Source organism: Streptomyces sp. NPDC007189 (assembly GCF_040703635.1).
Classification (GTDB): Bacteria; Actinomycetota; Actinomycetes; order Streptomycetales; family Streptomycetaceae; genus Streptomyces.
On sequence record NZ_JBEYEY010000001.1, the window covers coordinates 169,725 to 396,961 of the forward strand.

Here is a 227,237-nt window from a genome sequence, read left to right on the forward strand (position 1 = left end):
GGTGATCGGCCACGGCGGCGGTGATCGGCGGTGCCGGTCCCTGCGCGGCCCCCGCGTGAGTGGACCCGCCTGAAGGACTAGGACGCCGGGAGCTGCCGGCCGTAGTCCACGGTCTGGCCCTTCGCCGGCTCGGTCACGGCGAAGTCCTTGCCCCAGTCGGTGAAGCTCAGGGTGCCCGCGCCGCCCGCGCGGACCAGGCGGAGCGGATAGGGGGTGCCCTCCAGGGAGACGTCGAGGCTGCCGCCGGAGCCCTTGTCGCCGGTGATGCGGATGGTGCGGGTACCCGCGTCGTCGTGGTGCCCGTCCGTCGCCAGCGAACCGTGCAGTGTGAGCAGTCCGTCGAGGAGGACGTCCTTGTCCGTGAAGCCGCTGAACTTCTTGTACGCGGGGTCGCCCTGCGGCACCTTGACGTACTTGCCGTCCAGCTTGCCCGCCGCGTCGTCGCCGCCGTCCTTGCCGTCGGCCTCCTTCCAGAAGTCCGCGTCGGCCTTCAGATACAGCTGCCTGCCCACCCGCAGCAGCTTGAAGGTCGCCCCCTTCGACGTCACCGACCCGGTGCCGCCGTCGTCCTTGAGCCGCATGTCCAGCGTGTACGTACGGCCGCTGGTGACGACCGTGCCGGACAGCCGTACCGCCGATGCCGCCGACGCCGCGGCCCGCGTCTTCGCCTGGATCCTGTCGGGGGGCAGCTTGCCCACGCCGTTCGTCCCCGCGTCCGGATCCTCGCCGCCGCACCCGGTGAGCACCGACGCGCCCGCGACGGCGCCGGCGCAGATCGCGGCCACCAGCGCGGCCCGGCGGGTACGGCCCTGGGGAGTCGCAGTCACAGGTGGGGTCGCCTTTCTGACGGTTCCTGAGCGGTGGACCGCAGCGTACCGGTGCCTCGGCCGCCCGGCGGAGCGAGTCCGTCCGGACCCGCCACCAGGGCGTATCCGACCGGTACGGGCTAGCCTGAAGCGCACCCGAGCGGGCAAATCCGAGCAATTCACTGATCAATTCACAAAGAGAGCGGAACACCCGAACACTGGGCGATTCGCAGGCCACATCAGCAGAGGAAGCAGAGCCATGGCAGCCGGCGCCCCCCGGATCTTCGTCTCGCACCTCGCCGGGGTCCCCGTCTTCGACCCGAGCGGCGACCAGGTGGGCCGTGTGCGCGACCTGGTCGTGATGCTGCGCGTGGGCCGCAGGCCCCCACGGCTGCTCGGCCTGGTCGTCGAACTGGCCACCCGGCGCCGCATCTTCCTGCCCATGACCCGGGTCACCGGCATCGAGTCCGGACAGGTCATCACCACCGGCGTGATGAACGTCCGGCGCTTCGAGCAGCGGCCCACCGAGCGGCTGGTCTTCGGCGAGCTGCTGGACCGGCGGGTGACGCTGGTGGAGACCGGCGAGGAAGTGACCGTCCTCGACGTGTCCGTGCAGCAGCTGCCCGCCCGCCGCGACTGGGAGGTCGACCGCGTCTTCGTCCGCAAGGGACGCAAGGGCGGGGCCTTCCGGCGCGCCAAGGGCGAGACGCTGACCGCGGAGTGGTCGGCCGTCACCGGCTTCTCCCTGGAGGAGCACGGCCAGGGCGCCGAGAGCCTGCTCGCCACGTTCGAGCAGCTGCGCCCCGCCGACCTCGCCAACGTGCTGCACCACCTCTCCCCCAAGCGGCGCGCCGAGGTGGCCGCCGCGCTGGACGACGACCGCCTGGCCGACGTGCTCGAGGAGCTGCCGGAGGACGACCAGATCGAGATCCTCGGCAAGCTGAAGGAGGAGCGCGCGGCGGACGTCCTGGAGGCCATGGACCCCGACGACGCGGCCGACCTGCTCGGCGAGCTGCCCGAGGAGGACAAGGAGCGGCTGCTGAGCCTGATGCAGCCGTCCGACGCGGCCGACATGCGCCGTCTGATGTCGTACGAGGAGCACACGGCCGGCGGTCTGATGACCACCGAGCCGATCGTGCTGCGCCCGGACGCCACCGTCGCCGACGCCCTCGCCCGGGTCCGCAACCCCGACCTGTCCCCGGCGCTCGCCGCCCAGGTCTACGTCTGCCGGCCGCCGGACGAGACGCCGACCGGCAAGTACCTGGGCACGGTCCACTTCCAGCGGCTGCTGCGCGAGCCGCCGTACAACCTGGTCAGCTCCATCGTCGACACCGACCTGCAGCCGCTGGCGCCGGGCGCGGCGCTGCGCCTGATCGCCGGGTTCTTCGCCACGTACGACATGGTCGCCGCGCCCGTGGTGGACGAGTCCGGGGCGCTGCTCGGCGCGGTCACCGTGGACGACGTGCTGGACCACATGCTCCCCGAGGACTGGCGGGAGACGGAGTTCCACCTGGACGACGAGAACAACGAGGGGGTGGGCAGCCATGGCTCCCGAGCGTGACACCGCGACCCGTGAACGCCACCCCGTGGGGGCCACGGCCGCCACCCGGCCCCGCGCCCGGCTGGACCAGCCGCGCCCGCCGCGCCGCCGGGTGCTGCCCGAGTGGGACCCGGAGGCCTTCGGCCGGCTGTCGGAGCGCATCGCCCGCTTCCTGGGCACGGGGCGCTTCATCGTCTGGATGACGGTCGTCATCTTCGTGTGGCTGACGTGGAACATCACCGTGCCCAGCCATCTGCGGTTCGACCCGTACCCGTTCATCTTCCTGACGCTGGTGCTGTCCCTGCAGGCCTCCTACGCCGCGCCGCTGATCCTGCTCGCGCAGAACCGGCAGGACGACCGCGACCGGGTCAACCTGGAGCAGGACCGCAAGCAGAACGAGCGGTCCATCGCCGACACCGAGTACCTGACCCGGGAGATCGCCTCGCTGCGGCTGGGCCTCGGCGAGGTCGCGACCCGCGACTGGATCCGCTCCGAGCTGCAGGACCTGGTCAAGGAGCTGGACGAGCGGCGACGGCACGACGGGCATCCCGGCCATGTCGTATTCCCGGCAGAACGGTCGGAACGTTCTCCGGGACGTGACACAGACGACCGCTGAGGGGCATCCCGGACGCCCCTCGGCGCGCCGTACCATCGTTCTCATGGCTACGGAAGACGCGGTGCGCAAGGCACTGGCGACGGTGAACGACCCCGAGATCAACCGCCCCATCACCGAACTGGGGATGGTCAAATCGGTGGAGATCGGGCAGGACGGCGCGGTCGCGGTCACCGTGTACCTGACGGTCTCCGGCTGCCCCATGCGCGAGACCATCACCCAGCGCGTCACCGAGGCGGTCTCCCGGGTCGAGGGCGTCACCCGCGTCGACGTCACCCTCGACGTGATGAGCGACGAGCAGCGCAGGGAGCTGGCTTCGGCGCTGCGCGGCGGCCAGGCCGAGCGCGAGGTCCCCTTCGCCAAGCCCGGCAACCTCACCCGCGTCTACGCGGTCGCCTCCGGCAAGGGCGGCGTCGGCAAGTCCTCGGTGACGGTCAACCTGGCGGCGGCGATGGCCGCCGACGGCCTGAAGGTCGGTGTCGTGGACGCCGACATCTACGGCCACTCGGTGCCGCGCATGCTGGGCGCCGACGGCCGTCCCACGCAGGTCGAGAACATGATCATGCCGCCGTCCGCGAACGGCGTGAAGGTCATCTCCATCGGCATGTTCACCCCGGGCAACGCCCCGGTCGTCTGGCGCGGCCCGATGCTGCACCGGGCCCTGCAGCAGTTCCTCGCGGACGTGTACTGGGGCGACCTGGACGTCCTCCTGCTGGACCTGCCGCCCGGCACCGGCGACATCGCGATCTCCGTCGCCCAGCTGGTCCCGAACGCCGAGATCCTGGTCGTGACGACCCCGCAGCAGGCGGCGGCCGAGGTGGCCGAGCGCGCGGGCTCCATCGCCGTGCAGACCCACCAGAAGATCGTCGGCGTGGTCGAGAACATGTCCGGCCTGCCCTGCCCGCACTGCGGCGAGATGGTCGACGTCTTCGGCACGGGCGGCGGCCAGCTGGTCGCCGACGGCCTGACCCGTACGACCGGTACGACGGTCCCCGTCCTCGGCAACATCCCGATCGACGTCCGCCTCCGCGAGGGCGGCGACGAGGGCAAGCCGGTCGTCCTCACCGACCCGGACTCCCCGGCGGGCAGCGCCCTGAAGGCGATCGCCGGGAAGCTGGGCGGCCGGCAGCGGGGCCTGTCGGGGCTGTCGCTGGGCATCACGCCGAAGAACAAGTTCTGAGGACTCCTCGAAGACCCCGACGACGAAGGGGCGCCGATACGGATCGGTGCCCCTTCGTTCCTGCGTGAGCGGACGTCACGCGTACGCGGCGACGTCCTTCACCACCGCGAACCCCAGGCCGTACGCGCTCATCCCCCGCCCGTACGCCCCCAGGTGCACGCCCGCCCCGGTGGAACCGGCCAGCACCCAGCCGAACTCGGACTCCCGGTAGTAGAAGGAGGACGCCACCCCGTCCACCGGCAGGGAGAGCCGGCTCCACTCCGGCCCCTCCAGATCGTCGGCCAGAGCCCACGCCGTCTCCGTCTGCTGCTCCAGCCAGTCGTCCCGCAGGCTGTGGTCCATCTGCCCCGGCCAGGTGAACGACAGCAGCCCCACCCCGGCCAGCCACGCCGCCGAGGACACCGACGTGGCCTCCAGCAGTCCCGTGCCGTCGGCGCTCCTGCGGGACGGCTGCGCGGCGACGGTGACGACCACCGCGAACTTCTCCCGCGGCTCACCGGCGGAAACGGCCTCGCCCCGGACGGAGGGCTCGTCGCCGTGCCCGATCGAACCGTGCTCGACGGCGCCGTCGGCCGTCGTACCGACCTGCATCAGCCAGCGCGGTCCGGTGAACGCCTCGTCGAGGCCGTACCACGGGAAGGGAGCCTGCAGATAACCGTCGACCGTGCGCCGGGCGGAGGGGAACTGCTGCGCACCCTCCGCGACCGGCGCCTGTGCGCCCACCCGACTCGTCGTCTCCATCTGCCCGGACGCCTCCTCGCTCTCGTCGGACCAGCGGTGGCCCGCCCCCCTTCGGGCGTACTCGTCCGGTCCGCACAACAACTCGGCAGCATATCCACACCGGTGAGAGGCGCAGGGCAGGCGCTGGATGCGTGGGTCGCGCGAACGGCCTGTTCAGGCCGTGTGCGACGGGTGCCTGTTATGAAACGCGTCACGTGCGCGCGTGCGCCCGCGCGCGCGTGTCGGCAACCGGCGCGCGGGAGCGGCTAGGTGGCGTCCGCGTCGAACGGCGGGCGGTCGTCCTGCACCGGCTCCTCGGGCTTCTTCGTCATGTCGACGCGCGGTGCCGGCGCGACGGGCGAGGAGGGTGACGAGGAGGACGCGGGCGACGCCGGGACATCGGTGTCGTAGCTCTTCACCGCGTCCGTGACCTCGGCCATCTCCTTCTTCAGGTCGAAGCCGTTGCGGATCTCCTTCAGCCCCAGCTCGTCGCTGTCCAGATGCTTGCGGATGAACGTCTTGGGGTTGAGGTCCTCGAACTCGAAGTCCTTGAACTCCGGGCCCAGTTCGCTGCGGATGTCCTGCTTGGCGCTCTCCGAGAACTCACGGATCTTCCGGATCGTGCGCATCACGTCCTGGATGACCTTCGGGAGCTTGTCCGGACCGAACACGAGCACAGCGATGACGATGATCGTCAGCAGCTCCATTGGCCCTATGTCATTGAACACCTGACGCTCCTTGCGATGTCCTCGGTCGCTCAACGGTACCCGGCGTTCCTGTCCGACCGGTACCGTCCCGCAATGAGACGTGCGTCAGTTCTGCTCCGCCGCGCCCAGTCGGAGCCGGATCTCCCGGTCCGTGCCGTCGCGCCGGACCGTCAGCCGTAGCCGGTCGCCGGGCCGGTGGGCGCGGATCTTCACGATCAGCTCCTCGGCCGTGTGCACGCGCTGTCCGTCGACCTCGGTGATGACGTCGCCCGCCGCGAGCCCGGCCCGGTCGCCGGGGCCGCCCGTGCGTACGGCGGGGCCGCCGCCCGCGCTCCGGCTGTCGATACGGGCGCCGTCGCCGGTGTACGCCATGTCGAGCGTGACGCCGATCACGGGGTGGGTGGCACGGCCGTCGTCGATCAGCTCCTCGGCGACGCGCCTGGCCTGGTTGACGGGGATGGCGAAGCCGAGCCCGATGGAGCCGGCCTGGCCGCTCTGCGGGTCGGTGCCGCCGTCGGCGGAACGGATGGCCGAGTTGATGCCGATCACCCGGGCCCGGGAGTCGAGGAGCGGGCCGCCGGAGTTGCCCGGGTTGATGGGGGCGTCGGTCTGCAGCGCGTCGACGTACGACACGTCGCTGCCGTCGCCCTTCTCCCCACCGGCCGTGATGGGCCGTTCCTTGGCGCTGATGATGCCGGAGGTGACGGTGTTGGCGAGATCGTAGGGGGAGCCGATGGCGACGACGGGGTCGCCGACCCGGACGTCGTCGGAGTTGCCGAGGGGCAGCGGGGTGAGCCCGCGCACGCCGTGCACCTGGACGACGGCGAGGTCGTAACCGCTGTCGCGTCCGACGATCTTCGCCTTGACGGTGTCCCCGCTGCTGAACGTCACCGAGACGGCGCCGCTCCTCGCTCCGGCGGGCGCGACGACGTGGTTGTTGGTGAGGATGTGGCCCTGGGTGTCGAGCACGAAGCCGGTGCCGGTGTCCGCCTGGTCGGTGCCGCTGACGTGCAGGGTGACGACGCTGGGCAGCGCACGCGCCGCTATCCCGGCCACGCTGTCCGGCGCCCGCCCCGCGGGCACGCGCCCCGGCTGCGGCAGCCGCACCTCGCCTTCCGACCGCGCCCGCTCGACCCAGGCCCCGGCGACCCCGCCGATGCCTCCGGACACCACGGCGATCACCAGACTCCACCCGACAAGCAACCGCCTCCCCCGCCGACTCCGCTGCTCCTCCGTCAGCACCCGGACTCCGGTCTGCTGGAGGGGCCCCGGCGTCAGCACCTGCTCTTCGGCCGCCGCGGCGACCCAGGGGTCGTAACGCCGTTCCGGGGCCGCTGGGGGGTGGGGGGAGGGCTGGGGGTTGAGGGGGGTGGGGGTGGCGGGGGCGCCGGCGGTGGGGGTGGGGGTGGGGGTGGGAGCGCCGGGGGCTGAGGTGGCGGGGGCCGGGGCGCCAGGGGCCGGGGCGCCGGGGGCTGTGGTGACTGGGGCGGGAGTGCCGTGAGCCGGGGCGCCAGGGGCCGGGGCGCCGGGGGCTGCGCTGCCGGGGGCCGGGGCGCCGGGGGCTGCGCTGCCGGGGGCCGGGGCCGGGGCGCCAGGGGCGGGAGTGCCGTGAGCCGGGACGCCGGGGGCTGCCGTGCCGAGGGCCGGGACGTCGGCGGCTGAGGTGCCGGGGGCCGGGGCGCCAGGGGCGGGAGTGCCGGGAGCCGGGGCGCCGGGGGCTGAGGTGCCGGGGGCCGGGGCGCCAGGGCCCGGAACGCCGGGGGCCGGAACGTGGAGGGTGGGAGCGCTCGATGCCGGGGCAGTAGCCGCCGGCGCGGTGCCCCAGGGGGCCGTGGGGGCGGGGATGGGCGTGGTCTGGGCCGCCGGGTGCTGGACGGGCGGTGCGGGCGCCCAGGGGCCCGGCTCGCCGTACGGAGGGGTGCTGTAGGGGTCGGGGTCGTGCAACGGCTTCGGGCACCCTGCGGGAGCTTGATCCGCCGCTCCCGTGCCACCCGTCCGCCCGTCCCCGTCTGCGGGCTTCACGGGGTCCGTCGAGGCCGGCGACGGCGGGGTGTTCGGAGCGTGGCCCGTAGGGGCGTGGTTGGCCTCGGTCATGGTCTCCCCACGGCTGGACGCGGCCTCCGCCGGAGCGGCGCGCGCGGAACGGCGACTGCGTTCCCGGGGGCGCCGCGGGAACGCACAGGATTCAACCAGGTTCGCGGGCCGTGGCGTAGTGGCCGGTCAGGGGGTGTGACCCGGCGTGGAGGGGGACGGTGTGGGCAGCGCGGGGGCGGTGGTGTCGGGAGCGGAGACGGGCGGCAGGCCGGAGCCGGTCGCGCCGGGGACCGTGGACCAGGCGGTGAGCGGGTAGACCACGGCGTTGTCGAGCGGGCGTATCAGCGGGGAGACGGCGGCCGCACCGGCCATCATCGGCGCGTTCAGGCCGCGCAGGCCGTCGGTCTCGGCCCGGCCGCCGTCGGGGGTCGGCAGGCCGGGGACCAGCGGCGCGGACATCGAGGTGGGGGCGGAAGCCGATGAACCGCGCTGGGCGCCGCCCTGGGCGAGCAGCGGTCCCAGCGCCCGGCGGCGCTGCTGGGTTTCGGGCGCGGACGTGCCCGAGCCCGCGCCGGTGCCCGCCGAGCGCGCCGGGACCACATTGCTGCCGGTGCCCGAGCCGCCGCGGGCGTCCACGCCGGTGTCGCCGGGGATGGCCGTGGTCACGCCGCCGAGGGCCACCGCGGCCAGCGACACCGCGCCGGCGGCGGCGACCGCGAACCGCAGACCGCGCGAGGCGGAGCGGCCGTCGTCCGGGCGGCCGACGGGGTGGATGCGGAAGCCGCGCTCCTCGGCGGCGGGCAGCGCGGGGAGTCGGCCGGCGCCGTGCGGGCGCGCGGGGACGTAGCCGAACGCGAAGCGCTCGCCGCGCCTCACTCCGAAGACCCCGAGGGCGCCGGAGGCTCCCCCGGCGCTCTCGCCGTCACCGGAGCCGCCGAAGGGTCCCCCCGGCGGCGACATGCCGTCGCCGTCCGGGTCACCTCCTTCGGGCAGGCCCTGCAGGCGGGCCAGCAGGCTCGCCGAGGGGGGCGGCGGGGCCGCCTCCGCGAACACGTTCTTCAGCCGGCGCTGGGCGTCCGCCTCCGCCTTGCACCGGGCGCAGGTGGCCAGGTGCGCGAGGACGCGCTCACGCGTCTCATGACCGAGCTCTCCGTCCACCAGGGCGGAGAGCCGGTCTCCCAGGTGCTGCTCTGCGAGGTGCGCCTCCGCAGGTTTGGGCCGGGAACCACTCACGCCGTCGCGCCCCCTCCCCCCAGAGCGGGGACACGGGCCAGGAAGGAGCGCCGCTCGGCCGCGCGGGCCTCCGGGGAACGGTGCGCGAGGGCCTTGCGGAGCTGGGAACGGCCACGGTGGATACGGGAGCGGACGGTGCCGAGCTTGACGCCGAGGGTCGCGGCGATCTCCTCGTACGACAGTCCCTCGATGTCGCACAGCACGACCGCGGCGCGGAACTCGGGGGCCAGGGTGTCCAGGGCCTGCTGGACGTCGGCGTCGAAGTGGGCGTCGCTGAAGACCTGGTGCGGGGTGGGCTCGCGGCTGGCCAGGCGCTCGGCCGCGTCCTCGCCGAGGGCGTCGAAGCGGATGCGCTGCTTGCGCCGGACCATGTCCAGGAAGAGGTTGGTGGTGATGCGGTGCAGCCAGCCCTCGAAGGTGCCCGGCGAGTACGTCGACAGGGAGCGGAAGACGCGGACGAAGACCTCCTGGGTGAGGTCCTCGGCGTCGTGCTGGTTGCCCGTCAGGCGGTAGGCCAGTCGGTACACCCGGCCGCTGTGCGTGCTGACGATCTCCTCCCACGTGGGCGGAGTCCACGCCTGCCCGTCCGCGTCGGTGGAGAAGGTCGCGGTCTGGGCCTCGCCTGCGGCGAAACCGGCGTGGTGGTCGGCAGCGGTGTCGGTCACGGATTTCGGCCTGCCCGCCGATCCGAGGAAGCGCCGCAGCACTCCACCCCGGTCCCCGGGCGCAGCCGCACCTCCCCTGTCGGCTCTGGTGGTGTCCAGTGGAGCCCCTACCATAGCCACCTCGCCCGTTAGCTCCGGATAAGCGGTTTTACGAGAATTTGATACGCGCTGATGCGGCTGCGTCAACAGTTGCTCGGTGTCCTGGTCCGCCTCGTGCACCCCGACTTACCCCCCTCGCGTCCCGGGCCGCCCTCACACCCCTCTAAACGCCCGGTCCCATCTGCGGGTTCCCGACGCCAACGGATACAGTCACGCCCAGGCAACCACGGGACAGGAGAGGGTCATTACCGGCAACCGGCAGACGAGCTGGGCGTTCGCCGACGCCTTTGTCGCCGAGGACGACGCGCTGCGGTGGGCCCGCGACCGGGCCCGCGAGGCCGGGCTGCGCTCGGTGTCGCCCGGCACGGGCGCCGCGCTGCGACTGCTCGCCGCCTCCGTGGACGCGAAGGCGGTCGCGGAGATCGGCACGGGCTGCGGGGTGTCCGGGATCCATCTGCTGCACGGCATGCGCCCGGACGGCGTGCTCACCACGGTCGACACGGAGCCCGACCACCAGCAGTTCGCCCGGCAGGCCTTCCGCGCCTGCGGTTTCGCCAGCAACCGGGCCCGCTTCATCCCGGGCCGCGCCCTGGACGTGCTGCCCCGGCTCGCGGACGCCGGCTACGACCTCGTCTTCTGCGACGGCGACCGGCTGGAGTACCTGGACTACCTAGCTGAATCGTTGCGCCTGCTCCGGCCGGGCGGCCTCGTCGTCTTCGAGGGGGTCTTCGCGGGCGGCCGTACGGTGGACTCGGGACCGCAGCCGACGGAGGTGCTGCGGCTGCGGGAGCTGCTGCGCGCGGTGCGCGAGAGCCAGGAGCTGGTGCCGTCGCTGCTGCCGGTGGGCGACGGGCTGCTGTGCGCCGTCAAGCGGTGAGCGGACGGGCGCCAAGGAGCGGAAGCACGACTGCCCCGGCACCGCTGACGATGCCGGGGCAGCCGGAAGGACAGGATCGCTGGGACGTCAGACGACGACCTTCTTGAGGGCGTCGCCGAGCGCCTCGGCCTCGTCAGGGGTCAGCTCGACGACGAGTCGACCGCCGCCTTCGAGCGGAACGCGCATGACGATGCCCCGCCCCTCCTTGGTCACCTCGAGCGGGCCATCGCCCGTCCGCGGCTTCATGGCCGCCATGCTCGTTCCCCTTCCTGAAACCAGCTCATCGTCTGCCGGGAGCCCTCCGAGGGCACCCGCGGTTCCGAGACGGACACGCGACACCGGCATCGAACACATTGCTTCCCAGCCATTATCCCGCATCGCAGGACCCGATGACCAACATCAGTCGGCATCGCTTGGGCAACGCGCGCGAGCAAAACCACCCAATTCGGCGATGTGGCTGCGATACTGCGCCCCCGCACCGGAAATCCGCCCGCCGGCTCCGCTCCGGTTTTCTTTGACGCAGGTCACACGCCGGGTCCGGCGCACGGGCGGCGATCTCCGCCATGCTGTCCTTCGTACACGGACGTACCGCGCGGTACGTCACCGGCGAACCGGAGGGGATGTCCCATGGCCGACACCGTGCGCTACGAGGTGAGCGACGGGCTCGCGACGATCACGCTGAACCGCCCCGAGGCGATGAACGCGCTGAACATCCAGGCCAAGGTCGCCCTCCGGGAGGCGGCGGAATCCGCGGCTACGGACACGGCCGTACGGGCGATCCTGCTGACCGCGGCCGGGGACCGGGCGTTCTGCGTGGGCCAGGACCTCAAGGAGCACATCGGGCTGCTCGCGGCGGACCGGGAGACCGGGTCCGGGCAGACGATGAGCACCGTCAAGGAGCACTACAACCCGATCGTCCGCGCCCTCACCGGAGCGCCCAAGCCGGTGGTCGCCGCGGTGAACGGGGTGGCGGCCGGGGCCGGTTTCGGCTTCGCGCTCGCCGCGGACTACCGGGTGGTCGCCGACACGGCCGCCTTCAACACCTCCTTCGCCGGCGTCGCCCTGACCGCCGACTCCGGGATCTCCTGGACGCTGCCCCGGGTGATCGGCCCGAGCCGCGCCGCCGACCTGCTGCTCTTCCCGCGCAGCATCAGCGCCCAGGATGCGCTGGAGCTGGGCATCGCCAACCGGGTGGTGCCCGCCGCCGAGGTGCGCGCCGAGGCCGAGAAGACGGCGCGGGCGCTGGCCGAGGGCCCGACGGTGGCGTACGCGGCGATCAAGGAGGCGGTGGCCTACGGCCTCACGCACTCCCTCGCCGAGACCCTGGAGAAGGAGGACGAGCTGCAGGCCCGGGCCGGACGGTCCGAGGACCACGCGATCGCGGTGCAGGCCTTCGTGAACAAGGAGAAGCCGAAATACCTCGGCCGGTGACACGCAGGCTCTAGGGCGCGGTGAGCAGGGCCTCCGCGCCCACCGGGCGGTAGCCGGCCGCCTGGAAGGCGCGCACGCTGCGGGCGTTGCCGGCGGCCTGCTGCGACCACAGCCACTCCCCCGGCGGGACCAGGTGCCGGGCGGCCATGGCCAGGGCCCGGCCCAGCCCCCGGTGCCGTACGTCCTCGTCGACCTCGACCGCCGTCTCCCAGCGCCCGGCGACGCCCCGGCCGAGGACGACCACTCCCCCGTCGGCCGCCCAGACGCGGACGTCGTCCCGGTGCTCGCGGGCCCTGCGCACGCGCGGATGGTCCGGGTCGGACAGCTCGCGCAGCTCCAGCGGGGGTTCGCCGGGCAGGGAGCCGGCCACGGTGAGCAGGTCGACGCAGTCCATCGTGCGGCCCGTGCGGGCCAGGAACGCGGACAGGAAGCGGGGGTTCATCGCCGCCGCCAGCTCGTCGCAGTCGAGGGACGCGAGCGTGCCGCGCACCCACTTCGGGTCCTCGTCGGTGAACACCACGGAGTGCGCGGTGAACGCGATCACTCCGGCGTCGCGCCCGCTCGGCTGCGGCACGACGGTGACACCGCCGTCCGGCGCCGGGAAGCTGCCGCGGGCCGCCGCGTCCAGGATGCCGGCCAGGGTCCGGGGCCCGGACATGGACGCGGTCCTGGGGTCAGGCACCGGCGCCTCTGGCCACGCAGGCCTCCAGGTGGTCGTCGACCAGGCCGCACGCCTGCATGAGGGCGTACGCGGTGGTCGGGCCGACGAATCTGAGGCCCCGTTTCTTCAGCGTCTTGGACAGGGCGGTGGACTCCGGGGTGACGGCCGGGACGTCGGCGAGGGTCTTCGGCGCCGGGCGGCCGGCCGGGTCCGGGGCGTGGGACCAGATCAGCTCGTCCAGCTCGCCCTCGGCCCAGTCGGCGAGCACGCGCGCGTTGGCGAGCGTGGCGTCGATCTTGGCGCGGTTGCGGATGATGCCCGGGTCGGCGAGGAGCCGCTCCCGGTCCTCGTCGGTGAAGGCGGCGACCTTCTCGATACGGAAGCCGGCGAACGCGGCGCGGAAGCCCTCGCGGCGGCGCAGGATCGTGATCCAGGACAGGCCCGACTGGAAGGCCTCCAGGCTGATCCGCTCGAAGAGGGCGTCGTCGCCGTGGACCGGGCGGCCCCACTCCTCGTCGTGGTACGACACATAGTCCTCGGTGGACAGGGCCCACGGGCAGCGCAGGGCGCCGTCGGGTCCGGCGAGGGCGGCGCCGGCGCTCATCGCTGGTCCTCCGGGTGGTCGTGCTGGTCCGGGCGGGCGTGGGCCGCCGCGGCTCTGGCGCCGGCCAGCGCCGACTCCAGGTCGGCGATGCGGGCGTCCCGCTCGGAGAGTTCGGCGGCAAGCCGGCCGAGGGCGTCGTCGACGTCCGCCATGCGGTAGCCGCGCGGGGCGACCGGGAAGCGCAGGCTCTCCACGTCCGCGCGGTCCACCGGGCGGTCCGGAGGCAGCGGGTCCCACAGCCGCTCCGGCGCCGCCTCGGGCAGCGGGCCGCTCCCGCCGCCGCCCACCACGGCGAGGGTCACCGCGGCGACCACGACGGCCAGTGCGACGACCAGGAACAAGAACATCACCATCGCCAGGGTCCCCACGGTCCGTGCCGGTCGTTGTTCCGGACGCTGAATGTGTCAGGGTCCGATCGTGCCATGCGAGTCTGACAGTTAGGGTCACAGGCGGCCGTACAGCGGGACGTACTAGGAGAGGTCACAGCGGATGCTCAGGCTGGGCAGGCGGGAATTCGGGCCCCACGAGCCGGTGATCATGGCGATCGTGAACCGGACTCCGGACTCCTTCTACGACCAGGGGGCCACGTTCCGCGACGAGCCGGCCCTCGCGCGCGTGGAGCAGGCCGTGGCCGAGGGCGCCGCGATCGTCGACATCGGCGGGGTGAAGGCCGGGCCCGGCGAGGAGGTCACCGCCGAGGAGGAGGCGCGGCGCACGGTCGGCTTCGTGGCGGAGGTACGGCGCCGCTTCCCGGACGTGATCATCAGCGTGGACACCTGGCGGGCCGAGGTCGGCGAGGCGGTGTGCGAGGCGGGCGCCGACCTGCTGAACGACGCGTGGGGCGGCGTCGACCCCGGGCTCGCGGAGGTCGCCGCGCGGTACCGGGTCGGGCTGGTGTGCACGCACGCGGGGGGCGTGCAGCCGCGTACGCGCCCGCACCGGGTGACGTACGACGACGTGATGGCCGACATCCTCGACGTCACCCTGGGTCTGGCCGAGCGGGCGGTGGCGCTCGGGGTGCCGCGGGAGTCGGTGCTGATCGATCCCGGGCACGACTTCGGGAAGAACACCCGGCACAGTCTGGAGGCGACGCGCCGGCTGGACGAGATGGTCGCCACGGGGTGGCCGGTGCTGGTGTCCCTGTCCAACAAGGACTTCGTCGGCGAGACGCTGGACCGGCCGGTGAAGGAACGGCTGATCGGCACGCTGGCGACGACGGCGGTGTCGGCGTGGCTGGGGGCGCAGGTGTACCGGGTGCACGAGGTGGCCGAGACCCGGCAGGTGCTGGACATGGTGGCGTCCATCGCCGGCCACCGGGTCCCCGCGGTCGCCCGGCGGGGTCTGGCCTAGGCGCCAGGGGGCTCCCGCCCCCTGGTGCCCCGTGCCCCGCGCTAGCGGCCCGCCTCCTTCGACACCAGGGCCACCGCTTCCTCCACGTCGTCCGTCAGGTGGAAGAGCAGCAGGTCCTTCTCCGTGGCCTTGCCCTGGGCCACCAGGGTGCTCCTCAGCCAGTCCACCAGGCCGCCCCAGTACTCGCTGCCGAAGAGGACGATCGGGAAGCGGGTGACCTTCTGGGTCTGGACCAGGGTCAGGGCCTCGAAGAGCTCGTCGAGGGTGCCGAGGCCGCCGGGCAGGACCACGAAGCCCTGCGCGTACTTCACGAACATCATCTTGCGGACGAAGAAGTACCGGAAGTTCAGGCCGATGTCGACGTACGGGTTCAGGCCCTGCTCGAAGGGCAGCTCGATGCCCAGGCCCACCGAGACGCCGCCCGCCTCGCACGCGCCCTTGTTGGCCGCCTCCATGGCCCCGGGGCCGCCGCCGGTGATCACCGCCCAGCCCGCCTCCACCAGGCCCCGGCCGAGCCGCACCCCCGCGTCGTACTCCGCCGAGTCCACCGGTGTACGCGCCGAGCCGAACACGCTGATGGCGGGCGGGAGTTCGGCCAGGGTGCCGAAGCCCTCGATGAACTCCGACTGGATGCGCAGCACGCGCCAGGGGTCGGTGTGGACCCAGTCCGTGGGGGCGCGCTCGTCCAGCAGCCGCTGGTCGGTCGTGCTGGGTGTCACCTGTCCGCGCCGTCGGAGGACCGGTCCGAGCCGCTGCTCGTCCGGCGGCACCTTCTTCCCCTCGGGGTTGCCGGTAGGCATATGCGCTCCCTCCGTTGCGGGTGGTTCCACCTCAGCGTAGATCCACGCCGGTTACGGAGGGGGGACCTGCGCATGTCCGGCACAGGATGCGCCGTGCGGGCGCCTTACGCGGTGAGCCAGTTCCGCAGGCGCTCCTCGCCCGCGAGGATCTTCGCCGTCTCCACCCGCTCGTCCCGCTTGTGGGCCAAATGGGGGTTGCCGGGGCCGTAGTTGACCGCGGGGACGCCGAGCGCGGAGAAGCGGGAGACGTCCGTCCAGCCGTACTTGGGCCGCGGGGTGCCGCCCACCGCCTCGATGAAGGCCGCGGCGGCCGGGTGGGACAGGCCGGGCAGCGCGCCGCCGCTGTGGTCGTCGACCACGAACTCCTCCACCCCGCAGTCCGCGAACACCTCGCGCACGTGCGCGACGGCCTCCTCCTCGGTGCGGTCGGGGGCGTAGCGGAAGTTGACGGTCACCACGCACTCGTCGGGGATGACGTTGCCCGCCACGCCGCCGGAGATGCCGACCGCGTTCAGGCCCTCGCGGTACTCCAGGCCGTCGATCACCGGGTAGCGCGGCTCGTACGCGGCCAGGCGGGCCAGGATGGGAGCGGCGGCGTGGATGGCGTTCGAGCCCATCCAGCCGCGCGCGGAGTGGGCCCGCTCGCCCTTCGTCTTCAGCAGCACCCGCAGCGTGCCCTGGCAGCCGCCCTCCACCTCGCCGTCGGAGGGCTCCAGCAGGACCGCGAAGTCGCCCTGGAGCCACTCGGGGTGGGCCATGGCCACGTGCCTGAGGCCGTTCAGGTCGGCGGCGACCTCTTCGTTGTCGTAGAAGATGAAGGTGATGTCCCGGTTGGGCGCGGGGACCGTGGCCGCGATGCGCAGCTGCACCGCGACGCCCGACTTCATGTCGCAGGTGCCGCAGCCCCACAGCACGCCGTCGTCGTCCAGGCGCGAGGGCACGTTGTCCGCGATCGGGACGGTGTCGATGTGGCCGGCCAGGATCACCCGCTCGGCGCGGCCCAGGTCCGTACGGGCGACCACGTTGTTGCCGTAGCGGTCGACCGTCAGGTGCGGCAGGGCGCGCAGCGCGGCCTCGATCGCGTCCGCGAGCGGCTTCTCGGTGCCGCTCTCGGAGGGGAAGTCCACCAGTTGGGCGGTGAGCGCGGCGGCGTCGAGCGTGAGGTCAAGGGAGGTGTCGGCCATGGCCCCGACCCTAGCGCGCCGGTCGCGGGGGCCGACGGCAAGCGCTGTCCGGCAACCCGCGGTGAGGGTCCGTCGGGGCTCCAGTACCTTGTACGCGTGTCAGAGCCGTCCCCCACCCGTCCCAAACGCCGCGGCCGCCTCCTGCGTTACGCCGCGGCCCTGTTGGTCCTGTGCGGAGTCGCCGCGTACCTCGTGGTGCAGTACGTCACCGGAGGCGGCGGAGCGCGCGGCTGCAAGGTGGTCTCGGCCGACGGTGACGGAACGTCGTACGCGTTCACGCCGGAGCAGGCGGAGAACGCGGCGACCATCGCGGCCGTCGGCACCGGGCGCAACATGCCCGAGCGGGCCGTGACGATCGCGCTGGCCACCGCGCTGCAGGAGTCGGGGCTGCGCAACATAGCGCACGGCGACCGGGACTCGCTCGGCCTGTTCCAGCAGCGGCCCTCGCAGGGCTGGGGCACCGAGCGGCAGATCATGGACCCGACGTACGCGGCGGGCATCTTCTACGCGCACCTGGCCAAGGTGCCCCACTACAGCGGCCTGCCGCTGACCGAGGCCGCCCAGGAGGTGCAGCGCAGCGGCTATCCGGAGGCGTACGCCAAGCACGAGCCGGACGCCACGCTGCTCGCGGCGGCGCTGACCGGGCGTGCGGCGGCCACGCTGACCTGCGACGGACGCCCGGCCGCCACGGCCTCGGCGACCGGCCCGGACGCGGTACGGGCCGCGCTGGTACGGGACTTCGGGCGGGACGCGCTGCAGGAGACCGGGGCGCAGGTGGGCGGCACGCCGGTGCCGTCGCCGTCTCCGGCGCCGAGCGTGACCGCGACGGCGCAGGGCCGGACCGTGACCGTGCCGGTGCCGCAGGGCGCCAAGGTGGACGCGACCGGGCGCGGCCGGCGGCAGCGGGGCTGGCAGCTGGCGCAGTGGGCGGTGGCCAACTCCTCGGCGCTGCACATCCAGCGGGTGTCGTACGCGGGCCGGGAGTGGACCGCGCAGAGCGGCGGGGGTTCGTGGAAGCCGGTGGCCGCCGACGGGGCCGGCGGTGCGGCGCAGTCCGCGGACGTCGTCCGGATCGTGACCGGACAGTAGTGCGGGCGCTCACCCCTGAGGGTTCTGCGTAGCCGCTGTCGACCGCCGAACGAGTGGCATGCCGGGCGGCTCCAGGAACCCCTTGAAATCAAGGGCCGTAAGGATTCTGCGGAATTCCCCTCGGGCGTTCTTTGCCCGCTTTTATCCACACCTGATAATGCGATGCGTTATCCATTCTTTACCCGGGGCGTCCGCAACCTTCCCGGGCTTCGAGCGGTAGTCACGGCGTCCGAGCCCGGTCCCGGGTCCGGACACTGACACCGTTCACTCCCGTCGAATGGAGCATCATGTCCCTCCCTCTGACCCGCCGGATCGCCCGTGCCGCGCTGCTCGTCGCAGCGGGAGCGGCAGCCGGGGTCGGTGCGGCCGGCTCCGCCGGTGCGGCCACGAACCTGCCGGCGGCGGTCCCGAACCTCGGTGGCCTGAGCGCCCTGGACACCGCGCACGCGGGCAGCACCGTCGACGGTGCCGCGCAGAACGTCACCTCTCTCGCGGGCCACACGGGCGGCAAGGCGGTCGAGCAGACGGTGCCGGCCGCGGGCAAGAGCGCCGGCGGCGCCGTGAAGAAGACGACGCCGGTGGCGCAGAAGGCCGCGGGCGACACCGCCGGAGCGGCGGGGAACGTCGTCGGGGGCGCCACGGGCAACGTGACCAAGGGCGGGCTGCCGAAGCTGCCGGTGCAGGGGTTGCCGCTGGGAGGCTGAGCGCCGCGTTGGCCGGTGACGGGGTCCAGGGTGTTTCCCTGGGCCCCGTTGCCTGTGTGCAGGGCTTGGCCCACGGCGGGTCAGAGGCGGCTGACTGCCGCCTGGATGCGTTCGTCCGTGGCTGTCAGGGCCACTCGTACGAAGTTTTCGCCCGCCTGGCCGTAGAAGTCGCCCGGGGCCACGAGGATGCCGAGGTCGGCCAGGTGGGCGACCGTGTGCCAGCAGGACTCGTCGCGGGTGGCCCACAGGTAGAGGCTGGCCTCGCTGTGCTCGATGCGGAAGCCGTGGCGGAGCAGGGCCGCGCGGAGGGCCTCGCGGCGGGCGGCGTAGCGCTCGCGCTGCTCGTGGACGTGGGCGTCGTCGCCGAGGGCCGCCACCACGGCCGCCTGCGTCGGTGCGCTGGTCATCATGCCGCCGTGCTTGCGGATCTCCAGCAGCGGGCCCAGCACGGACGGGTCGCCGGCGATGAAGGCGGCGCGGTAGCCGGCCAGGTTGGAGCGCTTGGACAGGGAGTGGACGGCGACGATGCCGTCGTAGGAGCCGCCGTTGACGTCCGGGTGCAGGACGGAGACCGGGTCGGCCTCCCAGCCCAGCTCCAGGTAGCACTCGTCGGAGACCAGCAGGACGCCGTGGGCGCGGGCCCAGGCGACGATGTCCGTCAGCTCCTGCTGGGGGATGACCTTGCCCGTGGGGTTGGACGGGGAGTTCAGCCACAGCAGCTTCAGGCCCGCGGGGTCGAGGTCGCGCGGGTCGTCGTACGCCTCGTAGCCGGCGCGGGCGAGGCGGGCGCCGACCTCGTAGGTGGGGTAGGCGAGGCGCGGGTAGGCCACCTTGTCGCCGGGGCCGAGGCCCAGCTGGGTGGGCAGCCAGGCGACCAGCTCCTTGGAGCCGACGACCGGAAGGACGTGACGGTGGGTGACCCCGCGGGCGCCCAGGCGGCGCTCCAGCCAGCCGGTGATCGCGTCGCGCAGTGCGGGGGTGCCCCAGACGGTCGGGTAGCCCGGGGAGTCGGCCGCGGCGATCAGGGCCTTCTGGATCAGTTCGGGCACCGGGTCGACCGGGGTGCCCACGGAGAGGTCGACGATCCCGTCGGGGTGCGCGGCGGCCGTCTTCTTGTACGGCTCCAGCTTGTCCCAGGGGAAGGCGGGGAGCCGGTCGGAGACTGCGGACACGGGAATCAGGCTCACTTTCGTACGGTGCGGCAAACGCCTCGGTCCCGTGCGGCGCTGATCGACGTGATCGGGCCGTACGGGACCGAGGCGGCGCGGCGCTGCGTGGCGGGCGGCCGCTTGGCGCTCAGACGGTCACTCGCCCTGCGGCGGGAGCGCGGCGACGAAGGGGTGGTCGCGCTCGATCAGCCCCAGCTTGCTGGCGCCGCCGGGAGAGCCGAGCTCGTCGAAGAACTCGACGTTCGCCTTGTAGTAGTCCTTCCACTCCTCCGGGACGTCGTCCTCGTAGAAGATCGCCTCGACCGGGCAGACCGGCTCACAGGCACCACAGTCGACGCATTCGTCCGGGTGGATGTACAAGGACCGCTGGCCCTCGTAGATGCAGTCGACCGGGCACTCCTCGATGCACGCCTTGTCCTTGACGTCGACACAAGGCTGCGCGATGACGTAGGTCACGCTGTCGTTCCTCCTCGATAGGGCGCTGGCGGGCCTCCTCAGGCTCCGCCGCCTGGCGCGCGGGAGCGCGGCGTCGTCGATGCCCGCCCCTAGTATCTCCGTTCCGGAGCATGATCCGAACAGGAGGGGTGAACTGACCGGTGGAAATCTCGGCGACAGGACGCCTTGAAGTCCGAATCACCCCTGCTGACGTGGGGAAACGTGTCTCAGTACGGCGCTTGAGCGAACCTGGTGCGGCGCAAGAGAAGTTCACCGACACGGTGGGTGTTCTCACATCATGGGATGAGGGCGTGCTCATGATCACACGGCGGGATGGACGGAGTGTCCGGATCGCCGAGTCTGCCCTGGTCGCGGGCAAGGTGGTGCCGGCCGCTCCGGCGCGCCGCCGGGGGCCCGCCGCGTCGTACGAGGAACTCGCCGGGGTCGCCTCGCGCGGCTGGCAGCCGCTGGAGACGGAACGGCTCGGCGAGTGGGTCCTGCGTGCGGCCGGCGGGTTCACGCGGCGCGCCAACAGCGTGCTGCCGCTGGGCGATCCCGGCCTCCCCCTCGACGCGGCCCTGGCGGCCGTACGACGCTGGTACGGCGAGCGCGGCCTGCCCGCCTACCTGCAGACGGCCACCGGCGCCGAGGGCACGCAGGAACTGCTGTGCGCGGAGCTGGAACGGCGCGGCTGGGTGCGGGAGGTGACCGCCGAGCTGTGGACCGGCGCGCTCGCGCCGGTCGCGGACCGGGCCGAGGGCGCCGGCGTGGTGCTGTCCCGGGAGGCGGACGAGGCGTGGCTCGCCCGGTACCGGCGCAAGGGGGTGAGCGAGGTGGCCCTGCGGGTGCTCGGCGCGGGTCCGTCGGTGTGGTTCGCGACGGTGCCGGGCGCCGAGGGCGAGCCCCCGGCGGCGATCGGGCGGTGTGTCGTGGACGGACGCTGGGCCGGTTTCGCGGCGGTCGAGGTGGACCCCGGCCGGCGCCGCGAAGGCCTCGCCACGGAGGTCATGGCCGCGCTGGCCCGCCGGGCCCTGGACGAGGGCGCCTCGGCGGCCTGGCTCCAGGTGGAGACGGACAACGAGGCCGCCCGCGCCCTGTACGCCGCACTGGGCTTCACCCCGCACCACGCCTACCACCACTACCGGGCCCCTACCGACCCGGCCCAGCCGGACGCGGCGGACTCCGAAGCCTCCGGCAGGGAAACCCCCGAGCCTGACCAGCCGGCCTCGACGGACTCCGAGGCCTCCGGCCGAGAAACCGCCGACCCGGACCGGCCGGCCTCGGCGGACTCCGAAGCCTCCGGCCGAAATACGTACGAGCCCTCGGTCGGGAGCCGGGGCACGGCGATCACCGGCCCGGAAGGCCGACGCGCAACACCGGCCACAACAGGAGACCGGGGTACGGCGACCACGGGCCCCGACGGCCGACGCCAAACGCCGGCCAGCGCCACAGACCCGGGCACGACCACCACCGGACCCGAAGGCCGACGCGAAACACCGGCCAGCGCCGCACACCAAGCCAGAGCCACCACCGGACCCGAAGGCCAACGCCAAACACCCGCCACGCCCGAAGACCGCGCCACGGCCGCCTCCGGCCCAGAAACCCGACGCCAGGCACCGGCCACGGCCGCCCCCGTCGTCCCGCTCCACGCCACCCAGCCGCCCGGCCGCCAGCATCCGGCAGTCGACGCGGCCCGCCACCGGAACACCGGCCCTGCCGCCCCTGCCGCCCCTGCCGCACCGGCCGTCCCACCCCACGCCCTCGGCCACCCGCGTCCGTCCCTCCGACCCGGTGGGCCGAAGCGGTCGTAGAAACCGTTGTGAAAGGGCATGAGCCTGGCATGCGTTCCCCGTATCTGCCGCCGCCGTATCCGCCTCCGCCGGAGCGGGCGGCCGAGTTGTGCCGGAGGTTCGCGGAGGAGGCCCGGGCCGAGCGGCCGGATCTGGCGGCGCTGTGCCTGCTGATCGGTGCCGGGGCGGACCGCTCGCTGGACGAGGCCGGGATCGACGCCGCGCAGCTGGAGCTGGACCGGCTCGCGGGCGAGCTGCCGTACCGGCCGGGCGGGCCGGGCGACTGGGCGGAGGCCGTACGGCGGCTGCTCGGCGTGCGCCACGACTTCCACGGCACGCCCGGCGACTACCAGCGCCTGGAGTCCTCCCTGCTGCACGAGGTGCTGCGCCGGCGGCGCGGGCTGCCGATCCTGCTGTCGGTGGTGTGGCTGGAGGTCGCGCGGCGGGCGGGCGCCCCGGTGTACGGGGTCGCGCTGCCGGGGCACTTCGTGGTGGGTTTCGGGCCGCCCGAGGAGCAGGTGCTGGCCGATCCGTTCGACGGGGGACGGGTGCTGGCCGGGAGCGACGCGGAGCTGCTGGTGGTGGGGTCCACGGGAGCGCCGCTGGACGCCTCGATGCTGCGGCCCGCGGCGCCGCTGGAGATCGTCCAGCGGATCCTGAACAACATCCGGGCGTGGGCCGCCGCCCGCCCCGAGCGCTCGGACGTGGCCCTGTGGGCCGTGGAACTGGCGCTGCTGGTGCCCGCCCACCCGGCCCGGCTCCGCTACGAGCGGGGGCAGCTCCTGGTGCAGCGCGGCGAGTTCACCTCGGGCGCCGAAGAGCTGGAGTACTACGCCGACCTGATCGAGGTGGTGGACGAGTCGTCCGCGCAGAAGGTACGGCAGCAGGCGCACACCGCGCGGGCGATGCTCAACTGAGCCGTCACAGCCAGCCCTTCTCCCGCGCCGTCCGCACCGCCTCCGCCCGGTTGCGCACCGCCAGCTTCTGGATGGCCGTGGACAGGTAGTTGCGGACCGTGCCCTGCGACAGATGCAGGGTCTTGGCCAGCTCGGCGTTGGTGGATCCGTCGGCGGCCGCGCGCAGCACCTCGCGTTCGCGTTCGGTGAGCGGATTGGCGCCCTCGGCGAGCGCGGCGGCGGCGAGCGTGGGGTCGATGACCCGCTCGCCGGCCAGCACCTTGCGGATCGCCTCGGCGAGCTGCGCGGCCGGGGCGTCCTTGACGAGGAAGGCGTCGGCGCCCGCCTCCATGGCGCTGCGCAGATAGCCGGGGCGGCCGAAGGTGGTGAGGACGACCAGCTTGACCCGCGGGAACTCCCGGTGGACCCGGGCGGCCGCCTCGATGCCGGTGCAGCCGGGCATCTCGATGTCGAGCAGCGCCACGTCCACGCCGTGCGCGCCGACGGCGGCGAGCACCTGGTCGCCGCGCGCGACCTGGGCGACGACCTCGATGTCGTCCTCCAGCCCGAGCAGCGCGGCCAGGGCCTCGCGGACCATCGACTGGTCCTCGGCCAGCAGGACCTTGATCGTGCTCGTCATGCCCCGGATCCTACGTCCCCGCAGGGGCCGCCGGGACGCGGGCGACGAGCCGGAAACCGCGCTTGATCCGGGCCGCCTCCAGGGTGCCGCCGGCCTTCTCGAGCCGCTCCATCAGCCCGGTCAGACCGTTGCCCGGAATGCCGCCGGCGCCGCCGGATCCGTCGTCCTCGACGGAGAGCTCGAGGATCGCACCGTCGAGGGTCTGCCGCCGGGCGAGCTGGACGAGGCACTTCTCGGCGCCGCTGTGCCGGACCACGTTGGTGACCGCCTCGCGCAGCGCCCAGGCGAGCGCCGACTCGGACTGTTCGGGGACTCCGGTGAGGTCGGGCTCGGCGGGGACCTCGGCGGCGACGCCGGCGGCGGTCAGGGCGACCTGGGCGCCGGCGAGTTCGGCGGCGAGCCGGGGCCGCCGGTAGCCGGTGACGGCCTCCCGCACGTCGACCAGCGCCTGCCGGCTGACCTGCTCGATGTCGGCGACCTGCCGGGCCGCCTTGTCGGGATGGTCGGGCAGCATCCGGCCGGCCAGCTCGCTCTTCAGCGTGATCAGGGACAGGGAGTGGCCGAGCAGGTCGTGCAGGTCCCGGGCGAGCCGCAGCCGTTCCTCGTTCGCGGCGAGGTGGGCGACGGTGGCCCGCGCCTTCTGCAGCTCGACGGTCGTACGGATGAGCTGGCCGACCCCGACCATCGCGAACCCGATCAGCGGGACGAGGAGCAGGCTCTCGTCCGGTTTCACGTCCCAGCGCAGTCCGACCAGGTACATGGTCACGGTCGCCGCCGGGATCGCCCAGAACGCGGCCCGGACCGGCAGGGTCGCCCCGCAGGCGACCGACAGGTAGATGAACAGGCCGAGCCACGCGTCGCCGAGGCCGTACGTCAGCAGGGGGGCGAGGACGGCGAGGACCGCGAGCAGGGAGAGAACGACACGGGGGGTGAAGCGCCGGCCGATGTTCCGGAAGACCAGCGTGAGGTAGGCGGTGACGAAGGCGGCTAGGCCGAGCGCGCCGGCGACCGTGGCGACCGTGGTGTGCCGGCCGGAGGCCAGGTCCTTGACCGGGGAGCTGAGGAAGACCAGCCAGATCCCGATCCACAGTGTCTTGACCACCAGCTCGCGCCGGTTGCGCGGCCCCTGGCCGATGCGCACCTGGTGCTCCGGCCGCCGCTCGGGGGCCTGCTGGTCTTCCGTCATCGTGCTCACGCCTTCAGCGTGTCCTTCCGGTACAGCCAGGCCGCACCGCCCGCGAAGAGGACGAAGTAGACGGCGAGGACGGCGATGTCCGTGGCGTGCGGGGCCTGGCTCTGCTCGATCGACCGCCCCAGTGCAGCGTACGCGTGCGTGGGCAGCCATTTCGCGATGTCCTGCAGCGCCCTGGGAAAGGTGGTGGAGGGCATCCACAGGCCGCCGAGGATCGACAGACCGAAGTAGACGATCATGGTGATCGGGCGGACCGCGTCGCCGGAGGCGAGGTAGCCGATGGCGACGCCGAGCGCGGCGAAGACGAGGCTGCCGGCCCAGATGACCCCGGTGAGGGCGGCCCACTGCCAGGCGTCCAGGTGGACGCTCTTGATCACGGCGGCGGCCAGGAACACCACGACGATCGACGGCAGACTCACCACCGCGGCGCTGGCGGTCTTGGCGAGGACATAGCCGCGCCCCGGCAGCGAGGTCAGCCGCAGCTGCCGTACCCAGCCGCTCTCGCGCTCCTTGGCGATGCGCTCGCTGTTGCCCATCAGGACGGCGGTCAGCGCGCCGAAGGAGGCCATGGAGACCATCAGGTAGGTGGCGACGGTCAGGCCGGTGTCGTCGACCCTGGAGGTGGAGCCGGAGCTGCTGGAGAAGATCAGGAAGAGGATCGAGGGGTAGAGCACCGAGAAGAACAGGAATTTCTTGTTCCGGAAGGCGCGGGCCAGTTCCAGCTTGATCAGGGCGTTCATGACTGCTTGGCCTCCTCGGCCTCCGTGATGGCGACGAAGGCCTGCTCCAGACCGAGCCCGGCGACTTCGAGGTTGCGGGGGTAGACACCGAGGCCGTACAGGGCGTGCACGGTGGCGTCGGCGTCGGACGACTGGATGCGGACGGTCTGGCCCGACACGTCGATCGACGTCAGGAACGGCAGGGCGCGCAGCGCGGCCTCGTCGATCCCGCCCTCCAGGTCGAAGGAGACCCGCCGGGCGCCCGCCTTGGCCTTGATCTCGGCGGCGGTGCCGTCGGCGAGGAGCCGCCCGCGGTGCAGCACCAGGACGCGGTCCGCGATCGCGTCGGCCTCTTCGAGGTAGTGCGTGGCGAACAGGACGGTACGGCCCTGGTCGGCCTGCTCGCGCATGGTGGCCCAGAAGGCCTGGCGGGCGGAGACGTCCATGCCGGTGGTCGGCTCGTCCAGGATGATCAGGTCGCTGTCGCCGGCGGTGGCGAGCGCGAACCGGACGCGCTGGGACTGGCCGCCGGAGAGCTTGTCGACCTTGCGGTCGGCGATCTGCGCGATGCCCGCGCGGGCCATCACGTCGGCCGCCTTGTACGGCCTCGGGTGCAGCGCGCAGGACAGCTTCACCAGCTCCTCGACGGTGACCTCGTCCATCAGCCCGCCGCTCTGCAGCATGGCGCCGACCCGCCCGGCGACGATCGCGTCACGGGGGGCGCCGCCGAACAGGCTCACCGTGCCGCTGTCGGGGTGCTTCAGACCGAGGAGCAGGTCGAGGGTGGTGGACTTGCCGGCCCCGTTCGGGCCGAGGAGGGCGACGGTCTCGCCCGGGTACAGCCGGAGCGAGAGCCCGTCGACGGCCCGGACGCTCCCGTACGTCTTGGTCACCTGGTCGAAGCCGACCACCGGGGTGGTGGTGGCCGGTGCCGCAGTTGTCGTCATGGCGTCCATGCTCGCGGCGGCGGCCGGGTGCGGGGCAGTGTCGGGGGTCCTCAGTGCCGGATGACAGATGTCATACGGGCCGGGTGACGGTACGGCGAAGGGGCGCCCGGTGTCGCTGGGCGCCCCCTTCTTCCGCCTGTGTCCCCGTCAGCTCGGGTTGGTCTGGATGACCGCGACCCGGTTGGTCTTGCTGATCAGGGCCTGGCGCAGGGCGACGTAGACGTCCTGCGGGGTGACCGCCGTCTTCTTGCCGTTGCCGCGGGTGATGAGCACGCCGTCGAAGGCCCCGCCGTAGAGCTGCTTCAGGGCGTTGAGGTCGGGCTTGTCGGTCAGCTTGCCGTCCGCGGTGGGCACCACCTTGAGGAACTTCCAGAGGGATTTCTCCGGGCTCATCAGCACCACGTGCCCCGCGCCCGCCGACACGGTGACCTTGGCCGACATCGCCGGCTCCGCGAACTCCTTCATCTCGCGGTCGACCTCGGCGTTCGACACCATCGGCTGCCTGGTGGTCGTCGGGACGGTGACCGGGGTCGCGGTGTCCGTCTCCACCAGGGTGCGGTAGGCCTGCTCGACCGCCTGGGCCGACCGGCCCGCGTCGACGGCCTTGCCCGCCTTGCCGTAGACGGCGACCGCTCGGCCGGGCTTGAAGTCGATGCCGCCCTCGACGACCGAGCCGGAGCCGCCGCCGGCCTGCTGCAGCGCGGCCTGGAGCTTCTCCTCGTCCACCGGCATCGACGGCTCGATCACCCGCTTCTGCCCGAAGAGCGAGCCGATGACGTGCACCGGGTTGTAGTCGCTGGTCGCGGCCTTGCTCACGGTGTCCTGGAAGTCGAACTGGAGCCCGGCGTTCTCGGGGGTGATGCTGACCGTCCTGCCGCCGACGTCGAGCTTCAGCGGCTTGTTGACCCGGCCGCCGAAGGCGTCGTCGAGCTTCTTGACGGCGTCGTCACGGGTGCCGCCGCCGATGTCCAGGCCGAGGACCGTGGTGCCCTTGGGCACGTCGGTGCGGTTCATCAGCAGTCCGGCGCAGTAGGCGCCGCCCGCGACGACGACCACGCCGACGCCCAGCAGCACCAGCTTGCTGCGGCCCTTCTTCTTCGGCTTGGCCTGCGCCTTGGGGGCGCCGGCCGGCGGCGACGCGGGGGGCGTGGCCGGGCCGGCGGACGAGGGGCCGCCGTACGGGGCGGCGCCGGGGACGACCGGGATGCCGCTGGTGACGGTGTGCCCGGAGACGTGGTCGGCCGGGCGGTAGCCGGGCGTGCCCGGTTCGGGGGCCGGCTTCTGCGGGGTGAGGATCGCGGTGTCGTCGCTGAGCCCGCCGCCCGGGCCGAGTCCGCCGGGGCCGGCGCTGTGCGCTCCGGGGCCGCCGGGACGTGCCGGGCCTTCCAGGTCGGCGATGTCGGCGAGGGCGCTGCGGGGCGGCTTGGGGCCCTGGCCGCCGGGCGCGTAGCCGCCGCCGAGCGGGCCGCCGTCGAACGCTTCGCCGCCCGAGGGGGCGAGGGGGCCGTCGCCCGTGACCGGGCCGCTGGTGGGGCCGGCCGGGCCCTGCGGGCCGCCGGGGCCGCCGTGGCCGTGCGGGCCGTTGAAGCCGCTGGGACCGCCGGGTCCGCCCAGGCCGCCGGCTCCGCCGGCCGGGCCGCTGCCCGCCGCGGCGCCGAGGCCGTCGTGGTCGTTCGAGCCGGTGTCCGGGAAACCGTTCCGGCTCGCGCCGGGGGCGCCGCCGTAGCCGTCGGAGCCGCTCGCGCCGGAGCCGCCGAAGCCGTCCTGGTCGGCGTTCTCCGCGAAGTACGGGAGGTCGTCGCGGCGCGGCTCGCCGCCGGGGCCGCCGGAGCGGGAGCCGTTGCCGAGCGGGCCCGCGTTCAGGGCCTCGGTCACGTCGAAGGAGCCGGTGCCGCCGCCGTGTCCGGGGGCGACGGGGCCGCCGGTGGCGCCGGGCAGACCCTTGCCGTTCGTGGCGCCGGGGCGGGCGCCCGGCACGCTCATGGAGCCCACCACACCGCCGGGGCGGCCGCCACCGGGCCGGCTGCCACCGGAGCGTGCGCCGGTGGTACCGGCCGTACCCGGTGCTTCCGGTCCACCCGGACGGGCGCCCGACGCACTCGTGGCCGAACCGGAACCACCGGACATTCCGGCACCGTTCGTGCCACCGCCGCCCGGTCCGCCCTTGGCGGCGGACGACTTGCGGGGCGCGAACCAGTCGCTGGTCTTCTCCTCCGCCTGGGCCCCGGATCCGGCCGGGGCCTCGGCGGCGGGGGCCGCCGTGCGGTCGGCCGCCGGCCGGGGGTCGGCGGCGGGCGCCTCGTCCCCGGCGGCGCCGCTCTCCGCGACGGGCTTGCGCACCACGACCGGCGGAATGGGCCGGGACCCGGGGATGTTGATCCTGATCCGGGTCGTCAGCGTGGTCTCGGTCTTCTTCTCCTCCGGCCGCGTGCCCGAACGGCCCGCGTCCGTACCGTCGCCGGAAGCCATGGGGGTCCCGTACGGCGGCGTGCCGGACGGGTACGCGGCTCCGCCGCGCCCGTCGGGCCCGGTGGACGGAGTGTCAGTTTCACGACTCAAGGCAGGTTCTCCCAGTTGGCTTCGCCGCCCGTTCGACCTCAACTAGCTCGGGCGGCTCGGCGGCGCGCACCACCATACTGGCCACTTCTGCCGCTTATCCCATGACCGCCGAGGAAACCCACACGGGACTCGCACGCGCGTCCCGCGGCGAAGTGGTACGTCACTTGCCAAGTCGGGCGGGACCGCTCCGGGGTTGCCGCCCGGCGCCGACGGTGGCGCAGATCACAGCGAGCGCCATGCCGCCGAGCAGGAAGAGATAGGAGCCGAGTCCCGCCCCGAACAGGAAGTCACCTTCCGGGCGCGCGGTGGTGAGCAGGATGACGGTGACGATCCAGCCCACCACCGGTGCGACGGCCCCGCCCCGGCCGCCGGTGGCGTGCGCGCCGCCGAGGAACAGCCCGGCCGCGCCCGCGAGGGCGAGCAGCAGCCCGCCGGGGAACCAGGCGGCCTGCACGAGGGCGCCGGCGAGGCCCACGACGGCGCCGAGCACGACCAGGCCCAGGTAGGCGGCGATCCGTCCGGCCGAGGGCCGGCCGAGCGGCTGGGCGAGCAGCGAGCCGGGTCCGTCGGCGCTCACGCCGCCTCCTCGACGCCGGCGAACAGGTCGGTCTCGCCGGGCTCGGCCGTGCCGCGCACCAGCTCGTAGTACTCGGTGGTGAACAGCGGCTGGGCCAACTCGTTGGAGAGCGCGAAGTACGGCTCGGCCACCTCGATCTGGGTGGCGTGGGCGCGCATCGCGGCGGCCTTCGCCGCGGCGAAGGCGGCGCCGTCGACGGCGGTGGTGACCCGCGCGTCGTCGACCACGCCGGGCACGTCGGCGACGCTGCCGCCCTTGTCGAACGGCAGGGCGGGCAGCTCGTCCTGGAGGCGGGCGAAGGCGGCGTCGGCGACGGAGCGCGGGACGCGGTTCCAGTACACCTTGGCGATGCGGTGGCCGCGCTCGGCCGCGAGGTCGACGGCGCGCATGGCGACGCGGTGGGCCTGGATGTGGTCCGGGTGGCCGTAGCCGCCGTTGTCGTCGTACGTCACCAGGACCTGGGGCCGCACCTCGAGGATCACCTCCACCAGATGCCCGGCGGCCTCGTCGACGTCGGCCTGCCAGAAGCATCCGGGGTCGTCGTTGTCCGCGATGCCCATCATCGCGGAGTCGCCGTACCGCCCCGCCCCGCCGAGCAGCCGGGCGTCGGCCACGCCGAGCGCGCGTACGGCGGCGGCCAGCTCTCCCCGCCGGTGCGCGCCCAGCGCCGGGCCGGCCAGATGCCGCAGCTCCGGCGGGATGACCTCGCCCCGCTCCCCGAGGGTGCAGGTGACCAGCGTCACATGGGCGCCCTCGGCCGCGTACCGGGCCATGGTCGCGCCGTTGTTGATCGACTCGTCGTCCGGGTGCGCGTGCACGAGCAGCAGCCGCCGGGCAGGCAGTTCCGTCATGGGGCCACCCTACGATCCCGGCGGCCGACGTGCCGGGAGCCGTCCGGCGCCGGGCGGGGCCGCGCCCCCGGACAGGCGGATGTCAGAACTTGATGCTGCTGATCATGCTGGCGACGTTCGTGGTCAGTTGGCTGATCGTGGGGGCGACGGTCGAGGAGGCGAGGTAGAAGCCGAGCAGGATGCAGACGACGGCGTGACCGCCCTTCAGTCCGGACTTCTTGATGAGCAGGAAGACGATGATCGCCAGCAGCACCACCGCCGAAATCGAGAGTGCCACGGCGGCTCACCTCCAAAGATCGCCAGATCCAGATCAGTTGAGCAAATCCATGCAGACGCCAGCAGGTTGATACCCACACAGCGGTAGTGATCATAACTATCCGTACTCGCGCATCGCGCGGCGCACGGCCGCACAAGGGGGCGCATGGCCAATATGGTCGGGGTATGACGACCGAGTCCGACTCCTTCCCCCGTCGATACGCCCGGACCCAGCGGTTCACCCTCGGCGCGCCGCGCGCGTTCGCGGTGGCACCCGACGGCGCGCGTGTCGCGTTCCTGCGTTCCGGCTCCGGCACCGACCGGGCCAACTCCCTGTGGGTCATGGATCTTCCGGGCGGCGAAGAGCGCCTCGCGGCGGATCCCGGCGCCCTCCTCGGCGGCGCCGGCGAAGAGCTCTCCCCCGAGGAACGGGCGCGCCGGGAGCGCAGCCGGGAGGGGGGCGCCGGCATCGTCGGATACGCCACCGACACGGCCGTGGAGCTGGCGTCTTTCGCCTTGTCAGGGCGGCTGTTCACGGCCGAGTTGCGGGCCGGCACGACGCGCGAACTCCGGGTGCCGGGACCGGTGATCGACCCGCGCCCCTCCCCCGACGGCCGGCACATCGCGTACGTCGCGCAGGGCGCGCTGCGGGTGGTGGGGGCCGAGGGCGACGGCGACCGGGCGCTCGCCGAGCCGGAGCCCACGAACGGTCCGGGCCGGGTGACTTACGGGCTCGCGGAGTTCATCGCGGCCGAGGAGATGGGGCGTACACGGGGCTTCTGGTGGGCGCCGGACGGGCAACGGCTGCTCGTGGCGCGGGTGGACGACACGCCGGTGCCGCGGTGGTGGATCGCCGACCCGGCCCACCCGGAGCGTGAGCCACGCGACATCGCCTACCCGGCGGCGGGCACCGCGAACGCGGACGTACGGCTGTTCGTGCTCGGCCTCGACGGGGAGCGCACGGAGGTGGCGTGGGACCGCTCGCGCTATCCGTATCTGGCGCGAGTGCACTGGTCAGCGGCGGGTGCGCCGCTGCTGCTGGTGCAGGCGCGGGACCAGCGCAGCCAGCTGTTCCTGGCGGTGGACCCGGAGACCGGGGCGACGCGCATGGTGCACGCGGACGAAGATCCAACTTGGCTTGAACTGTTCGCCGGAGTGCCCTGCTGGAGCCCCGACGGGCAGCTCGTCCGGATCGCGGACGAGGGCGGCGCACGGGTGCTGGCGGTCGGTGAACGGCCCCTGACCAGGGGTCAGTTGCACATCCGGGCGGTGCTGGACGTGGGCGCCGACGACGTGCTGGTTTCCGCCTCGGCGGGCGAGGAGGCGCAGGTCCCCGAGGTCGGCGAGATCCACGTGTACCGCGTGAACGAACTCGGCGTGGAGCGCGTGTCGCAGGAGCCCGGTGTGCACACGGCCGTGCGCGCCGGGAACGTGACCGTCCTGGTGTCCGCGGCGCTGGACACTCCGGGCTCCCGTGTCCAGGTGCTGCGTGACGGAAAACCGGCGGCGACTGTCCGGTCGTACGCCGAAGATCCTGGTTTGTCCCCCCGCGTGACGCTGACCCTGGGGGGCGCACGCCGAATCCCGTGCGCCGTGCTTATGCCACGGGACTACCACGGTGACACTCCCCTGCCCGTCCTCATGGACCCCTACGGCGGCCCGCACGGCCAGCGGGTGGTCGCCGCGCACAACCCCCACCTGACCTCCCAGTGGTTCGCCGACCAGGGTTTCGCCGTGGTCGTGGCCGACGGCCGGGGCACTCCGGGGCGCTCGCCGGCCTGGGAGAAGTCGATCCGGGACGAGGTGGCGGCCACCGTGGTGGAGGACCAGGTCGACGCGCTGCACGCGCTCGCCGACCGGTTCCCGCTGGACCTGGGACGGGTGGCCGTCCGCGGCTGGTCCTTCGGCGGCTACCTGGCGGCGCTGGCGGTGCTGCGCCGCCCCGACGTCTTCCACGCGGCGGTCGTCGGCGCCCCGGTCACCGACCTGCGCCTGTACGACACCCACTACCAGGAGCGCTACCTCGGCCACCCGGGCGAGCAGCCCGAGGTCTACCGCCGCAACTCGGTGATCGACGACGCGGGCCTGGTCGACCCGGCCGAGCCGCACCGCCCGATGATGATCATCCACGGGCTGGCGGACGACAACGTGGTCGTCGCCCACTCCCTGCGGCTGTCCTCCGCCCTGCTCGCCGCGGGCCGTCCACACGAGGTGCTGCCGCTGTCCGGGGTGACGCACATGACCCCGCAGGAGACCGTCGCGGAGAACCTGCTGCGGCTGCAGCTGGACTTCCTCCGGCGCTCGCTGCCGCAACCGGGCAATTGACCGTGAACCGCGTTAACGCGCAGGCAACTTCACGGAAGCGGTACCGATATACGGACGCGTCAGGCTGATCAGCGTACGGCCGTGCGGGTGCCGTGAACGGGCCGGGGTGCACCATGTCACCCCGGCCCGTTGCCGTGGGTGCCCTCCGCCGGCACCACCTGCCTCTCCTCCGCGAAGTGACAGGCCGAGTCGTGGGCCGCCGGGCCGGACGTGCCGTGGAACGCGGCCGGGACCGCGAGCGCCGGCACCTCCCGGGCGCAGCGCTCCTGCGCCTTCCAGCAGCGGGTGCGGAAGCGGCAGCCGGAGGGGATGTTCGTCGGGGACGGCACGTCTCCGCTGAGGATGATCCGCTCGCGGCGCTCCCGCGCCTCGGGGTCCGGGACCGGCACCGCCGAGAGCAGCGCCTGCGTATAGGGGTGCGTGGGGTGGTCGTAGATCTCGGCGTCCCGGCCGATCTCCACGATCCGGCCCAGGTACATGACGCCGACCCGGTCGGAGATGTGCCGGACGATGGACAGGTCGTGCGCGATGAAGACGTAGGAGAGGTCGAACTCCGACTGCAGCCGCGCCAGCAGATTGATCACCTGGGCCTGCACCGACACGTCCAGCGCCGACACCGGCTCGTCGGCGACGATCACCTCCGGGCGCAGCGCCAGCCCGCGCGCGATGCCGATGCGCTGGCGCTGGCCGCCGGAGAACTGGTGCGGGTAGCGGTTGACGTACTCCGGGTTGAGGCCGACCACGTCCAGCAGCTCCTGGACCCGGCGGCGGCGGTCGCCCTTGGGCGCGACCTCGGGGTGGATGTCGTACGGCTCCCCGATGATGTCGCCGACCGTCATCCGGGGGTTGAGGGACGTGTACGGGTCCTGGAAGACCATCTGGATGTTCCGGCGGACGGCTTTCAGCGCGCGGCCGGACAGGCGGGTGATGTCCTCCCCCTTGAACCGGATGGTGCCGGCCGTCGGCCGCTCCAGGTTGCAGAGCATCCTGGCGACCGTCGACTTGCCGCAGCCCGACTCGCCGACGATGCCGAGGGTTTCGCCCTTGCCGAGGGCGAAGTCGACGCCGTCGACGGCCTTCACCGCGCCGACCTGCTTCCTGAACAGCACGCCGCGGGTCAACGGGTAGTGCTTGACGAGCCCGGACACTTCGAGGATCGGGTCAGTCACCGAGGTCGTCGCGGCCATCGAGGCACTCCCTCCAGAAGTGGCAGGCGCTGCCGCGGGTGCCGGAGACCTGGTACAGCGGGGGTTCGTCGCTGCGGCAGACGTCCCTCGCCAGCGGGCAGCGCGGGTGGAAGGAACAGCCCGGCGGGATGTCCATCAGGTTCGGTGGCAGGCCCTGGATGGCGTACAGCTGGCGGCCCTTCTGGTCCAGGCGCGGGATGGAGTCCAGCAGACCGCGGGTGTAGGGGTGGGCCGGCGCCTTGTAGATGTCGCGGACGGGGGCGGACTCCACGATCTTCCCGGCGTACATCACCGCGATCCGGTCGGCGACGTCCGCCACGACGCCCAGATCGTGGGTGATGAGGATGAGCCCCATGCGGTACTCGCGCTGCAACTCCGCCAGCAGGTCCATGACCTGGGCCTGCACGGTGACGTCCAGGGCCGTCGTCGGCTCGTCGGCGATGATCAGCGCCGGTTCCAGGGCCAGCGCCATGGCGATCATGATGCGCTGGCGCATGCCGCCGGAGAACTGGTGGGGGTAGTCCCGCACCCGCTGGGCGGCGGCCGGGATGCGCACCCGCTCCATCAGCTCCACGGCCCTGGCCCGCGCGTCCTTCCTGGACATGCCCCGGTGTACGACGAACATCTCGCCCAGCTGGTCGCCCACGGTCAGGACGGGGTTGAGGGCCGACAGGGCGTCCTGGAAGATCATCGCCATCCCGGCGCCCCGGATCCTGCGCCGCTCCTCCTCCTTCATCCGCAGCAGATCCCGCCCCTGGAAGAGGATGCGCCCGCCGGCGATCCGCCCCGGCGGCATGTCGAGGATCCCCATCACGGCCTGCGCGGTGACGGACTTCCCCGACCCCGACTCCCCGAGCACGGCCAGGGTCTCCCCCGCGTCGACCTCGTAACTCACCCCGTTGACGGCCCGCGCGACCCCGTCCCGGGTCCGGAACTCCACCCGCAGATCCCGCACTTCGAGCAGCACGCCACCCTCACCTCAACTTCGGATCCAGGGCGTCGCGGACCGCGTCGCCGAGCATGACGAAGGACTGCGTCCCACACGCCGACACTCCCGAGCGCCACAGCAGGGCACACCCCGACCCTCCCCGCCCCTCACGCACTTCGCACGGCACATCCCTCACCTCAACTTCGGATCCAGGGCGTCGCGGACCGCGTCGCCGAGCATGATGAAGGCCAGGACCGTGACGGCCAGGGCGCCGGAGGGCCACAGGAGGGCGTGGGGGGCGTTGCGGATGTAGGGGGAGGCGGCGGAGATGTCGATGCCCCACGAGACGCTCGGCGGTTTGAGGCCGACACCGAGGTACGACAGCGTGGCCTCCAGTGCGATGTACGTGCCCAGCGCGATGGTCGCCACCACGATCACCGGCGCCACGGCGTTCGGCGCGATGTGGCGCAGCAGGATGCGGGAGTCGGACGCGCCGAGGGCGCGGGCGGCCTGGACGTAGTCGTTCTGCTTGGCGGTGATGACCGCGCCGCGCGCGATACGGCCGATCTGCGGCCAGCCCAGCAGCACCATGAACCCGATGACCGGCCAGACCGTGTTGCTGGTGACCACCGAGAGCAGGACCAGGCCGCCGAGGACGACCGGGATGGCGAAGAAGATGTCGGTGATCCGGGACAGGACCGAGTCCCAGACGCCGCCGAAGTAGCCGGCCAGCGCGCCCAGCACCGAGCCGAGGACGGCCACCCCGAGCGTCGCCAGCACGCCCACGGTGACGGACGTACGGGCGCCATACACCGTGCGCGTGTAGACGTTGCAGCCCTGCCCGTCGTACCCGAAGGGCGCGCCCGGCCCCGCGCCGTCCTGGGCCCGGGCGAGGTCGCACTTCAGGGGGCTGCCGGAGGCGATCGCCGACGGCCACAGGGAGATGAGGACGAGGAAGAGGATCACCACGGCGGAGACGAGGAAGACCGGGTTGCGGCGCAGGTCACGCCAGGCGTCGGACCACAGGGACCGGGGTTTGCCCGCGGGGCCGGCGCCCTTTGGGCCTCCCGGCGCCCGCTCCAGCGTGGTGGCCTCGCTCGCGCCGAGGTCCATCGCGCCCCCCATGCCGGTCCCGGCGATCGCGCCCTCGGGCTCGTACGGCTGCTCAGGCATAGCGGATCCTCGGGTCGAGTACGGCGTACAGGAGGTCGACGAGGAGGTTGGCGACGAGGAAGACCAGCACGAGGACGGTCACGAACCCGACGACCGTCTGCGTGTTCTGGCGCAGGATGCCCTGGTAGAGCTGGAAGCCGACGCCGTGGATGTTGAAGATCCGCTCGGTGACGATCGCGCCGCCCATCAGCGCGCCGACGTCCGCGCCGATGAAGGTGACCACGGGGATCAGCGAGTTGCGCAGCAGGTGCCGGACGACGACCCGGCGCCGCGGCAGGCCCTTGGCGATGGCGGTGCGGACGTAGTCGGCCCGCTTGTTCTCGGCGATGGAGGTGCGGGTCAGCCGGGTGACGTAGGCGAGGGAGACGGAGGCGAGGACCAGGCCGGGCACGATCAGCTCGTCGTAGCTTCCGTAGCGGACGGACGGGCTGATCCACTGCCACTTGATGCCGAGCAGCAGCTGGAGCAGCAGGCCGGCGACGAAGGTGGGCACGGAGATCACCACCAGGGTGGCCAGCAGCACCCCGGTGTCGACGGGCCGGCCGCGCCGCATGCCGGTCAGCACGCCGAGCGACACGCCGATGAGGATCTCGAAGAGGATGGCGACGATCGTCAGCCGGATGGTGACGGGGAACGCCGTGCCCATCAGCTCGGTGACCTTCTGGCCGTTGAAGGCGGTGCCGAAGTCGCCGGTGAACAGGTTGCCCATGTAGGTCGCGTACTGCTGCCACAGCGGCTTGTCCAAGCCGAACTCCCGCTTGAGCTGGGCGGCGGTCGCCGGGTCGCAGGCCCGCTCGCCGCACAGGCCGGCGACGGGGTCGCCCATCACGTTGACCATGAGGAAGATCAGCAGGGTGGACCCGATGAACACCGGGACCATCTGCAGCAGCCGCCGCGCGACGTAGCGTCCCATGGCCGCTCAGCCGACCCTGATCTCGTTGTAGACCGGCACGCTGAACGGGTTGAGGGCGACGTGGGAGAGCCGGGAGGTGTAGCCGGCGCTGCCGTTCTGGTACCAGAGCGGGATGGCCGCCATGTTGTCGCGGACGACCTCCTCGGCCTGCTGGAAGAGACGGACGGCGGCGGCCTGGCCGGTCTCGGCGTTGGCCCGGTCGACGAGCCGGTCGAACTGCTTGTCCGACCACTTTCCGTCGTTGGAGGAGGCGCCCGTGTAGTACAGCGGCTGCAGGAAGTTCTGGATCAACGGGTAGTCCATCTGCCAGCCGGCCCGGAAGGGACCGGTCATCTTGTGCTGCCCGATCTGGTTGCGGAAGTCGGCGAAGGTGCCGACCGGGTTGCCGACGCAGGCCTTGTCGTCGCCGAGGGCGTTGTTGATGGAGTTGCACACGGCGTCCACCCACTGCTTGTGCGAGCCGGTGTCCGCGTTGTAGGTGATCCTCAGCCGGCCGCCGGGGATCCCGCCGCCCTCCTGGACGAGCTTCTTGGCCCGCACGGGGTCGTAGTCGCAGGCGTGGCCGCACAGTCCGGGCTTGTAGCCGCCGGCCGTGCCGAGGACCGGGGAGGTCCAGTCGGTGGCCGGGGTGCGGGTGCCCCGGAAGATGGTCTCGGTGATCTGCCTGCGGTTGATCGCCATGGACAGGCCGGTGCGGACCTTGCGCGCCCCGCTGGTGTTCCACCTGGGGTCGTAGTACGGGAAGGCCAGGGTCTGCAGGATGCCGGCCGGGGTGTTGATGTAGCGGCCGTTCAGATCGGTCCGGACGTTCTTGAGCTGGGTGGAGGGCACGTCGTCGACCAGGTCGAGGTTGCCGGCCAGGACGTCGGTGTAGGCGGTGTTGCTGTCGGTGTAGACCAGCAGGGTCACGCCGGTGTTCCGCGCCTTGTCGGGGCCGGGGTAGCCGTCCCATCTCCTGAGGGTCATCGCCGAGCCCCTGGCGTAGGACTCGATCCGGTACGGCCCGTTGCCGACCGGCTTCCTCAGCCAGGCGGCGTGGTCGGTGAAGAAGGCGCGGGGCAGCGGGGCGAAGGCGGCGTAGCCGAGGGTGTCGGGGAAGCCGGAGAACTTCTGGTTGAGCCGCACGGTGAAGGTCAGCGGGCCGGTGACCTTCAACCCGGACAGGGTGCCGGCTCTCTGGGCGCCGGTGTCGGGGTGGACCTTGTCGTAGCCGTCGATGTACGCGAAGAAATAGGCGTCCTTCTGGTTGTTCCTCAGGCTCGCCCCGTAGTTCCAGGCGTCCACGAAGGAGCGGGCGGTCACCTTCTCACCGTTGGAGAAGGTCCAGCCGTCCTTCACCCGGATCGTGAAGTTCCGCGAGTCCGTGGTGTCGATGGACTGCGCGAGCCAGTTCTGGGCCTTGCCGGTCCTCGGGTCGTACTTCTTCAGGCCCCGGAAGATCATGTCGAGGACCTTGCCGCCCTGCACCTCGTTGGTGTTCGCGGGCTCCAGCGGGTTCTGCGGGTCGCCCCAGGAGGAGGTCAGCACCCCGGCGCCGCCGAAGCCCGCACTGTCCCCGCATCCGGTGGCCAGCAGCCCGGCGGCGAGGGCGCAGACGGCCCAGCGAGCGCAGGTGACTCCACCCATGGCTGCCTCCTCCGCGATCACTGACCCGATACCGGTCAATATCTGCCCATACGTCACATACCGCATGCGCACTGGCGAGGTGAGGGGCCGTTGGAGGGATGCGTTCGCCCGGGCACGGACGGTCACGGGGGACACGCACAGACGATCTTGACCAAGCGTGCAATAGATCTTCGGACAACGATGCCGAAACGTTGGATTCAGACGGGGTGATGTACGCATTTCGACACCTCGGCGTCCGCATAACGAACCTGTTGACCGATTGGTCCGAACAGTCCGATGTGAAGCACGAACAGATCACGGCACGCTACCCGCGTAGCTACGGAATGATCAAGCGAGAGTAAAGAAAGCAAAGACGCAACCAAGGCGGACCAGAATTTATTGACCCTGCATGAATTGCGTTGAAAAAGTCCGGCGTAGCCCGTAGGGGAGCGCCCTGCGGAGCCTTGACCCACAAGGCACGGAGCATCATGACCACCCCCGCATCCCCTTCCCCGGCCGCCCCACTCGAGGTGACCAAAGAAGACAGCGCCCCATCGGCCACGCCCGGCACCCCGAAGGGCACCGAGAGCCGCTCTCCGGGTCGGCTGGCCTGGACCCGCTTCAAGCGGGACCGGACGGGCGTCATATCCGCCTTCGTGGTGATCTTCTTCTTCGTCATCGGCATCGCCGCGCCGCTGATCGCCAAGGTGTACGGGAAGGATCCGTACACGACGTACGGCATGAACATCCCGGGCCTGTTCAACGAGTTCAACTACCCGGTCAAGCCCAACGGCGGCATCAGCTCCGACTTCTGGTTCGGCATCGAGCCGCAGCTCGGACGGGACGTCTTCACGTTCCTGCTCTACGGCATCCGCAACTCGCTGCTGATCGCGACCGCCGCCGCGCTGCTGACGACCCTGCTGGGTGTCGTCATCGGCGTCACCGCCGGCTACCTCGGCGGCAAGACCGACTACCTCGTCGGCCGCGTCATCGACATCCTGCTGGCGTTCCCGCAGACGCTGTTCTTCATCGCCTTCTGGCCCGTTGTCCTGGCGATCTTCGTCGAGCCGACCGACAACACTCCGGTCTGGCTGACCGTCACCAGCCTCATCCTGGTGATGACGGCCTTCGGCTGGGCCTCCATCGCGCGTCTGCTGCGCGGTGAGGTACTCGCCCTGCGCGAGCGCGAGTTCGTAGAGGCCGCCAAGGTCACCGGCGCGTCCCCCGCCCGGATCATCTTCAAGGAACTGCTGCCCAACCTGTGGACTCCGATCCTCATCCAGGCAACGCTCCTCCTCCCGACCTATGTCACCGCTGAAGCGGGTCTCGCGTTCCTCGGCGTCGGTCTCCAGGACCCGACCCCCGACTGGGGCGTAATGATCCAGAACGGCGCCAAGGTCTACCAGAACGACATCACCTTCATGCTCTTCCCGGGCCTGTCGATGGTGATCTTCGTCGTCGCCTTCAATCTGCTCGGCGACTCGGTCCGCGACGCCCTGGACCCGAAGACCAAGCGCTGAGTTCCACTCCGGCCCGGCGACGGGGCCCGGCCGGGGTCAAGCACCACTTGTCATCCCTAACGAACGGGTCAGCCATGTCTCTCTCCCGCAGAAACTTCGTCATCGCCACCACTGTCGCGGCCGCAGGCTCGACGCTGCTGTCCGCATGCAGCAGCGGCGACGCGGGCGGCAGCGGCTCCCCGAGCGCCGGCGCCACCTCCTACACGGGCGCCAAGGTCACCATCGGCACCAAGGCCGACTCCACCGGCCCCGCCCCCGAGATCCCCGGCGCGAAGAAGGGCGGCACGATCTACGGCCTGTCCCCGGACGACTTCTCGCACCTGGACCCGCAGCGCATCTACTACGCGTACAACTCCACGGTCGCGCTGCTCCTGCACCGCTGCCTGACCGGTTACAAGATCGACTCCTCCGGTCATCAGAAGCTCGTCGGCGACCTCGCCACCGACACCGGCACCCCCTCCAAGGACAACAAGACCTGGACCTTCACGCTGAAGGAGGGTCTGAAGTGGGAGGACGGCAGCGAGCTGACCGTCGAGGACGTCCGCCACGGCATCGAGCGCCTGTGGGCCCCGTTCATCACCGAGAGCGGCACCTACGTTCAGATGGCCCTGACCGGCAAGGGCGCCAAGTGGCGTGACGCCTACGAGGGCCCGTACAAGGGCAAGCACCTCGACTCGATCGTCACCGACAAGGCCAAGCGGACCATCACCTTCCACCTGGCCGAGCCGAAGCCGGACTTCAACTTCACACTGGCGATGCACTCGTACGCCGCCACGTCGCCGAAGCTCGACACCAAGGAGAAGTACGACAAGAACCCGGCGGCCTGCGGTCCGTACAAGATCAAGGCGCACACCACCGACAAGTCGATGGTGCTGACCCGCAACAAGTACTGGGACCCGGCCACGGACTCGATCCGCAACGCCTACCCGGACGGCTTCGAGTTCATCTTCGGCGTCGAGACCCTGGACAGCACCGACCGACTGATCGCCAACCAGGGCAACGACCAGTACGCGGTGTCGATCTACAAGGGCGTCCCGGCCGAGCGCATCCAGAAGGTCCTCACCGACCCGGAGCTGAAGAAGCGCACCTTCAACGGCCTGTTGACGGGCACCTACTACTACCCGATCAACACCAAGCGTGTCACCGACCTGAAGGTCCGCCAGGCCCTCATCCACGCCTGGCCGCTGCAGCAGATCCGGCAGATCTACGGCGGCCCGTCCGCTGGTGACATCGCCACCTCGATCCTCAGCCCCGACATCATCGGCTACGAGAAGTACGACCTCTACGGCAAGCTGAAGAAGCCGCAGGGCGACCCGGCCAAGGCCAAGGCGCTGCTGAAGGAGGCCGGCAAGCTGGGCATGAAGATCGTCTACGCCTTCCCGCAGGACCCGACCTACCTCAAGACCAAGGTCGTCATCGAGAACGCGCTGAAGGCGGCCGGCTTCAACCCGGTCATGAAGCCGATCGACTCCACGTCGTACTACGACCAGATCCAGCAGATCGACAACAGCTACGACGTGATGTGGTTCGGCTGGTCCCCGGACTGGCCCACCGCTTACACGATGATCGAGCCGCTGTTCGACGGTGCCGCCATCGGCAACGGCCAGAACAACGTGTCGCAGACGAACATCGGCTGGATCAACGACGCGATCAAGAAGAACGCGGTGATCCCGAACCAGGCCGAGGCCGGCAAGGCATGGGCCGCCCTGGACAAGAAGATCATGCAGGAGGTTGCGCCGATCATCCCCGAGACGTTCACCCGCCGCTTCTACGTGTACGGCTCGAAGGTGGGCGGTGCCCAGTTCGACCCGAACTTCTCCGCGACCCTGCTGTACAAGACCTTCGTGAAGGCCTGACGTACGGCCCCCTGGCGGGGCGGCCACGGTGCCGCCCCGCCGTCTCACCCCCTACGGCATCCGTCAGGAAAACCCAACTGCCATGCTCCGCTTCCTCATCCGCCGGACCCTCGGCGCCGCTGTGATCCTACTGATCATCAGCGCCCTGGTGTTCGTCCTGTTCTACGCCGCTCCGCGCGACCCCGCCCGCATCGCGTGCGGCAAGGTCTGCACCCCCGAGACCCTGGCCCTGGTGAAGAAGAACCTCGGGATCGACCACTCGCTCCCGGTGCAGTACTGGGACTGGCTCAAGGGCCTGTTCGTGGGGCGTGACTACACCTCCTTCGGGCACTGCGACGCGCCGTGCCTCGGCTACTCGTTCCAGAACCGCGAGCCGGTCCTGGGCACCATCGAGGACCGCTTCCCGACCACGATCTCCCTGGCCCTGGGCAGCGCCGTCGTCTTCCTGCTCTTCGGCGTCGGCACCGGCATGCTGGCCGCGGTGAAGCAGGGCAAGGCCCTGGACAAGATCGCCAGTTCCGCCTCGCTGATCGCGTCCTCGATGCAGATCTACGTCGTCGGCGTCTTCGCCACGTATCTCTTCGTGGACCAGCTGCACCTGCTGGACCGGGCCAACTACACGCCGTTCACCGACAACCCGGGCAAGTGGTTCACGGGTCTGCTGGTGCCGTGGCTGGTGCTGTCACTGATCTTCACCGCCAACTACACGCGTATGACGCGCTCGCAGATGGTCGAGTCGCTCAGCGAGGACTACGTCCGCACGGCCCGCGCCAAGGGCTTGTCCCGCAAGACGGTGTTCTTCCGCTTCGCCTGGCGCGGCGCGATGGGCCCGATCATCACCATCTTCGGCCTCGACCTCGGCACGCTGCTCGGCGGCGCCATCATCACCGAGTCGACCTTCAGCCTGCAGGGCATCGGCATGCTCTCGGTGAAGGCGGTCAGCACCAACGACCTGCCGATGCTGCTCGGAGTCGTCCTGGTCGCCGCGGCCGCCATCGTCGTCTTCAACATCATCGTCGACGCCGTGTACGCCCTCATCGACCCGCGCGTCCGCCTCGCTTAAGGAGAGACCATGAGCACCCCCTTCCTCTCCCTGCGAGACCTGCGCGTCCACTTCTCCACCGAGGACGGCGTCGTCAAGGCCGTCGACGGGCTGTCCTTCGACCTGGAGCGGGGCAAGACCCTCGGCATCGTCGGTGAGTCCGGTTCCGGCAAGTCCGTCACCAACATGGCGATCCTCGGCCTGCACGACCCGCGCAACACCACGATGGACGGCGAGATCCTGCTCGACGGCAAGGAGCTGATCAGCGCCACCGAGGCGGAGCTGGAAAAGCTGCGCGGCAACAAGATGTCCATGATCTTCCAGGACGCGCTCGCCTCGCTCTCGCCGTACCACACCATCGGCGTCCAGATCGCCGAGACGTACCGCAAGCACACCGGCTGCTCCAAGAAGGACGCCCGGGCCCGTGCCATCGAGATGCTGCGCCGGGTCGGCATCCCCCAGCCCGAGACCCGCGTGGACGACTACCCGCACCAGTTCTCCGGCGGCATGCGCCAGCGCGCGATGATCGCCATGGCGCTGGTGTGCGACCCCGAGCTGCTGATCGCCGACGAGCCGACCACGGCCCTCGACGTGACGGTCCAGGCCCAGATCATGGACCTGCTCAAGGACCTCCAGCAGGAGTTCGGCACGGCGATCATCTTCATCACGCACGACCTCGGCGTCATCGCGGACATCGCGGACGACGTGCTGGTGATGTACGGCGGCCGGTGCGTGGAGCGCGGCACCAAGGAGGAGGTGCTCCGCACCCCGGACCACCCCTACAGCGTGGGCCTGCTCAACTCGATGCCCAGCCTGGAGGGTCCGGTGGACGTGCCGCTGACGCCGATCCCCGGTTCCCCGCCCTCGCTGCTCAACCCGCCCTCCGGCTGCCGCTTCCACCCGCGCTGCGCGTTCGCCGAGAAGGTCGCCGGCGGTCTGTGCTCGACCGAGCGCCCGCTGCTCGAGGTGCTCGACGGCCGGGGCTCCGCCTGCCACCTGACGGCGGAGCAGAAGCGGGAACTCTTCGCCGACTTCGCCGCAACCCGGCACAACTGACGGACGGGACTTCACGATCATGAGCAACACGAACCCCCTCCTGGACGTCTCCGGGCTCACCAAGCACTTCCCGATCAAGGGCGGCTTCCCGGTCCGCCGTACGGTCGGCGCGGTGCAGGCCGTCGACGGGCTGGACTTCCAGGTGTCCGAGGGCGAGAGCCTGGGCCTGGTCGGCGAGTCCGGCTGCGGCAAGTCGACCACCGGCCGGCTGATCACCCGCCTGCTGGAGCCGACCGGCGGCAAGATCACCTACCGCGGGCAGGACATCACGCACGCGGGCCGCAAGGACCTGGCGCCGATCCGCTCCGAGATCCAGATGATCTTCCAGGACCCCTACGCCTCGCTGAACCCGCGGCAGACGGTCGGCAAGATCATCGCGGGCCCGATGGAGATCAACGGCGTCAACCCGCCCGGCGGCCGCGAGAACCGCGTCCGCGAGCTGCTGGAGATCGTCGGCCTCAACCCCGAGCACTACAACCGCTTCCCGCACGAGTTCTCCGGCGGCCAGCGCCAGCGCATCGGTGTCGCCCGCGCCCTTGCCCTGGAGCCGAAGCTGATCGTCGCGGACGAGCCGGTCTCCGCGCTCGACGTCTCGATCCAGGCGCAGGTGGTGAACCTGCTGCAGAAGGTGCAGCGGGAACTGGGCATCGCGTTCGTCTTCATCGCCCACGACCTCGCGATCGTCCGGCACTTCTCGCAGCGCGTGGCGGTCATGTACCTCGGCAAGATCGTGGAGATCGCCGACCGCGACGACCTGTACGGCAACCCGCGCCACCCGTACACCCGGGCCCTGCTGTCCGCCGTACCGGAGGCGACGGTGGACGCCGAGCCGCGCGAGCGCATCCGCCTCGTCGGCGACGTGCCGTCCCCGATCAACCCGCCCTCCGGCTGCCGCTTCCGCACCCGTTGCTGGAAGGCGACGGAGAAGTGCGCGTCTCAGGCGCCGCCGCTGGTGCAGGTGGAGGGCAACAAGCCCGGCCACCTGACGGCGTGCCACTATCCTGAGACGCAGGAGACGATCCCGGCTCCCCGCCTCTCCGAGGAGAACCTCCCCAAGGACCCCGAGGCAGCGGCCTGACACACCCCTTTTCCGTCAGCCGCCCCTCGCGGAACGGACTTTCACCGGCCCATTGACCCGAGCCCTGAACGTCCGCTTCCAGGGAACGAAGGCCCACGCCTCCCCAAGGCGTGGGCCTTCGGCGTCCCGTCGCCGCCCGAGACATGTCCACGTGGGCACGGGAGTTGAGAGTCCCTCAAGAACTGGGCCGGAAACTGACGCGTCGTTCAACAGTCTGTGTCAGACTGCCGCGGTGGTAGATCACGTGTTCACCGATCTGACGCTTGCCGCGCTCTACGACCGCCTCAATCCCTGGGGGCCAGGTGACGACTTCTACCTCGGTCTGGTGCGCGAGGCCCGCTCGGTGCTGGACATCGGCTGCGGCACCGGGCGGTTGCTGCGGCGGGCGCGGGCCGAGGGGCACCGCGGCCGGCTGATGGGGCTCGATCCGGCGCCCGCCATGCTCGTACAGGCCCGCCGTGCCGAGCCGGACGTCGAGTGGGTGCTCGGGGACATGCGGACCCGGCTCTGGAACGGGGAGTTCGACCTGGTCGTCATGACCGGGCACGCCTTCCAGGAGCTGGTCGGCGACGAGGAGATCCGCAGCTGTCTGCGCGGGGTGCGAGCCGCCCTCGAGGACGGCGGGCGGTTCGTGTTCGAGACCCGGAACCCGGACGCCCGGGCCTGGGAGCGGTGGGTGCCGGAGCGGGTGTACGAGGTCACCGCCGAGGACGGGTCGCCGGTGCGGGTGTGGCACGAGGTCCAGGACGGCGGCCTCGGCGGGGACCGCGTGCGGTTCACGGAGACCTACGACTGCGACGGCTGGGCGGCGCCGCGGGTGTGCCACAGCGTCCTGCGGTTCCTGGACCGGGAGTCCCTGGCGAGCCGCCTGACCGACGCCGGGCTGACGGTCGTCGAGCAGTACGGCGACTGGGGGCGGGGGCCGGTCACCCCCGCCGGCCCCGAGATCATCACCGTGGCCCGGCCCGCCTAGGCCCTGTCGTCAGACTCCCTCCCCCAGCCTTCGGCCAGGGGGGACCCCAGCCCCGCGACGCCCTGCACGCTCCCCCACTGCCTCAAGGGCGTGGGAGGTGCCCCCACTCGCCGCACCGGGCTCGGGCCCGAGTACATCCAGTACGAGGGCCAGGACCCGGCACTCCCCCAGAGCACGCACCTGACGCCGCGAGGGCCGCTCTCCGGGCGGACGGCGGGAGTTTGACGACAGGGCCTGGCTCCACGTCCCCGCCCGGCGCCCTCGCCTACTCCGCGTCCTCCTCCAGCGCCGCCAGCGCCGGGTCGAGGATGATGTCCTCCTCCCGGGCCTCGGTCGTCGGCTCCTCCGGGAAGTGACAGGCCGTCAGGTGGCCCTCGTGGTTGCCGGAGATCCGGATCAGCGGCGGTTCCTCCGTGGCGCACTTGTCCTGCGCCTTCCAGCAGCGGGTGCGGAAGCGGCAGCCGGACGGCGGGGAGATGGGGGACGGGACGTCGCCGGCCAGACGGATCCGCTCACGGCCGCCCGTGTCCTCCTCCGACAGGTTCACCTCGGGGACCGCGGACAGCAGGGCGTGGGTGTAGGGATGGCGCGGCCGGGTGTAGATGGAGTCGCGGTCGCCCACCTCGATGATCTTGCCGAGGTACATCACCGCCACGCGCTGCGAGAAGTGCCGTACGACGGCCAGGTCGTGGGCGATGAAGACGAACGCGATGCCCAGTTCCCGCTGCACCTTCTGCAGCAGGTTCACCACCTGCGCCTGGATCGAGACGTCGAGCGCGGAGACCGGCTCGTCCGCGACGATCAGCTTCGGTTCCAGCGCCAACGCCCGTGCCACGCCGATGCGCTGGCGCTGGCCGCCGGAGAACTCGTGCGGGAAGCGGTTGTAGTGCTCGGGGTTGAGGCCGACGGTCTCCAGCAGCTCGCGGACGCGGTTCTCGCGGCCGCCGGGCGGGTTGACGCCGTTGATCTCCATCGGGCCCGAGATGATCTTGCCGACCGTCTGCCGCGGGTTCAGCGACGAGTACGGGTCCTGGAAGATCATCTGGATCTCGGAGCGGATCGGGGCGAGTTCCTTGCGCGTGGCGTGGCTGATGTCCTGCCCGCGGTAGGTGACGCTGCCGCTCGTCGGCTCCAGCAGGCGCGTGATCAGCCGGCCGGTGGTCGACTTGCCGCAGCCGGACTCGCCGACCAGGCCGAAGCTCTCCCCGGCGTGCACGGTGATGTCGACGCCGTCCACCGCCTGCACCGCGCCGATCGTCCGCCGGATCGGGAAGCCGCCCTTGACCGGGAAGTGCTTCTGCAGCCCCGAGACCCGCAACAGCGGCTCGGCGTCCGTGCCCCCGCTCTGCTCGCGCGGGGCCGTGAGGACGTTCTCCTCTGCCATGACCATGTCCTCCTAGCCCAGCCGGGGCTTGATCTCTTCGATGAAGATGGTCCGTTTCTGCTCCTCCGTGAGATGACACGCGGAGGCCCGGTCCGGCGCCAGCAGCGGACGCTCGCGCACACAGCGGCCCTGGCCCTCGACCCGCTCGGGATAGGTGCAGCGGGGGTGGAAGCGGCAGCCGGAGGGCGGGGTCAGCAGCGACGGCGGGGTGCCGGGGATCGGGGAGAGCGGGGCGCCGAGGTCGGAGTCCAGGCGCGGCATCGAGTGCAGCAGGCCCCAGGTGTAGGGGTGGCGCGGCGATCTGAGCACCTCGTCGACCGTGCCGCGCTCCACCGCGCCGCCCGCGTACATCACCATGATGTCGTCGGCCATGTCGGCGATCACCCCCAGGTCGTGGGTGATGAAGACGATGCCGGACCCGAACTCCTGCTGCAGGTCCTTGAGCAGGTCGAGGATCTGCGCCTGGACCGTCACGTCGAGGGCGGTGGTGGGCTCGTCGGCGATCAGGAGGTCGGGGTCGCAGACCAGCGCCATGGCGATCATGGCGCGCTGGCGCATGCCGCCGGAGAACTGGTGCGGGTAGTCCTTCGCCCGCTCCTTCGGGTTGGGGATGCCGACCTTGCCGAGCATCTCCACCGCCCGGTCCCAGGCCGCCTTCTTCGAGGCGCCGGTGTGCTTCATGTACGGCTCGGCGATCTGCCGGCCCACCGTGTAGTACGGGGAGAGCGCGGTGAGCGGGTCCTGGAAGATCATGGCGACCTTGTTGCCGCGCAGCTTCTCCATGTCCGACTCGCGCGCGGTGGTCAGCTCCTGGCCGTCCAGGAGGATCTCCCCCTCGACCGTGGTGAACATGGGGTTGTGCAGGCCGAGGATGGTCAGGTTGGTCACCGACTTGCCCGAGCCGGACTCCCCCACGATGCCGAGCGTCCTGCCGCGCTCCAGGTCGAAGGAGAGCCCGTCCACGGCCCGTACGACGCCGTCCTCGGTCTTGAAGCTGACGTGCAGGTCCCGCACCGAGAGAAGGGGAGCTGTGCCGGCCGGGTTCGGGGCGCCGGCCTCCTTGGTCAGAGTGGTCACGACAGTGCTCCTAGGACAGCCGCACGCGCGGGTCGATGAAGGCGTACGCGGCGTCGACGATGATGTTGAACAGCAGGATCATGCTGGCGGAGAAGAGCATCACACCGAGCAGCAGCGGCAGGTCGCTGAAGAAGACGGACTGGACGGCGAGGTTGCCGAGGCCGGGCAGGGAGAAGGTGTACTCGGTGATGATGGCGCCGCCGAACAGCGAGCCGAGGTCGATGCCGAAGATGGTGACGATCGGGATCAGCGAACCGCGCCAGGCGTAGCGGAAGAAGACGTAGGCGCGGGACATGCCCTTGGCGCGGGCGGTCCGGACGTGTTCCTCCTGGAGCTGTTCGATCATCGAGGACCGCGCCATACGGGTGTACTGCGCGGCGAAGATGGTGGAGAGGACCACCCAGGGGATGATCAGGCCGGCGAACCAGGAGAGGGGATCGTGGGTGAACTCGTTGTAGGCGGGCTTGTCGAACCAGTGGGTCTGGTAGACGAGGATCGCCAGGGCCAGCGGGCCGAGGAAGTAGATCTGCAGTGAGCTGACCACCATGGCGCCCGCGGTGGCCGTCTTGTCGATCAGCGTGCCGCGCCGCCACGCGGCGAGCAGCCCGGTGCCGAGCCCGACGAGCAGGAAGCACACGCTCGCGCCCAGGGTGAGCGAGACGGTGGTGGGCAGCCGGTCCATCAGGGTGCTCCAGACCGCCTCGTTGGTGTGGTACGAGTACCCGAAGCAGGGGGCGGGGCAGGGGCCCTGGGCGAACTGGCTGCTGCCCATGACGAGGTTGTGCAGGAAGATCCAATACTGCTCGGTGATGGGCTTGTCCAGGCCGAGTACGTGGTGGATGTTCGCGATGGCGTCCGGGTTGCAGGTCTTGCCGCACATCATCAGCGCGGGATCCCGGGGCACCCCGAAGAACAGCACGAACGTGACGATGCTCAGCAGGAACAGGATGACGATGGCACCGATGATCCGGCGGACGAGGAAGCGCAGCATGTCGGGGCAGCTCTCAGACGTCGGCGGCCTGGGCGGTACCCGGCGCGCCCGTGCGGTGGAGGCGCGCCGGGTACCGGCGGGGGACGGTTACTTGATGAAGAGGCGACGCGGGTCGACGCCGCCGATCACGTCGTCGTAGACGAGGCCGCCGACCTTGGAGCCGGCGATCTGGACCTGCTTGTAGTACGCGGTGGGGACGACGTTGACGCTGTCCTTGACGATGTACTCGTCCAGCTTCTCCCACGCGGCCGCGGCCTTGACCGGGTCGGTGATCGTGTTGATCCGGTCGATCTCGCTGTTGATCTTCGGGTCGTTGACCTGCGAGTAGTTCTGCGCGCCGTCGGCGATCACGCGGCCGTCGTACAGCGGCGGGATCACGGTCGAGGCGGACGGCCAGTCGGCGCCCCACGCGGTGTGGAAGATGTCGTAGTTGTTGTTCAGCTTGGAGACCTGGTCGTAGTAGGTCTCGGCCGGGATCTCCTGGCGCTGGACGTTGAAGCCGGCCTTCTTCAGGCCCGCCGCCATGGCCGTGGAGTACTGCTGGCCCTCGGGGGTGTTGATGTAACCGAAGGTCAGCTTCATGTTGAGCTTGCCGGCCTTCTTCAGCAGCGCCTTGGCCTTGGCCGCGTCACCGCCGGGGTTCTTCTTCTTGCCCCACGGGTCGAAGGAGGGGTTGTAGCCGGAGACGGTCGGGGAGATCAGGCCGCCCGCGACCTCCATGGCGTCGGTGCCGCCGTAGGCGCGCACGAACGGGGTGACCGGCAGCGCGTAGGCGATGGCCTCGCGGACCGTCTTGTCCTTCATGGCCGGGTGGCTCATGTTGATGTTCATCTGGCCGACGTACGGCTGGTAGCCGGAGACCGTGCGCGCCTTCATCTTCGGGTCGCGCAGCACCTGGGAGAGGTTGCCCGCGTCGACCTGGTTGTTGAAGCTGACGCCGGTCTGGTCGGCCCCGCTGTCGGCGAGCAGGGACTTGGTGGAGGTCTCGAACTGCTGGTTGAACGTGATGTTGAACCGGTCCACGTACTGGTGCCGGATCGGGTCCGTCTTCGGGTCCCAGTTCGGGTTCTTGACCAGCACCATCGACTTGCCGGACTTGAACGACTGGACCTTGTACGGCCCGGTCACCACCGGGTTCTTGTCGTACCGCTCCTTGGTGTCGCCCTTCTGGGAGACGACCGCGTAGCCGGCCATCGCCAGCGCGTAGGGCAGGTCGGGGTGCGACTTCTTGAAGTGGAAGACGATGGTCTTGTCGTCCGGGGTCGACAGGACGGAGTCGGGCAGGTGCTTGCCCTTGTACGGGCCGCCCGGCAGCAGTTTGCGGTAGGTGGCGCCGGGGGTGTCGGCGAGCCACTGCTGCACGTAGGTGGGGCCCTGGTTGATGAACGGCGCGAAGAGCCGCTCGATGCTCCAGCGGATGTCCTTGGACGTGATCGGGCTGCCGTCCTGGAACTTGATGCCGTCCTTCAGCGTGTACTTCCAGGTCTTGCCGCCGTCGGTGGTGGTGCCGGAGTCGGTGGCGAGGTCGCCGACCACCTCGTGCTGGTGGCCGTCGTCGCTGGTGGTCTTGTAGCCGGTCAGGCCTCTGTGGAGCAGCGTCGCGACGGAGCCCTCGTCGGAGACGTAGATCTGGGCCGGGTCGAGGTGTGCGTACGAGTCACGCTGCAGCACCTCCATGGTGCCGCCGGGCTTGGCGCCGGGCACGGGGGCCGCGGGGCCGGTGGAGTCCGCGGCGCCGCCGAACTTGATCGACGACTGCTGCCGCTTGGCGTCCTGCTGGTCCTTCTTGTCGTTGGTGCCGCTGTCGCTGCCGCCCTTGCTGCAACCGGTGAGCACGAGGGCTCCGGCGGCGAGCACGGAGAGCGCGCTGTAGACGTGGCGTCCGCCCCTACTCATCACGAAATTTCCCACCCATCCTTGAAACTGACGTTCCGTGCGGTTGACGTACTGCGGTCAGCGCGCGGTCTTGGGATCGAAGGCGTCCCTGACCGAGTCCCCGAGCAGGTTGAACGCGACGACGAAGATGATCATCGATACGCCGGGGAAGAACATGTAGGTGATGTCGTTCTGCATCACCAGTTCGGTGGACGCCTTGGAGAACATCTGCCCCCAGTCGGGCGTCGGTTCGACGATGCCGACACCCAGGTAGGACAGACCGGCCTCGGCCGTCACGAAGTTGGGCAGCATGTACGTCGCCTGCACCAGCAGCGGGGTGACGATGTTCGGCAGGATCTCCTTGCGGATGATCCGCCACGGCGAGGCTCCGCTGACCTTGGCCGCCTCGATGAACTCCCGCTCCCGCAGGGCGAGTGCGGTGCCGCGCAGGATACGGGCGAGGCCCATCCAGCCCAGCACCCACTGGACGAGGATCAGGGCCACCACGCGGACGTAGGTGGGTGTCTCGTCGCGGGGACTGACGAACAGCGACACCACGACCGGCATGCTCGCGATGAAGAACAGCTGCGCCGGGAAGGCGAGCAGGAAGTCGATGACGCGGCCGATGAAGTAGTCGGTCTTGCCGCCGATATAGCCGGCGGCGACACCGAGCAGGATGCCGGTCACCACGACCGCGAGCGTGACGGCGACCGAGATCATCAGCGAGGTGCGGATGCCGTAGATCAGTTTGGTGAAGACGTCGTAGCCGTTGCCGGGTTCGAGGCCGAACCAGAACTCGCTGCTGATGCCGCCGTTGGGATGGACCGGAACACCGGCGCTGTCGAAGAGTTCCGGGCGTTCGTCCGCGTACACCGTGTAGGGGTTCTTCCCGTACAGCTTGGCGATCAGCGGGGCGAGCAGTGCGATCAGGAAGAAGAAGCCCACGACGTAGGCCGAGATCACGCCCGTGCGGTCGCGTTTGAAGCGCAGCCACATCAGCTGGCCGGGAGACCGGCCCTCGAGCTTGACGGCTTCGTCCTTCGCCTCCGGCCCTGGTGCGCCGTCGACGACGACCGAAGTCCCGCCACCCTCAATGTCGATAGGACTTGTCACGGTTCGTCCGTTTCACAGGTATGAGTGTGAGTGGTGCCCGGGTATGCCGAGTACGCGCGAAACCGCAGTGGGACGCGCGTAGTTCTACAGCCGGGTCACACCGCTGGAATTGACGAACCGACCCACTTGGTGTGTGTGACGCCGCGCATGGGGGTTCCTCCTCATGACTTCACGTGTTCACCGAACGGAGAGGGTTTCCGTCTTCCCTCCGACACCCCTGACGGAGGGTCAGACACCCCCTGGTGCTCGTGAGTCGGGCGCTGTCCCCACAGCGCGAGACCCATTGACCCGAGCGCTACGCGGCTAACTATCTGCCATGGGTCCACCACCGACCACTGCCCGTAGATCTCAATTCAGTCACAGCTCACTGCTAGACCTTCCAAAATCTGGACAAACTGTTCGACCGAAGAAGGCGCGAAACGGACTTGTTACATGGCTATCGGTCAGGGATCTCCGCATGTCGGACATACGCACCGAGAAAACCGGTTGCAAAAAGCCCGGGCGCCCCCATCCTGGGGACACCCGGGCTCGGTTGCCGACTGATCAGCCGTGCTTGGCGCGGCTCGCAGCGCGGGCCCGCTCGCGGGCGTCCAGGTTCACCTTGCGGATGCGAACGGCCTCCGGGGTCACCTCGACGCACTCGTCGTCACGGCAGAACTCCAGCGACTGCTCCAGCGAGAGCTTGCGCGGCGGCACGATCGACTCGGTCACATCGGCCGTCGAGGACCGCATGTTGGTGAGCTTCTTCTCCTTGGTGATGTTGACGTCCATGTCGTCGGAGCGGGAGTTCTCCCCGACGATCATGCCCTCGTACACCTCGGTGCCCGGCTCCACGAAGAGCACGCCGCGCTCCTGAAGGTTCGTCATCGCGAACGCCGTGACGGCGCCGGAGCGGTCGGCGACCAGCGAGCCGTTGTTACGGGTCTGCAGCGGACCGAACCAGGGCTCGTGGCCCTCGTGGATGGAGTGCGCGATGCCGGTGCCGCGGGTCTGCGTCAGGAACTCGGTGCGGAAGCCGATCAGACCGCGCGAGGGCACCACGAACTCCATGCGCACCCAGCCGGAGCCGTGGTTGGACATGTTGTCCATGCGGCCCTTGCGGACGCCCATGAGCTGCGTGACCGCGCCCATGTGCTCCTCGGGCACGTCGATCGTCATGCGCTCGACCGGCTCGTAGACCTTGCCGTCGACCTCCTTGGTGACGACCTGCGGCTTGCCGACCGTCAGTTCGTAGCCCTCCCGGCGCATGGTCTCGACCAGGATGGCGAGCGCCAGCTCACCGCGGCCCTGCACCTCCCAGGCGTCCGGGCGCTCGGTGTCCAGGACGCGGAGCGAGACGTTGCCGACCAGCTCGCGGTCCAGGCGGTCCTTGACCTGGCGGGCGGTGACCTTGCGGTCCTTGACGGCCGCCTTGTTGTCGGCGCCCTTGCCGGTGGCGCCCCGACCGACCAGCGGCGAGGTGTTCGTGCCGATCACCATGGAGATCGCCGGCTCGTCCACCGTGATCAGCGGCAGCGGGACCGGGTTCTCCGGGTCGGCCAGGGTCTCGCCGATCATGATGTCCGGGATGCCGGCGACCGCGCAGATGTCACCGGGGCCGGCCTTCTCCGCCGGCTTGCGGGTGAGCGCCTCGGTCATCATCAGCTCGGAGATGCGGACGTTGCCGACCGAGCCGTCGCGCTTGATCCAGGCCACGGTCTGGCCCTTGCGCAGCTCGCCCTGCTCGACGCGGAGCAGCGCGATACGGCCGAGGAAGTTGTCGGCGTCGAGGTTGGTGACGTGGGCCTGGAGCGGCGCGTCCTCCTCGTACGTCGGCGCGGGGATGTGCTCCAGGATCGTGGAGAAGAACGGCTCCAGGCTGTCGGAGTCGGCCGGGACCGTGCCGTTGTCCGGCTTGGTCAGCGAGGCGACGCCGTCGCGGCCGCAGGCGTAGACGATCGGGAACTCGATCTGGTCCTCGTCCGCGTCCAGGTCGAGGAAGAGGTCGTAGGTCTCGTTGACGACCTCGTCGATCCGGGCGTCCGGGCGGTCCGTCTTGTTGATGCACAGGATGACGGGCAGCCGGGCCTGCAGCGCCTTGCGCAGCACGAACCGGGTCTGCGGCAGCGGGCCCTCGGAGGCGTCCACCAGCAGCACGACGCCGTCGACCATCGACAGACCGCGCTCGACCTCGCCGCCGAAGTCGGCGTGGCCGGGGGTGTCGATGATGTTGATGGTGATCGGGTCCCCGCCGTCCTTCGGGTGGTACTTGACCGCCGTGTTCTTGGCGAGGATCGTGATGCCCTTCTCACGCTCCAGGTCGTTCGAGTCCATGACCCGGTCGTCGACCTGCTCGAGCTGGTGGGCGGCGAAGGCGCCGGCCTGCTTCAGCATGCCGTCGACGATGGTGGTCTTGCCGTGGTCGACGTGAGCGACGATGGCGACGTTACGGATGTCGTGGCGCGTGGCCATAGTGCGGCGAACTCCCGGGGTGTGAGGAAAGCCTGCGCGTACGAGTGCGTTACGCGGGCCCTGCCGGGCTGGACACGCCACGGCCTCACCCCATGGTACGTGGCCGCGGGACGGTCGGCTCCGCCGGGCCGTGTGACCATGGCCCGGCGAAGGTCATCCCACCGGGCTGGCCGTGGCCTTCGCGCTCTTCTTGGCGCCCTTCTTCAGATAGCCCATGTCCTCGTAGACCGGCGTCTGGAATCCGAAGGCCCCGGCGTTGACCAGGTCCTTCCGCACCGCCACCAGCTGCGGCCGCTGGTAGAGCGGGATGGAGGCGGCCGCCGCCCAGATCCGGGAGTCCGCCTTGCGGATCAGCGACACCTCCTCGCCCTCGTCCAGCGTCGTCGCGGCCTCGTCGAAGAGCTGGTCGACCTGGTCGGTGCCGACCCGGGTGTAGTTCTGCTCGACGTTCACCGAGCCGTCGGCCGCCGGCGCCGGCTTGGCGTACACCGGCCGGTCGTCCGTCGCGGGGAACGCCGAGGACGGCCAGGAGTACAGGGCGAGGTCGTAGTCGCCGGAGGCGACGTGGTCCTTGAAGAAGCTCGCGTCCGGCACCTTGGTGATCGTCGTGCGGATGCCGATCCGCTCCAGCATGGCGGAGACCCGCGACGCGACCGCGTTCAGCGTCTCGGAGCCGGGGCCGGTGGGGAGCACGAAGCGCAGCAGCAGCGGCTTGCCGTCCTTGGCGAGCGGCTGGGTGACGGCGGCGGGCGCGGCGGTGCCCTGCGGGGCGTACGCCCCCTGCGCGCCGCCGTGCCGGCCCTCCTGCGCCAGATGCCGGTCGCCCTCGTCCCCGCGCCCGCGGTTCTTGTCGTCGCCCTCGTTCGTGTCGCCGCCGTTCTTGTCGCGCTCGGGACCGGCGGCGTTCTGGCCCTTCTTCTTCTGCTGCTCCTGTGCCGTGTTCGGCTGCTTGACGGGGCCGCCCGGCACCCAGCCGGCGTCGGTGAGCAGCGCCTGCGCCTCCTTGGTGTCCTGGCCGCCGAGCGCGCCGCTGTTGTCGGCGTAGGCCGGCTGCCCGGACAGGGCGAGGTGGCTGCCGACCGGGACGGCGGGCAGCCCGAGCGGGGTGAGCACCAGCCTGGCCAGCTGCTTGCGGTCCAGGGCGCGGGCGACGGCCCTGCGGACGCGTTCGTCGGCGAGGGGCCCCTGGGAGCCGTTGAGGGCGAGCTGGGTGTAGGCGGGTTCCAGCGACTTGCGGACCTCGACGTCGTGCAGCGCCTGCTGCTCGTCCAGGTACCGGGCGATGTCCTTGCGCAGCTTCTTACGGCCGGCCTCGGCCTCCTCGGCGCCGAGGCCGTGCGCCAGCGCCCAGGAGCGCAGCTTCTTCACGGAGGTCTTGCCGGAGCCCTGCACCGGGTTCGGGGCGCCGTGGGCGGCGAGGCCGATCCGCCGGGCGTCGCCGGGTTCGACGTCGGCGATGTCGACGCTGCCGTCGGCGAGCGCGGTGGCCCGCTGGTCACGGGGTACGGCGTGCAGCACGATGTGGGCCAGCTTGGCGCGCTTGCCCCACCAGCGCGGGTTGCGGGTGAGGACGACGTCCTTCTTGGCGGTGTCGACGTTCTCCACCGTGAAGGGCCCGGCGGTGATCTGCAGCTTGCGGCGGGCGCCGTCGTTGAAGGCGCTGGGGCTGCCCATGACCTGTTTGGGGTACAGCGGGGAGAACAGCGACTTCCAGTCGGCGTAGGGGCGGGAGAAGGTGACCCGGACCTGGAGGTCGTTGGCGCCGCGCTCGATCTTCTCGATGCGGTCGTAGCCGGCGTTGCGGGCCGTCCAGAACGCGCTGTTCTTCCCGGACAGGGCGCGCCACTGGGCGACGAAGTCGGCGGCGCCGATCTCCCGGCCGTCGCTCCAGACGGCCTGCTGGTTCAGCTTGTACAGCACGACCTGGCGCGGCTCGGTCTCGATGACCTTGGCCGACTCCAGGTAGGCGGGGTTGGGCACCGGCCGGCCACCGGCGTCCAGCCGGAACATCGACGGCAGGACGGCCTGGGCGACACGGGTGGTGCCGGCGTCCGCGTCCGCCTGGAAGGTGTTCAGGGTCGCGGGAACGGCGTCGACGGCCCACTTCAGAGTGCCGCCGTCGGCGACCAGGTCGCGGGCGACCGGAGCGATGTCCTGCCCGGCCAGGGGCTTGCTGACCTTTTCGTCGGAGCCGCACCCGGCGAGGAACGGCACCGCGAGCGCGCCCGCGGTCAGGAAGGCGACCGATCGCCTGACGGCGCGCGGTCCGACTCCGTCGTGGGACATCTCTGCTACCTCCGGGAAGCCGCGGGCTTTATGCTCACATTTGTCGGAATATGGAGCTGATCACCTTTGGCGGTATATGGAGCTGATCAGATCTATGCGGCCCACTGAAGAGGAAAGGATCCGGCCGGCGCGGGAGACACGGCGACGACGGGCGGGAGCCTCACCCGTGTGGCGTAACGCCACCGGTGATGCATCCGTACGCCTCCGCCAATCGCTGCACACGCCTTCACATCGGCGGGTGTGACGCGCAACACTCCAAGGCGCATGAACGTCGCCGCTCAGGGCCCGCCGGACCCGCGGAAGTGAGGGCAAGCCCATGTCCGTGCACGACGACATCACCTCGGTCCAGCGCTCTCTCGACGACCTGTACCGGTCGCTGGGACGTCTGGAGCACCAGCTCGGCAGCGACGGCCTGGACATGCGCCGGGTCCGGCTGGACGCCGACCATCTGCGGGAGAGCGTGGCACTGCTGCGCGAGGCGGCCGCCGCGCCGGACGCGCCCCGCCGCCCCGACCTCGTCACCATCTCCGACACGCCCTACGACCTGAGCCTGTGGACGGACACGGACGACGAGGGTCTGGGCGCCCGCGACCGCCACGCCCCCTGATCCCGAAGACCGGAGCCTGCCTTGGCCACTGGTACGGAACCCCAACAGAACAGCGGCGGCGTACGGACCAGTGCGCGCGCCGCGATCACCGCCCCGCATCTGCGGACCGACCGCTGGTGGCTGGCGCCCGCCGTCACCGCGGCCGGTCTGCTGGCCTTCGTCGTCTACTCGACGTGGCGGGCCTTCGCGAACGCGCACTACTACTCGGCGCCGTACGTCTCGCCGTTCTACTCGCCCTGTCTGGCGCAGAACTGCAAGAGCATGCCCGCGGGCCCGAACGCCGATCTCCTCGGCCCCTGGTGGGGGATCTCCCCGGCGATCATCATCCTGATCTTCCCGCTGGGCTTCCGCCTCACCTGCTACTACTACCGCAAGGCGTACTACCGCAGCTTCTGGGCGTCCCCGCCGGCCTGCGCGGTGGCCGAGCCGCACCGCAGGTACACCGGCGAGACCCGCTTCCCGCTGATCCTGCAGAACGTCCACCGGTACTTCTTCTACGCGGCGATCCTGGTCGCGGGCGTGCTGACGTACGACACGGTGCTGTCCTTCCGCGACCGGCACGAGCACTGGGGCCACATGGGCCTCGGCACCCTCGTCTTCCTGGTCAACATCGCGTTGATCTGGGCCTACACCATCTCCTGCCACTCGTGCCGGCACATCGTCGGCGGCAAGCTCAAGCACTTCTCGAAACACCCCGTGCGCTACAAGGCGTGGCAGTACGTCGGCCGGCTCAACGCCCGCCACATGCAGCTGGCCTGGGCGTCGCTGCTGAGCGTGGCGCTCGCCGACTTCTACGTCTTTCTCGTCGCGTCCGGGGTCTTCGCCGACCCGCGCTTCTTCTAGGAACAGGTGAGCCGTCTGATGTCCGTGGTGGACCGGCAGGAGTGGGACGTCGTCGTGGTCGGTGCCGGCGGCGCCGGGCTGCGGGCCGCGATCGAGGCGCGCGAGCGGGGCGCCCGTACGGCGGTGATCTGCAAGTCCCTGTTCGGCAAGGCGCACACCGTGATGGCCGAGGGCGGCATCGCCGCGGCCATGGCCAACGCCAACGAGCACGACAACTGGCAGGTGCACTTCCGCGACACCATGCGCGGCGGCAAGTTCCTCAACCAGTGGCGGATGGCCGAGCTGCACGCCAAGGAGGCCCCGGACCGGGTGTGGGAGCTGGAGACCTGGGGCGCGCTGTTCGACCGCACGAAGGACGGCCGTATCTCGCAGCGCAACTTCGGCGGCCACGAGTACCCGCGCCTCGCCCACGTCGGCGACCGCACAGGCCTTGAGCTGATCCGCACCCTCCAGCAGAAGATCGTCGCCCTGCAGCAGGAGGACTTCAAGGAGACCGGCGACTACGAGTCCCGGCTGAAGGTCTTCCAGGAGTGCACGGTCACCCGGATCCTCAAGACTGTGTCCGACAGCGGCTCCGCCGCGGGGGAACGCGTCTCGGGTGTCTTCGCCTACGAGCGCGAGAGCGGCCGTTTCTTCGTCCTGGAGGCCCCGGCGGTGGTCGTCGCCACCGGCGGCATCGGCAAGTCCTTCAAGGTGACGTCGAACTCCTGGGAGTACACGGGAGACGGGCACGCGCTCGCCCTGCTCGCGGGCGCGCCGCTGCTGAACATGGAGTTCGTGCAGTTCCATCCGACCGGCATGGTCTGGCCGCCGTCGGTGAAGGGCATCCTCGTCACCGAGTCGGTGCGCGGCGACGGCGGCGTCCTCAGGAACTCCGAGGGCAAGCGGTTCATGTTCGACTACATCCCCGACGTGTTCAAGGAGAAGTACGCCGAGTCGGAGGAGGAGGCCGACCGGTGGTACGACGACCCGGACAACAACCGGCGCCCGCCGGAGCTGCTCCCCCGCGACGAGGTGGCCCGCGCCATCAACTCCGAGGTGAAGGCGGGCCGGGGCTCGCCGCACGGCGGGGTGTTCCTGGACGTGTCCACCCGGATGCCGGCCGAGGTGATCCGGCGCCGGCTGCCGTCGATGTACCACCAGTTCAAGGAGCTGGCGGACGTCGACATCACCGCGGAGGCGATGGAGGTCGGGCCGACCTGTCACTACGTGATGGGCGGCATCGCGGTCGAGTCCGACACGGCGGCGGCACGCGGGGTGCCGGGGCTGTTCGCGGCCGGTGAGGTGGCCGGCGGGATGCACGGCTCCAACCGGCTCGGCGGCAACTCGCTCTCCGACCTGCTGGTCTTCGGGCGCCGGGCGGGCTGGCACGCGGCCGAGTACGCGCAGGGGCTGGCGTACCAGCGCCCGCCCGTGGACGAGGCCCAGGTGAACACGGCGGCGGCGGAGGCCCTGCGCCCCTTCTCCGCCGAGACCGAGGGCGAGGCGGGCCCGCCCGAGAACCCGTACACCCTGCACCAGGAACTCCAGCAGACCATGAACGACCTGGTCGGCATCATCCGCCGCGAGGGCGAGATGGAGCAGGCCCTGCACAAGCTCGCCGAGCTGCGGGCGCGGGCCCGCCGGGCCGGGGTGGAGGGCCACCGCCAGTTCAACCCCGGCTGGCACCTGGCCCTGGACCTCAGGAACATGCTGCTGGTCAGCGAGTGCGTGGCCCGCGCCGCCCTGGAACGCACCGAGTCCCGCGGCGGCCACACCCGGGAGGACCACCCGGGCATGGACCGTGCCTGGCGCAACGCGAACCTGCTGTGCACCCTCGCCGACCCGACCGGCGGACTCGCGGCGACCGATCCCGCGCGCGGCCAGATCCGCCTCACCCGTGAGACCACCGACCCCATCCGCCCGGACCTGCTCGCCCTCTTCGAGAAGGAGGAGCTGGTCAAGTACCTCGCCGAAGAGGAGCTGTACGAGTGACCAGCTACGAGGCCCGCTTCAAGGTGTGGCGGGGCGACGCCGAGGGCGGCGGCCTTCAGGACTTCACCGTCGAGGTCAACGACGGCGAGGTGGTCCTGGACATCATCCACCGCCTCCAGGCCACCCAGGCGCCGGACCTGGCCGTGCGCTGGAACTGCAAGGCCGGCAAGTGCGGTTCCTGCTCGGCGGAGATCAACGGCCGGCCCCGGCTGATGTGCATGACGCGCATGTCGGTCTTCGACCGGGCCGAGACGATCACGGTCACCCCGCTGCGCGCCTTCCCGGTGGTGCGCGACCTGGTGACCGACGTCGGTTTCAACTACGAGAAGGCCAGGGAGGTCCCGGCGTTCGTGCCGCCGCCCGGGCTCGGTCCCGGCGAGTACCGGATGATGCAGGAGGACGTGGACCGCTCGCAGGAGTTCCGCAAGTGCATCGAGTGCTACCTGTGCCAGGACACCTGCCATGTCGTCCGCGACCACGAGGAGAACAAGACGGCGTTCGCGGGCCCGCGTTACCTGATGCGCATCGCCGAGCTCGACATGCACCCGCTGGACGCGGCCGCCGAGACCGGCCTGGACCGCAAGCGCACCGCGCAGGACGACCACGGCCTCGGCTACTGCAACATCACCAAGTGCTGCACCGAGGTCTGCCCCGAGGGCATCAAGATCACCGACAACGCCCTGATCCCGCTGAAGGAGCGCGCGGCCGACCGCAAGTACGACCCGCTGGTGTGGCTGGGCTCGAAGATCAGGAGGCGGTCTTCGTAGGAGCGGGGCGGCCGGGGCGCTGGGCGAGGAGCTGGGCCGCCATTCCCCCCATCCACAGGCACCAGCCGAGGCCCGGAAGGAACTCGAGCCCCGCGTCGGCGAGGGGTCCGAGGAACATGAACAGGCCCAGCCCGACCGCGTTCACCAGCGCCCCGTACCCCCACAGCCGTCGCCGCAGCACCCGGCGACGGGCCACCGGGGGCACCCACACCCCGGCGACGGCCAGGACGCCGAGCACCGCCATGAACGTCACCGCGAGCACGGCCGCCACCACGAAGAACATGTGCATGCCGAGCATGCTACGGCGGTCTCAGCGGACCCAGGCTTCCTCGTACGCCCGCCAGTCCGCCTCCGTGGCGGCGAAGTCGACGTAGAGGGCGACGCCGAACCGGGCCCGGCCGGCGTCGGTGCGGGACAGGCCGAGCCTCACGCCGCGTACGGCGGCCGGGACGGTCTCGGCACCGGCCCGGTGACCGAAGCGGTTCTCGTGGTAGAAGGGCAGGCCCATGAGGAGGTCGGTGGACTCGGGGGTGACCTCCAGGGCCAGCGAGGTCTGCTGGGCGACATAGCCGCCGTACAGGCTCTGCAGCGGCTGCATGGTGTCGTACGACATCACCGCGATCTGGTCGACCCGGCGCGCGACCTGCCCGAAGTACGCCTGCGACCACCACTTGGGGTGTCCGGTGACGGTGCCCCAGAAGGAGTGGAACGCCGGGAGCGGATCGATCTGGTGGGCGGCGACGGAGAGCACGGCGTGGCGGGCGCGGGTGACGCGGCGCAGGGCGTCCAGGAGGGCGAGGTAGTTGCGGTCGCCGGAGTGCAGGGGCTCCAGGTCGAAGTGGGCGCCCTGGAAGCCGGCGGCGAGGATCTGCCGGGCGGACTCGACGACGGCGGCGCGGGTCGCCTGGCGCTCCAGGTGCATGGCGTACGGCTTCTCGGGGGCCACCTCGTCGCCGAGCCAGGCCTGGACGCGGATGCTCGGCGCCTGGCGGTGCACAGCCCCGATGAGCCAACGCGCCCTTGGGTAGGCCGACTCGGGAAGGGTGCCGTCGTGTTCGAGGGGGCCCGCGTGGACGTACAGGTCGCGGATGCCGGTGTGCCGCAGACGGCGGACGAGGGCGGTGACGTCGGCGTCGGTCTTGCGGCCGTCGGTCCAGGCGTGACCGAGCCAGAGGGCATCGCGGTCGCGGGTGTGTGTGCCGCCTGAGGGGGTGCCGCTGTAGTTGACGCGGAGGGCGGTCTCCGCGGCGAGGGCGGGGAGGAGCAGGACGACGAGGGCGGCGAGGGCAGAGCGCAGGACACGTCGACGGACTGTCGTCGGCCATGTTCTGCCCCCTCTTCCCTTGTCCCCCGCCCGTATCCGTCCCGCTCGCGGAGCCGCCTGCCTGCCCATACGCTCCGAAATGTGACGTCCTCCCTGATCCGGGGCCGGCCCCGGCGCGCCAAGGCGCACATACGGGTGCGGGTGGCGCACGCCGTGCTGGGGGTCATGGCCGGGGTCGGGTGGCTGGTGCTGCCGGTGATGACGGCCGGTGCGCGAGATCCGGTTCCCGCGGCGCCCGCCGAGTCCGTCGCCGGCGCCGCCGCGCAGCGGGGCGGCGGAACGTCGACCGCCGACTACGCGCTGCCCCTGATCGCGGCGGTCGCCGCCGTGTCCCTGGCCGGATACGGCTATCTGCGCCGCACCCGCCGTGCCCGCACCCGTACGACTCCCGGCACCGTCTCCCTCGCCCCGCCCGCGCCCTCCCCCGCCGACTCCGAGCGGCAGGCCCGCGCCGCGCTGGTCCTGGCCGACGACTGCGTCCGCACCAGCCGGGAGGAACTCTCCTTCGCCGACGTGCTGTTCGCGGAGCCGGACACCGAGCCCTTCGTGCACGCCCTGCGGGGCGCCGAGACCGAGCTCGCGGCGGCGTGCGCGATCTGGCGGCGCTACGAGCAGGGGATGCCCAAGGACGCCGTGGCCCGGCGGCAGGCGCTGGTCGGCGTGGTCGGCCGGTGCGCGGAGGCGGGACGCCTGCTGGACGCGGCGGTCCCCGCGCTGGACGGGCTGCGGGAGCTTCGGGGGCTGGGGCTGGCCCGGGCGCTGGAGACGGCCGAGGGACGGTTCCGGGAGCTGGCCGGGCGGACGGTGACCGCCGGGGACGCCCTCAGCGCCCTGCGCGAGCGCTGCACGCCCGCAGCCGCCGAGCCCGTCACCGGGTACCTGGAACAGGCCAAGGACCGGCTGGTGTTCGCCACCACGCGGCTCAACGAGGCCCGCCAGGCGGCCGACACGGGCGACGGCCGGCGGGCCGCCGGGCAGCTGCGCGCCGCCGAGGGCGCGGTGGCGCAGGCCGACGTGCTGGTGACCGGGGTGGAACGGCTCGCGGCACGGCTGCGGGAGGCGGCGGCGCTGGTGCCGGCCGCGCTGACCGGTGCCGAGGCGGAGATCGCGGTGGCCCGCAAAGGGGCCGTGCAGGGGCCCCTGACCAGCGGTGAGCTGCACGCCCGGGTGGCCCACGCGGACGCCGTGCTGGCGTCCGTGCGCCGGGAGCTGACGGCGGGCCCGTACGACCCGCTGGACGCCCTGCGCCGTATCGCGCGGGCGGTGGAACGGCTGGACACCGGTCACACCGGCGCCCCGGCCGCCGCCGCGCTCCTGGTGGCGCGCGGCTGCGTCGCCGGTGCGGAGGACTTCGTCACGGTGCACCGGGGCGTGGTCGGCCCGGAAGCCCGGGTCCGCCTGGCGGAGGCGGCACGGGAACTCGGCGCGGGCCGCGCCGACCGGGCGGACTCGCTGGCCCGCGAGGCCCGCGACCTGGCCGAGCGCGACGTACGGGCGCACGGCAATCCCCGCACGAGCGCCGACGGCGACTCCCCCGGCGTAGCCGCCGCGATCGTGGGCGGCATTCTGCTGGCGGAGGACCCGGACGGCGGACCGCCGGCGAGCTTCGGCGGACCGGAGACGAGGGGCCGCCACAGCCTCTCGGCATCCGCCTAGCCGGGGAGGACCGCCGGTCAGAACAGGCTCAGCAGGGCCTCCGCCGGGTCGGTGAGGCCGGCCTCCGCGCCGGGCAGCGGCAGCTCGAACCACACCGTCTTGCCGCGCGGGGTCCGCCGTGAGCCCCAGGCCGCGCTGAGCAGCCCCACCAGCTGCAGCCCCCGGCCGCCTTCGTCGGTGTCCCGGGCACGCCGCCGGCGAGGCTGCACCAGCCCGCTGTCCCACACCTCGCACACCAGCGTCCGGTCCAGCAGCAGCCGGAGCCGTATCTCCCCCTCGCCGTACCGCAGCGCGTTGGTGACCAGCTCGCTGACCAGCAGCTCCGTGGTGTCGACCAGCGGCTCCAGATCCCAGCTGAGCAGCTGACCCCGGGCGTACTCGCGCGCCCGGCCCACGCTGCGCGGCTCTCGCGGAAGCGTCCAGTCCCCCACGGACTCGGCGGGCAGCCCCTGCACCCGGGCCATGAGCAGCGCGATGTCGTCCTCGCCGTGGTGGGTGTCGAGGGTGTTGAGGACGTGGTCGCAGACGTCCTCCAGCGGGCGGGACGGGTCGGTGAGCGCGCCGACGAACGCCTGCAGCCCCTCGTCCAGCGGATGGTCGCGGGACTCGACCAGGCCGTCGGTGTAGAGGGCCAGCAGCGCTCCCTCCGGCAGCTCGACCTCGACCTCCTCGAAGGGCTCGCCGCCCACCCCGAGCGGCATGCCGGGCGGCACGTCCAGCATCAGCGCCGCTTCGCCGGGCTCGACCAGCACCGGCGGCAGATGGCCGGCGTTGGCGAACGTACAGCGTCTGGTCACGGAGTCGTAGACCGCGTACACGCAGGTCGCGAGGTAGACCTCGGAGAGGTCGGCGTCCCTGGGCTGCCGGGCCGTACGCGTCGCCTGCTGCACACCGCCCGGTGTGCCCAGCCCCCGCGCGATCTCGTCCAGCGCGGAGAGCACCTCGGCCGGTTCGAGGTCCAGCAGGGCCAGCGTCCGTACGGCGGTGCGCAGTTCGCCCATGGCGACGGCGGCGCGCAGGCCGCGCCCCATCACATCGCCCACGACCAACGCGGTGCGGTGGCCCGGCAGTTCGATGACGTCGAACCAGTCGCCGCCCACCTCCGTGGCCGCGTTGCCCGGCAGATAGCGGCAGGCGATGTCCAGTCCGGAGGCCTCGGGGTCGCCCGGCGGCAGCAGTGAGCGCTGCAGGATCAGCGCCCGTTCGTGCTCCCGGCGGTACAGGCGCGCGTTGTCGATGCAGACCGCGGCGCGCGCGGCCAGTTCCACGGCCAGGTCCCGGTCCCGGTCGCCGAAGGGCTCGCTGCCCTTGGTGCGGGCGAACTGGGCGAGCCCGACGACGGTGTCGTGGGCGACCATCGGCACGGCCAGCGTGGACTGCACCAGCCCGCCCTCCTCGGGCGGCACGGCCTGCGGCCGGGCGGTGCGCAGGGCGTCCGCGCAGGGCGAGTTGAAGGGGAAGTGGTGGACCGCGCCGACCGCGACGGGTTCCCCGGAGCCGCTGAACGGCGCGTCCGAGACGGCGCTGGCGAAGGCGACGCGGCGCAGTTCGGCGCTGCCGTCGACGAGGCCGGGCGGGGTCTCGTCGCCGGTGAGCAGGCCCTGGTAGAGGTCGACGGTGGCGAGGTCGCAGAAGCCGGGGACGACGACGTCGAGGAGTTCCCGGGCCGTGGTCTCCAGGTCGAGGGAGTTCCCTATGCGGGCGCCGGCCTCGTTGAGCAGGGCGAGGTTGCGGCGGGCGTTGGCGGCCTCGCGGGCGGCGGCGCGGCGGGAGGTGACGTCGGTGCCGAGCCAGGCGATGCCGATGGGCCGGCCGCTGCCGCTGTGCACGCGGTAGAGGTTGACGGACCAGTGCCGGCGTTCCTCGGAGCCGGGGACGTATCCCGTGACATGCATGTCGGTGATGGACTGGCCGGTCTCCAGCACCCGGCGCAGGGTGGCGGCGACCCGCTCGGCCTCGCCGCGCGGCAGATAGTCGTGAACTCCCTTGCCCCGGTGGTCGTCCGGGGTTCCGCCGAAGATGGAGGCGAACCGCTCGTTGGCCCGGCGGACCCTCAGGTCGGCGTCGATCAGCAGGAATCCGAACGGCGACTGGCCGAAAATGGCCTGCGAGGCGGCGAGATCCGTCTCGATGCGGCGCAGGGTGCGGACGTCCACGACGATGCACACGGCGGCCTTCTCGCCCTCGGCGGTCCGGGTGGGCATGACGTAGACCTCGGCCAGGCCCTCCTCGCCGCGCGTGCCGTCCGCCTTGTCCGGCATCCGGAAGGGCACGACCCCGGTCCACTCCCGCCCGTCGAGGATTTCGGCCATCTTGCGCTGGCCGCGCTCGCGCAGGTCGGGGTCGATGAAGGCCTCTATCGGATCCATGCCGACGGCGCGTGCGGCCGGGATGCCGAAGAGCTGCTCGGCGCGCAGGCTCCACTGGTCGACGAGCCCGCCGGGGCCGATGGAGAAGGACGCGACCCGGATGTAGTCGTACATCGAACCGGGCGGACTGCTCTGCCACATGGCGTCGCCGGGTACGGCCGCCTCGGCGGCCAGGTGCGTCGCGCCGTCCGACGGGTCCTCGGACTCCGTGGCCTTCGCTGGTATCTCGCTCACGCGAACCGTCCCCTCCAGCTCACCGCGCCCGGCACCGGACACCGAAAGGCGGCTGCCCGCAGTATCCAGCACTACGGCGCCGCACGACACGGTGTTCACGATCACAGCTCGGTCCAGATGCTTTTCGGACCGCTCCGTGACAACACTTCCACTCTTCTAACCAAGGAAGAGGCCGTCGAATCACGCACCCCGGACCCGGCCGCGCGCGCGGAGCGCACGCCGGTCCGCCCGCCGCCGGCCGTACACCCCCGTGCTCCCCGGGTGCTTCCGGCTCACCCCGGCACCGCCAGTTCGAACCAGACGGTCTTTCCGCCCGCGCCGGGCCGGGTGCCCCAGCGGAGCGAGGATCCGGCGACCAGTTGCAGACCGCGCCCGCTCTCGTCCCCGTCGCGGGCGACCCGCTCGCGCGGCGGATCGGGCAGCGGGTCGGAGACCTCCACCAGCAGCGCGTCGCCGGTCTGCACGGGCCGTACCAGGCGGACGCCGATGGGACCGGTGGCGTGCCGCAGCGAGTTGGTGACCAGCTCACTGACCAGCAACGCGGCGAGGTCGGCGAGGCAGTCGAGGCCCCAGCCGTGCAACTGGCCGCGGACCGCGGCCCGGGCGGTGCGCACGGCGCCCGGTTCCGCGGGAAACGTCCACTCGGCGCAGTCGCCATCGGTGTCGATCACGCCGATCACTTCCCAGCCAGCGAGCCCCCACCCATGTCCGGTTTCGTGGGGTTAATGGGCACATACCCGATATCCCGGGAGCAGTACCGTACGGGCGGGCGCACAGTGGCACGAACGGCGTAGGGAGCGCTCCGAGGGAGCATCAGGCGCTCAAGGGCTCGACGGGGTGTCGGGATTCACCCGGCGTCCCATCGCCCGGCCACCGCCTCGACCGCCGGGACGTCCTGGTCGAGCCAGTCGACCTCCCAGAGCCGGTCCGGGGTCAGCCAGCGCAGTTCGTCATGATCCTCGAGGGGCTTCGGCGCGGGTGAGCCGGGGCGCAGGCGGGCGGTCCACACCCGCAGGACGTACGGCGCGCGCAGCGGCCACTCGCCGGGCACGCGCTCGACCGGTTCGGCGTCGACGCCGAGTTCCTCGCGCAGTTCGCGCACGAGGGCGTCCTCGGGGCGCTCGCCCGGTTCGACCTTGCCGCCGGGCAGTTCCCAGCGTCCGGCCAGATCGGCGGGGGCGCTGCGGCGCGCGGCGAGCAGCCGGCCGCCGTCGAGCAGGGCGGCTCCCACCACCACGATCCGGTCCGTCGTCGGTGTGCCGGGTGTCTCGGAGGTCATGGGGCGGAGCCTACGGGAGGGCACGCGGGGTCAGTTGCGGGTGCCGTCGCCGTTCTGGCCGATGCGCTCGACCCAGTAGGTCTGCTTGTGCCCCCGGTCGTCGAGACTGTCGGCGATCTTCTGGGCCTCGGCGCGCGTCGCGTACCGCCCGACGCGGTAGCGATTGCCGTTGTCGTCCTGCCGTATCACGATCCAAGGCAGGGAGACCGTCCCCTCACCCATGGTCCCCACCACCCGAGTCGCTCCCTCTCGCACCGCCCCACCCGCTTCCTCGAGCCTCGCCTAAGGAAACCGCAATACGCATATGCCCGAGCGTACGCCCAACCTTTACGCAGCGAACACGCCTTTTCACAAAGAGGTATGCAACCAGCCAGAACGCAGGGGGCGCACTGAAGTGAACGCGCCGTCGTGAGCGCTGCGGCCGCGATGCGCGGGCGCATCCGTGTGACCCCTGGTCACCTGGGAAAACGTCCGAATCACAGCGGCCGTTCCCGCCCGGCCGGGGGGCTCCGGAAGCGGTCCGCTCACCCTTGAGGCGTACGAGGGTGTGCGCTACCTCACTCAGGGGGCGCGCACGGGACGGGCCGGGCGGGGTCGGCGCTCACTTGACCGGCAGGTGATAGGCCACCCGGTACCGGTCCGCCGGGATCACCACATCCGCCGTCTCCACCGGGCGGCCCGAGGCGTAGTACGTGCGGTGGACGACCAGGACCACATGCCCGGGGACGCCGCCGAGGAGGTGCAGTTCCTCGGCGAGGCCGGGGCGGGCGCCGACCTCCTCGGTGACGTTGTCCACGATGACGTCGATGGCGCGCATGCGCTCGACCACGCCCATGCCGCCGAGCGGCCCCTCCTCGGGGAGCATCACCGGGGTGCGGCCGGTGACGGCGAGCGGCTCCCAGGAGGTGGAGAGCATCATCGGCTCCCCGGCCTCCCGGAACAGGTACTTGGTGCGCATGACCCGTTCGCCCGCCTTGATGCCGAGCCGCTCGGCGATGACGGCGCCGGCCTCGGTCTGCTCGCTGCTGGACTCCCAGGTGCCGCGCACGGAGGCGTCGGCCTGCTCCTGCCGGAAGGGGGTGGCGCCCCCGGACGGGCGGTATCCGGAGCGGGAGACCCGGCGGGGCACCGGCCGCTCGCGGACGTACGTCCCGGAGCCGGAGCGGCCCTCGACCAGGCCCTCGGCCATCAGCACCTTGCGGGCCTCCAACGCGACCGTGTCCGAGACGCCGTACTCCTCGCGGATGCGGGCCTGTGAGGGCAGGCGGGTGTGGGGCGGCAGCAAACCGTCGACGATCTTCTTGCGGAGATCACCCGCGACACGCAGGTACGCCGGCTGCTCACCGAAAGTCACTGGCCGCTCCCATCAGGTTGTACAGACAGCAACAGACTGGCAACCGTGGGTTGTGCCATGCAAGCAAAGGCCAGAGAATCACTCGATGTGATGACATGGGGCCGCAGGCCTGCTCGCGCAATCTGTAGACCCGCCCCCGCAGATCTATCGATGCGCTCGGGCGGGTGCGCTCACACCTGGACGCTCGTGTCGGCGCCGTCGTCGCCCTGGGGCGGGACCGTGGCCAGGCCCAGGGCCTTGCGCACGGTGACCCCGCGGCCCGGCTCGATCAGGCCGAGGGCGGTGTCGTAGTGGTCGTAGAAGGCGTCCGCGTCCTTGGCCCGCGCCGCCTTCGCCCACTGAGCCCGCGCCGTGTCGAGATCGGCGGCCAGGTCGGCGACCTGCCGCCGGGCGCGGGCCGGCCAGTCGTGCGCCCGCAGCATCCGGGCCTGTTCGCCGAGGGCCGCCGAGACCCGGCCCGCCCACTGCTTGTGGCCGGGCAGGTCGTCGGCCGCGTCCTCGCTGCCGGGGGCGGTTTCCAGCGCGGCGTTGAGGACGTGCGCCGCCTTCAGGTAGGCCACCTGGTCGGCGTCCAGGACCGTCTCGTCGTTGCGCAGCGAGCCGGTCAGCCGGCCGCCCTCCTGGGTGCTGCCGAACGCGCAGGTGACCTCGCGGTCCCCGGAGGCCCAGCTGTCCTCGGTCGGGGTCAGGTAGTACACGTCGACGTCGCCGGGCACCGCCCAGCTGTCCATGGCGTAGCCGTCCCGCAGGCTCCAGCAGCGGTCGTCGGCCAGGCCGGCGACCGTCTCCTCGCCGGGGTAACCGCGGCCGGTGAGCCGGAAGGACGCGAACACCTCGCCGTCGTGCGCGCGGGCGCAGGGCACCTCGTCGACGCCGTCGGTCTCGCCGCTGAGCGCACCTCCGGGCGCGTTGAAGCACTCGCCCTTGACCAGCGAGATGCTCGCGCGGTCGCGTGCGCCCTCCTTGAACCCCTGCCAGAAGTCCGACGCGCCGCCGCTGACGAAGAACAGCGCCCACAGCAGCAGTCCGATGCCGGACAGCACCGCGCCGCCGACGGCCAGCCCGGTGCCGCGCTCGCCGCGCCGGCGGATCTGCCGCAGCGCGACCAGCCCGAGCACCAGCCCCACCCCCGGCAGGCAGCACAGGACGCCCAGCACCAGGGAGGCGATCGCGAGCCCGTTGACGGGAGCCGGCCGGTTGACGGGGGTGTAGCCCTGCGCCCACGGCTGGTACGGCGGCACCCCCCACGGCCCGCCCGGCTGCCCGCCGTACGACGGCCCGCCCTGTCCTTCGCCGTACGGCGGCGCGAACGGCCCCTGCGGGTACGACTGAGGTGGCTGATACGGCCCTTGTGGCTGGTGGGGGCCGGAAGGCGGGGGTATGGACACCGGTAGCGTGCTCCTGGAGAGGGCGGCGGCAGCACGGACCGGTGAACGGCCGGTGGCCGGGCTGTCGTACGACTGGGCGCATGGTAAGCGGGGCACGAACGGGGGCGGAATGAGGGTGGGCACCCTGACCGGGGGCCGGGTGGGCGACACGGTCGTCCGGGCGGTGAACGGGCTCACGGAGCGATGGGCGACGGCCGCGCCGGGCGGCACCGTCTTCTCGGCGGCCGGAGTCTGGCCCCTGCTGGCCTTCCTGGCCGACGGCGCGGCGGGCCCGGCGCGGGCGGAACTGGCCGAGGCCGTGGGGGTGCCCGCCGGTCAGGCGGCCGGTACCGCACGGGAGTTGCTGGCGGCGCTCGCCTCGGTGCCCGGTCTGGACGCGGCGCTCGGACTGTGGACGCATCGGGGGCTCGCCCTGCGCGAGGAGTGGCGGGCCGGGCTGCCGGCCGGGACGTACGGCGTGTTCGGGGACGACCTCGTCACCGCGCAGGAGCGGCTGGACGCCTGGGCTGCCGAGCGGACCGGCGGGCTGGTCGAGCGCATGCCGGTGGCGCTGACCCGGGACACGCGGATGGTGCTGGCCGGCGCCCTCGCGCTGCGCACGAGCTGGCGGCAGCCGTTCGCCGAGCTGCCGCTCAGGCCGGACAGCGGCCCCTGGCAGGGCCGTGCGCTGCGCGGGCTGCACCGGCGCGGCCCGCGCCCCGACCGGGTGGGCGTGGCGGGGACACCGGACGGTTTCGTGACGGCCCTGACGGTGCCCGGCGACAACGGCGTCGACGTCCATCTCGTGCTCGGCGAGGAGCGCATGACGCCCGGTCAGGTGCTCGCGGCCGGGGTGCGGATCGTGGAGCGGGCGCTGCCGGTCACCGGGGGCGGCTCGCTGCCGTACGGGCACGTGGGCCCGGGCCTGCACGTCGAGCGGGAACCGGCGGTCGCGCCGCAGCCGCTGACGCTGGACGTGCGGACGGTGGCGTACGAGGTGCGCGCCGACCACGATCTGCTGGCCCTGGCAGGGCTGTTCGGCCTGTCGGCGGCCATGGACGCCGGCCACGGTCACTTCCCCGGCATCGGCGACCAGCCGCTCGCCGTGGGCCAGGCCCGCCAGTCGGCGGTGGCGCAGTTCGGCGCGCTCGGCTTCCGGGCGGCGGCGGTGACGGCGGTGGCGGAGACGTACGGCAGTGCCCCGCCGCAGTACCGCTACGAGACCACGGTCGTGCGCGCCGTCTTCGACCGCCCCTTCGGCTTCCTCGCCGTCGACCGCGAGTCGCGGCTGGTGCTGGTGGCGGGCTGGGTGACGGATCCGGCGCCGGAGCCCGTCACGCGCTTCCCGGGCGCTGTTCCTCCAGGACTCTGACGCACCGGGCCAGCAGCCCGGTCAGGGCGTCGCGCTCGGCGTCGGTGAACTCCGCGGCGAGGGCCCGTTCGACCCGTACGGCGGCCGTGTCGGCCTCGGTCAGGACGGCGCGGCCCTCGTCCGTGAGCCGCGTCTCCAGCACGTTCCTGTGCCACTCGTGCGGGCTGCGGGTGATCAGACCGCGGTCCTGGAGGTTCTTCAGGACCGTGTTCATGGTGGGCGGGGTGACTCCGCACAGCCGGGCCAGGGCGGCCGCGGAGATGCCCGGGTTGTCGGAGAGGTGAAGCAGCGCGGCGTACTGCGCGACGGTCAGGCCCGCGGGCTTGAGGACCGCTGTCTTGGTGGCGTTGAGGGCCTGCTCGGCCCGCTTGAGGTGGGAGCCGAGGCGCTCGGACGCGGGCATGGAGGTCACCGGGCCAGGTTAATGCCTTGGCGAACACAGACAGTGATGAGACCCCTGCCGATGATTAATCTGCTAGCGATGATTAGTGCTCTAATATAACTTGGTGCTCATCCTTGAGTGAGCAGCCGAATCGAGAGGCACCCGTCGTGTCCCGTTCGATCCACCGCCGTACCTTCCTGACCGGCGCCGCGGTCACCGCCGTGGCCCTCGCCGCACCCGCGGCGGCCGCGGCCACCGCCCGGCCCCGCATCTCGACCGCCTTCACCCTCCCCGACGACCGGGCCTATCCCGAGGGCATCGCCCTCGACCCGCGCACGGGCGACGCGTACGTCGGCTCCTTCACGACCGGCGCGATCTACCGGGCCGCCGCCGGCCGCCGCGCCGCCGAGGTCTTCCTGCCCGCCGGCGCGGACGGCCGTACGACGGCCAACGGGCTGAAGGCCGACCGGGCGGGCCGCCTGTGGGTCATCGACCACACCACCGGAATCGACGTCTACGACCTGCGCGACCGCTCCCTGCTGGCCCGCTTCGAGGCGCCGACAAGCGATCAGTCCTTCCTCAACGACCTCGTGGTCACCGCGGACGGCACGGCGTACGCCACCGACAGCGTGCGGCCGGTGATCTACCGGATCACCCCGGCCGAGGTGGCCCGCGGCGGCCGCGCGCCGTTGGCCCCCCACTTCGACCTGAGCGGGGCGGTACCGCCGCACGCGCCGACCGCCTACACCCTCAACGGGATCGTCGCCGACCCGACCGGACGCCTGCTGTTCGCCGTCGACATGACCGGCGGGGGCCTGTACCGGGTCGACGCGACCGACGGATCGGTACGTCAAGTCACCCTGCACGGCGGTGACTTGGTGAACGGCGACGGCCTGGAGCTGGCGCACCGCACCTTGTGGGCCGCCCACAACAGGAGCAACACCCTGACCCGCTGGCGCCTCTTCCCCGACGGCACCGAGGCCCGCCTGACCCGCACCCTGACCGACCCCGCCCTCCAGATCCCCACCACCCTGGCCCACACCCCCCACGGCCTCCTCGTCGTCCGCTCCCAGTTCGACAAGGGCGGCCCGATGGGACCGGGGACCCCGACGCCACCGTTCACGGTGGCACGGGTTACGGGGATGTGAGGGGGGTGGGGTGCGGGTCAGCTGGGGCGGGGGCGGGTCAGCCGGGCTGGGGTGCCGTCGGCCGGGCTGCGGCGCCGGTCAGCGGGCTGCGGGGCCGGTCAGCGGGCTGCGGGGCCGGTCAGCCGGGTTGCGGGGCTGTCGGCCGGGCTCCGGTGACGGTCAGGCCGCGGGTCGCGGTGCCGGTCAGCGCGGCTGTGGTGCCGTCAGCCACGCTGCGGGGCCGTCCGGCCGGGCTGCGGGGCCGTCGGCCCGGCTGCGGTGCCGTCACCGCCGTCGGCCGGGCTCCCGTGCCGGTCAGGCCGCGGGTCGCGGTGCGGGGCAGCCGGGTTGCGAGGCCCGTCAGCCACGCTGCGGGGCCCTCAGCCACGCTGCGAGGCCCGTCGGCCCGGCTGTGGTGCCGGTCAGCCGGGTTGCGGGGCCGTCGGCCGAGCTGCGGTGCCGGTCAGCCGGGTCGCGGTGCCGGTCAGCCGGGCTGCGGGTCCGCCGACCGGGCAGCGGTGCCGTCGGCCCCGGCTGTGGGGCCGTCAGCCGGGCCAGGTGCCGGTCAGGCCGCGGGTCGCGGTGGCGCCGGCGCGGTCGACGGCGGCCTTGACCCCGGCGAAGATCGCGCCCTGCAGGGTGGCGGCGAGCAGCACCTCGCGCCAGGTGCGGTCCTCGTCGGTGGCGTCAGGGGCGTCCTCGTCGTGACCGAGCGCCTTCCACGCCTGCTTGAACACCGCACCGGCGAGCATGCCGCTGACGGCTCCGAGGGCGAGACCGACCGGCTTGTAGGCGATTTTCGAAGCCTTCACCGGCCTCACCCCTTCCGGCGGCGGCACGCCAGCCAGACGACCGCGGCCACGGCGAGCGCCGCCGGCAACCAGGCGCGGTTGTCCCGTGCCGTGCGCGCTGCCCCGGCGGCCTTGCGCCGCACCGGTTCCGGCGCCTTCTCCTCCCACACCTGCCCGGCCCGGGCAGCCGTGGCCCGTGCCTGCCCGGCGGCCTCGGCCGCCTTGTCCTTGACCGGGTCGGGCACCTTGTCCTGCACCTTGTCCTGCACCTGGTGCGCGACGTCGGCGGCCTTGGCCCTGAGTTCACCGGCCTTGACGGCGGCCTGCTGTTTGACCTCGGCGGCCTTCTCCTGGGCGCGGGCCTTGACGTCGGTCTTGGCGGTCAGCGCGTGGACCGTCCGCCCGAGTTCCTCGCGGGTCTGCTCGACCTGCTCGCGCAGTTCCTCGGGGCTGGCAGCGGTCCGCTCGTCGTGCGGCGGCTGGGTCATCGGTGCGCACTCTCCTTGATCTCGGCCAGGTCGGACTTCACGTTCTCGATCGTCTTCTCGGGCGTCGGCGGGGCCGCCTGGCTCACCTGCTTCTTCCCCGACAGGGCCATCACCGCGGCGATCACGCCCAGCACCGCGGTCACGATCAGCGCGGCGGCCCACACGGGCAGCGGCACCGCGAGCGCCGCGATCGCGGTGGCCACCAGGGCCTGCAAGGTCAGGAAGCCGACGACTCCGGCGCCTCCGAAGAGGCCGCCGCCCTTGCCGTACCGCTTGCCCTTCTCCTTCATCTCCGCCTGTGCCAGCCTCAGCTCGCCGCGCACCAGCTCCGTCAGCTGCTGCGACGCCCGCTGCACCAGCTCGCTCACCGGCTCCGTCTCGGCGCGGTCTGCGTCCCGGCCGGTTCCGGCAGGGGGCGGCTGCACTCGCGACACGACGATCACCTCCCGTCTTCCCGATTGCTCCCGGCCGGGCGGTGTCGGGCCGCTCCGGCCGCCTGCGTGGACGCGAGTACCCCGAACGGGCCGGTCCAGGGCAGCCGCTTCACCGGGCCTGCCGATGCCCGGCGCTCTTTCGCGGACCGGTCAGCCGTCCCCCAGCCGTCGCCGGTCCCGCTCGTCCCACTTCCGGGTGTCACGGGGCTGGGTGTACGGCTCCTCGTACGGCGACAGTCCCCCGGCGATCGCCCGCTGCCGCACGGTCTCCGCGTCGAACTCCAGCCCCAGCAGGATCGCCAGGTTGGTGATCCACAGCCACACGAGGAAGACGATGACGCCGGCCATGGTGCCGTAGGTCTTGTTGTACGAGCCGAAGTTGGCGACGTAGAACGCGAAGGCGCCGGAGGCGATCATCCAGATCACCAGGGCCAGGAAACTGCCCGGCGTGATCCACCGGAAGCCCTTGACCTTGGCGTTCGGACTCGCCCAGTACAGCAGCGCGATCATGAGGACGACCAGGGCCACCAGCACCGGCCACTTGGCGATCGACCACACCGTCAGCGCGGTGCTCCCGATGCCGAGGGCGGAGCCCGCCTGGCGGGCCAGGCCACCGCTGAACACCACGATCAGCGCGCTGATCACCGCGAGGACCAGCAGTACGACGGTCAGCCCGACCCGTACCGGAAGGATCTTCCACACCGGCCGGCCCTCGGGGATGTCGTAGACGGCGTTCGCGGCGCGGATGAACGCCGCGACATAGCCGGACGCCGACCACACCGCCACCACCAGGCCGACGATCGCCAGCACCGAACCGATGCCCGCGCTGCCCTGGACCTGCTTCACGGCCCCGGTGATGACGTCCCGGGCCGATCCCGGCGCGAGCTTCTGGAGATTGCTGAGCACCTTGTCCGTGGTCGACCTGCCGGTGAGACCCAGGATCGACACGAGGACCAGCAGCGCCGGGAAGAGCGCCAGAATCCCGTAGTACGTCAGCGCCGCCGCACGGTCCGTCAGCTCGTCGTCCTTGAACTCCCGCAGACTTCCCCGGAGCACTGCGCCCCACGACCGCATCGGCAACTCCGTCGGCGCATCCGGCGCCGCCCCCTCCACCTCGGGCCCCGGCCCCACTTCTTCCGGCCCCGGCGCCTCATCGCTACGACGGTGATCTTTACGCCCTGGAAGATGCAACCTCGACATGCCCCGCCGAGTACCCACAGCACCCCCACAACAACGGCCCGCATCGCCCCTGCAGGGGCTGGGTCAGGCCTGGCGGCTCGCTGTCACCACTGACTGTCGGGCACTGTGCGGCGCCGCGGGAGGGCTCGTACCTGCTGCGCTCGCCTGCGGACGCACGGCGACTGCGGCACGGGGCAGCGGCAGGGCCCGGCTCCGAGGAGCCGGGCCCGTCCCGCTGGAGCGACCTGGTGGAACCACGCCTACACGTTGAACCGGAACTCCACCACGTCCCCGTCCTGCATCACATAGTCCTTGCCCTCCATGCGGGCCTTGCCCTTGGCGCGGGCCTCGGCGACCGAGCCGGCGGCGACCAGGTCGTCGAAGGAGATGACCTCCGCCTTGATGAAGCCCTTCTGGAAGTCGGTGTGGATGACGCCGGCCGCCTCGGGGGCCGTGGCGCCCTTCTTGATCGTCCAGGCGCGGGACTCCTTGGGGCCGGCCGTGAGGTAGGTCTGCAGGCCGAGGGTGTTGAAGCCGACGCGGGCAAGGGTGGCGAGGCCGGGCTCGTCCTGGCCGACGGACTGGAGGAGTTCCAGGGCCTCCTCCTCGTCCAGCTCGGCGAGGTCCGCCTCCAGCTTGGCGTTGAGGAAGATCGCCTCGGCGGGGGCGACCAGGGCGCGCTGCTCGTTCTTGAAGTCCTCGTCGACCAGTTCGTCCTCGTCGACGTTGAAGACGTACAGGAAGGGCTTGGTGGTCAGCAGGTGCAGGTCGTGGAGGAGCTCGGCGCGCTCGCTGCCCTGGACGATGCCGTGGGCGAAGAGCGTGTCGCCCTTCTCCAGGATCTCCTTGGCCTCCTCCACCGCCTTGACCTTCGGGGCCACGTCCTTCTTGATGCGCGACTCCTTCTGGAGGCGCGGCAGGACCTTCTCGATGGTCTGCAGGTCCGCCAGGATCAGCTCGGTGTTGATCGTCTCGATGTCGTCCTTCGGCGAGACCTTGCCGTCGACGTGCACGACGTTCTCGTCCTTGAAGGCGCGGATCACCTGGCAGATCGCGTCGGACTCACGGATGTTCGCGAGGAACTTGTTGCCCAGGCCCTCGCCCTCGGAGGCGCCGCGCACGATGCCGGCGATGTCGACGAAGTCGACCGTGGCGGGGAGGATACGTTCGGAGGAGAAGATCGACGCCAGCTTGGCCAGGCGGGCGTCGGGGACGCCGACCACGCCGACGTTCGGCTCGATCGTGGCGAACGGGTAGTTGGCCGCGAGCACGTCGTTCTTGGTCAGGGCGTTGAACAGGGTCGACTTGCCGACATTGGGCAGGCCGACGATTCCGATCGTGAGCGACACGTTGCGACTTCCCGTAGATGAGTGGGCCAGGGGTGCCAGGGGGCCAGAGTCCGACACTGGCCGATCCACCAGTTTACGGCGTCCGCGCCGGGCGGCTCACGGGAGCTTCGAACGCCTGGCCAACCTCTGCCCCCTCGGCGTGTCTAATGGCCTATTCGGCACATAAACAGACCTAAGTTGGTCGAGTGGAGCAACACAGAACGCGACCCCCGAACGACGGACCGCGACGCGGAACGCCGCAGCAGCGCGCCCCGCTGCCGCCGCAGGCCCGGCGCGGGCCGGGCGGCGAGGGCGGGACGGCGGGACAGGGGCGGCAGCCGCGGGCCCCGGGGCCCGTGCCGCCCGGGCCGCGGCTGCCGAACCCCCGGCTCACCGGCCTCGGCAGCGGACTGTTCTGCATCCTCGGGATGCTCCTGCTCGGCTTTCTGGACGCGCTGCTGTTCCACGGGGCCCTGACCGTGTACGGCGTGCTGTTCGTGCCGGTGAGCGTGCTGACCGCGCTGTGGGTGCGGGACGCGGAGGTGCTGACCGCGCCGGTGGTCCTGCCCATCGCGTTCGCCGTGGGGCTGGTCCCCGTGTCCGCGGGCGGCGAGGGGCTGCTCGGCCGGCTGATGGGACTGTTCACCGGGCTCGCCACGCAGGCCGGCTGGCTGTACGGCGGGACGCTGGCCGCCGGCGTGATCGTGCTCGTCCGGCGGGTGCGGTGGGTACGGCGCCGGCGCGGTACCTGAACCGGCGGTACCGGGACAAGCGCCCCCCTACGCCTGCTGGGCCGCTCTCATCGCCGCGCCCACGATTCCCGCGTTGTTCTGCAGCTGAGCGGGGACGATCTCGGCTCTGACGCCGTCGATGAGGTGCAGGAACTTGTCGGACTTGCGGCTGACCCCGCCGCCGATGATGAACAGCTCCGGCGAGAACAGCATCTCCACATGCGCCAGGTACTTCTGGACGCGGTGGGACCACTGCTCCCAGGTCAGACCCTGGTCGTCCTTGGCCTTGCTGGAGGCCTTCTTCTCCGCCTCGTGGCCCTTCAGCTCCAGGTGGCCCAGCTCCGTGTTCGGGACGAGGACGCCGTCCACGAAGACGGCGCTGCCGATGCCGGTACCGAAGGTGAGCAGGACGACCGTGCCCTTGCGGTCCCGGCCGGCGCCGAACTGCATCTCGGCGACGCCGGCCGCGTCCGCGTCGTTGACGACCGTCACCGGCAGCCCGCCCAGCCTGGCGCTGAACAGGGCGCGCGCGTCCGTGTCGATCCAGCTCTTGTCGACGTTCGCGGCCGTACGGACCGTGGCGCCGCCGGTGACCACTCCGGGGAAGGTCAGGCCGACCGGGCCGGTCCAGCCGAAGTTGTCGACGACCTGCTTGACCCCGTCGGCCACGCCGTCGGGCGTCGCCGGGTGCGGGGTGAGCACCTTGAAGCGCTCCTGGGCCAGGTCGCCCTTCTCCAGGTCCACAGGAGCGCCCTTGATGCCGGACCCGCCGATGTCCACGCCGAAGATCTGCATGGCACCACGTTACGACGGACCACTGACGGTCACGCCCCGGTCGCACCGCTTCCGCCGCGCTCGGCGACCAGGGCGGCGGCCTCCTCGCGCAGGTCCCGGCGGAGCTCCTTGGGCAGGGAGAAGGTGATGGACTCCTCGGCGGCCTTGACGATCTCCACGTCGCCGTAGCCGCGCTCGGCGAGCCACTGGAGCACCTGCTCGACCAGGACCTCGGGAACGGAGGCGCCGGAGGTGACGCCGACCGTGTCCACGCCCTCCAGCCAGGCCTCGTCGATCTCGTCGGCGAAGTCCACCAGGTACGCCTCGCGGGCGCCGGCCAGCTTGGCGACCTCGACCAGGCGCTTGGAGTTGGAGGAGTTGCGCGAGCCGACGACGATGACCAGGTCGGCCTCGGCGCCCATCTGCTTCACGGCGAGCTGGCGGTTCTGGGTGGCGTAGCAGATGTCGTCGCTGGGCGGGGAGACCAGGCCCGGGAACTTGGTCTTCAGGGCGTCGACGGTCTCCATGGTCTCGTCCACGGACAGGGTGGTCTGGGACAGCCAGACGACCTTCGACGGGTCGCGGACCTCGACCTTGTCGACGTCCCCGGGGCCGTCGACGAGCTGGATGTGGTCGGGGGCCTCGCCGGAGGTGCCGATGACCTCCTCGTGGCCCTCGTGCCCGATCAGGAGGATGTCGTAGTCCTCCTTGGCGTAGCGGACGGCTTCCTTGTGGACCTTGGTGACCAGCGGGCAGGTGGCGTCGATGGTGGCGAGCCGGCCCTGCTCGGCCTCCTCGTGCACGACCGGGGCGACGCCGTGTGCCGAGAACATGACGATGTTGCCGGGCGGCACCTCCTCCGTCCGCTCGACGAAGACGGCGCCCTTCTTCTCCAGGGTCTGCACGACGTACTTGTTGTGGACGATCTCGTGCCGGACGTAGATCGGGGCCCCGTACTGTTCGAGGGCCTTCTCGACGGCGATCACGGCGCGGTCCACACCGGCGCAGTAGCCACGGGGGGCGGCGAGCAGGACACGGCGGCCAGGCGAAGCGGTCATGCGTCCCATCGTAAGGGTGCGTTCGGTGGCGCCGGGCGACCCGGGCACGCGCGTGCCCGGCGGCGCACCCCTTGTCAGTACGCCCCGTTACTCTCGAGCCCATGGCTGCAAAGACCACCCCCGAAGCCCCGCTCCCCGTCGGTGAGGTCTCCCGGCTGATCGGGGGGTGGATCGACCGGCTCGGGGCGGTGTGGGTCGAGGGGCAGATCACGCAGTTGTCGCGGCGGCCCGGCGCCGGGGTGGTGTTCCTGACGCTGCGGGACCCGTCGTACGACATCTCCGTGAGCGTGACCTGCTACCGGCAGGTGTTCGACGCGGTCGCCGATGTGGTGGGGGAGGGCGCCCGTGTCGTCGTCCTGGCGAAGCCGGAGTGGTATGCCCCCAGGGGCCAGCTCTCCCTGCGCGCCGCCGAGATCAGGCCGGTCGGCGTCGGTGAGCTGCTGGCCCGGCTGGAGCAGCTGAAGAAGGCGCTCGCGGCCGAGGGGCTGTTCGCGCCGGAGCGGAAGAAGCCGCTGCCGTTCCTGCCGCAGCTGATCGGGCTGGTCTGCGGTCGCGCCTCCGCCGCGGAGCGGGACGTGCTGGAGAACGCCCGGCACCGCTGGCCCGCCGTCCGCTTCGAGGTGCGCAACGTCCCGGTGCAGGGGGTGCACGCCGTGCCGCAGGTCGTGCAGGCGGTGAAGGAGCTGGACGAGATCGAGGACGTCGACGTGATCATCGTCGCCCGGGGCGGCGGCAGCGTGGAGGACCTGCTGCCGTTCTCCGACGAGCAGCTCGTGCGGGCGGTGGCCGCGTGCCGTACGCCCGTGGTCTCGGCCATCGGGCACGAGCCGGACAACCCGCTGCTGGACCATGTGGCCGACCTGCGCGCCTCCACCCCCACGGACGCGGCCAAGAAGGTCGTGCCGGACGTGGGTGAGGAGTTCGAGCGGGTGCGGATGCTGCGGGACCGGGCCCGGCGCTGCATGAACGCGTTCGTCGAGCGGGAGGAGCGGGGGCTGGCGCACGCGCTGGCCCGCCCGTCGATAGAGGATCCGCACCGGATGATCGACGAGCGCGCCGACCAGGTGGCGTCCCTGGTGGAGCGGAGCAGGCGGACTCTCGGCCATCTTCTGGACCGCGCGGACTCGGAGTTGACGCACACGCACGCGCGCGTGGTGGCGCTCTCCCCCGCCGCGACGCTCCAGCGGGGCTACGCGGTGCTGCAGAGGACGGACGGGCACGTGGTGCGCGGCCCGGACGAGGTGACGGACGGCGAGGCCCTGCGGGCGCGGGTCGCCGAGGGTGAATTCACGGTGAAGGTGGGCGAATGACGAGCAAGGTGGACGAGTCTCTCTCGTACGAGCAGGCACGGGACGAGCTGATCGAGGTCGTACGGCGCCTGGAGGCGGGCGGTACGACGCTGGAGGAGTCCCTGGCCCTGTGGGAGCGCGGCGAGGAGCTGGCCAAGGTGTGCCGGCGCTGGCTGGAGGGGGCACGGGCACGGCTGGACGCGGCGCTGGCCGAGGAGGAGGGCGACGGGGAGCAGGACGCGGAGTAAAGGTCGGCCGGCTGTGAAGCGAGCCACTGTCGGCCATGCTTTGTTGAAGGTTGAACTTAACTGTCGTAGTGTCGACCCGTCAGCCGATCCGGACCGCGGTCCGGTACGCCGGACCACGACGCCACCTAGGAAGTTCACGCATGTCTCTCGTTCTTGACCCCGCCGCCCAGGACCTGCTGTTCCGTGAGGCCCGCACCGCGAACACCTTCACCGACGAGCCGGTGCCCGACGAGCAGGTGCAGGCGATCTACGACCTGGTCAAGTACGGCCCCACCGCCTTCAACCAGAGCCCGCTGCGCATCACCCTGGTCCGCTCCCCCGAGGCCCGCGAGCGCCTGGTGAAGCTCATGGCCGAGGGCAACCAGCCGAAGACGGCCACCGCCCCGCTGGTCGCGATCCTCTCCGCGGACAACGAGTTCCACGAGGAGCTGCCGGCCCTCTTCCCGCACTTCCCGCAGGCCAAGGACGTCTTCTTCAGCGAGCGTCCGGCCCGTGAGGGCGCCGCCGCGCTGAACGCCTCCCTGCAGGCCGCCTACTTCATCGTCGGCGTCCGCGCCGCGGGCCTCGCCGCCGGCCCGATGACCGGCTTCGACTACGAGGGCGTCCGCAAGGAGTTCCTGGACGACGACCACACCCCGCTGATGGTGGTCAACATCGGCAAGCCGGGCCCGGACGCCTGGTTCCCGCGCTCGCCGCGCCTGGCGTACGACGACGTCGTCACGACCGTCTGAGCGGATCCGCGACGCGAAGAGGCCCCCGGCACCGCCGGGGGCCTCTCGCGCGAGTCCCGCGTGGCTCACCGCAGCTTCAGCGCCGCCGCCATCTTCGTCAGCTCCGTGAAGGACGCCGTGCCGGCCACCACCGTGGTGGAGCCGGGCGTGCCGTTCAGGACCAGGGCGTCGTAGCGGCCGCCGGTGTAGCGGGTCCAGGTACGGCCGCCGATCGTCTCGGCCTGCTTCGTGGCCGACCCGCCCTGGCTGGCGTCGTCGATGAAGGCGGCCCGCTTCTGCGTGGACTGCTCGATCTGCACGTACTGGCTGTCCGGGGTCTGGAAGCCGAGGTGCCAGCGGTCGCCGCTCTCGCCCTGGAAGCGTACGGAGGTCGCTTTCCAGGTACTCGGCAGGCCCTCGGGCGCCGCCACGGGGTAGCTCGCCGTACGGCGGGCCGTGAGCAGCTCGACCCGGTAGTCGACCCGCTTGAGGTCGGGAGCGTGATCGTCGTGCGGGATGGTGAGGAAGTAGACGACCGCCGCCGCGATGCCGATCAGGGCCAGGGAGAGGATCATGTCCCGGGCCGTCTTCTGCTTGCCGTTCGAACCTGCCACGCCCTCTATGGTCGCAGGTGCCCCAAGCGCTCATCCGTGGGGTCCCCTGCTCATTTTGTCTGCCTAACGATAGAGTCAGGGACCAACACCCTCATCCGGCCGTCGTCGTATCAGAAAGGTGCGCTCCGATGACCGAAAATCATCACTTGCCGTCCGAGCTGGACGTTCCCTCCGAGGCTCCCGACCGCAACCTCGCCCTCGAGCTCGTCCGGGTGACCGAAGCCGCCGCCATGGCCGCCGGCCGCTGGGTGGGGCGCGGCGACAAGAACGGCGCCGACGGCGCCGCGGTGCGCGCCATGCGGACCCTCGTCTCCACCGTGTCGATGAACGGCGTCGTCGTCATCGGCGAGGGTGAGAAGGACGAGGCTCCGATGCTCTTCAACGGGGAGCACGTGGGCGACGGCACCGGTCCCGAGGTCGACATCGCGGTCGACCCGATCGACGGCACCACCCTGACGGCCAAGGGCATGCCGAACGCGATCGCCGTGCTCGCCGCGGCCGAGCGGGGCGCCATGTTCGACCCGTCCGCGGTGTTCTACATGGACAAGCTGGTCACCGGCCCCGAGGCCGCCGACTTCGTCGACATCGACGCGCCCGTGGCCGTCAACATCAAGCGGATCGCCAAGGCGAAGAAGGCCACGCCGGAGGACGTCACCGTCGTCATCCTCGACCGGCCGCGGCACGAGAAGCTGATCCGGGAGGTCCGGGAGGCCGGCGCGCGCATCAAGCTGATCTCCGACGGCGACGTGGCGGGCTCGGTCTACGCGCTGCGCGAGGGCACCGGCGTCGACCTGCTGCTCGGCATCGGCGGTACGCCCGAGGGCATCATCTCGGCCTGCGCGGTGAAGTGCCTGGGCGGGACGATCCAGGGCAAGCTGTGGCCCAAGGACGACGAGGAGCGGCAGCGGGCGATCGACGCCGGGCACGATCTCGATCGGGTGCTCACCACGGACGACCTGGTCGCGGGTGAGAACGTGTTCTTCGTCGCCACCGGGATCACCGACGGCGAGCTGCTGCGGGGCGTGCAGTACCGGTCGGAGACCGCGCTGACCGAGTCGATCGTGATGCGCTCGAAGTCGGGGACGGTGCGCAGGATCTACTCCGAGCACCGGCTGAGCAAGCTGCGGGCCTACAGCGCGATCGACTTCGACCGCGCCAAGTAGCGCCCGGCGCTCAGCAGTTCAGAGGCGATGGGGCGCCCCCTGTGCGGAGGGGGCGCCCCATCGTCCGCTTCCTAACCCGCTATGCGGTCGGCCGGGGTCGTCCTGGCCACCTTCTTCAGCTCCATCTCCCGGCGGCGGCGCCGGGCCAGCACCACGCGGCGCTCCGCCGCGGTGAGGCCGCCCCAGACGCCGTACGGCTCGGGCTGGAGGAGGGCGTGCTCGCGGCACTCGACCATCACCGGGCAGCGGGCGCAGACACGCTTGGCCGCCTCCTCGCGCGAGAGCCGGGCGGCGGTCGGCTCCTTGGACGGGGCGAAGAACAGGCCCGCCTCGTCGCGCCGGCACACGGCCTCGGTGTGCCAGGGAGCGTCTTGGTCCCTGTCTCGCGCTGGCACCCGCTGGGCCGGAACGGCAGCTACCTGCAGGGACGAATGCGGCGGTTGCAGCACGGTCTACTCCTGACGACGGCTTCGCGAGCGAGAGACGATGCAGCAAGCCCTACCCGCTGTGCGCGCGCCTATGCACAGCGTTGGCAGTCGGGGGCGCGCGGCGGCTCGTTCACGCCCCACCGGGGCGGCGCCCCAGGAGCGGAGCCTTCCGTTCACCTGTGGATTCGCGGGCGTCAATGCCCCAGGTGTTTGCGCAGCTTCCTGTCGACCTTGTCCTGGACCCGCTCCAGCTTCCGCTCGACCTTGCCCTGGACCCGGTCCAGGATGTCCGCCACGCGCTTGCCGCGCCGAGGGCGCGCCTCGACGTTGCCGAGCACGGCCCAGCCGTCGACGTAGACCACCGGGGCCTGGGAGTCGACCGAGTCCAGGGTGTCCACCTCGAAGTTGCCGAGGACGCCGCCTCCGGTGCCGCGCAGCGACACGTTCTCCGGGACGCGGATCTGGACGTCGCCGAAGACCGAGACGGCCTTGATCACGACCTGCTGGTACTCGAAGATCGCCTCGCTGAGGTCGATCTCGACGCTGCCGAAGACCGAGTACGCGTGGATCCGGCGGCCGGCGCGCCAGCGGCCCCGGCGCACGGCGCTGCTGAAGACGGCGACCACGTTGGCGTCCGCCTCCTGCGGTATGGCGCCCGGGGTGGGGCGGGGCGGCACGGGCGTGTAGGCGGGCGCCGGGTGCTGGTGGGCGGCGGGCAGGTCCCGGATGAAGACGTCCAGCTCGCCCACCGTCTTGGCGGCAAGGACGCCCTCGACGCGCTCGGCATGCTCGTCGGCCGTCAGCCGCCCCTCGGCCAGGGCCTCGCGGAGGATCCCGGCGATGCGGTCACGGTCGGCGTCCGAGGCACGCAGCTCGGAGACAGGTGCTTCGGTCTGCTTCTGAAGGTCCACGCCCGACAGAGTACCGAAACGCGATAGATCGCGACTAGGGGTGTGGACAACCGACTGAGCCTTACCTCACAGTTCCGTGTCGGTGGCAGGTTCTAGGCTGGTGACGCCCGCCAGCGTCGGCGGGCGGCCGTCCGTCAGAGTGAGGAATGGGCTGAGATGCCTGAGTTCGCGTACACCGATCTGCTCCCCCAGGGAGAGGACACCACCCCGTACCGGCTGGTGACGTCCGAGGGCGTCTCCACCGTCGAGGGCCCGGACGGGCGGACGTTCCTCAAGGTGGAGCCGGAGGCGCTGCGCAAGCTGGCCGAGGAGGCCATCCACGACATCCAGCACTACCTGCGCCCGGCCCACCTCGCCCAGCTGCGCCGCATCATCGACGACCCCGAGGCCAGCGCCAACGACAAGTTCGTCGCCCTGGACCTGCTGAAGAACGCGAACATCGCGGCGGCCGGCGTGCTGCCCATGTGCCAGGACACCGGCACGGCGATCGTCATGGGCAAGCGCGGGCAGCACGTCCTCACCGAAGGCGAGGACGACAAGCACCTCTCCCACGGCATCTACGACGCCTACACCAGGCTGAACCTGCGCTATTCGCAGATGGCTCCGCTCACCATGTGGGAGGAGAAGAACACCGGCTCCAACCTCCCGGCCCAGATCGAGCTGTACGCCACCGACGGCGGCGCCTACAAGTTCCTGTTCATGGCCAAGGGCGGCGGCAGCGCCAACAAGAGCTTCCTGTACCAGGAGACCAAGGCGGTCCTGAACGAAGCCTCCATGATGAAGTTCCTGGAGGAGAAGATCCGCTCGCTCGGTACGGCCGCCTGCCCGCCGTACCACCTGGCGATCGTCGTCGGCGGCACGAGTGCCGAGTACGCCCTGAAGACCGCCAAGTACGCCTCCGCGCACTACCTGGACAACATGCCGACCGAGGGCTCGCCGCTCGGCCACGGCTTCCGGGACAAGGAGCTGGAGGAGAAGGTCTTCGAGCTGACCCAGAAGATCGGCATCGGCGCGCAGTTCGGCGGCAAGTACTTCTGCCACGACGTGCGCGTGGTCCGCCTGCCCCGGCACGGCGCGTCCTGCCCGGTCGCCATCGCCGTCTCCTGCTCGGCCGACCGCCAGGCGCTGGCGAAGATCACCCCCGAGGGCGTCTTCCTGGAGCAGCTGGAGACCGACCCGGCGCGCTTCCTGCCGGAGACGACCGACGAGCACCTGGACGAGTCCGGCGACGTCGTCAAGATCGACCTCAACCAGCCGATGGACACGATCCTCGCCGAGCTGACCAAGTACCCGGTGAAGACCCGCCTGTCCCTGACCGGCCCGCTGGTCGTGGCCCGCGACATCGCGCACGCGAAGATCAAGGAGCGGCTGGACGCGGGCGAGGAGATGCCGCAGTACCTGAAGGACCACCCGGTGTACTACGCCGGCCCGGCCAAGACCCCCGAGGGCTACGCCTCCGGCTCCTTCGGTCCCACGACGGCCGGCCGCATGGACTCCTACGTGGAGCAGTTCCAGGCGGCGGGCGGCTCCAAGGTGATGCTGGCGAAGGGCAACCGCAGCAAGCAGGTCACCGACGCGTGCGCCCAGCACGGCGGCTTCTACCTCGGCTCCATCGGCGGCCCCGCCGCGCGTCTCGCCCAGGACTGCATCAAGAAGGTCGAGGTCCTGGAGTACGAGGAGCTGGGCATGGAGGCCGTCTGGAAGATCGAGGTCGAGGACTTCCCGGCGTTCATCGTCGTGGACGACAAGGGCAACGACTTCTTCCAGGACCCCGCCGCTCAGCCGACGTTCACGTCGATTCCGGTGCGGGGGCCGGGGCTGGCGTAACGACCCAGGTCACGAACCACGACCAGGCCGACCGGCCGAAGACGACGGCCGGACCGTGCGGGGCCTTGGAGTCCCGCACGGGGAGGCCGTGGGGGTGGTGGTCCACTATTTCGAGGCAGTCGCCTTCATTGCCGCCGCTGTAGGACGACTTGCGCCAGCCCTTCAGCACAGAGGCATCGGATATGGCGTGCTGCTCAGTCATGGTGACCGTATTCCTTAGCAGTCGACCGCATCAGAGCCAGTGACTCCTTCTGCGACAGGGCGTCTCCCAGCACGAGATGGTAGGCGGCCTGGATGCGCTCGACGACAGCCGGTTCGTCGTGGACCGTGCCGGTGAGGAACGCTTCGACGTAGACAGCCGGGGGCTGGTCCTCGAACCACATCAACTTGGCCTGGCTGACGAGGAGTGGATGGCAGCCGACGCCGAACGGCACCACATGCAGCCGGATCCGCTCGGCCTCCACCAGTTGCACAAGGTGGTCGATCTGGTGCGCCATCACCTGTGAGTCACCGATCGGCCGCCGCAGTACCGCCTCGTCCAACAGCACCCACACCACCGGAGTGCTGGGGTCTTCCAGAATCCGGGCGCGATCGAGTCGCGTGGCAACGGCCTCGGCACGCACGTCCTTGCAAAGCGGCGGATACGAACCATCCCGGAGCACAGCGTCGGCGTACGCCTCGGTCTGCAGAAATCCAGGCACGAACGACAACGCGAACTCTCGGATGACCGAGGCCTGTTGCTCCAGCTCCAAGGCGGCCCCGAAGTGCGCCGCCACCGGCCTCCGCTCCTCCCCCGGCCGGAAACTGGTCAACGCGCCCCCGGTGTTCAGGACCTGGTCCAGCCTCCGCGCGTCCTCCCTGGACGGCACCCTCCTCCCCGCCTCGATGTGCGCGATGTGCGTCCGCGACATGATCGCCGCGTCCGCCAGCTGCTGCTGCGTCAGCCCCGACACCTCCCGCTGCTGCCGGAGCCAGTCGCCGTACGCCGTCCCCACAGACACCCCCTTGCAACCGGTCACTCACTCAGCGTAACGAGCGGGAACAACGCGGGGTGCTCGATCGCTGTAATTGATATGAGCGACTACCGCATCGAGCACGACTCCATGGGCGAAGTCCGCGTCCCCGCCACCGCCAAGTGGCGTGCCCAGACCCAGCGCGCCGTAGAGAACTTCCCCATCTCGGGCCAGCGCCTCGAACGGGCCCACATCGAAGCGCTGGCCCGCATCAAGGGCGCCGCCGCGAAGGTGAACGCACAGCTCGGTGTGGTCGACAAGGAGACGGCCGAGGCGATCCAGGAGGCCGCGGCCGAGGTCGCCGAGGGGCGGTGGGACGAGCACTTCCCCGTCGACGTGTTCCAGACCGGTTCGGGGACGTCGTCCAACATGAACGCCAACGAGGTGATCGCGACCCTGGCGAGCGAGCGGCTCGGTCGTGACGTGCACCCCAACGACCATGTCAACGCCTCCCAGTCGTCCAACGACGTCTTCCCCTCCTCTGTCCACATCGCCGCCACCGCCGCCGTCACCCACGACCTGATCCCGGCCCTGGAACACCTCGCCGCCTCTCTCTCCCGCAAGTCGGAGGAGTTCGCCGACGTCGTGAAGTCCGGCCGGACCCACCTCATGGACGCCACGCCCGTGACGCTGGGCCAGGAGTTCGGCGGGTACGCCGCCCAGATCCGTTACGGCGTCGAGCGGCTGAAGGCGTCCCTTCCCCGCCTCGCCGAACTCCCCCTCGGGGGCACCGCGGTCGGCACCGGCATCAACACCCCGCCCGGTTTCTCCGCCGCCGTCATCGAGGAGGTCGCCCGCGTCACGGGGCTGCCGCTCACCGAGGCCCGGGACCACTTCGAGGCGCAGGGCGCCCGGGACGGGATCGTGGAGACCAGCGGGCAGCTCAGGACCATCGCCGTGGGGCTGACGAAGATCGCGAACGATCTGCGGTGGATGGCGTCGGGGCCGAGGACCGGGCTCGCCGAGATCCGGCTGCCGGACCTGCAGCCCGGGTCGTCCATCATGCCGGGCAAGGTCAACCCGGTGATCCCGGAAGCCGTCCTGATGGTGGCCGCGCAGGTCGTCGGCAACGACGCCACCATCGCCACCGCCGGTGCGTCCGGGAACTTCGAGCTGAACGTCATGCTCCCGGTCATCGCCAAGAACGTGCTGGAGTCGATCCGGCTGCTGGCCAACGTCGCGCGGCTGCTGGCCGACCGGACCGTGGACGGCATCACGGCCGACCGGCAGCGGACCCGCGAGTACGCCGAGTCGTCGCCGTCCGTGGTCACCCCGCTGAACAAGTACATCGGCTACGAGGAGGCCGCGAAGGTCGCCAAGAAGTCGCTCGCGGAACGCAAGACGATCCGGCAGGTCGTGCTCGAGAGCGGGTACGTCGAGCGGGGCGATCTGACGGTGGAGCAGCTCGACGAGGCGCTGGATGTCCTGGGGATGACGCACCCGTAACCAGCGGCGAACCTTTCCGGCCACCGGCACGCGAGGGTGACGCGTACCGCAGCGTCGGATGCCTACGGCACCTAATATCTGTCCATGGCGGACGACGGAGCGATGACACACATGGACGGAGCCGGCACGACGAAGCCGGGACCTGCTGCTGCCTGGACTCCGGGCGCCCAGATCCTGTGGCGCTACCGGCAGAACGCCGGCGAGCACATCCACATCGCCCGGCCCGTGACCGTCGTACGCGACGACGCCGACCTGCTCGCCGTGTGGATGGCCCCCGGCACCGAGTGCGTGAAGCCGGTCCTCGCCGACGGCACGCCGGTGCATCTGGAGCCGCTCCGGTCCCGCTACACCAAGCCGCGCTCGGTGCAGCGGGACCGCTGGTTCGGCACCGGGGTGCTGAAGCTGGCGCAGCCCGGCCGCCCCTGGTCGGTGTGGCTGTTCTGGGAGCCGGGCTGGCGGTTCAAGAACTGGTACGTCAACCTGGAGCGGCCGCTGGCCCGCTGGGCGGGCGGCGTGGACTCCGAGGACTACTTCCTGGACATCTCGGTCCACCCGGACCGCACCTGGCACTGGCGCGACGAGGACGAGTTCACGCAGGCGCAGCGGGACGGGCTGATGGACGCGGCGACGGCCGAGCGGGTCCGGGCGGCCGGGCGGGACGCGGTCGAGGTGATCGAGTCCTGGGGGGCGCCGTTCTCGGACGGCTGGCAGCACTGGCGCCCGGATCCGTCCTGGGCGGTACCTTCTCTCCCCGAGGACTGGGACCGTACGCCCGCGCATGTGTCCTCATGAGACCCTTGATGCGCCCCCGGGCACGAAACGTAGGATCGTCCTCCGCAAGGGCGCAGAGAAGCAACTTCCGGGGCATGGGCCGGGCTTGACCGATCGTCACCGAGGGGCGGCAGGACGTGAGCGAGGGGTACGACGGCGTGACCACCGCGAGCGGTGGCGGCACAGGAACCACCTCTGAGCACGCGGGAATTCCGTTCCTGGGACACGTATTGCGGGTATCGGGACTTCTGCGGGAGCAACTGCGCGCCCGGCGCGCAGTGCCGTACGGATGGATGCGACACGCGTGACGGAGCAGCCCACCTCCTTCGAGCGCGCCCAGGGCGCCGACCCCGCGGAGGGCCGCGGGGCGCTGCTGCGTACCCCGACACCGGCAACCGCCCCGGCCTTACCGGCACAGGCCCGCCCGGAGGCAGCGCCCTCCGGACCGGGTACGGCCGCACCCTGTGGCCACGGAAAGGACGGCAAGGGGAAGGAGCCCCCAGTCAACGGCCCCGAACACTCCCAGCCCGCCACCACGGAGCCCGACGCCCACCGGCCGCGCCCCGCGCCGGAGGTCATCCCGCCGCAGCCCGGCGCCGAGCAGGAGCGGGGGCCGGGCGGCGGGGACCGCCGTACCGGGCGCGGTCTGCCGCCGGGCCGGCCGATGCCGATGCGGCGCGACGGGGACCGGCTGAGATTCGTGGGCGCGGCGACCCGGCGGATCGCGCGCGGCCTGGATCTGGACGAGATCGTGATGGGCCTGTGCCGGGCGACCGTGCCGACGTTCTCGGACGCGATCCTGGTGTATCTGCGCGACCCGCTGCCGGTCGGCGACGAGCGGCCCACCGGTCCGGTGGTGCTGCGGCTGCGCCGTACCGACCGGATCCCGGAGGAGCGGGACACCGACGGGGTGCTGCTGCCGCCCGCCTTCGACCCGGAGCCGGAGCCGAGCCCGCTGTCCGAGCTGTCCGCGCTGACGACCGAGCTGTGCGAGGTGCGCCCCGGCGGCGCGCTGAACGAGGTGCTGCGCGGGGTGCGGCCGGTGTTCGCCGACGCGCCCGCCGCCCGTGCCGCACTGCCCGAGCTGCTCGGCGACGGCGGCGAGGCGGTCGTACCGTCCGGGCAGCACGCGATCCTCGCGCCGCTGCGCGGCCGGCGCCGGGTGATCGGCGCGGCGCTGTTCCTGCGCCGCCCGGAGCGGCTCGCGTTCGAGGCGGACGATCTGCTGGTGGCGGCGCAGCTGGCCACGCACAGCGCGCTGGGCATCGACAAGGCGGTGCTGTACGGCCGGGAGGCGTACATCGCCGACGAGCTGCAGCGCACCATGCTGCCCGAGACCCTGCCCCGGCCGACCGGCGTGCGGCTGGCGTCCCGGTATCTGCCGGCCGCCGAGACCGCGCGGGTGGGCGGCGACTGGTACGACGCGATCCCGCTGCCCGGCAGCCGGGTCGCGCTGGTCGTCGGTGACGTCATGGGCCACTCCATGACCTCGGCGGCGATCATGGGCCAGCTGCGGACGACCGCGCAGACGCTGGCCGGGCTGGACCTGCCGCCGCAGGAGGTGCTGCACCACCTGGACGAGCAGGCGCAGCGGCTCGGCACCGACCGCATGGCGACCTGTCTGTACGCCGTCTACGACCCGGTGACGCACCGCATCACCATCGCCAACGCCGGCCATCCGCCGCCCGTGCTGCTGCACCTGGGCGGGCGGGCCGAGGTGCTGCGGGTGCCGCCGGGCGCGCCGATCGGCGTCGGCGGGGTGGACTTCGAGGCGGTCGAGCTGGACGCGCCCGCCGGGGCGACCCTGCTCCTGTACACCGACGGGCTGGTGGAGTCCCGGCTGCGGGACGTGTGGACCGGCATCGAGCAGTTGCGGGAGAAGCTCGCCGCGACCGCGCAGCTGACCGGGCCGGACCATCCGCCGCCGCTGGAAGCCCTGTGCGACGAGGTGCTGGACATGCTCGGCCCGGGCGACCGGGACGACGACATCGCGCTGCTCGCGGCGCGCTTCGACGGGATCGCGCCGAGCGATGTCGCGTACTGGCAGCTGGACCCGGAGGAGACGGCCCCCGGTCAGGCCCGCCGGCTGGCCCGGCGCGCGCTGGCCCGCTGGGACCTGGAGGACCTGACGGACTCGGTGGAACTGCTGGTCAGCGAGGTCGTGACGAACGCCGTACGGTACGCGTCGCGGCCGGTGACGCTGCGGCTGCTGCGCACCGACGTGCTGCGCTGCGAGGTCGGCGACGACGTGCCGCAGCTGCCGCGGCTGCGGCAGGCACGCGCGACGGACGAGGGCGGGCGCGGCCTGTACCTGGTGAACAGGCTGGCCCGGCGCTGGGGCGCGACCCGGCTGAGCACCGGCAAGGTGGTGTGGTTCGAGCTGAACCGGGGCTGAGCGAGCCGTACACATGCGTGAAGGGCGCCCGGGGAGTTTTCCGGGCGCCCTTCGCGTGTGCTCGGACCGGCCTACTGGCCGAAGTTCCGGCCGCCGCCCGGATCGAGCGGGTTGTCGGTGACGCCGCCCGTCGGTGTCTGCGTCGGCGTCTGCGTGGGGGTCTGCGTCGGCGTCTGCGTGGGTGTCTGCGTCGGCGTCTGGGTCGGCGTCCGCGACGGCGGCGCGGAGCTGGTCGGCGGCTTGCTGGTCGCCGTGTGCGACGGCGTCTGCGTCGGCGTCCGGCTGACGGTCGGGGTGTCCGACGGCTGGACGGCGGCGCCCTGGGTGGTGTCCAGGTCGAACGTGGACTTGTCCGTGACGCCGAAGGTGTACCCGGCCCAGATCTGCGCCGGGTAGCCACCGCCGTTGACGCGGCCGGGGCCGCCCGTGGAGGCGAGCAAGCCGCCCGCACCCGTCAGGGACACATGGCGGCCGGTCCCCTTCTCCTCGCCGAACAGGCCGACGGAGGTGACCAGGTCGGGCGTGTAGCCGGTGAACCAGGCGGACTTGTCCTCGTCGGAGGTACCGGTCTTGCCGGCCACCTGCTGGCCGTCGCGCAGCGGGTTGTCGGCCACGTACTGCCTGGCCGTACCGTCGTCGACCACGCCGGTCAGCACGGAGGTCACGGTGTCGGCGGCGGTCCGGCTGATCACCTGGCCGCCGACCGGGTCCTGGATCTGGGCCGCGCGGCCGCTGTTCTCGGCCGACTTCAGGATGCTCGGCGTGACCTTGCTGCCGTGGTTGTCGAGCGTGGCGTAGATCCCGGCCATCTCCAGGGGGCTCGCGCCCATGGAGCCCAGGGTCTGCGCGGGCACCGCCTGCATGCCGGTGGTGTCCATGCCGAGCTGCTTGGCCGTGCTCATGACCTTCTGCATGCCCACGTCCACGCCCATCTGCGCGAAGACCGAGTTCACGGAGTTGTTCATGGCCTGCTGGACGGTGATCGGCCCGTAGTCGTGGTCGTCCTCGTTCGGCGGGCCGAAGCCGACCTTGCTGCCGTGGTCCACGACCTGCCGGCCGCTGGTGCCGTCGTAGACCGTGTTGGCGGTGATGGGCTTGCCGTCCTGCGTGGTGGCGTTGTTCTCGAGCGCGGCGGCGAGGATGACGGGCTTGAAGGTCGAGGCGGGCTGGTAGTCCCGGCGGGTGGCGTTGTTGGTCCAGTGCTTGTAGAGACCCTCACCGCCGTACAGGGCGAGGATCTTGCCGGTCTTGGGGTCCACCGACACCGCGCCGGCCTGCACGTTGGCGTCGACCTTGCGCTTCTTCGCGTTCAGCTTGCCGGTCAGCTCGGACTTGACCGCCTGTTCCAGGCTGGTCTGCTTCTTCTTGTCGATGTTCAGCGTGATGGTCCAGCCGCGGTCGACCACCTCGGCCTCCGCCTGGGAGCGGCTGATGTTCTCCTGCCGCATCAGCTGCTGTTCGAGCTGCTGGTTGGCGAGGTCGACGAGGTAGCCCTTCTGGCCCTCCAGGCCCGGCGTCCCCTTGGGCTGCTCGGGCGTCGGGAACTTCATGGCCTGCCGCTTGGCCGGGTCCAGCCAGTGCTGCTTGACCATGTTGTCCAGGACGTAGTTCCAGCGGGCCGTCACCAGTCGCTTGCCGGTGTCGGTGGCGACGGCCCAGTCGTACTGGCTCGGCGCCTGGAGCAGCGCGGCGAGGTAGGCGCCCTGCTCGACTGTCAGCTTCTCGGCGTCGGTGCGGTAGTAGGCCTGGGCGGCGGCCTGGATGCCGTAGGCGCCGCGGCCGTAGTAGCTGGTGTTGATGTAGCCGGCGAGGATCTGGTCCTTGGTCAGCTTCTGGTCGACCTTCAAGGAGATGACCATCTCCTTGAGCTTGCGGCTGACGGTCTGGTTCTGGGTGAGGTAGTAGTTCTTGACGTACTGCTGCGTGATCGTGGAGCCGCCCTGGGCGCCACGGCCCATCGCCGTGTTGTACAGACCGCGGGCCAGGCCTCTGAGGTCGATGCCGGAGTCGGTGTAGAAGGTCTTGTTCTCGGCGGCGACGAAGGTGTGCTGGACGTCCTTGGGCACCTTGGCCAGGTCCACGCTCTCGCGGTTGGTCTTGCCGACCCGCGCCATGATCGAGCCGTCGCTGTACTTGTAGACGTTGCTCTCCTGCTTGGCGAGGGCGTTGCCCGCCGGGATGTCCACCATCATGTACAGCACGATGAAGCCGCCGATGCCGAGCAGGCACAGGCCGAGGAACGTGCCGAGGACCTTCTTCCAGGTGAAGATCCGGCGTATCAGAGGCCGCCTGGCGTCCGCGCTGGGCCCCGAACGGCGGCGCTTGGGCGCCGCGCGGTGGCCACCGCGCTGTCGCGCTCGTCTCTCTTCCGCTCGTCCCATGGGTCCCTTCGCTCCGCTTCCGTCTCGGGGTCAGCTCCGAAAGCTAACACCCGCCTATATGACAAAGGACGTCCGATCCGTTCTTTTACGGACGTGAGAATCAGCACCTGCTCCAAGGGAACCGACGGATCTGGAGGTCGGGAGGTTGCCCCCGCGACGGCAACAACCCGGAAAAGCCCGCTCCCTCCCGCCTGTTCCACAACCGTGACAATCGGCCGCCACCTGCGCGGCCGTACAGCGGGCCATGATCTCCACACTCCGCGTATACATTCGACGTATACACCGTGTGTAGAGTGCGGTGCATGTCCATCGGTCACACCCTTCTGGGACTCCTGGAGTCCGGCCCGCGCCACGGCTACGACCTGAAGCGGGCCTTCGACGAGAAGTTCGGTCACGACCGGCCGCTGCACTACGGCCAGGTCTACTCGACGATGTCCCGGCTGCTGAAGCACGGCCTCGTCGAAGTCGACGGCATCGAGGCCGGCGGCGGCCCCGAGCGCAAGCGGTACGCCATCACCGACGCCGGCATCACCGACGTCGAGCGCTGGCTCGCGACCCCGGAGAAGCCCGAGGAGTACCTCCAGTCGACCCTGTACACCAAGGTCGTCCTCGCGCTGCTGACCCACCGCGACGCCTCCACCATCCTCGACGCCCAGCGCGCCGAACACCTGCGCAGCATGCGGATCCTGACCGACCGCAAGCGCAAGGGCGACCTCGCGGACCAGCTGATCTGCGACCACGCCCTGTTCCACCTGGAGGCCGACCTGCGCTGGCTGGAGCTGACCGCGGCCCGCCTGGACAAGCTCCGCGCGGAGGTGGCCCGGTGACCGCTCCCGCCGGCTCCCTGCTCGCCGCCGAGGACCTGCACAAGACCTACGGCGCCACCGTCGCCCTCGACGGCGCCGAGTTCTCCATCCACCCCGGCGAGGTCGTCGCCGTGATGGGCCCCTCCGGCTCCGGCAAGTCGACGCTGCTGCACTGCCTCGCCGGCATCGTGCCGCCCGACTCCGGGTCCATCACCTACGACGGCCGTGAGCTGACCGGGATGGGCGACGCCGAGCGCAGTGCGCTCAGGCGCTCGGAGTTCGGGTTCGTCTTCCAGTTCGGCCAGCTGGTGCCGGAGCTGACCTGCGTCGAGAACGTGGCCCTGCCGCTGCGGCTGAACGGCACGTCCCGCAAGGCGGCCGAAAAGGCGGCGCTGGGCTGGATGGAGCGCCTCGAGGTCGACGACCTGAAGGACAAGCGGCCCGGCGAGGTCTCCGGCGGCCAGGGGCAGCGCGTCGCGGTGGCGCGGGCGCTGGTCACCGGGCCCCGCGTGATCTTCGCCGACGAGCCGACCGGCGCGCTCGACTCCCTCAACGGCGAGCGCGTGATGGAGCTGCTCACCGACGCGGCCCGCTCCACCAACGCGGCCGTCGTGCTGGTCACGCACGAGGCCCGGGTGGCCGCGTACTCGGACCGCGAGATCGTCGTACGCGACGGCAGGTCCCGGGACATGGAGCGCGCCATATGAACGCCCGCCAATGGGCCGCAGACCTCGGCATGGGCGTCCGGTTCGCCTTCACCGGCGGGCGCGAGGGCTGGATCCGGGTGCTGCTGACGGCGGTCGGCGTCGGCCTCGGCGTGGCGCTGCTGCTGCTGACGACCGCGATCCCGAACGCGCTCGCGGTCCGCGACCAGCGCAACCAGGACCGCCGGGACTACACCTACGGCGCCTACCAGCCCAAGGGCGCGAACACCCTGGTGATCTCCGACGCCGACGGCACCTTCCACGGCAGCGACGTGCGCGGCCGGCTGGTGGAACCCGAGGGCCCGCGCGCCCCGCTCCCGCCGGGCCTCACGACGTACCCGGCGCCGGGCGAGATGGTCGTCTCCCCCGCGCTCAAGCGCCTGCTCGGCTCGGCGGACGGCACGCTGCTGCGCGACCGGCTGCCGTACCGGATCGTCGGGACGATCGGCGAGCGCGGACTCGTCGGCTCGCAGGAACTCGCCTACTACGCCGGCGCCAAGGACCTCGCCCCGCGCATCAACGGCTGGCGGACGGCCCGCATCACCCACTTCGGGCCGCAGCCGGGGTCCCAGCAGGACAGCCTCGACCCGGTGCTGATCCTGCTGGTGCTGGTCGTCTTCGTGGTGCTGCTGACGCCGGTCGCCGTGTTCATCGCGGCGGCCGTGCGGTTCGGCGGCGAGCGGCGCGACCGCAGGCTGGCCGCGCTGCGGCTGGTGGGCTCCGACAGCCGGATGACCCGGCGGATCGCGGCCGGCGAGGCGCTCGCCGGCTCGCTGGTCGGGCTGGTCTTCGGCACCGGCTTCTTCCTGCTCGGCCGGCAGTTCGCGGGCTCGGTCGAGATCATGGACATCAGCGTGTTCCCCAGCTACCTGGACCCCTCGCCCGCACTGGCCGCGCTGGTCGCCCTCGCCGTTCCGGCGGCGGCGGTGCTGGTGACGCTGTTCGCGCTGCGCGGGGTGGTGATCGAGCCGCTGGGCGTGGTCCGCACGGCCCGGCCCGCCCGCCGCCGGCTGTGGTGGCGGCTGCTGCTGCCGCTGGGCGGCATGGCCTGCCTCGCACCGATGATCGGCCAGGGCCGGGACAACGGCACCTTCAACGAGTACCTGGTGACCGGCGGCGTCCTGCTGCTGCTCGTCGGCGTGACCGCGCTGCTGCCGTGGGTGGTCGAGGCCGTCGTGGCCCGGCTCGCGCTCGGCGGGGTGGCCTGGCAACTGGCCGTACGGCGGCTGCAGCTGAGCAGCGGCTCGGCGGCGCGCATGGTCAACGGCATCGCGGTCGCGGTGGCCGGGGCGATCGCGCTGCAGATGCTGTTCGCGGGCATCCAGGGCGACTACACCAAGGAGACCCACCAGGACCCCAGTCAGTGGCAGATGCAGGTCAACCTCTCGCGGGGCGTCCCCTTCACGCCGGCCACGAAGGCGTTCGCCTCGACCAAGGGCGTCCGCCAGGCCGTCGCGCTCGGCAGCACCGAACTGGGCGACGGGCGCTGGAGCCCCGACAAGGGCCCGGCCACCACCGTCAGCCTCACCGTCGGCAGCTGCGCCGCGCTGCGCACGGTGGCCGATCTGCCGTCCTGCCGCGACGGGGACGTCTTCGCGGCGAGGGGCGGGGAACGGGACGCCGACCTGGACCGGCTCGTCCGGCCGGGCCGCAGCCTCCACCTCGACACGAGCGACCTCGTGGGCCGCGGACCCGACATCCGGTGGACCGTGCCGCACGGGCTGAAGCAGGCCCGCGCGATCAAGGGACCGAGCGGCATCGAGGACAGCGAGGTGCTGATGACCCCGGCCGCGCTGTCCGGCCGCATGGCCGGCGTGCTGACCGGGTCGGTGTACCTCAGGGTCGACGAGACGGTGCCGGACGTGCACGAGTACGTCCGCAACACCGCGGCCCGCATCGACCCGTTGGCGGACGCGATGGTGTGGGCGTCCACCGAGCGGTCGCAGAAGTTCACCTCCATCCGCACCGGCACGTTCGTCGGCGCCGTCTGCGTGCTGGCGCTGATCGGGCTGAGCCTGCTGGTCTCCCAGCTCGAGCAACTGCGCGAGCGGCGCAAGCTGTTGTCCTCGCTGGTCGCCTTCGGCACCCGGCGGCGCACCCTGAGCCTGTCGGTGCTGTGGCAGACGTCGATCCCCATCGCCCTCGGCCTGCTGCTCGCCGCGGCCGTGGGGCTGACGCTGGGCACGGTGCTGCTGAAGATGGTGGGCGCGACGGTGGGTGTGGACTGGCCGAGCCTGCTGTCGATGACGGGCGCGGGGGCGGCGGTGGTCCTCGCGGTGACCCTGCTCAGCCTGCCGCCGCTGGTGCGGATGATGCGGCCGGAGGGGCTGCGCACCGAGTGACCACCCTGGTCAGGGCGCTTCCAGCACCCTGACCGGCAACGCGCCCAGTGCCCCGCGCAGCGCGGCCGCCAGCTGCTCGTACTCCGCGGAGCGGGCCGCGCCCGCGCGCATGGCGAAGGCGACGCGGCGGCTCGGGGCCGGCTCGGCGAAGTACCCGGTGAGCAGCTGGCTGCTCCGTGTCGTCTCCAGCTTCAGGGCCGTACGCGGCAGCAGCGTGCAGCCGAGGCCGCCCGCGACCAGCTGGACGAGCGTGGACAGCCCGGCGGCCGTGGTGGTGACCGGCGCGTCCGCGCGTCCGGCTTCCCGGCAGATGTCGAGGGCCTGGTCGCGCAGGCAGTGGCCCTCGTCCAGGAGGAGCAGGTTCAGTTCCTTCAGCGCCTCGCGGGGGATGCCCTCGCGGCCGCCGAGCCGGTGGTCGAGCGGCGTGACGAGCACGAAGTCCTCGTCGAACAGGGGGAGTTCGACGACTCCGGGCACGCCGAGCGGCACCGCCAGCAACAGCAGGTCGAGGCGGCCGGAGTTCAGGCCGTCGACCAGGCTGGCGGTCTGCTCCTCGTGCACCTGCAGGTCGAGGTGCGGATAGCGCTCGTGGACCAGCCGCAGCACGGTCGGCAGGAGGTACGGCGCGACCGTGGGGATCACCCCGAGGCGCAGGACGCCCGTGAACGGCGCCCGGACCGCCTCGGCCTCCTCCAGCAGCGCCCCGACCGCGTCCAGCACCGCCTTGGCCCGTACGGCGAGCCGCTCGCCGGCGGGCGAGAGCAGCACCTTGCGCGTCGTACGCTCGAGGAGGGTCACCCCCAGGGTCTCCTCCAGCGCCGAGACCGCTCCGGACAGGGCGGGCTGGCTCATCCCGATGGCGGCCGCCGCGTCCCGGAAGTGCAGATGCTCGGCCACGGCGGCGAAGGCACGCAGCTGTGCGAGGCTCGGCTGCCTCCGCTTTCCATTACCCACGGTCACTGATAGCTACCTCCGATCAACACGACCGATTGTAGCTATTTCACGAATCAATGCACCCTGTGCCACCATCGGCGAAGTCCAACCCATGGGACAGACCCCCAAAAAGGGTCCTTCCTCGCTGCAAGGAGAGCGTGTGCTCACTGTCGGTGACAAGTTCCCCGAGTTCGAACTGACCGCCTGCGTCTCGCTGGAGAAGGGCAAGGAGTTCGAGCAGATCCACCACAAGTCCTACGAGGGCAAGTGGCTGGTCGTGTTCGCGTGGCCGAAGGACTTCACCTTCGTCTGCCCGACCGAGATCGCCGCGTTCGGGAAGCTGAACGACGAGTTCGCCGACCGCGACGCCCAGATCCTCGGCTTCTCCGGCGACTCCGAGTTCGTCCACCACGCCTGGCGCAAGGACCACCCGGACCTGACCGACCTGCCGTTCCCGATGATGGCCGACTCCAAGCACGAGCTGATGCGCGACCTGGGCATCGAGGGCGAGGACGGCTTCGCGCAGCGCGCCGTCTTCATCGTCGACCCGAACCGCGAGATCCAGTTCACCATGGTCACCGCCGGTTCCGTGGGCCGTAACCCCAAGGAGGTCCTGCGGGTCCTGGACGCCCTGCAGACCGACGAGCTGTGCCCCTGCAACTGGAGCAAGGGCGAGGACACCCTGGACCCGGTCGCGCTGCTGGCTGGTGAGTGACCCATGTCGCTCGACTCGCTGAAGTCCCGCGTCCCGGACTACGCCAAGGACCTGAAGCTCAACCTGGGCTCGGTCATCGGCAACTCCGACCTGCCGGCGCAGCAGTTGTGGGGCACGGTGCTGGCGACCGCCATCGCCTCCCGGTCCCCGATCGTGCTGCGTGAGCTGGAGCCGGAGGCGAAGGCGAACCTGACGCCGGAGGCGTACCAGGCCGCCAAGTCGGCCGCCGCCGTCATGGCGATGAACAACGTCTTCTACCGGACGCGCCACCTGCTGTCGGACCACGAGTACGGCACCCTGCGGGCGGGTCTGCGGATGAACGTCATCGGCAACCCCGGTGTCGAGAAGGTCGACTTCGAGCTGTGGTCGTTCGCGGTCTCCGCGATCAACGGCTGCGGGATGTGCCTGGACTCGCACGAGCAGGTGCTGCGCAAGGCCGGCGTCGAGCGCGAGGTCATCCAGGAGGCGTTCAAGATCGCCTCGGTGATCCAGGCGGTCGGCGTCACCCTCGACGCGGAGGCGGTGCTGGCCGAGTCGGCCGAGTAACCCCGCCCCGGCGCATCACGGCCCCTGCCCAACCCCTGGGCAGGGGCCGTCGTCGTCCAGCCGTCACCCCTGTCCGTGACATGTGCCACTCACCCGAGCCGGGGGCGGAGACCGCGAGTGAACAAGACCCCGGACGATTGCCCTGCTTCTCCCCTTTGGGCGAAGAAGATCCACACGCGTAGAGTTACAACGGAACTCTGCCCTCCACTACGTCGCCGCTTTTTGATCGACAGCCGCCGAGGCGATCTGATTGGCTCCTGGTGACCACACCCACGCCGCCGAACTGCGTTTTCGCGGCGACTGCTTGACCGTTTTTCCAGGGGGAATCTCATGTCCATACGCAGCCATGTCTCGGCGCGGACCGCGCTTGCCGCAGCCGCAGCCGGCCTGGGCGTCCTCGGTGTGACCGCTCCGCAGGTCGCCGCCGCCGACCGGCCGGTTCCGAGCATCTCGGCCAAGGCCGACCAGCACACGAGGGCGATCGCGGCGGCCCGTCCCACCGCCGCCGCGGCAGGCGCGACCGTCTGCGGCACGGGCTACGCCCTCTACAAGGCGGACCAGCTGCCCGACTCCCGGCGTTTCGCGACCCTCTTCGTCTATGTGAAGGGGAGCAACCCCGCGAGCAACGACGCACCCACGTGCGCCATCCTCGACAACAACACGTCCGGCGCGAAGTGGATGAAGATCAAGCTCTGCTCGAACTACATCGCAGAGGGCTGCGCGAGCGACGCGGGCGTCTACTCCCAGTACGCGGGGCCCGTCTACCGCAACCACGGCGGCTGCGGGACGGTCACGTCGTTGTTGAGCTCGACCACCTCCAGCTCGGCCCCCCTGCTGGTCAACAACGTTCAGGACAGCACGAACTGCAACTAGCAGGTGCTGCACGAACCGTGAACCGGGACTCCACGCATCGCGGCGTGGAGTCCCGCCTTGTTGCGCCCTGAAAGGGCGATCCACTCAACGGAAAACGGGGAAAGTTTCCTTGCGTTTCAAGAGACGAACTCGCGCGCCCCTGGTGGCCCTTGTGGCCTGCGCCGCTGTGACCGGCGGTCTGCTCCAGGCGACACCCGCCAACGCCTCACCCACACCCTCCACCCACCCCTTTGGCCACTCGTCCACCGGCCCGACCGCACCGGTGCCTCCGAGTCGGATACAGAACCCGGGCAAGAAGCTCGGCAAGGGCTGGCGGAACAGCCCCGACCGCGCCGTCACCGCCGCCGCCGACGCGGACGGTCTGCGCATCCTCGTCGCCGACAGCGACAAGGCGTACACGTGGAAGACGGTCGCCGTGCTGTCGGAACCGGGCATGCCGGCGGATTCGTGGATCGGCAACCAGTGCCTGATGGACCACACGCACGCGGCCGTCGCCTACGCGCCGCGCGCCTTCACGAACAAGCCCGATCTGATGCAGGGCGGCGCGTTCACCGCCATCGTCGATCTGACGACCGGGAAGGTGAAGAAGCTCCCGTTCACCGCGTCGCTGGCCTACTTCGACCCGTCCTGCAACACCACCACCCACAAAGCCGCGTTCACTGCCTTCCGGGACATGAACGACCCCGCGAGCACACGGACGCGCGTGATCACCGTGGACGTCTCGGGGAAGACCTCGGGTACGGCCGCCGCGAAGGGTGAGATCACCAGCGCCGTTCCGGTCGAGGACGGCACGGTGGCCGCGCTCGGCAGCCGGCTCGTCCACCTGGACGGCTCCGGCAAGGTGAGGAACCTCGCGAACGCGGACAGCGCCCCGTTCGACATCCGGCCCGCCGCCGACGGCACGATCGCCTTCGTCGACCGCAAGGGCGGCTCCACGGCGCAGGCCAAGCTGTTCACCGGCAGCGGCAGGCCGAAGAGCCTCGCCGCGGGCCGGCTCGGCGACCTCGACCTCATGCAGGGCGAGGCAGGCCGGGTCTTCCTCACCGGCCGCCCCAAGGGCTCCCCCGCCACCGCGGGAACCGGCGTGACCCGCCTGGGCGCCCCGGCCGGCACCGATGTGTCCTCGCACGGCCGTCTCGCAGTCGAGCCGGTCCTCACCCCGGGCGTGCACGCCGGCCTGACGCAGATCAAGGGCGCGGGCAAGGGCTTCACGAAGTCCGCGGAGCCCGTCTCGCAGACGGCGACGCCCGCCGACGACGGCGACAAGCCCGTGACCGTCACCAGCATCGCCACCACCACCGGAGCCAGGCTGACGCAGAGCGTGCAGCACGACGCCGTCGACGGCACGGGGGCCAACCCCTCCCCGGTGCTCCCCACGGCCGCCGGACAGCACCGGTCGAAGGGCACCGCCTCGAAGTCGGGCCTGACCGTGAGTTCCCCGACCGACGACGACCGCTGGTGCGCCGTCTCCCGCAACGACGTCAAGGCACAGGCCCTGCAGCCGACCCCGAACCAGGTCGAGTGGGCCGCCGACATGGCGGTGCGCGGTGATCTGAGCGCGAGCTACATCCGCCAGGGCGGCTACCGCGACCAGGCCGGTCTGGGCACCATCGACCCGCAGGCTCTGTTCCCGCTGCCGAAGCTGACGGGCGGCGGCCGGATCCCGGTCAACGTGCTGCTCGGCATCATGGCCCAGGAGTCCAACCTGTGGCAGGCCGAGGGCGGGTCGATCCCCGGGCAGATGGGCAACCCCCTGGCCGCCGTCGACGGCTACTACGGGCACAAGGCGGACCCCAACGACCCGGCCGCCTACTGGCAGATCAACTGGGACAAGTCCGACTGCGGCTACGGCGTCGGCCAGGTGACCGACGGGATGCGGCTGGCCGGTCACGAGAAGCCGGGTGAGACCAGCCTCAAGCCTGCGCTGCAGAAGCTCATCGCGATCGACTACGCGACGAACATCGCCGCCTCCCTGAAGATCCTCGCCGACAAGTGGAACGAGGTCCACAAGGACGGCCAGAAGATCACCGTCAACAACGACGACCCCGCCTACGTGGAGAACTGGTTCACCGCCGTCTGGAACTACAACCTCGGCTTCAACCCTCCCTCGGAGGCCGGGAAGCACGCGGGGCACTGGGGCCTGGGCTGGTACAACAACCCCGCCAACCCGATCTACGCCAAGGGCTGGGGTCATCCGTTCATGAACACGGACGTCGACCCCTACGCCGTCAAGGACGCGGCTCATCCGCAGGACTGGCCGTACGAGGTCAAGGTGATGGGCTGGGCCGCCTGGTCCATCGACACCGGCTACTCCTACGCCACCTCCGGCCGCCAGGACTGGCCGGGTGAGTCCGGCTTCTCCTCTGCCGGCTTCCGTCCCGCCTACTGGAACGGAACGGACCAGCCCTACCTGTACGAGGGCAGCGCGCGCTACAACCGGGTGCACGTGACGCCGTCGCTCGACGCGTTCTGCAACTCCAAGAACAACTGCAACCCCAACACGCCGCCGGACTGCCCGGACGCCGAGTGCTACGCGCAGTACTGGTGGAACCAGCCCAATGTGACCTGGAAGTCCGACTGCAGCCAGACGTGCGGCCACGAGAACATCAAGTACCAGTCCCTGGTGCCGGAACCGCAGCGCGGCTACCGTCTCCAGAACGGTACGCCGGTGTGCGACGCCCCGGCCGGTTCCAAGGTCGTCGCCTCCGTCCCGGACGGAACGCCGTCCTGGAGTGAATGCGGGACGACCAAGTCCGCGGGAAGTTTCCAGTTCTCGTTCAACCCCGGCACGGAAGGCCGCTACGAGGCGAAGGCCGACCTGCACTCGGTGGGCGGCGGCTACGGCGGCCACTACTGGTACACCCACACCCGCGACGCCGGCCACTTCGGCGGCGCGGGCGGCTACATGACCATCAACGGCACCTGGACCCTCGGCCAGAACCTCAATTGGGCGCGCGTTCTGGTCCACCTTCCCGACACCGGCGCCCAGACCCGGCAGGCCACGTACGACGTGCAGGGCACGGACAGCTGGAGCCACAAGCGGACCGTGCTCCAGCGCGCGGGCGGCTGGGTCAGCCTGGGCGTGTTCCACTTCACCGGCACCCCGAAGGTCGAGCTGTCGAACGCGACCAAGGACGGAACCGCCGACGAGGACATCGCCTGGGGCGCGGTCGCCTTCCAGCCGCTGGCGGGCAAGCCGGCCAACTTCGTCGTGGCGATGGGTGACTCCTACTCTTCGGGTGAAGGGGTGACCGGCGCGAACGGTTCCGACCTGTACCCGGAGACGGACCACCCCGACAAGAAGGACGACGAGGTCGACAAGTGCCACCGCTCCAAGCTGGCATGGTCGAGGCAGGCGACTCTTCCCGGCTACTCCAGCTCCATCGGTGCCATGGCCGACAGCCTTGACGCGCAGATGGACTACCACTTCGTGGCCTGCTCGGGGGCCCGCACCTACAACATCCTCAACCAGCCCCTGTCCGGGGAGCTGCCGCAGATCGAGACCGGGTACCTGGACCAGAACACCACCCTGGTGACGCTCAGCATCGGCGGCAACGACGCCCGCTTCAGCGACGTCATGAAGAAGTGCGTCGATCTGGCCGACCCGCAGACGACCACCTGCCCGTACTCGGAACTGGACAACCAGGACCCCGCTACCGGCAAGTCGACGGGCGGCACGACCGGCGCCCTGAAGGACTGGGCGCCGAAGTGGCTGCACGACTCCGTGCGGCCGCAGATCGCCCTGACGCTGAACGCCATCCATGCCCAGGCACCGAACGCGAAGGTCGTCCTCATGGGCTACCCGCGCCTGGTGGAGAAGGACCACAGCTGCTTCCCCGGCGCCTATGAGACCGTCGAGAACGACTGGGTGCGCAGTGTGGCCGACGATCTCGCGACCGAGATGAAGGGCGCCGCCGAGAATGACGGCGGAACCTGGGCGGTCTTCGCCGACCCGCGGGCCAACTTCGACGGCAAGGCTGCCTGCGGCAACCCGGAGACCATCAACGCCCTCGTGGAGAACGGGCGGGAGAAGGCGGACAGCGAGTTCCCGAACGCGTCCATGCAGAGCCTCCATCCGAAGATCGCTGGGGCCCGCATCTACGCGGACACCCTGGAACAGACGCTCCGGAAGCTGTGACGGGGCACTGACCGATCACTGACCCGGGGGCCTGAGTATCCGTACTCAGGCCCCCGGCCGCTGCGTACGAAAGGCTGCAGGCATGATCACCCCCCACACCGAACCACAGCCCGTCCTGCCGCGGGTGCTGGGCGCGGCCGTCACGGGAGCAGTTCTGGCCGTCGGCGCCGGTGCGTACCTCTCCTGGGCCGAGCACCACAGCGACCGGCTCTGCCGGACGACCGAGGGATTCTGCTTCACCGGATGGAATCTGACGGCGCTGCCGCTCGCGTTCGCCGTCTCCCTGACCGTGCTGCTCGTCGTCTACAAGCTGCTGGGCATCCGGCCACGGCTCGCCGTCGTCCCGCCGACGCTCGTGCTGGCGCCGATCCCCCTCTCGGCCGCGCACGCGACGGCCGACTGGTGGGCCGTCGCCCTCGCGGGCGGAGCCTGGTCGTACGCGTTGGCGCTCGCCGCGTGGAGCCGCTACCGGATCCCGGCGCTCGCGGCCTCAGCCGGACTGCTGCTCGCCTCCATGGTCGCCCTCTACGGCTGACGGCTCGCTCCTGCTCGCGGCCACCTCCTCGGAGTACACGCGCAGATACCCGACCACCGTGTTCGTCACCGCCACCAGCGGTACGGCCACCACCGCGCCGCCGATGCCGGCCACCATGCCGCCGGCGGCGACCGTGAGGACGACGGCGAGGGGGTGGACGCGGACCGCGCGGCCCAGGATGAACGGCTGCAGGACGTGGCCCTCGATCTGCTGGACCGCGAGCACGACGATCAGGGTCATGACGGCCGTGAAGACGCCCTGGGTCACCAGCGCCACTATCACCGCGAGCGCGCCCGAGGCGACGGCGCCGACGAGCGGGATGAACGAGAACAGGAAGATGAAGACGGCCAGCGGGACCGCCATCGGCACGTCCAGGAAGTAGATGCCGATGCCGATGAAGATGGCGTCGATGAGGGCGACCAGGACCGTGCCGCGGACGTAGGCGGTCAGCGTGCCCCAGGCGCGCGGGCCGGCGCCGGCCACGCCCGGGCGGGCCGCGGCGGGCACCAGTTTCAGGAACCACTCCCAGATGCGCCTGCCGTCGTAGAGCAGGAACAGCGTCGAGAAGAACACCAGCAGGATGCTGGTGAGGGCCTCGATGATGACCTGAACGCCCTCCAGGCCCGCGGAGGTTATCTGGTCGGTGTTGGCGCCGATCGCCTCGCGCAGGTTCTTCGCGATCTGGTTGATCTGCTTGTCGGTGACGTGGAAGGGGCTCTTCAGCAGCCAGTCGCGCAGGTCGTCGATGCCGGACTGGATCTGGTTGGAGAGCGTGTCGATGTTCTCCATGACCTGCCAGGTCACGAACCAGCCCATCAGCCCTATGACGACGAACCCGCTGATCGCGGTGAGCGCGGTGGCCGGGCCGCGCGGCACCCCGCGGCGGGTGAGCCGGGCGACCGTCGGCTGCAGCAGTGCGGTGACGAGCAGGGCGATGACGAAGGCGAACACCACCAGCTGGACCGCGCTGATGATCCGCATCAGGACCCAGACGGTGCCGGCGAGGACCAGCAGCCGCCATCCGGCCTCGGCCGCGACCCGCACCCCCCAGGGCACGGCCTGGGCGGGGTCGGGGCGGCGGCCGGCCGGGGGCGCGGGCCGATGGACGGGCACGGGGGCCGCGTCGACGCGATCCGGGATCGCCGGCGCGGGGCGGGCCGCGGTGTCCTCGGCGGAGTCGGCGGCGCGCTCGCGCTCCACCTCGGCGCGGCGCTCGTCCAGGCGCTCGCTGATCTCGGTCAGACCGGCTCCGAGCTTGCCGAGCCACCCTGGCACTCGCGACATGATCCGTCCTCTTCCCCCGCGTCCCCGCGTGCTCGCCACCTCTCCTCCCCCTGGAGGCGTCCGGGTACGACCGTACAGGGCGAAAGCCCCTCCCCTGAGGACGGGGAGGGGCTGCGCGAGGTTGAGTGCGACCGGGCGGGACCGGGCGGGTCTAGTACCAGTGGTTGGCCTGCCAGAAGGACCAGGCCTGGCAGGGGCTGTGGTACCGGCTGTTCATGTAGTTCAGGCCCCACTTGATCTGCGTCGCGGGGTTGGTGCGCCAGTCGGCGCCGGCCGAGGCGTACTTACCGGCGGGCAGGGCCTGGAAGAGGCCGTAGGCGCCGGAGGAGGCGTTGACCGCCTGGTAGTTCCAGCTCGACTCGTTGTTCACGATGTTGCTGAAGCACTGGAACTGGTCGGCCGCCACCATCTGACGCGCCATCGCCTGGATCTGCGCGACGGTGTAGCTGCTCTGGACGGGGAAGCTGGAGGAGGTGCGGGCGCTGTCGCGGCTGGCCGCCGCCTTCGCCTCGGCGCGCTCCTTGGCCTCCTTGGCCGCCTTCTCGGCCGCCGCCTTCTTGGCGATGGCGGTCTCGGCGGCAGCCTTGCGGGCCGCTTCCTCGGCGTCCTTCTTGGCGTTCGTGTCCGCGGCGATGGCCTGGGCATCGGCCTGCTGCGTCAGCGACGCGGACTGGACCTGGGCCTGCTGACCCGCGGGTATGTCCGCCAGGAGCGTGGTGTCGGCGGCCGTCGGCTCGGCGTCGTTGTTCTGCGCGACGCTGCCCGAGGCAACTCCGACGACGCTTCCGACGGCGGTGACCGCGGTGGCCGAGGCCACTGCGAATCCCCGGACCGAAATCCGGCTCACACGGTTTCCTTCCAGCATCGCCCGCTTCGGTGACCCTGGCGGACGCAATCGTGCCCCTGACACTGGCCTCCCAACTGCGGGGTCACGGGAGGCACGGGCCCGGTGGGCAACTCCCCCTGCGGGGAGCGGCCGCGTGGTGCGCGGGCGGCATACGACGAACTCTATGGAGTTGATGCTTTTGTGGTGCTGCACCGCTGGGGGTACAGATGTGTCGTATGCGGGGCCTGACAGGACTGAGACTCTGCCGTAACCGGACGCCGGGAGGCAATTCTGTGTTGCGTGTGAAAGCTCACATCCCGTTTGGCCCAGGGGATTTCCGGAAAGCTCCACACGCCGAGGCGCCGCCCGGCTAGGCTCTGGGCCTTTGCCGAACGGCGCCAATTGCCGTGCGAGCAGGGTCAGATGTGGCCGTCCTCCAGCATTTCGGTCACAAGCGCCGCGATCTGGGACCTCTCGGACCGGGTCAGCGTGACGTGCGCGAAGAGCGGGTGCCCCTTCAGCTTCTCCACCACGGCGACGACGCCGTCGTAGCGACCGACGCGCAGATTGTCCCGCTGCGCCACGTCATGGGTGAGAACGACCCGTGAATTGGCGCCGATCCGGGACAGAACGGTCAGCAAAACGTTCCGTTCCAGCGACTGCGCCTCGTCCACGATCACGAACGCGTCGTGCAGCGAGCGGCCCCGGATGTGGGTGAGCGGGAGGACCTCCAGCATCCCGCGCGCGGTGACCTCCTCGATGACCTCCCGGCTGGTGACCGCCGAGAGCGTGTCGAAGACGGCCTGCGCCCACGGGCTCATCTTCTCCGCCTCGCTGCCCGGCAGATAGCCCAACTCCTGCCCGCCGACCGCGTACAGCGGCCGGAACACCATCACCTTCTGGTGCTGGCGGCGCTCCAGGACCGCCTCCAGGCCGGCGCACAGGGCCAGCGCCGACTTGCCGGTGCCGGCCCGGCCGCCCATCGAGACGATCCCGACGTCCGGGTCGAGCAGCAGGTCGAGCGCGATGCGCTGCTCGGCGCTGCGGCCCTTGATGCCGAACGCCTCCCGGTCGCCGCGCACCAGGCGGACGTTGCCCTCCGCCGTGATGCGGCCGAGCGCCTTGCCGCGCTCGGAGTGGATGGTCAGGCCGGTGTGCACGGGCAGTTCGGCGGCCTCGGGGACGTACAGGTGCCCTTCCTCGAAGAGGATGTCCACCTGCTCGCCGGAGAGCGTCAGTTCGGACATTCCGGTCCAGCCGGAGTTCTCCGTGATGGCGAGTTCGGCCCGGTACTCCTCGGCGAGGAGTCCGACGGAGGACGCCTTGATCCGCAGGGGCAGGTCCTTCGAGACGACCGTGACGTCGTACCCCTCGGCCTGCAGGTTGCGGGCGACCGCGAGGATGCGGGAGTCGTTGTCCCCCAGGCGGTAGCCGGTGGGCAGCACGCTGGGGTCCGAGTGGTTGAGCTCGACACGGACGGTCCCGCCCAGCTCCCCGATCGGGATGGGGGCGTCGAGGCGACCGTTCTTCACCCGGTAGTCGTCCAGCAGGCGCAGGGCCTGCCGGGCGAAGTAGCCGAGTTCGGGATGGTGCCGCTTGGCCTCCAGTTCCGTGACCACCACGATGGGGAGCACGACCTCGTGCTCGTCGAAGCGGGTCAGGGCGTTCGGGTCGGCCAGCAGGACGCTGGTGTCGAGAACGTAGGTGCGCCGGTCTGGCTTGTGGCGCTTTGTGCTGGTCACCACGGAAGGACGTACCCCCTCGGATGAGGTCGGGGAGCGACGAGAACGAGCTGGACCGGTCGACGGCCGCCCTGCGCGGGCCGCGAACCGGCCCTCCGCCTCTTCGTCCGTGCAGTGACCGCACGATCGGGCTGGTGCAAAGGGCCTCCCGGGCGGACGGCCCCGTGCCGCCCGCTGAGATCCGACACCCGTGGTTCGGGTGTCGACCTGACTGGCTTATGCCCTCGAACATGCACCGCCATGCAAAAGCGGCCACCGGCGTGCCGGTGAACTCCTTGTTACGTCCGCGCGAATCCGGGTATGCGAACGCCCCGCCGGTGCGGTGGCCGGCGGGGCGTGGGGTGCGGTTCAGCCGCCGTACCGGCGGTGACGTGCGGCGTAGTCGCGCAGGGCGCGCAGGAAGTCGACCTTGCGGAAGGCGGGCCAGAAGACCTCGCAGAAGTAGTACTCGGAGTGCGCGGTCTGCCACAGCATGAAACCGGACAGCCGCTGCTCGCCGCTGGTGCGGATGACCAGGTCGGGATCGGGCTGGTCGCCGGTGTAGAGGTGGCGGCCGATCATGTCCACGTCGACGGACTCGGCGAGGTCCTCCATGGTGACGCCCTTGTCGTGGGCGTCGAGCAGCATGGAGCGCACGGCGTCGGCGATCTCCTGCCGGCCGCCGTAGCCGATGGCCACGTTGACGAGTATGCCGTCGATGTGGGCGGTGGCCTCCTCGGCCTCCTTCAGCGTGCGCTGCATCCCGGCCGGCAGCAGGTCCATGGTGCCGACATGGTGCACCCGCCAGCGGCCGTCGGCGGCGAGCGTGCGCACGACGTCCTCGATGATGCCGAGCAGCGGGACGAGCTCCTCCTGCGGGCGGTCGAAGTTGTCCGTGGACAGCAGCCACAGGGTGACGACCTCGACGTCGGTCTCGGTGCACCAGCCGAGGAACTCCTCGATCTTGTCCGCGCCGGCCCGGTGGCCGTGGACGGTGGTGGAACCGGACGCCTTCGCCCAGCGGCGGTTGCCGTCCATGATGACGCCGATGTGCTTGGGCACCTGAGCGTGGTCCAGGTGGCCCTCCACCCGGCGTGCGTAGAGCCTGACGAGCAGGCTGCGCAGGTTGTCGCGCAGGTTCACGGGGCCCTCCGGGGGTTTGGCGGCGGGGTCGGGGTGCGGTGGGTGCCGGAGCCGTTGAGCCTACCCCCGCCGCGGGCTCGGCTCCGGCCCGGGGTTTGGGGCCTGGGGTCGGGGACTTGGCCCCTTCGGCTGGGACGCCGGGCCGGTGCCCGGAGGTTCCCGTCAGTTCCCGGGGAGCGGCCCCGCCGATGGCCGGGACGAAAAACGGGCCGGTCCGTGGGGGGGAGACGGACCGGCCCGAGGGGGGGTTTCCACCATAACCCTTCGTGAGGGATGGTGGGTGCATCGACGGCAGACAACTACTCTCCGGAGTCGCCCGGCAACGCCCCGATGGCTGCGGAAGCCGCGATTCAGGGGTGCCTCATGGCCGATTCACAACGGATTCTCAGGCAAAGCCGGTCGGGTACGACCTGATTCGGAGGGATCCGAAAGGTTTGCGCCGTCTTGTGGGCGTGTCGGCGAGTCGTCCCGGTGTCCCCCTGATGGGCTAACCGGCCAGCGAACGGGGACTTGACGGCTCCGCTGCGGGGCCAGGGCAAGATCGTTCAGCTTCACGGCGCCGCGCAGCCCCCTCCACTGCGCGGTACCGGCCGCGCGGGTTTGCCAGCGCGAATTACCTTGGTCTGAACTTATGTGACCGATGGGGCCGATGTGAACCGCACCGTATAACGATGTGGACACCGTCGGCGCGGGGGCGGTGTCAGCGGGGGCGTGCGGAGGCCGTCAGCAGGTCGGTTTGTCGAGGCCGTCGGCGGGGCGGCGTGTGGGGCCGTCAGCAGGTCGGTTTGCCGAGGCTCGGTGGGGCGCGGCGTGCGGAGGCGGTCGGCGGGGCGGCTTGCCGAGCCGTCAGCGGCGCGGCCTGCGGACGTCGAGAAGATGCCGGGTGCTGTGCGCCACGAACGGCCCCTCCTTCTCGATCCGCTCGTGCAGCGCGCGCAGTTGGGGCTCGTGCGCCTCCACCGTGAAGCCCGGGACCATCCACACCACCTTGCGCAGGAAGTGGACGACGGCGGCGATGTCGTGGAACTCCATCCGCAGCCGCTCCGCGCGCAGTTCTGCCACCTCCAGGCCCGCCGCCTCGGCTCCGGCCCGCTCGCGCTCGGGGTCCCGGGCGGAGCGCACCTCCTCGGGCAGCGGCCCGAGGAAGAACTCCACCAGCTCGAAGACGCTGGCGGGCCCGACATGCTGGGCGAAGTAGGTGCCACCCGGCCGCAGCACCCGGGCGATCTCGTCCCAGTACGGCCGCACCGGGTGGCGGCTGAGCACCAGGTCGAACGTCTCGTCGGCGAACGGCAGCGGCGCGTCGTCCGGGGCGGCGACGACCACGACCCCGCGCGGGCGCAGCAGCGCGGTCGCCTTGGCCACGTTCGGCGGCCAGCCCTCCGTCGCGGCGGCCAGCACCGGCCGGGCCGGGGCCGCGGTGTCGAGGACGAAGTCGAGCACCTCGCCGCCGCCGGTCTGGATGTCCAGCACGGCCTCAGCGCCGCCGGCCACCCGCTTCCCCGCCGAGACGGCGTACCCCCACGAGGGCCGCTCCTCACTGGCCCGCCCCTCGAACCAGGAGAAGTCCCACCCCTCGGTCGGCACGGCGGCGCCCTCGGCCACGAGATCTTCGAACGAACGGTTTTCCGCCATGCCCACCATGGTCCCAGGGCGCCGTCCGCGGGGCCTGCTATTTTCCGCCCGCATGACGACACCCACGCCGACGTACCTCGCCGCAGAGAAGCAGACACTGCACGCGAGCCTGGACCGGCACCGCGACGCCGTGTTCTGGAAGCTCGACGGCCTCGACGACGAGCAGCTGCGCCGGCCGATGACCCCGAGCGGCACCAATCTGCTCGGGCTGGTGAAGCACCTGGCCTGCGTCGAGTACGGCTGGTTCGTGGAGACCTTCGGCGGCGAGGCCGAGCCGCTGTGGTTCGACCCGCACGACGACATGCGGGTCACCCCCGAGGAGCCGACCAAGCGGATCGTCGCCCTCTACGCCCGCGCCCGCGCCGCCGCCGACACCGTCATCACCCGGCTCCCCCTGGACACCCAGGGCACCCCGCCCTGGCGCGACATCACCGTCAGCCTCCGCTGGACCCTGGTCCACATGATCGGGGAAACAGCCCGGCACGCCGGCCACATGGACATCCTGCGCGAACTGACCGACGGGACGACCGGCGACCATCCGCCTGTTATGGGCTCGGGCTGACCGCCTCGTACGCCGCCTGCGCGGTGGCCGCGTCCAGCAGGCCCGCGTCCAGGTGACGGCGGGCCTCCCGGGCCGCGGGACCCTCGGGCGCCGGGTCCTGCGTGTGCGCCACCGTCCACAGCGTCATGAGCAGGGCGCCGAAGCAGGCGAGCGGACGGAGCGGGCCGTCCAGCGGGCCCTCGCGGGTGGCCCAGCGGGCGGCTATCGCGCCGCCGGCCTCCGGGACGCGCTCCACTCCGCGCCAGTGCTCGTCGGCGGTGGCGTAGACGACGTGCGGGACGTGGGCGTGGATCAGCGCACCGCTGCACAGCAGGCACGGCTCGAGGGTGGTGTACAGGCGGTGCCCGGGGTGCCGGCGGCCGGCCGGGAGCTGGGCCAGGGCGTTGATCTCGGCATGCGCCAGATCGGTGCCGGCGAGCTGGCCGGGCGGGGCCACGGCCTCCCGGCTGCGGTTGCGCCCGGCCGCGACGACGCCGCCCTCCGGGCCGTACAGCACGGCGCCGACGGGCCGGCTGCCGGCGCGCAGGGCCTCCCAGGCCAGCTCGAAGGGGAGGCGCCAGGGGCCCGGGATCTCGCTCACGGGGTGGTCCCCGGCCCGCCGAGCACCAGCAGGACGTGCTCGTCGGTCCCGTGTCGTACGGTGCCGGAGCGCTTGAAGCCGTGTCTTTCCAGGAGGCGGACGGAGGCGGTGTTCGTGTGGAAGGGGTCGGCGTACAGGGGGCGTACGCGCTCCAGGTGCAGGAACATGCCGAGCGCACGGGTGCCGACGCCACGTCTCCAGTACGGACGGCCGAGCCAGTACCCCACGTACCGGCGCTCGTCGTCCGCCGTCCAGGACACGACGTGCCCGGCGGGCTCGCCGTCCACGGTGACGGTCCGTACGAGGCAGTCGGGATCGCCGAGGATGCGTTCGCGCCAGTGCGTGAGGAAGGCGTCCCGCGGCCGGGGGGCGAATCTCGACCGCCGGACGGCTTCCGGGTCGTGCTCGTAGGCAAGGAAGACGTACAGGTCGTCGTCCGTGACGCCGCGCAGGCTCACGTCGCCGTGCTCGCCGTGCTCGTCATGCTCGGCGGTCATGGGGTCGGTCATGGAGGGAGTGTGACAGCCGCCACTGACAATGCCCCTCCCTCTCAGGTCAGCAGGGGGCGGACCTCTTCGGTGGCGAACCGCACGAACCCCTCCGGGTCGGGTTCGTCTCCCGTCGGCTGCAGCACAACCGTGTCGGCGCCGGCCTCGGCAAGCCGTCGTACGGCCGCGGCCACGGCGCCCGCGTCACCGGCCACCCCGACGTCCGTGGCCGACTCCAGTCCCTCGGCGGCGAGTTCGGCCCGCAGCCGGGCCTCGGCGTCAGCGCCGGTGACAGCGAGCAGGTAGACGACGACCTGGTGATGCCCGCCGCGCCCCGCCTCCTTCTGTCCCTCCTCGATGAGCCGCCGGGCCCGCCGTACGTCGTCCGGGGAGCTGGCGGCGGTGAGGACCGTGCCGTCCGCCTTGGCGCCGGAGAGGCGGAGCGTACGCGGCCCGGTGGCGCCCGCGAGGACGGGCACCGGCCGCTCCGGCGCCCAGTCGAGGCCGACGTCGTCCAGGGACACGTACCGCCCCCGCACGGTGAGCCGTTCGCCGGCCAACAGGGCGCGCAGGGCGTCGAGATGCTCGCCGAGGAGCGCGAGCGGGGAGGCGGGACGAGCGCCGACCTGCCCCATCCAGTCCTGCACGCCGTGCCCGACGACGACGGTCGCGCGCCCCGGGAACATGCGGTGCAGGGAGGCGGCCTCCATCGCGGTGAGCGCCACGTTCCTGAGCGGCACCGGCAGCAGCCCGACCCCGACCCGCACCCGCTCGGTCCAGGCCAGCGCCGCGGCGGCGGTCGAGATCCCGCCCTCCCGGAAGCAGTCCTCCCACAACCACAGTTCCTCGAGCCCTGCTTCGTCCGCCACACGGGCCACCGCCTTCAGCCGCTCGGGCGGAAGCTGGGGGCGAAAGACGACACCGAGTCCAGTCATGGGGTTCTTCCTAGTGGGAGGGGGCGGGCGGGACAACTCCTTTACGTGCGCGGTGACCGGCGTTCCCGGTGACCCCGTGGGTACAGTCACTGCGGAGGTGGCCTGCGGATGGCGCGGTGGCGGGACGGGCGGGGCCGGCTGGTCGTGCACGGGGGCGGGGACGAGGACGGGGCCGCGGTCTCAGTTCCTTTGGAGATCGCGACGTCCTACCGGGCCCGCACGAAGGGGTTGTTGGGCCGTGACTCGGTCGAGGGGGCCATGCTGCTGTCCCCCGCCGGCGCGGTGCACACCTTCCGCATGCGCATCCCCATCGACGTCGCGTACCTCGACCGCACGCTCACCGTCATTGCCGTCCGAACGATGAAGCCGGGCCGCCTGGGCCTGCCTCGCCTGCGGTCGCGGCATGTGCTGGAGGCGGGGGCGGGGGTTATGGCGGGGTGGGGGCTTGGCGTGGGGGTTCGGGTGGGCGTCGAGGTGGATTGAGCGTCGCGTGTGTGGGTGACCTCAGAACTCCTTGCCGAGGTCTGTGCCTTTGGGGGCACGGAAGCAGGCGGAGACGACGTGGATCTGGATCATGGGCTGCCGGGTTCCCTCCGAGCCCGTGATGTGCAGGGAAGCGTTGACCGAGAAGGGCTCTGTCTCCGAGTTGGCGGTGAGTTCGAGGTTCTTGTTCGCACTGGTGTCACGGCCGTATGCGACGACTTTCCAGCCGTTCTTGGGGAGGCTCTCCCGCAGGCGCCGGAAACCGGCCTCCAGTTTGTCGGCGGCGACTGCGTAGATCGACCACGGGTGACGCATGCGGTAAAGGTGCTCGGGATCCTCGTCGCAGAGAGAGACACCCGCGCCTCCCCCAGTCACCTTGCCTGTTTTGATTCCGATCATGTCAAGAATCTGACTCGAGAGGTGGTTGGCCTTCGTCCTCGCCTGCTCGACCGCGAGAGTCGTCGGCTGAGCGGTGTTACCACCCTCATTCACGTCATCGCTGTTCACGTCTTTTGAGCATCCTGTCATGACGAGGGCCAAGACGCTGGCCCCTACGCAGAAAGCCGACCGGCTTCGTGGGAGTTGATGGCTGAACGGGTTCACTTGTCTTCCTTGACGTCACCGTATTTACCGACGACAACCGCGCCCTGGTTCTGCAATGAAACCGACCCCTCGTCCCAGTAGCCGCTGTGCCCACTGGTATCCACATCCATCCGGTGTCCCCCAAACGCCTCGTCGGACGGAATCGTCGTGATGTAACCGGCGTTGTAGGGAACCCCGTGATAGTGCTGCACGCCCCACTTCTCCCCGCCCAGGAACTGTCGGCCGACGTAGGGCACCGGGTCGTCGCCGGCGGCCTCGGACCAGACGTGTTTGCTGCCCACGCCCAGATCGCTCGCGTCGCCCACCAGCATCCCCGGACTGCCGGCGACCACGATGTCGTGGGCCGCGATGTGGTGTTCCTTGGTGGCCGCACCGACGACGGTCGTGCCGTAGCTGTGGGCGATGACGGTCGTGTGGCTCGACGACTTACAAACGTCGGAGCCGCTGCGGGCGGTCTGCAGCCCCTCCAGGAAGGTGTTCAGCCTGGGCGCCGAGTCGTGGGCGTAGCTCGGCGAAGGGGAATCGGTGAGCACGTTCTGCGGGGCGTCGTAGCCGATCCACGTGATGGTGGACGTGGTCTTGTCGGGAGCCTGTGCATGGGCCTCCTGCCAGGTGTCCGTCATCCGCTTGATGTCACCGCCGGCATTCGCCAGCCGCGCGCCCGTCCCGGGCACGTACACGGCCGTGTTGTCCGCCCTGTCGGGGTTGCCGTTGGCGATGATCGCGTGTCCGAGGCCCTTGGTGTCGAAGCCGAGGAGGTAGGCCTGCGGCAGGCCGGGCTTGCCGTTCGGACCGGGCACGCCGCTCGCGTCCAGCCGGGCCTGGATGTCGTCCATGCCCTTGAGCAGGTCCCGCACCCGCACGCCACCGGCTCTCTGCCACTGCTGCCAGGCCGGGTTGACGACGGCGGAGGGAGGGCCGCCGCCCCGGACGTACTGCGGCGGCTCGGGCCCGAGTCGCTCGTACTCCTGCGCGAACTGTGCCCGTGTTTCCGCCAGCACGATCCGGTTGGAGGTGTCGCGCACCTCGGACGGCAGGCCGTCGAGCGCGCCGATCTGGGCCGGGTAGAGAGTCGCGTACTCGTCGCGCTGCTCGTCGGTGAGGCCGTCCCACCACTTCCTGTTCTCGGCGGGAGACTTTCCGCACGGGATCTTCTTCTCGTCGAGATGGCCGGCGACGGTCTTCCGTACGGCTCGCATGTCCTCGGCCGCGTCGATCAGCATGTCGTCGGTGACGTCCAGCCCGGCCGGGGCCTTGAGCTTGCGGAGCATGGATGCGTAGCGCGCGTCGATCTCGCCCGCCTCTCGCACCGCGCTGGCGATGCGTTCGGCGATGTCCTCGGCCATGGCCTTGTTCGGATTGCCGCCGCCTTCACCATCGCCCGGCAGGTATGGGACGGGCGCGCCCGCTCGCGCCGTACCACCGCCGGCGCCCGGAGCCAACGGCATGAGAGGGCCTGCCGACGACTTTCCTGGAGCGGGCGCCCCGGAAAGGACCGTCGCCGGGGTGCCGTCCTTCCAGACAGGAGGCGGATACGTCACCGAACCGTCCCCGTTCACCGTGAACTTGAACGCCTCGGCGTCTTCCAGCGCCTGCTTCAGCTTGCGCTGAGGTCCTTCCAAATCAGCGGCGAGGGATTCCAGCGTCGTCCGGATCAGACCGCACTCGCCGTGAATGTACTGGTAGTTACGGCTGAGGCGGTCCAGTTCGCCCGCTGCCTTGGTCGCCGTCTCCCCCTTCTGGGTGGAGCGGACCGGAATCGTCATCTCCCGGTCGGTCCGGAGCCGGGCGGCGTCCGCGCGGTGACTCACCTTGCCCCAGCCGCCGGCGGCGTCCCGGTACTGGGACAGCTTCAGGTCACGGAGGTGCTGCCATGTGGACACGGGCCTCACCGGGACCAGTCAGGGGCGTTGCCGACGTGAACTCCGCCCACGCGGCCCGCGACGTGGTGGTCGACCTCGCCGAAGTGCGTTCCGGTCTTGGCCAGGGTTTCGTGCAGCCGACCGCACTCGTCCCGGACGGCGGTGAGCCGAGCCTCCCAGGTGGCGCGCACCTCGTTCAGCGCGGCCGGACAGTCGAATCCCCCGGCCCCGCCCGCCGCGCCGATGCCGGTCTCCCTGAGGTCGGACAGACCGTTGCCGATGTCGGTGTGCAGTTCCTCCGCCACGCGCGCCGCGCTCGTCCATGGGGTCTTACTGATCCGCAGATCGGCGTCCCCGCTGCCTCCCCCGCCGTTCGCGCTCGCCAATTGCAGGCGAGTGGACCCGGTCTTGCCGTCGCGAGGCGGGACACCCACGGCCCTCTCCCAGTCAAACCCCACGCGCCGGCCCTTCCCCCACCATGCGTGGTACCTCCCCGTGTCTGTCGTGCGCTGCTGAATCGGCGTTCAGCGCGCTACCGCACTGCTGCGGCGGTCGAGGAAGACTTTAGCTACCGTGTGTGATCGGCCGTTCCATATCAGTCACCGCCCCGTCTGAGTACTCGTCCGGCTGGGGGGCCGCGTTGCCGGGGCAGGAACGATTCGGGCATGACGGCTGCCGCGTGACACCAATTGGCCAAAAAGCGACTGCCAAGTGCGAGGTGAGCGACGGCGGTTCCTAGAGCTTCGCCGCCGCCCGATGGCACACCCTCCTCCACTCGGTCAGCGATTCAGGTCCATGACGCCGACTCCGAGCCCGGCATAGGCGTCCGGCGCGACGGTGGCCACCAGCGCACCGTCCGGGAGCATGGGATTCGGCCGTGCCACGTGTACGGCCGCCGCGACGCCGAAGGCCACACCGTCGCCGAGCAGCTCCGCGACCGTCACTGCCATCGCGTAGTCGTCATCGATGACCTGGATCACGTCCAGCAACACGCCCGCGTGGGCGACAATCCCGGGGCGCTCGCGCTCGGCCTCGAGGAGGCACAGGATCGGCGCCCAGAGGCGGACGTCATCGCTGGACGCAGCAGCATGAATGAGCCCGGAGACCTGCTTGTTGCCGCCCATCGCCAGCAGTGTGGGGCTGTCGAGAACGTAGTGTTCGATCTGGTTCAACGGGGCGAATCCGCCTCCGTGAGAGCGGCCCGGTGAGCAGCGGTGGCCTCCCGCATTTTGCGCCGCATCTCGGCGGACTCCTCATCGGTCACGTAATGCCCGAACCGTTCGGCGAGCAGCGCGCGGGTGCGATCGGCCCGTGCCTTGATCTGCTCAGGAGTCAGCGTCTGAGCCGCTATTTCCTGCATGAGGGCACGCAGGCTGGTCCCACGGGCCTCCGCGACGGCGGCGAGCTGGTCACGGACTTCGGCGGGTACGCGGATCATGACATCGGCCATGCCGGCAGTATACGTCGCGTATACGCCGAGCGTCCCTCTTTCGAAAACCGGGCACCGGTCAGTTCTCCGTGCGCGGGAACGACACCTCCACCCGGCGGTTCTTCCGGCGGCCCTCCTCCGTGGAGTTGTCGGCGATCGGGTACTGCTCGCCGTAGCCGCGGACCTCGAAGGTGATGTTCGGGTCGTTCAGGTCCTGGTCGAGGACGGCCTGTACGGCGTTGGCGCGTTGCCTGGACAGGACGTCGCCGTGGGCGGCGGAGCCGAGGTTGTCGGTGAAGCCGAAGACGCGGACCTGGGTCGCGTTCTGCTTCTTGATCTCCTCGGCGATCGTGGCGATACGGGCCTTGGCCTCGCCGCTGAGCTTGGCGCTGTCCTTGCTGAAGAGGACTTCCGCCTGGAGCGCGAAGGTCACGTCGGCGTTGGTGTCCTCCCGGCGTTCGTCCCCGCTCTGGTCCTCCACGACCGACTTGATGTCCAGCACCTTCGGCGCGGCCAGGGTGGCGCCCTCGGGGAGCTTCAGGTCGGGGTCCTTGGGGTCGATCTTCACCGGGGCCGCGGCGGAGGGTGCCGTGTCGGGGGGCTGGCTGGGGTCGGTGCCGTCTGCCCGGGCGGGGGTGACGGTGAGGAGGAGGGTGGCTGCGGTGAGGGTGAGAGCGAGGCGGGGCGTGGTCACTTCGGCCTCACCCGGAGATCTTGATGGTGGCGGAGGTGAAGGTGGGGAGCTGGAACTCCACCTCGGACGTGTTCGCCGGAGGGGCCGGGAACTGCATGAAGACAGCCAGGGTGGCGCCGGCCTTGAGTGTCGAGAAGCCCGTGGTCGTCAGCGGACGGCCCTCGGTGTCCCGCAGCACGTAGTAGCGCTTCTTGCCCTGCGGGTCGACCAGCGTGGCCCCGCCCAGGGACCTGCCGTTCTTGATGATCTCGGTTTCGTTGCCGCTCAGGGCGGAGGGGATGACGACGGTCTGGGCCCCGTCGTTCTTCAATGTGCCGTTGACCGTGACGAAGCCGCCCGAGTCGCGCTGAGCGGAGACGATCCGGAGGAGCAGGCCGTCCGACCCCTTCAACTCCGCCAGCGGCTGGTCCGACTGCCCCTCCTGAGTACTCGGGTCGGAGTCGCTTGTCCGGGATGCGGACGCCGAATGGTCCGGCTTCTTGTCGTCCCCGCCGCCTCCACCGCAACCGGCAACGCCGACGGCCAGACCAGCCGCAACGGTCAATGCGACCATCCCCTTGCGGGCCCTCGCAGTGAACCGCATGCTCATCGCTCCGCTTCCTTCGTCATTGATCGTTCACTCGTCAGTCGGCCAGGTGGACGTCGAAGAGGTCTTCGGGCTTCGGCAGCCCCGTCGTGTCATCCGGCTTGAGATGCCAGACCTTGTCCCTGCACGTGAGTTGGAGCAGGGTGTCGCCGCCGCCACCCGCGTCGGGAACGTCGCAGAGGGGCTCGATCTCGGCCGTGGCGGAAGCCTTCGACTTGTAGTTCTCCGACCCCGGTACGACCGACCGCCCGACGGACTTGTCGGACTGCACGTCGACGCGGTACTTCAGCAGCCCCGGCGCAAAGCAGTCACTCAGCACGGCATCGTTCTGCGCGGCGAGTTGGCCGGCCCGTCCACACGGGTCGTCGAACGTCACCCTGCCCTCGAAGATGTCCTGCCACTTCGTGGGGTCGGCGAGTACCTTCACCCACTGGGCCGTGAGTTGGTCGCGCTCGTTCTGCGCCGCCGCGAGCGCTGCCGCGTCGGCTGCCGTCTGTGCGCCGCTCCGGTTCACCGACGCCTGGCCGACCGCAAGGTAGGCCAACGCGAGAAAGAGCAGGCCCGCCACCACCGTGATGTAGATGGGGAAGGCCTGCCCTGCGTCGCGGTGTGGAGGGTTCAGCCGCCGGTGACCTCGGCGATCTTGTTCGTGATCGCGTCGTAGATCGACTGTCCGATGCTCGTGCCCGTGATCGCCAACACGATCGCCACCACCACCGCGATGATGCCGAGGTACTCCACCGCGGTCTGTCCCTTGTCGCTGCGGGCGACACGGGCCTGCAGATACGCGACGGTGGTGTTGAACCAGTTGCTCATGGTGGTCCCCTCCGGGTTCGCCTCCGATCCGGACAACGTAGGCCGGAACACGGCGCCCGACCGAGGGCCCCAGGACCCAACCCCGGACCCATTCCCCCGACCGTCCGCTCCCCCACGCGCCCACCTCACGCCACCCCCAGCCACTTCGCGGCCGCCTGGGAGCGGCTGGAGCTCTGGAGTTTGGCGAAGATGCGGTTGATGTGGTTCTTGACCGTCTTCTCGGAGATGAAGCAGGCGGCGGCGATCTGCTGGTTGGTCATGCCGGACGCGATGAGGTCCATGATCTCCGCCTCCCTCGTGCTCAGCCGGAAACGCGAACGGAACGACTTTCCCATGGATGATTGCACTTGCGAAAGGGGTTGAGGGGTGATTTCCCCCAGAACATCGGGCGCTTGGCGGTCAGGCTGTGCAGTTGCACTCCCCCGCAGCTCCGTCAGCAACGCCTTCGCCGCCCCGGGAGTCACATGCGGCCGCCCCTCCCGGACGTCCCGTACCGCGCGCACCAGTTGCTCGGTCGTGAACTCGCCGTGCACCAGGTATCCCCCCGCCCCCAGCCGCAGCGCCTCCCGTACGGTCTCCGTCTCGTGGCTGTACGTGAGCATCATGACCGGCGCCAGCCGAACCAGGTGCGGCAATGCGGAGATTCCGTCGACGCCGGGCATGCGGACGTCGAGGAGGATGACGTCCGGGCGGTGCCGCAGGGCCGCCTCGTACGCCTCGCGGCCGTCCGTCGCCTCCGCCACCACCGTGGTGTCCTCGCGGCCCGAGAGCAGGGCGGTCAGGCCCGCCCGGACCACCGGGTTGTCGTCGGCCACCAGCAGCCGCAGGGGTGGCGCGGCCGGCGCCGGTGACGCCGGCCAGGGGTGGGTGTGCTGCATGATCCGGCCTCCTCTCAGGCTTCCCGGGGTGCGGGGTCGGGGCTGGTCAGGGCCGACAGCGGGAGTTCCACGCGGACTTCCGTGCCCCGTGCGTGGCCGCCCCGGCCGATGCGGATGCGGGCCCCGATCCGGGCGGCCCGCTCCACCATGCCGAGCAGGCCGAAGTGGCCGGCGTCGCGGAGGCGTTCGAGGGTGGTGTCCGGTGGGAGGCCCCGGCCGTCGTCGTGGATCGTGAGGCGCAGGAGGTCGCCGTGGCGCGCCGCTCGTACCTCGACTCGGGTCGCGGACGCGTGCCGGTGGGCGTTCTCCAGCGCCTCCGCGGTGATGGAGAGCAGGTGCCGGGCCAGGGGCGGGGGCACCGCGGGGAGGGGCGTGTCGGGTCCGGTGGGCCAGTGGCGGGTCACCCGGAGGCCGGTGCGGGCCGTGAAGCGGTCCAGTTCGTGGGCGAGTTGCTGCCACAGAGGTTGTGCCTCGAGGTGATCACCCGGTTCGCGCCGCAGGTCCGCCAGCAGTTCCCGGGACTCCGCCGCGGCCCGGCGCGCCGAGCGGGAGACCAGTTCCGCCTGGCGGCGGACGCGGTCGGGGTCGGGGGCGGCGGAGGAGGCCGTGGCCGCCAGGCCGTCCGCCGCGAGGGCCACGCCGTACAGGGTCTTGGCCACGGAGTCGTGCATCTCACGGGCCAGCCGGGCGCGTTCCGCGCTCACCGCCTCCGCCGCCGCGAGCCGTGCCTGGACCGTCGTCAGGGCGTGGGTGGCGGCGCCGAAGCGGAGCATCAGGCCCCGCAGGGTCGAGCCCATGGCGCCGGAGATCACGCACAGGCCGGGCAGCAGGAGCGCCTCGGCGACCGGGGCGTGGCGGTCGGCCTTCAGCGTGGCGTGGACCAGCAGCAGGATCAGGGACTGCAGGGAGGCGAAGCAGGCCGCGCCGCGCCAGCTGTAGAGGAGGCCGGCGAGGAGCGGGGTGCAGACGCTGACGTAGGCGAGGGTGGTGTCCGGGCCGGCGGAGATCAGGAGGAAGGAGGCGAAGAGGGTGTCGGCTGCCAGGAGGCCGGGGTGGCGCAGCAGGAGGGGGCCGAAGCGTTCCCAGTCGCGGAAGAGGACGTAGGACACCATGAAGGTGACCACCACGGCCGCGCCTGCCAGGCGGACGCCCAGGCCCGGGGCCGCGTGGAGCAGTGCGGCCGGGGCGGCCAGGGCGATCATGGCCAGGCGGAAGCCGAAGACCTGCCGGCACATGGCCTGCAGGGCGCGGATCTGGAGCTTTTCCGAGGGTTCGGCCGTGGTGGGTTCCGTGCCGGCGGTTGCCTTCGGGCGGCGTACGGCTCGGGCGACGGCCGCGCGCACGCGGCCCGCGGCGCCGGAGAACCCTCCTTCGCCGCGTCGCGTCAGGCCCGCCGCCGTCACGTGCGCCTCACTTCCCCGTGAGCGAGCCGAAGTCCACGCCGGAGCCCAGGATCAGGCCCGCGCCGAGCAGCAGCATCGTGGCCGGGACCATGAACGTGGTGATCATCAGCGTGGCCTTGGGCACCGCGCGGGCGGCCTTGCGGCGGGCGTTCTGGGCGTCGGTGCGGCGCATGTCCTTCGCCAGGGAGACGAGGGTGTCGACGATCGGCGCGCCCAGTTCCTCCCCCTGCTGCAGCGCGGTCACGAACATCGCCACCTGCTCGGAGTCGTTACGACGCCGCAGCTCCGCGAAGGCCTGGCGGCGGCTCATGCCGAGGTCCATCTGGCGCAGGGTGATGCGCAGTTCGTCCGCCCAGGGCCCCTCGTAGCGGGAGGCCACGCGGTCCAGGGCCTGGCGGAAGCCGAGACCGGCGCTCACCACGACCGCGAGCACGTCCAGGAAGTCCGGCAGGGTGCGCTCGATGACGTCCTTGCGGACCCGGATCGCCGACCAGATGCCGACCTCCGTCCAGAACGCGCCGAAGAGCAGGAGCAGTACGGCCACGAACCACTGGCCGCGCAGCAGGAACACCAGGCAGCCGACCGCGCCCAGTGCGCCGTACACCGCGCGGCGGGCCGCGTAGCGGTCGATGGTCAGGCCGCCGGGGTTTCCGGCCAGGTCGATCTTGCGGCGGTACTTGGCGACCAGGCGCGGGCCCATCAGGCGCAGCACGGCGGGGGCGTAGCGCATGCCCATGCGGTCGATGACCGAGCCGACCGCGCCCGTGCGGGTGGCGCCGACCTCCAGGGCCACCGCCAGGTCGCCGGGGAGTTTCGCGTCCGCGCGGTACATGCGGACGCCCGCGAAGGCGCCCCAGACACCGAGGCCCGTCAGCAGGGCGAGCAGGAATCCGATCACCGGGCCGTCCTCCTCACACGTCGATCCGGCTCAGGCGCCGGATGAGGACGAACCCGACGGCGTACATCGCGAAGGCGATCAGCACGCAGGCCTGGCCGACCGGTGAGCCGGTCATACGGGCCAGCGCGCCGTCCTTCACGCCGTTCATCAGGAACAGCGCGCCGACGCCGAGGACGGGGACGGCGTACGACGTCATGGTCACCTGGCTGAGCTGGGTGCGGATCTCGCGCCGGGTCTCCTTGCGTTCCTCCAAGGTCTCGGTGAGGTTGCGCAGGGCCGACACGACCTGGCCGCCCGCGCGGTTCGACAGCACCAGGGTGGTGACCAGGACGACCAGTTCGCGGGAGGGGAGGCGGTCGGCCAGCTCGCCCAGCGCGTCGTCCAGGGACTGTCCGATGGCCAGCTGGTCGGCGACCTTGGCCAGTTCCTCGCCCGCCGGGGCCTCCAGTTCCTCGGCCGCCATGCCGATCGCGGTGCGCAGGGCGAGGCCCGCCTGGGTGGCGTTGGCCAGGATGCGGGCGAGTTCGGGGAGTTGGCTGATGAAGCGTTCGATGCGTTTCTGGCGCTGCCAGTTGAGGAACTGCACCGCGGCCCAGATGCCGAGCAGTCCGGCGAGCGGGCCGAAGAAGGGGGCCAGGGTGGCCTGGCCGATCAGCCAGAGCGCGGCGACGGTCACGAGCATGGCGACGAAGAACTCGCCCGGGGTGACGTCCAGTCCGGTCGCGGCCAGGCGCAGCTCCAGCCGGCGGCCGAGGCGGGTGCGGCGCAGCCGCCGGTCCAGGTCGCGGAAGCGGCGTCTGCGGCCGGTCCCCGGGCCGGGGCCGGTGTGGGTGAGCCGGTCCACGAGGGCGGCGCGCCGGGCCCGGCCCGAGGCGTAGGCGTGCACTCCGGCCACCGCCAGGACGCAGGTCAGCAGCGTCACACCGGTGGTGAGCTGGACGAGGGTGTGGAGTTCCATGGGGGTCTACCTGGCTTCTCGGGTGGCGAGTTCGTCCACGGAGTGGGCGACTCCGAAGGCCTGCGGGACGGGCTGGCTCGCCATGTAGAGGCGGTCGGCGGTGCGGCGGGGCAGCGGGAAGTACCGGAAGCTGCCGTAGACGCGGCCGTCGGGGGTCATCGGCCGGGCGTCGAAGCGGGCGACGGTCGCGAGCCGGTACGGCTCCCCGCCGTGGCTGTCGAGCAGGGCGATCTCGGTGATGCGGCGGGCGCCGTCGGCGAACCGGGTGAGCTGGACGATGACGTCGACGGCGCTGTTGATCTGGTCGTGCAGGGCCACGAAGGGCACCTCGACGTCGGACATGGAGGCGAGGGTCTGCAGCCGGGTGAGGGCGTCCTCGGCGCTGTTGGCGTGGACGGTGGCCAGCGAGCCGTCGTGGCCGGTGGACATGGCCTGGAGCATGTCGAGGGACTCGCCGCCGCGGACCTCGCCGACCACGATCCGGTCGGGCCGCATGCGCAGGGAGTTGCGGACCAGGTCGCGGATGGTGACCTGGCCCTTGCCCTCGACGTTCGGGGGCCGTGACTCCAGGCGGACCACGTGCGCCTGCTGGAGCTGGAGTTCGGCGGAGTCCTCGATGGTGATGATGCGCTCGTGCGACGGGATCAGCCCCGACAGCGCGTTCAGCAGGGTCGTCTTCCCGGTGCCCGTCGCACCCGAGACGATGATGTTGAACTTGGCCTGCACCAGTCCGGCCAGCAGGTACACCATGGGCTCGTCCAGCGAGCCGAAGGAGATCAGCTCCTGGAGGGTGAAGGAGCGCGGGAAGCGGCGGATGGTGAGGATGGGGCCGGTCAGCGACAGCGGCGGGATGATGACGTTGACGCGTTCGCCGGAGGGCAGCCGGGCGTCCACCATGGGGTTGGACTCGTCCACCCGGCGGTTGACGGTGGACACGATCCGCTCGATGGTCTGCATCAGCTGGTCGGCGGAGACGAACCGCAGCGGCAGCTGCTCGACGCGGCCGCCGCGTTCCACGAAGATCGCGTCGGGGCCGTTGACCATGATCTCGGTGATCGAGGCGTCTTCGAGGAGGGGCTCCAGGATGCCGAGCCCTAGCGCCTCGTCCACCACGCGGCGGATCAGCTGCGCGCGCTCCACCGTGGACAGCACGGGGCCCTCGCGGCTGATGATGTGGCCGAGCACCCGCTCCAGCCGCGCCCTGCGCTCGGCGGCGGCGAGCGCGCTCATCTCGGCGAGGTCGATCTCCTCCAGGAGTTTGGCCCGGTAGGAGGCGACCAGGTGCCCGTCCTCGCCCCGGCTGCCGTGCTCCTCGGGGGTGGTGATGCGTGCGCGCAGGCTCATGTCGGCACCTCCTCGGTCAGTGGTCGAGCGGCATGGTCGCGGTCTTGGTGGCGTCGCCGAAGTCCCAGACGATCCGGGGGATGCGGACCCGGGCGGTGACGGTCACGGTGTCGCCTCCGGCGCCGGACGAGCAGGTCACGGTGAGTGCGCCGCTGACGGCCTCGGCGCAGGCCCGCTGGGCGTCCTGCCGCAGCGAGGCGGCCCGCGCCCCGGCCCTGGCCGCCGTACCGGCCTGCTCGGCGGCGTAGGCGACGGCCCCGATCTGGATGCCGGCCAGGCCGACGATCAGCAGCACCGGGATGAACCCGAGGTATTCGATGGCGACCTGGCCCCGGTCGCGGCCACGGCGGTACGGCATCTCAGTGCTTCGCCTCCTCGACGGCGCCGGCGTGGCCGGTCACGGTGGCCGGGAAGTCGATCAGCCCGGGGAAGAGGACGGGGACGTGCAGCCTGACGTCGGCCGTGACATAGCCGCTGCCGCCGCAGGACACCGCCGCACTCCCCCTCCACGCCGCCGACAGGTGCTTGAGCCCGGCCGCCGAGCAGGCCGCCTGCCGCGCGCCCGGCGGCACCGCGGTCCCCGCCCGTACCGCCTCGTCCGCAGCATTCCCGGCGAGCGTGAAGGTGTACCCCACGAGCACGGCCTGCCACAGGAGCACCAGCGTCAGGATGATCAGCGGCGTCATCCCCAGGAACTCGATGCTGACCTGCCCCCGGTCCCCGCCCGGCCTCCTTCTCATGGCGCGCTCACTCCTTCCGCCGCCGGAATCCGCCCGGGCCGCGCCCGCTCCCCCGGTGCGCCCCCTCGGCCGCCTTCACCAGTCCCAGCTCTCCCGCGAGCGCCCACAGGGCCTGCTTGACCGTGCTCCTGCTGTCCAGTTCGTGGACCCGCCCGGCGTCCACGACGGCTTGAAGTTCCTTGAAATTGGCCGGAATCGCGGTGCGCGCCAGCGCGGTCCCGGTGATGCGCTGCACCAGCGGCGGCTGGATCTCCGTGCCGCGGGTGTGCCGGTTGACGACGACCGTGGTCTCCTCGGCCTTGCGGATCTGCAGCCGGTCCCACATCCGCACGGTCCGCTTGGCGGCGCGTACGGCGATCACGTCCGGCGTGGTGACCAGCAGCGCGGTGTCGGCCATCTCCACCACGGCGGCCCCGGCGCCGCTGAGCTGGGCGCCGCAGTCGACGACGACCACCTCGTAGCGGGAGCGCAGGGCGCTGACGATCTGGCGGGCGGCGCGGTCGGTGACCTCCTCGCCGCGTTCGCCCTCGGCGGGGGCGAGGAGCACGGCGAGCCCGGTGTCGTGGCGGAAGACGGCGTCGGCCAGGACTCGGGGTGAGATGTCGGTGATGGCGGCGAGGTCGGCCACGGAACGCCGGAACTGGATGTCCAGGTAGGAGGCGACGTCCCCGGTCTGGAGGTCGAGGTCGGCCAGGGCCGTGGGCCGCCCGGAGGCCTGTGCTGCGAGGGCCAGGTGGACGGCGGCCAGGGTCGCGCCGACGCCGCCCTTGGCGCCGCTGACCGTGACGACCGTACCGCCGGCTCCGCCGAACAGCTCGGCGCCGTGCCCGAGGTGGCGCCGTACCCCCGTCGACCACTGGGCGACGGCCTGGACGCGGCTGGCGAGTTCCTCGTACGACAGCGGGAGCGCGACCAGGCCGCGGGCGCCGGCGTCCATGGCGGCGGAGAACAGGCCGGGGCTCGCGTCGGTGGTGACGAGGATGACGCCGACCGCCGGGAAGCGCAGGGCGACCTCGCGGATCAGCTCCAGGGCCGGGACCGGGCCGATGCGCTCGTGGACGACGACCACTTCGGGGAGTTCGTCGACGGACTCCGCGGCGAGCCGGGCGAGGGTGTCGACGAGCTGGGTGGAGTCGGTGACCGGTGGCTGGGGTTCGGCGTCGGGGAGCTGGCTGAGCAGGGTGGTCAGGGAGCGGACGGCGTCCGGGTCCGTGCCGGCCGGGAGGATCCTGGTGGGCATGCGGGCCGCCTCTCACTTGTCCGTCGCGAGTTCGTAGGTGCGGTCCTTGTCGGGGACGCTGGTCTCGCTGCCGGGCGCGACCAGGGCGAGCCGGACGCGCTGGGCGAAGGACTCGGCGTAGGTGATGCGCTGGGCGTCGAGGGTGGACAGCGCGAAGGTGATGGGGACGGCCTCGCTGGGCTGCTGCTGGTTCTTGTTCTGGTCGGGGTCGAGGGCGGTGATCTGGCCGACGTCGAGGACCCGGGCCTCGGTGACGATGATCTTCGACTGGTCGGGGTCGCCCTCCTTCTTTCCGGCGAAGGTGGCGTACACGTTGACGTGCGACCCCGGGGTGATCTTCCCGGCCACTCCGGTGGCCGCGTCGATCATGATGGCGACCTCCTGCTGGCCGGGCTGGAGGGCGGGCTGGTCGACGATCATGTCGGTCTGGAGCAGGGAGCCCTTGCGCAGGGTGGTGACCGCGATCTTGCCCTGGATCTGGTGCAGGTCGGTGACGGCGTTGCCGGACAGCCACCGCCTGGGCATCTCGATCTTCTCGAACTGGCCCGCGTCCAGGGCGGTGTACGGCTTCACGTCGGACTTCACCCGATAGGCGCCGACCTCGGGCCCGACCTTGGAGTTCACGTCGTGGACGACGGAGAGCACGCCGGCGAACGCGCCGAGAGCGCACAGGACCGACAGGATCAGCAGTATCACGCCGCGGCGCTGACGGGAGTTCATGAACCGTGCAACCTCATTGGGGGAATCGGTCGAGCGGGCTGGGAACGTACGGGGCGGGTCAGGCGGGCGTGCGCTGTTCCAGGGCGCGGGGCGGGGCGGGTTCGTACGCGGGCGGGGTGGCGGAGCAGAAGACGCAGCGGTCGCCGATGACGTCCAGGCCGCACCAGTGGCAGGCGGTCTGCCGTACCGACGTGACGAGCTGGTAGAGCACGGACAGGTCGGCGAGGTAGCTGCAGAACTCGGTCATGCGGCCGGTGCCCCACCACACCGGCGACTCGGCGGGCAGCGGGACCTCGCGCAGCCCGTGCACGCTCCACTGCCCGGCGAGCCCGGCCACCCAGTCGCCCTGCGTCTGCTGCCCCTTGGCGACGAGCATCCAGGTGTTGAAGTCCGGTCCCTTGAGGGTGGCGCCGGGGGCGATGCGCACGAGTTGCGGCTCCGGGTGGGCGAGCACGGCGAACTGGCTGCCGGGCACCCAGGACTTGGCGTGCGCCTTCAGCCCGACCGGCACCCGGTCCAGCCTGGCGACGGACGCGAGGACGGCACCGGCGTGCAGGTAGTGGGTGAGCAGCCGGCCGGCGGAGGCGAGCACGCCGGGACTGAGGTCGCAGGAGGCGAGCTGGCGCAGCTGCCGGGCGAGCACGGCGACGCCGAGCGGCGGCAGTTCGGGCCGGAAGACGGCGATGCGGTCGCTCTCCAGCAGCGAGCGCAGGGTGTGCAGCCGGCGTACGACGGGCTCGGGGGTGGCGGCCGAGCAGAGGACGATGACGTATCCGTACTGCTCGGTGAGGGCGTGGAGTTCGAGGAGGGCGTGCTCCAGCGGGCGCTGGTCGAGGCCGCCCAGCACGACGGCCGGCACGGTCCGTTCGTCCTGCGCCGGCAGTGCCATGTCGGCACTGGTGACGGCAATGGCTGTGGGCACGCGCAGCTCCCCGCTCTCCCCATCCGCCGGCCCACCGGAAGGTCACTCCTGTGCGCCGGGACGACTTCACTGCGTGACTACGTGAGCACTGTAACCACGGCCGTATGACCGGAGAACAGCGTTTGTGAAGCCCGCGTGGAACTCTCTGGTCACAACTCCCGCCAAATCCGGACAGCTTGAGCGGCGATCCGGAAACGGTTTTGGTCTGAACCTCTTGACACCCCGATTGGTCTGGACCAACTTGGAGCCCGACGGTGGCCACCGCATCTCCCCCTCACCTCCCAAGGCACGCTCGCCCCACCCCACTTCCCCCACCGGAGGCCCCAGTGGACCTTGCACCAGGCATACCCAGACCCCGCGCACGGCGAATCACCCTGTGGTCGGCCGCCACGGCCCTGGCCCTCTCCGTCGCCGGGCTCGCCGCGACCCCGGCCTCCGCGGCGGACGTCAACAACGTGAAGAACGCGGGCTTCGAGTCGGGCCTCGCCGGCTGGACGTGCACGGCGGGCAGCGGTACGACCGTCTCCTCCCCGGTGCACTCCGGTTCCTCCGCGCTCAAGGCGACCCCGGCCGGCCAGGACGACGCCCAGTGCACCGAGACGGTCGCGGTCAAGCCCAACTCGACGTACACGCTGAGCGCGTGGGTGCAGGGCGGCTACTCCTACCTGGGCGTGACGGGCACGGGCACCACGGACGTCTCCACCTGGACGCCGGACACGACGTCCTGGAAACAGCTGTCGACGACGTTCACCACCGGCGGGTCGACCTCGTCCGTCACGGTCTACACGCACGGCTGGTACGGCCAGGCCGCCTACTACGCCGACGACGTCTCGGTCTACGGCCCCGACGGCGGCGGAGGCGGCGACCCGGCCCCGACCGTCCCGGCCGCGCCGGCCGGCCTGTCCGTCTCCGGTACGACGTCCTCGTCCGTGTCGCTGTCCTGGACCGGGGTGTCGGGGGCGACGGGCTACAACGTCTACCGCGACGGCGCCAAGGTGACCGCGGTGTCGGGAACGTCCGCCACGGTGACGGGCCTGGCGGCGTCCACGTCGTACTCCTTCCAGGTGACGGCGACGAACGCGGCGGGCGAGTCGGCCAAGTCGGCGGCGGTGACGGGCACGACGGCCTCCGGCGGCAGCAGCGGCGGCGGAGGCGGCGCCCTGCCCAAGCACGCGGTGACCGGCTACTGGCAGAACTTCAACAACGGCGCGAAGGTGCAGAAGCTGTCGGACGTCCCCTCCGCGTACGACATCATCGCCGTGGCCTTCGCCGACGCGACCTCGACGCCGGGCGCCGTGACCTTCAACCTGGACTCCTCCGGCCTCGGCGGCTACACCGTCGACCAGTTCAAGGCGGACATCAAGGCCAAGCAGGCGGCCGGCAAGAAGGTCGTCGTCTCCATCGGCGGCCAGAACGGCACCGTGTCCATCAACGACTCGGCGTCCGCGGCGAACTTCGCGAACTCGGTGTACTCGCTGATGCAGACGTACGGGTTCGACGGCGTCGACATCGACCTGGAGAACGGCCTCAACGCGACCTACATGACCCAGGCCCTGCGCGCCCTGTCGTCGAAGGCGGGCCCGTCCCTGGTCATCACGATGGCCCCGCAGACGATCGACATGCAGTCGACGTCGAACTCCTACTTCCAGACGGCCCTGAACATCAAGGACATCCTCACGGTCGTCAACATGCAGTACTACAACAGCGGTTCGATGCTCGGCTGCGACGGCAAGGTCTACAGCCAGGGCTCGGTCGACTTCCTCACCGCCCTCGCCTGCATCCAGCTCCAGGGCGGCCTCGCCCCCTCGCAGGTGGGCCTCGGCCTGCCCGCCTCAACGAGCGCGGCCGGCAGCGGCTACGTCTCGCCGACCGTGGTGAACAACGCCCTGGACTGCCTGACGGCGGGCACCAACTGCGGCTCCTTCAAGCCGTCCAGGACCTACCCGGACCTGCGCGGCGCGATGACCTGGTCGACGAACTGGGACGCGTCGGCGGGCAACGCCTGGTCGAACGCGGTCGGCGCCCATGTGCACGCGCTGCCGTGAGGTGAGGCACGGCGGATGACGACGCCCGGGCCCGGACGGGGCCCGGGCGTCGCAGCCGTATCAGGCGGAGTCGCCGTCGGTGGAGTCGTCGCCCGTGGCGTCGCCGGTGGGGTCGCCCTTGGCGGGCTCGTCCTTGGCGGGCTCGTCCTCGAAGTACGCGTCCAGCACCGCGTCCAGCTGCTCGTCCCACTCCTTGAAGCGGGACCGCGACGCCGCCTCGATCTCGATCGGGTACCAGCGCCGTTCCGGGGTGTGGACGGTGATCGTGAAACGCTTGCCGAAGCGGGGGGACTCGGTCTCGACCGCGGCGATCTCGTCCCAGCGGAACTCGCAGGCCTCCTCGTCCAGGCGCAGGCGTACGCCCTTGCGGTCGGCCACGATCTTCGCGCGGCGGTCAAAGGCCTCGAAGACCGGACCGCCGTCCGGGCCGTCGCCGTCCGCGGACTCGTCGGCGTCCGTGGCCTCTGCGCTGTCCGCGGACTCCTCGGACAGCGCGGACTCCTCGGGCGCCGCCGCGTCCTGCGGCCGGGCCGGCGTCTCGTCCCCGTCCGGCACGGCGTCCGCCGGTTCGTCCGGCCCGGCCGGCGCCGGAACCGTGATCCCGGGGATGAACGCCGGGTCGAAACCGGCGCCCGTCACGGGCTCGGCCTTCAACGGCTGTGCTTCGGACGGCTTGCTGCTCGCTCCTATGCGCTGCTCCACGGCGGCAGTATGGACGACTTCCCTGTGCCGGAACCAGTCACCCCGCCCGTCCCACCGCGAGTACCGGGTCAGCCCAGGACGGCGAGCGCGTCGATCTCGATCAGCAGGCCCTCGGGCAGGCCGACGTACACCGTCGTACGGGCGGCGGGCGGCTGGGTGAGGCCCTGCTCCCCGAAGTACGCGTTGTAGATCTCGTTCATCTCGGCGAAGTGGTCCACGTCGGTGAGGTAGACGCGGATCATCATCACGTCGTCCCAGGTCGCGCCGCCCTCCTCCAGAATCGCCCTGACGTTGGCGAGGGTCTGCAGGGTCTGCTCGCGCAGGGTGGGGCCGGCCGGCGTCGGGGGCCTGCCCTCCTCGGCGGGCAGGAAGCCGACCTGTCCGGCCACCTGGAGGATGTTCCCCTTCTTCACACCGTGGGAGAACTTCGCCGGCGGGATGGTGTGGGTCTTCGGGGTGAGCGCGATCTTGTCGGTCATACGGTGTCCTTCACTGGCGTTCGTCCGGAGTACTCGCCGCTGATCGCGTCCGCGGTACGGCGGACCTGCGGGAGCAGGGTGAGGAGTTCCTCAGCGGTGACGACCACGTTCGGCGCGGACACCGACATCGCGGCGACCACCCGGCCGTCGGCGCCGCGGATGGGGGCGGCGACGCAGTTGATGGACTCCTCGTGGCCGCCGAGGTCGGCGGCCCAGCCCTGTTCGCGCACCTTCTCCAGCTCCCGCAGGAACGCGGCGGCGCTGGGGGTGGAGCGGGGGGTGTACAGGGGGTATTCGAGCTTGTCCGCGAGGGCGCGGCGCTCGGGCTCGGGCAGGTCGGCGAGGAGGAGCTTGGCGACGGCGGCGACCGTGACGGCGACGGGCTTGCCGATCCGCGAGTACATGCGGACCGGGTAGCGGCTGTCCACCTTGTCGATGTAGAGCACCTCGCCCTCCTCGTACACGGCGAGGTGCACGGTGTGCCCGCAGGCCTCGCCCAGCCGTACGAGGTGGGGGTGGGCGATCTCGCGGACGTCGAGGTTCTCCATCGCCTCCTGGGCGAGGGCGAAGAGGCGGGCGCCGAGGCGGTAGCGCTGGTCGGACTGGCGGTAGACCAGACCGTGTTCGTGCAGGGTGCGCAGCAGGCGCAGGGCCGTGGACTTGTGCACGCCGAGACGCTCGGCGACCTGGCCGAGGTCGGCCGGTCCCTCGGCGAGGAGCGGAAGGATGCTCAGGGCGCGGTCGACGGTCTGACTCATGGGGTGCTCGCCTCCTGTGCGGCCCGCGTCCAGCCGGGCCCGAGTCGAAGTCTCCCCCATGCGGTGTCGTCCAGGGCGCTCAGGCGGTCGGCGTGGTCCCGCGCGGGAGGTGCGGCCAGGTCGCCGGGGGCGGTGAGGGCCGCGGCGGCGAAGAGGTGGCCGTGCCGCAGGCGGTCCCGCACGGGAAGCCCGCGGAGGGTACCGGAGAGAAACCCGGCGGCGAAGGCGTCTCCGGCGCCGACGTGGGCGACGACGTCCACCTTCGGGGCGCGCACGAACGTCGCGGTGCCGTCGGCGTCCGCCGTGCCGTCGGTGTTCTTGTCGAACGCCGTCGCCCCGCCCGGGCCGTGCTTGACCACGACGGTCGCCGGTTCGGGCAGCGCCTCCACAACGGCCGCACCGCCGTGCAGACCCCAGGCGGCCCGCGCCTCGTCGTCCCCCACGAAGACGATGTCCGCGCGGCGCGCCAGCTCCAGCAGTACGCGCGGCCCGTCGGTGCCGGGCCACAGCGCGGGCCGGTAGTTGACGTCGAAGGAGACCAACGGGCGAGACGGCCCCGGTGCCGTCAGTTGGCGCATCAGCCGCAGACAGTCCTCCGACAGCGCCGCCGTGATCCCCGACAGGTGCAGTACCCGGCACGCCCGTACCGCCGACAGGTCCACGGTCTCGGCGCTCATCGCCGACGCCGCCGAGCCCGCCCGGTAGTACGCCACCTCGTGCGCGCCCGTGCCGCGGTCGCCGGCCGTGCGGAAGTAGACGCCGGTCGGGCGGTCCGGGTCCCGGGTCACGGAGGTGACGTCGACGCCGTACCCGGCGATCCGCTCGACGACGTGCGTGCCGAACGCGTCCGCGCCCACGCGGCTCACCCAGCGGGCCGTGTGCCCGGCGGCGGCCAGCGCGCAGGCCACGTTGGACTCGGCGCCGCCGATCGCACGCTCGAAGGAGGGCACGTCCGCGAGGCGGCCCGGCCGGCTGGGCAGGAAGGCGACCATGGACTCGCCGAGCGCGACCACGTCCACGACGTCCGGGGCCACGCTGTTCCCGGCGCCAGCAGTGTCGTTGATGATGGCTCCTGTCCGCATGTCCGGGCGAGGCATCCGTTGACCCGGTCCCGGCGAGATGCTAGACACCAGGCGACACTATGTGCAATGACCGTTGCAGAGAATGCAACGGCAGGAGAGGGGCTCCATGAGCAGCAGCGAAGCGCTCGCCCGGCTGGCCGGGGAACGCGTCGACCACCGCTTCAAGGGCCTCCCGCCGGACGCCGAGGGCCTCACCGTCGGCGAGCTGGCCGCCCAGCGCCGCAACCTCTTCACGGACGGCTTCCCGACCCCCGTCCTGACCCTCTCCGCCGAGCGCCTGGAGCACAACCTCGCGCTGATGGAGACGTACATCGCCCGGCACGGCCTCGCCTTCGCCCCGCACGGCAAGACCTCCATGGCCCCGCAGCTCTTCCACCGCCAGATCGAGCACGGCGCCTGGGGCATCACGCTGGCGGTGCCCCACCAGGTGCGGGTCGCCCGGGCGTTCGGCATCCGGCGGGTGTTCCTCGCCAACGAACTCGTGGACGCCGCCGCCCTCCGCTGGATCGCCGGGGAACTGGCCGCCGACCCCGCCTTCCAACTGGTCGCTTACGTCGACTCCGTGCGCGGCGTCGAGCTGATGGACGCCGCGCTCCGGGGCGCCGCACGGCCCGTGGACGTCGTCGTGGAGCTGGGCGCCGGCGAGGGCGCGCGGACCGGTGTGCGCACGGAGGCGGAGGCGCTGGCCGTCGCCGAGGCGGTGGCCGGGACGCAGACGCTGCGGCTCGTCGGCGTCGCGGGGTACGAGGGCGAGGTCCCGCGGGCCGATCCGGAACGGGTGCGGTCGTATCTGCGGCGGCTGGTCGCGATCGCTGTCGCCCTCGACGAGGCCGGGCGTCTGAAGGACGCGGAGGAGATCGTGGTGAGCGCGGGCGGCAGCGCGTGGTTCGACGCGGTGGCCGAGGTGTTCGCGGAGATCCCGGCCCTGTCCCGCCCGGTGCTGAAGCTGCTGCGCTCGGGGGCGTACGTCTCGCACGACGACGGGCACTACCGGCGCATCACCCCCTTCAACCGCGTCCCGGAGGAGGGCGCGCTGGAGCCCGCGTTCCGGCTGTGGGCGCAGGTCGTCTCCCGGCCCGCCCCCGGGCAGGCCTTCGCCAACGCGGGCAAGCGCGACGCGGCCCACGACCTGGACCTGCCCACCGCCCAGGTGGTACGCCGGAGGGATGCGGAGCGCCCGGCGGACGGCATCACCGTGACCGGCCTGTCCGACCAGCACGCCTGGCTGCGCACGGACCCCGGCGCGGACCTCGAGGTCGGCGACTGGATCGGCCTGGGCCTGTCGCATCCGTGCACGTCGTTCGACAAGTGGCAGCTGATCCCGGTGACCGAGGCGGACGGCACGGTCGTCGACTACATCCGCACCTTCTTCTAGAGCCCGGGGGGTACCGGCCGTGGAGCAACTCGTCATCCGGGACGCCGACGTCGTCGACGGCAGCGGCGAGCCGTCGTACCGGGCCGATGTGGTGGTCGACGGCGGCCGGATCGTCTCGATCGTCAAGGAGGCCGCCGCGGCCGGCTGCCAGCGCCCGCGCGCCATGCGGGAAGTGGACGCGGAGGGCCTGGTCCTCTGCCCCGGCTTCATCGACATGCACGCCCACTCCGACCTCGCCCTGCTGCGCGACCCCGACCACAGCGCGAAGGCCGCGCAGGGCGTCACACTCGAGGTCGTCGGCCAGGACGGGCTGTCGTACGCGCCGGTGGACGACCGCACGCTGGAGCAGGTGCGGCGGGCGATCACCGGGTGGAACGGGTACGGCTACGACGTCGAGATCGACTGGCGGTCGGTCGGCGAGTACCTGGACCGGCTCGACCGGGGCATCGCCGTGAACGCGGCCTACCTCGTCCCCCAGGGCACGGTCCGCGCGCTCGTCGTCGGCTGGGAGGACCGCCCGGCCACACCCGGGGAGCTGGACCGGATGCGGCGGCTGGTCGCGGAGGGGATGGAGCAGGGCGCGGTCGGACTGTCCTCGGGGCTGACGTACCCGCCGGGCATGTACGCCGCGGACGCCGAACTGACCGAGCTGTGCCGGGTGGTGGCGGCGTACGGCGGCTACTACTGCCCGCACCACCGCTCCTACGGCGCCGGGGCCCTCGAGGCGTACGCCGGCATGATCGCCCTCGCCCGGGAGGCCGGCTGTCCGCTGCACCTGACCCACGCGACGCTGAACTTCGGCGTGAACGAGGGCCGGGCGCCGGAGCTGCTGGCCCTGCTGGACGAGGCCCTCGACGCGGGCGCGGACATCACCCTCGACACCTACCCCTACACCCCCGGCTGCACCACCCTGGCCGCGCTGCTGCCGAGCTGGGCGAGCGAGGGCGGCCCCGAGGAGGTCCTGGCCCGGCTCACCGACCCGGCGACGGCCGCGCGGATCCGGCACGAGCTGGAGGTCACCGGCTCGGACGGCTGCCACGGCGTGCCGGTGGAGTGGGAGACGGTCGAGATCTCCGGGGTCACCGATCCGGCGCTGGGCGACCTGGTGGGCCGTACCGTCCGGGAAGCGGCCGGGCTGCGCGGCGAGGCGCCCTGGGAGACCGCCCGCCGGCTGCTGGTCGAGGACCGGCTCGGTACGACGGTCCTCCAGCACGTCGGCCACGAGGACAACGTCCGCGCGATCATGCGGCACCGCACCCACACCGGCGGCTCCGACGGCATCCTCCGCGGCGCCAAACCGCACCCGCGCGCCTACGGCACCTTCCCGCGCTATCTGGGCCACTACGTACGGGACTTGGGGATCCTGTCCCTGGAGGAGTGCGTCGCCCACCTCACCTCCCGGCCCGCGGCCCGGCTGCGGCTGCCGGACCGGGGGCTGGTGCGCGAGGGGTACCGGGCCGACCTGGTGCTGTTCGACCCGCAGACGGTGGCGCCCGGCGCGACCTTCGCCGAGCCGCGCCGGCTGCCCACCGGCATCCCGTACGTCCTGGTCGACGGCCGGTTCGCCATCGAGGACGGCAAGCGGACGGACGTGCTCGCGGGCCGGTCCGTCCGCCCGGGCGTCCGCTAGGGCTTGGGCAGGGTGCAGCCGGCGGCGCTCAGGTCCAGCTTGTTGCCGGTGGTGAAGCAGGCGGGGATCTGGTAGATCTCCTCGGCGTAGTTGATGCCCTGGCGGACGGTGACGTTGCCGCTCTCGTCCACCTCGCACGGGTTGTTCTCGGTGCAGCGCTCGCCGTCCTCGTTGCCGGTGTTGTTGACAGCGACGACCTTGCCGGTATTGGTGTCGATGACCGGGGAGCCCGAGGTGCCGCCGATCGTGTCGCAGGCGGAGGTGTAGCGGACGGAGTCCTTCCAGGTCCAGCCGCCCTCCTTCAGCCGGTACACGAACCCGTCGACGCTGCAGCTGTAGGTCCGCTTCCAGTAGCCGGAGACCACCTTGATGGCGGTGCCGGCGGCGGGGTGGGTGTCGTTCACGGTGAGCGGGCTGATCCCGTACGCGCTCTTGATCTGCGCGTAGGTGGTGGTCAGCCGGTAGAGGGTGACGTCCGTGTCCGTCATGGTCGAGTAGACGACCTGGTTGGCGCGCAGGGTGGCGACCCTGCTGCCGGAGGCGTTCAGCAGGCCGAAGCTACGGCTGGAGGACTGGCCGGTGATGACTTCGCCGGGGCTGGGAAAGCCGGTCTCCAGGCAGTGGCCGTTGGTGAGCACGAGCGCGGGGTCGGTGTCGGCGGAACCGGGGAAGCGGATCACCGAGCCGGAGCAGTTGCTGAGCGCGACGGTACCGGCGTAGGAGACGGTCACCGCGGCGGGCCTGTCCGCGTGCGGCGCGGCGACCGCGGGGGCGGCGCCCAGCCCGGCCAAGGCCAGTGAGGAGAGCGCGGCAAGGAGAGGCTTGTTCATGTGGGGGTCCCCTCTTACGACGTGGGCGACCGAAGATCTTCCGGCCGCCCGCTCGTCGTTTGTCATGCGCATTGTCAGCACGGGAGGGGGGTGGGGACAAGGAGGCGGGGCGGGGCGTAGGGGTTTCCCTCTGTGGGGGAACTGGCTTGTGGGGGCGGCTTTTGGGTGCGTAGCCGGAGAAGGACCGGGCTGCTTCCTGGGTTTCGCCACGACGGTGCCGACAGGGGGTCATCGGCGAGGGCGCCCGGCGGCGAGGCCCCTCGGCGTTGCGCCTGGGGGGCGGGCAGTTCCCCCGCGTCCGGCCGCGGTGCGTACGGCGGGCGGGCCGGCACCTCACACGGCCAGGTCAGACCTTGTCGGCCGGAACGCGTCACCGCCCCGCCGTCACTGACCGTGCTTGCCACCGCGGCCGTGCCCCCGGCCGGGGAACGCGGTCAAGGAGGTCGTCGGACTGGGCGCGGGCGCGCTGGACGCCGCCGGAGCCGAGGCGGAGGTCGTGGCGGTCGGACCGCCGGCCGTAGGCGACTGGGACCCGCGGTCGCCCGAAGACGTGGACGACGGAGACGACGTGGACGACGAGGACGACGAGGACGCCGGGCCCGCGGAGACGCCGGCCGCCGAGGTCGGGGCAGCGGCGGCCGGGGAACCGGCGTCCGCGCTGCCGCTCGGGGTGCTGGAGTCGCCGACGGTCACGCGTCCGCCGCGCGCCGGGCCGGAGCCGTCCGGCGCGGGTGAATCCGAGCCGCCCGCCATGACGGCGATCACCGCGACCGCACCGGCCACGCCCAGCGCCCCCGCCACGGCCACCACCCGGCGACGGCCGCCCGTGCCCCGCTCGGCACGCCGCCGCGCGGCCCGCCCGTCACCCGGCGGCCCCGGCTCGGCCGGCCGGGGCAGCTCGCCGGTCTGGTCGTAGGCGCTGACCCAGCCGTGGGCGGCGGCGGGGTCGGCGTACTCGTCGTATGTCGGAGCGGCGGAGACCTGAGGGAGATACACGTTCGGCGGAGCGGAGACCACCGAAGCGTGCCCCGCGCCGGGGAGGACCTGGGTGGGCTCGGCGTCGCACCCGTTCGACGGCATCGCGACCGACGACTCGACAGTGTGATCGTTCGACGAAGCCGGCACGTCGGCGGTGTGGACCGCGGCCGACGAGCCGCGCCCCGCGCCCGGCAGAACCTGGGTCGGCCCGGAGTCGTACCCGTTCGACGGCATCGCGACCGACGACTCGACAGTGTGATCGTTCGGCGCAGCCGGGACGTCGGCGGTGTGGACCGCGGCCGACGAGCGGCGCCCCGCGCCCGGCAGAACCTGGGTCGGCTGGGCGTCGTACCCGTTCGACGGAGCCGGGACGTCGGCGGTGTGGACCGGGGCCCACGAGCCGTGCCCCGCCGACCCCGGCACCATCCGTGTCGCCTCGGCGTCGTACACATTCGGCGGAACCGGGGCCGGTGTGTTCGGGGTGTACCCGTTCGGCGGAGTGCGGGGCGCGTCGCCCGGTGCGTGTCCGCCGTCCATGCCCGTCTCTTCGTGCATCCCCGCCCCACTCCGCCTCGCTGTGCACACGCCGCCACCAGGCCCGCCCCCGGGCGACCCCGCCGTACGGCCAGGGCCGGCGCGGCGGAGCGGCACCGCATTTTAGGGACGCAAGTGGCTCCTGAGACAGCCGTCGGCGATATCCGGACAATTCGCCGTGTCTCACGTGTCGGAAAACACGAGCCACGAGCCGTTACCGGGCCGTAAGCTCGCGGGCATGCAGGTGATCCAGTCGACCAAGCTCGCCAACGTCTGTTACGAGATCCGGGGCCCGGTTCTCGAGGAGGCCATGCGGCTTGAGGCGGCGGGTCACCGCATCCTCAAGCTCAACACCGGCAACCCGGCCGCCTTCGGCTTCGAGTGCCCACCGGAGATCCTGGAGGACATCCTCCGGAACGTGTCCTCCGCGCACGGTTACGGCGACGCGAAGGGCCTGCTGGCCGCCCGCCGCGCGGTCGTCATGCACAACCAGACCCTCGGCATCGAGACGGACGTCGAGCACGTCTTCATCGGCAACGGCGTCTCCGAGCTGATCGTGATGGCGATGCAGGGCCTGCTGGACGACGGCGACGAGGTCCTCGTACCGGCCCCGGACTACCCGCTGTGGACGGCCGCCGTCTCCCTCTCCGGCGGTACGGCCGTGCACTACCGCTGCGACGAGCAGTCGGACTGGATGCCGGACCTGGCCGACATCGAGCGCAAGGTCACCGACCGCACCAAGGCCATCGTCATCATCAACCCGAACAACCCCACGGGCGCGGTGTACGACGAGGCGATGCTCAAGGGTCTGACCGACATCGCCCGCCGCCACAACCTGCTGGTCTGCTCGGACGAGATCTACGACAAGATCCTCTACGACGGCGCCACGCACACCCCGACCGCGAAGATCGCCCCCGATCTGCTCACCCTCACGTTCAACGGCATGTCGAAGGCGTACCGGGTGGCCGGCTACCGGGTCGGCTGGATGTCGATCTCCGGCCCGCGTGCGCACGCCGACTCCTACATCGAGGGCCTGACGATTCTGGCGAACATGCGGCTGTGCGCCAACATGCCGGGGCAGCACGGGGTTGTCGCGGCCCTCAGCGGACGCCAGTCGATCAAGGACCTGGTGCTGCCGGGCGGGCGGCTGAAGGAGCAGCTGGACACCGCGTACGAGCTGCTGACGCAGATCCCGGGCGTGAGCTGCGTACGGCCGAAGGGCGCGCTGTACCTCTTCCCGCGGCTGGACCCGCAGGTCTTCAAGATCAAGGACGACCGGCAGATGGTCCTCGACCTGCTGCGCCGGGAGAAGATCATGGTCGTCCAGGGCACGGGCTTCAACTGGCCCGAGCCGGACCACTTCCGGGTGGTGACCCTGCCGACGGTCGGCGACCTCCGGGACGCGATCACCAGGATCGGGAACTTCCTGGACGGCTACAGCCAGCCGTAGCGGAGAGGGTCCCGGAGGCTCCTGTCCGTGACCCGACTCAACTTTAGACGAAATCCAAGGTAGGATGGCTTCCTGTCAGAGCACAGGAGGCCATCCCCCATGTACGAGCCGATCCGCACCAAGTCGGTCCACAGCACGAGGGCCGGCTCCGCCTCCGAGTTCCCCCACCGGTCGCGCGAGGAGGAGCTGGACATCCAGCTCGCCGGGCACCTCGCCGCGCTGCTGACCGTGACCGACGAGCTGCGCGGACTGACTCCGTCGCACGACCTCGACACCGCCGCCGAGCGACTCTCCGAGCAGGTCGGCCGGCTCCGCGGCGGGCACGGCCCGCTGCGGGCGGCGCCGTCCGCCGCCGGCGACCCCCTGGCACTGCACCAGCGTGCGCACGCGCTCGCCGGCCGCGCGCTGGTGGTCGCCGCCTCGCGTGCGGACACGGCGGCGGCGATCCTCGCGGCCGAACGGATGGACGCGCACGCCGGAGCACTGGCCGAGCCGGAGCACACCGGGCCGGCGGAACCGAAGGAACTGAGCACCACCGCCTGACCCCGCGGGGTCCCCGGATCGGCCCCGGTCCGCGTGCACCCCAGCGACGCGCGGACCGGGCGCCATACAGCCCCCTGATCTCCTCCTGAATCTCCTCCTGATCCTCAGATGAAGATGAAGAAGAGGATCAGGATCACCACCGCCAGGACCAGCCACCACACCCATGTATGCCGGTGCCCGGTTCTCGGCCTGCTCTCGGGGCCGCCGCCGCGGGGGCGGTCCTCCGCCATCTGCGGATTCTCCGGACGGTCCTGGGAGTAGAAGTCATCGCCGCCTGCCATCCGCCATCCCTCCTTCAGCCGTGAACACCGGGTACCCGCGTGGACCGACCCGATCCCGCCGGGCGAGCGTCGTGCTGCGCGAACCGGTCCCGGTTACCCGCTGCTCACCGTCCCGCACAGACTGCGTACATTCGGGTGGACCGCGCACCCACAGACCCGCCAAGCGGCGATGGCCTCACGACTTCCTCGTAACGTCGGACAGCGTGAAACACAGGCCATTGCTGGCAGGACTCTTCGGTGTGGCCGTGGTTGCCACAGGTCTGACCTCCTGGGCGGTTGCAACCCGGCTGGGCACGCCCTGGGACGCCAAGGCCCCGATGACGGTGCAACAACAAGCCGACTCCCTGTTGCAGAAGGGCATGCTCCAGGACAGGGGCCACGATCCCAAGGGAGCCGCCCGCTCGTACGCGCGCGTGCTTCATCTGCAGCCGGAGAACAAGTTCGCCTGGTTCAACCTGGGAGTCGCCGCGCAGGAAGTCGGTGACACGGCCGATGCCCGTCGGGCCTATGAAAAGACCCTGACGATCGATCCGGCGTTCGCACCGGCTCTGTACAACCAGGCGCTGCTCCTGGAGCACACCGAGCCCGACCAGGCCGCGGCACTTCTGGAACGCACCGCGGCCGCCGACCCGAAGGCCGCCGCCGCGCACTACCATCTCGGGCTCATCTGGTCGCGAAAGGACAGCGACCACAAGGCGGTGCAGGAATTCCGCCGGGCCGTCGCGATCGACCCTTCCCTGCTCTCCCAAGTGCCGCGCGCGTTCAGGGACTCTGTGCGCGGGAGTTGAGCGGACAGGAGCCGAGCTCCCCGAGGGGATCAGGATGACGCCGACGGCGGCAGCGAGGCTGCCGCCGTCTCGGGCGTTTCAGACTCCCACGAGCTCGCTCGGTTTCAGATGCTGCTCCGCGAGCTCGAGGTTCTTCATCACGCGCTCACGGTGTTCCTCGGGCAGCTTGCCGCTCGCCAGGAGGCGTTCGCAGCAGTCCTTGGACTCCGCGTACTCGCCCACCCAGTAAGCGGACACCGCGAGTTCGTCCAGCGCCTGCCAGTCGTACCAGTGGGACTCGACGAACAGACCATGGGCCGGCTGCGGGATCCGTACCGCCTGCCGCGCGAACATGTAGGCGAGGGGCCAGCGTTGGCCGTTGACACGGCACCACCGCGCGAGTTCGGCCAAGGCCTCGACGCGCGAGGGCAGGCTCTCATGGGCCCGCAGGTAACGGTCCATCACCTCGCCCGGCGGCCGGCCGAGCGCTTCCGCGGCCCGGGCGGCAGCGAGGTGGGCGCAGAAGGTCTCATGGTCCCAGCCCGCCATGGTCGCCCGACGGTCGTAGGCTTCGAGCGCCTTCTCCAGCTCACCCGCGTCGCGCCAGCTCTGGGCGAGGTAGAAGGCATAACGCGCGTTGCCGGGCTCCTTGGCCAGCCCGTCCTCGAGGATCTTCGCATCGCGCAGGTACTTGTCCCGCAGGCCCTCGTTCCTCTGGCGCCCCCCGCCGCCCAGGATGACCATGCGGGCGCCTTCGAGATTGCCGAGGCTGAAGGGCCCGCCGCAGTCCACGTACTCGTGGAGTACGCCGACGTACCGCCAGGGCAGCCGCGTCGCGACCAGGGCGGGGCGCCAGTAGACGCTGCCCCCGTAGTGGATGTCGACTCGGTAGGCGTCTTCGGTCAGCTCCGGCATACGGAAACCGGGCTCCGTCTCCATCACGTCGTCGGCGTCGATGAAGAACAAGTAGTCCGCGCGGTCGCGGGCGAGTTCGATCGCCTCGGTCCGGCTGCCGTCGTACCCCTTCCAGGGCCGTTCGTACAGTTCGCCGGGCAGATCACGGTAGACCTCGCGGATGACGTCCTGGGTGCCGTCGGTGGAGCCGGTGTCCACGATGACCCAGGTGTCGATCAGGGGTCGCATGGATTCCAGGCACCGCCGGATCACCGGGGCTTCATCCTTGACGATCATGTTCAGACAGACCGTTGGTTTCACGGGTCCCATCCCACTCGGTAGCGGCACACAACCGAATAGGGACGCTATCCATCTGTTTCGCGCCAGGCAAAGAGGCTGATCCGAGAAGCCGTTTTCGACTCGTGCATACGGGTGGTTTACGACACCCGAGTGCCTGGCTGATGGTGGCGCCCTCGGAGCGAACTCGTAACGTCTGTGTCCGCCATCCGAGAAATCCAATCATCCGTCCTCGACTATTCCACGAGATGTGACATGGTGAAACACAAGAGATTGTGGGCAGGGCTCGCCGGCGCCGCGACGGCCGCGATCGGGGTGACGGTTTGGGCTTTCCATTCCCCGTCGGCCGATCCATCGGAGTCCAAGGCCGCGACAGCGCCCCGGCAGAGCAAAGACACCGACACCGGCGCGCTCCTGCAGTCAGGTCTGCAGAGCCAGGCGCAACAGGATCTCGCCGGCGCGGCCAAGAGCTACCGGCGCGTGCTGGAAATCGACCCGCGGAACAAGGACGCCTGGTACCGCCTGGGGCTCATCGCGCAGCAGAACGGCCGCACGGCCGAGGCCCGCGCCAACTTCGACAAGGCGCTCAAGACCGACCCCTCGTTCGTGTCCGCCCTCTACAGCGAGGCGAACATGGTCACGGCGAGCGAGCCGGACCAAGCCATCGAACTGCTCGAGCGCGCCGTCGCCACCGCCCCGAAGTCGGCGGTGATGCAGTTGCAGCTCGGCACGCTGTTGGCGAAGGAGCACCGCGATGCCGAGGCGAAGAAGGCATTCCGGCAGGCGGTCGCGGCCGACCACCGCATGCTGGCCCAGGTGCCGGAGGCGTTCCGGGATTCGGTGAGGGGGGCAGCGACTTCGGGTGAGCAGTGATCGCACGAATGCCTGAAGTCCCACCTCGTCTCGATGTGGGAGAGTGCGCCGCATGCTGCGACGGTCGGCTGTAAACCCGTACCGGTCACGGCGGCGGCTGCCGCGGCGGCCAGGCCCTCGGTGAAGGACACCTGCGGGCCTGGCCGAGCATTTGTCTCTGGTCTGCCCGGTCCCGCCGCCGATGCCAGCCGGCCTCCGAAGTGGGCCGCCGTGCAGTAGCAGGTCGACAGCCCGGCAACCATACGGGCGGTGCCCCGAGACCGAGGGCCCCGGGGCACCGCTGCCCGCGTGTGGTTTTACGGCGTCGGGTGGACGCAGACCACATAAGAGGTGATCGGCTGATTGGCCGTGGTAGTGGCCGTCCAGGCATTGGGCGGGTTACCGACCGGGAAGCTGTCGCGCATGGCGCCTGCGTTGGTCGAGAAACCACCGCCGGTGGCGAAGTCACCGGTGTTGCACGTGGCCGTCGCCGTGCGGTTGGCGGTGGCAGTGTTGACGTAGGTGGTAGCGACCGTGCCGGTGGCGCCAGTGGCTCCCGTGGCGCCAGTGGCTCCCGTGGCGCCAGTGGCTCCCGTGGCACCGGTGCCACCTGTCGCGCCCGTCGGGCCCACCGAGCCGGTACCGCCAGGACCAGTGGGACCCGTCGCGCCGGTGGCACCCGTCGCACCTGTCGCGCCAGTCGCGCCTACCGAGCCGGTACCGCCAGGACCAGTGGGACCCGTCGCGCCGGTGGCACCCGTCGCACCGGTGGCACCCGTCGCGCCCGTGGCGCCGTGGCACTTGCAGGGCTTTTCGTGATCGCCCTTGCCGTGGTCGTCGCCCTTGCCGTGGTCGTCGTCCTTGCCGTGGTCGTCGAACTTGCCGTGATCGTCGCCCTTGCCGTGGTCGTCGTCGCCCTTGTTGCCCTGGTCGCCGGGGCCGGGGCCGTAGTCGCCGTACATCGAGGCGAGGCTTTCGTCGGCGACCCTGTCGATCGCGTCGGCGATGGCATCACCGAGACCGCGGCGCGGCCCCTGCATCTCCGCGGCACCGACGGCGCCTTGGCGCTGCATACCCTGGGCGGCGGCCACTGTGCCCGGCAGGACGTTGAGGGCAACGGTGAGCGCGCCGGTGCCGACCATCATGGCGGACCTCAGGCGCGAATTTCTGAACGTTCTACGGTTCAAGGGAACCTTCCCTGGAAGTGAGCGGAAAGACCGCAGGCGGGCACACGGGGAGTGCTTCTCCGCTTGCGTGTCTCGCAGCGTCGGCCGCGGACGACAACAATGTGCACCTCTACGCATGAAGGAATACGAATATCTCCGTGCGGTTCGCCAAGGATCACCCGCGCGGCGTTAAATTGTTCGCCCAAGGCACCCAAAAGCCGAGCGTCTGATTTCACACCGGCTTCTGCGATATGCGTCAGGGTGTCGAGGGAGGGCATTGTGGGAGGCATCCCCTCACCACATGCTGGACAGGCCCGGCGGAGCCGGCAGTCTCAGGCTTCGCCGGGCCCGGTTCTCAGGGGCAGCTGATGCGGGTGTCGCCCGGGTCGGTGGTGCAGGAGTCGAAGCCGGGGCCGCCGTTGGCCGTGTCGTTGGCGGAGACGCCGTCGGTGGTGATGACCCGGTCGTTGCCGTAGGAGCCGTTCACCACGTCGTTGCCGGGGCCGCCGTACAGCGTGTCGTTGCCGTCGCCGCCGTCGATGTTGTCGTTGCCGTAGTCGCCGTAGACGATGTCGGAGCCGCCGTTGCCGCGGATGGTGTCGTTGCCTCCCAGTCCGCAGATCACGTCGTTGCCGAACGTGCCGTTGAGGGTGTCGGCGCCACTGGTGCCGACGATCGTGCAGCCCCGGGAGTTGTTGACGCCGCTGCTCGCCGTGGCCGTGTTGTTTCCGGTCGCCGGGTCGGTCTCGTTGGCGCGGACCGAGGCGGTGTTGGTCAGCGTGCCGGTGGTGCGGGGTTCGGCGACCACCGTGACCGTGGCACTGGCGCCCGGAGCCAGCGTGCCTAGGGAGCAGGTGGCGCCGGTGGCGGTGGCGGTGCAGCCGCCCTGGCTGGGCACGGCCGACACCACGGTCGCGCCCGCTCCGGAGAGCGAGTCGCTCAGCGTGACACCGGTGGCCGACGCGGTCGAGCCGCTCACGTTGGTCACGCGCACGGTGTACGTGGCCCGGTCGCCCAGGGTGACGGAGGACGGGCCCGTCTTGGTGACCGACAGGTCCGCGCTCGGCGGGGGCGGCGGGGTGCCGCCGCCGCCCTGGTAGCGGGCCAGCGCGAAGTCGCTGTCCGGGCCGCCCTGACCGGCGGCGACGATCTTCCCGTCGGACTGCAGCGCCACGCCGTGGGCCGCGTCGCTGCCGCCGAAGCCCGTGGTCACCTGACCGCCGGTGCCGAAGCCGGTGTCCAGGCTGCCGTTGGTGTCGTACCGCAGGACCTTGAAGCCGCCGGGCCCGCTGCCTGCGACGACGATCCGCCCGTCGCTCTGCAGCTTCATGTCCTGGCCGCTCGCACCGGGCGTGACGACCAGGCCGTTGCCGTCGAAGCTCGGGTCCAGGGTGCCGTTGGTGTTGTAACGGGCCACCGCGACACCGCCGCCGCCCCCGCCGGCCGCGACGATCTTGCCGTCGGACTGGACCGCCAGCGCCTCCGCCGAGTCGTAGTCTCCGAAGTCGGTGCGCTGGATGCCGTTGCTGCCGAACCCGGTGTCGAGGCTGCCGCCGCTGGTGTAGCGGACGAGTACGAAGTCGAACCGGGTCGTCCCGACCTCGCCCGCGATGACGATCTTTCCGTCGGGCTGCAGGACCAGGGCGCGCGCGTCGCCGCCCTCCTCCGGTGAGGATCCCAGACGCGTGGTGACCATGCCGTCACCGCTGAAGGTCGTGTCCAGGCTGCCGTCGGGGTTGTAGCGGGCCACCGCGGCATCGCCTCCGACATAGCCCGCGGCGACGATCTTGCCGTCGGGCTGGACCGCCACGTCCTCGGCCTCTTCGGGGTCGCCGAAGTCGGTGAACACCCTGCCGTCGCCGCCGCCGAAGCTCGGGTCCAGCGTGCCGTCCGGGTTGTACCGGGCGACCGTGAACCAGCAGCAGTCGTCGTACCCCCGCCAACTGCCGCCCGCCACCACGATCTTGCCGTCGGGCTGCAGCGCCACGGCGTGCGCCTCGCTCCACTGGAGCTGGTCGGACGGGATCATGTTGTTGATGGGGGTCGTGACCCTGCCGTCGCCGCCGAAGCTGGTGTCCAGGGTGCCGTCGGAGTTGTGGCGGCTGAGCGCGAAGTCGCTCTCCGTTCCCGACGGGTCGGCGGAGGAACCGACGGAGACGATCCTGCCGTCGGACTGCACGGCCACGTCGTTGGCGGAGTCGGTGCCGCCGAAGTCGGTGAGGACGGTGCCGTCGCCGCCGAAGCCGGGGTCCAGGTCGCCGGGCGCGGCGAACGCGGTGCCGGACAGGGCCAGTACGAGCGCCAGGACGGTGGCCGCCACCGCACCGGCCCGGGCCGCGCGTGATCGAACACAGGACGTGAACGATCGAACATGAGGTGTGAGCATGGGCCACAGCCTCTCGGCCCCTCGCACACCGGCCGGCCGCCCACACCAGGCTTGGGCCGACCGGCCGCGGGGATCCACCCGCGCGGGTGAGACACGGCCAACGACCGGGGCCCCGCACGCCGTTGTGCGGGGCCCCGGTGGGTGTGTCCACGGCCGGCCGTGACGATCGCTGGTCAGGGCACGGCGGCCGGCCGTGGGGTCTTGCGGGATCTCTCGTTCGAGACCCTGTTGTTCCAGGCGCGGGCCTCAGCCCAGGCGCCCCACCGGAGATTCGGGCTCAGCCCAGGCGCTCCACCAGCGCGTGGTACTGGTCCCACAGCTCCTTCGGGGTGTGGTCGCCGAAGGTGTTGAGGTGCTCGGGGATCAGGGCGGCCTCCTCGCGCCAGACCTCCTTGTCGACCGTGAGCAGGAAGTCCAGGTCGGACGCGGAGAGTTCGAGGCCGTCGGTGTCCAGCGCGCCCTTGGCCGGCAGCACGCCGATCGGGGTCTCGACGCCCTCTGCCTTGCCCTCCAGGCGCTCCACGATCCACTTCAGGACGCGGGAGTTCTCGCCGAAGCCGGGCCAGACGAACTTGCCGTCGTCGTCCTTGCGGAACCAGTTGACGTAGTAGATCTTCGGCAGCTTGGCCTGGTCCTTGTCCTTGGCCACGTCGACCCAGTGGCCCATGTAGTCGCCCATGTTGTAGCCGCAGAACGGCAGCATCGCGAACGGGTCGCGGCGCAGTTCGCCGACCTTGCCCTCGGCGGCGGCGGTCTTCTCGGAGGCCACGTTGGCGCCGAGGAAGACGCCGTGGTTCCAGTCGAAGGACTCGGTCACCAGCGGTACGGCGCTGGCGCGGCGGCCGCCGAAGAGGATCGCGGAGATCGGCACGCCCTTGGGGTCCTCCCACTCGGGCGCGATGATCGGGCACTGCGAGGCCGGCACGGTGAAGCGGGCGTTGGGGTGGGCGGCCGGGGTCTCGGACGCGGGCGTCCAGTCGTTGCCCTTCCAGTCCGTGACGTGCGCCGGGGGCTCCTCGGTCATGCCCTCCCACCACACGTCGCCGTCGTCGGTGAGTGCGACGTTGGTGAAGACCGCGTTGCCCCACAGGGTCTTCATCGCGTTGGCGTTGGTGTGCTCGCCGGTGCCGGGGGCGACGCCGAAGAAGCCGGCCTCGGGGTTGATCGCGTACAGGCGGCCGTCCTCGCCGAAGCGCATCCAGGCGATGTCGTCGCCGATGGTCTCCACGGTCCAGCCGGAGATCGTGGGCTCCAGCATGGCGAGGTTGGTCTTGCCGCAGGCGCTCGGGAAGGCGGCGGCGACGTACTTGGACTCGCCCTGCGGCGGGGTGAGCTTGAGGATCAGCATGTGCTCGGCGAGCCAGCCCTCGTCACGCGCCATGACCGAGGCGATACGCAGCGCGTAGCACTTCTTGCCGAGCAGGGCGTTGCCGCCGTAGCCGGAGCCGTACGACCAGATCTCGCGGTCCTCGGGGAAGTGCGAGATGTACTTGGTGGAGTTGCACGGCCACGGAACGTCCTCCTCGCCCTCCTCCAGCGGGGCGCCGAGGGTGTGCACGGCCTTCACGAAGAAGCCCTCGTCGCCCAGCTCGTCCAGGACGGCCTGACCCATGCGCGTCATCGTGCGCATGGAGACGGCGACGTACGCGGAGTCGGTGATCTCCACGCCGATCGCGGACAGCGGGGAGCCGAGCGGGCCCATGCAGAACGGGACGACGTACATGGTGCGGCCCCGCATGGAGCCGCGGAACAGGCCTTTCTCGCCGGTGAAGATCTCCCGCATCTCGGCGGGGGCCTTCCAGTTGTTGGTCGGGCCGGCGTCCTCCTCCTTCTCGGAGCAGATGAAGGTGCGGTCCTCGACGCGTGCGACGTCGGTCGGGTCGGAGGCCGCGTAGTAGGAGTTGGGGCGCTTGATCGGGTCGAGCTTCTTGAAGGTGCCCTTGGCGACGAGCTCTTCGCAGAGTCGGTCGTACTCCGCCTCCGACCCGTCGCACCAGACGACCCTGTCCGGCTGCGTCAGTTCGGCGATCTCGTCGACCCAGGAGATCAGTTCCTGGTGGTGGGTGGGAACGCTGGAAGCCGAGTTGTCGCGCGCCACGGTTGCTCCTAAGTGAGGGATTTATGCCCTGGTGAGGGATTTTGTCCTTGTGCCCCGTGGGGGCTGCGACCCGGACGCTTCACGGGTGTGCTCATCCGGTGCCGACCGCACTCATTTGATCATCCGCCCAGAGTGCCCATATGTCCAGGGGAGGTCACAGGTGAGCGAAGTGAGGAAGGCCACGGTTTCCAGGCCTGTTTGCGTTCCCTTTACGTCCAGGTTTGTGTCACCTGAAGGTCTTTTTGCGTTCGATCGACCAAGTCCCGCGTTCACCCACGACTTACGGTGGCGTAGGTACCATGCCCCGCATGACTGCGTCCGCCCCCGACGCGCCCACGGAGACGCCGGCCGACGGCCGTGGTCCCGTGGCGCTCTCCCTGCCGCATCCGGTCAAGCCCAGGCTGCGCGGCTGGCTGCATCTCGGCATGTTCCCGGCCGTACTCATCGCGGGCCTCGTGCTCACCGCGCTCGCGGACTCCACCAGAGGCCGCATAGCCTGCGGGATCTACGTCCTCACGGCCTGTCTGCTGTTCGGCGTCAGCGCGCTGTACCACCGGGGCAACTGGAGCCCGCGGATGGACGGCGTCCTGCGCCGCCTCGACCACGCCAACATCTTCCTGATCATCGCCGGCACCTACACACCGTTGACGATCCTGCTCCTGCCCGGCGCCAAGGGGCAGTGGCTGCTGTGGGGGATCTGGGCCGCGGCGGCGGCCGGCATAGTCTTCCGCGTCTTCTGGGTCGGCGCCCCGCGCTGGCTGTACACGCCCTGCTACATCGCGATGGGCTGGGCGGCCGTCTTCTTCCTGCCCGACTTCCTGCGCACCGGCGGCATCGCCGTCCTGGTCCTGGTGGTCACCGGCGGCCTGCTCTACAGCGCCGGCGGCGTGGTCTACGGCATCAAGCGCCCGAACCCGTCACCGCGCTGGTTCGGCTTCCACGAGGTCTTCCACTCCCTCACCCTGGCCGCGTTCGTGGTGCACTACGTCGGCATCTCACTGGTGGCGTACCAGCACGCGTAGCTCCGACCTGCACTTTCTCCCCGGGCCGCGGCGTCGACGCCGCATGCGAAAGGCCGCGGCGTCGACGCCGCGGCCTTTCGCATGCGGCTGCACCCGGACGAGGGCCCCGGCCGCCACTCGTCCGAACAGGGGAAAGCGGAGCGCGGCAGCGGGTCGTGGCCGCGGCCTGTTCCGCCGCGCCGCTATGGCTGTCCGCATGACGCTTCTCGCCCCTCCAGACCAGGACACCAGCGACGCTCCCGACCCGGAAAAGGGAACCCACCACTGGGTCACACCGGCCGGCCTGTGGCTGTGGCCGTCGATGATCACACTGATCGTCGGCACCTACCGCATCGGCCGGCCACTGATGGGACGCGACGAGCTGACCAGCTGGGACGTGTCCGGGCGGACTGTCGGGCAGGTGCTGGCCACGGTGCAGCACGTCGACGCGGTCCTGGGCACGTACTACCTGATCCTGCACTTCTGGAGGACGCTCTTCGGTGACTCGGCCACCGCTCTGCGCCTGCCCTCGGCCCTGGCCATGGCCGGGGCGGCGGCCTGTGTGGCGCTGATCGGTCGGCGGCTGTTCGGACGCCGTGCGGGAGTGGCCGGCGGCCTGTTGTTCGCCCTGATTCCCGGCGTGAGCCGGTTCGCTCACGAGGCGCGTCCCTATGGCCTGGTGATGCTGACCGTATCCCTTGCCGCACTGCTGCTGCTCCGGGCCCTGGACCGCCCGGGCAGCCCGTGGCGGTGGGCCGCGTACGCACTCGGCCTGGTGGCCGTGGGACTGTCCCACCTGATCGCGCTGACCTGCCTGACCGGGCATCTGGCACTCGTGGTCATGCGAGGGCGGCGCGAGCGCCGGGTGTGGCTCGGCTTCTGCCTCGCGGTCCTGGCCGGTGCCGCCTGCGTGTGCCCGGTGGTGGTGCTGGGCAGGACGCAGACCGCCCGGCAGATCTGGTGGATCGCCAAGCCGGAGGCATGGGGTCTGCTCGACATCTGGTCTCAGCTGTTCTACTCCGGCCTGTGCGCGGGGATGGTGATGCTGCTGGCCATGGTGGCGTGCCGGGAGCGCCGGGAGGCCGTCGTCTTCTGCGCCGTGTCCGCCGTGGCGCCCGTCCTGCTGATCTGGGCGCTCTCCCACGGGCACATCTCGTACTTCTACTTCCGGTACATGCTCTTCACCCTGCCGGCGTTCGCGGTGCTCGCCGGGGCGGGACTCGCTGCCGTGGCCCGGTCGCGGCCGGCGCTCGTATCGGCCCTCGCGGCCCTCGCTGTGGTCACGGCACCCGACCAGCAGTCCTTGCGGGAGCCCTTTGGCCATTACTGGGCGGGCGGCCCGGATTTCGCGGCGGCCGCACACACCATCGAGAAGTACTACGTCCCCGGCGATGCGATCGTCTACAACAGGACGCAGGAGGAGGCCCTCTCCCTCGGCGTCGCGTACTACCTTCCCCGGGATCTGAGGCTGCGCGACGTCTTCCTCGCCGAATCACCTGTGGACCGCGATGACCTGGCGGCCCTTCAGTGCCCGGTACCCTCCGCGTGCCTGCGCGGCGAGAAGCGGATCTGGCTCGTGGTGAGCGGGAACGAGACCGACCCGCTGAACGGGCTGCCTGCGGACCAGGCCGCAGCGCTGCGCGCCCACTACAGGCCGTACGGGGCGGAGCGTCCCAGCGGTCTCACCGTGGCTCTGCTGGTGCGCGCCTCGTAGCAGGCGCGTGTGCCGAAGGGCTGCGCACACCTCGCGGCGCGGCCATTCCCTGCGACGCGGGCACACCCCGGGGGACGGTCCTGGGAGACCGTCCCCCGACTGCTGCACACCCGCTGCGCTCTTCGCCGTCCAGCCGTTGTCCAGGCACATCCGGAAAGCCGACCGAAGTGCCGAGCGTCACGGGAGGCTCGGGCTGCCGAGTGAATCGTTGCGGTTTCCTTCTCCGTGTCGCGGGGCCGGCCAGGCGATGTCCGTCGTGGGGACGTGCACCGCGCCGGTGTCGTGCGCGACGTAGTAGGTGGGGCGTTGCCGGACGGCGCTGTAGATGCGGCCGATGTATTCACCGAGCAAGCCCAGACAGATGAGCTGGACGGCACCGATGAAGAGAACGGCGATGATCAGCGAGGTCCAGCCGGGGGCGGTGTCGCCCGCCGCGTACACGGTCAAGGTGTACAGGAACACTCCGAGGCAGACGAAGAAGGCAAGGGTGCCGAGCCAGGTGGCAAGCCGCAGCGGGGCGACGGAGAAGCCGATGACGCTGTCGATGGCCAGCAGGACCATTTTGCGCAGGGGGTACTTGGTGTGCCCGGCGACGCGTTGACTCCGGTGGTAGGTGACCTCTCCGCTGGGGAAGCCGAGCCAGGGAACCAGGAGCCGGTAGACCTGCGGCTGGTCAGGCAAGGCCTTCAGGGCGTCGAGGGCACCTCGCGACAGGAGGCGGAAGTCTCCGGCCTGAGCCGGGACGTGGTTGCCGACTACGCGGCGCATGAGCCAGTAGTAGGCGCCCGCGGTGCGGCGTTTGAAGCCGGTGTCGGTGGAGCGGTCGGCCCGTACGCCGTAGACGATGTCCAGGTGCTGGGAGCGGGCCAGGGCGAGCATCTCGGGGATCTTCTCAGGGGGGTCCTGGAGGTCGGCGTCGAGGCTCGCGGCGTAGTGGCCACGCGCACGGTGCAGGCCGGCGGTCAGCGCGGCCTGGTGCCCGCTGTTGCGTCGCAGCCGTACCACCCTCAGTTGCGGCCAGGTGACCCGTAGAGCCATCAACTGCTCGACTGTCCCGTCCGTGGAGCCGTCGTCCACGGCGACAACCTCGTAAGCCTCGCCTGTGGCGTCCAGTACCGGGCGCAGCCGTTCCACCAGCGCCGGCAATGCCTCTTCCTCGTTGAACATCGGGATCACGACCGACAACTCAACCGATGACTCGATCCGGTCAGCCGGGTCGTGGTGCATATCAATCATTCGGAGATCCCGGTTCGTGTGTGGACTGGACAGACACGGCAAAACGTCCGATTTGCCCTTATACCGTAGAGTGCTGGCATCCCCAGTACGTCCAGACACACGTCCTCGAACCCCGGGTGCCGTAACCGATGCCAGATCTCACCGAGCCTCTATCGGACGTCACTGCGTCCGCTGGGGCACCGCAGGCCGACATTCCCGTCGGCGCCGCCGAGGCCGGTGTCACCCGGCTGCTGCCGGTTTTCGCGATCATCGGTCTCATCTCCACCGCCGCCTACCTGGGCCTGTACGCCGCACTCCGGCCGGTGCTCGACGCCCAGCCGGCCAACCTTGCGGCACTGTTGCTCACCGCCATGGCGAACACAGCCGCCAACCGTCGGTTCACCTTCCGGGTACAGGGCACAGACGGAGCCGCCCGGCATCAACTCCAAGGTCTGGTCGTCTTCTTCTGTGGTCTCGCGCTGAGCAGCGGTGCGCTCACCGTGGTGCACCAGACCCTGCCGGACACTCCGCACCTGGTCGAGATCGGCGCGCTGATCGTCGCCAATGCCGCCGCCACCGTACTTCGTTTCCTGCTGCTGCGGCTCTGGGTGTTCAGAAAGCCGTGACACAGGCATGGCGTGTCTGCACACCCTGACCAGCACCGCTGGATAGGTTCTGGGACGATCTTCCACGACGGCGGGGTGAGTCCGACCTATGAGCGCGATGCCGACCCTCGTCCCAACCGAGTCCGGGCAACGCGACAGCACGCCCCCGGCCGGACCGGTCGCCCTGCGAGAGCGGGCACGCGGACTGGTGCGGCGCTACGGAGTCGCAGTCGGGTGCTACGCCGTACTGAAACTGATCGGCTTCGCGGTTTTCATGAAGCTGGTCGACTACTCCGGCTCCTACCTCACGAAGCCTCCGCGCCTGGGCGGCGGAACCCACCCGTGGGACGTACTAGCTTCCTGGGACGGCTGGTGGTACCAACAGATCGCAGACGTCGGGTACCACCCGCAGCTGGTACCGATCACCGATTCCCCCTGGTACACGGTCCAGGAGAATTCGGCCGCGTTCTTCCCGCTCTATCCGAGCCTGCTGCGCATGGTCTCCGACTGCACCGGCCTCGGCCTGTACGGCGCCGGGATGCTGGTCTCGGTGGCCGCTTCACTCCTCGCCGCGGCCGGCATCTTCGCCGTCGCGGAGCGGCTCGGCGGAGTCCGTGCCGGTGTGATCGCGGCCGGCCTCTGGGCGGTCGTCCCCGGATCCGGCGTGGAGTGGGCGGTCTATTCCGACTCCACCTTCGTAGCGCTCGCCGCGTGGACGTGTTACGCCCTGATGACCAGGCAATGGATCCCTGCCGGACTGTTCACCCTGATCGCCGGGCTCAACCGGCCGACGTCGGCGACCCTGATCGCAGCGGTGGTCGTCGCCGCGCTCGTCGCACTCTTCCGGCGCACGGACGGAATCACGCGTCCTCTCATCGCGATGACGCTGGCACCGCTCGGGCTGCTCGGGTATGTCGGCTGGGTGGGGTGGCGGATGGGCGACTGGGGTGGCTATTTCAAACTCCAACGCGGGGCCTGGCTGCATTTCTTCGACGGGGGCCGGTTCACTGTCACCGCGCTGCGAAGCATCCTGCTCGGTCGCAACGACCATCTGTTCGCCTCGCCCGTCGCCGATCTGCTGGCCGCGCTGTTCCTTCTGGCGCTGCCGATCCTGATCGTCCTGTTGGTGCGCCTGCGCCCACCTGCCGTGCTCATGGTCCACACGCTGCTCACCATCGTCACCGTGCTGGGCAGTCAACAGGTCTTCTCCAACGTCCCGCGCTATCTGCTGCCCGCCTTCCCGTTGTTCATCCCGCTGGCCATCGCGCTGAGCCGGCTCAGCCGACCTGCCTTGACGGTCGCCCTCGGCACCTGCGCTCTCGCCTCGGGCTGGTTCGCCGGATTTGCGATCTTCGAGCTCGGCGCCCCGTAGGACATTGCCGGTTCGGCGATCACATGGAAACAGGCCCATTTGCATGGGCCTTTTCTTTTCCGCCCATTCAGGTGATCGGTCGTTCCGCCTGCCATGGCGATTGTCCGGCCCGCGTGTATACCCACATGTACAAGGGAGCAGTTCCCGTCGCAGGGCTCAGGAGATTTTGATGGTATTCACCGCGCCGCTTCCCGCACCACGCGAAGAGACCCGGACGGCACAAGCAGCAGAACCCCGCAATCTCCTGGCAGGCCCGTGGCTGTGGCTGTTGCCGTTCGCGCTGACGGCCGGACTGACCGGTTACGGCCTGACCGACTCCCTGCTGGGCCGCGACGAGCTGGTCACCTGGGACATGGTGAATCGCAGTACGGGGCAGATTCTTGCCACTCTTCAGAATGTGGACGCCGTCCATGGAACGTATTACCTGCTGATGCACGCATGGGTCGGACTCTTCGGGGACTCCGTCGTCTCCATGCGGCTCCCCTCTCTTTTCGCCATGGCCGGAGCCGCATCGGCCGTCACGCTCATCGGTAACCGGCTCTTCGGCAGCCGCGCCGGAATTGCCGCCGGAATTCTTTTCTCGCTGCTGCCCGCGGTGAGCCGCTACGGACAGGAGGCGCGCAGCTACGCCTGTGTCGTGCTCGCCGTCACGCTGGCGACACTGCTGCTGCTCCGGGCCCTCGACAAGCCGCGCAGCCCTTGGCGATGGGCCTCCTATGCGCTTGCGCTGACCGGCGTGGGGCTCCTTCATCTGATCGCGCTGTCGGTCGTATGCGCCCACTTCTTGCTGCTCGGCGCCCGCGCGCGACACGACCGCTCACTGTGGTGGAGAGCCGCCGTCGCCCTGCTGCCCGTCGCCGCCTGCGTCGCCCCGGTCGTCCTGCTCGGCCGGTCCCAGGTCCAGCGCCAGCTGTACTGGGTGCCCGAGCCCGACGGCTGGGCGCTCATCTCCATCTGGCAGGACGTCTTCGCCTCCGCGCTGGGCGCGGGTGCGCTGATCGCCCTTGCCGTCCTCGCCCGCTCGCCGCGCAAGGCCCCGCTGCTCGGGTGCGCCGTCTGGGCCCTGCTGCCCTCGGTCCTCGTCTGGCTGAGCTCTCATGGCAGCGTCTCCTACTTCCGCAACGTCTACCTGCTCTTCACGCTGCCGGCCTGGGCCCTTCTCGGCGGTGCCGGCCTCGCCGCGGCCTGCCGCTCCTGGAAGGCCGCCACGGCCCTCCTCGTGGCGCTGGCCGTCCTCACCCTGTCCGACCAGAAGCGCATGCGGCAGCCGTTCGAGCACGACGCGCCCGTCCCGCTCGACTACGCCGCCGCGGCAGATGTGATCAGGAACTTCCACGCGCCCGGCGACGCGGTGGTCTACGACCGCGACAACACCTGGAAGCTCGACGGCGGAGTCCAGTACTACCTGCCCCGCGACCTGAAGATGCGCGACGTCTTCCTCACGAGGACTCCCCGGGCGATCAACCAGCTGTACGCGCTCGAGTGCCCCGTCCCGGCCCAGTGCCTCAAGGGCGAGCAGCGCATCTGGCTGCTGACCCAGGGCAATGACCAGGACCCCCTGATTGCGATCAACCAGGGGCAGGCCAGCGCTCTGCGGGCGCATTACGCCACGACCTGGAGCCAACCGGTGACGGGCATGACCGTCACCCTGCTCGTACGCGACGGCAAACGCTGACAGAAGGAACCGGTTGACAGTCAGTTGCTTGGCGCTGCCGAGCATGGCCGCGCAGCTCGGTGCGACGACCGGGCAGCAGCAGTGGATGGCCGACGCGCGCTGTGGCTGACGATCACCGGCGTCGGCTTCGGCTTCTCCGTCGTGCCCGCGATGGACGGCGCCCTCGGCACCCTGCCGCGGGACCGGGCCGGCAGCGGCTCCGGGCTGCTGATGACGCTGCGGCAGGTCGGGGCCGCGATCGGCATCGCGCTGCTGGGCAGTCTGCCGGCGGGGATCTTCCGCGACCGGCTCGACGTCACCGGGCTGCCCGCGCGGGCCGCCGGCAGCGCCGGGGACTCCGTGGTCGCCGCGCACCTGGTCGGCGACCACGGAATCCCCGGCGCCGGCGGCGGCCTTCCTGCCGAAGGGGACACCGGTCAGGAGTGCGCAGGCCGGCGGACCCGACATGGTCCCGGTGCCGGAGGATGCCCGACAATGACCACCATGACGGCAGCACGCTCCCCCCTCTCCCCCGCCGATCGGCCCCGGCTGAGCCTGCGGGAACGCAAGAAGATCAAGACACGGGAGGCGATCCGCGCCGCGACGTACGGCCTGATCCGGGAGCAGGGGTACGACGCCACGACCGTCGAGCAGATCGCCGAGCGGGCCGAGGTGTCGCCGTCGACCGTCTTCCGTTACTTCCCGACCAAGGAGGACATCGTCCTCACGGACGAGTACGACCCGCTGATGGTCGAGGAGCTGCGCGCCCGCCCCGCCGACGAGCCGTTGATCGACTCGCTGCGGCACGTGATGCACGTCGCCCTCGACGCGAGCCTCGCGGAGGAGCCCGAGGTGGTCCGGATGCGGACGCACCTCGGGGTCCAGGTCCCCGCCGTCCGCTCCCGGATGTTCGAGAGCATGTCGCAGACCGGGACCCTGCTGCGCGAGGTCCTCGGCGAGCGCACCGGCCTGGACCCGCAGAGCCTGGAGGTGCGGGTCTACGCCATGTCCCTCATCGGCGGCCTGATGGAGGTCTCCATGTACTGGGCGGAGAACGACTTCCAGGGCGACCTCCGCGACCATGTGAACCGGGCCCTGGACGTCCTGGAGCGCGGCCTGCCCAGGGAAAACCGCTGAGGCCGGGGCGGTCCGGCGTGCGATGCTGACGGGATGAACGGCCCCGAGATCCGCGTCGAAGTCGCGCCCGCGCTGCACCTGTTCGTGCCGGCCGCCCGCCGCACCGGCGCCACGCCCCTGGTCACGGACGGCGTCTCCACGCTCGGCCATGTCATCGAGTCCCTCGGCGTCCCGCTGACCGAGGTCGGCGCGCTGGTCGTGGACGGCCGCGAGGTGCCGGTGTCGCACATCCCGCGGGCCGGCGAGACGGTGAGCGTGCGGCCCGTCCAGCGCCCGCAGCGGGTCCCCGGCGCCCCGCTGCGCTTCCTCCTCGACGTCCACCTCGGCACGCTCGCCCGCCGGCTGCGCCTGCTCGGCGTGGACACCGCGTACGAGTCGACCGACATCGGCGACGCGGCGCTCGCCGCCCGCTCGGCGGCCCAGAAGCGCGTGATGCTCAGCCGCGACCGGGGCCTGCTGCGCCGCCGCGAACTCTTCGCCGGCGCCTTCGTCTACAGCACCCGCCCCGACGACCAACTGCACGACGTCCTCGACCGCTTCGCCCCCGACCTGCACCCCTGGACCCGCTGCACCGCCTGCAACGGCCTGCTGAAGGACGCCACGAAGGACGAGGTCGCCGACCAGCTCGAGCACGGCACCCAGCGCACCTACGACGTCTTCGCCCAGTGCACCGACTGCGGCCGCGTCTACTGGAAGGGCGCCCACCACGAACAGCTGGAGGCGGTCGTGGAGCGGGCGTTGAGTATGCGCGCGCAGGGGGACTGAGTACGGGAGCCGATCTGCGGGGCCGGACGGCGCGGTGGGATGGGGGCGTGAACACCACGACTCCGCAGCAGGTGACGCCGACCCAGCGCCAGAAGGACCGGTTCATCACCGGCTGGGCCGTCGCCGGGCTGCTCGCGCTCCTGCCGATCGTCGTCCTGTGCTGGATCGTCGTGCTCTCCGGTGAGCGCGGATCGAGGTGCCTGGAGTACGGCGAGCAGTGCTCGACGATCCCCGGCTACGCCCTCTACGACGCGTTCTGGCTGGCGCTGTTCGCCGGTCTCGCGGCACTGGTGTGGCCCAGAGCCCGGTGGACGTACGCCAGGCTCTGGGCCGTGTTCGTGCAGTGGGCCGCTCAGCTCACGCTCGGGGCGATGATCCTCAGCGGCGCCTGACGTCCCCCTTCCCGCATGCGGTCCCGTCCCGGTCGCGGTCCAGGCCCAGGGGGTCGCCGGAGCCGTTCACCTTCAGGCGGCCGTAGTCGTTCTGCCGGAGCCAGGCGCAGCGGGCCGCCGCCGTCTTCTTCACCTCCGGCGGGAACACCGTCGGCACGCACGTGTTGGCCGAGCCGTAGTGCCGGTCGCAGCCGGAGAGGGTGGGGCCGACCTGCTGCGCCGAGCGCTTCCTGCCCGGCCCGGAGGCCTTGCCGGACAGCGCGTCGGCGAAGGCGTGGACGTGCGGGGAGGCGGCGGTCAGGGCCGACGGGCCGGTCAGGTGGACCCACTTGGCGACCGAGGGCACGCCGTTCGCGTCGACCGCGAAGAGCATGTACCAGCCGGGCGGGGCGATGTTCGGGTTGTTGGTGACGTTGAGGTCGACGTTGCCGCCGTCCACCGACAGCGGGAGGTCCACGAAGCGCTGGTTCGGGTCGGACGAGTGCGTGACCGCCGCCGGGCGGATCAGCTCGGCCCTGGCGATGGGGCGGTCGACGGTGATCCGCTGGGTGTCGCCGTACTTCCACTCCTGGTCGATCACGGAGGTGATCGTCGGGCGGGTGCCCTGGTAGAGGTACGGCGGGGTGTAGATCGACACGTTGTGGTTCCAGCTGCCGTTGCCGGGGTTGTCGCCGGTCGCCATCACGCGGCCGTCGGGCAGCAGGAACGCCGAGGAGTGGTAGCCGCGGGACTCGGGGTCGGCGGCCACCGGGTCGAAGGTGTTGCTGCCGGGGTCGTAGAGCGAGGACTCGTACACCGGGTCGGCCCGGTTGTGCAGGGCGCCGCCGGTCTCCAGCACCTTGCCGTCGGGCAGCAGGACCGCGGAGACGTACATCTTGCCCTGGTTGCCGGTCTCCGGCCGCGGCCCGTTGCCGAGGTCGACCGTGCCCTGCGGGAGCGGCGGTCCGGCGGCGTACGACGGGTCGGGCTGCTTGAGGTCGATCAGGTCGGTCAGGCGGTTGGCGTCCGGGTTGGAGTCGATGTTGCCGCCGCCGATGGTCAGCACCTTCTGGTCCTGCGCCGGGGGCAGCAGCACGGACGCCGACTGGTCGCGCTCGTCCTTGTTCTGCAGCCCCGGGATCTGGGTGGTCGTGTTGGCGTCGTAGTCGTAGACCGCCGAGCCGGTGCCGGGGATGTTGTTGCCGAAGACGTGGCTGCCGGTGTAGAAGAGGCGGCCGTCCTGCATGAGGATCATCGCCGGGTACAGGCCCCAGTACGACCAGGTCTGGTTGACCTGCGACAGCGGCAGCCACTGGTGCTGCGCGTCACTGAACCTCTCGGCCGTCACCGAGCCGGTGGAGTCCTCCCGGAGCCCGCCGAAGGTGATGACGTCACCGTTGCCCAGCTCGGTCGCCGACGGGTACCAGTGGCCGTCGTTGAGGTCGTTGGTCCTGGTGTACGTCTCGGTCTTCGGGTCGAAGACGTACGAGTCCTTGAACCCCTCGTAGCCGTGCCCGCCCGCGACCGGGTACGCCTTGTTGCCGCTCAGGACCAGCACCCGGCCGTCCTGGAGCTGGACATGGCCGGCGCAGAACATGTCCTTCGGCGTCGGGACGACCTTGTAGGTGCCGTTCGCCGGGTCGTACACCGCGCTCGTGAACGTGCCCGCGCCGAAGTTCTCCTCGCTGTTGCCGGAACCGGCGATCAGCAGCACCTTGCCGTTGCTGAGCACGACCGAGTGCATGGAGCGGACCGGGTTCTGGGTGGGCAGGACCGACCAGCTGCCGTTCGCGCACTGGCCGGCCGTGCCCGTGCACCGGGCCGGCGGGAGCGGGTCGGGGACCTGGTCCATGGTGTAGTCGTCGCTGGTCGCCGAGCCGGTGCCGTAGACGGAGACGCCCCAGGTGATGCGGTCGGTGCCGGCCGGGACCTCGGGTGTGCGGACGCCGGCCTGCGTCCAGGCCGACGCGATGTCCAGGGTCTTCAGGTCGGTCCAGTACTGCCAGCCGGCGGTGGTGTCGTGCCGGAACAGGGTGATGTTGGCGTCGGGCGTGGTGGTCTTGTACCAGAGCCCCAGGTCGTACTGCTTGCCGACGCTCACCGCCGGCGCGCAGTCCGCCGACTCGGTGATCATCGCCTTGCGGTCGCCGTCGGCGCGGCGGGTCAGCGTGACCTTCATGGCCGCGGACCCGGAGTGCGCGTCGGAGGTGGTCTGGAAGGTGAAGGCGTTGTCACCCCAGCCCGACTTCTCCCAGCAGTACGGCATCCCGTCCGTCCCGGCGGTCTCGAAGCCGGGGTTCTTGATCAGGTTGGCCGCCTCGGCGGGCTGGGGCGCGGTCAGCAGCAGTCCGGCGGTCAGGGCGCCCACCCCGGCCAGCGCGGTCCGTCTGCGGTGCTTGTCTCTCACACGGCTCTCCTTGCTCGGCTCCCCCGGCGGCGGGGGAGGTAGACCAGCGCCTCGGTACCGGCGAAGCGCAGGACGAACGTCAGGACCAGGGCGAGCGCGGTGGCAGGCAGGGCGCCCATGCCGAACCGGCCGACGAGCAGGGCGATCAGCGGAATGCGCAGCACCAGGTCGGCGTTGGCGAGCAGCGCGAACCGGCCGAGCCGGTCCCACCAGCGGCGGTGCGCGCGCCGGTCGCGGAACAGCAGGTGCTCGATGAGCAGGAAGTTCCAGGCGACGCCGAGCTGGTTGGCGAGGATCTCGGCGGGCAGGTAGTGGACTCCTGCGGCGGTCAGCGCCCACAGCCCGACGAGGTTCGGCGCGAACCCGCTGGCGCCGATCAGCCCGAAGCCGGCCATGCGGGCGGCCGGGGAGGCGGTGCGCAGGCCCGTCAGGTGGCGCAGGAAGCGCAGGCCCTCGCGCGCGGTGGACTTGGACTCGCCGGCGAACCGCTCCTCGAAGACGAACGGCACCTCGGCGACCTGCCGGGGCCTGCTCCGTACGGCCAGTTCGAGGAGGATCTTGTAGCCGAGCGGCTTCAGCGCGTCCGCCGTGACCGCGCTGCGCCGGATCGCGAAGAAGCCGCTCATGGGGTCGCTGATGCCGCGCAGCCGGCGCGGGAAGAGGGCCTTGGCCAGCCAGGTGGCGCCGCGCGAGACGGCCACCCGGTAGCCGCCGGCGAGCCCGGCCCGGCTGCCGCCCGCGAGGTACCGGGAGGCGACGACCAGGGAGGCGTGCGCCCGCTCCCCGGCGGCCACCAGCTCCGGTACCAGGGACGGCGGATGCTGGCAGTCGCCGTCCATGACGACGATCCACTCGGAGCCGGCCGCCTTGAGCCCCTCGACGACGGCCCCGCCGAGCCCGCCGACGGCCTCCTCCCGGTGCAGGACGGCCACCGGGAACGCGCAGTCCTGGGCGGCCGCGCGGATCACCTCGGGGGTGTCGTCGGTGGAGTCGTCCACGAAGAGGACCTCGCAGGGCAGCCGCGCGGGCACCGACGCGCCGATCCGGCGCAGCAACTGCCGTATGTTCGCGGACTCGTTGAAGGTCGGTACGACGATGGTGACCGCGCCGGGTTCGGGCAGCTGTACGGCGTCGAGACCGGGGACGGGGGCGGTGTGCTCGCTCATCGCGTGCCTCCCGCGGCCCGGATGTGCCGGATCTCGATGCGGTCGGGCCCGGTGCCGAAGGTGACGACCGGCGCGGAGTGCAGGATCGCCGCCCGGACGGTGGGCAGGTCCTTGGCGTCGCGGCGGACGGTCGGTGAGGCCACGACGTAGTCGACGTCCCGCCAGCCGTGCGGCAGGGTCTTGGTGACGGCCGGGTCGAGGTCGGCCTTGTAGAACCAGATGGCGCCGAGTCCGGGCCGGTACCCGGCGTGCACGAGGTCCAGCCAGAGGGCGTCGTCGACGAGCACGCGGGTGCCCTCGGGGTCGGCCACCTTCGTGCCGAGCCAGTGGGCGGCCTGCCGGTAGGGCTTGTTGGCGTCGGCGGTGACGGCGGTGCGGTCGCCGTCGTACCAGTGCGGTACGACGTAGGCGCCGGCGGCGAGGGCGAGCACGGCGGCGAGCGCGTACCGGCCGGCGGTGAGGTACCGCTTCTCGCTCTGCGTGCGCCACCTGGTCATGACCGCGTGCGCGACGGAGGCGGCGGCGCCGGCCAGGACCAGGGCGAGGAAGGGCAGGGCGCCGATGACGTACATGGCGGGCAGATAGCCGTTCGGGCGCAGGGCGACGGCGGTGAGGAGCACGACGGTCAGCGCGGGTCCGGCGAGGGCGCGGGCGGTGACCGACCAGCGCCGGATGAGCAGCAGGAGCAGGGCCGCGGCGAGGCCGCCGAGGGGCAGGACGCGGTCGTAGTACAGCCACGCGTGCAGGACGCCGTAGGAGCCGGAGCCCGGGTGGAGGAGGAATCCCGAGCCGGGCCGGGACATCTGGTAGGTGATGCCGTCCCAGAGGGAGACGTGTCCGGGACCGGGCAGCAACTCGCCCTTCAGCAGGGCGAACAGCGGGTAGGAGAGGCCGATCAGGACGCAGGCGGTGACGGCTCCGGTGAGGGCGAACTTGCGGGTGTCGCGGTGGCCGTGCCGCCACATGGTGACGAACAGGGCGGGCAGGACGACGAGCATCGTCTCCTTGGTGAGCACGCCCGTGGCGGCGGCGACACCGGCGCCGAAGTGGTGCCAGAGGTGGCGGCTGGGCGAGGCGGCGAGGCAGAACGCCAGCAGCAGCCACATCACGGCGATGTTGTCGAGGAAGATCTCCCGGCTGAGCACGACCGCCAGCGGGGACAGCCCGAACAGGGCCATGCCGAGCCCGGCGGCCCAGCGGGGCAGCGCAAGGCGGCGGGCGAGGACGTAGACGAGGACCGCGCTGACGGCGGTGATGCCGAGCATGACCGTCCGCATGCTGCCGACGGTCATCGAGCCGGGGCTGAGCGCCGCGGGGAGCCGGCCGAGCAGGGCTATCTGGATCCAGCCGAGCGGCGGGTGGTCGTACCAGTAGGTGTAGTGGGCCAGGCTCCGGCCCTGCTGGACGGCCCAGGCCTGGGCGAGGTAGGTGCCCTCGTCGTCGCTGAGGGTCGGGTAGGCGGCGATGTTCCAGCCCTGTACGGCCAGGATCAGCGTGAGCAGGGCGCCGCAGAGCAGCAGGTCGGGGCGGGAGAAGCGGAGTCGTACCGGCGGCTCGGTCCGGCCGGCCGAACCGCCTTCCGGGGCAGGCGGATGCTGCGCGGGGACCTTCGCTGCGGTCACCGCGGGAAGAGTGGAGGTCACGCGAAGACGTCCTCTCGGATGGGCTCGGCCGCGGTGAGGTGCGCGCCGACGTGCGTGGTCAACTCCCAGTCGTTACGGCCGCGTTGCTCGCGCCAGACGGCACGGACGGCGGCGCCGGCGAGGAGGACCTGGTAGAAGGGGCCGCCGACGACGAGCTTCACGTAGTGCACCGGGCGGACCCTCAGGCCGTACTGCCGGCCGAAGTCGTGCAGTCCGACCACCTCGAAGACGACGGTGACGGCGGCGGTGACCAGCGGCAGGAAGGTGAGGAAGGCGATCCCTACGGGCACGTCGAGGAAGAGCGCGACGGCCGCGTTGAGCGGGATGATCACCCCGGAGAAGGCCTGCATGAACGGGGTCATCAGGGTGTACCGGGCCAGCAGCCGCTGACCGAATCCCGGGAGTTGCTTCCAGTCCTTCTTCCGGTACACCTGCAGGAAGCCCTGGTTCCAGCGGGTGCGCTGCTTGAGCAGGGACATCAGGCTGCCGGGGGTCTCCTCGCGGGTGACCATGTCGGAGTCGTAGGCGACGACGACCTTCTTGCCGGCGCTGGAGAGCCGGACGCCGAGGTCGCAGTCCTCGGCGAGGCAGTCCGGGTCCCAGCCGCCCGCTTTCCTGAGGACGCCGGTCCGCACGAAGACGGTGTTGCCGCCGAGCGGGATGAAGCCCTTCTGCGCGTGCAGGTGCAGCCGGGAGCGGAACCAGAAGAAGTACTCCAGGCAGTTGCGCAGGCTGTACCAGCTGGAGTGGAAGTTGATGAGCTGCACGCCGCCCTGGACTACGTCCGCCTCCGTGGTGCGGAAGGCGTGGTCGACGTGGGCGAGCAGCTCGGGGTGGACCTGGTCCTCGGCGTCGAAGACCCCGACGACGTCGCCGCGGCAGTGCGGCAGCGCCGTGTTCATGGCCTTGGGCTTGTTCTTCTTCTCGTGGGTGTCGACGACGACGCGCACGCGCGCGTCCCGTGCGGCGGCCCGCTCGGCCACCTGTGTGGTCTCGGGGTCGTCGTGCCCGACGATCACGATGATCTCGAAGTCGGTGTGCGTGGATTCCAGCAGCCGCTGGATGGTGTGGTCCAGCACCGCCTGCTCGTGCCGGGCCGGCAGCAGCAGGGAGAACGACAGGTGTTCACCGCCGTCCGGTCGGCCGAACCGGGTGGAGGCCAGCACCTCGGGCGTACGCCACGCGTGCATCTGCCACCACAGGGTGAACGCCGCCATCCAGAACAGAGCCAGTGAAACGGCAGCGATGAAGACAGACGTGAGCAAAAGATCCCCCCAGATCCCCGATTACCCCCTGTGCGGGCGACGGTGAGTGATCACCCGTCAACCCGCTGTGGAGAGACTAGGGGGGATCTGTGAAGTGCGGGAGCTCTTCCGATAAATAACGTGTTTCGGAACGGTGCCGCCGGTAGCGGGACGTTTCCGAACACCTGCCCAGTTCCGAACAGTTCGGACGTCCCGCCGGCCGGCTCTCCGCGCTGCTCAGTGCGCGTTCAGCGCCGCGCGCAGCCGCTCCGGGTCGGTGGTCGGCGCGTCGCAGGTGAAGTTGCGGCAGACGTACGCCGCCGGTTCACCGGACACGAGCGGACGGCCGGCGAGCAGTGGGAACTCGTCACTCTCCGCGGTGCCGGCGGCGACGACGGCGCCGGGGGCGGTGCCGAGCAGTGCCGTACGGTGCAGGGCCGCCGTCCGCTCGTCGGCGAGGCCGGGGCCGACGACGGCGACCTCCCTGGGCCCGTCCAGGAGGGCCTCGGCGACGGCGAGGCCCCAGCCGATGAACCGGGGCACGCGCGGCCCGAGCGTCTTCACCACGCCCAGCGCCCGCTCGGCGGCGGTCCGGTGCGCCTCGGAACCGGTGTGCGCGGCATAGCCCAGCAGGGCGCCGGCCGCCGCCGTCCAGCCGGACGGGGTGGCATTGTCGGTGGGGTCCTGCGGGCGGCGGATGAGCCGCTCGGCGTCGGCGGCCGTGTCGTAGAGGGCGCCGGTCGCGGGGTCGGCGAAGCGGGCGAGGACGTGGCCGAGGAGCAGCCCGGCGAAGTCCAGCCAGACGCCCTCCCCGGTCACGGAGGCGAGGGCGAGGAAGCCCTCAGCGACGTCCGCGTAGTCCTCCAGCACCCCGGCGTTGGGGCCGACCCGGCCGTCCTTGCTGGTGCGGGCCAGCCTGCCGTGCTCGTCCAGGTGCACGCGCACGAGCAGGTCGGCGGCGGCGACGGCGGCCTCGACGAGGTCGGGCCGGTCGAAGTAGGCGCCGGTCTCGGCGAGCGCGGCCACGGCGAGGCCGTTCCAGGCGGCGACGACCTTGTCGTCCCGGTGGGGCGCGGGACGGCGGGCGCGCTCGGCGAGCAGCCGGTCGCGAATGGAGTCGATTCTCCCGGCGTCGAACACGCCCTCGGTCTGCGGGAGTTGGAGGACGGACTGGCCGTGTTCGAAGGTGCCCTCGTCGGTCACGCCGAAGTACTGGGCGGCGAGGTCGCCGTCCGCCTCGCCGAGGACGGCGCGCAGCCGCTCCGGCGTCCACACGTAGTAGGCGCCCTCGACGTGCCGGCCCGTGCCGTCGTCGCTGTCGGCGTCGAGCGCGGAGGCGAACCCGCCCTCGGGGGTGCGCAGTTCGCGTACGAGGAAGTCGGCGGTCTCCAGGGCGACGCGCCGGGCGAGGCCGGAGCCGGTGGCCCGCCACAGGTGGGCGTACACGCGGCAGAGCAGGGCGTTGTCGTACAGCATCTTCTCGAAGTGCGGCACGACCCAGTCCCGGTCCACGGAGTAGCGGGCGAAGCCGCCGCCGAGCTGGTCGTAGATGCCGCCGCGGGCCATGCGCTCGCAGGTGTCCTGGGCCATCTGCAGCGCGCCCTCGGAGCCGGTGCGGGCGTGGTGCCGCAGCAGGAACTCCAGCACCATGGAGGGCGGGAACTTGGGCGCACCGCCGAAGCCGCCGCGCTGCGGGTCGTACTCGCGGGTCAGGCCGAGGAGCGCCTGGGCGAGGTCCTGCTCGCCGGGCGCGCGGTCGCCGTGCCGGACGATCTCCCGCTGGGCGAGGTCGCGCACGATCTTCCCGGCGACCTCGGCGACCTCGTCGCGACGGGTGCTCCAGGCCTGCCGGACGCCCTCCAGGACCTGCCGGAAGGAGGGCATGCCGTGGCGGGGCGAGGGCGGGAAGTAGGTGCCGAAGTAGAAGGGCTCGGCGTCCGGGGTGAGGAAGACGGTCATGGGCCAGCCGCCGTGCCCGGTGGCGGCCTGTACGGCCTCCATGTAGACGGCGTCCACATCGGGGCGTTCCTCGCGGTCGACCTTGACGCTGACGAAGTGCTCGTTGAGGTAGTCGGCGGTGGCCCGGTCCTCGAAGGACTCGTGGGCCATGACGTGGCACCAGTGACAGCTCGAGTAGCCGACGCTCAGCAGGACGGGCCGGTCCGTCCTGCGCGCCTCCTCGAAGGCCCCGGCCGACCAGGGCCACCAGTCCACCGGGTTGTCCGCGTGCTGGAGGAGATAGGGGGACGTCTCACGGGCCAGTCGATTCGGCATGCCTCCATCCTCGCGCATGCCGGCCCCCACCGCGTGCTCCGACCGGCTCGGCGCCGGGCCGGGTCCGTGGGGGCGCTCACCCCCCGCCATCCCCGCCCTGTCGGCTACCCCTTCGACGCGGCGAAATGGTCCCGCATCGAGTCGGTCTGCTTCTCCATCATCGCGATGATCCCCTCGACGATCGCGGGGTCGGCGTCGTAGGCGATCGTCAGTTCGCGCGACCACTCGAAGTAGCTGCGCCCGGGGTCGTCGGTGATCGGCCGGACCCGCATGGTGGCGACATAGCCGTCGACACCCGTCGTCGGTGCCACGGCCCGGTACGTGGAGCAGCGCTCCACCTCGTTGCGTCCGGCGACCTCCTGCTGGACGAGGCCGTCGCAGAACACCAGGGTGAAGTCGTAGCGCGACGGCACCCGTTCGAGCGCGCCGCCCTCGGCCCAGCCCACGTCCTTCACCGCGTCCCCGGACACGATCCGCACCACCTGCATGGCGTCGCGGACCACGGACCAGACGGTGTCCGGACCGGCGTCGAGGATCGTCGAGTGGAACATCGTGTGCTTCCGCTGGATCGCCACGAAAGACTCCTTGTCAGGCGGGGAAATTCGTTGAAATTCCTTGTTCTTCTTGTGACTTGCCCGAGGAGTACACCGCCGGCCGGGCGAAACGGGCCAGGGGTGGAAGATATGAAAACGACGGCGGCCCGGCGGTCGTATTTCGTGGACTCCTCCATGAACCTCCGGACAGGCGGGCGGAGTTGTCTTGGAGGAGTCTCCAAATTACCGGTGCCGGCCTGCGTATCTCTTCATGTCTTTCATCCCTGGCCGGTTCAACTCGCTTGCCTGTGTACTCCTTTCCCGGCATGCCATCGAACGAAGGAGAAATCCTTGACCGCCTCGTCCTCCGGTCGGCGCATCGAGATTTCCTGGCCCGATCCCGGAATCACCGTCACCGCGGAACTCGACGGCCGTAATCCCGCGTTGGCGGACGCGCTGTGGGAATCCCTGCCGTACCGGAGTCTGCAAGGGCACGCGCTGGTCGCGGGTGAGCACCTGTACCACCACGCGCCGATCCCCGCGCTGCTGCACCTGCACGGGTCCGACCGCATCGCCGACCGGCGCGAGGCGCCCGACGGGACGGTGTTCTGCTCCGCGCTGCAGCATCTGGGCATCAAGTACGGCACGTTGACCGAGCCGATGCCGGCGTCCCCGGTGGGCCGGATCCGGGTGGAGGACCTGCCGGCGCTGGCCGAGGCGGGGAAGGCGGTCTGGGACGCGGTCTACTCGACGAAGAAGCAGATCCTGGTGGAGGTGCGCAGGGCGGGTACGGCGGGCGGGCACCGCATCCCCCGGCTGGCCGCCGCCGATCCCGACGCGGACGCCCTGGTCCGGAACGTGCACGCCGAGACCGAGCGGATCTGGCTGTCCGCGCCGCCCGAGCTGGACGAGCTGCACCGGGGCTGGATCCCGTCGGGCGCCGGGAGCTTCGGGACGGTGCTGCCCACGCTGCTGTTCGTCAACGGCGAGACCCGCCCGCTCGGCTACGCCTCCTACGGCGGCCTGGTCCGGGCGGCCGCAGGAGGCATGCCCCTGGAGTCCCTGCGCCAGATGGCACGCCTGCTGGTCGGTGTCCCGGCCGAGTTCCTGGGCTACTGCGGTCTGGAGAAGCTGTGGGAGTTCACCCGGCGCTTCCTGGACTGCCTGGACCGCCTCGACCGTGACGGCTTCCTCGCCGTGGCCGGCCAGATGGCCCTCTACATCAACTGCCTGGGCGGCTGGAACCTGCAGCTGTACCCGTGGGACACCGGAGACCACCTGCGCCGGCAGGGTGCCGCCGCAGCGGGCCGCCGGTCATGAGCGCCCTGCCCGGGCGCACCGACGCCCTGGTCATCGGCGGAGGGGTCGTCGGCGCCTCGGTGGCGTGCCATCTCGCCGAGGCGGGTGTCGGCACCGTCCTGCTGGAACGCGGCACGCTCGGCTCGGGGTCGTCCGGGGCCACCGCGCACGTGGTGCGCACCTACTTCCCCGGTGACGCCCGCACCGGACGCCTCGCCGTGCGCAGCCTGGCGGCCTACCACGGCTTCGCCGAGCGGACCGGGACCCCCCTCGGACTGCGCCGGGTCGGCTTCATGGTGCTGTTCACCGAGGAGCGGCAGGTGGCGGAGTTCCGGCGGGACCACGCCGCGCAGCGGGCCGCGGGGGTGGACGTCGAGCTGGTGAGCGCGGCCGAGGCGGCGCGGCTCAACCCGCTGCTCGACGAGCGCGGCATCGTGGCGGCCGCGTGGTCGCCGGAGGCCTACTCCTGCGACCCGGTCGCGATCGTGCGCGGTTACGCCGCGGCCGCCGAGGAGGCCGGCGCCGTGCTGTGCACGGACACCCCCGTCACCGGTATCGACCCCGACGGCCGGGTCCACACCCCCGCGGGCAGCATCCTCGCCGACACCGTCGTCTGCGCGGCCGGCCCCTGGTCGGGGACGGTGGCCGCGATGGCCGGGGTCCACCTCCCGGTGGCCCCGGAGCCCATCGAGCTGCTGCTCACGGACCCGCCGGCCGAGCCCCTCACCACCCTGCCCATGACCCTGCACCCCTCCAGCCTGCGGATCCGTGCCTGGAAGGACCGCGTCCTCGTCGGGATGGGCCGGCCCGGGCCGCACGAGTCCCGGGAGGCCTGGCTGCACCGCCTCGCGCGGCAGCTCGGCACCACCTACCCGGCGCTCGCCGGCACCCGGCTGCACCGCGGCTGGGGCGGCTTCCTGGACGCCACCCCGGGCGGGGCCGCCCTCATCGGCCGGGATCCCTCCCGGCCCTTCCTGTACGCGGCGGGATTCTCCGGCCAGGGACTGTGCCAGGCGCCCGCGGCCGGAGAGATCGTCCGCGACCTCTTCCTCGGCAAGCAGCCCTGGACCGACCCGGCCTCTCTCGCCGCCGACCGCTTCCGGGCGGACGCCCGGCCACCGACGCCTGCGGTAAGGAAACTGCCATGATTGTCCTCGGGTGCAACGGCTTCACCCGTGTCTCGGAGTTCTTCGCCGAACATTTCGGCGCGGTCGGCCCGGAGAAGCACTATCTGCTCGGCCACGACGCGGGCGCCGCACTGCTGGTGGACGGCGAACTGGTCGCCGCCGTGGAGGAGGAGCGGCTCAACCGGGAGAAGAAGACCACCGACTTCCCCCTCCGCTCGGTGACGTGGTGCCTCGAACAGGCCGGACTGCGGTTCTCGGACGTCGGCCTCGTGGCCGTCCCCTGGAACTGGTCCCCCGAGGTCATGGACCGGACGCTGGCCGCCATCATGGCCGCGCCGATGGAGCCCTCGGCGCGGCAGCATCTCGTGACCGGCATGCGCAGGCTGTTCTCCGAGGTCGTCAGCCCGGAGGCGATCCTCGCCGACTTCGCCGCGCGCACCGGCTTCACCCCCGATCCGGACAAGGTGGTGTTCGTGCCGCACCACCTCGCCCACGCCATGACCGGGTACTACCTGGCGGGCATGAAGGACAGCGCGTTCCTCGTCAGCGACGGCCGCGCCGAACTGGCCTCGGCGCTGACGGGCGAGATCCGCGACGGCCGGATCCGCGTCTTCGACGAGTCGACGGTCGGCGCCGAGTACTCGATCGGGCTGCTGTTCGCCGCGATCACACGGTTCCTGGGCTTCGTGCCCAACAACGACGAGTACAAGGTGATGGGCCTGGCCGGATACGCCGAGCCCCCGGTGCCGAACCCGTTCCTGGAGCATCTCGTGGAGCTGCGCGAGGACGGGCGGTACGCCTTCCGCCGGCCCCTCGCGACCGACGATCCGCGCGGCCTGGAGCCGCTGTTCGAGGAGTACTTCGGTCCCCGGCAGGACACCCTCGCCTACCAGGCCCGGGTGGCCGCCGCGGCCCAGGAGACGCTGAACGCCGTCACCCGCCACCAGGTCCGCGCACTGGAGGCCAGGACAGAGCTGAACCATCTGCTGTTCGAGGGCGGCGTGGCGCTGAACTGCCTCAACAACACGCCGCTGTTCGAGGGGTCCCGGTTCGAGGACATGGACGTGAGCTTCGGCGCCGGCGACACGGGCATCACCATCGGCGCCGCGGTCCACGCCTGGCTCCACCACCCGGACACCGCCCGCGAGGAGAGGCCCGCACCGCGGGTGACGCCGTATCTCGGGCCGGAGTACGACGACACGGCGATCGAGCGGGCCCTGCGGGAGGTCGAGGGCCGGGTGCGGTGGCGCAGGCTGAGCGACGACGAGATCGTGGACCAGGTGGCGAAACTGCTCACCGAGAAGGTCGTCGTCGGCTGGTACGAGGGCCGGCTGGAGCACGGCCCCCGGGCCCTGGGGCACCGCAGCATCCTCGCGAACCCCAGCTTCCCCGACATCAAGGACATCATCAACACCAAGGTCAAACACCGGGAGCCCTTCCGCCCGTTCGCCCCGCTGGTGCTCGAGTCCGACGCGCCGAGGGTCTTCGACATGGGCCGCAAGTCCCGGTCGCCGTACATGACGTTCGTGTTCCCGGTACGGCCGGAGTTCCGGGACGTGATCCCGGGCGCGGCCCATGTGGACGGCACGTCCAGGGTGCAGACGATCACGGCCGAGGACACCCCGCGACTGGCGGCGCTGCTGCGCCGGTTCACCGCGCTGACCGATGTTCCGTGCCTGATCAACACCTCGTTCAACGTGGCGGGCGAGCCGATCGTGTGCAGCCCGTCCGACGCGCTGAACTGCTTCCTCGGCACGGAGATCGACCACCTCGTGCTCGGCAACCACCTCGTCACCAAGACCGCCTGACCGCCGCACTCGTCGCCGGGGACGTCACGCCACGACGTCCCCGGCGACGGTCATGTCCGAAAGAGGTGAGCGACATGCGCGAGGAGAGCACCACGGCGCCGTACCTCCGCCCAAAAGCGCCCACGACGCTGCTGCTGGTGCGGCACGGCGAGACCGCGCTGACACCGCAGAAACGGCTCTCGGGCAGCGGCGGCGACGACCCGGCCCTGTCGGCTGCCGGGCGGCGGCAGGCCGAGGCCGTCGCGGGGACGCTCGCGGCGCGCGGCACGGTGGGGGCGGTGGTGTCCTCGCCGCTGCGCCGGTGCCGGCAGACGGCCGAGGCGGCGGCGGGCAGGCTCGGTCTGGAGGTCCGGGTCGACGAGGGGCTGCGGGAGGCGGACTTCGGCGCCTGGGAGGGGCGGACGTTCGCCGAGGTGCGCGAGCGCCACCCGGCCGGGTTCGCCGCGTGGCTCACGTCGCCTGCGGCGGTGCCGGGCGGCACGGGCGAGACGTTCGCGTCGGTGACGCGCCGGGTCGTACGGGTCCGGGACGAGCTGCTGGCCCGGTACGCCGGGCGGACCGTCGTGGTCGTGTCGCACGTCGTCCCGCTGCGGACGCTGGTCCGGCTGGCGCTGGGCGCGCCGCACGCGTCGCTGTTCCGGATGGAGCTGGCGGCGGCGTCGCTGTCCGAGGTGGCGTACGACGGCGCCGGGAACGCGTCCGTGCGCTCGCTGAACGGCACCGCGCACCTGCGCTGAGCCCGCCCGGCGCGCATCCGGCCCGGGTACCGCCGGCCACCCGCTCGGGGAGGCCTGCGGTACCCGGGCCGAATGACGGCACGCGGGTGGGCCGGACTCAGTAGTCGATGCGGTCGGCCTTGGCCAGCCACGCGTCGAACGGCGCCGTCCGGTGCGGCAGGTCGAGCTGCTCGACCCGGGTCGGCCACATCGACTGGGGCTTCTTCTCGAACAGGTCGTAGAACTTGCGGTCGTCGAAGCCGGCGACCGCGGCGTCGTGCCGGTCGGCGCAGTAGACGATCCGGTCGACCCGCGCCCACAGCGCGGAGGAGAGACACATCGGACACGGCTCGCACGAGGTGATCAGGACGCAGCCCTCCAGCGAGAAGGCGTCCAGCTTCCTGCAGGCGGCGCGCATGGCGCTCACCTCGGCGTGCGCCGTCGGGTCCAGGGTCGCGGTGACCTGGTTGTTCCCGAGGGCGACGATCTCGCCGTCCTTGACGACCAGGGCGCCGAACGGACCGCCGCCGTTCGCCACGCTGGTCGTGGCCAGCCGGATCGCCTCGTCCATCCAGACACGCTCGAGGTCCTGGATGCTCTCTTCTTGGGTCTGCGCTGTCACGATCACTTCTTTCGGAGAGGGTGGGGATGTCCCGGAGGCTCTTCCCGTAGGGGGCCTCGCGCCCGGGGTGACTGGGTCATCCCGCGGATGCCGCCTCGAGACCGGCCCGGCCGGCGGCGTCCGCGGGGGGTGTTCACGGCTCGAGGCCGCAGATGTGCTCCGGTGCGACCGGAACGTGGGTCAGCTCCAGCCCCGTCGCGTCGCGGATGGCGTTCACGATCGCCGGAGTGGCGGAGATGGTGGGCGGTTCGCCGGCACCGCGCACGCCGTACGGCGCGTTCGGGTCGGCTCTCTCGATCACGTCCACCGCCATCGGCGGCATGTCGAGAATGGTCGGGATCAGATAGTCGGTGAACGACGGGTTGCGGATGCGGCCGTCCTCGACCTTGATCTCCTCCATGAGGGCAAGGCCGAGCCCCTGTGCGGAACCGCCGTGGATCTGCCCGGCGACGGCGTCCGGGTTGATCGCCCTGCCGACGTCCTGCGCGCAGTCCAGGCGCACGACCTTGACCAGGCCCAGTTCGGTGTCCACGTCCACCACCGCCCGGTGCGCGGAGTAGGCGTGCTGGACGTGCACCCGCGGGCTGTGCCCGGTCTCCGGGTCCATCGGGTGGGTCGGCAGGTGGTGGTACTCCCTGGTCTCCTCGATCACGTCGTCGCCGAGCACGTCGACGAGGCCGGCCACGACGCCGGTGGTCCGGGAGACGACCTTGCCGCCGGCGAGCGACAGGCCCGCGGGGTCCTCGCCGAAGCGCCCGGCGGCCCGGCCGAGGACCACCGCGCGGACGGCCTCGCACGCGTTCTTGACGGCGCCGCCGGTGACGTACGTCTGCCGGGAGGCCGAACTCGAGCCCGCGTCGCCGACGTCGGTGTCGGTCGCGTGGAGGGTCACCCGCTCCACGCCGAGTTCGGTGCGGGCGATCTGCTGGTGCACGGTGACCAGGCCCTGACCGACCTCGGCCGCCGCGGTGTGCACCAGCGCGGCCGGTTCGCCGCCGATCACCTGCAGCCGCACCCGCGCCGTGGAGTAGTCGTCGACGCCCTCAGCGTAGGAGACGTTCTTCATGACGACGCTGTAGCCGACGCCCCGGACCACGCCCTCGCCGTGCGTGGTGTTGGACACCCCGCCCGGCATCTCCCGGATGTCCACCGGGCCGGTCCGCTCGCGCGGGGGCAGCGGAAGCTTCTCGAGCCGTTCCAGCAGTTCGGCGACCGGCGCCGGGGAGTCGAGGACCTGCCCGGTGTGCAGGACCGAGCCCTGCGCGACGGCGTTGAGCCGGCGCAGCCGTACCGGGTCCATGTCCAGCGCCCGGGCCAGCTTGTCCATCTGGGACTCGTAGGCGAACGCGGGCTGTACGGCGCCGAGGCCGCGCATCGCGCCGCACGGCGGGTTGTTGGTGTACACGCCCCACGCCTCGATCCGGACGTGCGGCACCTCGTACGGCCCGGTGCCCAGCGACGTGGCGTTGCCGACCACGACCGGGGTCTTGGAGGCGTACGCACCGCCGTCGAAGTACATCCTCGCCCTGACGAAGACGAGCCTGCCGTCCTTGGTCGCGCCGTGCTCGTAGTACATCCTGGCCGGGTGCCGGTGCACATGGCCGTGGAAGGACTCCTGGCGGCCGTAGACCATCTTCACCGGTCTGCCGGTGCGCAGCGCCAGCATGCAGGAGTGGATCTGCATGGACAGGTCCTCGCGGCCGCCGAAGGCGCCGCCGACGCCGGACATGGTCAGGCGCACCTTCTCCGGCGGAAGCCCGAGCGCCCGCGCCATCTGCGCCCGGTCGCCGTGCAGCCACTGGGTGGCGAGGAACAGGTCCACCCCGCCGTCCTCGGCCGGGACGGCCAGACCGGACTCGGGGCCGAGGAACGCCTGGTCCTGCATCCCCACGGTGTACACGCCGGACACCACGACATCGGCCTCGGTGTCCGGGTCGCCCTTGACGACCGGCTGGTGGCGCACCACGTTGCCGCCGGGGTGCAGCCTGGGCAGGGTGTCGTCGTGTGCGGCCCGCTCCGGGTCGGTGACCGGTTCGAGCACCTCGTAGTCGACCACGATCTCGTCCAGCGCGCGCCGGGCCGTCTCCGGGTGGTCGGCGGCGACGAGGGCGACCGGCTCGCCCTCGTAGCGCACGACGTCCTCGGCGAGCACCGGTGTGTCGGCGATCTTCAGGCCGTAGACGTTCTCGCCGGGCACGTCCTCGTGGGTGAGCACCGCGTACACGCCGGGGTGCGCGAGCGCGGGGCCGATGTCGACCGCGCGGATCCGGGCGTGGGGGTGGGGGCTGCGCAGGGTCGCGCCCCAGAGCATGTCCTGCGCCCACAGGTCCGAGGAGTAGGCGTACTCGCCGAGCACCTTGAGCGTTCCGTCCGGCCGGGCCGGGCTGGTGCCGATGCCGCCGGTGACCAGCTCGCCGAGGTCCTGCGGGGCGCGCGCGGGGGAGGTCCGGGAGGTCTGCCGGGTCATCGGGGGACCTCCGCGCGGGCCTCGGCCTTGCGGGAGGCGGCGAGCCGCACCGCGTCCATGATCTTCTCGTAGCCGGTGCAGCGGCAGAGGTTGCCGGCGAGCGCCTCGCGGATCTCGGCGTCCGAGGGCCGCGCGGTGCACTCGATCAGGTCGTGCGCGGCGACCAGCAGGCCCGGGGTGCAGAAACCGCACTGCACCGCGCCGGCCTCGACGAAGGCCTGCTGCACCTCGTCGAGCTTCTCGCCGTCGGCGAGGCCCTCGACGGTGCGTACCTCGCGGCCCTCGGCCTGTCCGGCCGCGACCAGGCACGCGCAGACGGAGACGCCGTCCAGGTAGACCGTGCAGGAGCCGCACTCGCCCTGCTCGCAGGCGTTCTTCGAACCCGGCAGGCCGAGCCGCTCGCGCAGGACGTACAGGAGGCTCTCGCCCTCCCAGACGTCGTCGGCGTGCAGCTTCCTGCCGTTGACGGTGACGTTCAGGCGCATGTCCGCCTCCCACCGCAGTGCTCGTTCCAGGCCCAGCCGAGGGTCCGGCGGGCCAGCACGGCCAGCGCGTGCCGCCGGTACGCGGCCGTGCTCCGTACGTCGTCGATCGGCGCGGCCGCCGAGGCGACCAGGTCGCCGAAGGTCCTCAGCACCGGTTCGGGCAGCGGGGCGGGGTCCTCCCACCGGCCGGAGTCCGCGAGCTCGGCGGCCAGGAACCGTTCCGCCTCGGCGGCTCTGCGCGGGGTGGGGGCGGCCGATCCGACGCAGGCGCCCACCGTGCGGTGTCCGAGGTCCAGTGAAAGCGCGAAGGAGCACACCGCGATGACCATCGCGTTACGGCTGCCGACCTTGGCGAACTGCTGCGGCCCCGCCGCGGGCGGCACGTGCACGGCGGCGATCAGCTCGTCCTCGGCGAGCGCGTTGCGCTTGACGCCGGTGAAGAACGCGCCGGCCGGGATCATGCGGCTGCCGCGGACCGAGGCGACCTCGACGTCGGCGCCGGAGGCGACCAGCGGCGGGAGCGCGTCGCCGGCGGGTGACGCGGTGCCGAGGTTGCCGCCCAGGGTGCCCCGGTTGCGGATCTGCGGCGACCCCACGGTCCTGGACGCCATGGCCAGGCCGGGGAGGCGGGTGCCGAGTTCCCGGATGATCCGGGAGTACGGCACACCCGCGCCGATCCGCAGCCGCCCGCCGGCCTCGGACCACTCGGCCAGCTCGTCGATCCGGGTCAGGTCGAGCAGCGCGGTGGGACGACGGAGATCCATGTTGATCTCGGTCATCACGTCGGTTCCGCCCGCGACCGGCGTCGCGTCCGGACGCCGAGCCTTAGCGTCCAGCGCGTCCGCCCAGGTGGCGGGTCGGAGGAAGTCCACGGCACTCATCCCTTGCTTCATTCAGCCCGTGTGACGAGTACACCGCCACCGGAGCGGAGTCAGCCAGGGGTGGAAGACATGAGACATCGGCCGGGCGGGGAGCGGGGGTTTGTAGGTCTCTACAAGAGGGGGCTGCGGGGGGTGTCAGCGCGGCGGGATGGGGGGTGGGTGCGGGATCTTGTGAGGTCAACGGGGGTGGGGGTGACGGGCCGGGAGTGACCAGCCCGGGGCTGAGGGCGTCCGTGGTTGGTGGTGAGGGCCCGGACGTGCGGGGGGGCGAACGCCGGCCTCTGGACGAACCCGGGCCTCCGCGGCCACCACCACCTGTCACCCGAATGGCCTAGGGCGGCCCGACCGGCCTCCTGCCGGCCTGACCGCGTTCGGAGTTCCTTCGAGGGCCGGAGTGCGTTCAGGGGGCGCGGGGGCCGTTCGGGAGACGGCCCACGGACACCTCAGCCTCCCGCGGGTTCGCCCATCTGCTCGCCCACGGGCTCGGTGACGGCGGAGCCGTCCGGCTCGGAGTCGGCGGAGCCGTCCGGTTCCGGGACGGCGTAGAAGCGCATCAGGACGGGGCGCGCGCCTTCGGGGGCCTCCTCGCGCGGGTGGCCGTAGCGCTCCAGCAGCGCTTGGTACTCGCGCATGAAGTCGAGGAGTTCAGCCCTGGTCAGCCAAGTGCCGTGGCGCTGGACCTGGGCCCAGCCCCCGGGGCCGCGGTACTCCTCGTGCGCGCGGCGGTACAGGGCGGTGTCGAACTCGATCTTCAGCCGGGCGAGTCGGGCCGCCGCCTGGTTCGTGGCCGGGTCGGGCGTGGTGTGCCGGAAGGGCAGCGCCCGCCACCAGCGCTCGCGCCCGCCGGACTTCTCCGGGATCTCCTCGATGAGCCGCTGCTCGGCGAGTTTGCGCAGGTGGTAGCTGGTGGTGCCCGAACTCTCGCCGAGTTCGCGGGCGAGCACGGTGGAGTTCGCCTGGCCGTGCCGGCCGAGGTAGTCGAGGATCCGGCGGCGCAGGGGGTTGCCGAGGGATTTGTAGAGGGCGGTGCGCTCCAGGCTGGTCATCTCGGTCAGGCCGTCGGTCATGCCGCCACGGTAACCCTGAGAACCCTGAGAAGCCCCCGATGTCTGCCGAATTTTCTTTGCAGAGATTCCTCTGCGGTCCTAGGGTGGGGGCAGTCGGCGAGATGCGAGAGGGGGAGGCCATGCGGAAGAGGTGGCCGCTGGTCCTGCTGGGCGCGGCGGCGGTTCTGCTGGTGCCGTGGACGGTGGTCCTGGCCGTGACCTTGCCGGGCAGCACCGAGGTGGACCACTGGCAGCTTGCCTGGGTCGGCCTCGACGTCCTCATGGCGGCGGGCTGCGCGGCCACGGCCCTGCTCGGCCTGCGCGGTGACGTGAGAGCCCGCCTGACGGCCTCGGCGACGGCGTCGGTGGCGGTGCTGGACGCCTGGTTCGACATAACGACGGCCGGCACGGGCGCCCCGCTGGCCGAGGCACTGCTGTGCGCGGTGGCGGAGGGCACGCTGGCGGGGGCGTGCGTGTGGCTGGCGGGGGGCCGGTGGGCGGGGCGACTGGCGCTGGGCGACAGACGCGGCCGCTCGGACAACCGCTGACCCCGGACAACCGCTGGACCGGGACAACCGCTGGACCTCGGACACCTGTTGACGCCCGGACACGCGCTGGCTCACCCCCCACGGCCCCGCCCACAATCACGCCCCCGCCCTCAATCCCGGCCCCGCTCACAAGGACGTCGCCGCACCTCCCCAACTCCTCACCGGCCGCAACCCCTCCCACTCCGGCCTCCCCCGAAGGACACTCGTGGGCAAGGGAGTTGTCGCGGGAGGGGGACGGGACATGCGGGACGGCCATCGGACGGAGGCCGAGCGGCTGCTGGCGCGCGCCGTCGAGGAGGAGGTACGGCGCTCGGGCGGACGGATCGACGGCGGGCTGCTGCTGGCGCGGGCGCGCGCCGCACTGGACGCGATGGCCGGGGCGGCCGGCGAGGAGTACGCGGCCTACATCCGCGCACTGGACGAGACCGAGGCGGGCCGGCTGACGTTCGCGCAGCGCTACGCCCGCGAGGGCGCCGCAACGGCGTTGTGGGCGGCGGTCGCCGCGGCGGTCGCCGCCACCGTGGCCGACCTCTCCCTCGGCACCGGCACCGGCACGGCCGTCGGCACCGGCGTCGTCGCGGGCGTGGCCGGTGCCGCCGCCTCCGTGGTGAAGGTGGCCGGCGCCCATCTGCCCGCCGCGCATCACCGCGCGGGCGCGGCCGGCCAGCCCGGCGGAACCGAGCAGCTGCGGCTGCAGTGGCTGACCGCGCTGGAGGTGCGCGGCATCCGCCCGTTCCTCGACCAGCAGCGGGTGCTCACCGCCTCCACGGGCCCCAAGAAGAAGGGCGGCCCGGCCCTGCGCGGCACGGACAAGAGCGCGGCGGCCCGCCGGCGCTCCGTGCTGGAGCAGTCGTTCGGTCATCTCCCGGACGCGGACGACCCGTTCGCGGGGCGGCGGGCGGAGCTGGCGCGGATCCGGCAGTGGGCGCAGGCCGCCCGGGCGGCCACGGAGACCCGGCCCACGGTGGTGGTGCTGCACGGCGAGCCCGGCTCCGGCCGGACCACGCTCGCGGTGCGCGCGGCGCACGAACTGCGCGACCACTTCCGCGGCGCGGTGGTCGTGGACCTGCGCGGCGGCAGCCGGGAGGAGGCGCCGCTCGCCACCCGGGACGCCCTGCTGCATCTGCTCAACCGGCTCGGCGCGCCGCGCGAACAGCTGCTGTTCCGGGAGCGCTCCTCCCCCGACCAGCAGGTCAAGCGGCTCGGCGAGCTGTACCACCGGCATCTGGCCGGGCTGCCGGTGACGATCGTGCTGGACGACGCCTTCGACCCGGAGCAGGTGCGGGCGCTGGTGCCGGAGCGCTCCGACAGCCTGGTCCTGGTCACCGCGCGCACTGCCCTGGAGCTGCCCGCCGACCTGCCGGCCTGGGTGCACCATCTGCCGGTCGAGGCACTGGACGCGGCGGGCGCCGAGGAACTGCTCGGCGCCGTCGCCGAGGACGCGTCGGGGCCGTACGACGCCGAGTCCGCCGACCGGATCCGGGAGCTGACCGGCGGGCTGCCGCTGGCGCTCAGGATCGCGGGCTCCGCGCTGGGCCCGCGCTCGCCCCGGCAGCTGGCCGCGGACCTGGGCGCGTACGGCCCGGTGGAGCCGGTGGAGCGCGCCCTGTGGCTGCGCTACACCGACCAGCCGGAGGCCTCGCGGCGGCTGCTGCGCCGGCTCGCGCTCGCGGGCCGGGCCTCGCTGGGCGCCGCCGCGGCCGCCGCCCTGCTCGCCACCGACGAGGCCGAGGCCACCCGGCACCTCCTCGCCCTCGCCCGGGCCGGCCTCCTCGACCACGTCCGCGGCAGCCGCTACCGGCTGCACGACCTGGTGCGCTCCTTCGCCCAGGCCCGGCTGCTGGACGAGGAGGACCCGGCCGAGCGCACGGCGGCGCAGGAACGGCTGATCGTGAACTACGCGGAACTGGCCGACTCGGTGCTGCGCCTGGTCGACGGGAACATGTCGACGCGGTCGCACCAGTTCGGCCCGCACGGCTTCACCTCGCTGGACGAGGCGCTGCGCTGGCTGGACGACGAGTCCAGCTTCATCACCGCGACCCTGCGCCACGCGGAGGGCGTGAACCAGCGAGCGGTGCAGAACCTGCTGGGCGCGCTGTGCGACTACTGCCTGCTGCGCGGCGACCTGTACCGGCTCGGCGAGATCAGCGAGCTGGCCGAGGCCGTGGACCAGGGGCTGCTGGTGCGCTCGGTGCAGTGGCGCACCGGTATCGCGGCCCGGCAGCTGGGCGAGCTGGACAAGGCGCGCACCACGCTGGCCTCGGTGGTCGACCTGTACCGGGAGGCCCACCACGAGGCGGGGGCCGCCCGCGCCCTGTGCTCCCTCGGCATCACCCTGCACCACCAGGGCAACCTCACCGAGGCCGCCGCCAGGCTTCAGGAAGCCCTCGATCTGCAGGCGGCGCCGGAGCTGGCCACGGACCGGGCCTGGACGATGCACGCCCTGGCCGCCGTCCAGCGCGACCGGGCCCGGCTGGCGGAGGCACTGGACCTGCTCACCCGCTCCCTGGTGCTGCACCGCGAGGGCGGCTCGGTGCACGGCGAGGCCTGGGCGCACTTCCAGCTCGGCCAGCTGGCGCTGCGGCTGGGCGACGTACCGCGCGCGGAGACCGAGCTGCGCGCCGCGCTGGACCGGTACGGCAGGACGCACGACGCGCGCGGCGAGGCCTGGGCGCTGACCCAGCTGGCCCGCGCCCGCCTGGTGGCCGGCGACGCCTCACCGGCCGTGGAGAGCCTGCGGCAGGCCGCCGCCCGGCACCGGGAGAACGAGGACGCGCGCGGCGAGGCCTGGACGCTGTACTACCTGGGCCAGGCGCTGGAGGAGGCCGGCGATCTGGATCTGGCGGTGCGCGACCTGGAGCGGTCCCGCACGATGTTCTCCCGGATGCGGGACGGCTACGGCCTGGCCTGCGCCCGGCACCACTCGGCCCGGGTCACCCGCGACCAGCGGGCCGCGCAGACCGGCGGCCTGCGCAACTCCGGCTTCGCCCGGCAGCTTCTGATGGACGCCCGCGCCGACTTCCAGCGCATCGGCGTCGCCCACGGCGAGGCCTGGACCTGCCTGGAGCTGGCGGTGGTCGACGCCGGCAACGCCCGTACGCAGGCGGCGCTTGCCCTCGCCGACGAGGCACTGGAGCTGTTCGCCTCCTACGGCGACCGGCGCGGCGAGGACTGGGCCCGCTTCCTGCGCTGCACCCTGCTGCCGTACGCGGCGCCCGGCGGAGCGGAGGTGGGCACGGCGGTCGCCCAGGAGGAGCTGGCGCGGCTGGCCCGCGCCGGCCATCCCCTGCGGGACGAGAAGCTGGCCGAGTACGTCCCGGCGTACGCCCTGCTGCTGGAGCGCGGGGTCAGCCTGGAGGACGGCTGGCAGGCCTGGCGCCTCGGCATGACGCCGGACCGCCACGGCCGGGAGGTGATGGGAGTGGCGGTACCGGCGGCGCGCTGAGTTCCGGTCAGCCGCGCCGGGCCGCGGAGTCGGCCGTGCCGGACTTCTCGTCCTCCTCGGCCCCGGGCTCCGGGGGCTCCTTGAAGTCGACCCTGTTCATGTGCTTGCTCATCGACTTCATCAGGCCCCACACCGCCAGGGCCATCACCGCGAAGACGATGAAGCCGAGGACACCGGGGGTGACCTTGTTCTGGTCGAGGTCGGCGAGGGGGACGAGGTGCGTCACTGCCAGGCTCACGCTTGCGCTCATGTCAGGCATTGTCCCGGATGCCCGCGAAGAGGTCGTCCTCGGGGAGGGAAGTGTCGACGAGCGACTTCGCCAGCTCGTACTCCTCCGTCGGCCAGACCTCCTTCTGCAGCTCCATCGGGACCCGGAACCAGCCGCCGTCGGGGTCGATCTGCGTGGCGTGCGCGATCAGCGCCTTGTCGCGGATCTCGAAGAAGTCCGCACACGGAATGTGCGTGGTCAGCGTGCGCTCGGTGCGCTCGAACTCGCTCCAGCGCTTGAGCCACTCCCCGTACGGCGACTCCAGGCCGCGCTCCAGCATCGCGTTGTGCAGGGCCTCGGTGCGGGGGCGGTTGAAGCCCTGGTTGTAGTACAGCTTCAGCGGCTGGTACGCGCGGCCGTACTCGGCCTCCGGGTACTTCTCGGTGTCCGCCGCGCCCTCGAACGCCACCATGGAGATCTTGTGGGTCATGATGTGGTCGGGGTGCGGGTAGCCGCCGTTCTCGTCATAGGTGGTGATCACCTGCGGGCGGAAGGCGCGGATCTTGCGCACCAGCTCGCCGGCCGCCTTGTCGACGTCCTCCAGGGCGAAGCAGCCCTCGGGCAGCGGCGGCAGCGGGTCGCCCTCGGGCAGGCCGGAGTCGACGAAGCCCAGCCACTCCTGCTTGACCCCGAGGATCTCGCGGGCCTCGTCCATCTCCTTCTTGCGCACCTCGTGGATGTGCTCCTCGATGTACGCGTCGCCCTGCAGCTTGGGGTTGAGGATGGACCCGCGCTCTCCGCCGGTGCACGTCACCACCAGCACGTCCACCCCCTCGGACACGTACTTCGCCATGGTGGCCGCGCCCTTGCTCGACTCGTCGTCGGGGTGCGCGTGAACGGCCATCAGTCGCAGCTGGTCAGTCAAGACTCAATCCTCGGTCATGTCGGCGCCCCGTGGTCCCGGCGCGATCGGCGGCTTCTATAGTGACGGAATCGGGGGGCGAATAATTCCTGGACCGGTCCCTGCGGAGAGGACGATCATGAGTACGGCGAGCACGCGGCTGCCCGAGGGCCGCTACGGCCGTTCCTCGGACGAGCGTGCCGACCACAAGCTCAAGATCGCCGGTGCGGTGTTCGCCGCCGCCCTGCTCGCACTGGTCGCCTACTTCGCCTACCACTACGTCGTGGAGAGCCGGATCAGCGCCCAGGTGATCGCCTTCGACGCCACGAACGACGCGGTCGAGGTGCATCTGGAGGTCCGCAAGGATTCCGGCACCTCGGGCTACTGCACCCTGCGCTCCCAGGCGGCGGACGGTTCCGAGGTGGGCCGGGCCGACTTCCGCTTCACCGGGTCCGCCACGCGGATCGACAAGGTCGTCACGCTGCGTACGACGGCGAAGGGCACCACGGCCGAGCTGCTCGGCTGCCACACCGGCTGACCCGGGACCGGACACTCCCCGGCTTTACCCGGAATACGTAGACGCTGACCTGCGTTGATGTGATTCTGATGGCTTATGTCCTCCCCCTTCCGGCCTTGAATTGTTAGGCTCGTGGTTTCGCCCACCCGAGAGGGAACATTCTTCTGGGTAGGGCGATGCTTTGTATTCCCAGTACCGACGAGGAGCACCCTGTGACCCAGACCAGCGAGAACGTCACCTGGCTGACCCAGGAGGCGTACAACAAGCTCAAGGACGAGCTTGAGTACCTTACTGGTCCTGCGCGCACGGAGATCGCCGCCAAGATCGCCGCCGCGCGCGAGGAGGGCGACCTGCGCGAGAACGGCGGGTACCACGCGGCCAAGGAGGAGCAGGGCAAGCAGGAGCTGCGCGTGCGCCAGCTGACCCAGCTTCTCGAGAACGCCAAGGTGGGCGAGGCTCCGGCCTCCGCCGACGGCGCCGTCGCGCCGGGCATGGTCGTCACGATCGCCTTCGACGGTGACGAGGACGACACGCTGACGTTCCTGCTCGCCTCCCGCGAGTACGCGAGCGCCGACATCGAGACGTACTCGCCGCAGTCCCCGCTGGGCGCCGGCGTCATCGGCCACAAGGTCGGCGAGGACGCGGAGTACGAGCTGCCGAACGGCAAGAAGGCCTCGGTGAAGATCCTGAAGGCCGAGCCGTACTCGGGCTGACCCCCTACCCCGTTGTGACCTCGGGCCCCCGGTGTCCGCCGGCTTGTTCCGGACACCGGGGGCTTCGCCGTGTCCGGGGCCGTCAGGGCCGTTCCACCGGGCCGGGGGCTTTCAGTCCATGACCTTCAGGCCATGACCGTGTAACCGGCGTCCCGCAGGGCCTGGCCGACCTCGGCGCAGTGCACCGGGCCCTTCGTCTCCAGGTGCAGCTCCACCTCCGCCTCCGTGAGCCCGAGCCGCGGATCGGTTCGTACGTGGCTCACGTCGAGGACGTTGGCGTCCACCGCCGACAGCACCCCGAGGAGCGTGGCGAGCGCGCCCGGGCGGTCCGTCAGCCGCAGCCGGACGGCCAGGTAGCGGCCCTGCGCGGCCATGCCGTGCCGCAGCACCCGCTGCATCAGCACCGGGTCGACGTTCCCGCCGGAGAGCACCGCGACGACCGGGCCCTCGAAGGCGCCCGGCGCGGCCAGCAGTGCCGCGACCGGGCTCGCCCCGGCCGGCTCCACGACCAGCTTGGCCCGCTCCAGGCACAGCAGCAGCGCCGCCGACAGCTGGTCCTCGCTGACCGTGCGCACCTCGTCGACCAGGTCCCGGACGAGCCCGAACGGCACCACGCCGGGCCGCCCCACCTTGATGCCGTCGGCCATCGTCGCCGGGTTCCGCACCGACACCGGGTGCCCGGCGGCCAGCGAGGGCGGATAGGCCGCAGCGCCCTCCGCCTGGACGCCCACGATGGTCACGTCCGGCCGGATCGCCTTCACCGCCACCGCGATCCCGGCCGCGAGCCCGCCGCCGCCGATCCCGACGACGATCGTGCGCACCTCCGGGCACTGCTCCAGGATCTCCAGGCCGACCGTGCCCTGACCGGCGATGATGTCCGGGTGGTCGAAGGGGTGGATGAACACCGCGCCGGTCTCGGCCGCGTACTCCTCAGCGGCGGCCAGCGTCTCGTCGACCACCTGACCGTGCAGGCGCACCTCGGCGCCGTAGTCGCGCGTGGCGCTGATCTTGGGCAGCGGGGCGCCCTTCGGCATGAACACCGTGGAGTGCACGCCGAGCAGCGAGGAGGCCAGCGCCACGCCCTGCGCGTGGTTCCCGGCGCTCGCCGCCACCACTCCGGCCGCCCGCTGCTCCGGCAGCAGCCCGGCGATGCGCACATAGGCGCCGCGCAGCTTGAACGAGCCGGTCCGCTGGAGGTTCTCGCACTTGAGCTGCACCGGCGCGCCGACCAGCTGGGACAGGTGCCGGCTGCCCTCCATGGCGGTGGTGCGGGCCACGCCCGAGAGCATTTTCTGCGCGCCGCGCACGTCGTCGAGGGTGACGGAACGCAAGGAGTCAGCCGTGCGGTAGCTCATGACTCCAGCATCGCAGTCCACGGTCCCGGACGGCTGGTGTGACCAAGCTCCGAGACCGGCTTTGTGCAGCGCCGGTACGGCCCGCCGCCGAGCCGCGTACCCTGTCCCCCAACCAGCAGCCCTCCATGAAGCGAGCCTCCGGCCATGCCCACAACACCTGAAATGTCGATGGACATGACGACCGTCGGTGACCCCGGTCTCCTCGACACCCTCCAGCACGAGGTGGCGGTGTTCGCCCGCCGTGCCGAACAGACGCGGCTCGGCGGGGTCGGGCAGGTGCGCAACTCCATGGACCGCGCGGCGTATCTGCTGCTCAACCGCCTCGACCGGGAAGGCCCGATGGGCGTCAAGGCGCTGGCGGCGAGCATGGGCATCGACTCCTCCACGGTCACCCGGCAGGTGGCGCCGCTGGTCGACACCGGGCTCGTCAAGCGGACCTCGCACCCCGAGGACGGGCGCGCGGTGGTCCTTCAGCTCTCCCCGCGCGGCGCGGCCCGCCTGGAGGAGGTGCGCTCCTCGCGGCGCCAGCTGATGGCCGAGCTGACGCAGGACTGGACGCCGGAGGAGCGCGAGCACTTCTGCGTGCTCCTGACCCGCTTCAACCGCGCGCTGTCCGCGCGGATGTCGGTGCAGGGCACCGCGCCGGCGGACCAGCCCCCGGCGTCCTGAGCCCCCGCGGCCGCCCAGGGGGCCGGGACGCCGCTCGTCGGGACAGTACGGGTCCCAAGTCTTGACCCGGGGCCGCCGCTGGCCTCATATGAGACCGGGTCCTGTGTCGTACGCGGTTCACCCTTCCCGTACCGGACGGGGCCCCCTCGTGGGGGAGGCGCCGTGCGTGATCGGCAGGTGTCCCGAGCTGCCCGCCGGGCCCGGGAGTTCGAGGCGTTCGTCGCGGGCGCGGCCGGACGTCTGCTGCATGCCGCCACGCTGATGACCGCGGAGGCCCCGGACGCCAACCCGCGTGCCCGGCGCCTGCTGACGCTCGCGCTCGCCCACACCTACGCCCGCTGGGAACGGCTGCACGGCGAGGATCCGTACGACTGCGCCCGCCAGTACCTCGCCAGCCGCTTCGCGCGCACGACCTGGTACCAGTACGGCGCGTTCGGCCGCGCCCGCCCGGACCCGCGCAGCCCGCTGGCCGCGCTCACCCCGCAGGAACGGCTGATCCTGGTACTGCGCCTGTACGAAGGCGTCGCCGAGCAACAGGCGGCGGCCCTGCTGGGCCTTCCCGCGGAGCGCGTGCACACCATCTGCGACCGCGCGACGGCCGGCCTCCTGCATCCGCCGAGCCCGCCCAGGCCCCGCACGGCGGGCCGGGAGGTGGCGCCGTCATGAGGGGGCGGCACGCCGAGCGCACGGGGAGGCCGCGGTGAACCGGCCGCAACGGGAGGCCGCCGCGCGGCAGATCATGGAGAAGGCCCCGGTACCGGTGCCGCCGGACCTGTACGCGGAGGCCGTGCGCCGCGGCGAGCGCCTGCTGCGGCGCAGGCAGCTCGTCCGCCGGGTGCTGTGGCTGCTGGCCTGCGCCGCGGCCGTCGCGTTCAGCGTGTGGGCCGCCCGCGTGCACCCGTGGACGACACCGCCCTCCCAGACGACTCCGCCGATCACCGGCTGGTGAGCACAGGGGTGCCGGTGCGGCCGACGAGGTCGACGGGAGGTACGGACCCGCGGGGTGGTCAGGCCAGGGCCTGCTGGAGGTCGGCGAGCAGGTCGTCGACGTTCTCGATGCCCACGGACAGGCGCACCAGGTCGCCGGGGACCTCCAGGGCGGAGCCGGCCGCGGAGGCGTGGGTCATCCGGCCGGGGTGCTCGATCAGGGACTCGACGCCGCCGAGCGACTCGCCGAGGGTGAACACCTGGGCGCGGTTGCACACCTCGACCGCGGCCTGCTCGCCGCCCTCGACGCGGAAGGAGACCATGCCGCCGAACGCCTTCATCTGCTTCGCGGCGACCTCGTGGCCGGGGTGCTCGGGCAGGCCCGGGTAGAGGACGCTGGTCACGCGCGGGTGCCGGGTGAGCATCTCGGCGATCCTCGCGGCGTTCTCGCTGTGCCGGTCCATGCGCACCGCGAGGGTCTTGGTGCCGCGCAGCACCAGCCAGGAGTCGAAGGGGCCGGCGACGGCGCCCATCGCGTTCTGGTGGTAGGCCAGTTCCTCGCCGAGGCCCTGGTCGGAGACGATCAGCGCGCCGCCGACCACGTCCGAGTGACCGCCCATGTACTTGGTCAGGGAGTGCACGACGACGTCCGCGCCGAGCGACAGCGGTTGCTGGAGGTAGGGCGTGGCGAAGGTGTTGTCGACGACGAGCCTGGCGCCCGCGTCGTGCGCGACGGACGCGACGGCGGCGATGTCGGTGATGCCGAGCAGCGGGTTGGAGGGGGTCTCCACCCACACGGCCTTGGTCTTCGGGGTGATCGCGGCCCGTACGGCGGCCGGGTCGCTGCTGTCGGCTACCGACCACTCCACGCCCCAGCGGGAGACGACCTTGGCGAAGAGGCGGAAGGTGCCGCCGTAGGCGTCGTTGGGGATGACGACGTGGTCGCCGGGGCTGAGCAGCGTGCGCAGCAGGCAGTCCTCGGCCGCCAGTCCGGACGCGAACGCGAGGCCGCGGCGGCCGCCCTCCAGCGCGGCGAGGTTCTCCTCGAGGGCGGTGCGGGTGGGGTTGGCGCTGCGGCTGTACTCGTAGCCGCCGCGCAGCCCGCCGACGCCGTCCTGCTTGTAGGTCGAGACCTGGTAGATCGGCGGGACGACCGCGCCGGTGAGGGGATCCGCGGTGTTGCCCGCGTGGATCGCGAGGGTCTCGAAGTGCTGACTGATGTGCCTGTCGCTCATGTGCACCGAGCGTAGTGCGCCTGGCCGGATGCTGACGCCCGCCGCTCGGCGGGAACGCGGCCCGGGCCGGTGAGTCTGTCGCCCGGGCCGGTGAGCCTGACGCCCGGACCGGTCCGTCTGTCATGGTCCGGACGGGAGTTTTCCACAGGCCCGCGGCGGGGTTGGCCAATTGTCGGCGGCGTCTGGTTCGCTTGGGGCATGGCGATTCTCTGGCTGCTGATGGCGCTGCTCATGCTGAGCTTCGTGCTGCTCTCGGTCGTGCGGCGCAGGCGCGGGGTGATCCAGCAGGTTCCCCCGGGACACCCGGACGCCGCCGACCCGGCGGCCTACGGCTTCGTGCGCCAGGAGGAGCTGGACGTGCGCGTTCCCGGCCCGGACCAGGACCTGCTGGACGTCCTGGAGTTGGTGCAGCGCACGCAGGACTATCGCGCGGCCTCCCAGCTGCTGGCCGGCACCGAGACGGCGGGCGAGCTGCGCTGGCAGCGGGTGCAGGCCTTCGCGGGCGCCGCCGCGCTGGAGCTGCAGCAGCGGCCCGGCGGGGTGCACGAGACGCCGGGCGGCCAGTGGCTGCGGGTGTGGCGGGCCGAGCAGCCCAAGGACGCGGGCTGCGCCGCCGTCTACGCGGAGTTCCTGGTGCAGCAGGCCTGGCGGACGTCGACGCCGGGCACGGACGAGTTCCGGATCATCATGGAGGAGGCCCGGGACGTCAGCGCGCAGGCCGCGCTGCTGGCCCCCGGCGACCCGGTGCCGTACATCGTCGAGCTGTCCATCGCCCGAGGACTGGCCTATTCCCAGGCCGAGTTCGACCAGCTGTGGCTGAAGATCCTCGACCGCGCCCCGCAGCACATGGGCGCGCATCTGGCCGCCCTGCACTACTGCTGCGAGAAGTGGCACGGCTCACGCGAGCAGGCGTACGCCTTCGCCGAGGCCGCCGCGGCCCGCGCCCCGGAGGGCTCGCTGCTGGCCGCGCTGCCGCTGTTCGCGGTCTTCGAGCACCTCCCCGAGGTGAACCTGGTGGCGAGCTTCTACCAGAGCGAGGTCGTCACCAAGGCGATGCACGGCGCCCTGCACGCGGTGCACGCGGCCCGCGCCGACGACCCGATGCTCGCGCACGTCCGCCACCTGCTGATCTTCTTCCTGGTCCGCGCCGAGCGCTGGCACGAGGCCATGCACCAGCTGATACACGTCGACGGGCACGTCGGCGCGCTGCCCTGGGCGCTGTCCGCCGACCCGGCCGCCGAGTTCGCCCTCTACCGCGCCCTGGCGGTGGCCGGTTATGAAGCGGGCGGCGGCAGCCCGGCCACCCTCCCGGGCTGATCCGAGCCCGGCCCCGGCGCCGTGACGGCCCGGTCCGCGGTGGCGGGCGGCGGCGCAGGGCAATTCCGGCGAGGGGCGGCGGCCCCCACCGGCCGGGCGCCGCACCCCGGCCCGCCGCCCCACCGGCCCGGCGCCGCGCCGCACCCCGGCCCGCCACCTCACCGTCACCGCGCCACACCCCAGCCCGCCGCCCCACCGGCGCAGCGCCGAACTGCGGCCCGCCGCCCCACCGGCCCGGCACCGCGCCGCACCCCAGCCCGCCACCTCACCGTCACCGCGCCGCACTCCGGCCCGGCGCCTCTTCAGCCCTGTCTCAGATCGTCGCCGTGTCGATCACGAAGCGGTAGCGGACGTCGCTCGCCAGCACCCGCTCGTAGGCCTCGTTGATCTGGCCGGCGCTGATCAGCTCGATCTCGGCGCCCAGGTTGTGCTCGGCGCAGAAGTCGAGCATCTCCTGGGTCTCGGCGATGCCGCCGATCATCGAGCCGGCGAGGGTCTTGCGGCCGCCGATCACCGAGAACAGGTTGAGGGAGATGGGCTCCTCGGGGGCGCCCACGTTCACCAGCGCGCCGTCCACCTTCAGCAGCGACAGCAGCGCGCCGAAGTCCATCGGCGCCGAGACGGTGGAGACGATCAGGTCGAACGTGCCGGCCAGCTCCTCGAAGGTCTTCGGGTCGCTGGTGGCGTGGTAGTGGTCGGCGCCCAGCTTCAGGCCGTCGTCCTTCTTGCGCAGGGACTGCGACAGGACGGTGACCTCGGCGCCCATCGCGTGCGCGATCTTGACGGCCATGTGGCCGAGGCCGCCGAGGCCGACGACGGCGACCTTCTTGCCGGGGCCGGCGTTCCAGTGCCTGAGCGGCGAGTAGGTGGTGATGCCGGCGCACAGCAGCGGGGCCGCCACGTCCAGGGACAGGCCGTCCGGGATGCGCACGACGTAGTTCTCGTCGACGACGATCTTCTCGGAGTAGCCGCCGTAGGTGGGCTCGCCGTCCCTGCCGACGGCGTTGTAGGTGCCGACCATGCCCTTGACGCAGAACTGCTCCAGCCCGCGTCGGCAGTTCTCGCACTCGCGGCAGGAGTCGACCATGCAGCCGACGCCGACGCGGTCACCGACGGCGAACTTCGTCACACCGGGGCCGACCTCGGAGACGACCCCCGCGATCTCGTGGCCCGGGACCATCGGGAAGATCGCCTCGCCCCAGCCCTCGCGGGCCTGGTGGATGTCGGAGTGGCAGATGCCGGCGAACTTGATGTCGATCAGGACGTCGAACTCGCCGACCGCGCGTCGCTCGATGGTCGTCCGCTCCAGCGGAGCCTTCGCGGCGGGGGCGGCGTACGCAGCAACAGTGGTCATGCCGGGGTTCTCCTAGCAGGTGGTCCGTGCCCGGCCGCCTTCCGGCCGGGTACGCGCTCCAGCCTGCCCCAGTCCGCGCACGTCACCCAGACCACGCTGTTGCGTACGACCGCCGTGCCTACCACTGGCGGGGTCAGGCTCGTGTGCCTACCACCAGGAATACTGGACGTATGGAACGAAGGGACTCGGCGCAGGAAGCCACGGCCACCGCAGGGCACGCACTGGACCGGCGGGCCGAGCTGAGCGAGTTCCTGCGCAGCCGGCGGGCCCGGCTGAAGCCGGAGGACGTGGGCCTGCCTCAGTTCGGGCGGCGCCGCCGGGTGCCGGGGCTGCGGCGCGAGGAGCTGGCGCAGCTGGCCGGCGTGTCGGTGGCGTACTACACGCGCCTGGAGCAGGGCAACGGGCGGAACGTCTCGGCGGAGGTGCTGGACGCGATCGCGCGGGCGCTCAGGCTGTCGGACGCCGAGCACGCGCATCTGACGCATCTGGCCAAGCCGAAGTCGCACAAGAAGAAGCCGGCGGCACGGCAGCAGCAGGTCCGCGTCGCGCTGCGGCAGCTGCTGGACACGATGGACGGCGTACCGGCGTACGTCGTGGGGCGCCGGGCGGAGATCCTCGCCTGGAACCGGATGGCGGCGGCGCTGTTCGGCGACTGGGCGGAGCTGCCGGCGGCCGAGCGGAACTGGGCCCGTCTGACGTTTCTGCGCCCGGAGTACCGGGAGCTGTTCGTCGACTGGGAGCAGAAGGCGATCGACATCGTCTGCGCCCTGCGCATGGACGCGGGCTGCCACCCGGACGATTCGAAGCTGTCGGCGCTGGTGGGGGAACTCTCGGTCAAGAGCGAGGAGTTCCGCCGGCTGTGGGCGACGCACGACGTCAAGGAGAAGAACCACGGCGTCAAGCGTCTGCATCATCCGCTGGTGGGCGATCTCTCCCTGCAGTTCGAGTCGTTCAAGCTGACGGACGACTCGGAGCAGAGCCTGGTCACCTACCACGCCGAGCCGGGTTCGCCGTCCGCCGACTCCCTGCGGCTGCTGGCCAGCTGGGGCACGGACGCGATCCGCGCGGTGCCGTCCTCCTGAACGTCCTGAAAGCGCCGAGGGGCACCCGGCGCCTGTGCTCCGGGTGCCCCTCACTTCATGCGGTGGTGGGTGCTGCGGCTCACTTGCCGAAGTACGCGTCGTAGATCGTGATCTTCGACGTGTTGCCCTTCTTGTCGGTGATCTCGGAGCGGAAGGAGACGGACTTGCCCTTCGCCGGGTTCTTCACCGTGATCTTTCCGCCGCGGACGTCGACCTTCTTGAAGGTCTTGCCGTCGTAGGAGACGTACACGGTCAGGGACTTGAGGTTGCCGCCGGCTGCCGCGCCCTCGACGGTGACCGGGAAGGTGACCGTCCGCCCGGCCGGGACCCGGCTGTCCAGGCCGGTCGTGGCGCCGTAGTGCAGGGCGGAGGCGGGGAGCTGGACGGCGGCCGAGGCCTTCTTGGAGCGGAAGGTCCAGGCCGCGTCGATCCGCGAGGACGCCTGGGCGACCTTCGCCGAGCGGGTGACCGAGGTGGTCAGCCTGTACGCGGCGTCACCGGCCGGGACCTTGAACGCCGCCTCGCCGAACAGCGGGTCGTCGTTGGAGCCGACCTTGGTGCCGTCGCGGTACAGGGTCGTGCGCACCGAGGTGAACTGCGAGTACCCGGGGTGCCTGCCGGAGTCGGCGAACAGCGGCAGCGAGCCGTAGATGTCGTTGCCGTCGCGGAACAGGCCGAGGTCCTTGCCGACGTGCGGGCCGAAGACGGCGGTGTTCACGGTCCTGGTGTAGCTGTGGCCGGCCTTGAAGGAGGACTCGCCGACCGAGTATCCGGCGTCGGCGACGGGGAATCCGTCCTGGTCCCTGCCGCCGTACTGGGTGAAGTCCAGGTTCCACAGGACCCCGCCGGCCGTGGACAGGTGCAGGGTGCGGGTGCCGGGCAGCTTCTGCGCGATGTCGATGGAGGAGGCGCCCACGCTGTCGGGGAGCCAGCCGACGGCGCTGATCGAGCCGGTCCTGCCGCTCGCGGAGGCGCCGAGGCGGGCCTTGACGGTGGCCAGCTCGCTCGCCTTGTAGTGCTTGGTGTACCCGGTGGCGAGCTGCCGGACCGGGCCGCCGGAGGTGACGTCGTACTCCTCGCTCGCGCCCTTGGTCCAGTGCGCGTCCCACTGCTGGAACAGCCGGCCCGCGGGAACCTTGGGGCCGAGGTGGGCGGTGCGGAAGTTCTTGTACGAGTCGAGGAACCAGCTGTAGCTGTACGTGGTGTCGCCGCTGGTGACCTGGTAGCCGGGGCAGGCGAACTGCGACGTCGCGCCCGCGGCCGGGACGGTGATGTCGACCGGCCTGGCCTTGCGGGCGTCGATCGTGATCGTCTGCTTCTTGGTGACGGTCAGCGAGGGCTGGGCGATCCAGTCGGTGCCCTTGACGCCGTCCTTGTCCACGGAGACGGCCGAGTTGAGGGTGTAGGTGCCCTTGGGCAGGCGCGCCTTGACCGTGCCGGACGGGTCGTAGGGGCTCACGTCCGTGCCGCTGCCCAGGCCGGACAGGCCGGCGAGGTCGGCGGTGTAGTACTTCGCGGGCTTGCCGTTACGGCCGATGACCTTCAGCGTGACGTCGTACGACTCCACCTCGCGCTGCACCGCGGCGCCCGTGCGGACCGTCTGGCCGGCGCCGGTCGCGGTGACGTACGCGGAGTACGCGCCGTCGAGGGTGCCGCCCAGCCTGGTGTCGGCGGTGAGGGCGACGGAGGCCTTGCCGTGCGCCGGGACGGTCAGTGTGGTCGCGCCGAGCGTGAAGAAGCCGGCCGGCGCCGCGTGGCCCTTGGGGTCGAGACCGGTGCTGCTCAGGGTGAGCGTGACGTCCTTGTCGCCGAGGTTGCGGTAGGTCACCTTCTTGGTGACCGGCTTGTCGTCGGTGTGCGGCCACTGCTGCACACCGAAGTTCACCGAGACCGGGTCGGCGATCACGGACTGCTTGATCGCCTTGTCCACCGCGATACGGCCCGAACCCTGCTGGTACGGCGTGTAGTCGCCGCCCTTGGCGGAGCCGGTGAGCGCGCCCTTCAGCTCGGCGTAGCCCCAGTCGGGGTGCTCCTGCTTCAGGATCGCGGCGGCGCCGGCGACGTGCGGGGTGGCCATCGAGGTGCCGGAGATGGTCAGGTAGCCCTCGGGCTTCTCGCCGACCTCCTGGTCGATGACGCTGCCCTTGGCCGCGGCGGCGGTGATGTCCACGCCGGGCGCGGTGACGTCGGGCTTGATGGCGCCGTCGCCGACGCGCGGGCCGGTGGAGGAGAAGTCGGCGAGCTTGTCCTTCTTGTCGACGGCGCCGACGGTGAGCGCGGCGTCCGCGCTGCCCGGTGAACCGATCGACTGGGGGCCGTCGTTGCCCGCGGCGATCGCGAACAGGATGTTCTTGGTCGTGGAGAGCTTGTTGACCTCGGCCTCGAGCGGGTCGATGCCGGGGCTGTCGTAGCCGCCGAGGCTGAGGTTGACGACGGAGGCGCCCTGGGAGGCGGCCCACTCCATGCCGGCGAGGATGCCGGAGTCGTCTCCGGAGCCGGTGTCGTCCAGCACCTTGCCGTTGAGGATCCTGGCGTCCGGGGCCACACCCTTGTACTTCCCGCCGGACTTGGCGCCGGTGCCCGCCACGATGGAGGCGACGTGGGTGCCGTGCCCGTAGTGGTCGGTGGCGTCGGCGGCGGAGGTGAAGTTCTTGGAGGCGATCACCTGGTCCTTGAGGTCCGGGTGACCGGTGTCCACGCCGGTGTCCAGGACGGCGACCTTCACGCCCTTGCCGGTGTAGCCGGCCTTCCACGCGACCGGCGCGCCGATCTGCGGCACGGACTTGTCGAGTGAGGCCTTGCGGACGCCGTCGAGCCAGACGTGCGCGATGCCGGAGGCGGCCCGGCCGCCGTCGGTGACGGCGCGCCAGAGGGCGGCGGTGTTCTTGACCGGCGTCTGCACGGCGTCGGCGTCGAGGGCGCTCAGGCTGCGCCGCAGCTGACTTACGCCCCGGACGCCGGCCTTGGCGGAAGCGGCGGAGCCGCTGTAGCCGACGATGACCTTCAGGCCGTCCTTCTGGGCCCGGCGGGTGGCGGCCTTGTTCAGCTCGGTGACGTCGAACAGGCGCTGGTCCAGTGTGCCGGAGGCGACCAGGTGGGCCGCGTCGACCGGGACGACCAGCGTGTGGCCCTCGGTCCGGCGGACCTGGAAGGGTATGTGCTCGCGGCCCTTGGCCCGCTGCAGGCCGACGATCCGGCCCTTGGCGTCGAGGGCGACGCGGTCGCCGGTGATCAGAGTGACATGGGTCTTCGCGATGAGCGCGGAGGCGGCGGTGCGCTCCGTGGGCTTCGCCGACGCCGGGCTGGTCATACCCGCTGCGAGGGCGACGGCTGCGGCCGTGGCCACGGTGGCCGCGGCAGCCCTTTTGACTTGTCTGCGCAAGTTCTCCCCCTGGAGATGAGGTACCGGGTGAATTCCCCGTTCACCCGGCCGGGGGTGGACTCGTACGCATATACGACAACCCCCCGGGATCACGCAGTATGCCGGGGGGTGATCAGACGGCTCAACAGATGAGAGGAGGGTAAGAAGGAGTGACGGGAAACTGTTACGCCTCCTGCGGGACACCGTTACACAACCGCCAAGTGCGCTGGGTGCGAGGGGCGTTGTGCGGCGTCAGGTCGCGGCGTTCTCCTTCACCGTGATCCTGCCCTTGCGGATGGTGGCCAGGCGCGGGGCCTTCTTCGCGATCGCGGAGTCGTGGGTGACCATGATGAAGGTCAACCCGTGCTCCTTCCACAGGCGTTCGAGCACGTCCATGATCTCGTCCCGCATGCCCTCGTCGAGGTTGCCGGTGGGTTCGTCGGCGAGCAGCACCTTGGGCTTCTTGACGACGGCCCGGGCGATGGCGACGCGCTGCTGCTGGCCTCCGGACATCTCGCCGGGGAGGTGGTGCAGGCGTTCGCCGAGGCCGACGGAGTGCAGGGCCTCCGCGGCGAGTTCGCGGCGTTCCCTGACCTTGAGGCCGAGGGGCACGAGGGCCGTCTCCACGTTCTCCTGGGCGGTCAGGGTGGGGATGAGGTTGAAGGACTGGAAGACGAAGCCGATGTTCTCGCTGCGGACCCTGGTCAGCCGGGCCTCGCTGAGCTTGGCCAGGTCGGTGCCGTCCAGCACGACCTCGCCGGAGGTGGGCCGGTCGAGACCGCCGAGCATCTGCAGGAGGGTGGACTTCCCGCCGCCGGTGGGACCCTGGATGACGAGCCGGTCCCCGTCGCCGATGGCCAGGTCCACGCCGTCGAGGGCGTGGACGGTGTCCTTGCCCCTGGTGTAGCGCTTGGTGACGTTTCTGAGTTCGTACATGGTGGCTCCTGGGTGGGGTGGGGTTCGGGGGGTGCGCCGACGCCGGCTACTCGACGCGGCGCAGTGCGTCCGCCGGGCGCAGGCGCGAGGCGCGCCAGCCGCCGAACGCGCCCGCGATGAGCCCGCCGGCCACCGCGAGGGCCACCGCCAGGACGATCGTCGTCACGCTGACCGGAGCCGTGAGAGCGACCTGAAGGGACTTCGCGGCCGCGCGGCCGGGACCCCCGAAGCCGCCGCCTGCGCCGGGACCGCCGCCGAAGCCCCCGCCGGTGCCGCCCAGCTGGGCCTGGAGCGTCGGGCTGACCGCCGTCACCGCGTACGCGCCCGCCAGGCCGAGGGCGATGCCGAGGACGCCGCCGACCAGGCCGTTGACCATGGCCTCGCCGACGACCTGCCGGGTCACCCGGCCCGACTTCCAGCCCAGCGCCTTGAGCGTGCCGAACTCGCGGACGCGCCGGGAGACCGCGGAGGAGGTGAGCAGCCCGGCGACGAGGAACGCGGCGACCAGCACCGCGATGGAGAGCCACTTGCCGACCTTGGTGGCCAGCGAGGAGGCGGTGGACAGGGAGCCGGAGACCGTCTTGGCGAGGTCGGCAGAGGTGGTGACCGTCGTACCGGAGACGTTCTTCTGGATGGCGGACTTGACGGTGTCGATCTGCTGCGAGTCGGTCGCCTTGACGTAGATCGTGGTGATCTTGTTCTTCTCGTCGGCGAGGGTCTGCGCCTGCTTCAGCGGGATGTACAGGTTGGCCGCCGAGTCGCCGCTGTTCGCGGTGGCGATGCCGATCACCGTGAACTTGGTGCCCTTGATCGTGACGGTGGAGCCGACCTTGTACTTCTTCTCCTTGGCGTACGCGGAGTCCGCCACGGCCACCTTGGCATCGGTCTCGGTGGTCTTGAAGGTACGGCCACTGGTGATCTTCGAGGAGGTCAGCGGGCCGATCCCGGTGTGGGTGACGTCGGTGCCGAAGACCGTGTACTGGTTGAGGTCGAAGTCGGCGCCGCCGCCCTTGACCTCGCCCTGCGGCGCGCCGGTGGCGCCGCCCCGCTGGAAGCCGCCCGCGCCGCCGCTCTGCTGGAACTGGCCGCGGGTGAACTGGCCGCTGACCCGGAACACGTTGAGGCTGAGCCCGCCGACGGCCGACGACACGCCCTTCTGCCCGGCGACCTTGGTGACCGTGGAGGAGGCCAGGGTGGTGAAGCCCTGCACCCGCACCCGGTCGCTGCTCTGGGTGGAATTGTCGCCGTTGTCGCGCGCCCCGAACTGGAAGCGGGGCTGCTGGGAGCCGGCGGCGGTCGGCGTGGCCGCCTTGGTGACCGTCATGTCCGTACCCAGGCCGTACAGCGACTGCAGGACCTTGTCCTGGGCCTTCCCCATGCCGTTGGACACGGAGTTGACCACGATGACCAGCGCGATGCCCAGCGCGAGGCCGGAGGCGACGACGAGGGCCGCTTTTCTACGGCGGCGCAGTTCGCGCCTCAGGTAGGTGAAGAACATGGCCGCACGCTAGGGACGGACCGTGACGGCACCCTGAGGCCGGGATAAGAGAAGCATGAGAAGGCCGCTGTGGGCGCGCCGTTGAGGGCTCGGCAGGCCCCGGAAAACACCGGTGCCGCCCTCTCAGGGGCGGCACCGGCGAAGCTGTGGGCGGGCTGTCAGGCGGCCGAACCGGCCTTCCACTGGGCCCAGTTCATGTTCCAGCCGTTGAGGCCGTTGTCCGGGGCGACCGTCTTGTCGCCGGTGTTCTGGACGACCACCACGTCACCGATCAGGGAGTGGCTGTAGAACCAGGCGGCCGGGGTGTTCGGGTCGCCGGCGCCCTTGACGTCCTGCAGACCGACGCAGCCGTGGCTGGTGTTGACGTTGCCGAAGACGGACGGCGCACCCCAGTAGTTGCCGTGGATGAAGGTGCCCGAGTTGGTCAGGCGCATGGCGTGCGGCACGTCCTTGATGTCGTACTCGCCCTTGCCGTCGGAGTCCTTGAAGCCGACGGTCGCGCCGTTCATCCGGGTCTGGGTGAACTTCTCGGAGATCACCATCTGGCCCTCGTACGTGGTGTGCTCGGGGGCGCCCGCGGAGATCGGGATGGTCTTGACGACCTTGCCGTCCTGCGTGACCTTCATCTGCTTGGTCTTCGCGTCGACGTAGGACACCTGGTTGCGGCCGATGTGGAAGGTGACCGTCTTCTGCTGGACGCCGTGGATGCCGGGCGCGCCCTCGACGCCGTCGAGCGCCAGCTTGAGGGTGACGGTGGAGCCTTCCTTCCAGTACTGCTCCGGGCGGCAGTCCATGCGGTTGGCGTTGAACCAGTGGCAGGCGACCTCCTGGCCGCTGCTGGAGGTGACCGTGATGCCCTTCTGGACGGCGGCCTTGTTGGTGATCGCCTTGTCGAAGTTGATCGAGACGGGCATGCCGACGCCGACCGTGGCGCCGTTGTCCGGGGTGAAGGTGCCTATGAAGCTGTGGGCGGGGGCGACCGTGGTGAAGGTGGCGTTCTCGTGGGCTGTGCGGCCCTGCGAGTCCTTCGCCTCCGCGGCGACCTTGTAGGTGGTCGAGCGCTCCAGCTGGACGCTGGGCTTCCAGCTCTTCTTGTCGGCGGAGAGCTGCCCGGCGACGGCCTTGCCGTCCTGGGTGGTGAGGGTGACGCCGGTGAGCGTGCCCTTGCTGACCGTGACGATGCCGGAGTTGTTGATCGACGCGTTGTCGGAGCCGTCCTTCGGCGAGACCGTGATCTGCGCCTCGGAGGACTTCTTCGCCGCCGCCGCGTCGGCCTGGGCCTGCGAGCCCTTTCCGTTGTCGGACGCCTTGGCGTCGTCGCCGCCGGAACAGCCGGTGAGGGCCAGAACACCGCCGAGCAGAGCGGACGCGGCCATCAGGCCCTTGCGCCGCTTACTGTCCGTCATCACACGCTTCTCCATCGTTGCCGATTCGCCGAAAACCCCGAGTGTCCCCGTAAGAACGTTCAACGCTACGTCCGTGCCGCCCCGTTCCCCCTCCACTGGATCTGTGGGGCACACCACGTCCAGGGCGTGCGGGTGGTGCGGGAGCCGGTCCGTGCGTCCCCTGAGACGACGAAACCCCGGACGGCGGTTGCCGTCCGGGGTGTTGGGTGCCCCCGGGACGCTCAGCCGATGCCGTCCTCTTCCTCGCCGTCCTCCTCATCATCCTCGTCCAGTTCCCACTCGGGCGAGTCCGGGTCGTACTCGACCCGCTCGCTCGACCAGGACGCCTGCTGCAGTTCCACCCCGGGCACCTCGCTGACCAGGTCGAACGGGTCGACGAGATACGCCAGGGCCTCCGCGGTGTCTTCCGTCACAGCTCCCTCGGCCTGGGTCCGCTCGGCCGCCGGCAGCTCCGGATCGGCGGCGATCCGGCGCAGCGCGGCCTTGCTCAGCTGCTCCTCGTCCTGCACCTCGAGGACCAGCTCCACCCGAAGCCGTACAAACCGTGATGTCTCTTCAGCGTTCATGGCGGGAGCGTACGGCCGAAACCTCCCGTGACTTTCCTGTGACCCGCGTCTTTCACTAACATCGCTGCCCACGGCCAATTCGCCAGCGTCACAAGGGGATCGATATTCCGTGTCATCCGCTCGCCGTCCGCTGCTGACCGCCACCGCCGCGGGCACCCTGCTGTGCGCCCTGTGGTTCGTCCCGTCCGCGAACGCGTCACAGGACACCCCGGCCAGAGCGGACGCGGAAACCTCCGCCACGCATCTGACGCAGCAGGCCAGGGCGGTGACGGCGGCGGCCGACGAGGACGGCCCCGAACTCGCCGACACCGGAAGCCCCGACACCACGCCGTACCTCGTCGGCGGCACACTCTTCCTCGGTCTGGGCGCCGGTTTCGTGGTCTATTCGGTGCGCCGCGAACGCATGGGCTTTTGATTTCCCTTGACGCCCCTTTGACGATCCGCACATAGTGCGCCCATGAAGAGATCATCGGGCGTACGGCTGTGTGCCGCCGCGGTGCTGGGCGCGCTGTCGTTCGCCCTTGTCACGGGCTGTTCCGACGGGGACCCGGGCGGGGACGCGAAGGACTCCGGTACGGCGGCGAAGCCGCTGGGCGCCGCCGAGTTGAAGAAGCTGATCATCGCCGACGGCGAGGTCCCCGGGTACGCGGTGGGGCCGGTGCCGGCCGCCCGCGCCCAGCCGATCACGACGGACAGCGCGGCGTGCCGGCCGCTGGCCCGTGTGATGAGCGCGCTCCCGCCGGCCGGCGCGGCGGCCCGGACCGGCCGTCTGGCGACACAGGACAAGAAGAAGACCCCCGCGGCCAAGCCGACTTCCCTGGACGACCTCGACGGCAGCGCGTTCGAGGAGGCGATGCGCAAGTCGCTGGACCGGGACCTGACCACGGTCACCCTGGCCTCGTACGAGGGGGACGGCGCCGAGAAGGCCCTCGCGTCGGTCTCCGCCGCCGTGAAGTCCTGCACCGGCGGCTTCCCCGGCAAGCAGGCGGGGACGGCGGTGCGGTTCACCAAGGTCGCCGAGGAGAAGGCGGCGGGCGGGGGCGACGGCGCGGTGGCGTTCACCGCGACCATGGACGCGGACGGCGGCGGCGCGGCCCCCGTCCACGCCGAGGTCGTCCGGCTCGGCAACACCCTGTCGGTGTACTTCACCTCGAACCTGGGCGCGATGATGGCGAAGAAGGCGTACACGGTGTCGCCGGAGGTCGTCGAAGCCCAGCAGGCCAAGCTGAAGTGACACGGCAGCAGAAAGGGGCCCCGCGCACGGCGGGGCCCCTGCCGTCGTGCCGGGACGTCACTGCAGCGGGCCGGTGACCGCCTCCACCGCGGCGACGAGGTGCCCGCCGCGCACGAACGCGTCGGCGGCGGCCAGGTCGGGCGCCAGGAACCGGTCGGGGCCCGGACCCTGCACACCGGCGGCGCGTACGGCCTCGATGACGGCCCGGGAGGCGGGCGCCGGGGTGAGGCCCTCGCGCAGCTCGATGGCGCGGGTGGCCGCGTACAGCTCGATGGCGATGATCCGGGTGAGGTTGTCCACGGCGGTGCGCAGCTTGCGCGCGGCCGACCAGCCCATGGACACGTGGTCCTCCTGCATGGCGGAGGACGGGATGGAGTCCGCGGAGGCCGGTACGGCGAGCCGCTTCATCTCGCTGACCAGCGCGGCCTGCGTGTACTGGGCGATCATCAGCCCGGAGTCGACACCGGCGTCGTCGGCGAGGAACGGCGGCAGGCCGTGGCTGCGGTTCTTGTCCAGCAGCCGGTCGGTGCGGCGCTCGGCGATGGAGCCGAGGTCGGCGGCGGCGACGGCGAGGAAGTCGAGCACATAGGCCACGGGTGCGCCGTGGAAGTTGCCGTTGGACTCCACGCGCCCGTCGGGCAGCACCACCGGGTTGTCGACGGCGGAGGCCAGTTCGCGCTCGGCGACCAGGCGGGCGTGCGCCATGGTGTCGCGGCCGGCGCCGGCGACCTGCGGGGCGCAGCGCACGGAGTAGGCGTCCTGGACGCGCGGGGCGTCGTCCTGGTGATGCCCGGTCAGGGCCGAACCCTTCAGCACCGCCAGCATGTTGGCGGCCGAGGCGCCCTGTCCCGGGTGCGGCCGGATCGCGTGCAGCTCGGGCGCGAGCACCCTGTCGGTGCCGAGCAGCGCCTCCAGGCTGAGGGCGGCGGTGACGTCGGCGGACTTGTAGAGGGTGTCGAGGTCGGCGAGGGCCATGATCAGCATGCCGAGCATGCCGTCGGTGCCGTTGAGGAGGGCCAGGCCCTCCTTCTCGCGCAGCTCGACCGGCTGTATCCCGTGTTCGGCGAGCAGCTCGCCGGCGGGCCGTACGACACCGTCGGGACCCTCCGCGTCGCCCTCCCCCATCAGGGTCAGGGCGCAGTGCGACAGCGGGGCCAGGTCGCCGGAGCAGCCGAGGGAGCCGTACTCGTGCACGACCGGGGTGATCCGGGCGTTCAGCACGTCGGCCATGGTCTGCGCGACCTCGGGCCGGACGCCGGTGTGCCCGGAGCAGACGGTCTTCAGGCGCAGGAACATCAGGGCCCGTACGACTTCCCGCTCGACCCGCGGCCCCATGCCGGCGGCGTGCGACCGGACGATGTTGCGCTGCAGCTGGGCGCGCAGTTCCTGGCTGATGTGCCGGGTCGCCAGGGCGCCGAAGCCGGTGGAGACGCCGTAGACCGGGTCCGGCTTGGCCGCCAGCGCGTCCACGATCTCGCGGGCCGCCGCGAGGGCCGCCACCGCCTCCGCCGACAACTCGACACGGGCACCGCCGCGCGCCACGGCGAGCACGTCGGACGCCGTGACACCCGACGTCCCCACCACCACAGTGTGCATATCCATATTCAGGAGCGTACGCATTGAATGCGGTGATGTCACTAGTGGGGAGCGGGGTTGACCCTTACCTCGGGATGTGGCCTTCGCCTCACGGCCGCCTCCCGCGGAACCTGCGCCGCTCGGCGGCCGACGGGTGCGGCGGCTCGTCGGCCAGCCGTACGACCGGATCCCCCGGCCCCTCCCGGCCCGCGACCACCGGCCGGTCCGCGCGCAGCGCCTTGGCCCGGTACTGGGCGGCGTCGGCGAGCCGGAACAGCCGCCGGGCGTCCTGCACCTCCCCGATCGGATCCTCGGTGGAGGCGACCCCGCACGCCACCCCCTCCCCCAGCTCCAACTCCCCGGCCCTGCGGCACAGTTCATCGGCGGCTTTGACCACCTCGTCGGCGGGCGGCCCGACGGCCAGCAGACAGAACTCGTCCCCGCCGAGCCGCGCGACCAGCGCGCCCGGCACCATCGCGCCGCACAGCGACAGCACCGAGCCGAAGCGCTCCAGCAACCGGTCGCCGACGGCGTGCCCGAGGGTGTCGTTGACCCGCTTCAGCCCGTTGAGATCGCACACCACCAGGCTGACGACCACACCCTCCCTGCGGTGCCGCTCCACGGCCTCGCCCAGACGCACGTCCACGGCACGGCGGTTGGCGAGTCCGGTGAGCGGGTCGGTGTACGCCAGGCGGCGGGCCTCCTCCAGCCGCTCGGTCTGCGCGAGCCCGGCGGCGACGACGGCGGCCAGCACGGTGGCGAAGTCGGCGTCACCGCGGTCGAAGACGGGAGCCTTGACGGCACGGGCGACGTACACCTCCCCCCAGGCCCGGCCGTGCAGCACGACCGGCGCGACCACACAGCACCCCCGGCCCCGGCGGCGCAGGGCGGCGACCCGCTGATGGAAGTACCCCGGGGTGCCGGCGGCGGTCCCCTCGGCCGTCTCCACCCACGCGTTCGGCCCGCGCCCTCCGGCCCACCGCTCGTGCAGGAACTCGGTGATCTCCGGGAACTGGTGCACCGGGTAGGCCTCGGACTCGGGGAACTCCTCCTCGTCCGGGCGCCGGTCCCCCACGTTCACGAGGACCCGCAGCCGGCCCAGCTCCCGCTCCCACACCGACAGCGCGGCGAAGCTGCCGTCCAGCGCACGGCACGCGCCACGCGCGGCGGCCTGCCACGAGTCCCGCGGGGTGCGCGCCGCCGCCATCCCCTGAGCCAGCGCCACGACTGCGGCTAGCCGCTTGTCCTCAGCCATTACTCCAGGTTAGGGAGGATTTGACGTATTCGGGACATTGATGGGGCGATCAGGTGGATGACCGTGCGGCCACGAGCCCGGGGCTGGTCACTCCCCGGGCCACTCCGGCTTGCGCTTCTCGTTGAAGGCCGCCACGCCTTCCGCCCGGTCCCCGGAGAAGGCCACGGTCCGCCAGGCCGCGTCCTCGACCTCCAGGCCCGCCCGGAGATCCAGCCCGTGCCCCAGCCGCAGCGCGCGCTTGGCGGCCCGCAGCCCGACCGGGGAGTTGCCGGCGATGCGAGCGGCCAGCTCCAGCGCCTCCTCGCGGTCCCGGCCCTCCTCCACCAGCCGGTCCACGAGCCCGAGTTCGGCCGCCTCCGCCGCCTCCACCCGCCGGGCGGAGAAGATCAGCTCGGCCGCGCGCGCCGCCCCGACCCGGCGCGGCAGAAGCTGCGTGCCGCCGCCCCCGGGGATCACGCCCACGGACACCTCCGGCAGCCCCACCACCGCCGTGCGGTCGGCCACGATCAGGTCGCAGGACAGGGCCAGCTCGAACCCCCCGCCCAGCGCGAAGCCGTGCACCGCCGCGATCGTCGGCATCGGCAGCTCCAGCACCGCGGTGTACGCCCCGCGCGTCACCGGCCGCTGCCGCCGCAGGTCCGCGTCGCTGAAGGAGTTCCGCTCCTTCAGGTCCGCCCCGACGCAGAACGCCCGCTCATGGGACGAGGTCAGCACCACCACGCGCGCGTCCCGGTCGGCGGCCAGCGCCGCGCACGCACCCGTCAGGGAGCGGGCCATCTCCGTCGAGACCGCGTTCATGGCCTTGGGCCGGTCCATCATCAGCTCCGCGACATGCCCGTGCCGCCGCACCAGCACGAACTCCCCGAACCGCTCCTCGCTCATGGCACCCTCCGGCTCACGTGTTAACGCGGGTTAACGCACTTTCGGCCCGATCATCGCAGCCGTACCCGATCCCGGGAAAGTCCAGGGGGCTACACCCGTTCGAGTGACATCCCGGCCGTCTCGCCCCACATCACCCACAGCACCGCATAGCGTGCGTCCGCCACTGCGGGGAGGGAAACCATGACACCGATACCGGACGAGACCGCAGATGCCGAGGTGACCGGCGAACCCGCCCCGCACCGCGGACGCCACCGCAAGCCGCGCCCCCGCAGGATCCTCCTCGCCGCCGGCGGTCTCGCGCTGGCGGCGGGCGTGCTCAGCCTGGTGCGGGTCGCACCGGAGTCGGGCACGGGCGCCCCGGGCACGGCGGAGGCGGAGCCCCGCCCCGGCGCGACGGACCACGCGGCGAACACGGCCGCCACGGTCTCGGCCACCCCCACCGCACTGCCGTCGGCGACCTCCGTCACGGGGGGCAGCGGCCCCGCACCCCTCGCCACCGGATCGCCCGAAACCACCCCGCACCCGACCACGCCCACCGGAGCCGACACGGCACCGGCCCCCAGCCCGCGGACCTCACTGCCCGGCACCCCGCCCCATCCCACGCACACGACACCCACCCCGCGCCCGACCCCCACCCCCACGCACCCGGCCCCGACATCGCCGGCGCCGAGCCAGAGCACTCCGGCCCAGGGCCCCGGCGGCCTGTGCGTCCCGGTGCTCGGTCTCTGCGTGGACGTACTGGGCGGCGGCACCGGCCACCAAGGAACCGTCGGGAACTAGGACTGCTGCCCGTCGCGACGAGCGAGCAGCCAGGGCTCGACCACGCCCAGCCCACGCACCGGGCGCTGCCACATCGGCTGGAGCGCGAACCGGTACTTCGGCGGCTCCTCGCCCTCCTTCTCGGCAGCCGCCGCGGCCTCGGCCGCCTCCGCCTCCGAGGCGGGCGCCTCACCGGTGCGGATCAGCTCCTCGGCGAAGGCGCTGTCCACCAGCACGGCGTCCCGGGGCGCTATGGAGGTCAGCCGGGAGGCCAGGTTCACCGTCGTACCGAACACATCACCCATCCGGGTGGTGACCGTGCCGAAGGCCATGCCGACCCGCAGCTCCGGCATCGTCTCGTCGTTCGCCAGCGTCTCGACGAGCCGCAGCGCGATGTCCGCGGCGGTACCGGCGTCATCGGCGGCGTACAGCACCTCGTCGCCGAGGGTCTTGATCAGCCGCCCGCCGCGCGCGGCGACCAGGTCGGCGGCAGTGGTCTCGAAGGCCTCGACCAGCTCCCCGAGCTCTTCCTCCTCCATCCGCCGCGTCAACCGGGTGAACCCCACGAGATCGGCGAAGCCGACGGCGAGCCGCCGGTCCACCATCTCCTCGTCGTCGGCCGACTGCACGACCCGCCCGGCCGAGGCGGCGAGCTGCCGCCGCCACACGTACACCAGGAACTCCTCCAGCTCGGGCAGGAGCAGCTCCACGATCGGATACGTCACTTCGGTGCGGGTCATCCCGGGCTCAGGCGGCTCGGTCAGCCCTTCCAGGAAGGAATCCATCTGCCACTCGGCCAACCGGGCGGTGGTCTGCCCCGTGGACCGCGCGACCTGCACCGCCATGGCCTCGCTGAGCAGCCCCGCCTCGACCAGACCGGCGAGCCGGCGCAGGGCGAGCACATCGGCCTCGGTCAGCGCCTTGGCCTGGCCGATGTCCGCGAACCCCATCGCCCGCCAGAACCGCGAGGCCAGCTCCATGGACACACCGGCGCTACGGGCCGCCTGGAACGGCGTGTAACGGCGCTCGGCGCCCAGAATGAGCTGCTCGAGGCGCAGGGCCAGCGGGTCCTCGCCGGAGTCGGCGGCGTCCGCGCCCTCGCCGGAGCCCGTGTCGTCGACGGTCACGCCTGCTGCCCTTCCGATCTGCCGCGGTCACGTTCCGACCGGCCTCAACTCTACGGCAGGTGTGCGCCAGCTCACTCCGTCGGGTTCGGCCGGTGGCCCACTTCCCGGTGCCGGGTGCGGCGACCGGCGTTGCCGCCGATCACGGCCCGCCGTGGCTGGTCGCGCAGTTCCCCGCACCGCTTACGGTGCGCTGCACCGCCGCCGCTGCGGGCAGTCGTGCCGCTGGGGCGGCACGGGTGGGCGCAGCGGCACCCCGCTCGCGCCGGCAAGCGACCCGACCCCCGGCCCGCACCGGCACCGGGCAGCCGGACAGCAGAGGGCACCGTCACGCGGGCCGCAGATGCACGATGTCCCCCGCCCCCACCGGCTCCCGCACGCCGGCCTCCGTCGCGATGACGAGCCGCCCGTCCCCGTCGACCGCCACCGCCTCCCCCACAACCGACCGCTCCCCCGGCAGTTCCGCCCGCACGGTCCGCCCCAACGTCGCGCACCCCGCCGCATACGTCTCCTGAAGCCCGCTGACCGACGGGTCCCCCAGGGCCGACCGCCACCGCCCGTACCAGTCCTCCAGCGACCGCAGCACCGCCCGCAACAGCGGATCCCGGTCCGTCCCCACCGCCCCGGCCAGCGCCAGCGACCCGGCCTGCGGCACCGGCAGCTCCTCCGCCCGCAGCGTGACGTTGATGCCCACGCCCATGACGACACCGTCCGCGCCGGCCCGCTCGGCGAGGATGCCCCCCGCCTTGCGCTCCTGGCCGCCCACGGTCACCAGCAGGTCGTTCGGCCACTTCAGCGCCGTGTCCACGCCCGCCGCCCGGGACAGTCCGGTCGCCACCGCGACCCCGGTGAGCAGCGGCAGCCACCCCCACCGGGCCACCGGAACCTCGGCGGGCCGCAGGTACACGGAGAAGAACAGCCCGGACCGGGCGGGCGCCGTCCACCGGCGGTCCAGCCGCCCCTTGCCCGCCGTCTGCTCCTCCGCGACGAGTACGGCGCCCTCCCCGGCCTTCCCGGCAGCCACCCGGTCGACCAGATCGGAGTTGGTGGAGCCGGTGCGCTGCACCACGTCCACCGCGCTGTACAGGCTCCCTTCGCGCACCAGCGCACGCCGCAGAGCCGCGGCGTTCAGGGGCGGACGGTCCAGATCGGACCAGCGACTGTCATCTGATGCATTGTGCGGCGTCATGCAAGTCACCCTAGGTGTGGGAAACGCCGCACTGCCGACCCACCGCCCCAGCACTACTCTACGGATGAGTAACCGTCCCCCCTTTTGAGCAGGCAGGGAGCCGCGATCCCGATGTCCGAGCCGGAAGAGATCGACATCCACACCACCGCGGGCAAGCTCGCGGACCTCCAGCGCCGTATCCAGGAAGCGACGCACGCCGGCTCGGAACGCGCCGTCGAGAAGCAGCACGCCAAGGGCAAGCTGACGGCCCGTGAGCGGATCGAACTCCTCCTCGACGAGGGTTCCTTCGTCGAGCTGGACGAGTTCGCCCGGCACCGCTCCACCAACTTCGGCCTGGAGAAGAACCGCCCGTACGGCGACGGCGTGGTCACCGGCTACGGCACCGTCGACGGCCGCCCGGTCGCCGTCTTCTCGCAGGACTTCACCGTCTTCGGCGGCGCCCTCGGCGAGGTCTACGGCCAGAAGATCGTCAAGGTGATGGACTTCGCGCTGAGGACCGGCTGCCCGGTCATCGGCATCAACGACTCCGGCGGCGCCCGGATCCAGGAGGGCGTGGCGTCCCTCGGCGCGTACGGCGAGATCTTCCGCCGCAACACCCACGCCTCCGGCGTCATCCCCCAGATCAGCCTGGTCGTCGGCCCCTGCGCGGGCGGCGCGGTCTACTCCCCCGCCATCACCGACTTCACCGTCATGGTCGACCAGACCAGCCACATGTTCATCACCGGCCCGGACGTCATCAAGACCGTCACCGGCGAGGACGTCGGCTTCGAGGAGCTGGGCGGCGCCCGCACCCACAACACCGCCTCCGGCGTGGCCCACCACATGGCCGGCGACGAGAAGGACGCCATCGAGTACGTCAAGCAGCTGCTGTCGTACCTGCCGTCCAACAACCTCTCCGAGCCCCCGGTCTTCCCGGAGGAGGCCGACCTCGCCGTCACCGACGAGGACCGCGAGCTGGACACCGTCGTGCCGGACAGCGCGAACCAGCCGTACGACATGCACACGGTGATCGAACACGTCCTGGACGACGGCGAGTTCTTCGAGACCCAGTCGCTCTTCGCGCCGAACATCCTCACCGGCTTCGGCCGGGTCGAGGGCCACCCGGTCGGCGTCGTCGCCAACCAGCCGATGCAGTTCGCCGGCTGCCTGGACATCGACGCCTCCGAGAAGGCGGCCCGGTTCGTGCGCACGTGCGACGCCTTCAACGTCCCGGTGCTGACCTTCGTCGACGTCCCCGGGTTCCTGCCGGGCGTCGACCAGGAGCACACCGGCATCATCCGGCGCGGCGCCAAGCTGATCTTCGCCTACGCGGAGGCCACGGTCCCGCTCATCACGGTCATCACCCGCAAGGCCTTCGGCGGCGCGTACGACGTCATGGGCTCCAAGCACCTGGGCGCCGACCTCAACCTGGCCTGGCCGACGGCCCAGATCGCGGTGATGGGCGCCCAGGGGGCGGTCAACATCCTGCACCGCCGCACCATCGCCGAGGCGGAGTCCGCCGGAAACGGCGAGAGCACCAGGGCCCGGCTGATCCAGGAGTACGAGGACACCCTCCTCAACCCCTACGTCGCGGCCGAGCGCGGCTACGTCGACGCGGTGATCATGCCGTCCGACACCCGCTCCCACATCGTCCGCGGCCTGCGTCAGCTGCGCACCAAGCGGGAATCCCTGCCTCCGAAGAAGCACGGCAACATCCCCCTGTAAGGAGCCGCTGTGACGATCAAAGTCGTACGGGGCAACCCGACCCCGGAGGAGCTGGCCGCCGCCCTGGCGGTGGTCCGCGCCCGCGCCGCGGCGGCAGCGGCCCAGCCGCCCGGCGCGCAGGGCCCGAGGGACGCCTGGTCGGACCCGTCGCGGATCGCGGCGGCCCGCCTGCCCCAGCCGGGGCCGGCGTCCTGGACCCGCACCTACTGGCCGAGCTGAGGCAGCGGCGGGCCGGGCGGGCGCCAATTGAGTACCCGTACTCAGGCGCCCGCCCGGCACCAGGCAGCACGCTGGACGAATGCTGTGGTCAGACCCGGAGGACGAGCCGCCGGAAGAACTGCGCGAGACGGAGCACATGCTCCGGCGGCTCGGCTTCCTGATGGCCCTGGCGATGGTCCTGGCGATGCTCGTGATCGGCCTGCGGTGAACGCGCGACGCGAGGTGAGCCGACCGGCGCCCCGCCGCTAACCTGGCCGCATGACCGCTACGCGCCGCAGGCGACTCGTGCTCGCATCGCAGTCCCCCGCCCGGCTGGGCCTCCTCAGGCAGGCCGGCCTCGACCCCGAGGTGATCGTCAGCGGGGTCGACGAGGATGCCGTCACCGCACCCACCCCGGCGGAGCTGGCGCTCGCCCTGGCCGAGGCGAAGGCCTCGGTCGTGGCGGCCAAGCCCGAGGTGCAGGGCGCCCTGGTGATCGGCTGCGACTCGGTGCTGGAGCTGGACGGACAGGCCCTCGGCAAGCCCGCCGACGCCGAGGAGGCGACCGCCCGCTGGAAGGCGATGCGCGGGCGGGCCGGCATCCTCCAGACGGGGCACTGCGTCTGGGACACGCAGGCCAAGCGGTACGTGTCCGCGACCGCCTCCACCGTGGTCCGCTTCGGCGAGCCCAGCGACGAGGAGATCGCCGCGTACGTGGCCTCCGGCGAACCTCTTTACGTCGCCGGGGCCTTCACCCTGGACGGCCGTTCGGCGCCGTTCATCGAGGGCATCGACGGCGACCACGGCAACGTGATCGGCATCAGCCTGCCCCTGGTGCGCAGGCTGCTGGCCGAACTGGGCGTCGGGATCACGGAGTTGTGGTCACCGGCCGAGTGACCTGGCGGGCACGGAGTCCCGCGGCTCGTCGTCCCCGCCGTCCCCGTCCCGCGGCTCGTCCGCACGGGGCGCGGGTACGGCCGCCGGGGCCGGGGCCGGCTCGGTCTCGGCCTTGGGGTCGCCGCCCGGGTCCGCCGCACCGCCCGGCGCGGTCTCCTGCGGCCCGGCGTCGCGGTCGTACGTCATGAGCAGCAGGACGACGAGGCCGAGCACCACCACCATGAACAGGAACGCCGTCCAGCCGACCAGGCCCCACGCGAAGGCGCCCAGCAGGCCGTGCACGACCGCCACGCTGATCAGCAGGACGCGGCCGAAGCCCGCGGGGGCGCGGTCGCGTATCGCGACCAGGGCGGCCACCAGCGCGCACAGCGCGAAGTAGAGGCCGAAGACGATCCCGCCGATCTTCGAGGACGTCGCCATCACGTTCGGGTCGAGGCCGGCCAGGGACATGTCCTGGCGGTCGACGACCATGCCGAGGAACCAGTTCAGCGCCGCGATGAAGAACGCCTCCGCCAGAAGGACGATCGCCACGACCCATGCCACCGGTCTGCGCACCACCGGTCCCCACCCACTCTCGAGCCAGCTACGTGTTACCCCAGGTATGTTCGGGCCATCGCGAACGCTACTAACGGGTAAACCGCGGGACAAGGGTTCGCGCCCCGGCAAAGAATCATTGGGCCATTCGTAGGGACTCGACAAAGAAACAGAGTGGGCCGCAGCACGCTCTCACAGAGACCTTGACCACATGACAGGGCTAGGGTTTCCCGGAGGACCCCTGCGTACGACCGGTGCGACAAGGGTTTTCGCGGGTCGAGCGAGCCTCGCATCACGCTCCGTGTGGGCAAGCTCACCATTGGGGACGGGTCGAAGTGCCGTGTCGGCAGTCCCTAAACTCGGCTTGTTTCAAGGAGGGAGCCTCAATCGTGCGCAAGGTGCTCATCGCCAACCGTGGCGAAATCGCTGTCCGCGTGGCCCGGGCCTGCCGGGACGCCGGGATCGCGAGCGTGGCCGTCTACGCCGACCCGGACCGGGACGCTCTGCATGTCCGCGCCGCGGATGAGGCGTTCGCCCTGGGCGGTGACACCCCGGCCACCAGTTATCTGGTCATCGACAAGATCCTGAACGCGGCGCGCGAGTCCGGCGCGGACGCCGTCCATCCGGGGTACGGCTTCCTCTCGGAGAACGCCGACTTCGCCCAGGCGGTGCTGGACGCCGGCCTGATCTGGATCGGCCCGCCGCCGCAGGCCATCCGCGACCTCGGTGACAAGGTCGCCGCCCGGCACATCGCGCAGCGCGCCGGCGCCCCGCTGGTGGCCGGCACCCCGGACCCCGTCTCCGGCGCCGAGGAGGTCGTGGCCTTCGCGCAGGAGCACGGCCTGCCGATCGCCATCAAGGCCGCCTTCGGCGGCGGCGGCCGCGGCCTGAAGGTCGCCCGGACGCTGGAAGAGGTCCCGGAGCTGTACGACTCCGCCGTCCGCGAGGCGGTCGCCGCCTTCGGCCGGGGCGAATGCTTCGTCGAGCGCTACCTGGACCGTCCGCGGCACGTGGAGACCCAGTGCCTGGCGGACAAGCACGGCAACGTGGTCGTCGTGTCGACCCGTGACTGCTCGCTGCAGCGCCGGCACCAGAAGCTGGTCGAGGAGGCCCCGGCGCCGTTCCTGTCCGAGGAGCAGGTCGCCGAGCTGTACCGCGCCTCCAAGGCCATCCTGAAGGAGGCCCGCTACGAGGGCGCGGGCACCTGTGAGTTCCTGGTCGGCCAGGACGGCACGATCTCGTTCCTGGAGGTCAACACCCGGCTCCAGGTGGAGCACCCGGTGACCGAGGAGGTCTCCGGCATCGACCTGGTGCGCGAGATGTTCCGCATCGCCGACGGCGAGGAGCTGGGCTACGACGACCCGCCGCTGCGCGGTCACTCGTTCGAGTTCCGCATCAACGGCGAGGACCCGGGCCGCAACTTCCTTCCGGCGCCCGGCACGGTGACGAAGTTCGACGCCCCCTCGGGCCCCGGCGTCCGCCTGGACGCGGGCGTGGAGGCCGGCAGCGTGATCGGCCCGGCCTGGGACTCGCTCCTGGCCAAGCTGATCGTGACCGGCCGTACCCGCAAGGAGGCCCTTCAGCGGGCCGCGCGCGCCCTGGACGAGTTCCAGGTCGAGGGCATGGCGACGGCGATCCCCTTCCACCGCGTGGTGGTCAGGGACCCGGCGTTCGCCCCCGAACTGACCGGCTCGACCGATCCGTTCACGGTCCACACCCGCTGGATCGAGACCGAGTTCGTCAACGAGATCAAGCCCTTCGCCGCCCCCGCCGACATCGAGGCGGAGGAGGACACGAGCCGCGAGACGGTCGTCGTCGAGGTCGGCGGCAAGCGCCTCGAGGTCTCCCTGCCGGCCTCGCTCGGCATGTCCCTGGCCCGCACCGGCCTCGCGGCCGGCGCCAAGCCGAAGCGCCGCGCGGCCAAGAAGTCCGGCCCGGTCGCCTCCGGTGACACCCTCGCCTCGCCCATGCAGGGCACGATCGTCAAGGTCGCGGTCGAGGAGGGCCAGGAGGTCAAGGAGGGCGACCTGGTCGTCGTCCTGGAGGCCATGAAGATGGAGCAGCCGCTGAACGCGCACAAGGCCGGCACCATCAAGGGCCTGAGCGCGGAGATCGGCGCGTCCGTCACGTCCGGCGCCGCGATCTGCGAGATCAAGGACTGACGCCACCGCTTCACCGCGACGCCCGGTGGACCAACCTCGGTTGGCCTGCCGGGCGTCCGGCTTTCGGCGCAGGGGACTGCAGCACCCCAGGGGCGCGGGGCTTTCCTCGATGTGCGGCTACCGCCGCGTGGGCGCGACCAGCCACGACGAAGCCGCAGTCACACGACGGCCTGTAGCCCTGCGGCGATGAGGCACTCGCACCTTCAGCGCCGCCGCAGATCAGCAACACGCCCCCGCTCGGCCCCCGCCGGCTGGTCCCCCAGCACTCCACGCAACCCGCCTCCAGAGACCCCCCTCCTCGGCCCCGGCAGCGGAGCTCGTCGCGCCGGGGCCTGCTCACCCCCCGAAGAACTCCCGGTCCCGGCCACGGCGATCTGCACCCCCTGGTCGGCGAGGGCCTGCAACTCGGTGGCGGCGCGGTCGTCGTGGGCGGGCGGCTCGTCGGTGACCAGGCGGGTGATGAGGTCGGTCGGCACGGTCTGGAACATCGTGTCGGTGCCGAGCTTGGTGTGGTCGGCGAGGACCACGACCTCCGCGGCGGCCTGGACGAGGGCCCGGTCGACGGACGCCGAGAGCATGTTGGACGTGGAGAGCCCGCGCTCGGCGGTCAGACCGCTCCCGGACAGGAAGGCCTTCGACACGCGCAGCCCCTGCAGGGACTGCTCGGCGCCGGAGCCGACCAGGGCGTAGTTGGAGCCGCGCAGGGTGCCGCCGGTCATCACGACCTCCACCCGGTTGGCATGGGCCAACGCCTGGGCGACGAGGAGGGAGTTGGTGACGACGGTCAGGCCGGGCACCCGCGCGAGCCGGCGGGCCAGCTCCTGCGTGGTGGTACCCGCGCCGACCACAATGGCCTCGCCCTCTTCGACGAGGCCCGCCGCGAGGTCGGCGATGGCCGTCTTCTCGGCGGTCGCGAGATGCGACTTCTGCGGAAAGCCCGACTCCCGCGTGAACCCACCGGGCAGTACCGCACCGCCGTGCCGGCGGTCGAGGAGTCCTTCTGCCTCCAGTGCCCGCACGTCCCGCCGTACGGTCACTTCGGAGGTCTGGACGACGCGGGCGAGTTCACGGAGCGACACGGCACCGTTCGCTCGCACCATTTCGAGGATCAGTTGGCGACGTTCAGCAGCGAACACGAAACTGACAGTAACCCCAGCGACCGTCTGGTTTCAGCAGTTTGCGCCGAATAACAGAAGTTGTTCGCACGGCAGGGGCGGAAGTGGTATAGGACCTATCCGCCCCGACTATGCCGAACGCACACGCGGCGACTCCCCGTGACCAGCGGGAAGCCGGATCCGGCCGTCAGGCCTCCGCGCCGGTCTTGCGGGTGTGCAGCTGCCGGGCCACCTCCGCGATCGACCCCGAAAGGGAGGGGTACACGGTGAACGCGTTCGCGATCTGTTCGACGGTCAGATTGTTGTCGACGGCGATCGAGATGGGGTGGATCAGTTCCGAGGCGCGCGGCGCGACGACGACACCGCCGACGACGATGCCCGTGCCCGGCCGGCAGAAGATCTTCACGAAGCCGTCCCGGATGCCCTGCATCTTGGCGCGCGGGTTGCGCAGGAGCGGGAGTTTGACCACCCTCGCGTCGATCTTGCCCGCGTCCACGTCGGCCTGCGTGTAGCCGACGGTGGCGATCTCCGGGTCGGTGAAGACGTTCGAGGAGACCGTCTTCAGGTTCAGCGGGGCCACCGCGTCGCCGAGGAAGTGGTACATGGCGATGCGTCCCTGCATGGCGGCGACGGACGCGAGCGCGAAGACTCCGGTCACGTCACCGGCCGCGTAGACACCGGGAGCGGTCGTGCGGGACACCTTGTCGGTCCAGATGTGCCCGGAGTCGCGCACCTTGACGCCGGCCTCCTCCAGGCCGAGCCCCGCGCTGTTGGGGATGGCGCCGACGGCCATCAGGCAGTGCGTGCCGCTGATGACCCGGCCGTCGGCCAGCGTGACCTCCACCCGGTCGCCGACCCGCTTGGCGGAGGCGGCGCGGGAGCGGGCCATCACGTTCATGCCACGGCGCCGGAAGACGTCCTCCAGCACGGCGGCGGCGTCGGGGTCCTCACCCGGCAGCACGCGGTCGCGCGACGACACCAGCGTGACCTTGGACCCCAGGGCCTGGTAGGCGCCGGCGAACTCGGCGCCGGTCACGCCGGAGCCGACCACGATCAGCTCTTCCGGCAGCTCGGTGAGGTCGTAGACCTGGGTCCAGTTCAGGATGCGCTCGCCGTCGGGCTTGGCGTCGGGCAGCTCGCGCGGGTGACCGCCGGTGGCGATGAGGACGGCGTCGGCGGTGAGGGTCTCCTCGGTGCCGTCGGCGGCGGTGACGACGACCTTCCGGGACCCGTCGAGGGCCTGCATGCCCTCCAGCCGGCCGCGGCCGCGCATGACCCGGGCGCCGGCGCGGGTGACGGAGGCGGTGATGTCGTGCGACTGGGCGAGCGCGAGCCGCTTCACACGCCGGTTGACCTTCCCGAGGTCCACGCCGACCACCCGCGCCGCCTGCTCCAGCGGCGGGGTGTCGTCGGCGACGATGATCCCCAGCTCCTCGTACGAGGAGTCGAAGGTCGTCATGACCTCGGCCGTAGCGATAAGGGTCTTCGACGGCACGCAGTCGGTCAGCACCGACGCTCCGCCCAGACCGTCGCAGTCGGCGACGGTCACCTCCGCACCGAGCTGGGCGGCCACCAGGGCCGCTTCGTATCCGCCGGGTCCGCCACCGATGATCACGATCCGAGTCACGTACTCCATTGTCCCGCACGCTTCAAGGTGCTACTGCCCGGGGGCGCACACGAGTGTCGTACGGGGCGCGAGGGACGGGGACTTTCCCTGCCGTACCCTCTCCCCATGTCGCTCTATGCCGCGTACGCCGGCAACCTCGACGCGCGCCTGATGTCCCAGCGCGCCCCGCACTCGCCGCTGCGCGCCACGGGCTGGCTGAACGGCTGGCGGCTGACGTTCGGCGGCGAGCAGCTGGGCTGGGACGGCGCGCTGGCGACGATCGTCGAGGACCCGCTCGCGGCGGTGTTCGTCGGCCTGTACGACATCGCACCCCCGGACGAGGAGTCCCTCGACCGGTGGGAGGGCGTGGGCCTCGACCTCTACCGGCGGGTGCGCGTGCGCGTGCACACCCTCGACGGCGAGGAGACGGCGTGGACCTACGTCCTCAACGCCTACGAGGGCGGCCTTCCGTCGGCACGCTACCTCGGCGAGATCGCCGACGCTGCGGAATCAGCGGGGGCACCCCACGACTATGTGATGGAGCTGCGGAAACGCCCTTGCTGAGCCGGGGTGGGTCGGGCGGTCGCAGCGTGGGCACGGGGCGGTTCGTCGGAAACAACAAGGCAACGAATGCAATCCCGTGACGTCTGTCATCTACGCGCGTAGGCGAAGAGCGGCTACCCTCGTGCACGTGAACGCATCTCTTCTTCCGGACGACATCCAGGGCGACCCGTACGCCGCCGCCGACGCCGCCGCCGCGCGCCTGCGCGCCCTCACCGGCGCCGAGACCCACGACGTCGCCCTCGTGATGGGCTCCGGCTGGGCTCCGGCCGTCGACGCCCTGGGTGCTCCTGACGCCGAGTTCCAGGTCACCGAGCTGCCCGGCTTCCCGCCGCCGGCCGTCGAGGGGCACGGCGGCAAGGTCCGCTCGTACTCCTTCGGTGACAAGCGCGCACTGGTCTTCCTGGGCCGCACGCACTACTACGAGGGCCGCGGCGTGGCCGCCGTCGCGCACGGCGTGCGTACGGCCGTGGCGGCCGGCTGCAAGACGATCGTGCTGACCAACGGCTGCGGCGGCCTGCGCGAGGGCATGCGCCCCGGCCAGCCGGTCCTGATCAGCGACCACATCAACCTGACGGCCACCTCCCCGATCGTCGGGGCGAACTTCGTCGACCTCACGGACCTGTACTCCCCGCGCCTGCGCGCCCTGTGCAAGGAGATCGACCCCACCCTGGAAGAGGGCGTCTACGCGCAGTTCCCCGGCCCGCACTACGAGACCCCGGCCGAGATCCGCATGGCCCGCGTCATCGGCGCGGACCTGGTCGGCATGTCCACGGTCCTCGAGGCCATCGCCGCGCGCGAGGCGGGCGCCGAGGTCCTGGGCATCTCCCTGGTCACCAACCTGGCCGCGGGCATGACCGGCGAGCCCCTGAACCACGAGGAGGTCCTCCAGGCCGGCCGCGACTCGGCGGCCCGGATGGGAGAGCTGCTCGGACAGGTGCTGGGCAAGCTGTAAGCAGCAGACACCCCCGCCCCGGCACCCAGGCGGCTTGCGGGGCCCGGGGGTCTGCGGGGCCTCCGGAGCCTGCGGGGGTTGCACGCGTCCCCTCGGCCCGCCCTCCAGCCGAACGAGTCTGCCGGGCGGGTGGGCAAACGGGGGTCTGGGGGCGGAGCCCCCGGTGGACCAGGCAAACACGGAGAGGTTGATCCCAAGGTGCACGACGATCTCATCGCCCGGGCCGAGGCATGGCTCGCCGAGGATCCCGACCAGGAGACCCGCGACGAACTCGCCAGGCTGATCGAGGCCGGTGACGTCAAGGAACTGTCGGCCCGCTTCAGCGGCACACTGCAGTTCGGCACCGCCGGCCTGCGCGGCGAACTCGGCGCCGGCCCCCTGCGCATGAACCGCAGCGTCGTCATCCGCGCCGCCGCCGGCCTCGCCGCGTACCTGAAGAAGAACGGCCGGACAGGCGGCCTCGTCGTCATCGGCTACGACGCCCGCCACAGGTCCGCCGACTTCGCCCGCGACACCGCCGCCGTGATGACCGGCGCCGGCCTGCGCGCCGCCGTACTCCCCCGCCCGCTGCCCACACCCGTCCTGGCCTTCGCGATCAGGCACCTGGGCGCGGTCGCGGGCGTCGAGGTCACCGCCAGCCACAACCCGCCCCGGGACAACGGCTACAAGGTCTACCTCGGCGACGGCTCCCAGATCGTGCCGCCCGCCGACGCGGAGATCGCCGCCGAGATCGACGCGATCGCCTCGCTGAACGACGTACCCCGTCCCGAGGCCGGCTGGGACACCCTGGACGAGTCGGTGCTGGACGCGTACCTGGCCCGTACGGACGCGGTCCTGGCCGCCGGCTCACCCCGTACCGCCCGCACGGTCTACACGGCGATGCACGGCGTCGGCAAGGACGTCCTGCTCGCCGCCTTCGCCCGCGCCGGCTTCCCCGAGCCGGTCCTGGTCGCCGAGCAGGCCGAGCCGGACCCGGACTTCCCGACGGTCGCCTTCCCGAACCCGGAGGAGCCGGGCGCGATGGACCTGGCGTTCGCCCAGGCCCGTACGACCGGCCCCGACCTGGTCATCGCCAACGACCCCGACGCCGACCGGTGCGCCGTGGCCGTCAGGGACGGCGAGGACTGGCGGATGCTGCGCGGTGACGAGGTCGGCGCGTTGCTGGGCGCCCACCTGGTACGGCGCGGTGCGACCGGGGTGTTCGCCGAGTCGATCGTCTCCTCCTCGCTCCTGGGCCGTATCGCCGAGAAGGCGGGCCTGCCGTACGAGGAGACCCTGACCGGCTTCAAGTGGATCGCCCGCGTGGACGGCCTGCGCTACGGCTACGAGGAGGCCCTGGGGTACTGCGTGGACCCCGAGGGCGTGCGCGACAAGGACGGCATCACCGCCGCCCTGCTCATCACCGAGCTGGCGTCGCAGCTGAAGGAGGAGGGCCGTACCCTCCTCGACCTGCTGGACGACCTCGCCGTGGAGCACGGGCTGCACGCCACCGACCAGCTCTCGGTCCGCGTCCAGGACCTCTCGCTCATCGCCGCTGCGATGCGCCGCCTGCGCGAGCAGCCGCCGACGGAGCTGGCGGGCCTGGCCGTCGTCCGCGCGGAGGACCTCTCGCAGGGCACCGACCGGCTTCCGCCGACGGACGGGCTGCGGTACGCCCTCGAGGGCGCCCGCGTGATCGTCCGCCCGAGCGGCACCGAGCCGAAGCTGAAGTGCTACCTGGAGGTCGTGGTCCCGGTCCCGGACCACACCGCCCTCCCGTCCGCCCGCACCCACGCCACGGAACTCCTCGACGCGATCAAGCGAGACCTGTCGGCGGCGGCCGGCATCTGAGACGCGGGGGAAGGCCGGGGGCGCTCCCATCGGGGCGCCCCCTTTTGCCGATGGCGGGCAAGCGGATCGCGCATTTGCCGATGGCGGGCAGGCGGATAGCGCCGTTCGCCCGCGACACCGCCCCTGCCGGCCCCTACCCCAGGGCCAGGAGAATGGCCAGCAGTACCGCGCCCGCCACTGCGGGGGCGATCACCTCGTAGGCCCAGCGCACGGTGACCTCGCCCTGGGCCGGTTCCGTGTCGCCCCGGCTCTGAAGGAGTTCGCGGAGTTCGTCCATGACCTGGTCGCCCTCGGCGCGGGTCGGGCCGGACGGGGCCGTGGCGGCGCCGCTGAAGGAACCCATGCCGCCGATCGCCCCCGCGCCCCGCATGCCGCCGAAGCCGCGCCGCGTCGAGTCCGTGCCCCTCGCCGCGTCCGCCGCCGCCCGGGCCTTGCGCATCTCCGCCTTCTTGCGGGCCCGCAGCGACACCGGAATCGACCACAGCTGGAACTTGGCGCCGGACTTCGCGACGACCTCGTTGGAGAAACCGGAGCGCAGCGAGGCGACCGCACCCCAGGGCAGGCTGATCACCCGGAACGGGTTGCGCACCCGGAGCCGGTCCTCGCCCGCGAAGACCGCCGGGCGGAGCGTGAAGGCGATCACCAGCGGCACGATCAGGATCAGCGCGGCCAGCGCCAGCCACGGCGTACGGCCGTGTCCCTGGAACAGCGCGTCGAAGCCGAGCCAGCCGATGACGAGCAGCAGCAGTACGCCGCCGATCAGCGCCAGGGGCGAGCGGTAGACCCGGTCCTTGGTTCCGGACGCCGGCGGCTGTGACGCGGGTGACTGGTGGTCGGGGGTGGTCATGGGCCAAGTCTGCACGACACCGGCGGCCGCACCGCCACCTGCCCCGCAACCGGCGCTCATCCGTGATCTCCGCACGTCGGCGGGAGGCGAGAGGCCCCTCTCGCCTCCGGTGACGCGGAGGTGAGATGCGTCCGGATCCACTGTCGGGGGCTATACATCCGCTACGCGCGTAGATATGCTCGTCTGGTGACCATGCCCACCTCTGCACCCACAGCACACGCTCTCGCCGACGTCGCCGCGTCCGACAGCACGCTGCGCCGCTTCCTGCACGGGCTGCCCGGCGTCGACGCGGTCGGCCTGGAGGCGCGCGCCGCGTCTCTCGGCACCCGTTCCATCAAGACCACCGCGAAGGCGTACGCCATCGACCTCGCCATCTCGATGGTCGACCTGACGACGCTGGAAGGCGCGGACACCCCGGGCAAGGTCCGGGCGCTCGGCGCCAAGGCGGTCCACCCCGACCCCACGGACCGCACGACGCCCACCACGGCGGCCGTGTGCGTCTACCCCGACATGGTGGCCGTCGCCAAGGAGGCCGTCGCCGGCTCCGGCGTGAAGGTCGCCTCGGTGGCCACCGCCTTCCCGGCCGGCCGTGCCGCCCTCGAAGTGAAGCTGGCCGACGTGCGCGACGCCGTCGCCGCCGGCGCCGACGAGGTCGACATGGTCATCGACCGGGGCGCGTTCCTCGCCGGCAAGTACCTGAAGGTGTACGACGAGATCGTCGCCGTGAAGGAGGCCTGCGGTCAGTCCGCCCGGCTGAAGGTCATCTTCGAGACCGGCGAGCTGTCGACGTACGACAACATCCGCCGCGCCTCCTGGCTCGGCATGCTGGCGGGCGCCGACTTCATCAAGACCTCCACCGGCAAGGTCGCGGTCAACGCCACCCCCGCCAACACGCTGCTGATGCTGGAGGCGGTGCGCGACTTCCGCGCCCAGACCGGGGTGCAGGTGGGCGTGAAGCCCGCCGGCGGCATCCGGACCAGCAAGGACGCCATCAAGTTCCTGGTCCTGGTGAACGAGACCGTGGGCGAGGACTGGCTGGACAACCACTGGTTCCGCTTCGGCGCCTCCTCGCTGCTGAACGACCTGCTGATGCAGCGCCAGAAGCTGGCCACCGGCCGCTACTCCGGCCCCGACTACGTGACGGTGGACTGATCATCATGGCTTCCGTATTCGAGTACGCACCGGCGCCCGAGTCCCGTTCGGTCGTCGACATCGCCCCTTCCTACGGCCTGTTCATCGACGGCGAGTTCGTCGAGGCGGCCGACGGCAAGGTCTTCAAGACCGTCAGCCCGTCGACGGAGGAGGTCCTCTCCGAGGTCGCGCAGGCCGGTGCCGAGGACGTCGACCGCGCCGTCAAGGCCGCCCGCAAGGCATTCGAGAAGTGGTCGGCGCTGCCCGGTTCCGAGCGCGCCAAGTACCTGTTCCGCATCGCCCGGATCATCCAGGAGCGCAGCCGTGAGCTGGCCGTCCTGGAGACGCTGGACAACGGCAAGCCGATCAGGGAGACCCGCGACGCGGACCTCCCCCTGGTCGCCGCGCACTTCTTCTACTACGCGGGCTGGGCCGACAAGCTCGACCACGCGGGCTTCGGCGCGAACCCGCGGCCGCTCGGCGTCGCGGGCCAGGTCATCCCCTGGAACTTCCCGCTGCTGATGCTGGCGTGGAAGATCGCCCCGGCGCTCGCCACCGGCAACACGGTCGTCCTGAAGCCGGCGGAGACCACCCCGCTGTCCGCCCTGTTCTTCGCGGACATCTGCCGCCAGGCCGGCCTGCCCAAGGGCGTCGTGAACATCCTTCCCGGCTACGGCGACACGGGCGCCGCGCTCGTCGCGCACCCGGACGTGAACAAGGTGGCCTTCACCGGCTCCACGGCCGTGGGCAAGGAGATCGCGCGGACCGTCGCGGGCACCCGCAAGAAGCTCACCCTGGAGCTGGGC

Annotated in this window: 208 protein-coding genes and 3 pseudogenes (1 of these 211 only partly in view); 85 read left to right on the forward strand and 126 right to left on the reverse strand. The window is 71.4% G+C overall.

Annotation, left to right across the window (positions count from 1 at the left end; translation table 11 throughout):
* Positions 1 to 77 precede the first annotated feature (77 nt).
* Positions 78 to 827 carry a hypothetical protein gene (locus AB0950_RS00770; RefSeq protein ID WP_360154579.1) on the reverse strand — a complete coding sequence of 250 codons (750 nt, stop codon included), beginning with the start codon at positions 825 to 827 and terminating at the stop codon, positions 78 to 80.
* Between the two features lie 238 nt (positions 828 to 1,065).
* On the opposite strand from AB0950_RS00770, the gene AB0950_RS00775 reads away from it, so the two are divergent.
* From AB0950_RS00775 to AB0950_RS00785, 3 genes are read left to right on the forward strand one after another with little or no spacing between them, the layout of a single operon-like run.
* Positions 1,066 to 2,367 (forward strand): CBS domain-containing protein, encoded by a 1,302-nt coding sequence (locus AB0950_RS00775; protein ID WP_360154576.1) that lies wholly within the window; start codon positions 1,066 to 1,068, stop codon positions 2,365 to 2,367.
* The gene (locus tag AB0950_RS00780; protein ID WP_360154573.1) at positions 2,351 to 2,962 is read left to right on the forward strand and encodes a DUF1003 domain-containing protein; all 612 of its coding nucleotides are present in this window, start codon (positions 2,351 to 2,353) and stop codon (positions 2,960 to 2,962) included. The genes AB0950_RS00775 and AB0950_RS00780 overlap by 17 nt, the downstream gene beginning before the upstream one ends.
* Positions 2,963 to 3,005: 43 nt before the next feature.
* Complete coding sequence (locus AB0950_RS00785) at positions 3,006 to 4,139, forward strand: Mrp/NBP35 family ATP-binding protein (RefSeq protein WP_366777494.1); 1,134 nt, start codon at positions 3,006 to 3,008, stop codon at positions 4,137 to 4,139.
* 75 nt (positions 4,140 to 4,214) lie between these two features.
* Here AB0950_RS00785 and AB0950_RS00790 read toward each other — a convergent pair whose 3' ends face one another.
* The 5 genes from AB0950_RS00790 to sigE all read right to left on the reverse strand — a co-directional run bounded on the left by AB0950_RS00790 (position 4,215) and on the right by sigE (position 9,540).
* A complete protein-coding gene (locus tag AB0950_RS00790; protein ID WP_360154567.1) occupies positions 4,215 to 4,880 on the reverse strand; it encodes a hypothetical protein in 666 nt (221 codons plus the stop codon).
* A 245-nt stretch (positions 4,881 to 5,125) separates the two neighbouring features.
* Positions 5,126 to 5,587 carry a sec-independent translocase gene (locus AB0950_RS00795; RefSeq protein ID WP_360574875.1) on the reverse strand — a complete coding sequence of 154 codons (462 nt, stop codon included), beginning with the start codon at positions 5,585 to 5,587 and terminating at the stop codon, positions 5,126 to 5,128.
* Between the two features lie 84 nt (positions 5,588 to 5,671).
* Positions 5,672 to 7,660, reverse strand: a complete 1,989-nt coding sequence (locus AB0950_RS00800) for a trypsin-like peptidase domain-containing protein (RefSeq protein ID WP_366777496.1) — start codon at positions 7,658 to 7,660, stop codon at positions 5,672 to 5,674.
* 126 nt (positions 7,661 to 7,786) lie between these two features.
* Positions 7,787 to 8,833, reverse strand: a complete 1,047-nt coding sequence (locus tag AB0950_RS00805; RefSeq protein WP_366777497.1) for a zf-HC2 domain-containing protein — start codon at positions 8,831 to 8,833, stop codon at positions 7,787 to 7,789.
* The gene (gene sigE / locus AB0950_RS00810) at positions 8,830 to 9,540 is read right to left on the reverse strand and encodes an RNA polymerase sigma factor SigE (RefSeq protein WP_360574878.1); all 711 of its coding nucleotides are present in this window, start codon (positions 9,538 to 9,540) and stop codon (positions 8,830 to 8,832) included. The genes AB0950_RS00805 and sigE overlap by 4 nt, the downstream gene beginning before the upstream one ends.
* A 238-nt stretch (positions 9,541 to 9,778) precedes the next feature.
* Here sigE and AB0950_RS00815 point away from each other — a divergent pair, with 238 nt between their 5' ends.
* Complete coding sequence (locus tag AB0950_RS00815; protein WP_330342813.1) at positions 9,779 to 10,474, forward strand: O-methyltransferase; 696 nt, start codon at positions 9,779 to 9,781, stop codon at positions 10,472 to 10,474.
* Positions 10,475 to 10,561: 87 nt separating this feature from the next.
* On the opposite strand, the gene AB0950_RS00820 is transcribed toward AB0950_RS00815, so the two are convergent.
* A complete protein-coding gene (locus AB0950_RS00820; protein ID WP_018544333.1) occupies positions 10,562 to 10,729 on the reverse strand; it encodes a DUF3117 domain-containing protein in 168 nt (55 codons plus the stop codon).
* Between the two features lie 372 nt (positions 10,730 to 11,101).
* Here AB0950_RS00820 and AB0950_RS00825 point away from each other — a divergent pair, with 372 nt between their 5' ends.
* A complete protein-coding gene (locus AB0950_RS00825; protein WP_360574879.1) occupies positions 11,102 to 11,905 on the forward strand; it encodes an enoyl-CoA hydratase-related protein in 804 nt (267 codons plus the stop codon).
* A 10-nt stretch (positions 11,906 to 11,915) separates the two neighbouring features.
* On the opposite strand, the gene AB0950_RS00830 is transcribed toward AB0950_RS00825, so the two are convergent.
* Genes AB0950_RS00830 through AB0950_RS00840 form a run of 3 tightly spaced genes read right to left on the reverse strand, consistent with a single transcriptional unit; the run spans position 11,916 to position 13,523 of the window.
* Positions 11,916 to 12,563 (reverse strand): GNAT family N-acetyltransferase, encoded by a 648-nt coding sequence (locus AB0950_RS00830; RefSeq protein ID WP_360574880.1) that lies wholly within the window; start codon positions 12,561 to 12,563, stop codon positions 11,916 to 11,918.
* 16 nt (positions 12,564 to 12,579) lie between these two features.
* The gene (locus AB0950_RS00835) at positions 12,580 to 13,170 is read right to left on the reverse strand and encodes a DNA-3-methyladenine glycosylase I (protein WP_360159956.1); all 591 of its coding nucleotides are present in this window, start codon (positions 13,168 to 13,170) and stop codon (positions 12,580 to 12,582) included.
* Positions 13,167 to 13,523 (reverse strand): DivIVA domain-containing protein, encoded by a 357-nt coding sequence (locus AB0950_RS00840; protein WP_360159955.1) that lies wholly within the window; start codon positions 13,521 to 13,523, stop codon positions 13,167 to 13,169. The genes AB0950_RS00835 and AB0950_RS00840 overlap by 4 nt, the downstream gene beginning before the upstream one ends.
* Positions 13,524 to 13,659: 136 nt before the next feature.
* Here AB0950_RS00840 and folP point away from each other — a divergent pair, with 136 nt between their 5' ends.
* Positions 13,660 to 14,520, forward strand: coding sequence for a dihydropteroate synthase (folP, locus tag AB0950_RS00845; RefSeq protein ID WP_360159954.1), 861 nt, complete (start codon positions 13,660 to 13,662; stop codon positions 14,518 to 14,520).
* Positions 14,521 to 14,561: 41 nt separating this feature from the next.
* On the opposite strand, the gene AB0950_RS00850 is transcribed toward folP, so the two are convergent.
* Together AB0950_RS00850 and dapE are read right to left on the reverse strand one after the other, a co-directional pair.
* Positions 14,562 to 15,320 carry a TIGR00730 family Rossman fold protein gene (locus AB0950_RS00850; RefSeq protein WP_360159953.1) on the reverse strand — a complete coding sequence of 253 codons (759 nt, stop codon included), beginning with the start codon at positions 15,318 to 15,320 and terminating at the stop codon, positions 14,562 to 14,564.
* A gap of 104 nt (positions 15,321 to 15,424) precedes the next feature.
* Entirely contained in the window at positions 15,425 to 16,504 is a 1,080-nt protein-coding gene (gene dapE / locus AB0950_RS00855; protein ID WP_366777498.1) for a succinyl-diaminopimelate desuccinylase, read from the reverse strand.
* Between the two features lie 96 nt (positions 16,505 to 16,600).
* Between dapE and AB0950_RS00860 the strand changes: the two genes are divergently transcribed.
* Entirely contained in the window at positions 16,601 to 17,593 is a 993-nt protein-coding gene (locus AB0950_RS00860; protein ID WP_360159951.1) for a heavy metal transporter, read from the forward strand.
* Between the two features lie 287 nt (positions 17,594 to 17,880).
* Positions 17,881 to 18,297: an ATP-binding protein gene (locus AB0950_RS00865; protein WP_360159950.1), complete on the forward strand. Its 417-nt coding sequence runs from the start codon at positions 17,881 to 17,883 to the stop codon at positions 18,295 to 18,297.
* 80 nt (positions 18,298 to 18,377) lie between these two features.
* Here the strand turns inward: AB0950_RS00865 and AB0950_RS00870 are convergent, their stop codons facing one another.
* Positions 18,378 to 19,469 (reverse strand): bifunctional succinyldiaminopimelate transaminase/glutamate-prephenate aminotransferase, encoded by a 1,092-nt coding sequence (locus AB0950_RS00870; protein WP_360574882.1) that lies wholly within the window; start codon positions 19,467 to 19,469, stop codon positions 18,378 to 18,380.
* A 132-nt stretch (positions 19,470 to 19,601) separates the two neighbouring features.
* The gene (gene fdxA, locus AB0950_RS00875) at positions 19,602 to 19,922 is read right to left on the reverse strand and encodes a ferredoxin (RefSeq protein WP_014674796.1); all 321 of its coding nucleotides are present in this window, start codon (positions 19,920 to 19,922) and stop codon (positions 19,602 to 19,604) included.
* 140 nt (positions 19,923 to 20,062) lie between these two features.
* Between fdxA and AB0950_RS00880 the strand changes: the two are divergent.
* Both AB0950_RS00880 and AB0950_RS00885 read left to right on the forward strand, forming a co-directional pair.
* Positions 20,063 to 21,052 (forward strand): annotated as a pseudogene (locus AB0950_RS00880) (GNAT family N-acetyltransferase); the annotation flags it as partial.
* A 689-nt stretch (positions 21,053 to 21,741) separates the two neighbouring features.
* Complete coding sequence (locus tag AB0950_RS00885) at positions 21,742 to 22,608, forward strand: transglutaminase-like domain-containing protein (protein WP_366777499.1); 867 nt, start codon at positions 21,742 to 21,744, stop codon at positions 22,606 to 22,608.
* 4 nt (positions 22,609 to 22,612) lie between these two features.
* On the opposite strand, the gene AB0950_RS00890 is transcribed toward AB0950_RS00885, so the two are convergent.
* The 8 genes from AB0950_RS00890 to AB0950_RS00925 form a co-directional block, all read right to left on the reverse strand.
* Positions 22,613 to 23,227 carry a response regulator transcription factor gene (locus AB0950_RS00890; RefSeq protein WP_360159947.1) on the reverse strand — a complete coding sequence of 205 codons (615 nt, stop codon included), beginning with the start codon at positions 23,225 to 23,227 and terminating at the stop codon, positions 22,613 to 22,615.
* Between the two features lie 10 nt (positions 23,228 to 23,237).
* The gene (locus tag AB0950_RS00895) at positions 23,238 to 24,422 is read right to left on the reverse strand and encodes a histidine kinase (RefSeq protein WP_360574883.1); all 1,185 of its coding nucleotides are present in this window, start codon (positions 24,420 to 24,422) and stop codon (positions 23,238 to 23,240) included.
* A complete protein-coding gene (locus AB0950_RS00900; protein ID WP_360159946.1) occupies positions 24,419 to 25,159 on the reverse strand; it encodes an ABC transporter permease in 741 nt (246 codons plus the stop codon). Before AB0950_RS00900 ends, AB0950_RS00895 begins: the two co-directional genes overlap by 4 nt.
* Entirely contained in the window at positions 25,156 to 26,085 is a 930-nt protein-coding gene (locus AB0950_RS00905) for an ABC transporter ATP-binding protein (RefSeq protein ID WP_360159945.1), read from the reverse strand. Before AB0950_RS00905 ends, AB0950_RS00900 begins: the two co-directional genes overlap by 4 nt.
* A gap of 147 nt (positions 26,086 to 26,232) precedes the next feature.
* Entirely contained in the window at positions 26,233 to 28,644 is a 2,412-nt protein-coding gene (locus tag AB0950_RS00910; RefSeq protein WP_366777500.1) for a hypothetical protein, read from the reverse strand.
* Positions 28,645 to 28,804: 160 nt separating this feature from the next.
* Positions 28,805 to 29,221, reverse strand: a complete 417-nt coding sequence (locus AB0950_RS00915; RefSeq protein ID WP_360159943.1) for a DUF6113 family protein — start codon at positions 29,219 to 29,221, stop codon at positions 28,805 to 28,807.
* Positions 29,218 to 30,072 (reverse strand): N-acetyl-1-D-myo-inositol-2-amino-2-deoxy-alpha-D-glucopyranoside deacetylase, encoded by an 855-nt coding sequence (gene mshB, locus AB0950_RS00920; RefSeq protein ID WP_366777501.1) that lies wholly within the window; start codon positions 30,070 to 30,072, stop codon positions 29,218 to 29,220. The genes AB0950_RS00915 and mshB overlap by 4 nt, the downstream gene beginning before the upstream one ends.
* Before the next feature lie 82 nt (positions 30,073 to 30,154).
* Entirely contained in the window at positions 30,155 to 30,349 is a 195-nt protein-coding gene (locus AB0950_RS00925; protein ID WP_116147688.1) for a hypothetical protein, read from the reverse strand.
* A gap of 164 nt (positions 30,350 to 30,513) precedes the next feature.
* Between AB0950_RS00925 and AB0950_RS00930 the strand changes: the two genes are divergently transcribed.
* Positions 30,514 to 32,652: a prolyl oligopeptidase family serine peptidase gene (locus AB0950_RS00930; RefSeq protein WP_360159941.1), complete on the forward strand. Its 2,139-nt coding sequence runs from the start codon at positions 30,514 to 30,516 to the stop codon at positions 32,650 to 32,652.
* Positions 32,653 to 32,768: 116 nt separating this feature from the next.
* Here AB0950_RS00930 and AB0950_RS00935 read toward each other — a convergent pair whose 3' ends face one another.
* The 5 genes from AB0950_RS00935 to AB0950_RS00955 all read right to left on the reverse strand — a co-directional run bounded on the left by AB0950_RS00935 (position 32,769) and on the right by AB0950_RS00955 (position 38,479).
* Positions 32,769 to 33,839 carry a dipeptide ABC transporter ATP-binding protein gene (locus AB0950_RS00935; protein WP_366777502.1) on the reverse strand — a complete coding sequence of 357 codons (1,071 nt, stop codon included), beginning with the start codon at positions 33,837 to 33,839 and terminating at the stop codon, positions 32,769 to 32,771.
* Complete coding sequence (locus AB0950_RS00940; protein WP_366777503.1) at positions 33,814 to 34,806, reverse strand: ABC transporter ATP-binding protein; 993 nt, start codon at positions 34,804 to 34,806, stop codon at positions 33,814 to 33,816. Before AB0950_RS00940 ends, AB0950_RS00935 begins: the two co-directional genes overlap by 26 nt.
* A 153-nt stretch (positions 34,807 to 34,959) precedes the next feature.
* Entirely contained in the window at positions 34,960 to 35,940 is a 981-nt protein-coding gene (locus AB0950_RS00945; RefSeq protein ID WP_360159938.1) for an ABC transporter permease, read from the reverse strand.
* The gene (locus AB0950_RS00950; protein ID WP_366777504.1) at positions 35,933 to 36,853 is read right to left on the reverse strand and encodes an ABC transporter permease; all 921 of its coding nucleotides are present in this window, start codon (positions 36,851 to 36,853) and stop codon (positions 35,933 to 35,935) included. Before AB0950_RS00950 ends, AB0950_RS00945 begins: the two co-directional genes overlap by 8 nt.
* Before the next feature lie 6 nt (positions 36,854 to 36,859).
* Complete coding sequence (locus AB0950_RS00955; RefSeq protein WP_360159936.1) at positions 36,860 to 38,479, reverse strand: ABC transporter substrate-binding protein; 1,620 nt, start codon at positions 38,477 to 38,479, stop codon at positions 36,860 to 36,862.
* 467 nt (positions 38,480 to 38,946) lie between these two features.
* Between AB0950_RS00955 and AB0950_RS00960 the strand changes: the two genes are divergently transcribed.
* The 6 genes from AB0950_RS00960 to AB0950_RS00985 all read left to right on the forward strand — a co-directional run bounded on the left by AB0950_RS00960 (position 38,947) and on the right by AB0950_RS00985 (position 45,983).
* Entirely contained in the window at positions 38,947 to 39,978 is a 1,032-nt protein-coding gene (locus AB0950_RS00960) for an ABC transporter permease (protein ID WP_366777505.1), read from the forward strand.
* A gap of 74 nt (positions 39,979 to 40,052) precedes the next feature.
* Positions 40,053 to 41,834, forward strand: a complete 1,782-nt coding sequence (locus AB0950_RS00965; protein ID WP_360159934.1) for an ABC transporter substrate-binding protein — start codon at positions 40,053 to 40,055, stop codon at positions 41,832 to 41,834.
* Positions 41,835 to 41,916: 82 nt separating this feature from the next.
* Positions 41,917 to 42,897: an ABC transporter permease subunit gene (locus tag AB0950_RS00970; RefSeq protein ID WP_360159933.1), complete on the forward strand. Its 981-nt coding sequence runs from the start codon at positions 41,917 to 41,919 to the stop codon at positions 42,895 to 42,897.
* Positions 42,898 to 42,906: 9 nt separating this feature from the next.
* Positions 42,907 to 43,932, forward strand: a complete 1,026-nt coding sequence (locus AB0950_RS00975; RefSeq protein WP_360574888.1) for an ABC transporter ATP-binding protein — start codon at positions 42,907 to 42,909, stop codon at positions 43,930 to 43,932.
* 19 nt (positions 43,933 to 43,951) lie between these two features.
* A complete protein-coding gene (locus AB0950_RS00980; protein WP_360574889.1) occupies positions 43,952 to 45,010 on the forward strand; it encodes a dipeptide ABC transporter ATP-binding protein in 1,059 nt (352 codons plus the stop codon).
* A gap of 232 nt (positions 45,011 to 45,242) precedes the next feature.
* Positions 45,243 to 45,983, forward strand: a complete 741-nt coding sequence (locus tag AB0950_RS00985) for a class I SAM-dependent methyltransferase (RefSeq protein ID WP_360159930.1) — start codon at positions 45,243 to 45,245, stop codon at positions 45,981 to 45,983.
* A gap of 265 nt (positions 45,984 to 46,248) precedes the next feature.
* On the opposite strand, the gene AB0950_RS00990 is transcribed toward AB0950_RS00985, so the two are convergent.
* From AB0950_RS00990 to AB0950_RS01020, 7 genes are all read right to left on the reverse strand, one after another.
* Positions 46,249 to 47,367 (reverse strand): dipeptide ABC transporter ATP-binding protein, encoded by a 1,119-nt coding sequence (locus tag AB0950_RS00990; protein ID WP_360159929.1) that lies wholly within the window; start codon positions 47,365 to 47,367, stop codon positions 46,249 to 46,251.
* Between the two features lie 12 nt (positions 47,368 to 47,379).
* A complete protein-coding gene (locus AB0950_RS00995; protein WP_360159928.1) occupies positions 47,380 to 48,444 on the reverse strand; it encodes an ABC transporter ATP-binding protein in 1,065 nt (354 codons plus the stop codon).
* A gap of 10 nt (positions 48,445 to 48,454) precedes the next feature.
* Positions 48,455 to 49,435: an ABC transporter permease gene (locus AB0950_RS01000; protein ID WP_360159927.1), complete on the reverse strand. Its 981-nt coding sequence runs from the start codon at positions 49,433 to 49,435 to the stop codon at positions 48,455 to 48,457.
* A gap of 87 nt (positions 49,436 to 49,522) precedes the next feature.
* Positions 49,523 to 51,331 (reverse strand): ABC transporter substrate-binding protein, encoded by a 1,809-nt coding sequence (locus AB0950_RS01005; RefSeq protein WP_360159926.1) that lies wholly within the window; start codon positions 51,329 to 51,331, stop codon positions 49,523 to 49,525.
* Between the two features lie 57 nt (positions 51,332 to 51,388).
* Positions 51,389 to 52,423 carry an ABC transporter permease gene (locus tag AB0950_RS01010; protein ID WP_360159925.1) on the reverse strand — a complete coding sequence of 345 codons (1,035 nt, stop codon included), beginning with the start codon at positions 52,421 to 52,423 and terminating at the stop codon, positions 51,389 to 51,391.
* Between the two features lie 543 nt (positions 52,424 to 52,966).
* On the reverse strand, positions 52,967 to 54,874 hold the full coding sequence (typA, locus tag AB0950_RS01015) for a translational GTPase TypA (protein ID WP_360159924.1): 1,908 nt from the start codon (positions 54,872 to 54,874) through the stop codon (positions 52,967 to 52,969).
* A 153-nt stretch (positions 54,875 to 55,027) separates the two neighbouring features.
* On the reverse strand, positions 55,028 to 57,160 hold the full coding sequence (locus tag AB0950_RS01020; RefSeq protein WP_360159923.1) for an ABC transporter family substrate-binding protein: 2,133 nt from the start codon (positions 57,158 to 57,160) through the stop codon (positions 55,028 to 55,030).
* Positions 57,161 to 57,476: 316 nt separating this feature from the next.
* Between AB0950_RS01020 and AB0950_RS01025 the strand changes: the two genes are divergently transcribed.
* Genes AB0950_RS01025 through AB0950_RS01040 form a run of 4 tightly spaced genes read left to right on the forward strand, consistent with a single transcriptional unit; the run spans position 57,477 to position 61,351 of the window.
* Positions 57,477 to 57,767, forward strand: coding sequence for a hypothetical protein (locus tag AB0950_RS01025; RefSeq protein WP_366777506.1), 291 nt, complete (start codon positions 57,477 to 57,479; stop codon positions 57,765 to 57,767).
* 21 nt (positions 57,768 to 57,788) lie between these two features.
* Entirely contained in the window at positions 57,789 to 58,610 is an 822-nt protein-coding gene (locus AB0950_RS01030; RefSeq protein ID WP_360159921.1) for a hypothetical protein, read from the forward strand.
* An 18-nt stretch (positions 58,611 to 58,628) separates the two neighbouring features.
* Entirely contained in the window at positions 58,629 to 60,584 is a 1,956-nt protein-coding gene (locus AB0950_RS01035; protein ID WP_366777662.1) for a fumarate reductase/succinate dehydrogenase flavoprotein subunit, read from the forward strand.
* Positions 60,581 to 61,351 (forward strand): succinate dehydrogenase/fumarate reductase iron-sulfur subunit, encoded by a 771-nt coding sequence (locus AB0950_RS01040; protein WP_360159920.1) that lies wholly within the window; start codon positions 60,581 to 60,583, stop codon positions 61,349 to 61,351. The genes AB0950_RS01035 and AB0950_RS01040 overlap by 4 nt, the downstream gene beginning before the upstream one ends.
* Here the strand turns inward: AB0950_RS01040 and AB0950_RS01045 are convergent.
* Positions 61,332 to 61,640, reverse strand: a complete 309-nt coding sequence (locus AB0950_RS01045; protein WP_366777508.1) for a hypothetical protein — start codon at positions 61,638 to 61,640, stop codon at positions 61,332 to 61,334. The two genes, AB0950_RS01040 and AB0950_RS01045, sit on opposite strands and share 20 nt — an antisense overlap.
* 21 nt (positions 61,641 to 61,661) lie before the next feature.
* The gene (locus tag AB0950_RS01050; RefSeq protein WP_366777509.1) at positions 61,662 to 62,744 is read right to left on the reverse strand and encodes a glycosyl hydrolase family 18 protein; all 1,083 of its coding nucleotides are present in this window, start codon (positions 62,742 to 62,744) and stop codon (positions 61,662 to 61,664) included.
* 12 nt (positions 62,745 to 62,756) lie between these two features.
* Here AB0950_RS01050 and AB0950_RS01055 point away from each other — a divergent pair, with 12 nt between their 5' ends.
* Positions 62,757 to 64,331 carry a hypothetical protein gene (locus AB0950_RS01055; protein WP_366777510.1) on the forward strand — a complete coding sequence of 525 codons (1,575 nt, stop codon included), beginning with the start codon at positions 62,757 to 62,759 and terminating at the stop codon, positions 64,329 to 64,331.
* Positions 64,332 to 64,348: 17 nt separating this feature from the next.
* Here AB0950_RS01055 and AB0950_RS01060 read toward each other — a convergent pair whose 3' ends face one another.
* The 6 genes from AB0950_RS01060 to AB0950_RS01085 all read right to left on the reverse strand — a co-directional run bounded on the left by AB0950_RS01060 (position 64,349) and on the right by AB0950_RS01085 (position 70,955).
* On the reverse strand, positions 64,349 to 66,934 hold the full coding sequence (locus AB0950_RS01060) for a SpoIIE family protein phosphatase (protein ID WP_360574893.1): 2,586 nt from the start codon (positions 66,932 to 66,934) through the stop codon (positions 64,349 to 64,351).
* A 272-nt stretch (positions 66,935 to 67,206) separates the two neighbouring features.
* Complete coding sequence (locus AB0950_RS01065) at positions 67,207 to 67,614, reverse strand: ATP-binding protein (RefSeq protein ID WP_360159915.1); 408 nt, start codon at positions 67,612 to 67,614, stop codon at positions 67,207 to 67,209.
* 167 nt (positions 67,615 to 67,781) lie between these two features.
* Positions 67,782 to 68,213 carry a (deoxy)nucleoside triphosphate pyrophosphohydrolase gene (locus AB0950_RS01070; protein WP_360159914.1) on the reverse strand — a complete coding sequence of 144 codons (432 nt, stop codon included), beginning with the start codon at positions 68,211 to 68,213 and terminating at the stop codon, positions 67,782 to 67,784.
* Between the two features lie 30 nt (positions 68,214 to 68,243).
* Positions 68,244 to 68,435, reverse strand: coding sequence for an SPOR domain-containing protein (locus tag AB0950_RS01075; RefSeq protein ID WP_360159913.1), 192 nt, complete (start codon positions 68,433 to 68,435; stop codon positions 68,244 to 68,246).
* Between the two features lie 379 nt (positions 68,436 to 68,814).
* The gene (locus AB0950_RS01080; RefSeq protein WP_360159912.1) at positions 68,815 to 69,567 is read right to left on the reverse strand and encodes a GntR family transcriptional regulator; all 753 of its coding nucleotides are present in this window, start codon (positions 69,565 to 69,567) and stop codon (positions 68,815 to 68,817) included.
* Between the two features lie 170 nt (positions 69,568 to 69,737).
* A complete protein-coding gene (locus AB0950_RS01085) occupies positions 69,738 to 70,955 on the reverse strand; it encodes a DUF4190 domain-containing protein (protein WP_366777511.1) in 1,218 nt (405 codons plus the stop codon).
* A 109-nt stretch (positions 70,956 to 71,064) separates the two neighbouring features.
* Between AB0950_RS01085 and AB0950_RS01090 the strand changes: the two genes are divergently transcribed.
* Positions 71,065 to 72,306, forward strand: a complete 1,242-nt coding sequence (locus AB0950_RS01090) for a serpin family protein (RefSeq protein ID WP_366777663.1) — start codon at positions 71,065 to 71,067, stop codon at positions 72,304 to 72,306.
* Here the strand turns inward: AB0950_RS01090 and AB0950_RS01095 are convergent.
* Complete coding sequence (locus AB0950_RS01095; RefSeq protein WP_360574938.1) at positions 72,269 to 72,709, reverse strand: MarR family transcriptional regulator; 441 nt, start codon at positions 72,707 to 72,709, stop codon at positions 72,269 to 72,271. The genes AB0950_RS01090 and AB0950_RS01095 overlap by 38 nt on opposite strands.
* 146 nt (positions 72,710 to 72,855) lie before the next feature.
* Here AB0950_RS01095 and AB0950_RS01100 point away from each other — a divergent pair, with 146 nt between their 5' ends.
* The gene (locus AB0950_RS01100; RefSeq protein ID WP_366777512.1) at positions 72,856 to 73,836 is read left to right on the forward strand and encodes a superoxide dismutase; all 981 of its coding nucleotides are present in this window, start codon (positions 72,856 to 72,858) and stop codon (positions 73,834 to 73,836) included.
* Positions 73,837 to 74,360: 524 nt separating this feature from the next.
* Here the strand turns inward: AB0950_RS01100 and AB0950_RS01105 are convergent.
* The 5 genes from AB0950_RS01105 to ychF all read right to left on the reverse strand — a co-directional run bounded on the left by AB0950_RS01105 (position 74,361) and on the right by ychF (position 78,056).
* Positions 74,361 to 74,627, reverse strand: a complete 267-nt coding sequence (locus tag AB0950_RS01105) for a DUF4235 domain-containing protein (protein ID WP_360159908.1) — start codon at positions 74,625 to 74,627, stop codon at positions 74,361 to 74,363.
* Between the two features lie 5 nt (positions 74,628 to 74,632).
* Positions 74,633 to 75,094: a DUF3618 domain-containing protein gene (locus AB0950_RS01110; RefSeq protein WP_360159907.1), complete on the reverse strand. Its 462-nt coding sequence runs from the start codon at positions 75,092 to 75,094 to the stop codon at positions 74,633 to 74,635.
* Positions 75,091 to 75,462, reverse strand: a complete 372-nt coding sequence (locus tag AB0950_RS01115) for a phage holin family protein (protein WP_360159966.1) — start codon at positions 75,460 to 75,462, stop codon at positions 75,091 to 75,093. The genes AB0950_RS01110 and AB0950_RS01115 overlap by 4 nt, the downstream gene beginning before the upstream one ends.
* 216 nt (positions 75,463 to 75,678) lie before the next feature.
* On the reverse strand, positions 75,679 to 76,728 hold the full coding sequence (locus AB0950_RS01120) for a YihY/virulence factor BrkB family protein (RefSeq protein ID WP_366777513.1): 1,050 nt from the start codon (positions 76,726 to 76,728) through the stop codon (positions 75,679 to 75,681).
* A 239-nt stretch (positions 76,729 to 76,967) separates the two neighbouring features.
* The gene (ychF, locus tag AB0950_RS01125; RefSeq protein WP_360159905.1) at positions 76,968 to 78,056 is read right to left on the reverse strand and encodes a redox-regulated ATPase YchF; all 1,089 of its coding nucleotides are present in this window, start codon (positions 78,054 to 78,056) and stop codon (positions 76,968 to 76,970) included.
* A 185-nt stretch (positions 78,057 to 78,241) separates the two neighbouring features.
* Here ychF and AB0950_RS01130 point away from each other — a divergent pair, with 185 nt between their 5' ends.
* Positions 78,242 to 78,787 carry a DUF6542 domain-containing protein gene (locus tag AB0950_RS01130; RefSeq protein ID WP_366777515.1) on the forward strand — a complete coding sequence of 182 codons (546 nt, stop codon included), beginning with the start codon at positions 78,242 to 78,244 and terminating at the stop codon, positions 78,785 to 78,787.
* Positions 78,788 to 78,814: 27 nt separating this feature from the next.
* Here the strand turns inward: AB0950_RS01130 and ppgK are convergent, their stop codons facing one another.
* On the reverse strand, positions 78,815 to 79,561 hold the full coding sequence (ppgK, locus tag AB0950_RS01135) for a polyphosphate--glucose phosphotransferase (RefSeq protein WP_360574900.1): 747 nt from the start codon (positions 79,559 to 79,561) through the stop codon (positions 78,815 to 78,817).
* Positions 79,562 to 79,590: 29 nt separating this feature from the next.
* The gene (locus AB0950_RS01140; protein ID WP_360159902.1) at positions 79,591 to 80,607 is read right to left on the reverse strand and encodes a 4-hydroxy-3-methylbut-2-enyl diphosphate reductase; all 1,017 of its coding nucleotides are present in this window, start codon (positions 80,605 to 80,607) and stop codon (positions 79,591 to 79,593) included.
* Between the two features lie 92 nt (positions 80,608 to 80,699).
* Between AB0950_RS01140 and xseA the strand changes: the two genes are divergently transcribed.
* The 3 genes from xseA to AB0950_RS01155 all read left to right on the forward strand — a co-directional run bounded on the left by xseA (position 80,700) and on the right by AB0950_RS01155 (position 82,866).
* Positions 80,700 to 81,908, forward strand: coding sequence for an exodeoxyribonuclease VII large subunit (xseA, locus tag AB0950_RS01145; RefSeq protein WP_360159901.1), 1,209 nt, complete (start codon positions 80,700 to 80,702; stop codon positions 81,906 to 81,908).
* Positions 81,905 to 82,135 carry an exodeoxyribonuclease VII small subunit gene (locus tag AB0950_RS01150; RefSeq protein ID WP_360159900.1) on the forward strand — a complete coding sequence of 77 codons (231 nt, stop codon included), beginning with the start codon at positions 81,905 to 81,907 and terminating at the stop codon, positions 82,133 to 82,135. Before xseA ends, AB0950_RS01150 begins: the two co-directional genes overlap by 4 nt.
* Before the next feature lie 140 nt (positions 82,136 to 82,275).
* Positions 82,276 to 82,866: a malonic semialdehyde reductase gene (locus AB0950_RS01155; protein ID WP_366777516.1), complete on the forward strand. Its 591-nt coding sequence runs from the start codon at positions 82,276 to 82,278 to the stop codon at positions 82,864 to 82,866.
* 65 nt (positions 82,867 to 82,931) lie between these two features.
* Here the strand turns inward: AB0950_RS01155 and AB0950_RS01160 are convergent, their stop codons facing one another.
* A complete protein-coding gene (locus AB0950_RS01160) occupies positions 82,932 to 83,459 on the reverse strand; it encodes a DUF4245 domain-containing protein (RefSeq protein ID WP_366777517.1) in 528 nt (175 codons plus the stop codon).
* Positions 83,460 to 83,587: 128 nt separating this feature from the next.
* Here AB0950_RS01160 and glpX point away from each other — a divergent pair, with 128 nt between their 5' ends.
* Positions 83,588 to 84,622, forward strand: coding sequence for a class II fructose-bisphosphatase (gene glpX / locus AB0950_RS01165; RefSeq protein WP_360159897.1), 1,035 nt, complete (start codon positions 83,588 to 83,590; stop codon positions 84,620 to 84,622).
* Between the two features lie 71 nt (positions 84,623 to 84,693).
* Here glpX and AB0950_RS01170 read toward each other — a convergent pair whose 3' ends face one another.
* Positions 84,694 to 85,071 carry a WhiB family transcriptional regulator gene (locus AB0950_RS01170; protein WP_360159896.1) on the reverse strand — a complete coding sequence of 126 codons (378 nt, stop codon included), beginning with the start codon at positions 85,069 to 85,071 and terminating at the stop codon, positions 84,694 to 84,696.
* A gap of 173 nt (positions 85,072 to 85,244) precedes the next feature.
* On the reverse strand, positions 85,245 to 85,961 hold the full coding sequence (locus AB0950_RS01175) for a DUF1707 domain-containing protein (protein WP_366777518.1): 717 nt from the start codon (positions 85,959 to 85,961) through the stop codon (positions 85,245 to 85,247).
* Between the two features lie 156 nt (positions 85,962 to 86,117).
* On the opposite strand from AB0950_RS01175, the gene AB0950_RS01180 reads away from it, so the two are divergent.
* Positions 86,118 to 87,788, forward strand: a complete 1,671-nt coding sequence (locus AB0950_RS01180; RefSeq protein WP_366777519.1) for a fumarate hydratase — start codon at positions 86,118 to 86,120, stop codon at positions 87,786 to 87,788.
* On the opposite strand, the gene AB0950_RS01185 is transcribed toward AB0950_RS01180, so the two are convergent.
* The gene (locus tag AB0950_RS01185; protein ID WP_360574902.1) at positions 87,751 to 87,990 is read right to left on the reverse strand and encodes a DUF397 domain-containing protein; all 240 of its coding nucleotides are present in this window, start codon (positions 87,988 to 87,990) and stop codon (positions 87,751 to 87,753) included. The genes AB0950_RS01180 and AB0950_RS01185 overlap by 38 nt on opposite strands.
* Complete coding sequence (locus AB0950_RS01190; protein WP_360159965.1) at positions 87,983 to 88,783, reverse strand: helix-turn-helix transcriptional regulator; 801 nt, start codon at positions 88,781 to 88,783, stop codon at positions 87,983 to 87,985. The genes AB0950_RS01185 and AB0950_RS01190 overlap by 8 nt, the downstream gene beginning before the upstream one ends.
* A 78-nt stretch (positions 88,784 to 88,861) precedes the next feature.
* Here AB0950_RS01190 and AB0950_RS01195 point away from each other — a divergent pair, with 78 nt between their 5' ends.
* The 3 genes from AB0950_RS01195 (at position 88,862) to AB0950_RS01205 (ending at position 93,413) form a co-directional block, all read left to right on the forward strand.
* The gene (locus AB0950_RS01195; RefSeq protein ID WP_366777520.1) at positions 88,862 to 90,247 is read left to right on the forward strand and encodes a class II fumarate hydratase; all 1,386 of its coding nucleotides are present in this window, start codon (positions 88,862 to 88,864) and stop codon (positions 90,245 to 90,247) included.
* A gap of 111 nt (positions 90,248 to 90,358) precedes the next feature.
* On the forward strand, positions 90,359 to 91,039 hold the full coding sequence (locus AB0950_RS01200; RefSeq protein WP_366777664.1) for a DUF402 domain-containing protein: 681 nt from the start codon (positions 90,359 to 90,361) through the stop codon (positions 91,037 to 91,039).
* 283 nt (positions 91,040 to 91,322) lie between these two features.
* Positions 91,323 to 93,413, forward strand: coding sequence for a SpoIIE family protein phosphatase (locus AB0950_RS01205; RefSeq protein ID WP_360159891.1), 2,091 nt, complete (start codon positions 91,323 to 91,325; stop codon positions 93,411 to 93,413).
* Positions 93,414 to 93,484: 71 nt separating this feature from the next.
* Here AB0950_RS01205 and AB0950_RS01210 read toward each other — a convergent pair whose 3' ends face one another.
* On the reverse strand, positions 93,485 to 95,794 hold the full coding sequence (locus AB0950_RS01210) for a transglycosylase domain-containing protein (RefSeq protein ID WP_360159890.1): 2,310 nt from the start codon (positions 95,792 to 95,794) through the stop codon (positions 93,485 to 93,487).
* 302 nt (positions 95,795 to 96,096) lie between these two features.
* Between AB0950_RS01210 and AB0950_RS01215 the strand changes: the two genes are divergently transcribed.
* The 3 genes from AB0950_RS01215 to AB0950_RS01225 are packed head-to-tail and all read left to right on the forward strand — an operon-like array spanning position 96,097 to position 99,646.
* Entirely contained in the window at positions 96,097 to 96,621 is a 525-nt protein-coding gene (locus AB0950_RS01215) for a PadR family transcriptional regulator (protein ID WP_360159889.1), read from the forward strand.
* Positions 96,618 to 97,307 (forward strand): ABC transporter ATP-binding protein, encoded by a 690-nt coding sequence (locus AB0950_RS01220; protein ID WP_360159888.1) that lies wholly within the window; start codon positions 96,618 to 96,620, stop codon positions 97,305 to 97,307. The genes AB0950_RS01215 and AB0950_RS01220 overlap by 4 nt, the downstream gene beginning before the upstream one ends.
* Positions 97,304 to 99,646, forward strand: coding sequence for an FtsX-like permease family protein (locus AB0950_RS01225; RefSeq protein WP_360159887.1), 2,343 nt, complete (start codon positions 97,304 to 97,306; stop codon positions 99,644 to 99,646). Before AB0950_RS01220 ends, AB0950_RS01225 begins: the two co-directional genes overlap by 4 nt.
* 9 nt (positions 99,647 to 99,655) lie before the next feature.
* On the opposite strand, the gene AB0950_RS01230 is transcribed toward AB0950_RS01225, so the two are convergent.
* Positions 99,656 to 100,600 carry a LysR substrate-binding domain-containing protein gene (locus AB0950_RS01230; RefSeq protein ID WP_366777665.1) on the reverse strand — a complete coding sequence of 315 codons (945 nt, stop codon included), beginning with the start codon at positions 100,598 to 100,600 and terminating at the stop codon, positions 99,656 to 99,658.
* A gap of 139 nt (positions 100,601 to 100,739) precedes the next feature.
* On the opposite strand from AB0950_RS01230, the gene AB0950_RS01235 reads away from it, so the two are divergent.
* The 5 genes from AB0950_RS01235 (at position 100,740) to AB0950_RS01255 (ending at position 107,386) form a co-directional block, all read left to right on the forward strand.
* A complete protein-coding gene (locus tag AB0950_RS01235; RefSeq protein ID WP_069778975.1) occupies positions 100,740 to 101,294 on the forward strand; it encodes a peroxiredoxin in 555 nt (184 codons plus the stop codon).
* A gap of 3 nt (positions 101,295 to 101,297) precedes the next feature.
* Positions 101,298 to 101,840 (forward strand): alkyl hydroperoxide reductase, encoded by a 543-nt coding sequence (locus AB0950_RS01240; protein ID WP_360159885.1) that lies wholly within the window; start codon positions 101,298 to 101,300, stop codon positions 101,838 to 101,840.
* Positions 101,841 to 102,170: 330 nt separating this feature from the next.
* Complete coding sequence (locus tag AB0950_RS01245; RefSeq protein ID WP_360159884.1) at positions 102,171 to 102,713, forward strand: hypothetical protein; 543 nt, start codon at positions 102,171 to 102,173, stop codon at positions 102,711 to 102,713.
* Between the two features lie 262 nt (positions 102,714 to 102,975).
* On the forward strand, positions 102,976 to 106,851 hold the full coding sequence (locus AB0950_RS01250; protein ID WP_360159883.1) for an SGNH/GDSL hydrolase family protein: 3,876 nt from the start codon (positions 102,976 to 102,978) through the stop codon (positions 106,849 to 106,851).
* A gap of 82 nt (positions 106,852 to 106,933) precedes the next feature.
* Positions 106,934 to 107,386: a hypothetical protein gene (locus AB0950_RS01255; protein ID WP_360159882.1), complete on the forward strand. Its 453-nt coding sequence runs from the start codon at positions 106,934 to 106,936 to the stop codon at positions 107,384 to 107,386.
* Here AB0950_RS01255 and AB0950_RS01260 read toward each other — a convergent pair.
* From AB0950_RS01260 to AB0950_RS01280, 5 genes are all read right to left on the reverse strand, one after another.
* A complete protein-coding gene (locus tag AB0950_RS01260) occupies positions 107,342 to 108,670 on the reverse strand; it encodes an AI-2E family transporter (protein ID WP_360159881.1) in 1,329 nt (442 codons plus the stop codon). The two genes, AB0950_RS01255 and AB0950_RS01260, sit on opposite strands and share 45 nt — an antisense overlap.
* A gap of 151 nt (positions 108,671 to 108,821) precedes the next feature.
* On the reverse strand, positions 108,822 to 109,517 hold the full coding sequence (locus AB0950_RS01265) for a transglycosylase SLT domain-containing protein (protein ID WP_360159880.1): 696 nt from the start codon (positions 109,515 to 109,517) through the stop codon (positions 108,822 to 108,824).
* 398 nt (positions 109,518 to 109,915) lie between these two features.
* Positions 109,916 to 111,241: a PhoH family protein gene (locus tag AB0950_RS01270; RefSeq protein ID WP_330338055.1), complete on the reverse strand. Its 1,326-nt coding sequence runs from the start codon at positions 111,239 to 111,241 to the stop codon at positions 109,916 to 109,918.
* A 345-nt stretch (positions 111,242 to 111,586) separates the two neighbouring features.
* Positions 111,587 to 112,360: an isoprenyl transferase gene (locus AB0950_RS01275; protein ID WP_360159879.1), complete on the reverse strand. Its 774-nt coding sequence runs from the start codon at positions 112,358 to 112,360 to the stop codon at positions 111,587 to 111,589.
* Positions 112,361 to 113,206: 846 nt separating this feature from the next.
* On the reverse strand, positions 113,207 to 113,995 hold the full coding sequence (locus AB0950_RS01280; RefSeq protein WP_366777522.1) for a class I SAM-dependent methyltransferase: 789 nt from the start codon (positions 113,993 to 113,995) through the stop codon (positions 113,207 to 113,209).
* Positions 113,996 to 114,047: 52 nt separating this feature from the next.
* On the opposite strand from AB0950_RS01280, the gene AB0950_RS01285 reads away from it, so the two are divergent.
* Positions 114,048 to 114,557, forward strand: coding sequence for a DinB family protein (locus tag AB0950_RS01285; protein ID WP_366777523.1), 510 nt, complete (start codon positions 114,048 to 114,050; stop codon positions 114,555 to 114,557).
* Here AB0950_RS01285 and AB0950_RS01290 read toward each other — a convergent pair.
* Genes AB0950_RS01290 through AB0950_RS01300 form a run of 3 tightly spaced genes read right to left on the reverse strand, consistent with a single transcriptional unit; the run spans position 114,541 to position 116,560 of the window.
* Complete coding sequence (locus AB0950_RS01290) at positions 114,541 to 115,137, reverse strand: nucleoside deaminase (protein WP_366777524.1); 597 nt, start codon at positions 115,135 to 115,137, stop codon at positions 114,541 to 114,543. The two genes, AB0950_RS01285 and AB0950_RS01290, sit on opposite strands and share 17 nt — an antisense overlap.
* A complete protein-coding gene (locus AB0950_RS01295; RefSeq protein WP_366777525.1) occupies positions 115,134 to 115,646 on the reverse strand; it encodes a GNAT family protein in 513 nt (170 codons plus the stop codon). Before AB0950_RS01295 ends, AB0950_RS01290 begins: the two co-directional genes overlap by 4 nt.
* Positions 115,647 to 115,687: 41 nt before the next feature.
* Positions 115,688 to 116,560 (reverse strand): LLM class flavin-dependent oxidoreductase, encoded by an 873-nt coding sequence (locus AB0950_RS01300; protein WP_366777526.1) that lies wholly within the window; start codon positions 116,558 to 116,560, stop codon positions 115,688 to 115,690.
* A gap of 108 nt (positions 116,561 to 116,668) precedes the next feature.
* Here AB0950_RS01300 and AB0950_RS01305 point away from each other — a divergent pair, with 108 nt between their 5' ends.
* Positions 116,669 to 117,043 carry a DUF192 domain-containing protein gene (locus tag AB0950_RS01305; protein ID WP_360574910.1) on the forward strand — a complete coding sequence of 125 codons (375 nt, stop codon included), beginning with the start codon at positions 116,669 to 116,671 and terminating at the stop codon, positions 117,041 to 117,043.
* Positions 117,044 to 117,064: 21 nt separating this feature from the next.
* Here AB0950_RS01305 and AB0950_RS01310 read toward each other — a convergent pair whose 3' ends face one another.
* The 19 genes from AB0950_RS01310 to AB0950_RS01400 form a co-directional block, all read right to left on the reverse strand.
* The gene (locus AB0950_RS01310; RefSeq protein WP_366777527.1) at positions 117,065 to 117,550 is read right to left on the reverse strand and encodes a hypothetical protein; all 486 of its coding nucleotides are present in this window, start codon (positions 117,548 to 117,550) and stop codon (positions 117,065 to 117,067) included.
* A gap of 92 nt (positions 117,551 to 117,642) precedes the next feature.
* Entirely contained in the window at positions 117,643 to 119,529 is a 1,887-nt protein-coding gene (locus AB0950_RS01315; RefSeq protein WP_366777528.1) for an alpha/beta hydrolase, read from the reverse strand.
* Positions 119,530 to 119,534: 5 nt separating this feature from the next.
* Complete coding sequence (locus tag AB0950_RS01320) at positions 119,535 to 119,942, reverse strand: hypothetical protein (RefSeq protein ID WP_366777529.1); 408 nt, start codon at positions 119,940 to 119,942, stop codon at positions 119,535 to 119,537.
* Positions 119,943 to 120,287: 345 nt separating this feature from the next.
* Positions 120,288 to 120,680 carry a hypothetical protein gene (locus AB0950_RS01325; RefSeq protein WP_360574914.1) on the reverse strand — a complete coding sequence of 131 codons (393 nt, stop codon included), beginning with the start codon at positions 120,678 to 120,680 and terminating at the stop codon, positions 120,288 to 120,290.
* Positions 120,677 to 120,958 (reverse strand): Arc family DNA-binding protein, encoded by a 282-nt coding sequence (locus AB0950_RS01330; RefSeq protein ID WP_360159868.1) that lies wholly within the window; start codon positions 120,956 to 120,958, stop codon positions 120,677 to 120,679. Before AB0950_RS01330 ends, AB0950_RS01325 begins: the two co-directional genes overlap by 4 nt.
* Before the next feature lie 58 nt (positions 120,959 to 121,016).
* Positions 121,017 to 121,631 carry an OmpA family protein gene (locus AB0950_RS01335; RefSeq protein WP_366777530.1) on the reverse strand — a complete coding sequence of 205 codons (615 nt, stop codon included), beginning with the start codon at positions 121,629 to 121,631 and terminating at the stop codon, positions 121,017 to 121,019.
* 7 nt (positions 121,632 to 121,638) lie between these two features.
* The gene (locus AB0950_RS01340) at positions 121,639 to 122,220 is read right to left on the reverse strand and encodes a hypothetical protein (protein ID WP_360159866.1); all 582 of its coding nucleotides are present in this window, start codon (positions 122,218 to 122,220) and stop codon (positions 121,639 to 121,641) included.
* A gap of 34 nt (positions 122,221 to 122,254) precedes the next feature.
* Positions 122,255 to 122,785, reverse strand: coding sequence for a pilus assembly protein TadG-related protein (locus tag AB0950_RS01345; protein WP_360574917.1), 531 nt, complete (start codon positions 122,783 to 122,785; stop codon positions 122,255 to 122,257).
* Between the two features lie 50 nt (positions 122,786 to 122,835).
* On the reverse strand, positions 122,836 to 123,033 hold the full coding sequence (locus AB0950_RS01350; protein ID WP_330338077.1) for a hypothetical protein: 198 nt from the start codon (positions 123,031 to 123,033) through the stop codon (positions 122,836 to 122,838).
* A gap of 125 nt (positions 123,034 to 123,158) precedes the next feature.
* Complete coding sequence (locus tag AB0950_RS01355) at positions 123,159 to 123,911, reverse strand: response regulator transcription factor (RefSeq protein ID WP_366777531.1); 753 nt, start codon at positions 123,909 to 123,911, stop codon at positions 123,159 to 123,161.
* A gap of 14 nt (positions 123,912 to 123,925) precedes the next feature.
* The gene (locus AB0950_RS01360; protein WP_360574940.1) at positions 123,926 to 125,146 is read right to left on the reverse strand and encodes a histidine kinase; all 1,221 of its coding nucleotides are present in this window, start codon (positions 125,144 to 125,146) and stop codon (positions 123,926 to 123,928) included.
* 175 nt (positions 125,147 to 125,321) lie between these two features.
* Positions 125,322 to 126,209, reverse strand: a complete 888-nt coding sequence (locus AB0950_RS01365; protein ID WP_360574941.1) for a DUF5936 domain-containing protein — start codon at positions 126,207 to 126,209, stop codon at positions 125,322 to 125,324.
* A 16-nt stretch (positions 126,210 to 126,225) separates the two neighbouring features.
* On the reverse strand, positions 126,226 to 127,170 hold the full coding sequence (locus tag AB0950_RS01370; protein WP_366777532.1) for a type II secretion system F family protein: 945 nt from the start codon (positions 127,168 to 127,170) through the stop codon (positions 126,226 to 126,228).
* A 6-nt stretch (positions 127,171 to 127,176) separates the two neighbouring features.
* Entirely contained in the window at positions 127,177 to 128,514 is a 1,338-nt protein-coding gene (locus AB0950_RS01375; RefSeq protein WP_360159862.1) for a CpaF family protein, read from the reverse strand.
* A 16-nt stretch (positions 128,515 to 128,530) separates the two neighbouring features.
* Positions 128,531 to 128,872 carry a TadE/TadG family type IV pilus assembly protein gene (locus AB0950_RS01380; RefSeq protein WP_366777533.1) on the reverse strand — a complete coding sequence of 114 codons (342 nt, stop codon included), beginning with the start codon at positions 128,870 to 128,872 and terminating at the stop codon, positions 128,531 to 128,533.
* Position 128,873: 1 nt separating this feature from the next.
* The gene (locus tag AB0950_RS01385; protein WP_366777534.1) at positions 128,874 to 129,254 is read right to left on the reverse strand and encodes a TadE/TadG family type IV pilus assembly protein; all 381 of its coding nucleotides are present in this window, start codon (positions 129,252 to 129,254) and stop codon (positions 128,874 to 128,876) included.
* Positions 129,255 to 129,261: 7 nt separating this feature from the next.
* Complete coding sequence (locus AB0950_RS01390; protein ID WP_360159859.1) at positions 129,262 to 130,494, reverse strand: P-loop NTPase; 1,233 nt, start codon at positions 130,492 to 130,494, stop codon at positions 129,262 to 129,264.
* A gap of 12 nt (positions 130,495 to 130,506) precedes the next feature.
* On the reverse strand, positions 130,507 to 131,214 hold the full coding sequence (gene cpaB / locus AB0950_RS01395) for a Flp pilus assembly protein CpaB (protein WP_366777535.1): 708 nt from the start codon (positions 131,212 to 131,214) through the stop codon (positions 130,507 to 130,509).
* A gap of 58 nt (positions 131,215 to 131,272) precedes the next feature.
* Positions 131,273 to 132,103, reverse strand: a complete 831-nt coding sequence (locus tag AB0950_RS01400) for a hypothetical protein (RefSeq protein WP_360159961.1) — start codon at positions 132,101 to 132,103, stop codon at positions 131,273 to 131,275.
* 359 nt (positions 132,104 to 132,462) lie between these two features.
* On the opposite strand from AB0950_RS01400, the gene AB0950_RS01405 reads away from it, so the two are divergent.
* The gene (locus tag AB0950_RS01405; RefSeq protein WP_360574921.1) at positions 132,463 to 134,181 is read left to right on the forward strand and encodes a glycoside hydrolase family 18 protein; all 1,719 of its coding nucleotides are present in this window, start codon (positions 132,463 to 132,465) and stop codon (positions 134,179 to 134,181) included.
* A 60-nt stretch (positions 134,182 to 134,241) separates the two neighbouring features.
* Here the strand turns inward: AB0950_RS01405 and AB0950_RS01410 are convergent, their stop codons facing one another.
* From AB0950_RS01410 to AB0950_RS01425, 4 genes are all read right to left on the reverse strand, one after another.
* The gene (locus tag AB0950_RS01410) at positions 134,242 to 134,883 is read right to left on the reverse strand and encodes a hypothetical protein (protein ID WP_366777536.1); all 642 of its coding nucleotides are present in this window, start codon (positions 134,881 to 134,883) and stop codon (positions 134,242 to 134,244) included.
* A gap of 68 nt (positions 134,884 to 134,951) precedes the next feature.
* The gene (locus AB0950_RS01415; protein WP_360574923.1) at positions 134,952 to 135,362 is read right to left on the reverse strand and encodes a RidA family protein; all 411 of its coding nucleotides are present in this window, start codon (positions 135,360 to 135,362) and stop codon (positions 134,952 to 134,954) included.
* Positions 135,359 to 136,120, reverse strand: coding sequence for an IclR family transcriptional regulator (locus AB0950_RS01420; RefSeq protein WP_360159854.1), 762 nt, complete (start codon positions 136,118 to 136,120; stop codon positions 135,359 to 135,361). The genes AB0950_RS01415 and AB0950_RS01420 overlap by 4 nt, the downstream gene beginning before the upstream one ends.
* A complete protein-coding gene (locus AB0950_RS01425; RefSeq protein ID WP_366777537.1) occupies positions 136,117 to 137,202 on the reverse strand; it encodes a sugar kinase in 1,086 nt (361 codons plus the stop codon). The genes AB0950_RS01420 and AB0950_RS01425 overlap by 4 nt, the downstream gene beginning before the upstream one ends.
* A 106-nt stretch (positions 137,203 to 137,308) precedes the next feature.
* Here AB0950_RS01425 and AB0950_RS01430 point away from each other — a divergent pair, with 106 nt between their 5' ends.
* Both AB0950_RS01430 and AB0950_RS01435 read left to right on the forward strand, forming a co-directional pair.
* Positions 137,309 to 138,577 (forward strand): amino acid deaminase, encoded by a 1,269-nt coding sequence (locus AB0950_RS01430; protein WP_366777538.1) that lies wholly within the window; start codon positions 137,309 to 137,311, stop codon positions 138,575 to 138,577.
* Between the two features lie 19 nt (positions 138,578 to 138,596).
* On the forward strand, positions 138,597 to 140,207 hold the full coding sequence (locus AB0950_RS01435; protein ID WP_366777539.1) for a D-aminoacylase: 1,611 nt from the start codon (positions 138,597 to 138,599) through the stop codon (positions 140,205 to 140,207).
* Here the strand turns inward: AB0950_RS01435 and AB0950_RS01440 are convergent.
* Both AB0950_RS01440 and AB0950_RS01445 read right to left on the reverse strand, forming a co-directional pair.
* Positions 140,204 to 141,037 carry a serine protease gene (locus AB0950_RS01440; protein ID WP_366777540.1) on the reverse strand — a complete coding sequence of 278 codons (834 nt, stop codon included), beginning with the start codon at positions 141,035 to 141,037 and terminating at the stop codon, positions 140,204 to 140,206. The two genes, AB0950_RS01435 and AB0950_RS01440, sit on opposite strands and share 4 nt — an antisense overlap.
* Positions 141,038 to 141,421: 384 nt before the next feature.
* A complete protein-coding gene (locus AB0950_RS01445) occupies positions 141,422 to 142,570 on the reverse strand; it encodes a hypothetical protein (RefSeq protein ID WP_366777541.1) in 1,149 nt (382 codons plus the stop codon).
* Between the two features lie 217 nt (positions 142,571 to 142,787).
* Between AB0950_RS01445 and AB0950_RS01450 the strand changes: the two genes are divergently transcribed.
* On the forward strand, positions 142,788 to 143,999 hold the full coding sequence (locus tag AB0950_RS01450; RefSeq protein WP_360574928.1) for a pyridoxal phosphate-dependent aminotransferase: 1,212 nt from the start codon (positions 142,788 to 142,790) through the stop codon (positions 143,997 to 143,999).
* Between the two features lie 99 nt (positions 144,000 to 144,098).
* A complete protein-coding gene (locus AB0950_RS01455; protein WP_366777543.1) occupies positions 144,099 to 144,542 on the forward strand; it encodes a hypothetical protein in 444 nt (147 codons plus the stop codon).
* A gap of 104 nt (positions 144,543 to 144,646) precedes the next feature.
* Here the strand turns inward: AB0950_RS01455 and AB0950_RS01460 are convergent, their stop codons facing one another.
* Positions 144,647 to 144,823, reverse strand: coding sequence for a hypothetical protein (locus tag AB0950_RS01460; protein WP_360159846.1), 177 nt, complete (start codon positions 144,821 to 144,823; stop codon positions 144,647 to 144,649).
* A gap of 239 nt (positions 144,824 to 145,062) precedes the next feature.
* Between AB0950_RS01460 and AB0950_RS01465 the strand changes: the two genes are divergently transcribed.
* The gene (locus AB0950_RS01465) at positions 145,063 to 145,611 is read left to right on the forward strand and encodes a tetratricopeptide repeat protein (protein ID WP_360574930.1); all 549 of its coding nucleotides are present in this window, start codon (positions 145,063 to 145,065) and stop codon (positions 145,609 to 145,611) included.
* Positions 145,612 to 145,689: 78 nt separating this feature from the next.
* Here the strand turns inward: AB0950_RS01465 and AB0950_RS01470 are convergent, their stop codons facing one another.
* Positions 145,690 to 146,814, reverse strand: a complete 1,125-nt coding sequence (locus AB0950_RS01470) for a glycosyltransferase (RefSeq protein WP_366777545.1) — start codon at positions 146,812 to 146,814, stop codon at positions 145,690 to 145,692.
* 222 nt (positions 146,815 to 147,036) lie between these two features.
* Here AB0950_RS01470 and AB0950_RS01475 point away from each other — a divergent pair, with 222 nt between their 5' ends.
* A complete protein-coding gene (locus tag AB0950_RS01475; RefSeq protein WP_366777547.1) occupies positions 147,037 to 147,654 on the forward strand; it encodes a tetratricopeptide repeat protein in 618 nt (205 codons plus the stop codon).
* Positions 147,655 to 147,950: 296 nt separating this feature from the next.
* On the opposite strand, the gene AB0950_RS01480 is transcribed toward AB0950_RS01475, so the two are convergent.
* The 3 genes from AB0950_RS01480 to AB0950_RS01490 all read right to left on the reverse strand — a co-directional run bounded on the left by AB0950_RS01480 (position 147,951) and on the right by AB0950_RS01490 (position 153,283).
* Positions 147,951 to 148,778 (reverse strand): hypothetical protein, encoded by an 828-nt coding sequence (locus AB0950_RS01480; protein ID WP_366777548.1) that lies wholly within the window; start codon positions 148,776 to 148,778, stop codon positions 147,951 to 147,953.
* A 376-nt stretch (positions 148,779 to 149,154) separates the two neighbouring features.
* Positions 149,155 to 151,119: a calcium-binding protein gene (locus tag AB0950_RS01485; protein ID WP_366777549.1), complete on the reverse strand. Its 1,965-nt coding sequence runs from the start codon at positions 151,117 to 151,119 to the stop codon at positions 149,155 to 149,157.
* Positions 151,120 to 151,462: 343 nt separating this feature from the next.
* Positions 151,463 to 153,283, reverse strand: coding sequence for a phosphoenolpyruvate carboxykinase (GTP) (locus AB0950_RS01490; protein WP_360159840.1), 1,821 nt, complete (start codon positions 153,281 to 153,283; stop codon positions 151,463 to 151,465).
* Positions 153,284 to 153,591: 308 nt separating this feature from the next.
* On the opposite strand from AB0950_RS01490, the gene AB0950_RS01495 reads away from it, so the two are divergent.
* Positions 153,592 to 154,305, forward strand: a complete 714-nt coding sequence (locus AB0950_RS01495) for a hemolysin III family protein (protein WP_360159839.1) — start codon at positions 153,592 to 153,594, stop codon at positions 154,303 to 154,305.
* A 196-nt stretch (positions 154,306 to 154,501) separates the two neighbouring features.
* Complete coding sequence (locus AB0950_RS01500; RefSeq protein ID WP_360148909.1) at positions 154,502 to 155,998, forward strand: glycosyltransferase family 39 protein; 1,497 nt, start codon at positions 154,502 to 154,504, stop codon at positions 155,996 to 155,998.
* A 177-nt stretch (positions 155,999 to 156,175) separates the two neighbouring features.
* On the opposite strand, the gene AB0950_RS01505 is transcribed toward AB0950_RS01500, so the two are convergent.
* Positions 156,176 to 157,234 (reverse strand): glycosyltransferase family 2 protein, encoded by a 1,059-nt coding sequence (locus tag AB0950_RS01505; RefSeq protein WP_366777550.1) that lies wholly within the window; start codon positions 157,232 to 157,234, stop codon positions 156,176 to 156,178.
* Positions 157,235 to 157,362: 128 nt separating this feature from the next.
* Here AB0950_RS01505 and AB0950_RS01510 point away from each other — a divergent pair, with 128 nt between their 5' ends.
* The 7 genes and pseudogenes from AB0950_RS01510 to AB0950_RS01540 all read left to right on the forward strand — a co-directional run bounded on the left by AB0950_RS01510 (position 157,363) and on the right by AB0950_RS01540 (position 163,138).
* Positions 157,363 to 157,839, forward strand: a complete 477-nt coding sequence (locus tag AB0950_RS01510) for a GtrA family protein (protein WP_360575560.1) — start codon at positions 157,363 to 157,365, stop codon at positions 157,837 to 157,839.
* 88 nt (positions 157,840 to 157,927) lie between these two features.
* Complete coding sequence (locus tag AB0950_RS01515; protein ID WP_366777551.1) at positions 157,928 to 159,190, forward strand: hypothetical protein; 1,263 nt, start codon at positions 157,928 to 157,930, stop codon at positions 159,188 to 159,190.
* 169 nt (positions 159,191 to 159,359) lie between these two features.
* Positions 159,360 to 160,865: a glycosyltransferase family 39 protein gene (locus AB0950_RS01520; RefSeq protein ID WP_366777552.1), complete on the forward strand. Its 1,506-nt coding sequence runs from the start codon at positions 159,360 to 159,362 to the stop codon at positions 160,863 to 160,865.
* A gap of 96 nt (positions 160,866 to 160,961) precedes the next feature.
* Positions 160,962 to 161,225: pseudogene (locus AB0950_RS01525) on the forward strand (MFS transporter); the annotation flags it as partial.
* A 114-nt stretch (positions 161,226 to 161,339) separates the two neighbouring features.
* Positions 161,340 to 161,981 (forward strand): TetR family transcriptional regulator, encoded by a 642-nt coding sequence (locus AB0950_RS01530; protein WP_360149783.1) that lies wholly within the window; start codon positions 161,340 to 161,342, stop codon positions 161,979 to 161,981.
* Positions 161,982 to 162,014: 33 nt separating this feature from the next.
* Positions 162,015 to 162,746, forward strand: coding sequence for a Mut7-C RNAse domain-containing protein (locus tag AB0950_RS01535; RefSeq protein WP_360148918.1), 732 nt, complete (start codon positions 162,015 to 162,017; stop codon positions 162,744 to 162,746).
* 47 nt (positions 162,747 to 162,793) lie between these two features.
* On the forward strand, positions 162,794 to 163,138 hold the full coding sequence (locus tag AB0950_RS01540) for a hypothetical protein (RefSeq protein WP_366777553.1): 345 nt from the start codon (positions 162,794 to 162,796) through the stop codon (positions 163,136 to 163,138).
* Here the strand turns inward: AB0950_RS01540 and AB0950_RS01545 are convergent.
* The 6 genes from AB0950_RS01545 to AB0950_RS01570 form a co-directional block, all read right to left on the reverse strand.
* Positions 163,125 to 165,524 (reverse strand): galactose oxidase early set domain-containing protein, encoded by a 2,400-nt coding sequence (locus tag AB0950_RS01545; protein WP_366777554.1) that lies wholly within the window; start codon positions 165,522 to 165,524, stop codon positions 163,125 to 163,127. The two genes, AB0950_RS01540 and AB0950_RS01545, sit on opposite strands and share 14 nt — an antisense overlap.
* On the reverse strand, positions 165,521 to 166,690 hold the full coding sequence (locus AB0950_RS01550; RefSeq protein WP_366777555.1) for a glycosyltransferase family 2 protein: 1,170 nt from the start codon (positions 166,688 to 166,690) through the stop codon (positions 165,521 to 165,523). The genes AB0950_RS01545 and AB0950_RS01550 overlap by 4 nt, the downstream gene beginning before the upstream one ends.
* On the reverse strand, positions 166,687 to 168,333 hold the full coding sequence (locus AB0950_RS01555) for a phospholipid carrier-dependent glycosyltransferase (RefSeq protein WP_366777556.1): 1,647 nt from the start codon (positions 168,331 to 168,333) through the stop codon (positions 166,687 to 166,689). The genes AB0950_RS01550 and AB0950_RS01555 overlap by 4 nt, the downstream gene beginning before the upstream one ends.
* The gene (locus AB0950_RS01560) at positions 168,330 to 169,598 is read right to left on the reverse strand and encodes a glycosyltransferase (RefSeq protein WP_366777557.1); all 1,269 of its coding nucleotides are present in this window, start codon (positions 169,596 to 169,598) and stop codon (positions 168,330 to 168,332) included. Before AB0950_RS01560 ends, AB0950_RS01555 begins: the two co-directional genes overlap by 4 nt.
* Positions 169,599 to 169,814: 216 nt before the next feature.
* Entirely contained in the window at positions 169,815 to 171,851 is a 2,037-nt protein-coding gene (locus AB0950_RS01565) for a thioredoxin domain-containing protein (protein WP_366777558.1), read from the reverse strand.
* Between the two features lie 104 nt (positions 171,852 to 171,955).
* A complete protein-coding gene (locus AB0950_RS01570) occupies positions 171,956 to 172,426 on the reverse strand; it encodes an SRPBCC family protein (RefSeq protein ID WP_366777559.1) in 471 nt (156 codons plus the stop codon).
* Positions 172,427 to 172,735: 309 nt separating this feature from the next.
* Here AB0950_RS01570 and AB0950_RS01575 point away from each other — a divergent pair, with 309 nt between their 5' ends.
* The 4 genes and pseudogenes from AB0950_RS01575 to AB0950_RS01590 form a co-directional block, all read left to right on the forward strand.
* The gene (locus AB0950_RS01575; protein ID WP_366777560.1) at positions 172,736 to 173,704 is read left to right on the forward strand and encodes a hypothetical protein; all 969 of its coding nucleotides are present in this window, start codon (positions 172,736 to 172,738) and stop codon (positions 173,702 to 173,704) included.
* Positions 173,701 to 174,831, forward strand: coding sequence for an FAD-binding oxidoreductase (locus AB0950_RS01580; RefSeq protein ID WP_366777561.1), 1,131 nt, complete (start codon positions 173,701 to 173,703; stop codon positions 174,829 to 174,831). The genes AB0950_RS01575 and AB0950_RS01580 overlap by 4 nt, the downstream gene beginning before the upstream one ends.
* Complete coding sequence (locus tag AB0950_RS01585) at positions 174,828 to 176,618, forward strand: carbamoyltransferase C-terminal domain-containing protein (protein WP_366777562.1); 1,791 nt, start codon at positions 174,828 to 174,830, stop codon at positions 176,616 to 176,618. Before AB0950_RS01580 ends, AB0950_RS01585 begins: the two co-directional genes overlap by 4 nt.
* 116 nt (positions 176,619 to 176,734) lie before the next feature.
* Positions 176,735 to 177,355: pseudogene (locus AB0950_RS01590) on the forward strand (histidine phosphatase family protein); the annotation flags it as partial.
* Positions 177,356 to 177,452: 97 nt separating this feature from the next.
* On the opposite strand, the gene AB0950_RS01595 reads toward AB0950_RS01590, so the two are convergent.
* The 5 genes from AB0950_RS01595 to AB0950_RS01615 form a co-directional block, all read right to left on the reverse strand.
* A complete protein-coding gene (locus AB0950_RS01595; protein ID WP_360149786.1) occupies positions 177,453 to 177,905 on the reverse strand; it encodes a nucleoside deaminase in 453 nt (150 codons plus the stop codon).
* A 184-nt stretch (positions 177,906 to 178,089) separates the two neighbouring features.
* Positions 178,090 to 180,423, reverse strand: coding sequence for a xanthine dehydrogenase subunit D (gene pucD / locus AB0950_RS01600; protein ID WP_360575549.1), 2,334 nt, complete (start codon positions 180,421 to 180,423; stop codon positions 178,090 to 178,092).
* Complete coding sequence (locus tag AB0950_RS01605) at positions 180,420 to 180,908, reverse strand: (2Fe-2S)-binding protein (RefSeq protein WP_360148954.1); 489 nt, start codon at positions 180,906 to 180,908, stop codon at positions 180,420 to 180,422. Before AB0950_RS01605 ends, pucD begins: the two co-directional genes overlap by 4 nt.
* Positions 180,899 to 181,780 (reverse strand): FAD binding domain-containing protein, encoded by an 882-nt coding sequence (locus tag AB0950_RS01610; protein ID WP_360148957.1) that lies wholly within the window; start codon positions 181,778 to 181,780, stop codon positions 180,899 to 180,901. The genes AB0950_RS01605 and AB0950_RS01610 overlap by 10 nt, the downstream gene beginning before the upstream one ends.
* Positions 181,781 to 182,232: 452 nt before the next feature.
* The gene (locus AB0950_RS01615; protein WP_366777563.1) at positions 182,233 to 182,856 is read right to left on the reverse strand and encodes a helix-turn-helix domain-containing protein; all 624 of its coding nucleotides are present in this window, start codon (positions 182,854 to 182,856) and stop codon (positions 182,233 to 182,235) included.
* Positions 182,857 to 182,975: 119 nt separating this feature from the next.
* On the opposite strand from AB0950_RS01615, the gene AB0950_RS01620 reads away from it, so the two are divergent.
* Both AB0950_RS01620 and AB0950_RS01625 read left to right on the forward strand, forming a co-directional pair.
* Positions 182,976 to 183,383: a hypothetical protein gene (locus AB0950_RS01620; protein WP_360148963.1), complete on the forward strand. Its 408-nt coding sequence runs from the start codon at positions 182,976 to 182,978 to the stop codon at positions 183,381 to 183,383.
* Between the two features lie 241 nt (positions 183,384 to 183,624).
* Positions 183,625 to 186,828, forward strand: coding sequence for a tetratricopeptide repeat protein (locus tag AB0950_RS01625; protein WP_366777564.1), 3,204 nt, complete (start codon positions 183,625 to 183,627; stop codon positions 186,826 to 186,828).
* A gap of 7 nt (positions 186,829 to 186,835) precedes the next feature.
* On the opposite strand, the gene AB0950_RS01630 is transcribed toward AB0950_RS01625, so the two are convergent.
* Both AB0950_RS01630 and mca read right to left on the reverse strand, forming a co-directional pair.
* Complete coding sequence (locus AB0950_RS01630; RefSeq protein ID WP_360148969.1) at positions 186,836 to 187,087, reverse strand: hypothetical protein; 252 nt, start codon at positions 187,085 to 187,087, stop codon at positions 186,836 to 186,838.
* The gene (gene mca / locus AB0950_RS01635; RefSeq protein WP_360575565.1) at positions 187,080 to 187,940 is read right to left on the reverse strand and encodes a mycothiol conjugate amidase Mca; all 861 of its coding nucleotides are present in this window, start codon (positions 187,938 to 187,940) and stop codon (positions 187,080 to 187,082) included. Before mca ends, AB0950_RS01630 begins: the two co-directional genes overlap by 8 nt.
* Positions 187,941 to 188,076: 136 nt before the next feature.
* Between mca and AB0950_RS01640 the strand changes: the two genes are divergently transcribed.
* Positions 188,077 to 188,475, forward strand: a complete 399-nt coding sequence (locus AB0950_RS01640; RefSeq protein WP_360148972.1) for a DUF4307 domain-containing protein — start codon at positions 188,077 to 188,079, stop codon at positions 188,473 to 188,475.
* A 191-nt stretch (positions 188,476 to 188,666) separates the two neighbouring features.
* Entirely contained in the window at positions 188,667 to 189,167 is a 501-nt protein-coding gene (gene greA / locus AB0950_RS01645; protein WP_360148976.1) for a transcription elongation factor GreA, read from the forward strand.
* A gap of 125 nt (positions 189,168 to 189,292) precedes the next feature.
* Here the strand turns inward: greA and ilvA are convergent, their stop codons facing one another.
* Positions 189,293 to 190,522 carry a threonine ammonia-lyase gene (ilvA, locus tag AB0950_RS01650; RefSeq protein WP_360148979.1) on the reverse strand — a complete coding sequence of 410 codons (1,230 nt, stop codon included), beginning with the start codon at positions 190,520 to 190,522 and terminating at the stop codon, positions 189,293 to 189,295.
* A 144-nt stretch (positions 190,523 to 190,666) separates the two neighbouring features.
* Here ilvA and AB0950_RS01655 point away from each other — a divergent pair, with 144 nt between their 5' ends.
* The 3 genes from AB0950_RS01655 (at position 190,667) to AB0950_RS01665 (ending at position 192,140) form a co-directional block, all read left to right on the forward strand.
* A complete protein-coding gene (locus AB0950_RS01655) occupies positions 190,667 to 191,191 on the forward strand; it encodes a MarR family transcriptional regulator (RefSeq protein WP_366777565.1) in 525 nt (174 codons plus the stop codon).
* 162 nt (positions 191,192 to 191,353) lie between these two features.
* The gene (locus AB0950_RS01660) at positions 191,354 to 191,857 is read left to right on the forward strand and encodes a sigma factor-like helix-turn-helix DNA-binding protein (RefSeq protein WP_366777566.1); all 504 of its coding nucleotides are present in this window, start codon (positions 191,354 to 191,356) and stop codon (positions 191,855 to 191,857) included.
* Between the two features lie 34 nt (positions 191,858 to 191,891).
* Positions 191,892 to 192,140 (forward strand): hypothetical protein, encoded by a 249-nt coding sequence (locus tag AB0950_RS01665; protein WP_360148988.1) that lies wholly within the window; start codon positions 191,892 to 191,894, stop codon positions 192,138 to 192,140.
* A gap of 58 nt (positions 192,141 to 192,198) precedes the next feature.
* Here the strand turns inward: AB0950_RS01665 and AB0950_RS01670 are convergent, their stop codons facing one another.
* Positions 192,199 to 193,353, reverse strand: coding sequence for a cystathionine gamma-synthase (locus AB0950_RS01670; protein ID WP_361976355.1), 1,155 nt, complete (start codon positions 193,351 to 193,353; stop codon positions 192,199 to 192,201).
* Positions 193,354 to 193,551: 198 nt separating this feature from the next.
* On the opposite strand from AB0950_RS01670, the gene AB0950_RS01675 reads away from it, so the two are divergent.
* Positions 193,552 to 194,670, forward strand: a complete 1,119-nt coding sequence (locus AB0950_RS01675; protein WP_366777567.1) for a hypothetical protein — start codon at positions 193,552 to 193,554, stop codon at positions 194,668 to 194,670.
* Positions 194,671 to 194,983: 313 nt separating this feature from the next.
* Here the strand turns inward: AB0950_RS01675 and AB0950_RS01680 are convergent, their stop codons facing one another.
* Positions 194,984 to 196,024 (reverse strand): NAD(P)-dependent alcohol dehydrogenase, encoded by a 1,041-nt coding sequence (locus AB0950_RS01680; protein WP_360148997.1) that lies wholly within the window; start codon positions 196,022 to 196,024, stop codon positions 194,984 to 194,986.
* A gap of 170 nt (positions 196,025 to 196,194) precedes the next feature.
* Between AB0950_RS01680 and AB0950_RS01685 the strand changes: the two genes are divergently transcribed.
* Positions 196,195 to 197,106, forward strand: a complete 912-nt coding sequence (locus AB0950_RS01685) for a helix-turn-helix transcriptional regulator (RefSeq protein WP_360149000.1) — start codon at positions 196,195 to 196,197, stop codon at positions 197,104 to 197,106.
* 79 nt (positions 197,107 to 197,185) lie between these two features.
* Here AB0950_RS01685 and AB0950_RS01690 read toward each other — a convergent pair whose 3' ends face one another.
* The 5 genes from AB0950_RS01690 to AB0950_RS01710 form a co-directional block, all read right to left on the reverse strand.
* Complete coding sequence (locus AB0950_RS01690; RefSeq protein WP_360575564.1) at positions 197,186 to 200,416, reverse strand: S8 family serine peptidase; 3,231 nt, start codon at positions 200,414 to 200,416, stop codon at positions 197,186 to 197,188.
* Positions 200,417 to 200,719: 303 nt separating this feature from the next.
* Positions 200,720 to 201,403, reverse strand: coding sequence for an ABC transporter ATP-binding protein (locus tag AB0950_RS01695; RefSeq protein WP_360149003.1), 684 nt, complete (start codon positions 201,401 to 201,403; stop codon positions 200,720 to 200,722).
* Positions 201,404 to 201,449: 46 nt separating this feature from the next.
* Entirely contained in the window at positions 201,450 to 202,901 is a 1,452-nt protein-coding gene (locus tag AB0950_RS01700) for an ABC transporter permease (protein WP_360575543.1), read from the reverse strand.
* 158 nt (positions 202,902 to 203,059) lie between these two features.
* Positions 203,060 to 204,307 (reverse strand): Ig-like domain-containing protein, encoded by a 1,248-nt coding sequence (locus tag AB0950_RS01705; protein ID WP_360149009.1) that lies wholly within the window; start codon positions 204,305 to 204,307, stop codon positions 203,060 to 203,062.
* Between the two features lie 221 nt (positions 204,308 to 204,528).
* Entirely contained in the window at positions 204,529 to 204,873 is a 345-nt protein-coding gene (locus AB0950_RS01710; RefSeq protein WP_366777568.1) for a hypothetical protein, read from the reverse strand.
* A gap of 109 nt (positions 204,874 to 204,982) precedes the next feature.
* Here AB0950_RS01710 and AB0950_RS01715 point away from each other — a divergent pair, with 109 nt between their 5' ends.
* Both AB0950_RS01715 and AB0950_RS01720 read left to right on the forward strand, forming a co-directional pair.
* On the forward strand, positions 204,983 to 205,288 hold the full coding sequence (locus AB0950_RS01715; RefSeq protein ID WP_360149015.1) for a hypothetical protein: 306 nt from the start codon (positions 204,983 to 204,985) through the stop codon (positions 205,286 to 205,288).
* Between the two features lie 42 nt (positions 205,289 to 205,330).
* Positions 205,331 to 206,107: a hypothetical protein gene (locus AB0950_RS01720; RefSeq protein WP_366777569.1), complete on the forward strand. Its 777-nt coding sequence runs from the start codon at positions 205,331 to 205,333 to the stop codon at positions 206,105 to 206,107.
* Between the two features lie 57 nt (positions 206,108 to 206,164).
* Here the strand turns inward: AB0950_RS01720 and hutH are convergent, their stop codons facing one another.
* From hutH to AB0950_RS01735, 3 genes are all read right to left on the reverse strand, one after another.
* Entirely contained in the window at positions 206,165 to 207,703 is a 1,539-nt protein-coding gene (gene hutH / locus AB0950_RS01725; protein WP_366777667.1) for a histidine ammonia-lyase, read from the reverse strand.
* An 88-nt stretch (positions 207,704 to 207,791) separates the two neighbouring features.
* On the reverse strand, positions 207,792 to 208,937 hold the full coding sequence (locus AB0950_RS01730) for a GGDEF domain-containing protein (protein ID WP_360149021.1): 1,146 nt from the start codon (positions 208,935 to 208,937) through the stop codon (positions 207,792 to 207,794).
* Positions 208,938 to 209,024: 87 nt separating this feature from the next.
* The gene (locus AB0950_RS01735) at positions 209,025 to 209,819 is read right to left on the reverse strand and encodes an enoyl-CoA hydratase-related protein (protein WP_360149024.1); all 795 of its coding nucleotides are present in this window, start codon (positions 209,817 to 209,819) and stop codon (positions 209,025 to 209,027) included.
* 180 nt (positions 209,820 to 209,999) lie between these two features.
* Between AB0950_RS01735 and AB0950_RS01740 the strand changes: the two genes are divergently transcribed.
* A complete protein-coding gene (locus AB0950_RS01740; protein ID WP_360149027.1) occupies positions 210,000 to 210,599 on the forward strand; it encodes a hypothetical protein in 600 nt (199 codons plus the stop codon).
* Here the strand turns inward: AB0950_RS01740 and AB0950_RS01745 are convergent.
* Positions 210,596 to 211,705, reverse strand: a complete 1,110-nt coding sequence (locus AB0950_RS01745) for an adenylate/guanylate cyclase domain-containing protein (protein WP_360149030.1) — start codon at positions 211,703 to 211,705, stop codon at positions 210,596 to 210,598. The genes AB0950_RS01740 and AB0950_RS01745 overlap by 4 nt on opposite strands.
* 325 nt (positions 211,706 to 212,030) lie before the next feature.
* Positions 212,031 to 212,891, reverse strand: a complete 861-nt coding sequence (locus AB0950_RS01750; protein ID WP_360149033.1) for a biotin--[acetyl-CoA-carboxylase] ligase — start codon at positions 212,889 to 212,891, stop codon at positions 212,031 to 212,033.
* A gap of 111 nt (positions 212,892 to 213,002) precedes the next feature.
* Between AB0950_RS01750 and AB0950_RS01755 the strand changes: the two genes are divergently transcribed.
* The 4 genes from AB0950_RS01755 (at position 213,003) to AB0950_RS01770 (ending at position 215,690) form a co-directional block, all read left to right on the forward strand.
* Complete coding sequence (locus AB0950_RS01755; protein WP_360575539.1) at positions 213,003 to 214,595, forward strand: acyl-CoA carboxylase subunit beta; 1,593 nt, start codon at positions 213,003 to 213,005, stop codon at positions 214,593 to 214,595.
* Positions 214,596 to 214,604: 9 nt separating this feature from the next.
* On the forward strand, positions 214,605 to 214,814 hold the full coding sequence (locus AB0950_RS01760; RefSeq protein ID WP_360149037.1) for an acyl-CoA carboxylase epsilon subunit: 210 nt from the start codon (positions 214,605 to 214,607) through the stop codon (positions 214,812 to 214,814).
* 79 nt (positions 214,815 to 214,893) lie between these two features.
* Positions 214,894 to 215,022, forward strand: a complete 129-nt coding sequence (locus AB0950_RS01765) for a hypothetical protein (protein WP_360575538.1) — start codon at positions 214,894 to 214,896, stop codon at positions 215,020 to 215,022.
* A gap of 50 nt (positions 215,023 to 215,072) precedes the next feature.
* The gene (locus AB0950_RS01770; protein ID WP_360149042.1) at positions 215,073 to 215,690 is read left to right on the forward strand and encodes a nucleoside triphosphate pyrophosphatase; all 618 of its coding nucleotides are present in this window, start codon (positions 215,073 to 215,075) and stop codon (positions 215,688 to 215,690) included.
* Here the strand turns inward: AB0950_RS01770 and AB0950_RS01775 are convergent.
* Positions 215,676 to 216,248, reverse strand: a complete 573-nt coding sequence (locus tag AB0950_RS01775) for a hypothetical protein (protein ID WP_360149045.1) — start codon at positions 216,246 to 216,248, stop codon at positions 215,676 to 215,678. The two genes, AB0950_RS01770 and AB0950_RS01775, sit on opposite strands and share 15 nt — an antisense overlap.
* Positions 216,249 to 216,613: 365 nt before the next feature.
* On the opposite strand from AB0950_RS01775, the gene AB0950_RS01780 reads away from it, so the two are divergent.
* Entirely contained in the window at positions 216,614 to 218,386 is a 1,773-nt protein-coding gene (locus AB0950_RS01780) for a biotin carboxylase N-terminal domain-containing protein (protein WP_360575536.1), read from the forward strand.
* 203 nt (positions 218,387 to 218,589) lie between these two features.
* Here AB0950_RS01780 and AB0950_RS01785 read toward each other — a convergent pair whose 3' ends face one another.
* Entirely contained in the window at positions 218,590 to 219,522 is a 933-nt protein-coding gene (locus AB0950_RS01785; protein ID WP_360149051.1) for a DeoR/GlpR family DNA-binding transcription regulator, read from the reverse strand.
* A gap of 166 nt (positions 219,523 to 219,688) precedes the next feature.
* Positions 219,689 to 221,137 (reverse strand): NAD(P)H-quinone dehydrogenase, encoded by a 1,449-nt coding sequence (locus AB0950_RS01790; protein WP_360149054.1) that lies wholly within the window; start codon positions 221,135 to 221,137, stop codon positions 219,689 to 219,691.
* Positions 221,138 to 221,233: 96 nt separating this feature from the next.
* On the opposite strand from AB0950_RS01790, the gene AB0950_RS01795 reads away from it, so the two are divergent.
* The 3 genes from AB0950_RS01795 (at position 221,234) to AB0950_RS01805 (ending at position 224,453) form a co-directional block, all read left to right on the forward strand.
* Complete coding sequence (locus AB0950_RS01795; RefSeq protein ID WP_360149057.1) at positions 221,234 to 221,671, forward strand: gamma-glutamylcyclotransferase; 438 nt, start codon at positions 221,234 to 221,236, stop codon at positions 221,669 to 221,671.
* A gap of 127 nt (positions 221,672 to 221,798) precedes the next feature.
* Positions 221,799 to 222,623, forward strand: a complete 825-nt coding sequence (locus tag AB0950_RS01800; protein ID WP_360149060.1) for a purine-nucleoside phosphorylase — start codon at positions 221,799 to 221,801, stop codon at positions 222,621 to 222,623.
* A 198-nt stretch (positions 222,624 to 222,821) separates the two neighbouring features.
* Positions 222,822 to 224,453, forward strand: coding sequence for a phospho-sugar mutase (locus tag AB0950_RS01805; RefSeq protein WP_366777570.1), 1,632 nt, complete (start codon positions 222,822 to 222,824; stop codon positions 224,451 to 224,453).
* Positions 224,454 to 224,586: 133 nt separating this feature from the next.
* Here AB0950_RS01805 and AB0950_RS01810 read toward each other — a convergent pair whose 3' ends face one another.
* Positions 224,587 to 225,300: a PH domain-containing protein gene (locus tag AB0950_RS01810; protein WP_366777571.1), complete on the reverse strand. Its 714-nt coding sequence runs from the start codon at positions 225,298 to 225,300 to the stop codon at positions 224,587 to 224,589.
* Positions 225,301 to 225,492: 192 nt separating this feature from the next.
* On the opposite strand from AB0950_RS01810, the gene deoC reads away from it, so the two are divergent.
* Both deoC and AB0950_RS01820 read left to right on the forward strand, forming a co-directional pair.
* Positions 225,493 to 226,452, forward strand: a complete 960-nt coding sequence (gene deoC, locus AB0950_RS01815) for a deoxyribose-phosphate aldolase (protein WP_360149798.1) — start codon at positions 225,493 to 225,495, stop codon at positions 226,450 to 226,452.
* Positions 226,453 to 226,457: 5 nt separating this feature from the next.
* Positions 226,458 to 227,237, forward strand: partial view of an aldehyde dehydrogenase family protein gene (locus tag AB0950_RS01820; protein WP_360575533.1) — the 5' portion only. 657 nt of this gene lie beyond the right edge of the window; only the first 780 of its 1,437 coding nucleotides appear in the window; its start codon is at positions 226,458 to 226,460; its stop codon lies off the right edge, out of view.

Bases quoted from the DNA above. Each gene is read 5' to 3' on its own strand.
- AB0950_RS00775 (WP_360154576.1), top strand. From the start codon at position 1,066: ATGGCAGCCGGCGCCCCCCGGATCTTCGTCTCGCACCTCGCCGGGGTC.
- AB0950_RS00780 (WP_360154573.1), top strand. From the start codon at position 2,351: ATGGCTCCCGAGCGTGACACCGCGACCCGTGAACGCCACCCCGTGGGG.
- AB0950_RS00785 (WP_366777494.1), top strand. From the start codon at position 3,006: ATGGCTACGGAAGACGCGGTGCGCAAGGCACTGGCGACGGTGAACGAC.
- AB0950_RS00790 (WP_360154567.1), bottom strand. From the start codon at position 4,880: ATGGAGACGACGAGTCGGGTGGGCGCACAGGCGCCGGTCGCGGAGGGT.
- AB0950_RS00800 (WP_366777496.1), bottom strand. From the start codon at position 7,660: ATGACCGAGGCCAACCACGCCCCTACGGGCCACGCTCCGAACACCCCG.
- AB0950_RS00820 (WP_018544333.1), bottom strand. From the start codon at position 10,729: ATGGCGGCCATGAAGCCGCGGACGGGCGATGGCCCGCTCGAGGTGACC.
- AB0950_RS00825 (WP_360574879.1), top strand. From the start codon at position 11,102: ATGGCCGACACCGTGCGCTACGAGGTGAGCGACGGGCTCGCGACGATC.
- AB0950_RS00830 (WP_360574880.1), bottom strand. From the start codon at position 12,563: ATGTCCGGGCCCCGGACCCTGGCCGGCATCCTGGACGCGGCGGCCCGC.
- AB0950_RS00835 (WP_360159956.1), bottom strand. From the start codon at position 13,170: ATGAGCGCCGGCGCCGCCCTCGCCGGACCCGACGGCGCCCTGCGCTGC.
- AB0950_RS00840 (WP_360159955.1), bottom strand. From the start codon at position 13,523: ATGGTGATGTTCTTGTTCCTGGTCGTCGCACTGGCCGTCGTGGTCGCC.
- folP (WP_360159954.1), top strand. From the start codon at position 13,660: ATGCTCAGGCTGGGCAGGCGGGAATTCGGGCCCCACGAGCCGGTGATC.
- AB0950_RS00850 (WP_360159953.1), bottom strand. From the start codon at position 15,320: ATGCCTACCGGCAACCCCGAGGGGAAGAAGGTGCCGCCGGACGAGCAG.
- dapE (WP_366777498.1), bottom strand. From the start codon at position 16,504: ATGGCCGACACCTCCCTTGACCTCACGCTCGACGCCGCCGCGCTCACC.
- AB0950_RS00865 (WP_360159950.1), top strand. From the start codon at position 17,881: ATGTCCCTCCCTCTGACCCGCCGGATCGCCCGTGCCGCGCTGCTCGTC.
- AB0950_RS00885 (WP_366777499.1), top strand. From the start codon at position 21,742: ATGCGTTCCCCGTATCTGCCGCCGCCGTATCCGCCTCCGCCGGAGCGG.
- AB0950_RS00890 (WP_360159947.1), bottom strand. From the start codon at position 23,227: ATGACGAGCACGATCAAGGTCCTGCTGGCCGAGGACCAGTCGATGGTC.
- AB0950_RS00900 (WP_360159946.1), bottom strand. From the start codon at position 25,159: ATGAACGCCCTGATCAAGCTGGAACTGGCCCGCGCCTTCCGGAACAAG.
- AB0950_RS00905 (WP_360159945.1), bottom strand. From the start codon at position 26,085: ATGACGACAACTGCGGCACCGGCCACCACCACCCCGGTGGTCGGCTTC.
- mshB (WP_366777501.1), bottom strand. From the start codon at position 30,072: ATGACGGAACTGCCTGCCCGGCGGCTGCTGCTCGTGCACGCGCACCCG.
- AB0950_RS00930 (WP_360159941.1), top strand. From the start codon at position 30,514: ATGACGACCGAGTCCGACTCCTTCCCCCGTCGATACGCCCGGACCCAG.
- AB0950_RS00935 (WP_366777502.1), bottom strand. From the start codon at position 33,839: ATGGCCGCGACGACCTCGGTGACTGACCCGATCCTCGAAGTGTCCGGG.
- AB0950_RS00945 (WP_360159938.1), bottom strand. From the start codon at position 35,940: ATGCCTGAGCAGCCGTACGAGCCCGAGGGCGCGATCGCCGGGACCGGC.
- AB0950_RS00950 (WP_366777504.1), bottom strand. From the start codon at position 36,853: ATGGGACGCTACGTCGCGCGGCGGCTGCTGCAGATGGTCCCGGTGTTC.
- AB0950_RS00955 (WP_360159936.1), bottom strand. From the start codon at position 38,479: ATGGGTGGAGTCACCTGCGCTCGCTGGGCCGTCTGCGCCCTCGCCGCC.
- AB0950_RS00960 (WP_366777505.1), top strand. From the start codon at position 38,947: ATGACCACCCCCGCATCCCCTTCCCCGGCCGCCCCACTCGAGGTGACC.
- AB0950_RS00965 (WP_360159934.1), top strand. From the start codon at position 40,053: ATGTCTCTCTCCCGCAGAAACTTCGTCATCGCCACCACTGTCGCGGCC.
- AB0950_RS00970 (WP_360159933.1), top strand. From the start codon at position 41,917: ATGCTCCGCTTCCTCATCCGCCGGACCCTCGGCGCCGCTGTGATCCTA.
- AB0950_RS00975 (WP_360574888.1), top strand. From the start codon at position 42,907: ATGAGCACCCCCTTCCTCTCCCTGCGAGACCTGCGCGTCCACTTCTCC.
- AB0950_RS00980 (WP_360574889.1), top strand. From the start codon at position 43,952: ATGAGCAACACGAACCCCCTCCTGGACGTCTCCGGGCTCACCAAGCAC.
- AB0950_RS00990 (WP_360159929.1), bottom strand. From the start codon at position 47,367: ATGGCAGAGGAGAACGTCCTCACGGCCCCGCGCGAGCAGAGCGGGGGC.
- AB0950_RS01000 (WP_360159927.1), bottom strand. From the start codon at position 49,435: ATGCTGCGCTTCCTCGTCCGCCGGATCATCGGTGCCATCGTCATCCTG.
- AB0950_RS01005 (WP_360159926.1), bottom strand. From the start codon at position 51,331: ATGAGTAGGGGCGGACGCCACGTCTACAGCGCGCTCTCCGTGCTCGCC.
- typA (WP_360159924.1), bottom strand. From the start codon at position 54,874: ATGGCCACGCGCCACGACATCCGTAACGTCGCCATCGTCGCTCACGTC.
- AB0950_RS01020 (WP_360159923.1), bottom strand. From the start codon at position 57,160: ATGTCCCACGACGGAGTCGGACCGCGCGCCGTCAGGCGATCGGTCGCC.
- AB0950_RS01025 (WP_366777506.1), top strand. From the start codon at position 57,477: ATGTCCGTGCACGACGACATCACCTCGGTCCAGCGCTCTCTCGACGAC.
- AB0950_RS01035 (WP_366777662.1), top strand. From the start codon at position 58,629: ATGTCCGTGGTGGACCGGCAGGAGTGGGACGTCGTCGTGGTCGGTGCC.
- AB0950_RS01045 (WP_366777508.1), bottom strand. From the start codon at position 61,640: ATGCACATGTTCTTCGTGGTGGCGGCCGTGCTCGCGGTGACGTTCATG.
- AB0950_RS01050 (WP_366777509.1), bottom strand. From the start codon at position 62,744: ATGGGCAGGCAGGCGGCTCCGCGAGCGGGACGGATACGGGCGGGGGAC.
- AB0950_RS01070 (WP_360159914.1), bottom strand. From the start codon at position 68,213: ATGACCTCCGAGACACCCGGCACACCGACGACGGACCGGATCGTGGTG.
- AB0950_RS01075 (WP_360159913.1), bottom strand. From the start codon at position 68,435: ATGGGTGAGGGGACGGTCTCCCTGCCTTGGATCGTGATACGGCAGGAC.
- AB0950_RS01090 (WP_366777663.1), top strand. From the start codon at position 71,065: ATGAGGGTGGGCACCCTGACCGGGGGCCGGGTGGGCGACACGGTCGTC.
- AB0950_RS01095 (WP_360574938.1), bottom strand. From the start codon at position 72,709: ATGCCCGCGTCCGAGCGCCTCGGCTCCCACCTCAAGCGGGCCGAGCAG.
- AB0950_RS01110 (WP_360159907.1), bottom strand. From the start codon at position 75,094: ATGACCCAGCCGCCGCACGACGAGCGGACCGCTGCCAGCCCCGAGGAA.
- AB0950_RS01120 (WP_366777513.1), bottom strand. From the start codon at position 76,728: ATGTCGAGGTTGCATCTTCCAGGGCGTAAAGATCACCGTCGTAGCGAT.
- ppgK (WP_360574900.1), bottom strand. From the start codon at position 79,561: ATGCAGATCTTCGGCGTGGACATCGGCGGGTCCGGCATCAAGGGCGCT.
- AB0950_RS01140 (WP_360159902.1), bottom strand. From the start codon at position 80,607: ATGGGACGCATGACCGCTTCGCCTGGCCGCCGTGTCCTGCTCGCCGCC.
- xseA (WP_360159901.1), top strand. From the start codon at position 80,700: ATGGCTGCAAAGACCACCCCCGAAGCCCCGCTCCCCGTCGGTGAGGTC.
- AB0950_RS01150 (WP_360159900.1), top strand. From the start codon at position 81,905: ATGACGAGCAAGGTGGACGAGTCTCTCTCGTACGAGCAGGCACGGGAC.
- AB0950_RS01155 (WP_366777516.1), top strand. From the start codon at position 82,276: ATGTCTCTCGTTCTTGACCCCGCCGCCCAGGACCTGCTGTTCCGTGAG.
- glpX (WP_360159897.1), top strand. From the start codon at position 83,588: ATGACCGAAAATCATCACTTGCCGTCCGAGCTGGACGTTCCCTCCGAG.
- AB0950_RS01180 (WP_366777519.1), top strand. From the start codon at position 86,118: ATGCCTGAGTTCGCGTACACCGATCTGCTCCCCCAGGGAGAGGACACC.
- AB0950_RS01185 (WP_360574902.1), bottom strand. From the start codon at position 87,990: ATGACTGAGCAGCACGCCATATCCGATGCCTCTGTGCTGAAGGGCTGG.
- AB0950_RS01195 (WP_366777520.1), top strand. From the start codon at position 88,862: ATGAGCGACTACCGCATCGAGCACGACTCCATGGGCGAAGTCCGCGTC.
- AB0950_RS01200 (WP_366777664.1), top strand. From the start codon at position 90,359: ATGGACGGAGCCGGCACGACGAAGCCGGGACCTGCTGCTGCCTGGACT.
- AB0950_RS01210 (WP_360159890.1), bottom strand. From the start codon at position 95,794: ATGGGACGAGCGGAAGAGAGACGAGCGCGACAGCGCGGTGGCCACCGC.
- AB0950_RS01215 (WP_360159889.1), top strand. From the start codon at position 96,097: ATGTCCATCGGTCACACCCTTCTGGGACTCCTGGAGTCCGGCCCGCGC.
- AB0950_RS01225 (WP_360159887.1), top strand. From the start codon at position 97,304: ATGAACGCCCGCCAATGGGCCGCAGACCTCGGCATGGGCGTCCGGTTC.
- AB0950_RS01240 (WP_360159885.1), top strand. From the start codon at position 101,298: ATGTCGCTCGACTCGCTGAAGTCCCGCGTCCCGGACTACGCCAAGGAC.
- AB0950_RS01245 (WP_360159884.1), top strand. From the start codon at position 102,171: ATGTCCATACGCAGCCATGTCTCGGCGCGGACCGCGCTTGCCGCAGCC.
- AB0950_RS01255 (WP_360159882.1), top strand. From the start codon at position 106,934: ATGATCACCCCCCACACCGAACCACAGCCCGTCCTGCCGCGGGTGCTG.
- AB0950_RS01260 (WP_360159881.1), bottom strand. From the start codon at position 108,670: ATGTCGCGAGTGCCAGGGTGGCTCGGCAAGCTCGGAGCCGGTCTGACC.
- AB0950_RS01280 (WP_366777522.1), bottom strand. From the start codon at position 113,995: ATGGCGGAAAACCGTTCGTTCGAAGATCTCGTGGCCGAGGGCGCCGCC.
- AB0950_RS01285 (WP_366777523.1), top strand. From the start codon at position 114,048: ATGACGACACCCACGCCGACGTACCTCGCCGCAGAGAAGCAGACACTG.
- AB0950_RS01295 (WP_366777525.1), bottom strand. From the start codon at position 115,646: ATGACCGACCCCATGACCGCCGAGCATGACGAGCACGGCGAGCACGGC.
- AB0950_RS01300 (WP_366777526.1), bottom strand. From the start codon at position 116,560: ATGACTGGACTCGGTGTCGTCTTTCGCCCCCAGCTTCCGCCCGAGCGG.
- AB0950_RS01305 (WP_360574910.1), top strand. From the start codon at position 116,669: ATGGCGCGGTGGCGGGACGGGCGGGGCCGGCTGGTCGTGCACGGGGGC.
- AB0950_RS01330 (WP_360159868.1), bottom strand. From the start codon at position 120,958: ATGGCCGATGTCATGATCCGCGTACCCGCCGAAGTCCGTGACCAGCTC.
- AB0950_RS01340 (WP_360159866.1), bottom strand. From the start codon at position 122,220: ATGAGCATGCGGTTCACTGCGAGGGCCCGCAAGGGGATGGTCGCATTG.
- AB0950_RS01350 (WP_330338077.1), bottom strand. From the start codon at position 123,033: ATGAGCAACTGGTTCAACACCACCGTCGCGTATCTGCAGGCCCGTGTC.
- AB0950_RS01355 (WP_366777531.1), bottom strand. From the start codon at position 123,911: ATGCAGCACACCCACCCCTGGCCGGCGTCACCGGCGCCGGCCGCGCCA.
- AB0950_RS01360 (WP_360574940.1), bottom strand. From the start codon at position 125,146: ATGTGCCGGCAGGTCTTCGGCTTCCGCCTGGCCATGATCGCCCTGGCC.
- AB0950_RS01370 (WP_366777532.1), bottom strand. From the start codon at position 127,170: ATGGAACTCCACACCCTCGTCCAGCTCACCACCGGTGTGACGCTGCTG.
- AB0950_RS01375 (WP_360159862.1), bottom strand. From the start codon at position 128,514: ATGAGCCTGCGCGCACGCATCACCACCCCCGAGGAGCACGGCAGCCGG.
- AB0950_RS01380 (WP_366777533.1), bottom strand. From the start codon at position 128,872: ATGCCGTACCGCCGTGGCCGCGACCGGGGCCAGGTCGCCATCGAATAC.
- AB0950_RS01385 (WP_366777534.1), bottom strand. From the start codon at position 129,254: ATGAGAAGGAGGCCGGGCGGGGACCGGGGGCAGGTCAGCATCGAGTTC.
- AB0950_RS01390 (WP_360159859.1), bottom strand. From the start codon at position 130,494: ATGCCCACCAGGATCCTCCCGGCCGGCACGGACCCGGACGCCGTCCGC.
- cpaB (WP_366777535.1), bottom strand. From the start codon at position 131,214: ATGAACTCCCGTCAGCGCCGCGGCGTGATACTGCTGATCCTGTCGGTC.
- AB0950_RS01400 (WP_360159961.1), bottom strand. From the start codon at position 132,103: ATGGCACTGCCGGCGCAGGACGAACGGACCGTGCCGGCCGTCGTGCTG.
- AB0950_RS01415 (WP_360574923.1), bottom strand. From the start codon at position 135,362: ATGACCGACAAGATCGCGCTCACCCCGAAGACCCACACCATCCCGCCG.
- AB0950_RS01420 (WP_360159854.1), bottom strand. From the start codon at position 136,120: ATGAGTCAGACCGTCGACCGCGCCCTGAGCATCCTTCCGCTCCTCGCC.
- AB0950_RS01425 (WP_366777537.1), bottom strand. From the start codon at position 137,202: ATGCGGACAGGAGCCATCATCAACGACACTGCTGGCGCCGGGAACAGC.
- AB0950_RS01430 (WP_366777538.1), top strand. From the start codon at position 137,309: ATGAGCAGCAGCGAAGCGCTCGCCCGGCTGGCCGGGGAACGCGTCGAC.
- AB0950_RS01440 (WP_366777540.1), bottom strand. From the start codon at position 141,037: ATGAACAAGCCTCTCCTTGCCGCGCTCTCCTCACTGGCCTTGGCCGGG.
- AB0950_RS01445 (WP_366777541.1), bottom strand. From the start codon at position 142,570: ATGCACGAAGAGACGGGCATGGACGGCGGACACGCACCGGGCGACGCG.
- AB0950_RS01450 (WP_360574928.1), top strand. From the start codon at position 142,788: ATGCAGGTGATCCAGTCGACCAAGCTCGCCAACGTCTGTTACGAGATC.
- AB0950_RS01455 (WP_366777543.1), top strand. From the start codon at position 144,099: ATGTACGAGCCGATCCGCACCAAGTCGGTCCACAGCACGAGGGCCGGC.
- AB0950_RS01460 (WP_360159846.1), bottom strand. From the start codon at position 144,823: ATGGCAGGCGGCGATGACTTCTACTCCCAGGACCGTCCGGAGAATCCG.
- AB0950_RS01470 (WP_366777545.1), bottom strand. From the start codon at position 146,814: ATGGGACCCGTGAAACCAACGGTCTGTCTGAACATGATCGTCAAGGAT.
- AB0950_RS01475 (WP_366777547.1), top strand. From the start codon at position 147,037: ATGGTGAAACACAAGAGATTGTGGGCAGGGCTCGCCGGCGCCGCGACG.
- AB0950_RS01480 (WP_366777548.1), bottom strand. From the start codon at position 148,778: ATGATGGTCGGCACCGGCGCGCTCACCGTTGCCCTCAACGTCCTGCCG.
- AB0950_RS01495 (WP_360159839.1), top strand. From the start codon at position 153,592: ATGACTGCGTCCGCCCCCGACGCGCCCACGGAGACGCCGGCCGACGGC.
- AB0950_RS01500 (WP_360148909.1), top strand. From the start codon at position 154,502: ATGACGCTTCTCGCCCCTCCAGACCAGGACACCAGCGACGCTCCCGAC.
- AB0950_RS01505 (WP_366777550.1), bottom strand. From the start codon at position 157,234: ATGATTGATATGCACCACGACCCGGCTGACCGGATCGAGTCATCGGTT.
- AB0950_RS01510 (WP_360575560.1), top strand. From the start codon at position 157,363: ATGCCAGATCTCACCGAGCCTCTATCGGACGTCACTGCGTCCGCTGGG.
- AB0950_RS01515 (WP_366777551.1), top strand. From the start codon at position 157,928: ATGAGCGCGATGCCGACCCTCGTCCCAACCGAGTCCGGGCAACGCGAC.
- AB0950_RS01520 (WP_366777552.1), top strand. From the start codon at position 159,360: ATGGTATTCACCGCGCCGCTTCCCGCACCACGCGAAGAGACCCGGACG.
- AB0950_RS01530 (WP_360149783.1), top strand. From the start codon at position 161,340: ATGACCACCATGACGGCAGCACGCTCCCCCCTCTCCCCCGCCGATCGG.
- AB0950_RS01535 (WP_360148918.1), top strand. From the start codon at position 162,015: ATGAACGGCCCCGAGATCCGCGTCGAAGTCGCGCCCGCGCTGCACCTG.
- AB0950_RS01550 (WP_366777555.1), bottom strand. From the start codon at position 166,690: ATGAGCGAGCACACCGCCCCCGTCCCCGGTCTCGACGCCGTACAGCTG.
- AB0950_RS01565 (WP_366777558.1), bottom strand. From the start codon at position 171,851: ATGCCGAATCGACTGGCCCGTGAGACGTCCCCCTATCTCCTCCAGCAC.
- AB0950_RS01580 (WP_366777561.1), top strand. From the start codon at position 173,701: ATGAGCGCCCTGCCCGGGCGCACCGACGCCCTGGTCATCGGCGGAGGG.
- AB0950_RS01585 (WP_366777562.1), top strand. From the start codon at position 174,828: ATGATTGTCCTCGGGTGCAACGGCTTCACCCGTGTCTCGGAGTTCTTC.
- AB0950_RS01595 (WP_360149786.1), bottom strand. From the start codon at position 177,905: ATGGACGAGGCGATCCGGCTGGCCACGACCAGCGTGGCGAACGGCGGC.
- pucD (WP_360575549.1), bottom strand. From the start codon at position 180,423: ATGACCCGGCAGACCTCCCGGACCTCCCCCGCGCGCGCCCCGCAGGAC.
- AB0950_RS01605 (WP_360148954.1), bottom strand. From the start codon at position 180,908: ATGCGCCTGAACGTCACCGTCAACGGCAGGAAGCTGCACGCCGACGAC.
- AB0950_RS01615 (WP_366777563.1), bottom strand. From the start codon at position 182,856: ATGACCGACGGCCTGACCGAGATGACCAGCCTGGAGCGCACCGCCCTC.
- AB0950_RS01620 (WP_360148963.1), top strand. From the start codon at position 182,976: ATGCGGAAGAGGTGGCCGCTGGTCCTGCTGGGCGCGGCGGCGGTTCTG.
- AB0950_RS01625 (WP_366777564.1), top strand. From the start codon at position 183,625: ATGCGGGACGGCCATCGGACGGAGGCCGAGCGGCTGCTGGCGCGCGCC.
- AB0950_RS01630 (WP_360148969.1), bottom strand. From the start codon at position 187,087: ATGCCTGACATGAGCGCAAGCGTGAGCCTGGCAGTGACGCACCTCGTC.
- mca (WP_360575565.1), bottom strand. From the start codon at position 187,940: ATGGCCGTTCACGCGCACCCCGACGACGAGTCGAGCAAGGGCGCGGCC.
- AB0950_RS01640 (WP_360148972.1), top strand. From the start codon at position 188,077: ATGAGTACGGCGAGCACGCGGCTGCCCGAGGGCCGCTACGGCCGTTCC.
- ilvA (WP_360148979.1), bottom strand. From the start codon at position 190,522: ATGAGCTACCGCACGGCTGACTCCTTGCGTTCCGTCACCCTCGACGAC.
- AB0950_RS01655 (WP_366777565.1), top strand. From the start codon at position 190,667: ATGCCCACAACACCTGAAATGTCGATGGACATGACGACCGTCGGTGAC.
- AB0950_RS01670 (WP_361976355.1), bottom strand. From the start codon at position 193,353: ATGAGCGACAGGCACATCAGTCAGCACTTCGAGACCCTCGCGATCCAC.
- AB0950_RS01675 (WP_366777567.1), top strand. From the start codon at position 193,552: ATGGCGATTCTCTGGCTGCTGATGGCGCTGCTCATGCTGAGCTTCGTG.
- AB0950_RS01680 (WP_360148997.1), bottom strand. From the start codon at position 196,024: ATGACCACTGTTGCTGCGTACGCCGCCCCCGCCGCGAAGGCTCCGCTG.
- AB0950_RS01685 (WP_360149000.1), top strand. From the start codon at position 196,195: ATGGAACGAAGGGACTCGGCGCAGGAAGCCACGGCCACCGCAGGGCAC.
- AB0950_RS01690 (WP_360575564.1), bottom strand. From the start codon at position 200,416: ATGACCAGCCCGGCGTCGGCGAAGCCCACGGAGCGCACCGCCGCCTCC.
- AB0950_RS01695 (WP_360149003.1), bottom strand. From the start codon at position 201,403: ATGTACGAACTCAGAAACGTCACCAAGCGCTACACCAGGGGCAAGGAC.
- AB0950_RS01700 (WP_360575543.1), bottom strand. From the start codon at position 202,901: ATGTTCTTCACCTACCTGAGGCGCGAACTGCGCCGCCGTAGAAAAGCG.
- AB0950_RS01705 (WP_360149009.1), bottom strand. From the start codon at position 204,307: ATGACGGACAGTAAGCGGCGCAAGGGCCTGATGGCCGCGTCCGCTCTG.
- AB0950_RS01710 (WP_366777568.1), bottom strand. From the start codon at position 204,873: ATGAACGCTGAAGAGACATCACGGTTTGTACGGCTTCGGGTGGAGCTG.
- AB0950_RS01720 (WP_366777569.1), top strand. From the start codon at position 205,331: ATGAAGAGATCATCGGGCGTACGGCTGTGTGCCGCCGCGGTGCTGGGC.
- hutH (WP_366777667.1), bottom strand. From the start codon at position 207,703: ATGCACACTGTGGTGGTGGGGACGTCGGGTGTCACGGCGTCCGACGTG.
- AB0950_RS01730 (WP_360149021.1), bottom strand. From the start codon at position 208,937: ATGGCTGAGGACAAGCGGCTAGCCGCAGTCGTGGCGCTGGCTCAGGGG.
- AB0950_RS01735 (WP_360149024.1), bottom strand. From the start codon at position 209,819: ATGAGCGAGGAGCGGTTCGGGGAGTTCGTGCTGGTGCGGCGGCACGGG.
- AB0950_RS01740 (WP_360149027.1), top strand. From the start codon at position 210,000: ATGACACCGATACCGGACGAGACCGCAGATGCCGAGGTGACCGGCGAA.
- AB0950_RS01750 (WP_360149033.1), bottom strand. From the start codon at position 212,891: ATGACGCCGCACAATGCATCAGATGACAGTCGCTGGTCCGATCTGGAC.
- AB0950_RS01755 (WP_360575539.1), top strand. From the start codon at position 213,003: ATGTCCGAGCCGGAAGAGATCGACATCCACACCACCGCGGGCAAGCTC.
- AB0950_RS01765 (WP_360575538.1), top strand. From the start codon at position 214,894: ATGCTGTGGTCAGACCCGGAGGACGAGCCGCCGGAAGAACTGCGCGAG.
- AB0950_RS01770 (WP_360149042.1), top strand. From the start codon at position 215,073: ATGACCGCTACGCGCCGCAGGCGACTCGTGCTCGCATCGCAGTCCCCC.
- AB0950_RS01790 (WP_360149054.1), bottom strand. From the start codon at position 221,137: ATGGAGTACGTGACTCGGATCGTGATCATCGGTGGCGGACCCGGCGGA.
- AB0950_RS01795 (WP_360149057.1), top strand. From the start codon at position 221,234: ATGTCGCTCTATGCCGCGTACGCCGGCAACCTCGACGCGCGCCTGATG.
- AB0950_RS01810 (WP_366777571.1), bottom strand. From the start codon at position 225,300: ATGACCACCCCCGACCACCAGTCACCCGCGTCACAGCCGCCGGCGTCC.
- deoC (WP_360149798.1), top strand. From the start codon at position 225,493: ATGCCCACCTCTGCACCCACAGCACACGCTCTCGCCGACGTCGCCGCG.